207 protein-coding genes, 1 pseudogene and 3 riboswitches (2 of these 211 running past the window's edge) are annotated in these 230,686 nt (G+C 46.6%); of the genes and pseudogenes, 61 read left to right on the top strand and 147 right to left on the bottom strand.

Features of this window, described 5'->3' with window-relative positions; genetic code table 11:
• The 8 genes from EGM68_RS23900 to EGM68_RS23935 form a co-directional block, all read right to left on the bottom strand.
• A protein-coding gene (locus tag EGM68_RS23900) for an amino acid ABC transporter ATP-binding protein (RefSeq protein WP_090737898.1) crosses the window boundary here: on the bottom strand, positions 1 to 331 show its 5' portion. 425 nt of this gene lie to the left of the window's left edge; the window shows 331 of its 756 coding nt (coding positions 1–331); its start codon is at positions 329 to 331; the stop codon falls past the left edge of the window.
• 17 nt (positions 332 to 348) lie between these two features.
• Complete coding sequence (locus EGM68_RS23905; protein WP_090737896.1) at positions 349 to 1,026, bottom strand: amino acid ABC transporter permease; 678 nt, start codon at positions 1,024 to 1,026, stop codon at positions 349 to 351.
• Complete coding sequence (locus EGM68_RS23910; RefSeq protein ID WP_090737894.1) at positions 1,007 to 1,672, bottom strand: amino acid ABC transporter permease; 666 nt, start codon at positions 1,670 to 1,672, stop codon at positions 1,007 to 1,009. Before EGM68_RS23910 ends, EGM68_RS23905 begins: the two co-directional genes overlap by 20 nt.
• A gap of 219 nt (positions 1,673 to 1,891) precedes the next feature.
• Complete coding sequence (locus tag EGM68_RS23915) at positions 1,892 to 3,340, bottom strand: SulP family inorganic anion transporter (protein WP_058711259.1); 1,449 nt, start codon at positions 3,338 to 3,340, stop codon at positions 1,892 to 1,894.
• A gap of 220 nt (positions 3,341 to 3,560) precedes the next feature.
• Positions 3,561 to 4,187 carry a hypothetical protein gene (locus tag EGM68_RS23920; RefSeq protein WP_129550146.1) on the bottom strand — a complete coding sequence of 209 codons (627 nt, stop codon included), beginning with the start codon at positions 4,185 to 4,187 and terminating at the stop codon, positions 3,561 to 3,563.
• Positions 4,188 to 4,210: 23 nt separating this feature from the next.
• Positions 4,211 to 5,881 (bottom strand): ABC1 kinase family protein, encoded by a 1,671-nt coding sequence (locus EGM68_RS23925; RefSeq protein ID WP_129550147.1) that lies wholly within the window; start codon positions 5,879 to 5,881, stop codon positions 4,211 to 4,213.
• A gap of 1 nt (position 5,882) precedes the next feature.
• A complete protein-coding gene (locus tag EGM68_RS23930; RefSeq protein WP_013373513.1) occupies positions 5,883 to 6,242 on the bottom strand; it encodes a phasin family protein in 360 nt (119 codons plus the stop codon).
• Positions 6,243 to 6,347: 105 nt separating this feature from the next.
• Positions 6,348 to 6,986 (bottom strand): ThuA domain-containing protein, encoded by a 639-nt coding sequence (locus tag EGM68_RS23935; protein ID WP_017428602.1) that lies wholly within the window; start codon positions 6,984 to 6,986, stop codon positions 6,348 to 6,350.
• A 430-nt stretch (positions 6,987 to 7,416) separates the two neighbouring features.
• Here EGM68_RS23935 and EGM68_RS23940 point away from each other — a divergent pair, with 430 nt between their 5' ends.
• Positions 7,417 to 7,866: an AbrB/MazE/SpoVT family DNA-binding domain-containing protein gene (locus tag EGM68_RS23940; RefSeq protein WP_013373515.1), complete on the top strand. Its 450-nt coding sequence runs from the start codon at positions 7,417 to 7,419 to the stop codon at positions 7,864 to 7,866.
• A 104-nt stretch (positions 7,867 to 7,970) separates the two neighbouring features.
• Here the strand turns inward: EGM68_RS23940 and EGM68_RS23945 are convergent, their stop codons facing one another.
• The 19 genes from EGM68_RS23945 to EGM68_RS24035 form a co-directional block, all read right to left on the bottom strand.
• Positions 7,971 to 9,422, bottom strand: a complete 1,452-nt coding sequence (locus tag EGM68_RS23945; protein ID WP_129550148.1) for a cobyrinic acid a,c-diamide synthase CobB — start codon at positions 9,420 to 9,422, stop codon at positions 7,971 to 7,973.
• The gene (locus tag EGM68_RS23950) at positions 9,415 to 10,503 is read right to left on the bottom strand and encodes a cobalt-precorrin 5A hydrolase (protein WP_129550149.1); all 1,089 of its coding nucleotides are present in this window, start codon (positions 10,501 to 10,503) and stop codon (positions 9,415 to 9,417) included. The genes EGM68_RS23945 and EGM68_RS23950 overlap by 8 nt, the downstream gene beginning before the upstream one ends.
• Complete coding sequence (gene cobM, locus EGM68_RS23955; RefSeq protein WP_013373518.1) at positions 10,496 to 11,290, bottom strand: precorrin-4 C(11)-methyltransferase; 795 nt, start codon at positions 11,288 to 11,290, stop codon at positions 10,496 to 10,498. Before cobM ends, EGM68_RS23950 begins: the two co-directional genes overlap by 8 nt.
• Positions 11,287 to 12,003, bottom strand: coding sequence for a precorrin-2 C(20)-methyltransferase (gene cobI / locus EGM68_RS23960; RefSeq protein WP_040102669.1), 717 nt, complete (start codon positions 12,001 to 12,003; stop codon positions 11,287 to 11,289). The genes cobM and cobI overlap by 4 nt, the downstream gene beginning before the upstream one ends.
• Before the next feature lie 29 nt (positions 12,004 to 12,032).
• A complete protein-coding gene (gene cbiE, locus EGM68_RS23965; RefSeq protein WP_129550150.1) occupies positions 12,033 to 13,289 on the bottom strand; it encodes a precorrin-6y C5,15-methyltransferase (decarboxylating) subunit CbiE in 1,257 nt (418 codons plus the stop codon).
• Positions 13,282 to 14,427, bottom strand: coding sequence for a cobalt-precorrin-5B (C(1))-methyltransferase (locus EGM68_RS23970; protein WP_081275870.1), 1,146 nt, complete (start codon positions 14,425 to 14,427; stop codon positions 13,282 to 13,284). The genes cbiE and EGM68_RS23970 overlap by 8 nt, the downstream gene beginning before the upstream one ends.
• A gap of 74 nt (positions 14,428 to 14,501) precedes the next feature.
• Positions 14,502 to 15,146 carry a precorrin-8X methylmutase gene (locus EGM68_RS23975; protein WP_013373522.1) on the bottom strand — a complete coding sequence of 215 codons (645 nt, stop codon included), beginning with the start codon at positions 15,144 to 15,146 and terminating at the stop codon, positions 14,502 to 14,504.
• A gap of 164 nt (positions 15,147 to 15,310) precedes the next feature.
• Positions 15,311 to 16,090, bottom strand: a complete 780-nt coding sequence (gene cobK / locus EGM68_RS23980; RefSeq protein ID WP_058711252.1) for a precorrin-6A reductase — start codon at positions 16,088 to 16,090, stop codon at positions 15,311 to 15,313.
• Positions 16,087 to 17,136, bottom strand: a complete 1,050-nt coding sequence (locus EGM68_RS23985) for a sirohydrochlorin chelatase (protein ID WP_129550151.1) — start codon at positions 17,134 to 17,136, stop codon at positions 16,087 to 16,089. Before EGM68_RS23985 ends, cobK begins: the two co-directional genes overlap by 4 nt.
• Before the next feature lie 92 nt (positions 17,137 to 17,228).
• Positions 17,229 to 19,037 carry a precorrin-3B C(17)-methyltransferase gene (gene cobJ / locus EGM68_RS23990; RefSeq protein ID WP_090737877.1) on the bottom strand — a complete coding sequence of 603 codons (1,809 nt, stop codon included), beginning with the start codon at positions 19,035 to 19,037 and terminating at the stop codon, positions 17,229 to 17,231.
• 308 nt (positions 19,038 to 19,345) lie between these two features.
• Positions 19,346 to 19,531, bottom strand: a riboswitch (cobalamin riboswitch).
• Between the two features lie 57 nt (positions 19,532 to 19,588).
• Entirely contained in the window at positions 19,589 to 20,143 is a 555-nt protein-coding gene (locus tag EGM68_RS23995; RefSeq protein ID WP_013373527.1) for an LOG family protein, read from the bottom strand.
• Positions 20,144 to 20,341: 198 nt separating this feature from the next.
• Positions 20,342 to 21,199 carry a uroporphyrinogen-III synthase gene (locus EGM68_RS24000; protein ID WP_025675830.1) on the bottom strand — a complete coding sequence of 286 codons (858 nt, stop codon included), beginning with the start codon at positions 21,197 to 21,199 and terminating at the stop codon, positions 20,342 to 20,344.
• Positions 21,200 to 21,300: 101 nt separating this feature from the next.
• The gene (locus EGM68_RS24005) at positions 21,301 to 22,458 is read right to left on the bottom strand and encodes a GerAB/ArcD/ProY family transporter (protein WP_016324849.1); all 1,158 of its coding nucleotides are present in this window, start codon (positions 22,456 to 22,458) and stop codon (positions 21,301 to 21,303) included.
• Positions 22,459 to 22,501: 43 nt separating this feature from the next.
• Positions 22,502 to 22,726, bottom strand: a complete 225-nt coding sequence (locus EGM68_RS24010) for a hypothetical protein (RefSeq protein WP_013373530.1) — start codon at positions 22,724 to 22,726, stop codon at positions 22,502 to 22,504.
• Positions 22,719 to 23,936, bottom strand: a complete 1,218-nt coding sequence (locus tag EGM68_RS24015; RefSeq protein WP_129550152.1) for a Ger(x)C family spore germination protein — start codon at positions 23,934 to 23,936, stop codon at positions 22,719 to 22,721. Before EGM68_RS24015 ends, EGM68_RS24010 begins: the two co-directional genes overlap by 8 nt.
• Positions 23,936 to 25,564 (bottom strand): spore germination protein, encoded by a 1,629-nt coding sequence (locus tag EGM68_RS24020; protein WP_129550153.1) that lies wholly within the window; start codon positions 25,562 to 25,564, stop codon positions 23,936 to 23,938. The genes EGM68_RS24015 and EGM68_RS24020 overlap by 1 nt, the downstream gene beginning before the upstream one ends.
• Positions 25,565 to 25,743: 179 nt before the next feature.
• The gene (locus EGM68_RS24025) at positions 25,744 to 26,082 is read right to left on the bottom strand and encodes a hypothetical protein (RefSeq protein WP_013373533.1); all 339 of its coding nucleotides are present in this window, start codon (positions 26,080 to 26,082) and stop codon (positions 25,744 to 25,746) included.
• Between the two features lie 15 nt (positions 26,083 to 26,097).
• Positions 26,098 to 26,811 carry a pirin family protein gene (locus EGM68_RS24030; RefSeq protein ID WP_025675828.1) on the bottom strand — a complete coding sequence of 238 codons (714 nt, stop codon included), beginning with the start codon at positions 26,809 to 26,811 and terminating at the stop codon, positions 26,098 to 26,100.
• A gap of 69 nt (positions 26,812 to 26,880) precedes the next feature.
• Positions 26,881 to 27,738, bottom strand: a complete 858-nt coding sequence (locus EGM68_RS24035; RefSeq protein WP_013373535.1) for a LysR family transcriptional regulator — start codon at positions 27,736 to 27,738, stop codon at positions 26,881 to 26,883.
• A 180-nt stretch (positions 27,739 to 27,918) separates the two neighbouring features.
• Here EGM68_RS24035 and EGM68_RS24040 point away from each other — a divergent pair, with 180 nt between their 5' ends.
• Positions 27,919 to 28,905, top strand: a complete 987-nt coding sequence (locus EGM68_RS24040) for a DMT family transporter (protein ID WP_240664102.1) — start codon at positions 27,919 to 27,921, stop codon at positions 28,903 to 28,905.
• Positions 28,906 to 29,004: 99 nt separating this feature from the next.
• Here EGM68_RS24040 and EGM68_RS24045 read toward each other — a convergent pair.
• The 7 genes from EGM68_RS24045 to EGM68_RS24075 form a co-directional block, all read right to left on the bottom strand.
• Positions 29,005 to 30,149, bottom strand: a protein-coding gene (locus EGM68_RS24045; RefSeq protein WP_090735917.1) for an IS3 family transposase whose coding sequence is annotated in 2 segments (ribosomal slippage) — positions 29,005 to 29,876 and positions 29,876 to 30,149 — 1,146 coding nt in all. Because the reading frame shifts where the segments join, the coding sequence is not laid out codon by codon here.
• A 131-nt stretch (positions 30,150 to 30,280) separates the two neighbouring features.
• Complete coding sequence (locus EGM68_RS24050) at positions 30,281 to 32,269, bottom strand: methyl-accepting chemotaxis protein (RefSeq protein WP_129550155.1); 1,989 nt, start codon at positions 32,267 to 32,269, stop codon at positions 30,281 to 30,283.
• 158 nt (positions 32,270 to 32,427) lie between these two features.
• Positions 32,428 to 32,835: a DoxX family protein gene (locus EGM68_RS24055; RefSeq protein ID WP_013373539.1), complete on the bottom strand. Its 408-nt coding sequence runs from the start codon at positions 32,833 to 32,835 to the stop codon at positions 32,428 to 32,430.
• Between the two features lie 120 nt (positions 32,836 to 32,955).
• Entirely contained in the window at positions 32,956 to 33,816 is an 861-nt protein-coding gene (locus EGM68_RS24060) for a M56 family metallopeptidase (protein WP_025675824.1), read from the bottom strand.
• 3 nt (positions 33,817 to 33,819) lie between these two features.
• Positions 33,820 to 34,233, bottom strand: coding sequence for a BlaI/MecI/CopY family transcriptional regulator (locus EGM68_RS24065; protein WP_016324858.1), 414 nt, complete (start codon positions 34,231 to 34,233; stop codon positions 33,820 to 33,822).
• A gap of 144 nt (positions 34,234 to 34,377) precedes the next feature.
• Positions 34,378 to 35,217, bottom strand: a complete 840-nt coding sequence (locus tag EGM68_RS24070; RefSeq protein ID WP_058830267.1) for a response regulator transcription factor — start codon at positions 35,215 to 35,217, stop codon at positions 34,378 to 34,380.
• Positions 35,193 to 35,588: a Fur family transcriptional regulator gene (locus EGM68_RS24075; protein ID WP_013373543.1), complete on the bottom strand. Its 396-nt coding sequence runs from the start codon at positions 35,586 to 35,588 to the stop codon at positions 35,193 to 35,195. The genes EGM68_RS24070 and EGM68_RS24075 overlap by 25 nt, the downstream gene beginning before the upstream one ends.
• A gap of 188 nt (positions 35,589 to 35,776) precedes the next feature.
• Between EGM68_RS24075 and EGM68_RS24080 the strand changes: the two genes are divergently transcribed.
• Positions 35,777 to 36,091, top strand: coding sequence for a YczF family membrane protein (locus EGM68_RS24080; protein ID WP_129550156.1), 315 nt, complete (start codon positions 35,777 to 35,779; stop codon positions 36,089 to 36,091).
• 137 nt (positions 36,092 to 36,228) lie between these two features.
• On the opposite strand, the gene EGM68_RS24085 is transcribed toward EGM68_RS24080, so the two are convergent.
• Genes EGM68_RS24085 through EGM68_RS24095 form a run of 3 tightly spaced genes read right to left on the bottom strand, consistent with a single transcriptional unit; the run spans position 36,229 to position 40,191 of the window.
• On the bottom strand, positions 36,229 to 37,311 hold the full coding sequence (locus EGM68_RS24085) for a GerAB/ArcD/ProY family transporter (RefSeq protein WP_043886064.1): 1,083 nt from the start codon (positions 37,309 to 37,311) through the stop codon (positions 36,229 to 36,231).
• A 26-nt stretch (positions 37,312 to 37,337) separates the two neighbouring features.
• Positions 37,338 to 38,579 carry a Ger(x)C family spore germination protein gene (locus tag EGM68_RS24090; protein ID WP_129550157.1) on the bottom strand — a complete coding sequence of 414 codons (1,242 nt, stop codon included), beginning with the start codon at positions 38,577 to 38,579 and terminating at the stop codon, positions 37,338 to 37,340.
• Positions 38,557 to 40,191 carry a spore germination protein gene (locus EGM68_RS24095; protein ID WP_129550158.1) on the bottom strand — a complete coding sequence of 545 codons (1,635 nt, stop codon included), beginning with the start codon at positions 40,189 to 40,191 and terminating at the stop codon, positions 38,557 to 38,559. Before EGM68_RS24095 ends, EGM68_RS24090 begins: the two co-directional genes overlap by 23 nt.
• A 222-nt stretch (positions 40,192 to 40,413) precedes the next feature.
• Between EGM68_RS24095 and EGM68_RS24100 the strand changes: the two genes are divergently transcribed.
• Positions 40,414 to 41,505 (top strand): diguanylate cyclase, encoded by a 1,092-nt coding sequence (locus EGM68_RS24100; RefSeq protein WP_129550159.1) that lies wholly within the window; start codon positions 40,414 to 40,416, stop codon positions 41,503 to 41,505.
• A gap of 87 nt (positions 41,506 to 41,592) precedes the next feature.
• On the opposite strand, the gene EGM68_RS24105 is transcribed toward EGM68_RS24100, so the two are convergent.
• Together EGM68_RS24105 and EGM68_RS24110 are read right to left on the bottom strand one after the other, a co-directional pair.
• Positions 41,593 to 42,090 (bottom strand): Rrf2 family transcriptional regulator, encoded by a 498-nt coding sequence (locus EGM68_RS24105; protein ID WP_013373549.1) that lies wholly within the window; start codon positions 42,088 to 42,090, stop codon positions 41,593 to 41,595.
• Between the two features lie 66 nt (positions 42,091 to 42,156).
• Complete coding sequence (locus EGM68_RS24110; RefSeq protein WP_129550160.1) at positions 42,157 to 45,078, bottom strand: glycoside hydrolase family 3 protein; 2,922 nt, start codon at positions 45,076 to 45,078, stop codon at positions 42,157 to 42,159.
• Positions 45,079 to 45,311: 233 nt separating this feature from the next.
• On the opposite strand from EGM68_RS24110, the gene EGM68_RS24115 reads away from it, so the two are divergent.
• The 4 genes from EGM68_RS24115 (at position 45,312) to metE (ending at position 51,380) form a co-directional block, all read left to right on the top strand.
• Positions 45,312 to 45,782 carry an AbrB/MazE/SpoVT family DNA-binding domain-containing protein gene (locus tag EGM68_RS24115; protein WP_013373551.1) on the top strand — a complete coding sequence of 157 codons (471 nt, stop codon included), beginning with the start codon at positions 45,312 to 45,314 and terminating at the stop codon, positions 45,780 to 45,782.
• A 292-nt stretch (positions 45,783 to 46,074) separates the two neighbouring features.
• Positions 46,075 to 48,024 (top strand): anaerobic ribonucleoside triphosphate reductase, encoded by a 1,950-nt coding sequence (locus EGM68_RS24120; protein ID WP_129550161.1) that lies wholly within the window; start codon positions 46,075 to 46,077, stop codon positions 48,022 to 48,024.
• A complete protein-coding gene (gene nrdG / locus EGM68_RS24125) occupies positions 48,021 to 48,518 on the top strand; it encodes an anaerobic ribonucleoside-triphosphate reductase activating protein (RefSeq protein WP_129550162.1) in 498 nt (165 codons plus the stop codon). Before EGM68_RS24120 ends, nrdG begins: the two co-directional genes overlap by 4 nt.
• Positions 48,519 to 48,707: 189 nt before the next feature.
• Positions 48,708 to 48,903: riboswitch (cobalamin riboswitch) on the top strand.
• A gap of 158 nt (positions 48,904 to 49,061) precedes the next feature.
• Complete coding sequence (gene metE, locus EGM68_RS24130) at positions 49,062 to 51,380, top strand: 5-methyltetrahydropteroyltriglutamate--homocysteine S-methyltransferase (RefSeq protein ID WP_129550163.1); 2,319 nt, start codon at positions 49,062 to 49,064, stop codon at positions 51,378 to 51,380.
• Positions 51,381 to 51,468: 88 nt separating this feature from the next.
• Here metE and EGM68_RS24135 read toward each other — a convergent pair whose 3' ends face one another.
• Positions 51,469 to 52,002 (bottom strand): DUF6985 domain-containing protein, encoded by a 534-nt coding sequence (locus tag EGM68_RS24135; RefSeq protein WP_129550164.1) that lies wholly within the window; start codon positions 52,000 to 52,002, stop codon positions 51,469 to 51,471.
• Positions 52,003 to 52,382: 380 nt separating this feature from the next.
• On the opposite strand from EGM68_RS24135, the gene EGM68_RS24140 reads away from it, so the two are divergent.
• From EGM68_RS24140 to EGM68_RS24160, 5 genes are all read left to right on the top strand, one after another.
• Positions 52,383 to 52,712, top strand: a complete 330-nt coding sequence (locus tag EGM68_RS24140) for a PadR family transcriptional regulator (protein WP_013373556.1) — start codon at positions 52,383 to 52,385, stop codon at positions 52,710 to 52,712.
• Positions 52,705 to 53,256 carry a DUF1700 domain-containing protein gene (locus EGM68_RS24145; protein ID WP_058711236.1) on the top strand — a complete coding sequence of 184 codons (552 nt, stop codon included), beginning with the start codon at positions 52,705 to 52,707 and terminating at the stop codon, positions 53,254 to 53,256. The genes EGM68_RS24140 and EGM68_RS24145 overlap by 8 nt, the downstream gene beginning before the upstream one ends.
• A gap of 4 nt (positions 53,257 to 53,260) precedes the next feature.
• Positions 53,261 to 54,112, top strand: a complete 852-nt coding sequence (locus tag EGM68_RS24150) for a DUF4097 family beta strand repeat-containing protein (RefSeq protein WP_129550165.1) — start codon at positions 53,261 to 53,263, stop codon at positions 54,110 to 54,112.
• A 118-nt stretch (positions 54,113 to 54,230) separates the two neighbouring features.
• Complete coding sequence (locus EGM68_RS24155) at positions 54,231 to 54,950, top strand: 3-ketoacyl-ACP reductase (RefSeq protein WP_129550166.1); 720 nt, start codon at positions 54,231 to 54,233, stop codon at positions 54,948 to 54,950.
• Positions 54,951 to 55,135: 185 nt separating this feature from the next.
• The gene (locus EGM68_RS24160; protein ID WP_013373561.1) at positions 55,136 to 55,573 is read left to right on the top strand and encodes an AbrB/MazE/SpoVT family DNA-binding domain-containing protein; all 438 of its coding nucleotides are present in this window, start codon (positions 55,136 to 55,138) and stop codon (positions 55,571 to 55,573) included.
• 70 nt (positions 55,574 to 55,643) lie between these two features.
• Here the strand turns inward: EGM68_RS24160 and EGM68_RS24165 are convergent, their stop codons facing one another.
• The gene (locus EGM68_RS24165; protein WP_058711234.1) at positions 55,644 to 56,102 is read right to left on the bottom strand and encodes a hypothetical protein; all 459 of its coding nucleotides are present in this window, start codon (positions 56,100 to 56,102) and stop codon (positions 55,644 to 55,646) included.
• A gap of 121 nt (positions 56,103 to 56,223) precedes the next feature.
• Here EGM68_RS24165 and EGM68_RS24170 point away from each other — a divergent pair, with 121 nt between their 5' ends.
• Positions 56,224 to 56,421 (top strand): hypothetical protein, encoded by a 198-nt coding sequence (locus tag EGM68_RS24170; RefSeq protein ID WP_129550167.1) that lies wholly within the window; start codon positions 56,224 to 56,226, stop codon positions 56,419 to 56,421.
• On the opposite strand, the gene EGM68_RS24175 is transcribed toward EGM68_RS24170, so the two are convergent.
• The 11 genes from EGM68_RS24175 to EGM68_RS24225 all read right to left on the bottom strand — a co-directional run bounded on the left by EGM68_RS24175 (position 56,409) and on the right by EGM68_RS24225 (position 67,799).
• Positions 56,409 to 57,572: a nitric oxide synthase oxygenase gene (locus EGM68_RS24175; RefSeq protein WP_129550168.1), complete on the bottom strand. Its 1,164-nt coding sequence runs from the start codon at positions 57,570 to 57,572 to the stop codon at positions 56,409 to 56,411. The two genes, EGM68_RS24170 and EGM68_RS24175, sit on opposite strands and share 13 nt — an antisense overlap.
• A gap of 150 nt (positions 57,573 to 57,722) precedes the next feature.
• Complete coding sequence (locus tag EGM68_RS24180) at positions 57,723 to 58,199, bottom strand: Dps family protein (protein ID WP_040102650.1); 477 nt, start codon at positions 58,197 to 58,199, stop codon at positions 57,723 to 57,725.
• A gap of 306 nt (positions 58,200 to 58,505) precedes the next feature.
• A complete protein-coding gene (locus tag EGM68_RS24185) occupies positions 58,506 to 60,233 on the bottom strand; it encodes an adenine deaminase C-terminal domain-containing protein (protein ID WP_129550169.1) in 1,728 nt (575 codons plus the stop codon).
• Between the two features lie 28 nt (positions 60,234 to 60,261).
• Complete coding sequence (locus EGM68_RS24190; protein WP_129550170.1) at positions 60,262 to 61,320, bottom strand: ABC transporter ATP-binding protein; 1,059 nt, start codon at positions 61,318 to 61,320, stop codon at positions 60,262 to 60,264.
• A gap of 16 nt (positions 61,321 to 61,336) precedes the next feature.
• Positions 61,337 to 62,125: an ABC transporter permease gene (locus EGM68_RS24195; RefSeq protein WP_013312456.1), complete on the bottom strand. Its 789-nt coding sequence runs from the start codon at positions 62,123 to 62,125 to the stop codon at positions 61,337 to 61,339.
• 6 nt (positions 62,126 to 62,131) lie between these two features.
• The gene (locus EGM68_RS24200; protein WP_013373568.1) at positions 62,132 to 62,953 is read right to left on the bottom strand and encodes an ABC transporter permease; all 822 of its coding nucleotides are present in this window, start codon (positions 62,951 to 62,953) and stop codon (positions 62,132 to 62,134) included.
• A gap of 27 nt (positions 62,954 to 62,980) precedes the next feature.
• Positions 62,981 to 63,910, bottom strand: a complete 930-nt coding sequence (locus EGM68_RS24205; RefSeq protein WP_129550171.1) for a nucleoside hydrolase — start codon at positions 63,908 to 63,910, stop codon at positions 62,981 to 62,983.
• Positions 63,910 to 64,983 carry an ABC transporter substrate-binding protein gene (locus tag EGM68_RS24210; RefSeq protein WP_129550172.1) on the bottom strand — a complete coding sequence of 358 codons (1,074 nt, stop codon included), beginning with the start codon at positions 64,981 to 64,983 and terminating at the stop codon, positions 63,910 to 63,912. Before EGM68_RS24210 ends, EGM68_RS24205 begins: the two co-directional genes overlap by 1 nt.
• Before the next feature lie 175 nt (positions 64,984 to 65,158).
• Positions 65,159 to 65,503: a hypothetical protein gene (locus EGM68_RS24215; protein ID WP_013373571.1), complete on the bottom strand. Its 345-nt coding sequence runs from the start codon at positions 65,501 to 65,503 to the stop codon at positions 65,159 to 65,161.
• Positions 65,504 to 66,005: 502 nt separating this feature from the next.
• Positions 66,006 to 66,302 (bottom strand): WXG100 family type VII secretion target, encoded by a 297-nt coding sequence (locus EGM68_RS24220; protein WP_107733762.1) that lies wholly within the window; start codon positions 66,300 to 66,302, stop codon positions 66,006 to 66,008.
• A gap of 39 nt (positions 66,303 to 66,341) precedes the next feature.
• Positions 66,342 to 67,799 carry a lipase family protein gene (locus EGM68_RS24225; RefSeq protein ID WP_129550173.1) on the bottom strand — a complete coding sequence of 486 codons (1,458 nt, stop codon included), beginning with the start codon at positions 67,797 to 67,799 and terminating at the stop codon, positions 66,342 to 66,344.
• Positions 67,800 to 67,878: 79 nt separating this feature from the next.
• On the opposite strand from EGM68_RS24225, the gene EGM68_RS24230 reads away from it, so the two are divergent.
• Positions 67,879 to 68,226, top strand: a complete 348-nt coding sequence (locus EGM68_RS24230) for a hypothetical protein (RefSeq protein ID WP_040102645.1) — start codon at positions 67,879 to 67,881, stop codon at positions 68,224 to 68,226.
• A 247-nt stretch (positions 68,227 to 68,473) separates the two neighbouring features.
• Here EGM68_RS24230 and EGM68_RS25845 read toward each other — a convergent pair whose 3' ends face one another.
• The 11 genes from EGM68_RS25845 to EGM68_RS24280 form a co-directional block, all read right to left on the bottom strand.
• A complete protein-coding gene (locus EGM68_RS25845) occupies positions 68,474 to 68,620 on the bottom strand; it encodes a hypothetical protein (RefSeq protein ID WP_165264080.1) in 147 nt (48 codons plus the stop codon).
• Positions 68,621 to 68,648: 28 nt separating this feature from the next.
• Complete coding sequence (locus tag EGM68_RS24235) at positions 68,649 to 70,043, bottom strand: hypothetical protein (RefSeq protein WP_129550174.1); 1,395 nt, start codon at positions 70,041 to 70,043, stop codon at positions 68,649 to 68,651.
• A gap of 21 nt (positions 70,044 to 70,064) precedes the next feature.
• Positions 70,065 to 70,679 (bottom strand): hypothetical protein, encoded by a 615-nt coding sequence (locus EGM68_RS24240; RefSeq protein ID WP_240664103.1) that lies wholly within the window; start codon positions 70,677 to 70,679, stop codon positions 70,065 to 70,067.
• Between the two features lie 38 nt (positions 70,680 to 70,717).
• Positions 70,718 to 71,845: an N-acetylmuramidase domain-containing protein gene (locus EGM68_RS24245; RefSeq protein ID WP_129550175.1), complete on the bottom strand. Its 1,128-nt coding sequence runs from the start codon at positions 71,843 to 71,845 to the stop codon at positions 70,718 to 70,720.
• Positions 71,846 to 71,869: 24 nt separating this feature from the next.
• Positions 71,870 to 73,087 (bottom strand): NADase-type glycan-binding domain-containing protein, encoded by a 1,218-nt coding sequence (locus tag EGM68_RS24250; protein WP_240664104.1) that lies wholly within the window; start codon positions 73,085 to 73,087, stop codon positions 71,870 to 71,872.
• Positions 73,088 to 73,311: 224 nt separating this feature from the next.
• Entirely contained in the window at positions 73,312 to 74,775 is a 1,464-nt protein-coding gene (locus EGM68_RS24255) for a discoidin domain-containing protein (RefSeq protein WP_129550176.1), read from the bottom strand.
• Positions 74,776 to 74,933: 158 nt separating this feature from the next.
• Positions 74,934 to 76,382 (bottom strand): discoidin domain-containing protein, encoded by a 1,449-nt coding sequence (locus tag EGM68_RS24260; RefSeq protein ID WP_129550177.1) that lies wholly within the window; start codon positions 76,380 to 76,382, stop codon positions 74,934 to 74,936.
• Positions 76,383 to 79,253 (bottom strand): phage baseplate assembly protein V, encoded by a 2,871-nt coding sequence (locus tag EGM68_RS24265; protein ID WP_129550178.1) that lies wholly within the window; start codon positions 79,251 to 79,253, stop codon positions 76,383 to 76,385.
• A gap of 52 nt (positions 79,254 to 79,305) precedes the next feature.
• Positions 79,306 to 79,683 (bottom strand): DUF4280 domain-containing protein, encoded by a 378-nt coding sequence (locus EGM68_RS24270; RefSeq protein WP_129550179.1) that lies wholly within the window; start codon positions 79,681 to 79,683, stop codon positions 79,306 to 79,308.
• Between the two features lie 14 nt (positions 79,684 to 79,697).
• Positions 79,698 to 80,210 (bottom strand): hypothetical protein, encoded by a 513-nt coding sequence (locus EGM68_RS24275; protein ID WP_025676770.1) that lies wholly within the window; start codon positions 80,208 to 80,210, stop codon positions 79,698 to 79,700.
• On the bottom strand, positions 80,194 to 80,799 hold the full coding sequence (locus tag EGM68_RS24280) for a hypothetical protein (protein WP_129550180.1): 606 nt from the start codon (positions 80,797 to 80,799) through the stop codon (positions 80,194 to 80,196). The genes EGM68_RS24275 and EGM68_RS24280 overlap by 17 nt, the downstream gene beginning before the upstream one ends.
• Before the next feature lie 370 nt (positions 80,800 to 81,169).
• Between EGM68_RS24280 and EGM68_RS24285 the strand changes: the two genes are divergently transcribed.
• Positions 81,170 to 82,354: a sensor histidine kinase gene (locus EGM68_RS24285; RefSeq protein WP_129550181.1), complete on the top strand. Its 1,185-nt coding sequence runs from the start codon at positions 81,170 to 81,172 to the stop codon at positions 82,352 to 82,354.
• A gap of 135 nt (positions 82,355 to 82,489) precedes the next feature.
• Here EGM68_RS24285 and EGM68_RS24290 read toward each other — a convergent pair whose 3' ends face one another.
• Entirely contained in the window at positions 82,490 to 83,446 is a 957-nt protein-coding gene (locus EGM68_RS24290; protein WP_013373589.1) for a nucleoside hydrolase, read from the bottom strand.
• A 212-nt stretch (positions 83,447 to 83,658) separates the two neighbouring features.
• On the opposite strand from EGM68_RS24290, the gene EGM68_RS24295 reads away from it, so the two are divergent.
• Entirely contained in the window at positions 83,659 to 84,252 is a 594-nt protein-coding gene (locus tag EGM68_RS24295) for a hypothetical protein (protein ID WP_025676764.1), read from the top strand.
• A gap of 77 nt (positions 84,253 to 84,329) precedes the next feature.
• Here the strand turns inward: EGM68_RS24295 and EGM68_RS24300 are convergent, their stop codons facing one another.
• From EGM68_RS24300 to EGM68_RS24310, 3 genes are read right to left on the bottom strand one after another with little or no spacing between them, the layout of a single operon-like run.
• Positions 84,330 to 84,938: a pentapeptide repeat-containing protein gene (locus EGM68_RS24300; RefSeq protein ID WP_025676762.1), complete on the bottom strand. Its 609-nt coding sequence runs from the start codon at positions 84,936 to 84,938 to the stop codon at positions 84,330 to 84,332.
• Positions 84,939 to 84,976: 38 nt separating this feature from the next.
• A complete protein-coding gene (locus EGM68_RS24305; protein WP_040102632.1) occupies positions 84,977 to 85,486 on the bottom strand; it encodes a MarR family winged helix-turn-helix transcriptional regulator in 510 nt (169 codons plus the stop codon).
• Positions 85,476 to 87,848: an ATP-dependent DNA helicase gene (locus EGM68_RS24310; RefSeq protein WP_129550182.1), complete on the bottom strand. Its 2,373-nt coding sequence runs from the start codon at positions 87,846 to 87,848 to the stop codon at positions 85,476 to 85,478. Before EGM68_RS24310 ends, EGM68_RS24305 begins: the two co-directional genes overlap by 11 nt.
• A gap of 167 nt (positions 87,849 to 88,015) precedes the next feature.
• Between EGM68_RS24310 and EGM68_RS24315 the strand changes: the two genes are divergently transcribed.
• Positions 88,016 to 89,092: a diguanylate cyclase gene (locus EGM68_RS24315; RefSeq protein WP_129550183.1), complete on the top strand. Its 1,077-nt coding sequence runs from the start codon at positions 88,016 to 88,018 to the stop codon at positions 89,090 to 89,092.
• A gap of 134 nt (positions 89,093 to 89,226) precedes the next feature.
• On the top strand, positions 89,227 to 89,400 hold the full coding sequence (locus EGM68_RS24320) for an aspartyl-phosphate phosphatase Spo0E family protein (RefSeq protein WP_013373596.1): 174 nt from the start codon (positions 89,227 to 89,229) through the stop codon (positions 89,398 to 89,400).
• 63 nt (positions 89,401 to 89,463) lie between these two features.
• Here EGM68_RS24320 and cidR read toward each other — a convergent pair whose 3' ends face one another.
• Positions 89,464 to 90,369: a cidABC operon transcriptional activator CidR gene (cidR, locus tag EGM68_RS24325; protein WP_025676757.1), complete on the bottom strand. Its 906-nt coding sequence runs from the start codon at positions 90,367 to 90,369 to the stop codon at positions 89,464 to 89,466.
• Between the two features lie 131 nt (positions 90,370 to 90,500).
• On the opposite strand from cidR, the gene EGM68_RS24330 reads away from it, so the two are divergent.
• Positions 90,501 to 90,872 (top strand): CidA/LrgA family protein, encoded by a 372-nt coding sequence (locus EGM68_RS24330; protein ID WP_013373599.1) that lies wholly within the window; start codon positions 90,501 to 90,503, stop codon positions 90,870 to 90,872.
• Positions 90,869 to 91,546 carry a CidB/LrgB family autolysis modulator gene (locus EGM68_RS24335; RefSeq protein ID WP_013373600.1) on the top strand — a complete coding sequence of 226 codons (678 nt, stop codon included), beginning with the start codon at positions 90,869 to 90,871 and terminating at the stop codon, positions 91,544 to 91,546. Before EGM68_RS24330 ends, EGM68_RS24335 begins: the two co-directional genes overlap by 4 nt.
• Positions 91,547 to 91,695: 149 nt before the next feature.
• Here EGM68_RS24335 and EGM68_RS24340 read toward each other — a convergent pair whose 3' ends face one another.
• From EGM68_RS24340 to EGM68_RS24350, 3 genes and pseudogenes are all read right to left on the bottom strand, one after another.
• A complete protein-coding gene (locus EGM68_RS24340; RefSeq protein ID WP_129550366.1) occupies positions 91,696 to 93,399 on the bottom strand; it encodes a glycerol-3-phosphate dehydrogenase/oxidase in 1,704 nt (567 codons plus the stop codon).
• 225 nt (positions 93,400 to 93,624) lie between these two features.
• Positions 93,625 to 95,117, bottom strand: a pseudogene (gene glpK / locus EGM68_RS24345) (glycerol kinase GlpK).
• 51 nt (positions 95,118 to 95,168) lie between these two features.
• Positions 95,169 to 95,726, bottom strand: a complete 558-nt coding sequence (locus EGM68_RS24350; protein ID WP_019688909.1) for a glycerol-3-phosphate responsive antiterminator — start codon at positions 95,724 to 95,726, stop codon at positions 95,169 to 95,171.
• Positions 95,727 to 96,031: 305 nt separating this feature from the next.
• Here EGM68_RS24350 and EGM68_RS24355 point away from each other — a divergent pair, with 305 nt between their 5' ends.
• Positions 96,032 to 96,529: a DUF1036 domain-containing protein gene (locus EGM68_RS24355; RefSeq protein ID WP_129550184.1), complete on the top strand. Its 498-nt coding sequence runs from the start codon at positions 96,032 to 96,034 to the stop codon at positions 96,527 to 96,529.
• Positions 96,530 to 96,623: 94 nt separating this feature from the next.
• On the opposite strand, the gene EGM68_RS24360 is transcribed toward EGM68_RS24355, so the two are convergent.
• The gene (locus EGM68_RS24360; RefSeq protein WP_013373604.1) at positions 96,624 to 97,577 is read right to left on the bottom strand and encodes an alpha/beta hydrolase; all 954 of its coding nucleotides are present in this window, start codon (positions 97,575 to 97,577) and stop codon (positions 96,624 to 96,626) included.
• A gap of 259 nt (positions 97,578 to 97,836) precedes the next feature.
• Here EGM68_RS24360 and EGM68_RS24365 point away from each other — a divergent pair, with 259 nt between their 5' ends.
• Entirely contained in the window at positions 97,837 to 98,472 is a 636-nt protein-coding gene (locus tag EGM68_RS24365) for an NAD(P)-dependent oxidoreductase (RefSeq protein ID WP_040102626.1), read from the top strand.
• A 113-nt stretch (positions 98,473 to 98,585) separates the two neighbouring features.
• On the opposite strand, the gene EGM68_RS24370 is transcribed toward EGM68_RS24365, so the two are convergent.
• The 8 genes from EGM68_RS24370 to kduI all read right to left on the bottom strand — a co-directional run bounded on the left by EGM68_RS24370 (position 98,586) and on the right by kduI (position 107,161).
• A complete protein-coding gene (locus tag EGM68_RS24370) occupies positions 98,586 to 99,746 on the bottom strand; it encodes a cation:proton antiporter (RefSeq protein WP_013373606.1) in 1,161 nt (386 codons plus the stop codon).
• 331 nt (positions 99,747 to 100,077) lie between these two features.
• Positions 100,078 to 100,653: a GNAT family N-acetyltransferase gene (locus tag EGM68_RS24375; protein WP_129550185.1), complete on the bottom strand. Its 576-nt coding sequence runs from the start codon at positions 100,651 to 100,653 to the stop codon at positions 100,078 to 100,080.
• 48 nt (positions 100,654 to 100,701) lie between these two features.
• Positions 100,702 to 102,069, bottom strand: a complete 1,368-nt coding sequence (locus EGM68_RS24380; RefSeq protein WP_129550186.1) for an MFS transporter — start codon at positions 102,067 to 102,069, stop codon at positions 100,702 to 100,704.
• 92 nt (positions 102,070 to 102,161) lie between these two features.
• On the bottom strand, positions 102,162 to 103,313 hold the full coding sequence (locus EGM68_RS24385) for a winged helix-turn-helix domain-containing protein (protein ID WP_129550187.1): 1,152 nt from the start codon (positions 103,311 to 103,313) through the stop codon (positions 102,162 to 102,164).
• The gene (locus tag EGM68_RS24390; RefSeq protein ID WP_129550188.1) at positions 103,294 to 104,532 is read right to left on the bottom strand and encodes a CynX/NimT family MFS transporter; all 1,239 of its coding nucleotides are present in this window, start codon (positions 104,530 to 104,532) and stop codon (positions 103,294 to 103,296) included. The genes EGM68_RS24385 and EGM68_RS24390 overlap by 20 nt, the downstream gene beginning before the upstream one ends.
• 248 nt (positions 104,533 to 104,780) lie before the next feature.
• Positions 104,781 to 105,557 (bottom strand): 2-dehydro-3-deoxy-D-gluconate 5-dehydrogenase KduD, encoded by a 777-nt coding sequence (kduD, locus tag EGM68_RS24395; RefSeq protein WP_040102621.1) that lies wholly within the window; start codon positions 105,555 to 105,557, stop codon positions 104,781 to 104,783.
• Positions 105,558 to 105,606: 49 nt separating this feature from the next.
• Entirely contained in the window at positions 105,607 to 106,251 is a 645-nt protein-coding gene (locus tag EGM68_RS24400) for a bifunctional 2-keto-4-hydroxyglutarate aldolase/2-keto-3-deoxy-6-phosphogluconate aldolase (protein WP_013373614.1), read from the bottom strand.
• Positions 106,252 to 106,330: 79 nt separating this feature from the next.
• Positions 106,331 to 107,161, bottom strand: coding sequence for a 5-dehydro-4-deoxy-D-glucuronate isomerase (kduI, locus tag EGM68_RS24405; protein WP_129550189.1), 831 nt, complete (start codon positions 107,159 to 107,161; stop codon positions 106,331 to 106,333).
• A gap of 339 nt (positions 107,162 to 107,500) precedes the next feature.
• Between kduI and EGM68_RS24410 the strand changes: the two genes are divergently transcribed.
• Positions 107,501 to 108,457, top strand: coding sequence for a sugar kinase (locus EGM68_RS24410; RefSeq protein WP_013373616.1), 957 nt, complete (start codon positions 107,501 to 107,503; stop codon positions 108,455 to 108,457).
• A gap of 180 nt (positions 108,458 to 108,637) precedes the next feature.
• On the opposite strand, the gene EGM68_RS24415 is transcribed toward EGM68_RS24410, so the two are convergent.
• Positions 108,638 to 109,651 carry a LacI family DNA-binding transcriptional regulator gene (locus EGM68_RS24415; protein WP_040102620.1) on the bottom strand — a complete coding sequence of 338 codons (1,014 nt, stop codon included), beginning with the start codon at positions 109,649 to 109,651 and terminating at the stop codon, positions 108,638 to 108,640.
• Between the two features lie 290 nt (positions 109,652 to 109,941).
• Complete coding sequence (locus EGM68_RS24420; RefSeq protein WP_025676737.1) at positions 109,942 to 111,351, bottom strand: MATE family efflux transporter; 1,410 nt, start codon at positions 111,349 to 111,351, stop codon at positions 109,942 to 109,944.
• A 356-nt stretch (positions 111,352 to 111,707) separates the two neighbouring features.
• Between EGM68_RS24420 and EGM68_RS24425 the strand changes: the two genes are divergently transcribed.
• From EGM68_RS24425 to EGM68_RS24435, 3 genes are all read left to right on the top strand, one after another.
• A complete protein-coding gene (locus tag EGM68_RS24425; RefSeq protein ID WP_129550190.1) occupies positions 111,708 to 112,715 on the top strand; it encodes an acrylyl-CoA reductase family protein in 1,008 nt (335 codons plus the stop codon).
• A 256-nt stretch (positions 112,716 to 112,971) separates the two neighbouring features.
• On the top strand, positions 112,972 to 113,532 hold the full coding sequence (locus tag EGM68_RS24430) for an RNA polymerase sigma factor (RefSeq protein ID WP_064961580.1): 561 nt from the start codon (positions 112,972 to 112,974) through the stop codon (positions 113,530 to 113,532).
• Positions 113,492 to 115,177, top strand: a complete 1,686-nt coding sequence (locus EGM68_RS24435; RefSeq protein ID WP_129550191.1) for a DUF4179 domain-containing protein — start codon at positions 113,492 to 113,494, stop codon at positions 115,175 to 115,177. The genes EGM68_RS24430 and EGM68_RS24435 overlap by 41 nt, the downstream gene beginning before the upstream one ends.
• A gap of 110 nt (positions 115,178 to 115,287) precedes the next feature.
• Here EGM68_RS24435 and EGM68_RS24440 read toward each other — a convergent pair whose 3' ends face one another.
• From EGM68_RS24440 to EGM68_RS24500, 14 genes are all read right to left on the bottom strand, one after another.
• Complete coding sequence (locus EGM68_RS24440; RefSeq protein ID WP_058711061.1) at positions 115,288 to 116,112, bottom strand: carbohydrate ABC transporter permease; 825 nt, start codon at positions 116,110 to 116,112, stop codon at positions 115,288 to 115,290.
• Positions 116,112 to 116,978 carry a carbohydrate ABC transporter permease gene (locus EGM68_RS24445; RefSeq protein ID WP_102997464.1) on the bottom strand — a complete coding sequence of 289 codons (867 nt, stop codon included), beginning with the start codon at positions 116,976 to 116,978 and terminating at the stop codon, positions 116,112 to 116,114. The genes EGM68_RS24440 and EGM68_RS24445 overlap by 1 nt, the downstream gene beginning before the upstream one ends.
• Positions 116,979 to 116,994: 16 nt before the next feature.
• On the bottom strand, positions 116,995 to 118,227 hold the full coding sequence (locus tag EGM68_RS24450) for an ABC transporter substrate-binding protein (protein ID WP_129550367.1): 1,233 nt from the start codon (positions 118,225 to 118,227) through the stop codon (positions 116,995 to 116,997).
• Positions 118,228 to 118,426: 199 nt separating this feature from the next.
• Positions 118,427 to 119,194 carry a hypothetical protein gene (locus EGM68_RS24455; RefSeq protein ID WP_025676730.1) on the bottom strand — a complete coding sequence of 256 codons (768 nt, stop codon included), beginning with the start codon at positions 119,192 to 119,194 and terminating at the stop codon, positions 118,427 to 118,429.
• Between the two features lie 12 nt (positions 119,195 to 119,206).
• A complete protein-coding gene (locus tag EGM68_RS24460) occupies positions 119,207 to 120,007 on the bottom strand; it encodes a DUF2705 family protein (protein ID WP_016822708.1) in 801 nt (266 codons plus the stop codon).
• Complete coding sequence (locus EGM68_RS24465) at positions 120,004 to 120,732, bottom strand: ABC transporter ATP-binding protein (RefSeq protein ID WP_013373628.1); 729 nt, start codon at positions 120,730 to 120,732, stop codon at positions 120,004 to 120,006. The genes EGM68_RS24460 and EGM68_RS24465 overlap by 4 nt, the downstream gene beginning before the upstream one ends.
• Positions 120,733 to 121,036: 304 nt before the next feature.
• A complete protein-coding gene (gene abc-f / locus EGM68_RS24470) occupies positions 121,037 to 123,121 on the bottom strand; it encodes a ribosomal protection-like ABC-F family protein (protein ID WP_129550192.1) in 2,085 nt (694 codons plus the stop codon).
• A 103-nt stretch (positions 123,122 to 123,224) separates the two neighbouring features.
• Positions 123,225 to 123,368, bottom strand: a complete 144-nt coding sequence (locus EGM68_RS25850) for an RAxF-45 family protein (protein ID WP_016822706.1) — start codon at positions 123,366 to 123,368, stop codon at positions 123,225 to 123,227.
• Between the two features lie 80 nt (positions 123,369 to 123,448).
• Positions 123,449 to 124,627 (bottom strand): MFS transporter, encoded by a 1,179-nt coding sequence (locus EGM68_RS24475; RefSeq protein ID WP_129550193.1) that lies wholly within the window; start codon positions 124,625 to 124,627, stop codon positions 123,449 to 123,451.
• Positions 124,628 to 124,695: 68 nt separating this feature from the next.
• A riboswitch (purine riboswitch) is annotated at positions 124,696 to 124,795 on the bottom strand.
• Between the two features lie 55 nt (positions 124,796 to 124,850).
• Complete coding sequence (locus EGM68_RS24480; RefSeq protein WP_064961572.1) at positions 124,851 to 125,810, bottom strand: acetylxylan esterase; 960 nt, start codon at positions 125,808 to 125,810, stop codon at positions 124,851 to 124,853.
• A gap of 12 nt (positions 125,811 to 125,822) precedes the next feature.
• On the bottom strand, positions 125,823 to 126,872 hold the full coding sequence (locus EGM68_RS24485; RefSeq protein ID WP_129550194.1) for a glycoside hydrolase family 130 protein: 1,050 nt from the start codon (positions 126,870 to 126,872) through the stop codon (positions 125,823 to 125,825).
• A gap of 44 nt (positions 126,873 to 126,916) precedes the next feature.
• On the bottom strand, positions 126,917 to 127,750 hold the full coding sequence (locus EGM68_RS24490; RefSeq protein ID WP_025676717.1) for a carbohydrate ABC transporter permease: 834 nt from the start codon (positions 127,748 to 127,750) through the stop codon (positions 126,917 to 126,919).
• A 2-nt stretch (positions 127,751 to 127,752) separates the two neighbouring features.
• Positions 127,753 to 128,637 carry a carbohydrate ABC transporter permease gene (locus EGM68_RS24495; RefSeq protein WP_013373635.1) on the bottom strand — a complete coding sequence of 295 codons (885 nt, stop codon included), beginning with the start codon at positions 128,635 to 128,637 and terminating at the stop codon, positions 127,753 to 127,755.
• A gap of 67 nt (positions 128,638 to 128,704) precedes the next feature.
• Positions 128,705 to 130,024, bottom strand: coding sequence for an ABC transporter substrate-binding protein (locus tag EGM68_RS24500; protein ID WP_058830316.1), 1,320 nt, complete (start codon positions 130,022 to 130,024; stop codon positions 128,705 to 128,707).
• Between the two features lie 232 nt (positions 130,025 to 130,256).
• Here EGM68_RS24500 and EGM68_RS24505 point away from each other — a divergent pair, with 232 nt between their 5' ends.
• The 3 genes from EGM68_RS24505 to EGM68_RS24515 all read left to right on the top strand — a co-directional run bounded on the left by EGM68_RS24505 (position 130,257) and on the right by EGM68_RS24515 (position 133,891).
• Positions 130,257 to 131,432, top strand: a complete 1,176-nt coding sequence (locus EGM68_RS24505; RefSeq protein WP_058830317.1) for an AGE family epimerase/isomerase — start codon at positions 130,257 to 130,259, stop codon at positions 131,430 to 131,432.
• On the top strand, positions 131,429 to 132,628 hold the full coding sequence (locus EGM68_RS24510; RefSeq protein WP_129550195.1) for a glycoside hydrolase family 130 protein: 1,200 nt from the start codon (positions 131,429 to 131,431) through the stop codon (positions 132,626 to 132,628). The genes EGM68_RS24505 and EGM68_RS24510 overlap by 4 nt, the downstream gene beginning before the upstream one ends.
• A gap of 249 nt (positions 132,629 to 132,877) precedes the next feature.
• The gene (locus tag EGM68_RS24515) at positions 132,878 to 133,891 is read left to right on the top strand and encodes a substrate-binding domain-containing protein (RefSeq protein WP_025676710.1); all 1,014 of its coding nucleotides are present in this window, start codon (positions 132,878 to 132,880) and stop codon (positions 133,889 to 133,891) included.
• Between the two features lie 97 nt (positions 133,892 to 133,988).
• Here the strand turns inward: EGM68_RS24515 and EGM68_RS24520 are convergent, their stop codons facing one another.
• The gene (locus EGM68_RS24520) at positions 133,989 to 134,201 is read right to left on the bottom strand and encodes a cold-shock protein (RefSeq protein ID WP_016822696.1); all 213 of its coding nucleotides are present in this window, start codon (positions 134,199 to 134,201) and stop codon (positions 133,989 to 133,991) included.
• 119 nt (positions 134,202 to 134,320) lie between these two features.
• Positions 134,321 to 134,836, bottom strand: a complete 516-nt coding sequence (locus EGM68_RS24525) for a DUF2179 domain-containing protein (protein WP_025676707.1) — start codon at positions 134,834 to 134,836, stop codon at positions 134,321 to 134,323.
• 156 nt (positions 134,837 to 134,992) lie between these two features.
• On the opposite strand from EGM68_RS24525, the gene EGM68_RS24530 reads away from it, so the two are divergent.
• The gene (locus EGM68_RS24530; RefSeq protein WP_013373642.1) at positions 134,993 to 135,169 is read left to right on the top strand and encodes a CsbD family protein; all 177 of its coding nucleotides are present in this window, start codon (positions 134,993 to 134,995) and stop codon (positions 135,167 to 135,169) included.
• Between the two features lie 254 nt (positions 135,170 to 135,423).
• Positions 135,424 to 136,467 (top strand): stalk domain-containing protein, encoded by a 1,044-nt coding sequence (locus EGM68_RS24535; RefSeq protein ID WP_129550196.1) that lies wholly within the window; start codon positions 135,424 to 135,426, stop codon positions 136,465 to 136,467.
• 70 nt (positions 136,468 to 136,537) lie between these two features.
• Here EGM68_RS24535 and EGM68_RS24540 read toward each other — a convergent pair whose 3' ends face one another.
• Positions 136,538 to 137,335, bottom strand: a complete 798-nt coding sequence (locus tag EGM68_RS24540; protein WP_129550197.1) for a copper amine oxidase N-terminal domain-containing protein — start codon at positions 137,333 to 137,335, stop codon at positions 136,538 to 136,540.
• A 241-nt stretch (positions 137,336 to 137,576) separates the two neighbouring features.
• On the opposite strand from EGM68_RS24540, the gene EGM68_RS24545 reads away from it, so the two are divergent.
• A complete protein-coding gene (locus tag EGM68_RS24545; protein WP_129550198.1) occupies positions 137,577 to 140,126 on the top strand; it encodes a LamG-like jellyroll fold domain-containing protein in 2,550 nt (849 codons plus the stop codon).
• 95 nt (positions 140,127 to 140,221) lie between these two features.
• On the opposite strand, the gene EGM68_RS24550 is transcribed toward EGM68_RS24545, so the two are convergent.
• Positions 140,222 to 141,403: an NAD(P)/FAD-dependent oxidoreductase gene (locus tag EGM68_RS24550; protein WP_013373647.1), complete on the bottom strand. Its 1,182-nt coding sequence runs from the start codon at positions 141,401 to 141,403 to the stop codon at positions 140,222 to 140,224.
• Positions 141,404 to 141,430: 27 nt separating this feature from the next.
• Positions 141,431 to 141,862: a DUF1641 domain-containing protein gene (locus EGM68_RS24555; protein WP_013373648.1), complete on the bottom strand. Its 432-nt coding sequence runs from the start codon at positions 141,860 to 141,862 to the stop codon at positions 141,431 to 141,433.
• 500 nt (positions 141,863 to 142,362) lie between these two features.
• Here EGM68_RS24555 and EGM68_RS24560 point away from each other — a divergent pair, with 500 nt between their 5' ends.
• Positions 142,363 to 142,758 carry a rhodanese-like domain-containing protein gene (locus tag EGM68_RS24560; protein WP_016822691.1) on the top strand — a complete coding sequence of 132 codons (396 nt, stop codon included), beginning with the start codon at positions 142,363 to 142,365 and terminating at the stop codon, positions 142,756 to 142,758.
• Positions 142,759 to 142,787: 29 nt separating this feature from the next.
• Here the strand turns inward: EGM68_RS24560 and EGM68_RS24565 are convergent, their stop codons facing one another.
• Complete coding sequence (locus tag EGM68_RS24565; protein ID WP_129550199.1) at positions 142,788 to 143,618, bottom strand: HNH endonuclease; 831 nt, start codon at positions 143,616 to 143,618, stop codon at positions 142,788 to 142,790.
• 261 nt (positions 143,619 to 143,879) lie between these two features.
• Between EGM68_RS24565 and EGM68_RS24570 the strand changes: the two genes are divergently transcribed.
• Entirely contained in the window at positions 143,880 to 145,373 is a 1,494-nt protein-coding gene (locus EGM68_RS24570; protein ID WP_129550200.1) for an alpha-amylase, read from the top strand.
• 64 nt (positions 145,374 to 145,437) lie between these two features.
• Here EGM68_RS24570 and gpmA read toward each other — a convergent pair whose 3' ends face one another.
• The 3 genes from gpmA to EGM68_RS24585 form a co-directional block, all read right to left on the bottom strand.
• On the bottom strand, positions 145,438 to 146,187 hold the full coding sequence (gene gpmA / locus EGM68_RS24575) for a 2,3-diphosphoglycerate-dependent phosphoglycerate mutase (RefSeq protein WP_129550201.1): 750 nt from the start codon (positions 146,185 to 146,187) through the stop codon (positions 145,438 to 145,440).
• A gap of 158 nt (positions 146,188 to 146,345) precedes the next feature.
• Positions 146,346 to 147,086, bottom strand: coding sequence for a Bax inhibitor-1/YccA family protein (locus EGM68_RS24580; protein WP_013373654.1), 741 nt, complete (start codon positions 147,084 to 147,086; stop codon positions 146,346 to 146,348).
• A 149-nt stretch (positions 147,087 to 147,235) separates the two neighbouring features.
• A complete protein-coding gene (locus tag EGM68_RS24585) occupies positions 147,236 to 147,523 on the bottom strand; it encodes a hypothetical protein (RefSeq protein WP_013373655.1) in 288 nt (95 codons plus the stop codon).
• Between the two features lie 231 nt (positions 147,524 to 147,754).
• Between EGM68_RS24585 and pepT the strand changes: the two genes are divergently transcribed.
• Both pepT and EGM68_RS24595 read left to right on the top strand, forming a co-directional pair.
• Positions 147,755 to 148,990: a peptidase T gene (gene pepT / locus EGM68_RS24590; RefSeq protein WP_013373656.1), complete on the top strand. Its 1,236-nt coding sequence runs from the start codon at positions 147,755 to 147,757 to the stop codon at positions 148,988 to 148,990.
• Between the two features lie 191 nt (positions 148,991 to 149,181).
• The gene (locus tag EGM68_RS24595; protein ID WP_058830325.1) at positions 149,182 to 150,018 is read left to right on the top strand and encodes a methyl-accepting chemotaxis protein; all 837 of its coding nucleotides are present in this window, start codon (positions 149,182 to 149,184) and stop codon (positions 150,016 to 150,018) included.
• 198 nt (positions 150,019 to 150,216) lie between these two features.
• Here EGM68_RS24595 and EGM68_RS24600 read toward each other — a convergent pair whose 3' ends face one another.
• The gene (locus tag EGM68_RS24600) at positions 150,217 to 151,092 is read right to left on the bottom strand and encodes a DNA-binding protein (RefSeq protein ID WP_129550202.1); all 876 of its coding nucleotides are present in this window, start codon (positions 151,090 to 151,092) and stop codon (positions 150,217 to 150,219) included.
• Between the two features lie 445 nt (positions 151,093 to 151,537).
• On the opposite strand from EGM68_RS24600, the gene hxlA reads away from it, so the two are divergent.
• Positions 151,538 to 152,173 carry a 3-hexulose-6-phosphate synthase gene (hxlA, locus tag EGM68_RS24605; protein WP_013312540.1) on the top strand — a complete coding sequence of 212 codons (636 nt, stop codon included), beginning with the start codon at positions 151,538 to 151,540 and terminating at the stop codon, positions 152,171 to 152,173.
• Positions 152,174 to 152,177: 4 nt separating this feature from the next.
• Entirely contained in the window at positions 152,178 to 152,735 is a 558-nt protein-coding gene (gene hxlB / locus EGM68_RS24610; protein ID WP_058830326.1) for a 6-phospho-3-hexuloisomerase, read from the top strand.
• A gap of 76 nt (positions 152,736 to 152,811) precedes the next feature.
• On the opposite strand, the gene EGM68_RS24615 is transcribed toward hxlB, so the two are convergent.
• The 12 genes from EGM68_RS24615 to EGM68_RS24670 all read right to left on the bottom strand — a co-directional run bounded on the left by EGM68_RS24615 (position 152,812) and on the right by EGM68_RS24670 (position 167,956).
• A complete protein-coding gene (locus EGM68_RS24615; protein WP_129550203.1) occupies positions 152,812 to 153,528 on the bottom strand; it encodes a glycoside hydrolase family 43 protein in 717 nt (238 codons plus the stop codon).
• A gap of 48 nt (positions 153,529 to 153,576) precedes the next feature.
• Entirely contained in the window at positions 153,577 to 155,700 is a 2,124-nt protein-coding gene (locus EGM68_RS24620) for an endo-1,4-beta-xylanase (protein WP_129550204.1), read from the bottom strand.
• Positions 155,701 to 155,804: 104 nt separating this feature from the next.
• Complete coding sequence (locus EGM68_RS24625) at positions 155,805 to 156,728, bottom strand: carbohydrate ABC transporter permease (RefSeq protein ID WP_013373661.1); 924 nt, start codon at positions 156,726 to 156,728, stop codon at positions 155,805 to 155,807.
• A gap of 527 nt (positions 156,729 to 157,255) precedes the next feature.
• On the bottom strand, positions 157,256 to 158,236 hold the full coding sequence (locus EGM68_RS24630) for an ABC transporter permease (RefSeq protein ID WP_090737753.1): 981 nt from the start codon (positions 158,234 to 158,236) through the stop codon (positions 157,256 to 157,258).
• Between the two features lie 14 nt (positions 158,237 to 158,250).
• On the bottom strand, positions 158,251 to 159,918 hold the full coding sequence (locus EGM68_RS24635; protein ID WP_013373663.1) for an ABC transporter substrate-binding protein: 1,668 nt from the start codon (positions 159,916 to 159,918) through the stop codon (positions 158,251 to 158,253).
• 230 nt (positions 159,919 to 160,148) lie between these two features.
• Positions 160,149 to 160,814 carry an ABC transporter ATP-binding protein gene (locus EGM68_RS24640; RefSeq protein WP_013373664.1) on the bottom strand — a complete coding sequence of 222 codons (666 nt, stop codon included), beginning with the start codon at positions 160,812 to 160,814 and terminating at the stop codon, positions 160,149 to 160,151.
• A gap of 9 nt (positions 160,815 to 160,823) precedes the next feature.
• The gene (locus tag EGM68_RS24645; RefSeq protein WP_013373665.1) at positions 160,824 to 162,113 is read right to left on the bottom strand and encodes an ABC transporter permease; all 1,290 of its coding nucleotides are present in this window, start codon (positions 162,111 to 162,113) and stop codon (positions 160,824 to 160,826) included.
• Positions 162,094 to 163,152: an ABC transporter permease gene (locus EGM68_RS24650; protein ID WP_013373666.1), complete on the bottom strand. Its 1,059-nt coding sequence runs from the start codon at positions 163,150 to 163,152 to the stop codon at positions 162,094 to 162,096. The genes EGM68_RS24645 and EGM68_RS24650 overlap by 20 nt, the downstream gene beginning before the upstream one ends.
• Before the next feature lie 70 nt (positions 163,153 to 163,222).
• Positions 163,223 to 163,630: a hypothetical protein gene (locus tag EGM68_RS24655; RefSeq protein WP_013373667.1), complete on the bottom strand. Its 408-nt coding sequence runs from the start codon at positions 163,628 to 163,630 to the stop codon at positions 163,223 to 163,225.
• Between the two features lie 211 nt (positions 163,631 to 163,841).
• Positions 163,842 to 165,605 carry a sensor histidine kinase gene (locus tag EGM68_RS24660; RefSeq protein ID WP_129550205.1) on the bottom strand — a complete coding sequence of 588 codons (1,764 nt, stop codon included), beginning with the start codon at positions 165,603 to 165,605 and terminating at the stop codon, positions 163,842 to 163,844.
• Positions 165,602 to 167,233 carry a response regulator gene (locus EGM68_RS24665; protein ID WP_129550206.1) on the bottom strand — a complete coding sequence of 544 codons (1,632 nt, stop codon included), beginning with the start codon at positions 167,231 to 167,233 and terminating at the stop codon, positions 165,602 to 165,604. The genes EGM68_RS24660 and EGM68_RS24665 overlap by 4 nt, the downstream gene beginning before the upstream one ends.
• 381 nt (positions 167,234 to 167,614) lie before the next feature.
• The gene (locus EGM68_RS24670; protein ID WP_013373671.1) at positions 167,615 to 167,956 is read right to left on the bottom strand and encodes a cupin domain-containing protein; all 342 of its coding nucleotides are present in this window, start codon (positions 167,954 to 167,956) and stop codon (positions 167,615 to 167,617) included.
• Between the two features lie 215 nt (positions 167,957 to 168,171).
• Here EGM68_RS24670 and EGM68_RS24675 point away from each other — a divergent pair, with 215 nt between their 5' ends.
• The 5 genes from EGM68_RS24675 (at position 168,172) to EGM68_RS25905 (ending at position 172,505) form a co-directional block, all read left to right on the top strand.
• Positions 168,172 to 169,407 carry an FprA family A-type flavoprotein gene (locus tag EGM68_RS24675; RefSeq protein WP_129550207.1) on the top strand — a complete coding sequence of 412 codons (1,236 nt, stop codon included), beginning with the start codon at positions 168,172 to 168,174 and terminating at the stop codon, positions 169,405 to 169,407.
• Positions 169,408 to 169,443: 36 nt separating this feature from the next.
• Positions 169,444 to 170,637: an NAD(P)/FAD-dependent oxidoreductase gene (locus EGM68_RS24680; RefSeq protein WP_129550208.1), complete on the top strand. Its 1,194-nt coding sequence runs from the start codon at positions 169,444 to 169,446 to the stop codon at positions 170,635 to 170,637.
• A gap of 2 nt (positions 170,638 to 170,639) precedes the next feature.
• Complete coding sequence (gene rd, locus EGM68_RS24685; RefSeq protein ID WP_013373674.1) at positions 170,640 to 170,810, top strand: rubredoxin; 171 nt, start codon at positions 170,640 to 170,642, stop codon at positions 170,808 to 170,810.
• 61 nt (positions 170,811 to 170,871) lie between these two features.
• A complete protein-coding gene (locus EGM68_RS24690) occupies positions 170,872 to 171,576 on the top strand; it encodes a Crp/Fnr family transcriptional regulator (RefSeq protein WP_058711071.1) in 705 nt (234 codons plus the stop codon).
• A gap of 263 nt (positions 171,577 to 171,839) precedes the next feature.
• Positions 171,840 to 172,505 (top strand): hypothetical protein, encoded by a 666-nt coding sequence (locus EGM68_RS25905; protein ID WP_058711034.1) that lies wholly within the window; start codon positions 171,840 to 171,842, stop codon positions 172,503 to 172,505.
• 86 nt (positions 172,506 to 172,591) lie between these two features.
• Here the strand turns inward: EGM68_RS25905 and EGM68_RS24700 are convergent, their stop codons facing one another.
• From EGM68_RS24700 to EGM68_RS24715, 4 genes are all read right to left on the bottom strand, one after another.
• Positions 172,592 to 174,265, bottom strand: a complete 1,674-nt coding sequence (locus EGM68_RS24700; protein WP_129550368.1) for a glycosyltransferase 87 family protein — start codon at positions 174,263 to 174,265, stop codon at positions 172,592 to 172,594.
• A gap of 283 nt (positions 174,266 to 174,548) precedes the next feature.
• Positions 174,549 to 175,247 (bottom strand): MBL fold metallo-hydrolase, encoded by a 699-nt coding sequence (locus EGM68_RS24705; protein ID WP_129550209.1) that lies wholly within the window; start codon positions 175,245 to 175,247, stop codon positions 174,549 to 174,551.
• A 189-nt stretch (positions 175,248 to 175,436) separates the two neighbouring features.
• Positions 175,437 to 176,075 (bottom strand): SDR family oxidoreductase, encoded by a 639-nt coding sequence (locus EGM68_RS24710; protein WP_013373679.1) that lies wholly within the window; start codon positions 176,073 to 176,075, stop codon positions 175,437 to 175,439.
• A gap of 102 nt (positions 176,076 to 176,177) precedes the next feature.
• Complete coding sequence (locus EGM68_RS24715; RefSeq protein ID WP_025676649.1) at positions 176,178 to 176,780, bottom strand: TetR/AcrR family transcriptional regulator; 603 nt, start codon at positions 176,778 to 176,780, stop codon at positions 176,178 to 176,180.
• Positions 176,781 to 177,023: 243 nt separating this feature from the next.
• On the opposite strand from EGM68_RS24715, the gene EGM68_RS24720 reads away from it, so the two are divergent.
• The 4 genes from EGM68_RS24720 to EGM68_RS24735 all read left to right on the top strand — a co-directional run bounded on the left by EGM68_RS24720 (position 177,024) and on the right by EGM68_RS24735 (position 180,292).
• Positions 177,024 to 177,764 (top strand): ABC transporter ATP-binding protein, encoded by a 741-nt coding sequence (locus EGM68_RS24720; protein WP_129550210.1) that lies wholly within the window; start codon positions 177,024 to 177,026, stop codon positions 177,762 to 177,764.
• Entirely contained in the window at positions 177,761 to 178,522 is a 762-nt protein-coding gene (locus tag EGM68_RS24725) for an ABC transporter permease (RefSeq protein ID WP_129550211.1), read from the top strand. Before EGM68_RS24720 ends, EGM68_RS24725 begins: the two co-directional genes overlap by 4 nt.
• A 135-nt stretch (positions 178,523 to 178,657) precedes the next feature.
• Positions 178,658 to 179,005, top strand: a complete 348-nt coding sequence (locus EGM68_RS24730; RefSeq protein ID WP_013373683.1) for a KGG domain-containing protein — start codon at positions 178,658 to 178,660, stop codon at positions 179,003 to 179,005.
• Positions 179,006 to 179,389: 384 nt separating this feature from the next.
• Entirely contained in the window at positions 179,390 to 180,292 is a 903-nt protein-coding gene (locus tag EGM68_RS24735; RefSeq protein ID WP_058830337.1) for an AraC family transcriptional regulator, read from the top strand.
• Positions 180,293 to 180,764: 472 nt separating this feature from the next.
• Here EGM68_RS24735 and EGM68_RS24745 read toward each other — a convergent pair whose 3' ends face one another.
• Both EGM68_RS24745 and EGM68_RS24755 read right to left on the bottom strand, forming a co-directional pair.
• Positions 180,765 to 181,022 (bottom strand): SunI/YnzG family protein, encoded by a 258-nt coding sequence (locus tag EGM68_RS24745; RefSeq protein WP_025676639.1) that lies wholly within the window; start codon positions 181,020 to 181,022, stop codon positions 180,765 to 180,767.
• A 328-nt stretch (positions 181,023 to 181,350) separates the two neighbouring features.
• Entirely contained in the window at positions 181,351 to 182,295 is a 945-nt protein-coding gene (locus tag EGM68_RS24755; protein WP_129550213.1) for a helix-turn-helix domain-containing protein, read from the bottom strand.
• 166 nt (positions 182,296 to 182,461) lie between these two features.
• Between EGM68_RS24755 and EGM68_RS24760 the strand changes: the two genes are divergently transcribed.
• The 3 genes from EGM68_RS24760 to EGM68_RS24770 all read left to right on the top strand — a co-directional run bounded on the left by EGM68_RS24760 (position 182,462) and on the right by EGM68_RS24770 (position 190,822).
• Entirely contained in the window at positions 182,462 to 184,660 is a 2,199-nt protein-coding gene (locus tag EGM68_RS24760; RefSeq protein ID WP_129550214.1) for a glycoside hydrolase family 52 protein, read from the top strand.
• Positions 184,661 to 184,701: 41 nt separating this feature from the next.
• Entirely contained in the window at positions 184,702 to 186,960 is a 2,259-nt protein-coding gene (locus EGM68_RS24765) for an alpha-glucuronidase family glycosyl hydrolase (protein WP_129550215.1), read from the top strand.
• Between the two features lie 271 nt (positions 186,961 to 187,231).
• Positions 187,232 to 190,822 carry a family 14 glycosylhydrolase gene (locus EGM68_RS24770; RefSeq protein ID WP_129550216.1) on the top strand — a complete coding sequence of 1,197 codons (3,591 nt, stop codon included), beginning with the start codon at positions 187,232 to 187,234 and terminating at the stop codon, positions 190,820 to 190,822.
• Positions 190,823 to 191,003: 181 nt separating this feature from the next.
• Here the strand turns inward: EGM68_RS24770 and EGM68_RS26310 are convergent, their stop codons facing one another.
• The 8 genes from EGM68_RS26310 to EGM68_RS24805 form a co-directional block, all read right to left on the bottom strand.
• Entirely contained in the window at positions 191,004 to 191,117 is a 114-nt protein-coding gene (locus EGM68_RS26310; RefSeq protein WP_010347020.1) for a putative holin-like toxin, read from the bottom strand.
• Positions 191,118 to 191,279: 162 nt separating this feature from the next.
• Positions 191,280 to 192,017 carry an ABC transporter permease gene (locus tag EGM68_RS24775; RefSeq protein ID WP_129550217.1) on the bottom strand — a complete coding sequence of 246 codons (738 nt, stop codon included), beginning with the start codon at positions 192,015 to 192,017 and terminating at the stop codon, positions 191,280 to 191,282.
• Between the two features lie 28 nt (positions 192,018 to 192,045).
• A complete protein-coding gene (locus tag EGM68_RS24780) occupies positions 192,046 to 192,756 on the bottom strand; it encodes an ABC transporter permease (RefSeq protein WP_129550218.1) in 711 nt (236 codons plus the stop codon).
• Entirely contained in the window at positions 192,749 to 193,675 is a 927-nt protein-coding gene (locus tag EGM68_RS24785) for an ABC transporter ATP-binding protein (protein ID WP_016324887.1), read from the bottom strand. Before EGM68_RS24785 ends, EGM68_RS24780 begins: the two co-directional genes overlap by 8 nt.
• 194 nt (positions 193,676 to 193,869) lie before the next feature.
• Positions 193,870 to 194,898 (bottom strand): NADH:flavin oxidoreductase/NADH oxidase, encoded by a 1,029-nt coding sequence (locus tag EGM68_RS24790; protein WP_206099039.1) that lies wholly within the window; start codon positions 194,896 to 194,898, stop codon positions 193,870 to 193,872.
• A 323-nt stretch (positions 194,899 to 195,221) separates the two neighbouring features.
• On the bottom strand, positions 195,222 to 196,526 hold the full coding sequence (locus tag EGM68_RS24795; protein ID WP_040102576.1) for an extracellular solute-binding protein: 1,305 nt from the start codon (positions 196,524 to 196,526) through the stop codon (positions 195,222 to 195,224).
• A 106-nt stretch (positions 196,527 to 196,632) separates the two neighbouring features.
• A complete protein-coding gene (locus tag EGM68_RS24800; RefSeq protein ID WP_129550220.1) occupies positions 196,633 to 198,279 on the bottom strand; it encodes a response regulator transcription factor in 1,647 nt (548 codons plus the stop codon).
• Positions 198,272 to 200,131 (bottom strand): sensor histidine kinase, encoded by a 1,860-nt coding sequence (locus EGM68_RS24805; RefSeq protein WP_025676621.1) that lies wholly within the window; start codon positions 200,129 to 200,131, stop codon positions 198,272 to 198,274. The genes EGM68_RS24800 and EGM68_RS24805 overlap by 8 nt, the downstream gene beginning before the upstream one ends.
• Positions 200,132 to 200,253: 122 nt before the next feature.
• Here EGM68_RS24805 and EGM68_RS24810 point away from each other — a divergent pair, with 122 nt between their 5' ends.
• Entirely contained in the window at positions 200,254 to 201,150 is an 897-nt protein-coding gene (locus EGM68_RS24810) for a carbohydrate ABC transporter permease (protein WP_013373700.1), read from the top strand.
• On the top strand, positions 201,150 to 201,980 hold the full coding sequence (locus tag EGM68_RS24815; RefSeq protein WP_039271872.1) for a carbohydrate ABC transporter permease: 831 nt from the start codon (positions 201,150 to 201,152) through the stop codon (positions 201,978 to 201,980). Before EGM68_RS24810 ends, EGM68_RS24815 begins: the two co-directional genes overlap by 1 nt.
• A gap of 94 nt (positions 201,981 to 202,074) precedes the next feature.
• Here the strand turns inward: EGM68_RS24815 and lepB are convergent, their stop codons facing one another.
• On the bottom strand, positions 202,075 to 202,695 hold the full coding sequence (gene lepB / locus EGM68_RS24820) for a signal peptidase I (RefSeq protein WP_013373702.1): 621 nt from the start codon (positions 202,693 to 202,695) through the stop codon (positions 202,075 to 202,077).
• 331 nt (positions 202,696 to 203,026) lie between these two features.
• Here lepB and EGM68_RS24825 point away from each other — a divergent pair, with 331 nt between their 5' ends.
• From EGM68_RS24825 to EGM68_RS24835, 3 genes are all read left to right on the top strand, one after another.
• Positions 203,027 to 204,376: a right-handed parallel beta-helix repeat-containing protein gene (locus EGM68_RS24825; protein ID WP_013373703.1), complete on the top strand. Its 1,350-nt coding sequence runs from the start codon at positions 203,027 to 203,029 to the stop codon at positions 204,374 to 204,376.
• 111 nt (positions 204,377 to 204,487) lie between these two features.
• Positions 204,488 to 206,020, top strand: a complete 1,533-nt coding sequence (locus tag EGM68_RS24830; protein WP_013373704.1) for an MFS transporter — start codon at positions 204,488 to 204,490, stop codon at positions 206,018 to 206,020.
• A 49-nt stretch (positions 206,021 to 206,069) separates the two neighbouring features.
• Complete coding sequence (locus EGM68_RS24835; protein WP_013373705.1) at positions 206,070 to 207,197, top strand: glycoside hydrolase family 88/105 protein; 1,128 nt, start codon at positions 206,070 to 206,072, stop codon at positions 207,195 to 207,197.
• 82 nt (positions 207,198 to 207,279) lie between these two features.
• Here the strand turns inward: EGM68_RS24835 and EGM68_RS24840 are convergent, their stop codons facing one another.
• The 4 genes from EGM68_RS24840 to EGM68_RS24855 all read right to left on the bottom strand — a co-directional run bounded on the left by EGM68_RS24840 (position 207,280) and on the right by EGM68_RS24855 (position 214,715).
• Complete coding sequence (locus tag EGM68_RS24840) at positions 207,280 to 208,227, bottom strand: polysaccharide deacetylase family protein (protein ID WP_013373706.1); 948 nt, start codon at positions 208,225 to 208,227, stop codon at positions 207,280 to 207,282.
• A gap of 201 nt (positions 208,228 to 208,428) precedes the next feature.
• On the bottom strand, positions 208,429 to 210,375 hold the full coding sequence (locus EGM68_RS24845) for an acyltransferase family protein (RefSeq protein ID WP_016324889.1): 1,947 nt from the start codon (positions 210,373 to 210,375) through the stop codon (positions 208,429 to 208,431).
• A gap of 275 nt (positions 210,376 to 210,650) precedes the next feature.
• Positions 210,651 to 212,000, bottom strand: a complete 1,350-nt coding sequence (locus EGM68_RS24850; RefSeq protein WP_025675755.1) for a sodium-dependent transporter — start codon at positions 211,998 to 212,000, stop codon at positions 210,651 to 210,653.
• A 162-nt stretch (positions 212,001 to 212,162) separates the two neighbouring features.
• Positions 212,163 to 214,715 carry a DUF2339 domain-containing protein gene (locus tag EGM68_RS24855; protein WP_129550221.1) on the bottom strand — a complete coding sequence of 851 codons (2,553 nt, stop codon included), beginning with the start codon at positions 214,713 to 214,715 and terminating at the stop codon, positions 212,163 to 212,165.
• 579 nt (positions 214,716 to 215,294) lie between these two features.
• On the opposite strand from EGM68_RS24855, the gene serS reads away from it, so the two are divergent.
• Positions 215,295 to 216,584: a serine--tRNA ligase gene (gene serS / locus EGM68_RS24860; RefSeq protein WP_129550222.1), complete on the top strand. Its 1,290-nt coding sequence runs from the start codon at positions 215,295 to 215,297 to the stop codon at positions 216,582 to 216,584.
• A 108-nt stretch (positions 216,585 to 216,692) separates the two neighbouring features.
• On the opposite strand, the gene hmpA is transcribed toward serS, so the two are convergent.
• Positions 216,693 to 217,922: an NO-inducible flavohemoprotein gene (gene hmpA / locus EGM68_RS24865; RefSeq protein ID WP_013373712.1), complete on the bottom strand. Its 1,230-nt coding sequence runs from the start codon at positions 217,920 to 217,922 to the stop codon at positions 216,693 to 216,695.
• A 388-nt stretch (positions 217,923 to 218,310) separates the two neighbouring features.
• Between hmpA and EGM68_RS24870 the strand changes: the two genes are divergently transcribed.
• Complete coding sequence (locus EGM68_RS24870) at positions 218,311 to 219,852, top strand: family 43 glycosylhydrolase (RefSeq protein ID WP_129550223.1); 1,542 nt, start codon at positions 218,311 to 218,313, stop codon at positions 219,850 to 219,852.
• A 94-nt stretch (positions 219,853 to 219,946) separates the two neighbouring features.
• Here the strand turns inward: EGM68_RS24870 and EGM68_RS24875 are convergent, their stop codons facing one another.
• The 5 genes from EGM68_RS24875 to EGM68_RS24895 all read right to left on the bottom strand — a co-directional run bounded on the left by EGM68_RS24875 (position 219,947) and on the right by EGM68_RS24895 (position 224,400).
• Positions 219,947 to 220,657 carry a GntR family transcriptional regulator gene (locus tag EGM68_RS24875; protein WP_013373714.1) on the bottom strand — a complete coding sequence of 237 codons (711 nt, stop codon included), beginning with the start codon at positions 220,655 to 220,657 and terminating at the stop codon, positions 219,947 to 219,949.
• 206 nt (positions 220,658 to 220,863) lie between these two features.
• The gene (locus tag EGM68_RS24880; RefSeq protein WP_064962862.1) at positions 220,864 to 222,273 is read right to left on the bottom strand and encodes a glycoside hydrolase family 1 protein; all 1,410 of its coding nucleotides are present in this window, start codon (positions 222,271 to 222,273) and stop codon (positions 220,864 to 220,866) included.
• A gap of 71 nt (positions 222,274 to 222,344) precedes the next feature.
• Positions 222,345 to 223,673, bottom strand: a complete 1,329-nt coding sequence (celB, locus tag EGM68_RS24885) for a PTS cellobiose transporter subunit IIC (RefSeq protein ID WP_040102566.1) — start codon at positions 223,671 to 223,673, stop codon at positions 222,345 to 222,347.
• 84 nt (positions 223,674 to 223,757) lie between these two features.
• On the bottom strand, positions 223,758 to 224,090 hold the full coding sequence (locus EGM68_RS24890) for a PTS sugar transporter subunit IIA (RefSeq protein ID WP_013373717.1): 333 nt from the start codon (positions 224,088 to 224,090) through the stop codon (positions 223,758 to 223,760).
• Positions 224,083 to 224,400, bottom strand: a complete 318-nt coding sequence (locus EGM68_RS24895; RefSeq protein WP_040102565.1) for a PTS sugar transporter subunit IIB — start codon at positions 224,398 to 224,400, stop codon at positions 224,083 to 224,085. Before EGM68_RS24895 ends, EGM68_RS24890 begins: the two co-directional genes overlap by 8 nt.
• Before the next feature lie 340 nt (positions 224,401 to 224,740).
• Here EGM68_RS24895 and EGM68_RS24900 point away from each other — a divergent pair, with 340 nt between their 5' ends.
• Both EGM68_RS24900 and EGM68_RS24905 read left to right on the top strand, forming a co-directional pair.
• Positions 224,741 to 225,001, top strand: a complete 261-nt coding sequence (locus tag EGM68_RS24900; RefSeq protein WP_225683705.1) for a hypothetical protein — start codon at positions 224,741 to 224,743, stop codon at positions 224,999 to 225,001.
• A 157-nt stretch (positions 225,002 to 225,158) separates the two neighbouring features.
• Positions 225,159 to 226,274 (top strand): WG repeat-containing protein, encoded by a 1,116-nt coding sequence (locus EGM68_RS24905; protein WP_129550224.1) that lies wholly within the window; start codon positions 225,159 to 225,161, stop codon positions 226,272 to 226,274.
• A gap of 71 nt (positions 226,275 to 226,345) precedes the next feature.
• Here the strand turns inward: EGM68_RS24905 and EGM68_RS24910 are convergent, their stop codons facing one another.
• The 4 genes from EGM68_RS24910 to EGM68_RS24920 all read right to left on the bottom strand — a co-directional run bounded on the left by EGM68_RS24910 (position 226,346) and on the right by EGM68_RS24920 (position 229,260).
• Positions 226,346 to 226,783 carry a hypothetical protein gene (locus EGM68_RS24910; protein ID WP_040102563.1) on the bottom strand — a complete coding sequence of 146 codons (438 nt, stop codon included), beginning with the start codon at positions 226,781 to 226,783 and terminating at the stop codon, positions 226,346 to 226,348.
• Positions 226,784 to 226,997: 214 nt separating this feature from the next.
• Positions 226,998 to 227,153: a hypothetical protein gene (locus EGM68_RS25860; protein WP_165264084.1), complete on the bottom strand. Its 156-nt coding sequence runs from the start codon at positions 227,151 to 227,153 to the stop codon at positions 226,998 to 227,000.
• Positions 227,154 to 227,165: 12 nt separating this feature from the next.
• Entirely contained in the window at positions 227,166 to 227,732 is a 567-nt protein-coding gene (locus EGM68_RS24915) for a hypothetical protein (RefSeq protein ID WP_013373723.1), read from the bottom strand.
• 13 nt (positions 227,733 to 227,745) lie between these two features.
• Positions 227,746 to 229,260 carry a DUF4153 domain-containing protein gene (locus EGM68_RS24920; protein WP_064962777.1) on the bottom strand — a complete coding sequence of 505 codons (1,515 nt, stop codon included), beginning with the start codon at positions 229,258 to 229,260 and terminating at the stop codon, positions 227,746 to 227,748.
• Positions 229,261 to 229,407: 147 nt separating this feature from the next.
• Here EGM68_RS24920 and EGM68_RS24925 point away from each other — a divergent pair, with 147 nt between their 5' ends.
• A protein-coding gene (locus tag EGM68_RS24925) for an ABC transporter substrate-binding protein (protein WP_129550225.1) crosses the window boundary here: on the top strand, positions 229,408 to 230,686 show its 5' portion. It continues 464 nt past the right edge of the window; 1,279 of the gene's 1,743 nt are visible here — the first part of the coding sequence; its start codon is at positions 229,408 to 229,410; the stop codon falls past the right edge of the window.

Below are 230,686 nucleotides of genomic sequence, written 5' to 3' on the forward strand. Positions count from 1 at the left end.
TAAGCGGACCAAGCAATATATTTTCCAAGACCGTCATATGCGGAAACAGCTCATAGTTTTGGAACACCATTCCGATATGCTGCCGCACCTCACGCCAATTCACTTTTGTATCCGTTAGATCCTGTCCTCTGTAACGGATATCTCCGCCCTGGACCGGCTCCAGACCATTGAGACATCGAAGAAGCGTACTTTTTCCACATCCTGAAGGACCGAGAATGACCACGACTTCCCCTTTCCTTACGTCCAGACTAATCTGCTGCAGCACTTTTCGGTCGCCGAAGCTTTTGTCCAGCCCTCGAATTTCCAATAAAACCTCCACAGCCTCTCCCATGACACCACCCCATCCTGCTAATTTTGCCATCTGCGTTCAAATCTTTTGGAAAGTCTGGATAACGGATAACATACAAGAAAATACAATATAAAAATAAAACCATACACCCAAAAGGATGCCGAAGGCGCTTTGATTACACCTAGCTCAATAATCTGCTGTCCAACCTTCACCACTTCCACTACACCGATCAGCACCACTAATGATGTGGTTTTGATCATCCGTGTCGCCAGATTAATAGAACCCGGAAGCATTCGGCGCACCGCTTGGGGAATGAGCACATGACGGTATAATTGCCAATAGGTCAGCCCCAGTGCCTGCCCGGACTCCACCTGATGCTTGGGCAGTGATTCCAGCGCACCACGAACAATATCACCAATCTCGGCTGCTCCCCACAGGCTGAATACGATAACTGCTGTCAATTCCCCGCTGATATTCACATTCAGCAAAGGTGTAAATCCAAAATACACGACATACAACCATACCAAAATCGGAATAATGCGGAATGTCTCCAAATAGAATCTCAGCACAAATCGAATCGATCTTGATTTTAAGGTGCGCAGCAGACCCATCAGAATGCCTAGCAGCGTACCAATAATAATGGAAAGTAATGCAATCTCCAGTGTAACGAGCAATCCCCCTAATAGACGCTCGAAATTCGATCCCTCAAACAGCACATTAATCCCCGAACTCAGCATATCGCACCTTCCTTTCCACCCACGTCAGCAGCATCGACAAAGGTAAAAGCAGAATGAGATATGCCAATACCAGCAGAATCAACGATTCTGTCGTTTTGTAGTACATGCCGATCAGGTCTTTGGCCACATTCATCAGATCCAGTAAGGCAATGGCACCCACAATGGAGGTCTCCTTGAGTAGAAAGATCGCATTCGCTCCCAAGGATGGAATACTGATGCTAAATGCTTGCGGCAAAATAACATATCTCGCCAGTTGTATTTTGGACAGTCCGAGGCTCAACCCGGATTCCGTTTGGGTTTTACTCACGGCTTCAATTCCACCGCGGAACGCCTCAGCCATATAGCCCCCGCCCAAAAAGGTCATCCCCACAATGGCACACGTCATTTCGCTCATGTGCAGACCAATTTTCGTAAACCCGTAATACAGAAAATATAACTGTACAAGCAACGGCGTATTTCGGGAAAGCTCGATATAGGCTACAATAATTCCGCTAATTCCTTTCACCCTGTAATACAGCACTATGCTGCACAACAAACCGACAACTAGTGAAAACAGAATAGCAAAAAAGGCAATCTTTAACGTCAGCCACATGGCTTCTCCATACAGAGGCAAGCTTTCTACAATAAAATCCCAGTCTAAGTTCATATGTACATACCTTTCAATTTTCAATTATTCCTATGTACTTGCTATGCTTAATAACAACGATTGTATTCCTGCCCATTTATTACGTCAATACTTTGATGAAAATTTGTCATATTTATCTATGATTAAGAAAGAAAACCGTTATTTTTTTCAGAAATAAATAAAAAAAAGCCCAAAATGGATAAGTTCCATTTCAGACTTTGCTTTATGCTATATGATTCATCACATGATCGGCTCTGTAACTACAGGACCACCGAGCTTCTCCACAATTAAACGGCTTTCCTCATTTAACCCTTGCAGGGTAATAGTTTTACCTGAGTTTCTGTATTTTTGCAGCACCTTGCCAATGGCAGTAACCGCCGAGTGATCCCACACATGTGAATGGCTAAAGTCGACTACAACTCGCTCCGGATCATGTGAAGGCTCAAAATGATCGACAAAATGAGTCGTTGAGGCGAAAAACATCGGCCCTCTGACATGGTACACCTTTGCTTCATGATCCTCAGTCGTACTGATACGGATTTTAGCCATTTTCCAGCCAAAATGCAGGGCACTCAACAGTACACCTACGATCACACCCTTGGACAAATCATGCGTAGCCACCACGATAATGACCGTGATTACCATAATAAACGTATCTGCTTTGGGTACCTTGGCGATGTTTCGGAGTGACTTCCAATCTACGGTTCCGATACACACCATGAACATGACTCCCACCAATGCGCCCATAGGCACTTCCTTTACAACACCACCAAGCACGAGCAGCAGAAAGGCCAAGAACACCCCAGCCGTGAAAGTGGATAGACGTCCTCTTCCGCCTGAGCTGACATTAATGACGGATTGTCCAATCATAGCACAGCCACCCATGCCCCCAAAAAAGCCATTTACAAAGTTGGCAATCCCTTGCCCACGGGCTTCCCGGTTTTTATTGCTTTTCGTTTCGGTCATTTCATCCAAAATACTGGCTGTCAGCAGTGATTCCAGCAGTCCAACTAGCGCCATCGTAAAGGAATACGGCAGCAAAATCCGCAACGTGTGCCACGACCACTCAATTTGCGGCAGATGGAATGAAGGCAGCGAGCTGGTTAGCGTACCGATATCTCCTACCGTTTTGACATTCAATCCAAATACATACGTAATGATCGTCATGATAATAATTGCTGTCAATGGAGCGGGAACGCTTTTCACAAACCTCGGTAAAATATACACAATGAGCAATGTTCCCGCTACCATCGCGTACATGATCCAATTCGCTCCATGAAAGTGGGTGAGCTGCGCCATAAAGACGAGGATCGCCAGCGCATTCACAAACCCGGTCATGACCGGCTGCGAAATAAAGCTTATAAAGCGACCTATTTTCAAAACACCCAGCAGCACCTGAATGATCCCAGCCAAAATAGTAGCTGCAAATAAATATTCCACGCCATAATCCTTGACCAGACCCACAACCAGTACAGCTACAGCCCCGGTTGCTGCCGAGATCATCGCCGGACGTCCGCCTGCAAAAGAAATGACAATGGCCATCGAGATGGAGGCATACAGTCCGACCATGGGGTTGACACCTGCAATGATTGAGAAGGCAATCGCCTCCGGAATCAATGCCAGCGCCACGGTCATGCCCGCAAGTATATCAGCCCGGATATTACCGAACCATTGTTGTTTAAGATTCATACTGTTTCGTTCCAGCCTCCTATATTCACAGAGAACAGCATCTTGACCTGCAACCCGATATTGCTTTGGGCATCCGTCCAGCGGTCAATCGCCAAGGCTCTCCTATCATTCAGCTCGTCTCTCTCAAACGAACCCGTTCCGTTACATCCAGTCCATCATTATAACGCAAGGGAATTGTAGAGACGAATGAGCTAAAAGGCTGTTTACAGAAAGAAAACATCTATTTACTTGAAATATCGCCCGTTTTCTTTATCTGGTTCGTTTTCTTATATTTAAAATTTTTTCGCAATTGCTGCACAAGCTCCGATAGGGATTCAGCAATCTCAGAGTCTGCATAGTGCTGGAGCAAGCTCTCAAAATCAGGGAGCGCTTGCTTTAGTAGCCGACAGCTCCAGTCATAATAGCTCCAAAAAGCTACCGGATCATAGCCACGTGCTTCTTCCTCTTCCCACTCCAGTTCATCTTCTTCTGGATCACTGTCTGCCGGCCATAAATATTTCTCATCTAGCAGCATGGTCAAGGATTCCACAGACTCCTGTGAGTCCGCTTGTAGATTTTCTATGTCCAATGCTTGAACAACCGTATGGTACAACTCCAACTCACTCAGCGTGATATCCTCCGGTCTTCTCGCATGCATATTCCGCAATAAAAATAGTAGCGCCCATGGGGTAACCTGCCACAATGTACCTTGATGTTCTATCAGATCAGCGATGGCTGCATACTCCTCATTGGATATCAAATGCGGCAAGTCCGTCCCCCTACCATAAGGAGTAGTCAGGCGGTGCCACGGTACATCTGTAATTTCAAGAGTATTCATTAAGGCTGTGTTCATCTTATGAGTATCCATGACGCCTCCTTTGTAGTCGGTATCTAGAATCTTCCTGATTTAAAAATAGAATATAGTAAAAAGGCAACCATTAAGAGTGCTACGACAAAACCAATTTCAATCGCAGGTACGTTCCACAGCATGGTCGCCTGATGGTTTAATGATGAACCGATAATCAGTCCGACCATAATGATGCTGAACGCCAACAGCACAATACTGAATGACAAGCGATTACTGATCTGATCCAGCTTGCGCAAAAGCTGTTCCAGCTCTGGTACGGTAACTTCCAGTTTGAGCTTACCCTTGCTGATAATTGAGGTCAGATGCCTCGTCTGTCTCGGCAGTTCCATCAGTGTCTCCACCAGCTCGGTCGCACCACCCAACAGCTTGCCCCGAATCCGACGACCGCTGAAGCGTTCCTTCAGCAGCTTGTTGCCAAAAGGCTCGGCCAAAGCAATAATACTGAGATCGGGGTCCAAATGCTCTACGACCCCTTCCAGTGTCAGCAGCGCTTTGCCAAGCAGCAGGACATCCGATGGCAAACCAATCCGATGGCGCTGTGCTGCGCCAAACAGGTCGTTCAAGGCATCGCCAATACTGACCTGTGAGAAAGGAACATCCGAGTAATCTTCGCGTATTTTGTCCAGATCAGCTCGCAGCGCATTCAGGTCAGCATCCGGGTCGACCAGCCCCAGTCGTTCGATGGCCCGAACCATAGCATCGGTATTTTTGCGCATCAGGGCGATCATGAGGGAAGCGAGATGATTCTTCATCTCTTCGCTCAGCCTACCCGCCATGCCAAAATCCAAGTAGGCGAGACTTCCATTTCTCAGGACGAGCAAATTGCCCGGATGGGGATCGGCATGAAAAAAGCCCTCTATAAAAATTTGATGCAGCATGCTGTTGACCAGCCGCTGCGCCAGTTCTTTCAAGTTGTAACCACGGTGTAATAACTCTTCACGACTCCCCAAGTGAGTCCCGTCCAGAAACTCCATGGTCAGTATACGTGAGGAGGTATGATCCCAGTATATTTTCGGAATATAGATATGTGGGTCCTGCTCAAATTGGAGCGCAATCTTCTCTGTGTTACGGGCTTCATGGTTGTAATCCAGCTCCTGAATGAGCGATCTCCCCAGCTCTTCCACCATCTGGCGAAGCTGATAACGCTCCACCCATTCCCAGCGCTTGGCTGCCATTGCGGTCAGTTCCCGTAAAATGTCCAAATCCCGCCAGATGATGCGATTAACGCCTGGGCGCTGGATTTTAATGGCAACCATTTCACCGCTGTGCAGCTTGCCCAGGTGCACTTGCCCGATCGAAGCAGCCGCCAGCGGATCATCGTCAAAACGAACCAGTATGTTCTCTAATGACGTATCCAGCTCCTGTTCCAGAATGCCCCGCGCTGTTTCAGGCGAAAAAGGCGGTACCTGATCCTGGAGCTTGACCAGTTCGCGAATAATAGGCTCTGGCAGCAGGTCAGCACGTGTACTTGCCAACTGTCCAAGCTTGATGAATGCAGGCCCCAGGTCCTCCAGCACAAGCCGAATCCGTTCACCTAGCGTTTTCGACTCGGGGGTTTCTCTCGTCAGCCACTTGCGGGGCAGGGATAGCAGCTGGAACAGTCCCATTTCTTCCACCATATAACCAAAGCCATGACGCGCCAGCGCCATGGCAATTTCCCGGTAACGACCGGCGTGCTTCATGCGAACGGCCATTTTAATCCAACCGGTTCGCTTCTTCAGCGTCACTCGAACCCGTAAGCGCCGCCTTTTCTTTTTCCAGCTCCGCTACCTGTTTTTCCAACAATGCCACACGCTGCTCCAAACTTGTGACATCATTTTCGGTAGGTACTTCCAGTTCCTGCAAAATGCGGCTAACCTGCTCGCGGATCATGGTTTTGAATTGTCCCTGCTCCTCTGCTCCTCGTTCTATCAGACGATCGACCAGCGCTTTGGATTCCGAGGGCGCAAGTTCTCCCCGATTTACAAGATCCTCGACGGCTTTCTCCACCTTTTCTTTGCTGACAACGGTGAGGCCCCACCCCAATGAGATGGCTTTTTTGAACAAATCGCTCATAATATATCCTCCCCTACCTGTGATTACCTATAGTATAACCTGAAAAGGGGAGCCGCATAAAGCTCGCAGCTCCCCTCCCATAATGGTTGGAATGAATGATTATACTTAACCCGGAAAGCGTCCGGCCCACTTAGCAGCCTGAAGCAGCAGCTTACGGTATCCCTCGTGCTGGAAACTTGGCTGATTATGTCCAGGCATCAGGTAGACGACCCGGCCCAAGCCATAGGACAATGACCATGCAGCCGGCCACCACTGACCTTCATACTCGTATTCCATCAACAGTGTTTTTTCGGTGAATGGGTCAAAATCAAAACGATACGGCTCCTCCTGAATCTCGAACGGCTCGATCCCTTCCATAATTGGATGATCCGGCTCTGTTACCTTGAAGGAAAGCTGCTCCGCTGCCGGATGCCGCAGGAAGCGCGCTCCCATGAGCTGTGCTATTTCATAACGTCCTTGCAATGTGATTCCGTTATGCAGCACAAGCAGTCCACCTCCGCCGCTGACGTAGGACAGCAGTCCTGCTGTTTGTTGAGGAGACAGAACCTCCTTACGGCTATCACAATACGAGATGCATAGATCGAATGAGGCTAGATTTTCCTTGAGCAGCATTTTACGATTTTCACTGCATTGTACCGTCATCCAATCTTGTAAAATATGGCTAATCTCTTCGTCCACCCCTTGTAGCGGATGAAACTCTGGATATGAATAATCTCCTAGCAGCAATGCTTTTCTTTTTTCCATCATAAATCCTCCTTGCCTGACTTGTATATAAGGACTTTAAAGGCGGGTCCCGTGCCAACGGTCTCTTGTTTGTGGGGTCAAAAAGCTCTAAAAAATTCCTTTGGCCCTCATCTTTTTCCCATAACACCGCCATCGTTGTCCAAGCTACGGCATATATAAATAATTCTACAGACGGCCTATTAAATCCTTTAGCAGAAGATTATAGCATATATGTTCGCTCGGAATAAACTAATTATAAATTTATAAACATGAACGCTGGCGATTCCGCCCGTTTATGGTATACTCGTAAGAAAAAAAGTGCGTCCATGCGCTATTAGCAATGAGGGGCCGCTTTTCGTAAGAAATCTATGCTTGCGGTTATAGAATTGATAAGAATTGCCTCAAAGCTTATACATTCTATAAATCTTAAAACACTGGGGAGGTTGCATGAATGAAAAGGACTGGAATGACCCGGCCCTTGGACAGCTTGGGACGAATTGTGCTTCCTAAAGAGTTGCGCATGACGATGGAGATTGACATCGGCGATCCATTAGAGTTTTTTATTGAAGGCCAAACACTCATGCTCCGTAAGTACAAATCAACCAATTGTATATTTTGCGGTTCGGTTGATACCAACACCTATTTTAAAGATCAGTTTATCTGCGATGCATGTGCCACCTCTATGAAGACAGAAGATTTACTTCCGGTCACAGCGACTGAAACCCAGTCACCTCCACTGAAGCAAAACATGCATATGAAAAAGATTTATCAGCGCACGGATGTTATTTTGGAGAAAATGAGAGAGCTTATGGAAGAACATCCGGCATCTTCACAAAAACAACTCGCTTCCATGCTTGGCGTGAGTCAGGGAAGGATTTCCCAACTGAAAAAGCTTATGTAGGCGAATCGTCCAAAAAACAATGTATACGCTTCCATGTTATGTAAGATTTAATTCACTTTATTTAGAACAGCCGGACCCTTATAGGGATCCGGCTTTTTTGTGTTTTAGTGGTAAGCCCGACATTTTTCAACCCAGCGTGCTGCTGCCTTGGGTAGAGAAGCGAGATGAATGTGTGTGTAGGCTGCCAAAAGGTTCCCTTTGGCATAACCTTCACTCTGAAGCCCGCGCATCCCCTTGGTTTGATAGGCAAAGGGATAGGGGGCGGCAGATTCATCATAGCTCATGACCGAATAATGAAATTCATGTCCACGAATCGTCTCTCCAGCCTCCAGCAGCAAGCAATCTTGCAATGCGGTTGCTTCCCGGTATCCCAATGCAGCCCGCTTCTCCTGCATGCGAACGTCCGAAGGGATAACCCCGGCCATGTGATGGGCGTGGCCCGCACGATCCGTAAGCGTCCGGGCCAGTACCATATAACCACCGCACTCCGCGAATACAGGTATATCCTGGCTCACTGCGTTGCGGATATCTTGCAGAAAGCCTGTATTGGCAGCGATATCTGCCGCAAACTCCTCAGGAAAGCCGCCACCCAGATATAGGCCGTTGGCGTGCTCAGGGACGCGTTCTCCCGCCAGCGGACTAAAATAGACGATCTCTGCTCCCGCATGGCGCAGCAAATCCATATTTTCCGGGTAGTAAAAATTGAACGCCGCATCTCTGGCGACAGCAATGACGGGACGTTCTCCAGTCTCGGCTTCATGCCCTGCTGTTGGAAGCCGATCCGGAGGAAATAATGGGTGCTCGGGCAGCCTGAGCGGCGGAGCCGAATCCGCTAATGCCCGAAGTGCATCCAGATCCGTACCCGCGCGAATCAGCTCTGCCGCCCGTTGGAAAAGCGGCTCCAGCTCGCCGCGTTCTACAGCAGGCACCAGGCCCAGATGACGCTCGGGAATATCCAGCCCGTCATCGCGCTTTAACCAGCCGAGCACAGGAATGCCGCACTCTTGCTCGATCGCCTTTTTGACAATGCCGTAATGCCCCTGGCTACCGCAGCGATTCACGATTACGCCCACAATGCGCAGCTTGGGCTCCAAGCGCTGAAAGCCGAGCACAATAGCGGCCGCGCTGCGGGCCATGCTGCGCACGTCGACGACCAGCAATACCGGGCTATCCGTCAGTATGGCAATTTCGGTGGTCGACCCGATATTGCTGAGCGGGTCCTTGCCGTCATATAGCCCCATGACGCCTTCAATCACGCAGAGATCTGCACCTTCGGATGCGCGGATAAAGGTTTCACGCACCGTATCCGGTGAGGTCATCCAGGAGTCGAGATTACGGGAAGGCGTTCCGGTCGCGGCCGTATGATAGGTCGGATCAATATAATCCGGACCACACTTAAATCCCTGCACTCGCAAGCCGCTGTCGGCGAACGCCTTCATCAGCCCGAGCGTCACCGTTGTTTTGCCCGCACCACTGCCCGTACCGGCAACAACGATACGACTTCTGCGTGCTGCGGCAGAATCAGGCTGTACAGCCTGCTTCATATCGTCAGTCATAGGAAACCCGCGCTACAGACAACGTCATATTGCCGCTTTTTTTCTTCTCCAGCAGCCAATGGTCTGCACCGGAGGACAACAGGGCCGCTGGTTCGCTAACTCCATATGCGCCGGTATATTTGAAGACGGTATCCGACGGATTGGGAAGCTGCACTGTGTTCAGCTCTGACGGAGTGTACGTCACCAGCTCCCAGCCGTATTTGGCGCAGAGGGCAAGCAAACCTCCTTCATCCTTTTTCAGATCAATCGTAGCAATATTCCGTACGCTTTTTACAGACAAACGCAGCTCTTGCAAGGTGTCCAGCACACCAGCCTCCAGCTCCTCCAAAGCAGTTCCCCGGTTGCAGCCAATGCCAATCACCAAGCTTTTGGGACGGTACAGCACGCCATTTGAAAGAAACCTCTTTTCTTCCTCAGACTCCAACAAGCGGTCGCTCACGACCAACACGGCGTTGAACGGTTCTTGTAACGCTTCTGCCATCGAGGCATATACCTTGATATGCGCAGGTACAGGCTTGTCATAACGCCACCAGTTCCGTTCGCCTGTCTCTTGTATGAAGGCAACAGGCTCTTCGTTCACAACAGCGGCGCTTACAGGAGTAGCCTTATCGAAGCTATCGACTACCCAGCCCAATTCCCGACCCAACATGTCCACCGGAATCGTCCCCTGCACATCCGATGCAGTCGTGATTACCGCACGTGCGCCCAGTACAGCAGCTACATGACGGGTCAATTCATTCGCACCGCCCAAATGCCCAGACAGTACGCTAATAACATGTTCTCCGCGATCATCAATGACGACCACGGCGGGGTCTACCTTTTTATCCACCAAAATCGGTGCAATCATACGAACCACCGCACCGAGGGAAATAAATAAAATAATACCGTTATATTGTTTGAATAAATCCGGCAAAATCAGCTTGACCGAACCTTCGAACAATTGAATGCCACGCTCCTGCTCGTCACCACGTTCAAACTTGGACATGTAATACACGTCCGTACCCGGAAAGCTGGCTCCCAAATTGCGGACCATTTCGACTCCATGCTTCGTGATCGCCACAGCGGCAAATGGATTACTCACCAGGCTTCACTCCCTTCCGGTAGCCGTGGGTGAATGACTTATCATACAGCTTGGAACGATGTGCGTCCTTGTCCACTAGCCCCGGGTCGAGCGCCCAACCTGCCAAAATCATGGCATGCATCGTAATGCCCGCTGCGCGCAGATCGGCTGGCAATTGGGCAAGCGTAGTACGCACGATCTTTTGGTCCGGCCAGGTTGCGCGCTGCACAACTGCTACAGGCGTGTCCTCGCTCCAGCCAGCCGCCAGAAACTCAACGACTACCTTCTTCGCCAGCGTTGCACTGAGGAACAGCGCCACTGTACAGTGATGAGATGCCAGATCACGCAGTTTTTCTCGATCCGGTACAGGTGTACGGCCTTCGGCACGCGTCAGAATGACCGTCTGCGTCAAGTCAGGCACCGTTAGCTCTGCACCCAGCACGGCCGCAGAAGCAAAGACCGAGCTGACGCCGGGTACGATTTCGTAGGCTACGCCGCGCTGCTTCAGCAGCACCATTTGCTCCAAAATCGCACCGTATACTGCTGGATCACCTGTATGTACGCGGGCTACACTGCGCCCCGCCTGCACAGCCTCGCTCATAATCTCAACCTGCCGTTCCAGATCCATGCCTGAACTCTGCAGTACCTGTGCCTCGGGCTTGGCCGTAGCAATCAGCTCATCGTTCACAAGTGAATCCGTGTATAACACCACATCTGCCGTGCGCAGAATCCGTGAGCCTTTGACCGTAATCAACTCCGGGTCGCCAGGACCTGCTCCTACGATATATACTTTTGGCTCCAACGTCATTTGCTCACCACCATTAAACTCAAATATTCAAGTTCCTGTCCGCGCAACTCACGGGCGTTACGCCATACCATTTCATAAGGTGAAGTGACTTTGGTAATGACAGATGCACGATCCCCGAGGTTGAGCTCGTCCAGTACATCCAAAATCAAATCCAGTACCTTGGCAACCTTGATAAATACAACCGTATCGTGATTCTCAATGGCCCGCTTCATCGCTTCCCGCTCATCCGTAGCCGGAATAATACCGACCTGCTGATCTCCGTCTGCCAAAGGCAATTCCAGGGCTGCCGCTGCTCCCAATACAGAAGAGATGCCCGGAATAGATACAATCGGCACCTCAGGATGAAGATCCTTCATCAGACGCGCCAAGTGAATAAAGGTACTGTACAGATTAGGGTCTCCCTCTGTGACAAAGGCTACATCCTTTCCTTGACTCAGAGCCTCCCAACAAGCAACCACCGTTTTGTTCCACTCCCGCTCCAGTACAACCGGGTCCTTGGTCATTGGAAAAATGAGTCCCAACATCTCCTTTTCCTCTGGGTTAACGTATAATTCCACAATCTCGTGAGCATACGATTTGCCTCCCCGGCGTTTCTTCGGATAAGCCACAACTGCACATTCCTGAATCATGCGGTACGCCTTGACCGTAATCAGCTCGGGATCACCCGGCCCCACACCTACGCCGTAAAGTGTTCCTGTTGCCGCCGTATTCATGCTGTCTCTCCCCCTCTTGATTTACCAGCTTACTCCCCTGTTGCTCCGTCAGCCACGTCCACCGACGGCTGCCCTGTAATGACATATATCGGATTGAGTCCGTCAAAACGGGTCATATTCAAAATCGGCTTGCTACGTGCTGTTTGCAGTAACGTCACCGAGGTTTCGAGTCCTGCTGCTTGCATCGCCTTCATACCGTCATGCAGCGTCTCAATGGTTGCAGCATTCACTACAATTCGTCCATCCTTACGCAGACGCGAAGCACACAGACGAATCAGTTCTGCCAGTTCTCCACCGCTCCCGCCAATAAACACGGCATCCGGGTCTGGCAGCTCGTCCAACCCGGCTGGTGCTTTGGCATGGATCACTGGAAAATCAGTGCGGAACTTGATCTTGTTCGCTTCCACATTGGCCAAATCGCCTTCGTTCTTTTCAATGGCGAATACCTGCCCGTACTTGGCCAGCCGGGCACATTCCACAGCTACAGAACCTGAGCCTGCGCCGATGTCCCATACGATGCTTCGCTCGGTCAGTCGCAGCTCAGACAAGCTGAATACGCGCACTTCACGCTTCGTGATCAATCCTTTTTCCGGCTTGCGCTGGTGAAATTCCGCATCCTCGAAGCCAAATCCCCGGCGAATCGCCGGTACGTCTTCCCCCTTACGGCGGCGTAAAACAACCACGTTCAGGGGTTGGAAGGTTCCCTGCGACATCTCCTCCAGCGTATAATGCCGATATACCTCATCCGGTCCTCCCAAATGCTCGCCGACAAAGGCATCATATTCCGTCATGCCAAAATGCAGCAGATAAGCGGCAACCGCGGCGGGATGATTGCGGTCGTCCGTCAGCAGCGCGATCTTGTTCTGTCCGTCGATCCGCTGCGCTAGTCCGGTCATCGGACGACCGTGTACACTTTCCAACACCGCATCCTGCCAGCTTTCACCAAGACGCGCAAACGCCAGTTGAACCGAGCTGAGATGTGGTAAAATATCCAGATGCTCAGCCCCCAGCTTGGCGGACAAATAGCCTGCAATGCCAAAAAAAAGCGGATCTCCTGACGCAAGCACGACAATATCCTTGTGCTCACGCAACCGTCCCAATTCTTCCACCACGGTGGATAAGCCGCTCTTTAATGTTCGTTTTTCTCCTGCGGCTGCCTCAAAAAAGGCTAGCTGGCGCTCACCACCAACCAGCAGGTCGGCACGCTCAATTTGTTCCAGCGTCTCCTGCGACAGACCTGCCGTTCCATTTTCACCGATACCAATGACACGAATCACTCTACTCACCGACTCTCGCCCTCCCCAGCACGTTCCCTTTCATCGTTACCAGTACCATTTCTACGGTGATTCCACCACCTGCATGCTCCAGGCAATGCTGACACCCATAGGTACATAACTTTTCAAAAAAGCTCAGCGCATTCGCTTCGGTCATCATATCCGCTACCTGCGTAGCTGTATTCGCCTCAGCTACTGCCGTTGCAAGCGACTCGTCCACACCTGCCTCACGCGCAACCTCGGCTAAAAATCCAAAATCCACCGGAGCGCTCTTGGAGTGAACCATCATGACGCCCTGAGCAATCTTCGACAGCTTGCCAGGCATACCGACGAGAATAATTTTTTTCATTCCTAATCGTTTACCATGCTTGACTGCAAAGCCGACGAAGTCTCCCATTTGAATAAAGGCTTCTTCCGTCAGCTGATCATACATTTGCATTGCATATTTTTCACTGCTGCCGCCTGTGGTTAGGACAATTTCCCCGCAGTTCATCGCTTGTGCAACCGATATAGCCTGCACCACGCTGGCTTTATAAGCAGACGTGGAAAACGGAACAACCACACCGCGTGTACCTAGTATGGAAATACCGCCAAGAATGCCAAGCCGTCCGTTCAGCGTTTTCTTGGCGATTTCTTCACCGTCCGGCACACTGATAACGACACGGACACCTTTGGCCGATCCGTGCTCCTCAAGCACGCCAGATACGGCTTCCGTAATCATCCGGCGCGGCACTGGATTGATCGCTGCTTCCCCGACAGGCACAGGCAGACCTGGCTTCGTTACCCGCCCTACTCCGACGCCGCCGTCCAGCTCAATACCCGGCTCCTCCCGCCAGCTAACAGAGGCGCTAATTCTCGCCTGATGCGTGGCATCCGGGTCATCGCCACCGTCCTTGATCGTCGTGCAGGAAGCTTCGTCCGCATCCAACACAGGCTCGATCAGCTCAAACGCATGATCGAAGCCCGCGGGCAGCGATATCACCGCTTCCTTCGGCGGAATGCCCGTAATGAGCAGTTGTACCGCTCCTTTGGCTACTGCAGCCGCACAAGCCCCCGTCGTAAAGCCTGACCGCATCGGCTTGTCCGGCGCGGGAGCTTCACCACTTTTCATCCGTTTGGGCCTGTCGGCGGACGCCGCTTCCTTTTCCATGCCAATTCCTCCTTAACCTCTTCTGCTGATCATGCTCTAATTCATTTCATGATACAGCAAACGGACAACCGCGCCTAGCGGACAGCCATTAAGGAGATCGCATTCAATGCCGCTACGACAATCGTACTGCCGCCCTTGCGTCCAATATTCGTAATGAACGGAATATCCAGCTTGCGCAGCTCGTCCTTGGATTCTGCCGCCGATACAAAACCTACGGGCATACCAATCACCAGTCCGGGCTTAGCCGCTCCTTCTTTCACCAAACGAATCAGCTCCAGCAACGCTGTAGGCGCATTGCCAATCGCATAGATTCCACCTTCGCCCGCCTGAATCGCTTTGCGCATGGAAATAATGGCGCGCGTCGTGTTCAGCCTTTTGGCTTCTTCCATCACGTCCGGGTCAGATATGTACACATGAACATCCCCGCCAAATTGACGGATGCGATCCTTGCTCAGCCCCGCCTGAATCATCTGCACATCTGCCACCACCGGCTGCCCTGCGCGAATAGCTGCAATTCCGGCTTCAATGGCTTTCGGATGAAATACCATGCTGCGGCCCAACTCAAAATCAGCAGATGCATGAATGACACGCTGTACAACGGGATATTGCTCTGCTGTAAATGGATGCTCTCCCAATTCCTCTGTGATCATCGCGAAGCTTTTACCCTCAATCTCCTGCGGCTGTACCGTTAGCGGTTTAAAATCTGTTTTAAAGTCCATGGTATCGACCACTCCCTTATGGAAAATTAGTTTAGGAAAAATAACTGCTCGTGTATTGAAATAACAGATATTTCTATTAAAACACGTATTTTAAGATGACTATATTTTAGATACATGCCAGCCGTCGTTCTGGATTAACTGAACCTGTAGGAACTTGACTCAACTCAAATTGAAATCTTCCCAGTTGCTGTGCGCAGTGCATCAATTACTCCGTCGAAATGATCAAATACCGTTCCAAATTCCACTTCCGGTCTGGAAATTAAAATGACGTGGATACCCAGGTCCAGAGCAGATTGAACCTTCTCATCCACTGCTCCTGTGCGTCCGCTTTCCTTGGTGACCATCACGGTCGTACCAAAGTGCTTGTACAATGCTTCGTTCAGCTCACGGGAAAAGGGTCCCTGCATAGCAATAATATTTTTTTGCTCCATCCCCAGTTCTCCACATTTCTCCATATTGTCCAGACGCGGCAGCATACGTGCAACCAGACGAATCTCCGGATCTCCGAGTAAATGCTTGGTGAACGTGCCGAGCGTCTTACTGCCCGTCGTAAGCATGACAGAGCCTTTGAGTTGCTTCGCTTCTAATGCCGCTTCTTCATAGGAAGGAACGATATGGAGCAACGGATGATTGTCATACACTAGTCCCGTTCGCTCGTAGCGGATATAAGGAACCCCCGACTCGCGAGCGGCTGCCATCGCATTCGCATGTGCTTCCTCTGCAAAAGGATGACTGGCATCAACAACAGCCTTTATCCCCTTCTCCCGAATCATTGCACCCATTTCGTCGGCTGTCATTCGGCCTGTACGTACGTCCAGTCCTGCTTCGGACAAGCTGGCCGCCGCGCTTTCGGTTACGACCGAAGTCAATACATTAAAGCCAATGTCACGAATTTGCAGCGCCAATTCCCGTGCATCGCTCGTTCCACACAGCATGAAAATCATGAGCCATTCACCTGCCCGGTTACGTTCACTACAGACGGCGTATGTGAATGATCGTGATCATGGTCATTATGGCTGTGAGCATGGACATGATCGTGAGCGTGGTGATGTGTATGGTGCTCGTGATGATGATCATGATCGTGATGATGGTCGTGATCATGATCATGGTGGTGATGGTGGTCGTGGTCATGGTCGTGGTGATGATGGTGATGCTCCTGCGCTTCCAGACGAAACTGGCAGTTATCACAATTAGCCGTAACCTTACCGAATAAGCCTTCGTTAGCTCGCTCCAGCACCAGCTCAACCAATTGAGGATGGAAGCCAAAATATCCGCCCATTTCCACTTGTAATGCAGGGTGAGCCTCAGCAAATTCCTGGGTCATTTCTTCGATGCGCTTAATCAGCACCCCCGTGAACAGAAAATACGGAAGCACGATAATCTTTTTGGCACCCAATCGTACGCAACGCTCCAGACCATCGGGAAAGGAAGGCTGCGTCACACCGATAAAGCTGCTTTCTATCCATGTATAAGAAAGCTTCTCCCACAGCATACGGGTGATTTTGAAAAAGTCACTGTTCGCATCTGGATCGCTACTTCCGCGTCCTAATACAAGTACCGCTGTTTCTTCGTTGGATACCTCGGCAGATGCCTCCACCGCGCTATGCATCCCCGCTGGAACGGCAACTGGACGGGTCTCTTTCAAGCGGTCCAGCAGTATGCTAACGATTTTCTCGTGAACGCCAATCGGGCGTCCGTATACAAATTCCACCTGCGGATATTTTGCCTTTGCCCGATCAATAGCCATCGGGATATCAATTTTGGCGTGCACTGCTGCGAACAAAATAATCGGAATAAGAACGACACGTGTCGCCCCTTTCTCCACACACGCCTGTACTCCTTCGGCAATACTAGGGCGTGCCAACTCTAGGAAACAGGTCTCTACACACGTACCTGGCGCCCGATCTGCCACCGCCTGTGCAAATTCCAGTAGTTCCTGATTACCCTCTGGGTCCCGACTTCCATGTCCAACCAACAATATTGCATCCACTGCTGTTTGTTCCTCCTCATTTATAGGGATAGTCTACATACGCCCTATTTTATATATATGCTTGTATCCGGTTCATCAAGCCTACCAACCTATTAATCACCACAAACCGCGTTCACTTCTACTGTTGCCGGTGAATCTTCATGCCGGAAACCCGCAACGATGCCTACACGTTTGAAAAACTTATGAAAACGCTCGTTCGGATGCCCTTTTTCCTTGTATTCAGCGATAATATTCTCCACGATGTCCGTAATCTGATCACCTGGAATCCCTTCCGCTACGGGCTGAGCGGCATGAGCATTACGGCCAAATTTTTTGCCGCCGAGGAAAAGATCATATCCTCCCTTGCGGTAGACAATTCCGATATCCTCCAGCACCGCTCCATAGCAGGCCATGCCGCATCCGTTCAAAGCAATGCTCGTTTCCTTGGGTGCCTGTAATCCGCCGAGTACAACCTGTAGGTGCTCAGCCACAGGCACAGCGTCATCTTTCTCCATATTGCAGAAGTCGCACGCCTTGACCTTAAACACATCGCCGAGCGGCATGACAATGAATCGTTCATCCCGCAGCCGACCGACCAGTTCCTCAGGGTCTAGGCACGGCACGCGCAGCACGATCTGATGATCTGGCGTGTATTCCAGCTCGCCATCATCACCCGCTACCTCGGCGAGCAGTGCCATCTGCCGAGCAGTGAACTTCTTGTTTCCCACGCCAGGGGAAACCCCCACCTCAAACAGCGCAGGCTTGCCAAAGCCGCCTGACGCCTTCGCAGCCGCAGCTCCTGCTCCGGCCCCTGCTGCCGTTCCAACGGCGCTCTGGGCGGTAGGCGCTTGCCCGCTCCAGCGAGCGTTGGCTTCGCCTGGCAGCTTGCCGCCAACAGCAAGACGACCGAGCGCCTCTGCTGCCAGCGATGCTGGGGTCGCCCCGGTTTGCTTCGCAGGCGGCACCTGTACAGCAGCCATCGCTTGCGGGCGTGCCTGCGTGGCAACCGCAGCACCGCTCGCAGAAGGCCCGGTAGGCGCAGTCAGAGCTCCGCCTCCCTGCGGTGCATCCAGCGCGCGATCCTCTTGCGCGCCCAGCGACCACGGCTCCGCTTCCGTGCGAAGCCGCTGATGCGGTTTGAGCACCTGTTCGGTCGCGTCCAGCGTGTATTTACGCTGATAGCCGCGTGGAGTCACGATTAAGCCGTCATACACTGTCGTCGAGGAATTGCCGATGATTACGGTCGTCAGCATCCCGATATCATGGTTCAGCATATCTTCCAGCGTCGTCACAATAACCTGCTGACGTTCACGATAAGCACTCTTCACCAGCCCAACCGGAGTCTGCGGATCACGGTAACGAAGCAAAATGGACTGCGTCTCCACAATCTGGCGGGTACGCCGACCACTACGCGGGTTGTATAATGCAATCACAAAATCAGCCGAAGCCGCAGCTTCTACACGCTTCACGATTGTTTCCCACGGGGTCAGATGATCACTCAGACTGATCGTGCAAGCATCATGCATAACTGGCGCTCCCAACAACGAAGCACAGGATTGAATAGCCGAGATCCCCGGCACAACCTCCACCTCAACCCCGTCCTCGCGACGCCAGCCTTTTTGCATCAGCACTTCGTACACCAGACCTGCCATGCCATAGACCCCAGCATCTCCACTGGAAATGACGGCTACCTTCTTGCCCATCTCTGCTTGGCGAACCGCCTCCTGCGCACGGCTCACTTCCTCTGTCATCCCTGTGCGTACAATCTCCTGTCCGTTCAACAACGGACGGATCAAATCAACGTAGGTATTGTAGCCGATAATGACCTCACTTTCGGCCAGCGCATCCAACGCACGTTTTGTGATATGTTCCATATCTCCTGGTCCAAATCCAATCACCAGCAATTTTCCTAATGGGCTCATCGTGCTCCTCCTATCATCCTTTTCAGGGCAGCTATACTATCTATTTCAATAATTTGTGGCATCCTGTAACTCGAAAAAACCCCATCCTGCCCGGATGGGGTTCCTATGTACGTATCTCTCTCATCAGACGAAACAGCGTAAGAGGACAGTCTTGTCTTCCTCCAATCTGCCGTTGTTTTCCATCTGTTTTGTTTGCGCTTCAAACGCTGCTACACGTTCATATCCACGCAAACCTGTAACCAACATGGAAAAAGCAACGTGTGCCTGATTTCCTGATTTCGTACACCCATCCTCTCCGCGAAGGTTAACGGTGCATACAGATCAAGGTAGGTCTCCTGGCTTGGCATCAACGGATTCTTTCGTCTTCCCCGTTTTGTACGAGTGACCATTTAAAAGAATCCTCTTCCTTACAGTGGCGGGACCGCTCGGGACTTGCACCCGATTCCCTGTTACCCTTTGCTCAACCGCAAAGGCACCTTGTCTGTCCGCTATTTGATTATGGGTCTTATCATAACCTTGCCTCAATCAGTTGTGCAAGCACGAAAAAAGCTTTATTTCAAGTTCTCTGCCTTATTTTTCAGCATATGCAGCAATTCATCCGGGTCCGCAGAGATACTCAGTAGTGCTGGATGATCAGCTCCGGTAAACCCTTCCTGCACGCTATGACGTACCATTTCTATCAACGGGTCAAAATATCCATTCACATTCAGCAGCCCAATGGGCTTGCGATGTATGCCGATTTGCGCCCAGCACAATACCTCGAACAGCTCCTCAAAGGTTCCCAAGCCACCCGGAAGGGCTATAAACGCATCGGCCATCTCGCTCATCGCCGCTTTACGTTCATGCATGCTTGCTACCTCAATAAACTCGGTAACTCCCCGATGAATGATCTCTGCATCGAATAATAGGGTGGGCATAATGCCGGTGACCTGACCGTCACCCGCCAGTAGTTCATCCGCCACCTTACCCATCAGCCCCCTGCTGGAGCCACCATAAATTAGACGGATATGCTGGCGAGCCATAGCTTCACCCAGCTTGCCTGCGGCCTCAACATATACCGATGAATGTCCAGGTCTGGACCCTGCAAATACACAAATAGAATTCATAAACGTCTCAGCTCCTGTCCTCAATATCATGCATCGAAACTTATTCATTATATTAGATAAATATTTTCGCTATAACAAAAAACTTTGTCGATGCATGTCCAACAAAAAAAGATAAAGACCTCGTAGGCCCTTATCTCTATTTTACGCTTTATTAGTAAATATAAGTTCATTTTAGCTTACTGCATTATCATTTCTAGCTCATTTCAAATGACCGTTCACGCTTTTCAGACCACAGCCATGCACCGAATCACTATGTTCAAAATATTTGCCCAGCTCCACCATCATCGCACCCATGCGCTCTTCAGTTGGAAACACGATTCGTTCAATCCCTTCTTCCAAAATGGATTGTGCGGTCACCTTGCCCACCGATACAGCAATTACATCTTCACGAAAAGCTTCCAGTAAATCCTCAAATCGATTTTGCTCTCTGGCATATTGGGCCAAAAATCGGATTTGCGGGCCACTCGTGAACGTAACGGCATCAATCGTACGGTTTATAACATCATCTAGTAACGCCTGCAATTTTGCTTCTGCAGGTGGGATATGCTTATAAGGAAGTACTTGGCGGGTCACTGCGCCCTGCTCATCCAGCCACTCTACCAACCGGGGGGCCGGGTCTCCATGCAGTTGCAACAGCACTTCCTTCCCCTTCAGATCATATGGGGCAAAGGCCCGTGTCAATCCGATCAAACTTCCGTCCTCGTCCCGTACTGCTGGCGTAAAGCCACGCTTTTTGAGTCCATTGACCGTCTTGTAGCCCCGTGCTGCAATGTTGGAGGATTGCAGCAGCTCTATAATCTGCTCGGCCACGCCCATATCCTCCGCCATATCGAACAGAGCATCCAGTCCCATACCGGTCGTGAAGATGTACCAGTCCGGAGGGTTCTTCACCCATGATACAACAGCGTTGCGCAGCTCGATATCATCTAGAAAAACAGTCCCCTGGGCCGGACGCTCTACTGGCTCGCCCCCCATCTTCATAACTAGCAGTGCCATTTCTTCTGCTTTACGGGGACCGGCAAGAGCGACTCTCTTACCTGCCATGCGTTGTGCCATGCTGTTGCCTCCCTTGTAGAAGTCATATTTCTTTCTACCAAGTATACAATCAGAGAGGCAAAACACAAATAAGAATTACTTTTTCGATAAATATAGTAATCTTATAAGTGGGTGTGTCCTGTTTCGCTTTCCTGCTGGCCTTCTTTCTGATCACTTCTATCCCTCTCCCTACCAGAAGAGGACTTATCATCGTTGCCACTCCCTTTAAATTTGGGCCGTAGCAACATCCACAGCAAGAAGGGCATGAATACAAAAAAAATGACCATCACCGCAGTCCATTCCCGGCTAAAATCATAAATTTGTACGATATTGGAGAACAGCATAAACGAACAGACATAACCTAACAAACCTACGGGCCAAACCATCAGACTCCCCCAGACATGGGCAAACATACGCTTTACCGCCAAACTGGTAACGTACAGATCAACTCCAATCTTCGTAAGAAAGGTGGGTACGGTCAGTGCTGCCACGAACAAGTCGAACCGATCCAGGAAGTCCGTTAGCTGCAACTGACGCACCAGTTCATACGATGGATAAAACAGTCGTGACAAGATAGGAACTCCAATCACTAACTCCGACAGCAACACCAGCATGATCAGAATAGCGGTTCCGAGTAAATGCCCAAACCATGCACTACGTCCATTATAGCTCTTCCCAGAAATCACAAAGGGAACGATCATGATATCGGCCATATATCCGAGCATGCGCCAGCTACCCTTGATCACTCCATCTACCTCCGGATGTAAATAGGGTCTCAGCATTGAAAAATCCATATTACCTCCAAAAAAAAGCGGCATAGTCAACAGCGTCACAATCAACAACGGGACAAAAATCTCGGTCATATTGATGAGTGTACTCATTCCACCTTTAACCATAAATACCATAGTCAATAGCACAATAAGAGATACGACCACAATCGGAGTCAGCGGCAAAAGCACCACCTCCACCAGATCGGTAATAATCCTCAAATCCCGCGCAAAAATGATCAGGAATAAAATAAGGTAAATTGCAAGCAGTAAACGCCCCAGCACAGGGTGAGAGCTTACCATCGCCTGCATCAGATCCTGATCAGGAAAGCGCCGCTTGAGTCTCAACATCGCCCAAATCGGCAAGCATAGCACAATAGCCGCAATTACACAGGTCCAGTAGGCATGCTGATTCGCGTGATCTGCTGCCTGCGCTGGAGCATGTATAAGAGTAATACCGACCTCCATTAATATACCAAGCAGCACAATTTGTCTGGTTGTGAACTGTTTCATGCAGGTACATCCTCCTTTTTCCCGCAGGCATCCATTACACGATTTACAACGCGGTGGGGAGCCACATGTCAATAAATCGGGTCAGCCAAGTAGCCACATAAACAGTGCTCTTCGTCGATGTGCCGTAAATCCAGATACCAATGCTAATGACATACAGTACGCGGGAGACCCAGCGATTGACGGCAGGTGCATTGCTAATACGTTTACGGTCAATCAGATACATGAAGAGCATAGCCAGCAATAAAGGTAATAGAAATACTTTATTCATTCTGGATTTGCTCCTTTTTGACCCCGAATGGTTTGGTGACCGCACCGATATTCTCAATATGGACGACCGGATCTATGGTGACCTCCACCTTGGGATACAATTGCTCCCACTGAGGTTTAATCCGTTTCCACTCATCCGGGTGATTCGTAATTATAGCCCGGCCCAAGCCAAGCACGTCTGAATGATACTTTTGCTGGATTTCCTTGACGGCCTCTCCCAGCTCCCTCTTGATTTCCTCGACCGTCTGCTGCTCCAGCCACTTCAAATTTTCCTCTCTGGAAATATCGAAGCTCGTCTCATTTTCCTTCACATTCCCATTGCAGTTCATATGAATAGTCATTCGAATTTCGTTCCCCCGAATAAAGGGCTTGATATGGACTTTATTTTCGATGAGATGCACAGATATGTAACCTCTACCTTTGGGAGGGGGGATAAAAATTTCTGTTTCCTTGGCTTGCTCCATACCCAACAGTAGAAACCGGCTGAGGTGATTATCAATAACCCCTGTTAACCTGTCTTGTCGAAAGACAGCCAGTCCATCGACCTGAATATTTGTCTTCTTGTCTTTAAGACTATCAGGCCCATTCTTCACCAGAGACATTACCGGCACTACCGGATCAATGCCTTCCAGCAGGACGGAATTCATCAGCAATTTAACGGAACGAGGGTTCTTCATATAGGAAAAGTTGAGCTCACGCACCATTTCTGCTGGATATTGCTCAATCGGAGCATCTGCCTGAAGCATTTCCATCGCTGACCCCTTTGTGATAACAACAAGGGAAGACAGGCGGTTCTGCGGAATACGTGCAATGACATCCATCATTTTGTTAATCCCTTCTCGTGCCAGCGTCTCCCCGAGCAGCAGCACCCGTCGATGAGAATAATTCAGCGTCCGCGAAACCTCTCGCTGTTCCTCAGTACTTGCTCCCCGAAAGCTTGGACCTGTTTTGGACTCCAGGTAGTAGGACTTCGTACCACTTGTACCTCCCCCTCCTCCTGTGCTGCCCGAAGATCCGAGCTGTCCGGGCAGAGCAATTTGCATCGTTACCCGGTATTGATCGCCTTCCTTATCAAGCCCGGTACCCATCACAAAGGCCACATCATTCACTTCACGACGATCCCAACATCCTCCCAAAAGAACAGAACAAAGCAGTAGACAACAGAGTACAGCTACTTTACGCATTTGCTGTGTATTCGATGTGGGCTTCATCACCATCCCTCCTCGGTTTTAGGCGATCCATTCATCTCTTTCTTCGCTCGTTTGTTGTTGTCTTTACCAATCCATGAAGGACGTTTGGTCATTTTCCACCAAGGTGCACGGACGATAATATCCTTTTGATCCATATGGTTGTACGGGCTATATCCACTCATATAAGGGACACCAAACGATGTTAGCTTGGTTAGATGCGTAGCAATCAGCGTTGTCGCAATAATGATGCCAAACAATCCAAATAAACCAGCCATCAGCATGATTGGAAATCGCAGCAGACGAACCGTAATGGCAAAATTAAAACGCGGTATGGTAAACGAGGCAATACCTGTGAGCGACACAACAATGACTATAGGCGCCGATACGATCCCTGCCTGTACTGCGGCCTGCCCAATAACGAGCGCACCCAGGATACTGACGGCCTGACCGACCGTTTTGGGGAGACGAATCCCAGCTTCTCGCAACGCCTCAAAGGAAATCTCCATCATCAACGCTTCCACCAGTGCTGGAAAAGGGATGGATTCCCGAGCCGCCGCAATACTCAAGATGAGCGTCGTCGGCAGCATGTCATGATGATAGGTTGTCACCGCTACATATAATGCTGGCAGAAAGAGAGCCATGATGAGAAAAAGAAACCGAATCCAGCGCACCATATTACTGATGAAGAAGCGCTCGTAATAATCTTCGCTCGCTTGCATCATTTGCCACATCGTGACTGGTCCAATCAGGGCAAAAGGCGTTCCGTCCACAAAAATGGCAAAACGCCCTTCCAGTAATTGCGCGGTGACGGTATCCGGACGTTCAGTGTATTCCATTTGCGGAAACGGCGAATATGGGTGATCTTCGATCAGTTCCTCAATATATCCAGTCTCTAGAACACCATCAATTTCAATATCGCTGAGGCGCTTTTTAACATCCTCCACCAGCTTCGGATCTATGATCCCTTCAACATAGGTAAGGACGACACTCGTTTGAGTTTCTGTTCCGAGGGTCATGCTATGCATCTTGAGCTTGGAGGTCTTCAGCTTGAATCGTAGCAGTGCCGTATTCACGCGAAGTGTTTCAGTGAAGCCCTCACGCGGCCCGCGAATAACAGCCTCGGTCTGCGGTTCCTCCACACCACGGCGGACGCCTCCCTTGGCGCTGAAAATATAAGCACGAGCCGTTCCATCTACGAACAGAGCGGCATTACCGTCCAGTATCGCTGCCGATACCTGCTTCCATTCATCCATCGTTTTGGTCTGGGACATGGAAATACGAGTCTCATCCAGCGGCTCCAATTTGCCGTTCACTTCAGGGTCCTTGAGCATCATGCCCAAGATGACAGGCCGCAGGATATGATCCTGCAAATCTTCTGATTTTACCGTACCTTCGAAATATGCCAACAACCCTTTTCGTTCAGGGGAAATCATGAGCTCTCGGTAGACGATATCAGAGCATTCCTTGAAAATATCACGCAATGCGACCCTATTGTCTTCCAGACTGCTGCGCAGTGGCTCTTCTAGCCATGAAGACTCCGGTAGCCCTTTAGGCACACGAGAAGAATTTCGTGTTTTGCGCTCACCGGTTGGAATCGCTCTCCGGCTCCACGGTAGCTTTGGCAACTTGGGAAAGCGCCCTTTCTTCATCGTTAGTCCCCCCTTTACGAATAAACCGATCAGGTAATATGAGATATAGGATGTACCAGCCTGCAAAGGATTATGTATCCAATGAACTCACCATCTTGAACACATAGCAAAAAGACCCTGCAATGATGCAGAGCCTTCGAAAATCGATTATACATTCGAACATTTATGATTAAGAAGATTTAGTCTCCCCAATACTCCTCGGGATGGTATTCAATCTCAGAACCAGCTTCAAACGTAAGCTCACCGATCTGAGCATGATATTGCACACTTTCCGGGGTGACGTAATACCAATGCTTTACCACGGGTCCACCGTCTGCGGGCGTTACAAAGCGAAATACGTTCAGCTCCTCGCTGAAACGCACAATCGCCTCCGCTGCCTCACGCGGCAACTCTTGAAGTGTGAAGCGAAACACGCCGTCCGCCAATTCCAAACGACAATCAAAACGCTGCTTGCGGCTGTCTGCAAAGCTTCGCCCCGTGACAGCATGCTTGATCAGCCACGTTTCCTGCTGCGCCATTGTGCGCACCTCCTTTTAGGGCAAATCAATCAGCATATAAAAAACAGAATCTTCTGCCTTCAGTGATAGCTTCGGCTCCTCCTCTATACGAGCAGAATCACGCCCTTGCAGAAGATATTCACCGTTCACACGCAGTGAGCCCTCGATGACGAACAAGAACACGCGCCGACCCTCGGCCTGTGTGAATTCGACTTGTTCCCCGGGCTGAAGTTTGCTTAAATAAATCGTTAAATCCTGATTGATTGAAGCTATTTCACCCTCCGTGCCTGGTACACGCTTTCCAGCAACAACAGGCAGAAGCTGACCGTGCAGACGCTCCGTATTGAACGCTGTAGTCTCATAGGAAGGTTGCAATCCTCTCGTGTGCGGACTAAACCACAATTGCAGCAGACTGACATCCTCGGTTTGCGAAGCGTTGTGCTCCGTATGAATGATGCCATGGCCCGCTGACATTCGCTGAATGCCTCCAAAACGGGTCACCGCCACATGTCCACGGTTGTCTTCATGACGCAGTTCCCCATACAGTACAATGGAGACAATCTCCATATCGCTGTGCGGATGCGCCCCAAAGCCCCGGCCCGGTGTGATGACATCGTCATTACAGACACGCATAGGACCAAACGCTGTATTGTTCTCATCCTGATACTCCGCGAATGAAAAGCTGTGGCTCCCCCGCAGCCATCCCTTATCGAAGCTGAATCGGGAAGCAGCCGGATATATTGTAAACATAATAGCCCTCCTTCAGGATGAACAATGAGATCAAATCCCTCTCATTGTACCCGAGCCCAAGCGATAAAGCTACGCTTCTGTCTGAGTGGTAATTTCATCTATAAAAGACTGCAAGGTACTGGTAACGAAGGCCTCCTTACGGCGGATAAACACCGTTGTCACTTCATTGTAAGGCTCTGGGATGGCATGACCGCACACAAGACCTTGAGCCACCAGCCCGCTGATCGAGGATTCGGGAAAAACGGTCATTCCAATGCCTGCTGCTACACTGCCGATAATCGTCTCAAATGTCCCAAACTCCATGATCCGCTTGGGGATAATCCCCTCCATTTTGAGCCAGGTTTCCAGTCTTCCCCGATATCCGCAGCCTTTTTTATATACCAGGAGCGGACGAGTTGCAAAATCGTCAACCGAAAAGTCACTTCCTTGAGATACGAGGACCAGCTTTTCCTGAAATACATCAAACTGTTCAATGAGCGGATGCTTGACCGGTCCGGTTACAAAGGCTCCATCCAGTCGCATTTCTGCAACCTCCTGCACCAGTGATTCCGTAACCCCTGCCTTAAGGGACAATTCGACATCCGGGTACTTACTGTAGTAAGCATGCAAAATGGCCGGAAGGGCAATGACAGTCTCCACGATACCAATCTCCAGTACCCCTGAAGGTGCGGAGGTGTTCTGAAACGCATGCTTCATTTCCTCAAATTGCGATAAAATGCTTTTCGTATATTGCAGCAGACGCTTACCCTCAGCATTGAGGATCATCCCCCGCTTATGTCTATAAAATAAAGGTGTCTGCAGTTCCTTTTCCAGTAGCTTGATTCTGGCCGTTACATTGGACTGGACGTAGCTAAGCTCGGCTGCAGCCTTGCTGACACTGCCATGTGCAGCCACCGTCTGGAAAATGTTTAAATCGTTCAGATCCACTACTGTTCCCCCTTATTGTGAAGGGCAAGGGCCACCAAAATTGACGCGCCTTGTCACTTATCATCATTTTAAATGATCATAATGTTTATTTTCAATCATTTTACCAACAGCTTCCTATCCTTTATGATGTGTCCATAAGATATGTCCGCTGAGACCGGCAAGGAGGAGCTTTTGTACACCATGAACAAACAGATCATGACCGGATCTTTATTATGCCTGATCGCCAGTATGTCCTGGGGGGCGATGTTTCCGGTTTCGCACATTGCATTACAGCATATTAATCCACTGTACTTTTCATTTTTGCGCTATTTATCGGTTACACTCATATTAATTGTGCTATTGTGGCTCAAAGAGGGACGGACTGCATTTCGCTTTGAGGGCAAAGGCAAGGTGTTGTTGTTCTTCGGAACTATGGGATTTACCATTTATAATATGGCCGTTTTCCAGGGACAGCACGCGATGGGGGCAGCAGGTACCCTTGTTGCTGCCATTATGGAAGTGCTAATGCCGATGATCTCCATTGCGATGGTGTGGGTCATGACCCGTAAAATGCCTCCAAAATATACATTAATCAGCATGTTGATTGCGCTGGCTGGAGCATTACTGGTTATCACGAACGGCAAATGGACCTTTTTCATGCTTGCCGGACAACATCTATTGGCGCTGCTGCTTATTTTCGTAGGTGTCGTCGGATGGGTCGTATATTCCATGGGAGGCAGTCATTTTGCAGGGTGGTCTACTCTTCGATATTCAACCTTGACCTGCCTGCTTGGAACTCTGGTCTCTTTTGTAGTCGTGACCTTTGCCTCTGCTTTCAACTGGATTACAGTGCCGGATTGGCAACACGTATGGTCAGTCAAATATGAAATGAGCTTTATGATCCTGCTTCCAGGGCTAGCAGCCTTGCTGAGCTGGAATGCCGGAATCCGCAAGCTGTCTCCGCTGAACGGAATTCTATTTATTAATTTTGTACCGATTACCACGCTGGCACTTATGTATTTCCAAGGCTATACCATTAGCCGTTATGAACTGTATGGGACTGTACTGGTCATTTTCGCACTGATTCTGAACAATATGTTTCAGAGAAGTTCTCTGCGTCCGTCCAACAGCTCACGGGGTGCCCGTTTCCGTCTGAATCGCCGCAAGTCGTTCAACGGTGACTTCTAACCCTGCGAACCAAAAGGTTTAATAAAACATAAAAAAGCGCCTGGATACGGAAGGGACTGACCCCCGTTTGTGAGACAGGGATCAAAACACCTTCCAAGTTTAAGCAGCCAGTTGTCGGAAATGAACCGGCGACTGGTTGTTTAGTTTTGTTTGAATGCGAATTGAGTTATAGTAAAGGATGTACTCTCGAACGGTCTGCTCGACGATTGCCGTCGTCGTACAGGTTAAACCTTCGAGGTAGAACGTTTCAGACTTTAGTGTGGAATGAAACGATTCGATGGGGGCATTATCAGCAGGCGTTCCCTTACGGGACATGCTCATGGTAATGCCTTTTCCTTTTACAGCTTCCTGGTAGGCCAAGGATGTGTAGACGCTGCCTTGATCGCTATGAAGTATTGCACCTGGTAGAGATGGCAACTGACGAAGGGTATCGAGCACAAATGCGGTATCCTGCTTGTCAGCTATACTGTATGCCACAATCTCTCCGTTAAACAAGTCTAAAATACTCGACAGATACAACATTCTTCCTCCAAATGGCAAATACGTAATGTCCGTTACAAGTTTTTGCATAGGCGTATCTGCTTCAAACTGTCGCTTTAGCAGATGCTCCGCGATATGAATGGGTTGCCCAGTAGGTTTCCGTTTCTTCGCTTTGACACGACATTGCAGCCCTTCACGCTGCATAATCCGTTGCACGCGTTTGTGGTTTACCATATACTCCCTCCGAAGCAAGGCGGTGATTTTCCGGTATCCATAACGATATTTATGCTGGATACAGAGTTCGCGGATTTTCTCTACCAAGTGATCCTCAAGTTTGCTCGCATACTCCGCCTTCCAGCGATAGTACGTGGCGCGAGGGATTCCTATCCATGCACAAGCTTGCTTCACACTCACTTCCCCTCGGATCGACTCTATCCACTCCATTACGATCTTTGACGATACCTCCTCTCCAGTACGCTGTACTTTTTTAGCAACTCTAGTTGTTGTCTCAAAAACCTGTTCTCAGCCTGGACCTTCTCTAATTCCGAAGTGTATTCGGGCCCTTTACCGTAGCTGTATTGTTTACCTACAGGCTGCTCTAAACGGTTCTGCTCGCCATTACGGTACCATCTCATCCAAGTTTCCACTTGTGTCTTGTTTCGTATGTTTAATTGCTCCATGATTTCTTTGACCGGTATACCAGCAATTCTCATTTCAATCGCCTTCATTTTAACTTCTAATGGATAACTGACTCTTGTTGCCAACGAAAAAACACCTCCAAGGTTGTCTCCATATCTTACGACATGGTTGCATTCTCTTGAAGGTGTTTTGATTTGTCTCACGTTAAGGGGTCAGTCCCGAATATAACCTCCGGTATCCGGGCGCTTTTTACCATTTATGAGTTCTCTTCAATCTGGAAACGTCCAACCAGTTCGCGCAGTTCCTCTGCCATTTGACTGAGGTCTGCTGTGGATGAAGCAATTTCCTCGATGGAAGCAAGCTGTTGCTCAGCCGCTGCTGAGATCGACTCGGTGTTGCTCGCTGCCTCGTCCGAAATATGGGAAATATCGCTCATAATATCCACGACACCTACAGTCCCCCGTGCCATTTCCTGAGTCACTCCGGTAATTTCATGGATATGCCCCATCGCGCGTTCAACGGCCTGACTGATTTCCGCAAAGGAATGCTCCGATGTGGTTACCGAATCAATACCTTCCGTCACCCGTACCCGTGCTTGTTGCATCGCGCCTAAAGCATGGTTCATATCCACCTGCATCGCTTCAATGCGCTCCGAGATCAAGGTAGCCGATTTGGCGGATTCTTCAGCCAGCTTGCGTACCTCTGTAGCAACCACGGCAAATCCTTTACCATGGTCCCCAGCCCGTGCCGCCTCAATGGATGCATTCAGTGCCAACAGATTGGTCTGTTTGGCGATACCAGATATAACACTGATAATATTCACGATTTCACCTGAACGCTCACTCAGGGAGTCCATAGCGTGTCCAAGATCATGAACAGTCTCGTCGATATCATGCATTTTCTGTACAGCCTGCGTAGCAGCCTTGCTGCCTTCCTGTGCCGACTCGGCATTCATCTTCACATGTTCAGATACACCCACCATGCGCTCAGATACATCCGCTGCTTGCTGAGCCAGTCCCTCCATACTCACAGAGCCATGCTTGACGCTTTGCAGCTGACGTTCGCTGCCTACAGCTACTTCCTGAATAGCAATAGTAACATGCTCAATGGCTTGGGTCGTCTGATCTGCACCCGCAGCCAGCTCCTCCGCTGAAGAACTTACCCGATCAGTTGTTTCGCGTACGCTTCGAATCATCGTACGCAAACTATCCACCATGGTTTGAAAGTGAGCAGACAGTTCGCCTACCTCATCTGTTTTTCCCGTTTCCAAATCGCCCGTCAAATCTCCTTCACTGATTCGTTCTGCTGATTTTTGCAACTTACGGATCGGAACCAGAACAGAACGGGTAATCAGGAAAATCGCGATAAGCGCAATCACCAACGAGGCAGCCAGCACAATAATGGTTACATAACGCATGGCAGCGGTGGCATCGCTAATCTCGGATTGATAGAAGGTACCCGCAATTTTCCAGCCGGTATCCTCATTCGTTACATAGGTCAAATATTTTTCCTGACCTTCATACATATAGTTAAAGTTCCCGCTCGGCGCAGTGTACAGCCTATCAAGAGAATTATCCTGAGGTAATGAACCCGCTTTAGCCGTAGGATGGACTACGAATTTCTTCGTGTGATCCAGAATGACGATATACCCCTCCTGGCCCACTTTAATGGAGGCAAGTTTACGTACACTTTCCAGATTCAGAGAGACCCCGATCACGCCAGACTGGTCGGAAAGCGTCCGAGATACGATGACTACAGGAATGCCTGATGAATTGATGATAACAGGGGTGATCACTACCTTGCCCGGTTGCTTCATCGCTTCGATGTACCATGGTCGTGTGCGAGGGTCAAATGTTCCTTCGTCCTTTTTGGGCACTCCACGGATCATCAGCCCCTTCGGTGTTCCCACGAAAATATCCTTCGCGTCTTCGTGCAAGCCTATGTATTGGATCAGCTTGGGCTGAATCAAGGGACTGTTTGGCCCATCAATCATCGAACCGTCGAGACGTTCCGCCAGATATCGCACATCTTTAATTTTACTGGAGATTGCATATTCAATCACAGAGTTAGCTGTCGTTACCCCCTGATTTGCACTGCTGTGCAGCTGTTTCTCCATCGCATTATATGATGATCTATAAGTTGCAATGGAAATGCTTAAACTCGGAATCAGCAAAACAAGTAAAAAACCTAAAATCAACTTGTTCCTGAGTGTCCATATGGTCTTTCTCTTTCGCGTTATTGCCATGTATCTTTCTTCCCCTTTGCTTAAAAAGCGATATATTTGTATTACATTCAATGTTAGTTATATCGGTTGAAAGCAGCAAATGATTTACAAGAAAATTTCACAAAGGAGCAAAACAAAAACCGCGCCCTATGAGACTAAGGACGCGGTTATATGAATATTTAGACCTGTACGTTACTATTTTCAGCCTTTTTACGGCCAAACAACTGATCAACCGCCAGAAAGCGTCCACCGACAAGGGCTTGCTGAAGACTGGTAAACAAAATCAGGAGATCAAATTCAATCGAGCCAAAAGGCTGTCCTTTTTTAGCAGTGAGCAATACACCGATCATCACGATGGTCAATGCTGCTCCAGCCAGTCGTGTTCCAATACCCAGAACCAGTGCAATGCCTCCAACCAGCTCAACCGTAGCGACCACAGGGGCCATCCAGCCAGGAAGTCCGAGGCTCTGGAAGAAGCCGGAGGTTCCGTCTAGTCCCTGAAACTTCTGTGCACCGTGAACGATAAAAATAACTCCTGTAAAAATTCGTACCAATAACAATCCAATATTCGCAAGCGTTTGATTCATAAGCTCATCTCCTTTTAGGTTGTATACGGATTAGATAATTAACACTACAAAATGTAGTGTTGTGCGTATCAAGAATCGGTAGCGCACAAGGCGCCACCTTTTATAATACATCTTGCCAAACTAGATTAACGCCAATGCAAACATAAGCGTGAGCATGACGAGTACATAGCCTGAAAACATAATCGAACGCCAAGGCATCTGAATGATCGGCTTTTGTTGAGGGTCTAGAATGCGTGAGATACGATAATTAATGGACGTTTCTGCAAAAGAGGAACAAGCGGCGGAGTTTACCAGACGGGCATTAGCAGGTGTCATACTCAGAAGCTTGAGCAATGCGCTCCCAATCCCAACCGGTGAACCGGCTCGATGAATCGCCTCGTTGTCCGCCAAGATTTCACGGGCCGTCTTGTAATGGTTGGTAATATGACGTAGCACCGGCAAGTAAAACAGCTGTGTAGCGCACATTTGCAGGAACCAGGTCTTCAATGGATCATAATGTTTCATATGATACGCTTCATGATATATAACCGCTTCTTCCTCATGCTTGTCCAGTAAGGACAATAGTGCAGAGGACAATACAATACGCGGCTTCCATAACCCCATGGTGAAGGCAGCAGGCTTGGCATAATCAATGACCCAAATCCGATCAGTCCCGAGTTCACGATATCGCTCACCCAGTGCTTCGGTCAACGGCAGGTCGCGCATTCGGTGCAGTCTGCGGAAAGCCGCCCTGGTAGCCATGCACTGTCTGACTGCTTCTCCTCCGGCGATACCGAAGGTTACAAAAACCAGTCCGCTGAGCGCATCCACCATGTAGCCGATTCCGTAGTGCTGCAACAAACTTCTGCAAATTTGAAACACGTTAAAATTCAATTTCCAGCCGAAAACATGCTGCCCGGCGTACATCCCCATCTGCATTAGGGCAAAACCCGAAATCAAGGCGCCTGCTGTAAACAGTAATTTAGAACGTGTTTTCCACATCGTCTACATATCCTTTTTCCATTGTTTAATTTTTTGTTCCAAACGTTCGATCAAAATCGGATCAGCTACTTCCAGAGCATCAATCATATGATTGACAGCAAGCGGACCAAATTCATCCACCAGTTCGTGACTCAGCTCTTTGGATTGCTCATCCATAAACTCTTCTCTGCTTAAGACAGGACGGTATAAGGACGTTCTCCCGCGTATACTTTTGCTCAAAATCCCCTTTTCCACTAAACGATTCATCACGGTCATTACCGTATTGAAGTTAAAGTCCCGATCCCCCTCCAATGCGGTCTGCACTTCTTTGATACTCCGATCCGAAGTGGACCATAAAATATCCATGATTTTGGCTTCCAGAGGCCCAAAAAATCGGTTAAGTCCGGTTTCGCCAGCTTTAAAATTCAGTCGTTTCATAAGAAGCACCTCACACTACCGATTGTAGTGTATGTATCCTGATAAAGTCAACTGTCACACCTAGTGTCAACTTTAGGTTCGTATATAAAAACCGCCGAATGGTCTCCATCCGGCGGAAATTCATCGATATTCATAACCTTCCGTTTAATCTGCCAATCTGTATCCTACACCTCTTACGGTAGCGATATATTCAGGCTCCGCAGGTCGATCGTCCAGCTTCTTGCGCAAACTTTTGACATGCACATCCACAACATTGCTGCCGCCAACAAAATCAGTTTCCCAGATATCATGCATCATTTGCTCGCGCGAGATCACTTTTCCTTGAGAATCTATCAGCTTCAACAGCAAATCGTATTCCGTTTTGGTCAGATTCAATGGATTCTCTTCCTTATATACCAACATTTTATCACGATCAATCCAGATGTCCTTGAACACCGTACGACGGCTGGTCTGCGCTGCCTGGCGGGAAATCACCGGATGACGCACAATCATCCGCTCGATGTCATGCACCATTTGGTTGGATGCCAGTGGCCATACCAGTACCTCTTCCGAAGGAAGCAGCTCATGCGCACGTACAGACATCCGATCCTGAACTACATACATGACTGGTGTATCTTTCATGTATTCATGGTCAAGGTCATTGCGGATATTCAGCAATTCACGCCGTGGATCGGTGGCGGTCAAATCGTAAATCAAGAGGTCGCTCCCCAAATGACGCTGCACTTCAGGCTCCCAGCGATGGAAGACCATCACGTCAAAACACGCATCTGACAACGTACGCACCACACCATGGACTACACCCGGTACGGAACTGATCAGAATGATGCGACGTGTGGTCGGACAATACAAAGGTTCATTAGAAGGAACGGTCTGCACCGCAGGTGTAGACGGGGCAGACAACATCGATGTCCAACTGCCCTTCACGCGTCTAGGCATGTCAGCCACTTTAATACGATTCGTTACTTGATTCGCTTGCTTTGACATTCCTTACACACTCCTCCGAATACGACATGGGCATGGGCAATGGTATATCCCGTTTCATGCGCAACCGTATCAATCCAATCGTGTGGGACTTCACTCATCACTTCATCTACTCGGCCGCATACCTGACAAATAATATGCTGATGATCGTCCATTCGACCGTCATAACGACTAGCAGCTTCTCCTAGTTTCAGCTCACGGATTAATTCCTTATCCGTTAAATAACGTAATGAATTATAGACCGTTCCATAGGCCAGATTATATCCGCGCTCCATTAGCCGATTCATAACATCGGCAGCAGTAGGATGATCGTGGGCCTCACGAACCACATCATATACCGCTTGGCGCTGCGAAGTTAAATTTAGAGTTCTCATACCGCATCTCCCTTAATCAACGCAGATTATATTTATTATAAACTTATAATCACAATAAAAATTAATTTAGAATAAGTATAAATCTTAATTTATTTCAAGTCAATGAGATCGGATAAATTGTGCCGCTTTGCAACACAATGTATACATAGAGTACATGCTTAGCCTATTTACAATCGGAGGGATAGTTTATGAAGATACTGTGGATATTCACGCTTTTCATGCTACTCATGCTCGGAACAAGTATATCGATAAAATGGATTTTTGGTGTTCATCATCCTTGGGAACCTATTACATTGGCTTTTCTCACAATGCGACCATCAGAATACATCGTTCTGGTAGGAATGCTCATGGTGCTTCTTATAAATGTGGGCAAAAAGCCAATAGGAAACGCATTTCGCTTCCTTTTCTCGCAATGGTCACGTTTCCTTAAAGTTTCTACTTCCTCTTCTCCTCCGCAAGAGAGCCATCAGAAAGAACAAACAAGGGATAACGTAAACAAATAATGAATGAAAGAACAAGGCACCCTTACGACCGCATTTCCCAAAATAAAATGGAACATCAAAATGAGCATTTGACCGATACCGATGTTTTCTTGTCGGCAAGATGATGACTATTGAGATATTTTACCCTCTTTTTTATTTCAGGTCTTTCTCAGCCACGACACGATTAGCAGCAAGATAGGAAAAAACACGGCAAATATCGGAAACAGCCATTTCAGCACTAACTCGCCTGTTTGAAGGTGATCTTGATAGTTCAGTGCCATCAATACACAAGAGACTAACATGATCAGACCAAATGGCAGGATCAGTTTATGGTAAGGTATTCTCAATACATCCTCTGCGGCTTTAACCGCGGCATAATAGAAAATCAAAATTTTAAAAAAATCAAAAATAATAACGCTCATCACGCCGATGACATCGACTCTGTCGATAAAATCAGATATTTCGACCTTACTGATCATCGTGAGTAGCGGGTAAGTCGCCCGTTTGAACACATCCTCTCCCAGTGCAAGCACATTGGACAGTGTAATAATAGACAGGAGCAGCCCTCCCAGCAATATAGCGGAAATCCCTATCCCATTGGCACGGTATTCCTTTTTTAATGTAGGGAGAATCATCGCAAACGTAACCATCTCGCCGTACGGTAGCATCACGGCTTGCGAATAAACAACTTGCCATATCGGCTGCCAGCCATGCTCGGCTATGGGCAATATATTGCCCATATCTACAATGCCTGCCAACAAAATTAATATATTCGTAGCAAGGCCCAGCAGCAGTAGCAAAATCAACATGATGATGGCCGTCCGGCCTGCAACCTCGATTCCCAAATACACCACATACATGACAAGTACAACCATTAAACCACAGATGACTGTCAACGGCGTATGCTGAAGTGTCCGGTCGGCAATCAAGATCCCCGTGTCCCGAAGATCCCGTGCTCCGCCGTAAAGAAAAAACACGATATATAAAAAAGCAAGCGTACTCCCTGCTTTCTTCCCCAAAAGGGTTCTGCAGTACTGTGTCATTAGCAAGTTGGGAAAGCGTCGGTGAAGGCTGCCATAGCATACAAAAAGCATTGCCCCCAAAACCGTGGAAATGAGGATGGCGATCCATGCATCCTTGCCCGCATTCCTTCCGGGAATAGACATCATGGATGTGCCCATCTCAAACAACACCATAAGAGAGATCATCTCTTTTGCACCTATCTGCACCTTTTTTTTCATGGCCTTCCCTCCTTGTTCTATTTTCACTAGTCTGATTCTCCCTTGGAATATGGGTTAGTCCGCGACTGAGTGTGTTTCAGTACAGAAGTCACTTGAACACGAACGGTGCTTCCCGCAAAATAATGGCTCCAGTCAGAAGAGAGTCTTTTCCATTGTTTGGGATAGCTCCTCTCCAGCGCAAGTCCAAAGCCTATTACATCGCTGCGGGTACGCTGAACCTCCCTGACTGTTGAAGTGATCATTTTTTTCGTCTCCTCTGTCCATTGCTCCTGCAATCTTTTCATCGCCTCCGGACTTTGTAAGTTAATCGAGCACTCGGCCTCCTGTATTGCCCCGGTCTGTTTTAAGTTAATCACAAAAATAGGCTCTCCTTGCTCCATCCGAGTGTGTATATTGGTTGCAGAAAACAAGGTTTCGATGCCAATGGTTTCCCTATTCTTCCCGCAGCTCAGTGTTGTTTGGGCACTTTTCACCTTGTTGTTGATCATAGACAGTCCAATGGCCCGGTCATCGTCCAACCAGCGGACAAGCCGATCCTTTTTGAACACCCCCATTCCGTTAATGTGAACAATAGCTTTCGGTAAAATATTGTCCACATTGCTCTTGCTTGGGGCCTGCTCCAAATTCCCATTGACCCCTATGCCCGTCAGCACAGGACCGCCACCCTTATGAGACAGGCTGCGAATGACATCGTCGATAGTCACCGCGTAATCCCCGGCATACAAACGCTCCGATGTTTCCAGCTTTCCTGAAATATCATTCGCGGGAATACGGCCGATCGCGGTCATGATTGCCAGTACATCCTTCCCAGTATTACCACGTACCACCAGCATTTTCACCGGCAGTCGGATTTCTGTAGACCTTTCCAAAAAATCCATCGTATCGCCGATTCCAGCCCGTGCCAGCTTTTCACCAATAACGACCAGTTTGGTATGCGCCATAGAAATGACCCGCGGAACCCTTTGTGAGGCTCTGCGGAGCGCTTGAAACAGACTTCTGCCCTTTTCCCGATACAAAACGACAGGGGTATCTCCTCTCGCTTTGGCTCCAGCGATTTCATCTGCCACGATCACTTGCAGGGAGACCTCATATTCTGACTCCCCCACCATATCAATTCCTATCCCCGCTACTACTGCTCTCTGGTTTAACTCCACAGAATCCCAGCAACCAGATAACAATGGAGCGAACAGTAACAGGACTAAACACAGTCTCCCTATTCTTCCCTTAAAGGTTACTGCACTTTGTTCATTCCTCTTCCCCTGATACACCCTGATTGCCCCCCTCCTGCATCGGTGTGGTTTTATCAGAAGAGGAAATCCCGCTTCCATCCTTCATTCGTTTCTGATTTTTAGACGTAATGCTTTTAGGACGTTTCTTCATCATCCAGAATGGGAGTCGCAATACGGCATCCTTTTGACTCTCCAGCACAAAAGGACTGAAAGGCGCCATGTAGGGCACCCCGAACGAACTCAGACTGTTCATATGAGCGATTAGTGCAATCAGCCCCAATGTAATGCCGTATAGGCCCATGGACGCAGACAGTATCATGAAAATAAATCGGCACAATCTCCCGGCCACTGCCATGTTATAGGCTGGGATCGCGAAACTAGCTATCCCTGTCAGGGCTACTACAATCGTGAGCAGCGGGGTGACAATTCCGGCTTCCACGGCCGCTTGTCCCAACACAAGCGCTCCTATAACGGATACCGTTTGACCACCCGCACGCGGCATTCGAATACCCGCCTCACGCAAAATCTCAAAGGTGACCTCCAGAATTAACGCCTCTAGAAATGCCGGAAAAGGAACGGATTCCCGCTGAGCCAATATGCTGATCAGCAGTGGAGTCGGTATCATTTCATAATGATACGTTGTTAAGGCAATGTAGAGAGAAGGCCCCAGAATAAGAATAATGAAGCTGATATATCTAATGAGGCGGACCACCGTCGCCATATCGTAACGCTCTTCATAATCCGAAGAATTCTGAAAAAATTGGGCAAATATTGTGGGCATCACCAATACAAACGGATTTCCGTCTATAATGAGCGCCACTCGGCCCTCCATAATATTGCTGCTGATGGTGTCGGGTCTTTCCGTGTTAAAGATCGTCGGAAATGGAGTGAAATGATTTTCCTGTATCATCTCCTCAACCATGCCAGACTCAAAAATTGCGTCAATATTGATGCTTTCTACCCGTTTACGAACCTCATCTACGACGCGTGGATTTGCAATATTCTTCATGTACAGCATGGCCACATTTGTGAGGGACGTGCTTCCCACTTGGAACATCTCAAGTGTAAGATCGGAGCTTTTAATCCGGCGCCGAACCAGAGAAATATTCGTGAACAGGGATTCCACAAAACCATCTTTTGGTCCTCTGACGACTGTCTGGGTGGTTGGCTCACTGACCGCGCGTGTCTCTCCTCCACGCGTACCGCACGCAATCGCTTTTTCACAGCCTTCTAATAGGATGATCGTGTCCCCCATTAGTAGTTGTTTCATCATGGAACTCCAATCATCGCAATCCTTCACTTCTCCCAGCGTAAGCGCGTGACTCTGTATTTTTGTGTACAGCGCTTCTGCGCTCTCGACCTCAGCAGCCACTTCAGCAGATGGGCTGCTAAGCATGGATTTCATGATGAGTTCATTCACCGTATCCGTCTTGGCCATACTATCCAGAAACACAATAGCGGCGGGAACATCCTCTCTAATCCCCACTTTAAAGCGGCGAATCAGAAAGTCCGGGCTATCTGACGTCAATTCCTTAATTTGCTGCAGATTAGTTTCCAAGCAAGTCTCTATTTTTAAAAAGCGCGGAGAATTTCCATTCTTCTTATCCACACCCGATTTTCTATTATGTTTGCGATAGGGATAGCGAATCATGAGCAAACCTCATCTCCAAAATGGTAGCAGTACACTACCTATTTCCTAATTAATGTATCTTTGGAGTATGCTCAATCTATTCCCAGTTATGCACCAAGCACATGATCGAAACATTATAAGTCAACCTAACGTAATAAATTTTAATAAATTTTTCTTTTTTAAGCCTAATGTCAGTTCTTTTTGATAAAATGAAGGAATATGCCTCTCGGGAGGGTTATCATCTTGTTTAGTACGTTTTTTGTAAATACCTGTATCCTTGTCACCTTTTTGTACATAACCGGCCTTATTTCACAAAGGTATAAAATCCGTCTACACACCTTAACGCATAAGGTGCATTGGATCGGAGGCGCTCTTTTCGGTTGCTATGGCATTGTTATCATGTACTACTCTATTCCAGTAGGATTTAATACCATTGCTGATCTTCGTCATCTGGCTATCGTAGCTACCGCAACATATATTGGCGGCCCGGCTGCGCTCATGGCAACGCTTTTTATATGTCTAGGCAGACTTTTGCTGTTTGGTATCAACAATCAAGCTATCGTAGGCGCCGTTTTTATGCTGCTTGCCGGTCTGGGGTGCGCTATACTGTCACATTTGTCCTGGTCACGTTTACCCAAGCTGATGATTATGAATGTTTTTGCTTTGGGCATTATATTCTGTCCCCTTATGATTAATTTGAAAAATCTCGATGATGTTCTGCACGTGTATCCGCTCCAATTCTTCATTTCGATGGTCGGCGGATGTCTTCTGTACCTCATTGCTGAATCTATCAATACCTCCAATGAGCTATTACTCCGTCTGGAGCGTACCTCCTATACGGACCATCTCACCAATTTAAGCAACAGAAGGCAGCTTGAATTTTCATTGGAAGAGGAGCTTCCCCAAGCCCGTCAACGGCATGAGCACTTATCTGTACTGGTGTTGGATATTGACCACTTCAAGGAAGTAAACGATACCTACGGACATGCTGCAGGCGATGCCGTGCTGCGTCAGCTTGGACAGATTTTAATGGAAAAGTGCCGTGCTAATGATGTAGTCACCCGCAGCGGGGGAGAAGAATTCACCGTACTCTTGCCGAATTGTGCTTTTCGGCAAGCACTACGCATAGCTAATCAGATTCTTAGCGGAGTAAATCAGTATGAGTTTGTTTTAGCGGACGGGCTTATTCTTAAAGTCACCGTGTCCATTGGCGTGACCACCTTCCCTGGTACAGGAGAAGATATATCCGGAGCAGCCCTGCTGGAACAGGCAGACAAAGCACTATACGAAGCTAAAAAAGCAGGACGTAACCGGGTTTGCTCATATGAAATATAAATTGAGGCATGACCCTTACACGGAAATAGCCGATACAACCCTCTCTTGAGGATCGTATCGGCTATTATCCTTTTAAATGAAAAGATGTTACTCCCTTTGGGAAGATGACTTGGCATCCTTATCTTCAGTATGATTGCAATTCCCTACCACAAGCGATGTACGCTTGGCGAGCGAAGCAAGCGTATGAGATTCCCATACCTCCAGCATACGACGTTCACTCTCAGCTAAAATCTCAGATACGGCTATCGCCAACTCCCCGCAAAAAGGGTTCGTCTCCGGTTCATGCATCATACCCGGGAATATGGGATCACATATTTCAATGGCATGGTATATATCAGCAAGTGTAATATGATCCGCCGAACGGGTAAGCACATAACCTCCCTCGCGCCCTTCACGTGCTGCAATCAAATCTGCCTGCACAAGCCGCGTCAGCACTCTGCGCACCAAAGTAACTTCGCAATCAATGGAGCGGGCAATAGAACCGCTGGCACAAAGCTCCCCGTGTTTTTCCAAATAGACAAGCGCCTTTAACGCAATTCCAAGCCATTTGGGCGTTGCGGTGCGTAGTCTTTTTTCACTATTCAAATGAGATGACACCCCTAAGCTGTAGAAACTTCGATGAATGCATTGTACGTGATGTCAGATGTAAGTTCAAGCCTGAAAGCCGGAACCCTCTGGATCCCTAGCTCCCAAAGTAAAATGACCCAGTCGCACTTCCCCACTGAGCGACAGATATACATCACGGATGCCGGAGGCTGATTGTACCTTTTCCGAGAGTGTCACCCATGCTTGTGCCCCTCCTGTATTGCCCACGTTGATGCGCGACACAGCAGGGCTGTCCGGCGCATTCAAATGCAACTCGATTGCTGCATCACTGCTGTTGCCTGACACGCGGCACTGGAGCTCGACCACACTCACTGTATTCATGTCTACGCCATGAAAGGCGATCCAACCGGAACGTTGCGGTGAACGGGGACGTACACAGGCCTCCTTTTGCTCCTTGCTTTCATCCAGCAGGATGTCGAAGCAATCATCAAAGTTTTCAGCTCGAATCCTTGGTCCAGCTTGTCGTGGTGGAATAACTTCACCCCGAACGTACACAGGATGCTCCAATCGAATATCTGCTGAGGAGGCGCCTGCCAGCAGGGTATATTCACCTGATTCCACGCAATAGCCATCCCGTGTTACATCCCAAATCGCCCAATCTTTCACTCGAACCGTAAAAGTAATTGTTCGCGTCTCACCTGGCTCCAAGCGAATGCGTTGAAATCCACACAACGTCTTCAATGGGCGTTTTACGCGCGAAGCTTCAGAGCGTACATATAGCTGTACAACCTCTTCACCAGCAGATTCGCCCCGGTTCGTCACATCAACCCACGCCTGGAGAGTATCCGCAGCGTCAAGTGTAGCCATAGATTTAACATTATCCTTATGGGCGTCTGTATGCAGATCACTATACTCAAATGGCGAATACGTTAGCCCGTGTCCAAATGGATATAACGGTTCACCTTCAAAATATTGATAGGTACGGCCGCTGCGAATGATATCATAATCCTTGATATCACCCAATTGATCCTCGCTCTGAACCCAGGTCATATTGAGACGCCCTGCCGGTGCATAATCTCCAAACAATACATCCGCTATAGCTGTACCATGCTCCTGTCCCGCATGAGATGTGTATATGATCGCTGGAATATGCTCTTGAAGCCAAGGAATCGCAAATGGATAACTACCCGTCAGTACCACAATCGTATTCGGATTGACACGATATACTTCCTCGATAAGTCGTTGCTGGGAAGCAGCCAGTTCCAAGCCTGGGCGATCATTCTCTTCCTTTCCGTTAATAAGCGGGTGATTTCCAACGAATACAATCGCTGTATCTGCCGCTTGCGCAGCGGCTATCGCTTCCGCTAAGCCATCCGATACCGTCTCTATACGGAAAGTCGTATGGTTGAAGTCTGAGGCGTTAGGTGCAGGACTTGCGGATTCCATCACCTTTAATAAGCCCTCCGTTCCTGCGATCACTGGCTTACCGTTCCATGTGGTCCACAGATGCTCTCCTTGTTCCACAGGAGTCAGTCCAAAGACCTCTTTAACATACCAGCCATACGCTTCATCAGCTGTCACACGAAGCGTCTCCTCATCGCTCGTCACATAGGTACCCAGATGTTCATCATGCAGCGTCACGCTACCATAGCCCCAATCTGTTATGGTCAATACCGTTGGCTCTCCATTCTGGGACAGGCGCATATCGCCTGAAGAATTAACTGTGAGCTTCGCGCCATCAGTCGCCGCCGTCAAGGTCACACGATCTTTGGCATCGGAGTACACGACACGTTCTTCCGCGCTCCCGCTTTCCAGCTTGGCACGAATCGCCTCCAGCGGTGTAACCCGGTAAGGCAGCGTACCGGAATACCAATCGCGGAACACCTCATTGCCATGCGAACCAATGACCGCTACTTTGCCGCACTGGGCAGGGTTTAATGGCAGAAGTTCTTGCTCATTTTTGAGCAGTACGATCTGCTCCCTCGCCGCACGCAACGACAATTCACGAGCTTGCTCTGTCATTAAAGCCTCCTCACCGATGGAGGCATAGGGATTGTCTGCCGCCGGATCAAATTCCCCCAAACGAAAACGAACACGGAACGTATGGAACAATGCCCGATCCAAGTCCTCTTCTTGTAGAGAGCCCTGCTCCAAAGCTTCTCGAATTGCCTGCTTGGAGAGCTCCGCATCATCCGTAATGCTGTCAATTCCTGCGCGAATAGATTCAGCCACGCCCGGCGTATGGGAATCGTAATATTGATGGTCGTTTACAATCCCCATAACATCACCCGCATCACTTACGACAAAGCCGTCCATTCCCCATTCGCCTCTGACAATATCGTTAACACCATGGTACAACGTGGCAGGCGTTCCGTTAATCAAGTTGTAGGAAGTCATCATCGACTGGGCTCCGCCTTCCGTAAAAGGCTTCTCAAAAGCTCTTAGATAATATTCCCGCAGGTTTCGGGGGTCTATGCTGGAGGAGCCGGCTCCCCGGTCCACTTCATTATTGTTACCGAGAAAATGTTTCAGTGTCGCAACCGCTTTCAAGTATACCGGATGATCACCCTGTATCCCCTTGACTAACTCCTTCGACAATTCTCCCGTCAAATACGGGTCTTCGCCGTAGGCTTCCTCGTTACGTCCCCATCTTGGGTCACGCTCCATATCCACTGTAGGTGCCCACAGGGTCAGACCGTTCAATTTTGGGTTACGACGATAGTAGACACGCGCCTCATCTGCAATAACAGAGCCGATCTGCCGCATTAACTCCGTATCCCAAGTACAGGCCAATCCCACAGGCTGAGGAAATGAAGTTGCCTCCCCCAACCAGGCGATCCCGTGTGCCGCTTCCGTACCGTGCTTGTAAGCTGCAACTCCCAAACGGTCAATGGCCGGCTGGTATTGCAGCATAGATTCGATCTTTTCCTCTAAGGTTAGTCGCGACACGAGATCCCGTACACGCTCGTCCAGGTGAATCTTCGGATCTTGAAATAAATATTCGATACCCGTTGTTTCATGACTCAAATCCGTCATCTCCTTAGCTTCATTAAGATGATAAAAAATCCTTTCACGAAAGCGCTTTAATATATCATAGCGGAAAAGGAGTACACCGGCAACAATACCGAAATCATCCTAAATTGGATGAAAGTCAGACTGCGGCATACGAGAAAAAAAGTTACATTTTCCCTTTCATATATAAAGCTAAAAATGATATTTTTTGGTATAATCAGGATATATCATTGAAGGAGGAAGCGCTGATGAAAAATACCGGAATGACACGGCCTCTGGACCAGTTGGGGCGAATCGTACTCCCAAAGGAAATGCGTACCACAATGGATATCAATATCGGTGATTCGCTTGAATTCTTCGTAGATGAAGAAGGATTTGTATTAAGGAAATACACGGGTGTCTCCTGCAAATTTTGCGGCGCAGTGGATCATTTAACTTATTTTCGGGACAGCTTTATTTGCGCTGATTGCATTCAGTTATTAAAGAACGATGAACATGTACATGCCACAAGCAATGATGCCATCCAGGCTCAAGAACGCACCAAACCGATCCAAGCCAACACAACCTGGCAGCCCAAGCAATCCAGAGTACAGCAAGGTGAAATGGTAAAAAAGCTCCGCAAGCTGATTCAGGAACATCCGAACCTGCCACAAAAAGTGTATGCAGAAATGCTCGATATTTCCCAAGGCCGTGTGTCCCAACTGAAAAAGCTGCTCTAAACCTTCTAAAAGTTTATTTCCCAATATCATATACGATGTACTTGCAAACCTACTTATTTCGTTGCAACTGCGGTGGCCAGGTATAGAGTAAGGCGCATATCTGTGGATGTGTCTCTTATTCTATACCTGGCCTTTTTGTGCTTCCTGCTCCCATCAATGTGACAATAGTCACATACTCTCCATGTCTACGTATATACAATATATAGATCGAAACAATTGGTTATCACTAGATATCATCAATATGTTGTTTTTGTGAAAAATATATATTTTTTACTATATGGAGGGTTTTACGATGAAGGTGCTGGAGGAACATCAATTATACGACATCGGCGAGCGAGTCATTGGGGCACAAGATCTGGACATGCTGCGGGAGAATGCAAATTTAAATGGAGAATCGTTCAGTGGCAAAATGAGCAAGCTTGGCTCGGAATATGCCAAATGGTATGCGCGCTTGCGTGTACTTCCGCCTGAATTGACAGACGCCATTGACCACGGGTATGTATATGTTCACGATTTGGACCAATATGCGCTCGGAACTACAAATTGTATCTTTATCCCATTTGGTCGTTTGCTACAAGACGGTTTCAATACAGGCAATGGCTCTGTACGCACACCGCAAACAATTATGTCTGCGATGGCACTGGTCGCCATCATATTTCAGTCTCAACAAAATAGCCAATTTGGTGGTGTCTCTGCCAATAAAATAGATTGGGACCTTGCTCCATACGTTGCTCGTTCCTTCCGCAAGCATCTGCGCAAAGGACTCCGGCTGTTCGAGGAAGAGCTAGACTCCCGTTGGTCTGACGAAGAACTGCATCTAGCCAATACCCACTTGCAAGAAATCTGTCCTCGTTCATACTCATTCGCACGCGAAGAGACAGAGACAGAAACCCGGCAGGCCGCTGAATCGCTCATTCATAACCTGAACACGATGAGCAGTCGGGCAGGGGGGCAAATTCCGTTCACTTCACTGAATTACGGGATGTGTACGTCTGCTGAAGGTCGACTTGTTTCGCAATCACTGCTGGAAGCCACAATTCGCGGACTCGGCAGCGGGGAAACTCCTATTTTTCCACAACATATTTTCCAATGTAAAAAAGGAGTCAACCAGGCAGAGGGCGATATCAACTATGACTTGTTCTTAAAGGCGGTAGAGTGCTCCAGCAAGCGGATGTATCCTAATTTTGTGAATGTGGATGCTACCTTCAACCTGCCCTATTACCGCGCAGATGACCCCGATACCATCATTGCCACGATGGGCTGCCGTACCCGCACCATTTCTGACCGTTTCGGCAGAAACCGCCAGAGCGGCAAGGGTAATCTCTCATTTAATACCATTAATCTGGTACGGCTCGGGATTGAATACGGTATTTGCACAGGCAAGCGTCTGACACCTGACCGTGATCGCTTTGACGCGAGATTGGAAGAGGTTATGCGAATTGCAGTAGACGGTCTAATCCATCGCTATCATATCCAGACCAGCCAGCCAGCCAAAGCCTCGGACTTTATGATGCGCGAAGGGGTATGGGAAGGCGGAAAAGAACTGGCACCTGATGAGAAGGTGGGAAACGTCCTCAAGCACGGTACACTTTCGATTGGTTTTATCGGGCTGGCTGAGTGCATGAAAGCATTATATGGAAAGCACCACGGGGAAGATGATGCTGTATACCGTGAAGCACAGCGAATCATCACTTCCATGCGCATGTATTGTGATCGAATGAGTGAGCACTACAATCTAAATATTACACTGTTCGCGACGCCTGCCGAAGGTCTGTCGGGCAAGTTCACATTGCTGGATCAACGTGACTTCGGAGTTATTCCTGAAGTAAATGACCGGGAATATTACACGAATTCCTTTCATATTCCGGTGTATTACAAGCTTCCCGCTGCACGTAAAATCAGCTTGGAGGCTCCGTTCCATAATCTATGTAATGCGGGTGCAATTTCATACATTGAGCTGGACGGTAATGCACGGAATAACCCGGATGCATTTCTTAAAATTGTTCAGTACGCACTTCAACAGAACATCGGCTACTTTTCCATCAACCATCCGGTAGATCGTTGTACGGAATGCGGCTATGAAGGGATTATCGGGACAAGCTGTCCTCAATGCGGCACAGATGAGGAACACACGCACTTTCAGCGTTTACGTCGGGTAACCGGATATCTGACAGGAGATTATACCGTTCGTTTTAATGCTGCCAAGCAAGCCGAAGTCCGCGACCGGGTGAAGCATAAGTGAATTTGTGCGGCTATATTCCGGAATCTCTGAATGAAGGATACGGCCTGCGCACCGTTGTATTCATTAGCGGTTGCCGCCATGCCTGTCCCGGCTGTTTTAATCCAACTTCGTGGAATTTCCGCGCAGGGGAGCCATTCACGCCTGAGCGTCAACAGGAGGTTATCCGTGATATCATGGATAATCCGCTGTTGGACGGACTGACTCTCTGCGGGGGAGACCCCTTTTTCTCAGCAGCAGAATGCTCGCAATTTGTACGTGACTTCCGCGCGGCTTGTCCCGACCGAACCGTATGGGCCTATACAGGCTTTGTTTACGAGGATCTGCTCATGGATCCGGAACGACAGGAGCTAGCTCTTTTGTGTGACGTGATTGTAGATGGCCGTTTTGTTGAACAGCAAAAAGATCTGACCCTCCCCTTTCGGGGCAGCCGTAATCAGCGCCTGGTAGATGTCAAAGCCAGTACTCGAGCAGGTTACACCGTTTCATTGACTTAAAGGCGATGTTCTACTTAGCAAGATGCTATACAAAAGACAAGTCCCCCACGATGGGTTGGGATTGTCTTTTTTGCATATAACTAACAGATTCCACTCCAGTTTCTATTACTGTTTCTATTGCACATCCTGTGAGTTTCACTTATGATGGTGAACAAGTATACGAGTGCATAATTATTCGTCATACCTTAATCGCATAGCCTGGAAATAGGTGTCTGTTCTATTCAGATCAGACTTAAAAGGGAAGCCGGTGCAAATCCGGGACGGTCCCGCCACTGTAAACGGGGAATGTTCAGCTACTCATACACCCACTGGTCCAAAGACCGGGAAGGGATGCTGAACGTCATGATCCGCAAGTCAGGAGACCTGCCTATTTTAACAACATCGCAGTACCTACGGAAGATAGGGAGGTGTTAAGAGCAGTCGCCGTATTTTTGAATTTTAATCGCGGAGGCATTCTTTCCCCTATTCATTTTTAGCCTTGGGGACAGAATGCCTTTTTTGGTACGTAAAAATAAACTGGCTACCAGTTAGGAGGAAACCTACATGTCCATTAACGAACGATCTGCATTGTCGGGTTTGATTAGCAGTAATCTGGGTTATCCGCGTATTGGTGGGAACCGGGAATGGAAGAAAGCACTGGAGCGCTTCTGGCAGGGTAGTATTGACGAAAGCGAACTGCATAGTGAGATGAAAAGATTGCGTCTGGAGCATCTGAGCAAGCAACGTGACAAAGGGATTGATCGCATTCCTGTCGGAGACTTCTCCTATTACGATCACGTGCTGGATACATCCGTGATGTTTGGTCTCGTCCCCGAACGCTTCAACTATCGTTTTACAGGTCCAGTTCCTCTATCTGTGTATTTCGGGATCGCACGTGGGCAGAAGGGAGCTACTGCCAGTGAAATGACCAAATGGATGAATACCAATTACCACTACATCGTTCCCGAATTGGCGAACGCGGCTCCGGTGCTCACTGAAAACAAACCATTACTAGCTTATCGTGAAGCAAAGCAGGAGCTAGGCATTGAAGGTAAACCGGTTCTCATCGGTCCCTATTCATTTGTTGTTTTATCCAAAGGCTATGATCGTAAGGATCTCGCTTCTATTATACGAACCTTCCAGCCTTTATACGCCCGAGTCTTGTCAGAGCTAGCAGCAGAAGGCGTTCAATGGGTCCAAATCGATGAACCTGTCCTGACCACCTCATTCCCGGCAGAGGATCTGGAGATTATTCAGGAGGTCTATGAAGCTTTGACCCAAGCTGCACCCTCGTTGAACATCATGCTGCAAACCTACTTTGGCAGCCTGGACCATTATGAGCGTCTGACTGAACTTCCGGTACAGGGACTGGGTCTTGATTTTGTATACGATGATGGCGAAAATCTTCAGCATATATGCCAGCATGGCTTCCCTAAAGGGAAAACGCTGGGTGCTGGTGTCATTGACGGACGCAATATCTGGCGCAGCGACCTGAATGCCGTGGCTGCACTGTTGGACCAGTTAGCAGAACAGACCACTGCCGCACAGCTTATCGTACAGCCATCGTGCAGTCTGCTGCATGTGCCGGTCAGTCTGGACGCAGAGCATAAGCTGGACCAAGAACTGGTGCATGCACTAGCCTTTGCCGATGAAAAGCTGGATGAAATCGCAGGCTTGACGGCTGCACTTGGCAAGCACGATCCATCCGCACTTGCCAAGCTTGAGCAAAGTTCGGATGCGGTAGCCCGCTTCAACCGCTCCGCGGCAAGGGTACAGACAGCTGCCGATTTGGCCGACCTGCTGGCAAAAGAGCCACTGTCACGCAGCGTTCCTTTCGCCGAGCGCCGGGTGATTCAGCAAAATAGGCTGAAGTTGCCCCCACTACCTACGACGACCATCGGCAGCTTCCCGCAAACTGCTGAGGTCCGCAAGGCCCGTCTGCACTATCGCAAAGGAGAATGGTCTGCCGAGCAATATCGGACATTCATCCAACAGCAGATCAAGGAATGGATTGATATCCAAGAGGACATTGGCATAGATGTGCTTGTACATGGGGAATTTGAACGGACCGACATGGTTGAATTTTTTGGCGAAAAGCTGAAAGGCTTTGCTTTTACACAAAACGGGTGGGTGCAGTCCTACGGCTCCCGCTGTGTTAAACCGCCGATCATTTACGGAGATGTGTCGTTCGATCAACCTATGACCGTGGAAGAGACGGCATTTGCTCAGTCGTTAACCTCCAAGCCAGTTAAAGGGATGCTTACAGGCCCTGTGACCATTTTGAACTGGTCCTTTGAACGTAATGATATTCCACGCAGGCAAGTAGCTTTGCAGTTAGCTCTGGCATTACGGGCAGAGGTAGAGGCACTCGAACAAGCGGGTATTAGCATGATTCAGGTGGATGAACCCGCAATTCGTGAAGGGCTTCCGTTGAAAAAAGAACAACAGCAGGCCTATCTGGATTGGGCAGTTCAAGCCTTCCTTGTGACCACGGCCACCGCTCAGCCTGCGACCCAAATCCATACACACATGTGCTATTCCGAATTCCAGGATATGATCCAGTCCATTTCAGACATGGATGCCGACGTGATTTCTATTGAAACCTCTCGTAGCCACGGAGAACTGATTGTTAGCTTTGAGGATCAGGTTTACGACAAAGGCATCGGTCTGGGTGTATACGATATCCACAGTCCGCGCATTCCTGATGTATCAGAAATGCTAAGCATGATTCAGCGTGCCTTGCGCGTACTGCCATCAGATTTGTTCTGGGTTAATCCAGACTGTGGGCTGAAAACCCGTACCAAGGAAGAATCTGTTGCCGCATTGCGGCAAATGGTACAGGCGGCTCAAGCAGCCCGTGCCGTGCTGTCTGTATCCAACTAATATATTTATCATATCCAATCGCGTCATCATGTCCACCATATCCTATTCCCTTTCGGTCTTTCTATTAGAGACCGGAAGGGGGTTTTATTTATTCCAAGTCATATAATGTATATGCACCTTGAATATGCTCGATTTTCATCTGCTTCAGATGTACACCTAAGCCATGCTCTCGATCCCAGGAACAACTAAAATTCAAATATAGTTCATCCTTTTCCGATGAGTCGGAAATCAGTATAGATATAAGCTGCATTCGATCCAGCAATTGCTCTGGTCGCTCCACATAAGGCGCATATTCATTAGGGTCCTCTCCCCATGAGCTGTATGCCTTCCGATACTTTTCCACTATGTCTACATAATAATGGTGTATGGACTCCAACACTTGAGGATGGATCTCTGACGAACATGCCATATACGTCTCCCATGTCTTTTTTTGCAGCTCTGTAGGTTCTTCTATAATCTGTGCCTGTTCTTCAGAGTCGGCTCCCACGATAAATTCAGCTTCTACCTCCGATGGCTGCCCGCAAAAATCAAGATGTACCACACCACGTAGTACAACCTCCTCCGACACATCCCAAGTCTCATCATCCTGTTCCAATTCCCTATACCAGTGTTTCCAGTCCATCCTTTATCCACCTCTTCATCATAGGTAATCTTTAACTCTATTGAACACCTTACAATCTATCATTTTAATGAATGAAATTAAAGTAACATCCTATGGGGCCACCCAGCCAGAAATCGAGAATTTTCCAAATGAAACTACTTTATTCTACAAGATTCGCTATTCATGTAAGCCTTAAAGAAAGAAAACCAGCCCATTTTGACCCGAAGATTTTATTATTAAAAATTTAGTACCTTGCATTAATCAGTACATGATGTTAAATTATACCTGACTACTGATTTATAATCAGTACCCGTGACAAATTATGCACAAACACACGTTTCTTCCCCTTATTCCGAACGACACCTATGAATTATGATTACATCAGGAAGGGAGCATCGCTCGTGAATGTGAACATCCAATTCAAAAAAGGGGTACTGGAACTATGCGTTCTAGTTCTAATTGGACGTAGAGACCGCTATGGCTACGAATTGGCTCAAGCCGTCTCCCGTCATATTGAAGTAGCAGAGGGAGCCCTATATCCACTGCTTCGCCGTCTGGTATCAGAGGGATACTGCACGACGTATTTACAGGAATCGACCGAGGGTCCGCCCCGTAAATATTATCGGCTAACCGATACCGGTAGCCATTATACAAGACTACTTACACGGGAATGGAATGATTTTGTCCATCATGTCGCAAGCCTACTGGAGGAAGGAAATTCCGATGAATAGAAAACAGTTTCTTACAGAGGTGGAACAGCGTCTTTCTCCTCTCCCTGCAGAGGTACGCCATGAGCTGCTTAGTGATTTGAGCCAGCATTTTGACTACGGGTTGGTTAATGGCAAAAGCGAAAGTGAGATTGCCCATGAGCTGGGTAACCCAGAAGATATTGCTCGAGAAGCGTTGGATGTTCCCAATGCAGGCTGGAACGCTTCTCCTCCGCTTCGCCAGGGCAGCTTTGCACGCAATATTTTTACTTTCCTAGGGCTGTTGTTTCTCAATTTGCTAATCTCCATCCCGATTATGGCTACCCTATGGGCAGTATGGGCTTCATTGGCTGTGGTATCGATCAGCTTCATTGTAGCCCCCCTTCTCGCTGTTACTGATTATGCGCTAAACAGCACCTTTTACCCGGCCAAATTCTTTTTCTCTATCACGTTGACGGGTATAGGTCTATTGCTGCTGCCTGGAGTACGTTACCTCTTACTCCTTATGGTCAAGAGCACAGTACGATACTGGAAATGGAATCAGATTACCCTGAGGGGAGCTTACTAAAAACATGAATAAAAAGTGGTTTATTGCAGCAGGTCTGTGCATTGTCATCGGTGCAGCCGGAATGGTGGCCTACGGTGCTCCATGGAATCAACAAGTAATGAAAGAAACAACAGCTATAAATAAAAAGTGGACATTCACACGTGGTCAGCTACAAAACCTGAAAGTGGACAGTTCTGATGATGTTTCTATTTTGTTCACTCCTGGCTCTGGCGACCAAGGTACGATACGCATCAGCGGAGAAGTTCAAACAAAAGTAGCCGACCAAATTCATAATGCCCAAATTGAGAACGGTAAACTTACCATTCAATCGGAGCCGGCCCCTTCCTTGTCATTCTTTTCGATCACTCCTGATTTGGATCAAACGATTACCGTAGAGATGCCCTCTGGCGAAACACTAACTGGCCTACAGGTAGATGCACATTCAGGGAATGTAAAACTTCAAGATGCCTCTGTGAAGAATACTTCTATCACCGTTACTTCAGGCACTGCCGAGATTACAAACCTCCGGAGTACCCACCTGATCGCAAATCTAACGTCCGGTAACTTTATAGCCAGTCAGCTTACTGCAGATATGGAGCTAAAGCTTACTTCAGGAGATGTCACCATCCACGATTATAGCGGTAATGGTCTTCTCTCCCTAACCTCAGGGGAGACAAATATTACACAACGTGCCGTAGCCAACTTGGAAGTGAATGCTGATTCTGGTGACGTGAAGATTAAGCAAGCTCCCGATTTTAAAGGTGTTTATAATGTCCGCTCTGACTCTGGGAGTATCAATACTCCCGAATCTGTTCCCGGCGCCGCGAGCGTGATCAAGGTTGAAACCACATCAGGGGATATTGATATTTCCAAATAGGAGACCACTACATAATGCCTCATCGGGTCGAAGTTTGGTTCAAGGGGTTCAACCTAGTATAATGAAACCATGTGCTCAGATGCACAACCACGTTATATAGTGATAAGGAGGAGACTGGATGGAACTTAAGAACAAAACAGCCATTATTACAGGAGCCAGCAAAGGAATCGGTAAGGCAATTGCCGAAACCTTGGCCAAGGAAGGCGTTAATCTGGGGTTAATCTCACGCACATTGACCGACCTACAAAAGCTGCAGGATTCACTGGGGAGTACATACGGTGTGAAAGTGGTGAGTGCTGTTGCGGATATATCCGATCGCACACAGGCCGCTACCGCTGTAGCTTCACTGGAGCATGAACTGGGTGCCGTCGATATTTTGATCAACAATGCAGGCATCGCCACCTTCGGCACAGTCGCAGATATGGACCCCGAAGAGTGGGAACGTATTATTCGCGTAAACCTGATGGGAACCTATTATGTGACACACGCCGCTCTTCCAAGCATGCTGGCGCAACAGAGCGGAAATATTATTAACATTTCCTCCACAGCAGGAGAACGAGGTTTTGCAACAGGCTCTGCATATTGCGCATCCAAATTTGCTTTGATGGGATTCACGGAAGCACTGATGCAGGAAGTTCGCAAATCCAACATTCGGGTTACCGCGCTGACACCAAGCACGGTCAATACAGAATTGGCTGTAAATGCGGGGTTGCCTATTGGCGACGAGGACCGCATGCTTCAGCCGCAGGATTTGGCCGATCTGACGTTAGCTGCATTGAAGCTGCCGCCACGGGTTCAATTAAAAGTAGCCGGCATTTGGACAACCAACCCACAGTAATTCGACATGACATCTTAGATTCATTGGCTGCACCAAGCTCCGGCAGACGTAATTGTTCGTCATGCCGGAGCTTTTTTTAGGATAGCTATACCAAAACAAACTTTAATATAAGCGCTTTGTACTTCCAGCATACATAACATACAATTCCTGCAACCATAAGCGCATTCCAAGAAAGGGGAAAAATGATGAAGAACACAGGAATGACACGACCACTAGACCATTTGGGACGTATTGTGCTACCCAAAGAACTGCGCACTTCTATGAATATTAATATTGGAGATGCCCTCGATTTTTTTATTACACCAGAGGGACTGATGATTCGCAAATATACGGGGGTTTCTTGTTATTTTTGTGGCGCCGTTGATCATTTAAGCTATTTCAGAGATCATCTGATCTGCAAGAGTTGTATTGAAAACCTGAAGAGCGATAATCCCTCCAGTCATTTGAGTGAAGCACGTCCTGTCCAGCCGAAGAAAAGAAGAAGCTACAGAAATCAGAATGAGCTCCTGAATAAACTAAAGCAGCTCATGGAGGAATACCCTAATGTCTCTCAAAAAGAATTAGCCGAAATGCTGGAATTGTCTCAAGGTCGTGTGTCACAGCTTAAAAAGCTGCTCCTTTGATTCTGTCTTTCCACCTCGTTTGTTAAAAACAAATAAAAAAAGAGCCTAACGGCTCTTGGATCATTCATCATTACGCAATGTCAGACTGCTCCATAATCGGGACTCGATAGGCAAGCAGGGACTCGTCTATTACGGCAGAGATAAACGTTGCTTCTATTTCAGGCACCAGTCTAAGCGCATAGTTCCATGCGTTTTCCTCAATTTGCAGCGCAAGCCGTTGCCGGGTCCCGATCCTGTTCTCTTGCTCCATCGCATCGGAGAGGCCCTCTAATTCAGTATCGGCGGCGTGCCCGATCTCATGCGCAAGCACAACCGTAAAATACTCCTCAACCCGATCTGCGCTGCCGAACATCTGTAAACATTGTGTTTCGATAACATCCGTATACATGGTAATGGCGTGAGCATGCATGGCATATTTGCCCCCAATCAGCCGTCCACCAGGAAAACGTTTCTCCAGCTTAACTGTTACGCCTATAGCAGCTCGTTCCAAAAGCTCAGCGACAATGCGCTCTGCCTGATTTCTCTCCAACTTAGCTTCGCTCCTCAAACCAAGATATATAAAGTTATATTTACGATATAACTTATGAAATTATGAATGTACTCATACAATACACAGTACGATATTATACCTTTTTACAAAGGAGAATACCATGCCAGAAGATTATTATATCGGCTGGGGAACGCTTGCCCTTATTAATGCCGGCTTGGCACAGTCCAAAAATCGGAGGAGGCTTAACTGGTTTGTGCTCTCACTACTCATAGGGCCGATCGCGACCCTATTGATCGTTGTATGGGATAACCGGAGTCCAGATCCAACAATTAGTCTCCCGTTAGGTTATCCAGAATGAAAAGGACAGCCTTGCGGCTTCTGCGGCAGCGCTGCATCTGTTGTTGGTTTAGCCTGTCTCGTCATATATGGCTTTTCCTGAACTCCGAAATTCGGCTTCACAAGCCGATTATCGTAAGAACTATGAAAAATATGCGTGGTTGCTGGTGACAACGGTGGGATCAGCCACGTCCAATTACCTGTCAGCGCGCGACCAGCCTTGGCTTCCCGTTCCTCAAACAACTTGAATTGTGCTGCTGCGGTATGATGATCGACAATGCTGACCCCCGCTTTTTTAAAAGAATGCAGCACAGCAATGTTCAACTCTACCAGCGCCCGATCACGCCATAGCGTTGTTTCACTCGTCGTATCCAGCCCCATCAGTTTTGCCACCTGTGGCAACATATTATAGCGGAAGGTATCCGCAAAATTACGGGCACCGATTTCTGTCCCCATATACCAGCCGTTAAATGGAGCTGCTGTATAGATGATACCGCCAATCTCCAGCGTCATATCTGAAATCATAGGCACAGCATACCAGCGCAATCCCAGAGAGGCTATATACGAGAGTTCCGGATGCTCAATGGGCACCTCCATCACCAAATGTTCAGGAATATCAAAGAGCTTGGGAGGTTGGCCTCCCGCTTCCACAACTAGCGGCAATATATCAAAAGCAGTCATTGCTCCTTGCCACCCCAAATCCCTACAAGCATTCGTAAAATCCACCGAGATCGGATCCCCGATGACCCCTTGATCCGTTTCATATCCAGCATAACGAATGAGTTGATGGTTCCAAATGCGAATATTCGACTGGCCCGGCTGGGAGGCGCGAAATACAGTAAGCGTAGGCTTAATTTTACCGCCATTCGTCCCTATGCGGATATGCTCCAATAGCTCGTGAACTACTTGCGTCGCATCTGACGCTCCCCGTGCATCCCTGACCAAAAGCTTGTCCCAAAACAAGCGACCGATACAACGATTGCTATTCCGCCAAGCCATAAGTGCCCCGTGTTCCAGCTCTTCGTAAGTATGATCGTACGTTCCAATAGTCTCTATGTCGTGACGAATATCAAGAAGCCGGGCTTCCGCATCATCGCGGCTTCGGCCCAGCTCCTCATAACATGTATATATAAACTGCTCCGCTTCATGCAAAAGCTGTTGTTTCGCTTCCACAACCTACACCCCATCCCGGTAGCTCACTTCCTTATGAGCCTATGGTCTTCCATGCCTATTCGTCATTATACTCCAGCGGCAGGCTGGAACCAACGGAATGTATAGCTTGTTCACCTGATCTCCATATCCGTGGAAATCACTCCCGGAAATTTATCCTAAATATGCGGTAAGCATCCAGATATGTTTATCCATTTCTTCTCTCAAGCCATTCAGAAGATCCTCTGTTGCTTTGTCCTGTGCCGCTTCTGCTGCTTCCATACCATTAGCCAATTCAACAGTAATCGTTTTAAAATCAGCTACAACGGCCTTCACCATATCTTCGGCTGTCTGCTCGCCTGCGGACTCCTGAATAGCTGACAGTTGCAAATGCTCCTTCAAGGTCGCAGCAGGACGACCGCCAATAGCCAACAAACGTTCAGCAATCGTATCCAGATTAGCTGTTGCTTCATTATAAAGCTCCTCGAATTTAGCATGCAGTGTGAAGAATTTAGGTCCTTTTACATACCAGTGAAAATAATGCAGCTTTGTGTACAGTACAGACCAGGTAGCCACGTGACGGTTTAAAGCCTTGTGAAGTTCTTGAATAGCCTCTTGTGTAGGTGCGTTCGTATGATTTAATGTACTCATGTGTAAAATCCCCTCTCGTTATTATCATTAATATAGTTGGAGTGATACTCGCTAGCAGTAGTGTCTGATTTTCTTCTAAATCCCATGCGTGAAACCAAAAAATATTCAGCAATTAATTTAGACTTAATCTAAATCCTGTTTTAATTATAACACTATCTATGTGTTTTGCAAGACCTTATTATGGTTAAATCATGAAGATTACGTGAATTGATCGACAGGCAAACGCTTCATACAAATTCGCAACCCACCTCAATAATCTAAACACAGCAAAAAAAGAGCCGCCCCGTAAAAGGGTCGACTCTTTTTTTATTCTTGCATTTCCGAAGGGTTTACAATCAAGGGTACAACTTTGCCTGCGTTTACATCAATCAAGCCGTGATCGGTAATTTTCAAAGCCGGGCTGACTGGCAAAGAATGAGTACTCAGCGACATGATTGGATTGTAATGGCGATAGCCTAGCGACAGTAAGGCTGAACGCAGTTCCTTTACGTGGGCAGCAACCATTTCTAGCGGTCCCTCTGTTAAAATTCCGCCCACTGTTAACGGTAAATGGGACAGCACCTTGCCATTTTCAACTACACAAAAGCCCCCTTGGCTGGATAGAACCGTATTCGCAGCCAAAATCATATCTTGCTTGTTATGCCCCACGACCAGCAAGTTATGGTTATCGTGCGAATAGGTGGTTGCCACGGCTCCACGTTTAATCGTATCTCCCCCGATCAAACCGTAAGCACGGTTGCCGTTCTTGCCATACCGCTCAAACGTAGCAATGAGTCCATGTTCACCATGTTCCCATACCAGTTCACCCTGCTCTACTTGGGCAGGTGCAATTCGTTCGCTTGTAAAAGTTGATCCATCCTTGACCATCATAATACGGCATTGATGTGTGCCATCAGCTACATCCAACTTCACAGTAAAATCCTGCTCTGTGAGTGGATTGAGCTTTACACTTTGATAAAAGTGGGCAGGGAACTGGCACTTTACCTGTGCCTGATGATATTCCTCAAATTTATCAAATACCTTATGACCGTCCTTATAGACTTGCTCCACATCAAACTGCTCCAGATCCGATAGTAGCACAAAGTCAGCTATTTTCCCTGGCGCAATTGTCCCGCGATCATGCATGCGCATCCGGGCAGCAGGAGTAAACGTAGCTGCATAAATCGCATCCTCAGGCTTCATGCCCATTCCGATCGCTTTACTTACAATATGGTTCAGATGTCCCCGCTCTACGAAAGAATCCGGCATTACATCATCCGTTACGAAGCAAAAATGTTGTGCAACGTCCTCCTGAATGAGATAGTCCATCACCTCAGGGGTCATGGATTTTTCCTGGATCTCAATAAACATCCCGGCGGCCATTCTTGCCTTCATACCTTCAATGCTTTGGTGGGTATGGTCTGAGCCTATTCCTGCATAGATCAACTGATGCAGATCCAGATCAAGCAACTGCGGCGTATGGCCTTCAATGATCAGCTCTGGGTAGTGCTCACGAACATGGCGTAAGATGCGGTTCGTCTTGCTCTCCGGATCACGAATGACATCTACATAATTCATAATTTCACCCAGGCAGATCATCTCACCCGTTTGCAACAAAGTATCAATCTCGGGGATGTCAATCTCGCCCCCTGAGGTTTCCAATGGTGTCGCTGGGACAGAGCTAGGAATCCCGTAAAACATATCAGCCACGCAATCTTTGCTGGCCTCCATCATTTCCTGAATACCTTCCAATCCGAAAACATTCGCCATTTCGTGCGGTTCCGGTACAATCGTCGTGACCCCATTGCGAATGAGTCCATAGGAAAAGGTTGCTGGTGTCACCATTGTACTTTCGATATGCAAATGGATATCGATCAGGCCGGGAATCATATATTTCCCGTGCCCCTCCACAATTTCAGCAGCCTCGAAAGATTCCAGACCACGCTGACCGATATACATAAACTTGCCTTCAAGTATAGCAACATTGCCTACCTCGAACGTCTTGTAGTAACTGTTATACACCTTAACTTGTAAAATCATTTTGTCTGCACGCATGATGTATCTCCTTCATCGAACCCGCTGATTATTGGACCAGCACCATTTTGTCTGCCGGAAAATGCAGGGTAACCCGTTGACCACTCAAGTAAGGCGTATCCATTTCCTGATTAGCCGTAAAGTTTCCCTTCGCTGTCTCTACCACATACTGATAGCTGCGCCCTAGGTAAGTACTTACCTTAATGACACCAGAAAGCTCATTTTCTCCTGTCTCGTTGCCTTCTGTTCGAATGACCAAATCATCCGGGCGAATAGCGCCTTGGCGAGCCCCTGGCTGGACTGTGCCCTGATTACGCACTACGCTAAACGAAAGGTCGCTTGTATTCAGTCGAATACGTTCTCCTTCTTCAGTGCGCTCGTCAAAGCTTAGAAAATTATTAAACCCAATAAAGCGGGCAACAAATTCGGTCGTCGGATATTTAAAAATGGTCGATGGAGCGTCTAATTGCTCGATGTTCCCCTTATTCATAATCGCAACCTGGTCAGAAATCGAAAAACATTCCTCCTGATCGTGCGATACATACACGGTGGTGATACCTAGCTCCTGTTGAATACGGCGGATTTCTACGCGCATATTTACACGCAGGTTAGCATCCAAGTTACTCAGAGGTTCATCAAACAGCAGCAGATCAGGTTCAATTACAAGCGCTCGCGCAATCGCGACACGTTGACGCTGCCCGCCTGATAATTCGCCAGGGAAACGTTTTTCGAATCCCCCCAAGCTAACCGTATCCAGCATAGTCATAACGCGTCGTTTCACATCATCTTCTTTTACTTTACGTAACCGCAAACCAAAGGCAACATTATCAAAAACCGACAAGTGCGGGAAAAGCGCATAACTTTGGAATACAAAACCGAAGTTCCGTTTATTCACTGGAACCCGGGTATAATCCTTATCACCAAACAAAAATGTTCCTTGTTTAGCTTCGAGAAATCCTGCAATAAGACGAAGTGTAGTCGTTTTGCCACAACCACTCGGTCCGAGCAACGAAAGCAATTGCCCTCGTTCGAGCTGCAAATCGAAATCCTGCAAGATCAGTTGGTTGTCATAAGCGACCGAAACGCGATCCAGAGTAAGCAGTGCCATAAGGTTGAAGCCTCCATTACCTTTTAGTGAAGTAAGACAATCCCATCAGTCGTTCAATCAAGAACATCAGGATACCCGTTAAAATCATCAGCATAACCGAAATCGCTGCAATCGTCGGATCAAAATAATTTTCGACGTAAGTCAGCATTTGAATAGGCAGGGTGCTGAAGCCCGGTCCTGTCATGAAGACGGAAATGTCGACATTGTTGAATGATTCCAGAAAGGCAATCAGGATAGCCGCAATAATGCCTGAGCGGATGTTGGGTAGAACCACCTTGAAAAAGGTTTCCAGCCGTCCAGCTCCCAAACTAAGCGCTGCTTCCTCAATCGCAAAATCAAAGTTAGACAAGCTGGATGCAATGACTCTAATAATGAACGGCAGCATAATCACCGTATGTCCGATCAAAAGTCCAGCGTATACCGGTAAATGGTACACAATGATCAGATAACGCAGCAGTGTAAATCCAAGCACAATACCCGGTATAAGCAACGGGGAAAGGAACAAGGCATTCAGTGCATCCTTACCGCGAAACGAAAACCGACTAAGCGCATAAGCGGCTGGCATACCGATTAACAACGCCAGGATATTGCCCAGCAGAGAGACGACAATCGACGTTTTGAACGTGGACATAAACAAATCCACTTCAAAAATATTTTCATACCAGCGCAAGGAAAAGCCCTGCGGAGGAAATTTTAATACCGTGCCCGGCTCGAAAGAAGTGACCGATATGATCAACAGCGGACCGAGCAGAAAGATGAAGACCAGCAGGCTAAAGAAGCCTAGTCCGTAATGTTTCTCCCGCATATCCACCTACCCCTTCGGATTGAGTTTATGGGCCGCCTTATTTAAGAGACCGACCACGATAAATGTAATAGCAATCATAATTGTTGCGATAACAGAGGCTAAAAACCAGTCGTTAAGCGTCATCGCATTTTGGTACAAAAATGTAGCGATAACCCGCTGTTTCCCTCCCAGCAGTGCTGGGGTCGTATAAGCTGTCAGGCTGCCTACGAAAACAAGAATGCTTCCAATGATCAGACCCGGAACAGACAGCGGGAATACAATTTTACGAAATGCGCTGAATCTGGAGGCTCCAAGACTCTGAGCAGCATGGACAAGATCACCGTCAATATTTTCAAGCACACCAATCAATGAAATAATCATCAGCGGTAAAAACAAATGGACCAGACCAATAATCATCGCTGCCGGAGTGTACAAAATATTTAGCGGCTCATCCACGAGTCCTAAACTCATTAGCACGTTGTTTAATAACCCCTTGCGACCCAAAATGACCATCCAGCTGAATGACCGCACCACCGGACTCGTCAACAAGGGAAAGATAGCCAGCGCCAGCAAAATCCCTTTACGACGCGGGGCCTTTTGTGAAATATAATAAGCCGTCGGAAAACCGAGCAATACGCACACGAGGGTCGTTACGACACTGACCTCCAGCGTAGTCAGCAATATTTTCAGAAAATAAGGGTCCTTGAAGAAATGGAGATAGCCTTCTAGGGTGAATGAGCTGTTCTGTACGAAGGTCGAACCGATCGTCAACACAATCGGAATGACCATGAACACCGCCAGAAAGAGCAAACCTGGCAGCAGCAGCCAATACAAGTATGTTTTCTTCATGGGTAGCTCCTTGCGGTTATCAAAATGTTATTCCTTGTTCAGCACCTGGATAAACAGCTCCAGAAAAGCTTCACTGTCCACCTGCTCGCACACATTCATATTGGGACTATGATTGAGACGGTTCTGCACATCTCCTACCGTTTGTCCGTCACATATGCGACTGGAGGTTTCCACGTCCACATATAACAGCGAGGTATCTACTAACCTCGAATTCAATGCCACACCTACGGCAAGCGGGTCATGAAGCGCACACGCTTTTACGCCGTTGCGTTCTTCATAACGCTTGGTATACACGGCCGTGCTTTCAGCTACATAATTACGAATCTCTGGACGGGTCAGACGAGCAACATGATCCGCAGTCAGCAATGCCTTACGTGTTACATCCAGACCAACCTGTATCAATCGACTAAATCCAGCGTGAAATACGATCCGTGCGGCTTCAGGATCAGCGTACATGTTATACTCCGCTACAGGTGTAATATTGCCGCACCCGTGAATAACACCGCCCATAAAAATAACCTCATGAACGTGATCCGTCAGATCGGGACACTTCAGCAACGCCAACGCCAGATTGGTGAGCGGTCCGGTGCAAACCAGCGTTATTTCCCCCGAGTGAGCCATCACGGTCTCAATGATGATATCCGGTGCAAAACCTTCGGATGCAGAGATGGCTGGGACTATTCCACTCAATGCACCTCCGATGCCGTCTTCTCCATGAACACGGTGCTCGTGCAGGCCTTTTCGTATTAATGGAGCCTCTGCCCCCCGATAGACCGGAATATCCGGTCTTTCCAGCAGGTTGAGGATTTTGCATGTATTCAGTGTTGCTTGTTTAAGTGAAACATTCCCGCATACCGTAGTAATCGCTTGGATATCCAGCTGACCACTTTTGGCCGCAAGTAAAATACCCAACGCATCATCAATGCCTGTATCTACATCTAATATGATCTTTTTCATTATTGTGCAACTTCCCGGTTCCAGCGATCTGTCCATGCCTTGATATGATCGTTAACGAATTTCATATCCAGCTTGGTCAGCTTATTCACTACATCTGCACCGTACGTAATTCCCTCTGTATCCGCACCGGACAGTACCACCTGCGTGTTCACCGGAGAATCAACCTTTGCTTTGGCGGATTTTTCTTGAACTTCCTTGCTCAGCTGCCAGTTGATAAACTCCTCAGCCAGCTCCTTCTGGTCGGAGCCTTTCACTACATTAATCGTGTTCATGACTGCATAAGCACCCTCACTAGGAGCTACGAATTTCGCCCCTGGCACAGCTGCCTGCAAATCTTTGAAGTACATTTCCATAATCGGACCGCCCGCAATTTCCTGCTGGCTAAACATGTTTACGAACTCGGACGTTTTACTATAAAACTTAACAATATTTGGACTCAGTTCCTTCAGCTTCCCAAAGGCTTGGTCTTCATTAAATTCCTTGCTACCCGCTACCTTGGAAGCCGCGTCTACCATCATCGGGCCAGCCGTTGCCGTAATATTCGGCAGAGTCACGTTTCCTTTGAATTCAGTGCCCCACAGGTCGGCCCAGGAGGTTACATCTTTTTTCACCAGCTCTGGATTATAGGCAATACCAAGGCGTCCGACTGTATAAGCAGGGCCATATTCCTCACCCAGTGGTGCTTTGGCAATATCATAAATTTGGTTCAAGTTCGGCACTTTACTGCGATCCAACTTCTCGAATAGCCCCTGTTGAATTCCCTGTTGGGCATAATAATCAGACAGATAAATCAGATCGACATCAGTGCTGCCTTGACTGATTTTGTTCAATCGTTCCGCATTATTTCCGATTTCTACAACAATATCAACGTTATGTTCCTTTTCAAAAGGCTCGTACACTTCTTTATTAAAAAAGTCCTCGGAGAAGCCCCATGTGGAAATAACTAGTTTCTTTTTCCCATCAGCTGAGCCATCTTTTCCATCTGTCTGACCACTAGTAGCATTGCTGCCGCAACCTGCCAGTACCACAGATGCCAAGGTCACAGCCATAAATCCTTTAAACCACTTTTTCATATGAAACTCCCCCTGTTTTTTTATTCTGCACACCTTATGACACAAAAAAGAAAAGTACTCTTGTAAAACAAGAATACTTTTCTTCGTAAACAAAGAATAAGTTGATCCCGCTGCGCGTTATAACAGGTTCTCCCCTCAGATAGATCCGAAGCGAAAAGCCGAATATCCAATTTTATTAGGACTCTTTCAGTATGATGTTCGTAATGGCCCACTGCGTTGCTGAATCATAGTCGCGCAGTAAAGCTTCTATATCGAGCTCCATATCCTCAATCAGCTTCTCGCGAAGTCTCTTCTTATACAGCATGGACATTCGGAAATCCACTTCCAGCTTCAAGCCGGGGGCTTCCACTTCCAATGCCGCCGAGCGTGGAGAACGCCGGTGCTTCGCTACAAAGGTAACAATGTTGTTCTCAACGGTGGCCCGCAACAGCGTGGTCCCGAAGCCGAACAGTTCCTTTGAAACTTCATTGTAAATCTGGCACATCCGCTTTTTGCTTTCGTTACTGTCGAGCAGCGTCATGAACCCACCCTCATCAGCATATTACGTACAATCAATCTTTTAACACGATAGATTATACATAAATATACGCTAAATAGCAAACAAAAATCCCTGATTCAATAACGTATATCGCGAAAAAGCGAACAATATGTCGAAGTTTGTAACTTTGCGACATTTTTATACTTACTGATCTCAAAAATCTCGGTTTAGATCCATCCTACCAAAGGGCCGATAACAACGAAAGGAAACAATTTACTATTTCCATTGATCAGATGAAACTTCATTAACTGTAGCTCGTACAACAATGCTCCAAAATAACAGCAACCTTAAGATGCAGACTTCAAGATTACTATCGCCGCATTCCGTGAGATATTTTTTCCTTCTACTATATATGTAGTATATATGTAGTTTTTATGTACACACAATTAAACCGTACCCCGCAGAAGTCTCCTAGCGATAGTACGGTTCTTGTAAGTTATGTAGCTGGCCACAACAGCATAAAGTTAGCTATGATATACGCCTGTCACCATTGTGCTGCTCGTTTACGCTTTTCTTCCCGTCGATCAGCTTCTTCCATTTTGCGAATATAACGTTTCAACTGCTCTTTATGCTCATCCAACTCGTGGATCCGTAATGTGGTTCCTTGGAGAAACGCCTCCATTTTGCGTGTTAATTCAGCAGCCGATTCGCCTCGCCAGTCTTGCAGACGACCATATATATTTTTCATCTGTTGCTCCTGATGCTGAAGTCTTTGCCTTAGCTGCTCGCACTGCTGTACAGCTCTCCGCAGATCCCCCAGGCTCAAAGATATTCTGCTCATCTCTTTCGCCTCCCGTTGTGTTCTTCCAGCTGCTCATTCTTATTGATCCACCATCGTAAATTCCTGGCCCTTACGATCGATATACTCTGCTATCTCTGTGATCGACTCCTGATACCAGCGATTAATTCGATCCAGTGTCGCCGTAGCACTATGCGCAAGCGGGGTCAAAGACTGGCTTTCACTTGTCCCGATATGAGCCTGAAATAACTGAATGGACGCACGGGTATCACTGGAAAATCCATGTAAGCTAGAACGCATCTGATTTGCCGCATGCTTTAGCTCTTCGGGTGTTAATTGAATTGTGCCCCCATTTTTGTTGCCTACAAAATAAGCTCCACCATTAGCGCGGTCATTTTGGCCTGCTCCCATCAAATTCACACCGAGTGCATTAGCAGCAAACTGCCCGAAGGCACCTAATTGTCCCTCGTAGCGTTCGATCAAATTGCCCATGACTTGCTTAAGCTCTGCCTGTGCGGCCAGCATTTGCTCGTACGCCTGCACCCGCGGATTACCTTCTACCAATTGTCCGTCCATAGTGTACAGCGGATTGCTGATATTGCCGTTTTCATCAAATGTGAAATGCTCCATGCTATGCGTTGCTTCTCCAAATACTGAATTATAGAACTTCGTAATCGGATCTTGCTGCATCATAGGCAACGTAATTGGGATATAGACAATGGGAGACCATTTGGGTCCCAAAAAAAAGTCAGCCCACTTATTTTCCCTTTTGACTGGTAATGAAACAGGAACAGTGATTTTGGCTTCATTAGCTGTCTTATAATCATTGTCTATAAAGTAGGTTGCACCCACATGTGGCTGTGCATCATTAACTCCCGAACCAATAGTATCTTTCGGATTGACATAAGCGACATTCGTCTTTCGAAAATCGCCATTTTCCACCTTCTTTTGAAGATCATCCGGCAATAGATGTACAATGCTTGGTGGATTATAACTGACGGATGACAGTCCGTTCCGCACCGCCACATATTCTGCCTCCGCTCCTCCCAGAGAATGGCCTGTGGTCGTTATTTCAGCAGAGGGATACTCTTTTTTTACAACATCATATAGATTTTGAGCTTGTGTAAATTGATTATTCTGATATTTTTCCTCATATTGAAGAAATGCAGTTTGCACTTGTGGTGGGAGTTTGGCCACCTCTTCCTTATTATTTTCATAATATTGATGGACTTCTTCCAACGTTTTCGCGCGTCCACCGACGACATCGCTAAAATCGGTTCCCCAGTCCATCGCCACGCTCCACTTGGGCCGATCCGGAGGTTCTGTACCCCTATAACCGATGATCACCTGATTGGTTTTTTCGTTATGGAATACGGTCGCATCGAATCCCGAACCGTTCGTGTCATGCAACATAGCTCCTTCGGGTTCAACAATCTTCCAATCAGGAAGGATTCTGCTTTTAGAATCTTTAGCAGTCAACTCCCGGTCATAAACTCTATCTGCAATGGTCCAATATGTTTTGTCGTTAATGTAGGTCAAGTTATTCCCACCTTGTCTATTGTGTAAATATATTATAGAGTTATGAAAAAGGTGATTACCAGAAAAGGAGAATTGTAACTTGAACAGAAAAATCCCACTGATTCTGGCACTTATTTTAATTGTTATGTATTTAGGAGGTTGTTCCAGCTTGTCCGACAAAGAGAAGAAAGAATTAGTAGATGTCGCTACTCCCATCGGCGTGGAGTTTATTAAAGAACACTATAATGCAGATTTTATACTAAAGGATTATACTGTGGATGATCCTGCTGTCCACTCAAGAATATATCTGTATGGGTACATTAAAGGTCACGAAGACAGCAAAATTACTATTTATTACAGTTATAAAACCAAAGAAGTAATCGACGTCTCTGGACCAGATTGGTTTATCGACAGCGAAGTTCCCAAATACAAGACCCCTTCTTCCTGAGAAGGGCTATTATAAATTTCACCGTCTAATTTTTCCCAAATTAAGAAGTAGTATAATTATAGTGCATCCTATTTACGAGCGATATAGCCGGGAGGAAAAATAAGTATAAAGTCATTGGATTCAGTATTTCTGGTCATAGTACATAGCTTAGGCGGAATAGGTCTTTGTAACTGTATGTTAGGAGAAAATTGCATAGATGAACAAATAAGGCTCCTTAGGAGCCTTATTCCCTCGTTGCCTGACACATTTACCGTTTTTCACTTTGGGTGCGAGGCTGATTTATATGAATAAAAGGATATTCGCCTTTGCTTATTTTACGTTTCCATTCTTGGACCATATCTTCCTGGGTCGACGGTTTCTCATGCACGATTGCTCCTGTAGTTACTTTAGCCATGCTCCCCCCCCTCTCTTGGTGGTTTTATTTACTGCGTCTTTATCTTTTCTCCAGTCATTTTAATGTTTCCGTCCATTTCAACCAAACTCGTTTTACATTTTAAACCGATGGCATCTTTGGCTGTGACTTGTATTGTGTTACCCGCATTGAGTACTAGGTTTCCATCAGCCTTAACACGGATGTCCTTTTTACTCCGCAATTCGATGCCGTGGTCATCTAGCAGTCGAATCACCACTTCATCGTCGTTCCCCGTGATTAAAATTTCATTTTTCTCAAAAATAATGGCTTTGCGGTACTTGGTCATAAAGATCTTCGTGGACGGGTCCTGAATAAAGTCGCCCCCTTTGGATCTCTTGCGGATTGAATGAGTAACAATGGCGTCCTTTTCTTTAGCGGTCGGAAAGTAAATGTCTACAAAGTCAAACAACTCCGGCATACAGTACCATCCTGTATTTCCTTCCGATGTATAAAATGTAGCCGTTGGGAAAGCGTAGGTTTCCTTGACATTCGGCTTGACCTTATCCATTTCATAAAAGAAAACCTTCACGTGGTCCTGCTCGATTCCAATAACCTTCGATTTTAACGAGATACCACGAATGCTTTCATTTACAATCAAATCCTGCTTCATTCCATCCAATGTAGTCAGTACATATTCATGCCACAAAGCACTATGGCGTATAAACGCAACCGATTGCAGGACGTATAATGCTTTCCCTTTAAATTTAACCTCCGCCCCAATTTGCAGTAGGGCATCTCTAGCCCCTGTCGTTTGCACTTTATAATATAAAAGGTTGTCATCCTTGCTAGCTCCTGGTTTGGTTTTTCTGGTCATGGAGTAATTATACTGCCTGAGCTCATCCTGATTGACGCCATCCGGTAATCCAAAATAAAACTGAGGTTTTTCACCAACCGGATCAGGTATTAGTCCCCAACCGAGCCGAGACGCTATACGTTTCAGAAACAACCAGTCCGTCTCATCAAATTGCATCGTAAATTCCTGTAAAAGTTGATCCTTCAACCGACTCGTACAATTGGCTTTGGGATAGGATTTGAGCACGTGTTCAAGCAATGCTTGCAGCTTCATCTTTACATTTTGAAAAGATTTTCTATGAGGTATTTCATCCATCTGGCTTGTATAGGATAGAGCTTCGACGACCAGATAGGCTACATTGGATACCATCTTGATTCTGAACTGCGTGACTGGCCCTCGAAATAGCACACTCTGGTTATGATCGTCATTCATATATGAAACAACTAACTTCGCCCCTGCCTCCATATGATCTGTATATTCTTCCATTTGAGCACCCGTTAATACACCTGTCAAAATGACCTTCACATGCTCATTCATTTTCTGTACAACTTTAACTTTCGGATTTTTAAGAGATAAAACTGTTCCATTATACTTGATGATTGGATATCCCATGTTACCGCTCCTTTTTGTCGGTTAGTTTACGTTTATCCGTTGTTTGCTTACGTATTGAATGACATCTTTAATGGTTCTATTATGTCCCTGATCGTTAAGAGTCTCATCTAATGCAGGGATTGTGGTAAAAGTTTTATTTTTTTTCTGAAAATAGATACCTGCTATTGGAAATGGTTTTGCACCATCTGGTCCAGTGCCCGTTTCATAATAAGCAATAATGATAATGTCTTTTAAACCATCCTTATTTACATCCCTAAAGGCTGCCGCTTCTATGCCCTCATCAGCATACCACCATTCATTTCCATACATATCTGGAAATGAATATACAACTCGCTCCTGGTCATCTAATAGAAAAAAGTAGTTTTTGGGGATTTCATCTTTCTTTGCTTGAGTCGATACAAACCGTACTTTCCCAAAGCCCTCAAGAGTAGTTTGAAAAGACTGCTCCTCGTTAATGGTATACTTATCTGTGTTTAGTTTTTTGATATTACTATATACGTTGTTACGCGTTATAGAACTTTGCATCGGTTTAGTTAAGGTTGCAGTCTCTTGAGGAATAGCTGAATATAATCCCCTAGCCTTTAGCCCATTTAAAAAGCTGGATATAACAATTATGAAGATAAACACTCTATACATGCACCTGCCCCCTTGAGCTCTTCATTTAAACATATATATTAACTATTCTTATACAAGTCAGTATTTGATTTTAGCTTTTTTGTGTAATCATCTACTTTTGCTGGTCCGTTATATCCACGTACAAAGCGTCTTAAATCATTTGTTTGTAAAGAACTAAGTAGATTTTTAGAGTTTTTTATATATCTGGAGAACCCTTTTATCTGCTCTTCATGCCCAGAACTGAATGCCAGAAACATATCTTTAGCAGAACTGTATCCCGCCATTTTATAATTAGAGCCCAATATTTGCCCCAATCCCATACTTATAGAAGTATAAGCTTTTTTTTCATTCTGAGTGATGGCAAAATTCAGAGTAGCATATTCACTGCTCTGATTAGTGTGCACTTCTTTCCACTTCATTTCAACACTTTCTCGATATCTATGCTCCTTCCAACGTTTTTTTGGTTTATCTAAAAATGTAAACAATGAAGTTGGATGCTCTACAAAATGATGCACTTCAAATCTTATTACTAACTTGCCATTTCTAAAACCTGAGCCTCCTGATTCAACAAGAATAACGGCTCCAAGTAAGTTAGGATCGACGTTTAACTCTGCTCCTAGTTTTTTAATAACGTCACCATACTTCTTTTTGAATTCAGCAACAGATCCAAAACTGCTTTTATCACCTTTTCCTGTTTCAATCCCGTCCGTTTTTGGCGTATTTGGAGGTTTAACTTCTTCTTTCTTCTTAGTATCATCAGATGGTGGTGATGCTTTAGTACTCGTATCGATCAAACCCAACTTCTCTCGTATAGCCCGTCCCGCTTTCTCAGCAGCTAACTTCTCCATGATATCTCCACTTGCCTCTGCAGTCATCCAACGAACGGTTTCTTTTTGCATTTGCTCTTGAGCCCATTTGGGGAACGTAGCTATTTCACGTAATTTGCTTCGCAGCCCCTCTGCCAGCTTTTGCGCTTTACGCATACCAACCTCGTCACCATTGGCTTGAGCAATATACCAATCTTCTTTGTATTTACGCATCCAGGTTTGGGCCCAGTCGGGGTAATTTAGTTTTTGTTTTTTCTGTTCTGCTGCAAGATCAAATGCCTGTGCTTTCCTCTGTGCATTAGCAGTTGTTAAAGCTTTCAACATAGGAGTTGCACCAAACGTTGGCTCTTTCCATTTCATATGTCTTCTCCTTTTTTACGAATACTAAAAGAATCGTATCTCTGACATGCAGGTATCGTGATATTTGCTTCCTCGCTCTACGTCCTCAATCGTTATTTTCACGAAAGAGGTATGAATGGGGTTATCAAGAAACTGGTTGCTTATAAAATCATTATCTATCATCATGGTCTGCCCGTTTGAAAACTCCAGTTTCATTCGTTTAACTCTATTATTTGCTCGGAAAGCTTTGGATGACTTAGCTAAACCATTAATAAGTTCAAACCCCTTCAGTTCTTGCATAGAGCCGAAATCAATTTTGATCCACTCCCCGATCCCGTCTCTCTTAACTCCTTCGCACCAGGCTGTGCTCGCATCTCCATCCATGATATTACGGGCAGCATAGGAGTTCCCTGCCTGATCTGGAAGTGTAGATGAAGCAACAATTTTCTGTGCCGGAATGCTTTTCCGATATTTCATCAAATCCGTTGTAGTTTGTATCCATTGTGTAGGGGACACGTTATAGCCTATCCTGTGGAACACATTGGAGTATTCTATAGGCAGATCTGTTTGGATGTCTCGTTGTTGCATTTCACCCTTCGAGTTCAAATAAGCAACCCTGTGGTTATCCGAGGTTATAACAGGAGAGTTTGTGGCTTTCATTAATAACCTCTTCTCTCCTGTTCTGATATTGAGCAAATACGTCTTATCAAGATCGTAAGAAGAGAGCAGTAGAGTATCGTTATAAAGCCACTGTTCAATCTGTATGCCGTCTAATCCTGACTTAATTTGTTGGATTAGCTTGTTCTTGGACAAGTCATAGATCAATATATTATGGTTACTATCTACAAGGGCAAATTGGTTACTGTCAGGTGAGAACACGGGAAGAACGAGATAGTGGCCATCGTTTAAATGTCCTAATGCTTTCGTTTTTTGCATCTGATTTATATAATAAAAAAAGGCAGCATCCTCTGTGTAAACACACTTCCGAAAGTCAGGAGACATAACGGCGTAGTCCCTATTCGGCACCTGAAATTCAGTTATTTTCTTTGTGGTAGACAGATCAAAGATTTTAATGATTAAATAATCCAAATCCTGCGATTCTCTACATAAAGCGATATGTTTGCCATCATCCGAGAAACCAGCCAGATACAACTCATTTTCAGGATACGTTTCACCTTCACTTGCATGTAATTTACCTATAATGTCGTCTAAATCAATATAGGTATTGCCTGTAGGATCATCCATGTCAGCTGAAAAATCCATAGGCATGTTTCCATTTTCCGCTTCAAACAACAACCAATTTATGGGCCTTTTTGCTGGAGGAAGTTTCTTGGGCTGAGAGACAGAAGCATGAGTGTTCTTCCGCTCCTGTACTACTTTTTAGCCCTCATTCGATTGTATACACCCGCATAGCATGGAAAAGATCATGACGAATAACGCAATTTTACTTATCCATACCGCAGTTTTATTTCGCTTTCTACTGCTCATCACAATAACTTCAGCTCACCTATACAAGTATTGGGGAAATCCGTGCCATTTTTGACTTCTAGAATGGTAACTTTAACGAAAGATGTCCGTATAGGTTCATCGAACTTGAAGCGGGTGTCATTATTCTCAAGCACCACAGATTGTCCATCCGAAAAATCAAGTTTCATTTTTTGGATTGCATTTATGTCTAAATACTTATTGTTAACTCGTATAATACCGTCAACCATCTCCAAACCTCTGACCTCTTGAATTGAACCCAAATCTATAGTTACTGTTTCTCCTATTCCGCCTTCCTTCGTTCCTTCACACCAAGGGGTTAAATTATTATCGTCCGTTAAATTGTTCACATTAAAAGAATAGTTACTCTGATTAGGAAGTGTGGAAGAGGCCGTAACCTTTTTCACTTTGACCTTGTTGCTATATTTCATATAATTGGTTTTTGTTTCGATCCACTGTATTGGAACTACCCAGGTTCCTTCACCACTTACAATGGACGAAATATCTTCTTTTTTCCCACTAGCTACAGCAATCATGAACATTTTTACAACCTCATCATCTGCCAGAACCAATTTTTTTTGATCTGGGGATAAAATAAAATCGCCCTCATTTTTAGTTATAAACTGTACTTTTCCAGTGTGTATATCTAGTGAATAAATATCGTTTATGAAAGTATTATCTTTTTTATAAGTGGTATAAATAAGTCGGTTCTCCTGATCCCATTGCATAATACTCGAGACATCAGTGCCTGCAAGCAGAAGCTTCGTACCACTATCACCAGATAGATCAAGCATTACGATCCCTGTCTGATCATCAACAAAACATAACTTGGTGTTATCCGGTGAAAACACTCCCTGAGCAATATTACTAACATCAGCTTTGCCTTTGTTAGTCTTCAATTCTTTAGTTCTTTTACTTATTGCATCATATAAATACAAACGTCCGTCCATTACGTATAGATATTTGCTTAAATCAGAAGAGATCACAGGATATTGAGCCGTTGGCGGCAATTTAAACTCTCGTTCTTTTTTTCCCGCGTCCAGATCGTACACTTCAATAATGAGCATCTCCTCTGGTTGCTCCCCATAAACATCTCTGATAATCGACATACGACTGCCGTCACTTGTTATTTCCCCAACATATACTTGTGAGCCACGATATTTTAGACGTTCTTCCCGAGTTTGCATGGTGTCAATCAGGTCGTCGATACGGATATTAGTTTCTCCAGTAGGATCATCTAAATTGGTTAAGAATTGGACTCGATCTTCTACGCCTTCTTGACCATTTAAAAGCCAACTTGCCTTCTTTTCAGTCCCCCTTGTAGCATCCTGATTTACCTTAACTTCATTACTTGATGGTATATTGGGGGGCTGCGAAGACGTAGCAGTGTCCCCTCCTGTGTTTGCGGTACATGCAGATATCAGCACTGAAAAAACAATAATTAAAACTCCTTTTATATAACGCATGATTTCTCCTCTCCGTTAAACTCTCAACAAAATCCTTTTGCAAGATCAAATGCCTGTGCTTTCCTGTGTGCATTAGCGGTTGTTAAAGCTTTCAACATAGGTGTTGCACCAAACGTTGGCTCTTTCCATTTCATATGTCTTCTCCTTTGTTAGAAATGCTAGAAAAGTCGTAGATCAGATATACATGTATCCTGATATTTCGTTCCACGTTCAACCGATAAAATAGTAAGTTTAATAAATGAGGTATAAATGGGTTCTTTAAAATTTGGGCCTGCGTTAAATTCATTTAATACCAGAGAGGAACCGTCTGAGAATTGCAACTTTAGTTTCTGAACTCGATTGTTTTCCCGATAACTTTTTTCAGACTTAGCATATCCATTAATAATTTGGATGCCATTTACCTTTTGTAAAGAGCCCAGATCTAATACAATTGTTTCTCCTTCCCCGTTGCCCTTCACGCCTTCACACCATGCAGTAGCTTTATTCCCATCCACCAGATTTTTGGCATCATAAGACTGGCTACCTTCACTTGATAGAGTGGATGAAGCCTTGATTTGATGCACTTTTATTTCACTTTCATATTTAGAAAAGTCATTAGCGGTATAAAACCACTGCACAGGTGTTACCATATTTCCATCAATTGTAGTGATGGGTGCAACCTTACTTTCAAAGCCTGTGTTTATATTCAGTTTATAATTGGACGGTGAGTCTAATTTTTCAAACCATAACTTCGACCCATCGCGAGACATTAAAGGTCGCTCCATCCCTTTGCCTAAAAAGCGCTTCTCTCCATTACTTACATTTAACAGGTACGTTTTAGTTACTGACATAGAATCAAAGGAATAGATTATTTTATCTTTCTGAACCCATTGGTTAACTATCGCCATGCCAGAATCTATATGGATTTTCTTAAAGATTTTATAATTTGATATATCAAGAATGACAATATTCTGCTGGCTGTCGGTAAAACAAAATTGGGTACTATCCGGTGAAAATTGTCCTTGATAAATATCATCTATATCTATAGAACTTGCATCTAATTGAATAGCTGTTGATTGATTAGTTAACGTGTCATATATATACGCTCTATCCTTATCCTCATATAAATACTTAGTTAAATCAGGGGAAATTACTGGGCGGTTATAAGGTAGCCTGAATTCATTTGCTTTCTTACCCGAATCTAGATCATAAATCTGTATTATTAATTTCGCTTCTTCAAATAAATCTAATACGAATGCGATTTGACTCCCATCTTCTTGAATTCTCCCTACCTCTACATAGGAATTTCGATATTTCTCTTTATCCTTCTTTGACTGTAGGAGACTAACCAGTTTCTCGGCACTTAAGAACCGTTTGACTTTTGCCCCTTCCAGCTGAACTAAATATGTTACAGGATCTTCTTTGCCTTCTTCTTCCGTTAAAACCCACTCATTCTTTTCATTCTCTTTAGCAAGTTCCTCTTTATCACTTTTATTAGATAATGCCACCGTTTCTGAAACTACACCTTCCGTTTTCGAAGAAAAGGAATTGGGGCCTTTTGCAGAAGCATTACATGCTGATAATACTATTAAAAAAATAATGACTAATATGTTTTGGAATATCTTCACTTAGATCCTATCCCTCCGATCAAGAATAGCTAGGCCTTTTATAGGATTAGGTTTTTCGTTCAATGAATTTTTCACCACGCCTACTGAACTCAGAAATTTTATATACTCGTCTTTATGGATCGTTATACAAGCTGTCGAAGTCGGCCTACCTTTAGTATCCGTATTATAGCCTTTGTGTATATTTACCCCCTCTGCTATGGTATCCTTTTTTTGGTTTCCTTTGGTTGCCGGAACTGCTGCGCCATCCCGAATACGCAAAGCAGGATAGGAACGCTGATGCAATCCTCCTACAAACTCATACACTCCATCTTTAACCGTCTTATCCTTGCTCTCATAATCAGGAAGTGTGCTGGTATTTTTGCTTGTGTACTTAATCTCACCGTCTATCACCACAATAGCCATCGCTCCATACCGACCTTCTGGATGATCCAACTGTTTGTGACTATAAGAACCATCTCCTTCAAAGAAAAACACAAGGGGTGCGTTACGGTTCGAGGACAATTTCTTTTTAATAATGCTGTTATTCGTGTAATCGTTTATTCTGTACAGAGCTCGAGCCTGATTACCTTTTATGCCCTTACTGCTTATATATTTCTCAATCTTTTTCACCGCCACCAATCCATCTTTATAATCCTCAGGATCTAATGGCTTTGGTTCCTCCTTCGGCGGCTTTTCAGGAGTAGTCGGTGGCTTCTTGCCCGGTTCCGTTTTCGTTGTTTTAGTTGTTATCGTTGTTGTCGTTGCTGGAACTGTTGGCGCTGCAGCCTTATTCACCTTAGGCCATGGAAGAATCCCATTGGCTACTTGATGCAGGTATACGGCCAGCACATCACGATCATATCTCTTATTTTCCAGGCCATATTTTTTCGCAAAATCATGCAGTGCAGCGTTAAGTTCCTTATCCCAATCGCCTGTAGTTGGTAGCTTGTACGAGAAGCTGTCTGGATACTTCTTGGCAAGCTTGTTCAAATTATCTCTGGCAAGCAGGCTGTTCACACCATACTTACTACGCAGGGCAGCCTCTTCCTTAGCAATAGCCTTTTGATCGGCGATGGTCAGCTTATGGGCCGCATCTGCGTATTGTCCGGACAGCTCCTCCAGCCGATTCGCATCCTGATAGGATTTGGCTGAATGCCCACGAATCAGCTCGTTGATTAGCACGTTGTCACGCAGTTGGTTGGCGAGAAGATGCATCTGCTTTTGCTTAGCTTTATCGTTGGCGCTGTGTGCTTCCCACCACTGGGACGTGTTTTCGTGCATTTGCGCTCTGGCCCAGGCAGGCATACGATCTATTTCTGCCACCTGTTGACGCAACTGCTTGGCCTTGGCTGCTGCTTCCTTGGCCCCCTTTTTATCCCCTGCTGCCACGGCTTTGTAGTAGTCCGTTTTATATTGCAAAAGCAAATTCTGCACCCATTGCGGATACCCTTTTCCCTTCAATTCTTGAACCAGGGATCTATAGGCTTTTAGTTCGGCATCAGGCACCTGACTTTTCATAAACTTACTAGCCTTGATATGAAGTGTTCCATCGGTTCGGATATAGCTGGTTTTGCATGTTAGAGATATTTCACGCGTAGCGTTCATTTGTACTTTTTTGCCGTGCAGCACCAGGTCTGTATCGGCGTGAAAGGTGAGATCATGATGACTATACACGTGAATACCGGATGCAGGGTTTAAGCGTACAAGTATTTTTTCTTTCTGGGTGGAGAGGGCTAATTCCTTATCATCGAATCTCGCCACTTTTTGTGTTTTGGTATGAAACAGCTTTCTTGACGGCTGGCTGATTTCATCTCCTTTGTAGTCTCTCTTACGTAGGGATTGAACTACACGAGCTTCCTTTTCATTGTTGGATGGAAAATACAAATGGACATGATCCCCCAGCTCAGGCATGCAATGCCAACCGATCCCAGCACCGGTATACATGGTGGGATAAGAGAACCAGCACCCTTCGACTTTGGGCTGCATAGAATCCACGGACAAGTGAAGTTTAACAGATTCGTTTTCACTATTTAAATCAATAACTTTCCCTTCAATAGAGGTACCTTTAATAAACTGATTATGTATAACCTCCCTCGGAATACCCTCTTCTGGAACGAGAACATAGTCATAGGTCATAATACCTTGCTTCATCTCTGCATGAACCTGATCAATAACCCAATGTTTTCGTCGAAACAAGACTACATCTCCAAGTTCAAAACGTTTCGTATCCTCCACTTCAGCATATGTATACCGAGGGCCTGACTTTGTTTTTTGGAGGGAAAAGTTAATGCTGCGTAGTTCACCTTTCACCTGTTCTTTCGAGGTACCTAACCATAATCTCGGGTATACGGATGTAATCTCGGCAATCAACCCGGAGTGTAGATGAGAGGCCATTCTTTTCAGAAACTCCCAATCACTCTCCCCATACTGAATAGTAAAGCCGCCGAGCTTTTGATCGCTGTCTGTCAGGTCAATAAAATCGCCATGTGGATAGGTATCTATAAGTTCCCGAAACAATTGATAATACGTCAAGTTCCCGTTTTGAAAAGAACGATTTTTCCGTTGTCGATCCAGTATATATGTAAAAGAGGCCGCCTCTATGTACATGTGATATACACCATTTTTGAATCCAATGCTAATATTGGTGACGATTCCTTTAAAAATGCTCACTGTCCCTTGATTCTCATCTATCTCGTATACCTCTAGCACATCTTCATCATGCGCTAAACCATCATACTTAGCATGGTCCTCATCCGGTATGAGAGCAGTGAGGTACACTTTGCCGTGCTCATTTACCTTCTGTGTCAATGTAATATCCAGCAGCCGGACGATTTCATACGGTGCATTTACTCTAATATTGCCATAAGTCAGCACAGTTCCAGCTAGTCCCATCTTCTTCCCCCCGTTTGCTCTTCACGTGATGCAAATCCCCGTAAGCTGTTAGCTATTCCTGCCCATCTGTCATGAATGAAATTTTGCCGCACCACATGCATAAATTCGTAGAGCAGCTCATCAGGGCAGGAGATTGATCTACGTATACATCTCTTTTTCCATTCAACCAAGGCATAGATACACTCGGTTTGCAGGGCTGAGGAATGATTTTTCCAGAATTACCTTTGTTAGCAGAAGAAACAACAGGATTATGCATACTATGGCACATTCCGAAAGAAGAGATATGCGTCTGCGGGTGAAAATCCTGAATATTTCCTTGCAACTTATCACCAATACTAATCCCTCTATTAGCTGAAACACTAAACCTGCCCGAATGACTTCCATAGGTACACTGTATCTGTGCTCCATCTACTACATAGCTCTCACTCATTCTCAGACTCCCCTTTATATAAACGGCCTCTCTGTTTCGACCTTATGTAATTTCATCCCTGTCAGATTAAACCTCAACATGCATTCAGCTACATCTAAATCTACAATGATATGCTGATCGGCTTGCTGAACCCTGAAAATCTTATGATGCTCCACTGCATATGCATCTAAAACGATTTTCCTTAATGTGCCGTCTCTATGATATTCACTAAGTGGTGATAAACACCTCAAGCTAGGCGGATGAGTCAGCCAATACCTCGTTTGCTGCATTCGTTGCATATCGGCAAAAACAACCAACTTCCAGCTTAACCCAGCTTGATATATATCAAATATCTCCTTTAGTTGTTCAGAAACGATGGGTACTGGATGCTCTATAAAATCAATATAGTCCGCATCGCCTGATACATAAAATTGCAAAATAGACTCTTCATCAGTACACGATGAGCTGTCTGCCCATTCCAATAGCTGCCTGCGATTCATTTCTATTGGATATGTATACTCTGTAATACGATTATCCTGTTGAATCATGTAGTACTCCATAAACCGTTGAATACACCGCCTCACTGATTCCTTTATACTCTCCTATTCTTATTTCCAAATCGTTCTCGCATTTCAACGCCTCGAATTCAGGAAGTTGTACAGCCTGCTGCATAGCGTCCTTGGCTAATTTCAGAATATACTGATGAAATTCCCACGCAGCCTGAAGTACAAATCGCTCGACATCCGGCTGAATAACCTTATTCATATAAGGTTTTCGAAGCCGACTCAATTCATCCTCCAGTTCTGCCAACAGTCCGAACGCCCAGCCTGCATCATAGGTTCCACGATAAGGTAGAGGATCAAAGTACCAGTTCACCCCATAGACCTCAATGACATAGTTATAAATGCGCTCCCGTAGATACGTACGCCTCATAGAATAGGTAATGTATCCGATTGTTGTCTTGTCCGCTTCTGCAGAATTGGCTTGTAAGCAAATCGATTGAAAAGATTGGATAAAAGAGAAGATAAGTTCCTCTTTTCTATGCTCATACAAGACCGCTACCTGATATAATTTCTCATGCAACATATCTTCCGCATAGGTCTTATGGAAGTGATCTAGGGCTTCCCGTCTATTCATAATCCCACCTCTGAACCTATTATATAGAATATTCACATGATATTACTGGTTCCATTCTCCTATTTTATTACACAATTTTCATATCATGAGATTACATATGAATTTATGAAAACAGAATGAAAATAATCATATTTTTTCGTGAATGTGTAATATACAAACAAAAATCTTCCCAGAAAGGCTAGCATTCGGCCTACGACATGAAGTTTTGTGCAAACGAATAGGTAATTGGAAGTAGTTAGACTCAGGTTTATAACGAAATAATGATGTATAATTAAGGATACGCTCCAACAATACATTCGAGGAACAGGAATGGGGTACACAAACTATTAGAGTTTTGATCACCACCACTTTGCATCAAGATTGGAGACATATGACTACTTCACCTACAGGTTTTTATAATAGTATTCAAGAGGCTACCGCACATGTCATTGATGTGTTGAGTGATATTCTACATGTTAATACCATTTTTATTGCCTCTAATGACGGGGTTACCAATGTAATTGTAGATTCATTTAACCGGGAAGAAGTGCTGGTTCGTAATGGAGAGGAGCTTCCTTTTGAGCTTAGCTATTGCAGTCTGGTGCTGAACCATTCCGCGGATCACCTCACCATTTCGGAAACGTCTATTCATCCGCAAACACGTGATTTAGATGTGACTAAAACCATTGGAAATCACTCATTTACGGGAATACCCATACGTATGAAAAATGGCCAGGGGTATGGAACCATTTGTATTTTGGATGCGCCATCTGCACAATTGACTGAAACAGAAATGAAGGCTCTCAAGGCTATGGCTGTATTTCTGGGTTATGTGGTTGAACTGGAAAAAGACAAGATCGATGCAGAAGCTTCTTCCATGAGCAAGCTGGATTTGATTTCTTCCCTGAGTAACAAAATTCGTTTTTCGCTCACTGAAATATGGGGAGCTACGGATCTAATGATGACCACGGAGTTAACAGAGGAACAACAGCAATATATGAGTATTATGGAAGCTAGCAGTCGCTCGCTTATGATGCTGTTGAATAATATTCTGGATTACAGCAAAATTGAATCCGGGCAAATCGATGACATTGAAGATCCATTTGATCTGAGAACGATGATGGAAAATGTGTTGAGCTTGTACACAGAGGTAGCTGCGCAACGGAATTTGGAATTGAGGTTGGATTGGAATCTTGCAAGCTCGCCTATTTTTATCGGGGATGAGGCTAAAATTCGCCGTATGCTGATCAATTTGGTAGATAATGCAGTGAAATTTACAAGCACAGGATCAGTCACCTTATCTGCAAATACCCAGTTCGTGACCAATGCGCCTGAGGCTGAATTGGAAGTAAGGGTAAAGGATACGGGGATTGGTATATCTCCAAATAAACTAAAAATGTGGCTGGAGCATGACTTCGGGCCCTCTCCCTCCTATGGCAATCCCGGCTTGGGTTGGCAGATTACCAAACAGCTGTTGAAACGAATGAATGGTACAATGACAGGGGTTAGCGAACCTGGTAACGGGACGGAGATAACGCTCCAATTTACCCTAAAAACATATCAGGAGTCAGCCTGAACAAACGGTAGGCTTGCAATCATGTGGGGCCAATTACAGTAATAAAACCCGTGACGGATAACGTCACGGGTTTTGCTATGAATACGCACTAGGCAGTGTGATCACTTTATGCCACACATTTGTACACAGTTGGGTTTAGTAACGTTTGGGAGCAGCCTGCTTGGCCAAATCCGCCATATACGTAAAGAAAGCTTCCGGGTCTGTATCATATACCAGATTCACAGGGCGTCCATCCGCCTGTTCCACCGTTCTGCCCTGACTTGGGCCTTCTGCAATAACGCTGCAATGCACCGTCTTTTTCTTGACAATGTCCGGGCGTCCTACGGATGCAGTGGTCAGTACATCCCACAGGTAGTAGGTAGAGTTCGTCTCGCTGTACACGAGCGGAGGACATCCAGCGTAGCAATTGCCCAGGAAATCAACGCCTTCATATCGGCGCTCGGCAGCCCAACGATTGCGTACGGCTGGAGTTAACGGCACTTTGCTTGTGCTTTCCAGCGCCACCAGATCAATCGTGATGCCGCTTTGCCACACCCGATAGGCCGCTTCCGGGTCCCAGAACACATTCCACTCTGCGGTACCGTCATGCTCCGGCTCCTCCACATTCCCTTTTTCAAAGGTGCCGCCCATCCATACCAGCTTTTCAATCTTGGCTTCAATATCCGGTGCTTCATCCAGCGCCCGTGCCAGATCGGTTAGCGGTCCAGTGAATAGCAACAGCGTTTTACCTTCAGCTCCGCGTACCTTTTCGATCAGATGCTGATGAGCTGGCAGAGATGAAAGCGGCGCTTCCATTCGTCCCGATTCATTCAGCACAGGTAATGCATCTACATAGAATGAATGTAAACGCCAAGCGGCAGGGAACGGATTTTTACCGCGTGAATTAGACTTGGCGACTTCAACAGGCCCTTTATTTTGTCCAAAACGATCAATAATTTTTCGGCTGGCATCCGTCGCCGGCTCCAGGTAACCATCTGCTGGAATAACCGATACTCCGGTCAAATGAACTTGCTCCATCTGAAGCAGCATAAACAGGGATACTAAATCATCCACGCCACCATCATGATTAAAATAAACGTTTGTCTGACTCATCTGTCTCTTCCTTCCTTTATCCCCGTAAAACAGGCTTGTTCTTATCAGCAACCATCCTTCATTATGCCTGATCGCTTCACAGGAGTAAATGTGCGATAGCGCCTGAATGAGGGATTTTTTTGTTTGCTCCGTGCTTAATCAAGGTAGAAATGTGTGTAATAACAGGGTAGAATCATGGGTCCTAATCGGAAGCGTAGGAAGGAGAGATGCATATGACAGCCCGAACCATAGAAGAGTTGGAGCAGATCCGCAAAGAGTGCAAATCCATGGTAACGAGAAGGGCTGCAGCTTCGGGAGGAGCTGTATTGGTCCCGATTCCGGGGGCTGACGTTCTTGCTGATGTCGGCATTTTGATGCAGCTGCTGCCTGCCATTAATGAAAAATTCGGATTATCTGAGCAGCAGCTAGATGGTCTGGATGCAGAAACCAAGTCGATGGTGTATGGCTTTATCACTTCAATTGGCAGCAAGCTGATCGGGCGACTCATCACCCGAGAAGCCATCGTGAAGATTTTGCAGAAAATGGGCATTCGCATCGCCACCAAGCAGGTTAGCAAGTTTGTCCCTCTACTGGGGCAAGGACTAGCCGCAGCGATTGGCTTTACTGCGATGCGGACCATTGGCAATCGGCATATCGATGAGTGCTACGAAGTGGCTAAACGCCTGCTGGAGCAGCAAACTGCCGCAGATACGGCACGCAACTGGACGGTACCACAGCAACCTCTAGATCCTGTAGGTGTCGATAAGTTACCAAATCAGAATCCAGAAGCAGCGATTCCGCTACTGCCGGCATCCCATAAAGATTAATCTTTCAGATTTAGTATTCCTCCAATTCTCCAGCACGGGGTAACACAGGTCGAGACAGCTCCTGTATCTCCGTGCTTTTAACCATCTATCTTGGCACCATAAGAGCGGGCCACTGCTACTGCCAGTTCGATATCCAACTTGGCTCCGGTAATGTCCAGATCTTTAAAATTCACGCCATCCATCTTCGCACCGCGCAGGTCGGTTCCTTGAAGGTGGGCTTTGTGCAGCCTTACCCGGGTAAGATCCGCCTCGCGCAAATCTGCCTTTTCCAGATGGCATTCGGATAAATCAGCTTCCTTGAATCGTATTTTTCGCAAATCCTGTTTTCTTAAATCTGCATGACGCAAATTCGTATAAGACCAGTCTCCGCCCGTAATCGTGATACCATCCATATTCGCCCCCGCAAAGTCTGAACCTACCAGCTTACAGTTATCAAACCGGACTACAAACAGATTCGCGCTGGTGAATAGACAATTGGTAAAAGCGGACTCCTTGTAGTGAGATGCATTCAGAATGGCTCCGGTAAAATCACAGTCCACAAAAGTACAGTCTTCCACAAGGGACTCATTCATCTCCACACCCCGAAAACGACATCGGGTAAACTCGCAATTTCTCCACTCGCCTTCTCTGGCATCCATTGAGCCAAAATCACGGCCTTCATAGACCTCATCTGTATAAAAGAACATATTTCCCTCTCCTATTCCTTATTCCCGACATCAGGGATTCAGCTTTTCGGCAAGGACCGCTCAAAACCGCCTTTCATTTTCCCCAGTAAACCCTTCATCATCTTATGATCCTGTGGCGTAAACTCAGACATGCATGACCGAATCAGCTTTGTATAATAAGGAACTATTTTGCTTAACAGTTCTCGTCCTGCCTCTTTTAATCCGACAGTCACCATCCGTCCGTCACTCTCGTGAGCCACACGTTCTATCATTCCATCTCGCTCCAAACCGTCGATCAGTCCCGTCATGGTCCCACGCGTGACATCCGCTTTTTCCGCTAACTCCGATGGTGTCATGCGATGCGGCGCATGGCAATGCAACAAGCTAAGAACGATAATCCGGCCCTGAGAAGCCCCCAGTTTGGTCAAATCTGTATCCATTTCTCTGAAAATACCGTTAGCCAAGCGCGCAAATGTCACAAATGTCTCTATATTATCTACTTCGGCATCCTCATGTCCAAAGCTACGCAGCACCCCGCGTATGGAATCATTATGAAAATTAAAATTCATAGTCCATCCATTCCTTCCTTAATCCCGCTTGTTCCGTCAAACGGTAGCTTTTCCACTCATCTGGCAGCAAAGAGGCATATGGCTCCTTGGCAAAACGATCATCTACCAGGACCAGCAGCCCCTCGTCATGCTCTGTGCGAATAAGTCTGCCACCTGCCTGAAGAACCTTGTTCATCCCCGGATATACATACGCATAGTTGAAACCATTTCGTCCCTGTTCCGAAAAATAATCCCGCAGCACATCCCGCTCCGCTCCAATTTGCGGCAAGCCGACGCCGACGACCACTACCCCGTTCAAGCGATCCCCAGGTAAATCGACACCTTCAGCAAAGACACCACCTAGTACGGCAAAGCCGAGCAGGGTGCGCTCTTGCCCAGGTTGGAAGGCCTCTAGGAACCGATCACGCTCCGGTTCGGTCATACCCGGACTTTGTATCAATGTATCTGCAGACACGTCCTGAAGCATGAACTCCTCGTATACCTCTCGCAGATACGGATAAGACGGGAAAAACACGAGGACGTTCCCCTTCCGCTCCGCAACCAATCCAGCCAGCATATCCGCAATCGCCCCTTTAGAACGCTCACGATCCCGATAACGGATGGAGAGCGGCAGCAGACGTACATCCCATTGCTCCTGATGGAAAGGGGAAGGGACCTGTAACGTATAGTCTTCCTCGCTTGCTCCAAGCATGTCCCGGTAATAAGCAAGCGGTGTCAACGTCGCCGAAAAATAAATAGTCGAGCGGTAGTTCTTTACAGCCTGTCCCAGCAAGTGCGAAGGGTCGAGGCAGAACAGTTTGATCCTCACCTCACTGCGCCCTGCTTCAATATAAGTAACGTAACGTTCATCGTATAAAGCAGCGATTCGCAGCATATTTTGGGCGGTAAAATACGTATCCAAAAGCAATGCGTAGGCCGTACTTTCACTGCTTGCGCGATTTGTACTGTTCCCCATCACCAGTTCACGTTCAGCGGCCTCCACAAAGGGCACCAATAACTCCAGCACCTCTTGCGGTGCTGCTGTTTCCACTGCTTTTCCTGTATCTGCATGCAGCTTGCGCAGCGTAATCATATGTGCGTTCACTGCACTCGCAGTCGTAGCAACCTCCGGGCTTAGCAACTTAAATTCTCTTTTCAGTTCCAAAAAAGAAGATTTCAGGATTTCCGCCGAAAACATGTCCCGACCGCGTTCCACCAGATTATGCGCCTCATCCACCAGCACAACACCTTTTCGCTTGTGCTCTTCCAGCAATCTCTTCAAAGAAATCCGTGGATCAAAAACATAATTATAATCACTGATTATACCATCCGAGGCATACGCCACATCTAGCGAAAATTCAAAGGGACATACCTTATGTTTGCGCGCATAATGCTCAATCACCGCCCGCGTCATTAACGTCTCATTCGCCAAAATATCGGATACTGCACCGTTGATCCGGTCGTAATAGCCCTCGCACATGCTGCATGATCCAGCATCACAATCATGTTCATCCTTAAAGCAAATTTTATCCTTCGCCGTCAACGTTACCACATGCATGTGCAGCCCTTGAGCCTGCATTCGGGCATAAGCTTCTTCAGCTGCTGCCCGAGTGGTGGTACGAGCCGTTACATAATATACTCGCCTAGCCAGCCCTTCGCCGATCGCCTTAATCGCAGGATACAAGGTGGATACCGTTTTACCGATACCTGTGGGCGCTTTGGCAAACAGGTTGACTCCTTCAGCAATCGTCTTGTACACTGAACCCGCTAAAGTTCGCTGACCTGAACGATACGTGTCAAAAGGAAAGTCCAATATGGCAATACTGGCATCCCTCTTCTCCGCATGTGCTCTCAGGAGGAATGCATACGGTGCATAACCAGCAATCATCTCCTGAGCGAAAGCTTCCAGTTCTGCAAAAGATAGCATCCGTCTGAAGCGGCGAATGTCTTCACTGTGTGCTTGTACATAAGTAAGTTGAATCTGCATGGAATGATGCTGCTCCTCACGAGCAATCATATAGGCATACAGAAATGCTTGTGCCCAGTGCACGGGTTGGCCGTCCCCCTGAATATCTTCGAGGGGCTGAGAGGTCGATTTAATTTCATCAACCGTCCATACACCGTCCAGCTCAATCAATCCGTCACAGCGGCCCTCAATGATAAACAACTCACCCTCATACGAAATTTCGGTACGTAAATGTACCTCTTTGCGATCATGCTCCTTGTAACTCTTCTGGATAGCCTGATGCACACGAGTTCCTTCCTGCATACTGCTATTCGAGCGAAAACCGCTCTGAATGCTGCCACTCCGATGCACATATTCCACAAGTGGACGCACCGAAATGTGAATTGGTTCCTTCATGCGATCACCCGTTCCGGTCATAGTCCTTACACTGTACCACGTAGATCAACGAAACGTAAGGGACATAAGAATCGTTTGTGGTCGATTGGTATTCATTCATATCTACTTTTTACCGAAATATAGAAACGAGGCCTTTTACTTTATTCCCAACATACTACAACTCACATTACAGCATAAAGGACAGGGACATGTTAAAAGAATTAATTAACAATTTTGCGTTATTAACAAGCTTCTTATTCTTTGGAAATTTATTATCCCGGAAATATGAACGTTACCTGACAAACCACGCACTCATTCATCAGGTAATGAACGGTTTAATGCTGGGCCTGTTTGGCATTCTGTTAATGATGACCGGTTTATGGATCCATGGGCACTTTGTGGTTGATCTGCGCCAATTGGCGATTATCATATCTGTTTATATAGGAGGAACGATATCCGGTTTGCTGACCACCCTGATCGTCATCTTGTATCGTATTTACATCACAGGGGGGTGGACGGACATTTCTCTGACTGCTACGGTCAATTGCTTCGTGACATTAGTCGTTTCACTTATCTTTATTCGAGAAAAAAAGCTAACACTCAGCAAATGGATGTCAGCCGTGCTTGGAGCTGTTGTTGTGTCGCTGTTATCTACTTTCTTTGTAGCTAATCCACCCAACTTAGAATCAATAATAATGATCACAACCGTGAAGATTCTTGGCGGCTTGTTCACTTATTTTATGATGTCCCATATCAAAAAAACAGAACGGGCTATTCACCTGCTGGAAGAGGCTGCGAACCGCGATCATTTAACCGGGCTATACAGTCCGCGTGCTTTTGATGCGCTGTTCGAAGAGGTACTTCATGCTTCCAAGACTACAAAAAAACCCTTTGGACTTGTGATGCTAGATATTGACCACTTTAAAAAAATTAATGATACGTATGGCCATTTGAACGGAGACGCCGTCTTAAGCCAACTGGGAATTTTGTTAAATCGGGAATCTACAACGAGAGCATACCCCTCCCGTAAAGGCGGAGAGGAATTCGCAATTCTACTCGGAGATTGTGATATCGAAAAGGCGGCAAGCTTTGCCGAGAAGATTCGAAAAGCTGTGGAAAATGAATGTTTTCTCTTGAATGACGGAACCATAATCTCCTTAACCGTATCCATCGGAGCAGGCAGCTCTCCTGCTATTGTATCGAGACGTTTATTGGAAAAGGCAGACGAAGCGTTATATGAAGCTAAACGATCAGGACGCAATCGGGTAGAGTTGGCAAAACCATAATTATTAGTCGCTAAATGTCAGGAAAGCTGGATTAATGTTAATAAAAAGTGGTAAAATGGAAATAACATCGTTATCAAAAAAACTGCTGCCGCTAGTGGAGACATGCCTTACAATCGACATGGGGGGTGGGCTTTGTGAACCTCGAACAATTGGAAAAACTCATGGAAAAAGAACGCCGTGAACTGAATCGCATGGCTGACTTACACGGATTAAGAGATGAACGTGTATTGGACAAATCCTCCAGGCTTGACCGTATTATGGACAAGTACCTTCACACCAAGCGCGCAATAAACCAAACACACTCATAGAAGCAAGCTACTTCGCTGCCCCTCAGGGCAGCTTTTTTATGATGTAAGCCACATCCGTCCTTCTCACCGACGACTTCCGCCATATTCTGTCCGCAACAATCGCTGTGTGAAAGATATCCACTCTCTGGCAGCAAAGGACAGATAACGATCGTTCCGCCAGATCATCCCCAAATGCCAAGGAATGACAGGGTCTACCAATGGAAGAACACGCAAGCGTTCGGAATCCAAATCCCGGCATATCGCCTCCGGCAATAACGCTACTCCCAGGTTGGCAGCAACCATTTCGCTGATCAAATCCCATTGAGAGCTTTCATAGACTACACGCGGCTGAAAGCCAGCACGAACACATTCGGCAATGATACGGTCGTGTAGCGTAAAATCCTCACGGAACAGCACAAACGCCTCCTCTGCTAACGCAGATAGTGGCACCTCCTTGCAGTCGGCCAATGCATGCGTCGGATGAACGAGCAAATTCAGCTTTTCTTCCACAAATAGAAATGTCTCGAACATATCTCCAACCGGAGGCAGCACAATCACCCCGATATCCAGTGCCCCAGCTTCTACGTCCTGCTCCACTTTCTTCGCTCCATCCTCGAACAATTGAATGGTCACATCGGGAAAGGCCTTGTGGAACTCTCCAATGACACGCGGAAAAAAGCTCGATCCGACCATAGGAGGCAGACCAATGCGGATATGTCCTTTTTTCAGGTTCATCAAATCACTCAGCTCCGAGGACAGGCTCTGAAAGGACTTCACAATCGCTTGTGCTTGAAGCTCAATGACCTTGCCCGCATCCGTGAGTTCGATTCTTTTGCCAATCCGATCGAACAAAGTAACTCCCAGTTCTTCTTCCAGGCTTTTAATCGTCTTACTAATCGTCGGCTGAGTAATAAACATGCTCTGTGCTGCCTTCGTAAAGCTGCGTAACCGCGCGACTTCCAGAAAATATTGCAAATGTCGGATATCCAAAGCTATACCTCCTCCCATAGACAAACGGAATAGAATTCATTCTTTATATGCATTTTACTCATGAAAGCTTGTGATGTAAAATTTCATTACAGTTTGAAAATAACGGATCTCAAAGATAGGAGACTTTATATATGAAAAGCTTCATACGCGGTGTCCTTCAGATCGCCGTCCTGATGGCCTTTTCGCTCATCCTGAACGCGGTGGTCTCCTGGCTCCACCTGCCTATACCCGGTAGTATCGTCGGTATGCTAATTCTCTTTATTTTGCTGCAAACCCGTGTGGTCCGACTAAGCTGGATCGAGGTTGGCGCAAACTGGTTGCTGGCCGAGTTGCTATTATTCTTTATTCCCTCCGCTGTTGGCGTTATGAATTATTGGCCGATGCTGGAACACGATGGCATGAGCATTATGCTGGTCGTGCTGCTCGGCACCTTTCTGGTGATGGCCTGCACAGGTATGATCGCCAGTCTGCTTGGTAAACGAAAGGAGCATAAATCATCATGACCGGTCTTCTATGTATTGTATTGACACTTGCTATTTACTGGATGGCCAAACGCATGTACCGCACATTGCCCAAGGTGTATTTGTCCCCATTGCTCATTACACCTGTGGTTATCATTTTGATTTTGACGTTGACGGGTGTGAACTACCGTTCTTATAATTCAGGCGCTCATTTTCTATCCATGCTGCTACAGCCAGCTACGATTGCATTTGCTGTCCCTTTGTACCGATATTTCCCTGTGTTAAAAAAACACGCGGCCCAAATCGTGCTTAGCGTGTTATCTGGATCTGTCGTAGCCGTGCTGTCCTCCATGGCGCTCGCCAAGTGGATGCACCTGGACTCCTCGCTGCTGAGCAGCCTGATTCCTCGCTCGATTACGACACCTATTGCGATGAATGTATCGCAAACGATTGGCGGTAACCCGACAGTCACGGCGGTATTCGTTATTCTGACCGGATTGAGCGGTCTTATTATCGGCCCGATGATCGTCAAACTGTTCCGTATCGAAAATGAAGTTTCACGCGGGGTATTGCTCGGTACCGGTGCTCATGGTACGGGTACTTCCAAAGCATTCGAATTCAGTTCGCTGACAGGCACGATTTCCAGCATCTCGATGGTGCTCGCCGCTCTCTTTACCTTGGCGGCTGCGCCCTTCCTGTTCCACTTGATGCTGTAAGCCATCTGTATACAAAGAAGCAGCGATTCTCTTATGAATAGAGGATCGCTGCTTTTGTTTTGTAGGCCCCTTTTTCGCTGAAAGCAGTGATGCGAACGAAACAATTGTAGAGAAGCGGAGCGGTCAAGGATACGCATCCTTAAGCTATATCAGATGACTTTAATGGCGCCGGGTTCGGCTTCTATCTCTACAGGTGTCACAGCTTCATACAGGTAAGCATCCAGCTCAGTCGTATATTGGAGTTCTTGCTCGGCGCTCCAGCCTGCGTATTCGGACATCCATGCAATGACAGCCTGTTTCCAGCGCTTCACCTCGTCAATTTGGAAGAACAATGCTCCAGTGCGACGTATGAAAAAATCAGACGGTGTCACCGTCATTTCCTGTTCCATCGCGTACAGAAGCGGAACACGCAATTCCACAGGTAGCGCCGCTTCCGTCTCGGTGGAGTTCTTCATGCTCTGTGTCGCTATAGCAAACAGTCGCTCCACATTTGAACCATAGCGAACAGCCCATGCTCTGGCGGTCTCCGGCGGCAGACCGAGCGCAGCGCCCGCTATGGCTTGCTTGCTCACGAAAGCGTCCCAACCCGCCGAGCCGCCTACACTGCCGCCCGAAATGGGGATATGCCTTGTGCGGCATGCCCGAAAGCTCTGCCCATGCAAGCGGCCTAATTCACGTACCGCACGATCCACGACGAGTTCGGACATTTTCCGGTAACCTGTCAGCTTGCCGCCTGCGATCGTGATCAGACCTGAACGGGATTCCCAGATTTCGTCCTTACGTGAGATTTCTGAAGGGCTTTTACCGTCTTCATAAATGAGCGGCCGTACCCCTGCCCAACTGGATTCCACGTCTGTAACCGTCAGCTTCACATCCGGGAACATCCCGTTGATCGCTTGAAGCACATACGCCCGGTCTTCGGCGGTCATCCGGGGATGCGCCGTATCCCCCTCATACACCGTATCGGTCGTACCTGCATAGGTTTTGCCGTCACGCGGGATCGCGAATACCATGCGTCCATCCGGTGTATCGAAGTACACTGCCTGTTGAAGCGGGAAGCGCCCAGCATCGAATACCAAGTGGATACCCTTCGTCAGGCGAAGCACCTTACCCTCTTTGGAGCGATCCATTTCCCGCAACGTATCTACCCATGGTCCGGCTGCGTTAATGACCAGCGAAGCCCTGATTTCGTATGGCTTTCCCGTTACCCGATCGGTTACACTGGCGCCGCTTATTCGTCCGCTGTCATACAGCAGCTTGTCAGCCTTGGCATAGTTCACGGCCAGCGCCCCTCGTGTAACAGCTTCCTTCATCACCTCAATCGTTAGGCGAGCATCGTCTGTGCGGTACTCCACATAACTACCGCTTCCCCTCAGTCCTTCTCTCTTCAGCAAAGGCTCGCGCTCCAGCGTAGTCTGGATGTCCAGCATGCAGCGGCGCTCACTACGCTTCACGCCAGCGAGGAAATCATACACCAGTAGCCCGATAGAAGTGGTGAAAGCATTAAATGTGCCACCCTGGTGAAAAGGAAGCAGCATACGCTCCGGAATGGTCACATGAGGACCATTTTCGAATACGATGGCTCGTTCCTTCCCGACCTCGGCTACCATTTTAACCTCAAATTGCTTCAAATAACGAAGACCACCATGCACTAGCTTGGTAGAACGACTGGATGTACCTGCTGCAAAATCCTGCATTTCCACCAGAGCCGTTTTCAAACCACGATCCGCTGCGTCCAGTGCAATTCCCGCCCCTGTAATGCCGCCGCCAATAATTAAAATATCAAAATGCTCACGCCCCATACGCTCCAAAACGGCCGTTCTCTCCTGCGCAGCAAATCTCTGTTCTCCCATCATCTATCCCTCCAACTTTGTACATGTCTGCTATCAATCTGACACCGAATCATCAAAGGTACAAAAAAAGACCACGAACATCGCTGCGGCGGATGCCGAGCGGTTCATGGTCTCTCCAAGTCTCCTGACGAGTATTAACTTATCTATATCGTAGCATACACAGTACACGATGAAAAGGGTAATCTGCCTGTTGTCAGATGACTGCCTACTCTCGTAAAGTCACCTTTACTTGAACGACATTGCGGCATGGACCGCCTTTTTCCAGCCACCATATCGTTCAGCCCGCACATCTTCACTCATGGTTGGAGTAAAGGTTCGATCACTTTGAGCATACCCCCGGACTTCATCCAGACTGTCCCAAAATCCAACTGCCAGCCCTGCCAAATACGCTGCCCCTAGCGCCGTTGTCTCGTTCACAGCAGGTCGTTCCACAGGCAGATCCAGAATATCGCTCTGGAACTGCATCAGGAACTCGTTCATCACTGCGCCCCCATCTACACGCAATGAATGCACAGGTACACCCGAATCGCTCGCCATGGCGGTTAGAACATCTTTGGTCTGGTAGGCCAGCGATTCCAGTACCGCTCGGATAAAATGCTCCTTGGACGTTCCCCGTGTCAAGCCAAAGGTCGCGCCGCGCACGTCGCTATCCCAATACGGGCTGCCAAGCCCTACAAAAGCCGGGACAAAATATACCCCCTCCGTCGAGGTCACCCGCGCTGCATACGCTTCACTATCTTTGGCCTCGCGGAACATGCGCAATCCGTCACGCAGCCACTGAATAGAGACCCGGCTACAAAAATGCTGCCCTCTAACGCATACTTCACCTGACCGTTCAACCCCCATGCAATGGTCGTAATCAGTCCATGCTTCGATTCACAGGGTTCATCTCCGGTATTCATCAGCATAAAGCATCCCGTACCGTATGTATTTTTAATCATGCCTCTGTCAAAGCATCCCTGACCGAACAGAGCTGCCTGCTGATCGCCCGCCGCTCCGGCAATAGGAATTTCCTGTCCAAAAAAATGATAATCCACTGTATTCGCATATATTTCGGAGGACGATCTCACCTCCGGCAGCATAGACGCAGGAACACCGAGAATATCCAGCAGTTCCTCATCCCACTTCAGCTCATAAATGTTGTACATTAGCGTACGAGCAGCGTTGGAGTAGTCTGTTACATGCGCTTTACCGCCGGACAGTCTCCAGATCAGCCAGGTATCGATTGTACCAAACAACAGCTCTCCACGCTCCGCCTGGGCTCGCGCTCCTTCAACGTTGTCGAGTATCCATTTGACTTTGGTACCCGAAAAGTAGGGATCAATGAGTAGGCCTGTTTTGCTATGGAATGTTTGATCAAGCCCACGGCTTTTCAAGTCCTCGCAAATCCCGGCTGTTTGCCGTGACTGCCATACCAGCGCATGATATACAGGCAGGCCTGTATGTTTATCCCACACCACCACAGTTTCCCGTTGATTGGTAATACCAATTCCAGCAATTTGGCTGGCTTTCACACCTGATTCCGACAGACAGGAGGCGATGACGGCCAAAATAGAGCTCCATATTTCATTCGCGTTGTGCTCCACCCATCCCGGCTGGGGAAAATACTGCGGGAACTCCCGTTGTGCCTTGTACACTACTTTTCCCTGCCGGTTAAATAAGATGGCCCGCGAACTGGTTGTGCCCTGATCCAAGGCAAGAATGTACTGCTCCGTCATTTTCCAATCTCCTTGCTTATTATGTAGGTTGCCCACTTGATTCAAAAAAAGCTATCGCTTATAGTGCTCAAACAGTTGTTTATTGGAGGTCGTAACCGCTGCAGCTCCCGCTGCCAACGCCGCTTCCACATCCTCAGGGGTACGAATAAGTCCGCCGGCCAAAATAGGAATACCCGTACGTTCACTGACCTCCGCAATCATCGGCGGCACAACACCGGGCAGCACCTCAATATAATCGGGGCGCGTTTTTTCCACCAGTGCGTAGCTTTTTTCCAGCGCAATCGTATCCAGCAGGAACACTCGCTGTACAGCAAGAATCCCCTTTTTTTTAGCAGTTGCAATCACCCCGGAACGGGTCGAGATAATCCCAAATGGCTTAATTTCCTGACACAAATACTCAGCGGCATACTCGTCATTCTTCAAACCTTGCACCAGGTCGGCATGCAGAAGCATCTGCTTATTGCGGCTCCGTGCCATCTGATATAGGTTGCGCAACTGCGCTACATGCGTATCCAGAAAAACAGCATACTCATAAGAGCTGTCCAAAATATCCTCCAACTGCTTCATGTGCTTAGCTGCAGGTAAAATGCGTTGTCCCTGAAATGGCATGGATATCCCCCTTAGGCCGAAGTCGGTCAAACTCGTTCAAATTTTATATTATCACTCTGTTCGACGAACGTGAAGCGGTCTCATAAGAATCCCCCTTCATACTCCATATGTTCCTTTATTTATAAACCGCGAACTCCCCATATGCCAATTGTGCGCTCGACTACTCCCACCTCTTTTACTTCCCTACCACAAAAACATTGAGATATTGCGTTTTTTTTGTACTTTTTGATCATCCATATGTCTATTACTTTTTCAGAAAATTCGCATAGATTGATATTAATCTTTCAAAGAATGGAGTGAATTGAATGGGTTTTTATGTTCGTAATAGTACGTCTAACCCTATTTCAGTTGCTGTTGGATACTATGATTCTGGTTGTAGTCCTATCACCTATGCTAAGAGAGGCTGGTACCGTATAGAACCCGGTAGACGCGCATTTCTTGTAGCTGGGTCAGCCGCAAACCAAACGTTTTATGTCTACGGACATGACAGTTTCGGTAATTGGTGGGGTGGTGATTTCTACACAGATGTTCCTAGAGAGGCTTTCACAAGATGCTGGATAGCAGGTTGCCAAGGCCAGGGCTGTAGAAATGTGGGGTTCGATGAGATCAATGTTGGCAATTTCGAAAACTACACACTAAACCTTGTAGATAGTACCCAAGGTGCATCTAAGTCAAGACGTACTCTAGTAGCGAAAAAAAGAAAAACCAATTTTAAATTAGGGAAGTTCAGCTTTATAAAATCACCTGGAAGAGTAGGTAAACTAGGCAAGACTAGAAAACCACTATATGGTAAACGCAAATAGAATGATATAAACAGAATCAAAAGAAGCCTCCCAGCCATGAGCTGGGAGGTGCTTCCTTACATACTAAATGTGTATTCCTTCACTCGTCATAAAACTAGCCCTCAAACCCTTGGCGCAGCCACGAGGTAGCCAGCATTATTGCACCGCGCTTGGCCGCGGTTTCCGACAATGGGTTCAGCATCACGAAGTCGTGTATGATGCCCTGAAAGCGCGCAGCGGTTACATCTACCCCAGCTTCACGCAACTTGTTCGCATAGGCCTCCCCTTCATCACGCAACACATCGGCCTCGCCTGTAATAACCAGCGCACGCGGTAGCCCTTTGAGCTGGTCAGTGGTAGCACGTAACGGAGACGCCGTGATCTGCGCCCGTTCGTTAGGATCTGTCGTATATTGATCCCAGAACCATTGCATCCCTTCGCGGCTCAGGAAATATCCTGTGGCGAACTCATGGTACGACTCCGTATCAAAAGAAGCGTCCGTCACTGGATAGAACAGCAACTGCTGCCGAATGGTAGGACCACTGCGTTCTTTGGCCAGCAGAGTTACAGCTGCAGTCATGTTACCACCGACACTATCTCCGGCGATCGTCAGCGTATCGGGCTTCAGCCCATGCTCGCGCCCATGCTGTGCCACCCATTGAACGACCGCGTAAATTTCCTCAATCGCCGTCGGATATTTGGCTTCAGGCGACAAGCTGTATTCCGGGAATACAACGGCTGCCTGTGAGCCTACCGCCAGTTCACGAATCAGACGGTCATGCGTATGAGCATTACCGAATACCCAGCCTGCCCCGTGGATATATACAATGACCGGGAGATCGCCTGTCACCTGTTGTGGACGAACAATTTTGACCTTCACCTCACCGCCAGGGCCACCTGGAATCGACAGGTCCTCCAGGTCTGCGGCAGGTTTATCTGCTGGACCGGATTGAACTTCATTGACCGTTTCACGTCCTTTTTCAGGACCCAAATCATACAGAAACGGAGGCTTGGCATTATCGTCTGCAAATTTTTGCGCTGCGGGCTCCAGCTGTACTTTTTTACTCATATCGTTTCACTCTTCCTTTCTGATCTGCGGTCTACATGTATTCAATATGGTTTACATTTACTTATTCAGTATCATCTTATATTTAAACGAGTTCCTCTCTTTCCAATCGGAGGACTCTATCTTGCCCAACAGAAGAGCTTGACTTTTAATTTGTATTGTAACTATAATAGTTACATATTAAAGTTCAAATATGAACATCATGCAACGCATGAATCAAGCAATTAAATCATCCAAATCATTTTTAGGAGGCTATTCTATTATGAAAATTGCAGTTATTGGTGCAGGCGGTAAAGCAGGAAGTAATATCGTAAAAGAAGCATTAGACAGAGGGCATGAAGTAACCGCCATCGTGCGTGACCCGGCTAAAGTCACGGACAATCGTGCTGCTGTAGTACAAAAAGACGTTTTTGACCTGAAAACAGATGATCTGAAGGGTTTTGACGTCGTTGTTAATGCTTTTGCCGCTCCGTTTGGACAAGAGCATCTGCATGTAGATGCAGGTAATGTATTGATTGAGGCTCTCCGCAATGTATCCGGTACTCGCCTGATTGTTGTAGGTGGTGCAGGCAGCTTGTTTACGGATGAATCCCAGACACTCTTGGTAAAGGATACTCCTGACTTCCCTGATTTTGTATATCCAACAGCTCATAACCAAGGGAAAAACCTGGAAATTCTACGCGGTACCAGTGACCTAAACTGGACTTTCATTAGTCCTTCTGCAGAATTTGCTCTCGGCAAACGTACAGGCTCTTACCAAGTGGGCAAAGACACCCTGCTGGTTAATTCCAAAGGTGCAAGCTATGTCAGCTATGAAGATTATGCTGTTGCCGTAGTAGACGAAATTGAAAAACCACAACATCTGAATCAACGCTTCACTGTCGTATCCGAGTCCTAATTCTGCAGCTGAACCGAACATTCCAACATAAAAAGACCCTTCGGTTACACTTTCCATCCTGCTTGGAAAATGAACCAGAAGGGTCTTATTGTATGTCTAGTCTGTCCAACCTCTTACTTCTCAATCTGGCTTACAGTCTTGCGATCACTAAAACATAGCTTAAGAATTGGAGGTGCAGCCAACGTCGTCAAAATAACGGCAATGATAACTGAGGTAAAATACTGCTGTGCCAGCAGACCCGTTTGCAACCCGGTGGCTGCGATAATAAGTGCAACTTCGCCGCGAGATATCATGCCAGAACCAATCGCAAGCGAGGAACGGGTATTAAAACCTGTCAGCCGCGCGCCGATGCCTCCTCCGACTAACTTCGTCACCAGCGCTATCAATGTCAAAACAACAACAAACCCAAGCTGCTGCCCCACTCCCTCAAAAGATACATTTAAGCCAATGCTGACAAAAAATACAGGAACAAAGATGGAATAAGCGATGGGCTCTACCTTTTCTTCTACGACATGCTTAAAACTTGTTTGCGAAATGGCAATCCCGGCAGCAAAAGCTCCGATAATACCCGCCATACCCATCAAATCTGCAAAATATGCAAAACCGAAGCAAATAACCATAGCAGCAGTAATCACAGCTTCTGTCACTTTGAGGGGGGCAAGTATTTTCATAATCCATGGAACAACGAACCAGCCACCCAGAATAGCCCCCACGAAGAAGATCAGCTTCTTGCCAACAAGAAGTCCCAGCGAGGTTTGCCCACCCATGCCGAATATACTCATCACTACCGCAAGCAGCACTACGACAAGCACATCATCCAGTACGGCTGCACCTAAAATGGTCGAGCCTTCTCGAGTATTCAGCTTGTTCATATCCTTGAGCACCTGCACTGTAATGCTTACGGAAGTAGCGCTCAAGACAATCCCCAAAAACCATCCTTCATGTACTGAAAATCCAAAGGCTTCACCGACTGCAAAACCACAGAGCAACGGCAAAATAATCCCCCCGACCGCCACTGCTACCGCAGGCTTCCAGTTGCGCCGAAGCTGATCCAGATCCGTCTCCAGCCCGGCAATGAACATCAACAGCAACACGCCGATTTCAGACATATCATGAATCAGAGAATCATTTTGCACCCATCCCAAAACTGCCGGGCCCAGTACGATACCAGCGATCAGCTTCCCCAATACCGCTGGTTGACCGAGCTTAACCGATAGATGACCGGCTACTTTTGTAAACAACAGAATCAACAGAAGATACAATATAAATTGCATAGGTTAATAACCTCCTTTTATTTAATCCTTGACCTCATTTGCGCATCATCTACAACATTAAAGAAAACGGATAATCATAAAATGCAGAACAATCGTCCAAAATATGTGTCTGACCTTAAAGAGACCAACAACTCGCAAAATAAAAAGGGAAACCCGAATACAGCACAGGTTCCCCTAAAAAGACATAAAGGAGCCTTGGTGACAGGCTCCTCCGGTAATTCATATATTCATTTGATGTTGTCGGTTATCCTTGCGCAAACAAGTAACTTTATCTTTTAATTATATCTCTTCTGCAAACCCGTGTAAACGTATTGAATCAATTTTCTGCTTGTTACACATATCTGTTGCGATATTCATGCTGCAGCATACTCATCAAAATCGAATCGTGGTATTGGTGATTGTAAAATAAAGCATCCCGCTGCACACCTTCACGCTTAAAGCCTACTTTTTCATAGCAGCGGATGGCCTTTTCATTAAAATCAAATACATTCAGCTCAATCCGATGCAGGTTACAAATGCCGAACCCATAGTCCAGCATTAACACAAGCGCTTCGGTGCCGTAGCCTTTGCCTTGATCCCCCTGCTCATTGATCGCAATACGGATGTTGGCGCTGCGATTCAGGCTATCCATATCCTGTAATGCAATATCGCCGATGACACGATCATCCTCCTGAAGTGCAATGAGAAGCAGCAAGCTTGAGGAATCCTGCCCTTTACCTTCAATGTAACGGGCAATTTGCTCTTTGGTAAAGCTTCGCTGTGTGCCCGTCAGTCTCCGCACTTCCCGATGGAACAATGTATTATAGTATAGCTCGGTGTCCTCCACGTTAATGGGACGCAAGTACACCCGCGAGCCTTCAAGTAGTCGTGCCACTGGCGTTGTAGATGAAGAATTTTGAATCAACATGATCTCTCCTATGCTAAAAATATAAATTGCTAGAATGGAAGCAAACGATTACGCTAGATCAACATTTTGTTCAGTAGAAGGGGTAGGATTAGCGAGAGACTCGCGCCAAATTACGGATTGAAGCAGTAGTCCTGCCAAACCTAGGATTCCTACAGTCATTCCGATCCAGACAAAAGCCGTCCCCGCCCCTGCTATTCGGATCAATACTCCCCCAGCAAGCGGCGAAATGACCATGATCGCTCCAATCACGGTACTTTGGATACCAAAGACGCGCCCCACCATATCAGCAGGGGTTTTGGCTTGTAATATGTAATTCTGGGTGATAATGTACAGGCCGTTCCCCACACCTAGCATGGCCCCGATCGTAAGCAGAACAGGGAGTCCTGTCCCGGGTTGCGCCCAGCCCAAAGCGGCAATAGCTCCGCCAACCAGCACATACCCTCCACCGAGCCCCCAGCCTGCGCTTATACGATTCAAGCGATTAAGCACAAGCATGCAGCCGACGGCGCCAGCACCTATAGCTGAAACCAGCCAACCGAGCAGCGATTCGTTGCCCGGAGCGAGCACTCGCAGCAATGTAGGGAACTGGTAGTCGATCATAAGAATGGCGATCAAACCGAACAGGCCGAATATGAGCGTATGCAAAAGCATTCGACTGCGCCAGAGGAACGCCCAGCCCTCCCGCCACTGGCTGAAAAAACGGGATGCGTGAGCAGGCCCTCCCTGCATCTTGGCATCATCTGCCTCATCCGCTGTAAGCGATGCCGACTTCCTTAGCTGCGCGTCAGCACCAGCAACCGCTTGCTGGTCTGTGGTAGCCAGCGTCGGGCCGATGCCACGCAGCGGCCAGAGCAGCAGGCCAGAGCAGAGGCGCAGCAGTGCATTCAGGATAATGCATGCTTGCGGAGACAGCACAGTCAGGGTCATGGCGCCCAGCAAGGGTCCCGCCACTTTGGAGGCCTGATTGACCAGCCCATTCAGTGAGGTTGCACGGAACAGGTCGCCACTGGCGACTACTGTACGGGTCAAGCCTTGCTGTGAAGGCATTTGGAATACGCCAGCCGCCGCGCGCAAACCAAGCAAAGGCAACAGCCACGCCGGACCTGGGACGGCGAGAATCGCCAGCGTCAATAAGGCGATAGCTGCATCGCAGATGATCATCAGTCGGGCCTTATGCACCCGATCGGCTAACGTGCCTGCAATGGAACCGAGTAGTAGACCCGGTAGTGCCATGACTACCGGAATCAGCGCAATCAGCATGGGATCGGCTTCCCAGCGGTAAGCAACAAGCACCTGAATGGCGATAGCATCAAACCAATCGCCAAAGGAAGCAGCCGTATGGGCCGCAAACATTCGCCGAAAACGACCGTTACGCCAAATGCTGAGCGTGGATTGCAATTCTTTATTTTCCTTCATTTCTACTCACCCTGCTCTCATTTTCTGCTTCTTTAGCAATAAGAACATTCTAGCGGGCCTATATCAGAGGAAAATCAGACAGCTAAAAAAAGTCAGGCCCCAGAAAGGATCTGCTCCAGCCAGCGTCTTAGCGCCGGACGATGCAATGTTAAATTATTGTCCCGATCAAGCCGATTATATTGAGCCGCGTATTTCTCTTCCAACATGGGATAAGAGCCACAGAGCTTCAAAAAACCGCGAATTTGGCAAACCGCCTTGATTTTTAGCAGTTCCTGTTTCGCCATATCAAGGGTAACTAGCCCCTCATCCATGAGCCGCTCGGCGTTGTCCACATCTCCAGTACGCAGCAGCATAAGTCCGCGCATCATGCGATAACGACCCAGTTCACGCAAATACGGAGCTTTCGACAGCATGCCTTCCAGACGATCAGAAAGTTCAGCAGCCTTTTCCATGTGATTGGCAACCAGATGCATGTACATCTCCATGAGCGCAACCGGCATCACAAATTTATCGAGATCATCCCGCTCCATTACCATTAAGGTCAGTGGTAGACCTTCCTGTGCACGTTCAGGTTGTCCATTTTCCACATAAGCCTCCAGGATATTGAGGATGCGTAATTCGCGCTCTTGGTCACTGGACAGCAATCCACTGACAAGCGCACGCTCACATAGAGCAAGCCCCTCATCCGTTACCCCTGCTGTGCCCGTATATAGCAGCAGCATCCAATACAAACGGTCCGCGGGTGCAAAATCCTCCTGCTTCAAGAACCAAGCCACATCTGCCTGTACAAAACGGGTATACATTTGATAAAAGGAGGACATTTGAAAACCCATCTGCTCCTGCTGGGCAGCCAGTGCTACGATGGAATTTCCCTGTCCCAACAGCTGGTATTTGCGGAATAGTCCATGTACGGCGTCTTGCACCTCCTGATCGTGCAAGGACGGATGGTTCTGTTGCTGCACGTCAGTCAGGGTCAAGCTGTAGCCATACCCTCTAACCGTATGAATACGAAGTTCAGTCCATGCCTTAAGTTTTTTGCGCAATCTGTAGATATGATCATCCACGGTACGCTCCACTGGATATTCCAGCGGCCACACACGATCCAGCAGTTGTTCCCGGGTGAACACCTGATTCCGGTTATCGTATAGAAAGCGCAACAACGCAAACTCTTTAGCCAACAACATAACACGATCTGCATTATAGACCACGCTATAGCCATCTGCATCAAATTGCAGCCTGATCATCCACCTCGCCTCCGACATATCGTTTCTTGGCTGCACCCAGGCCTGTAAACATGAGCAGCACACTCAGGCACAAGAGTAAAAGCAGCGGAATTGTCCAGCCTTGTGTCGCATCATGCAAATAACCGAATAGTGTCGGTCCTGTCGCTGCCAGCAAATAACCAAAGGATTGCGCCATACCTGACAGCTCTGCGGCCTGCTGCGGTGTCCGGGTCCGCAAATTAAAGAACATCATGACTAGCGGGAAAGCAAAACCACCTGCTATTCCAATACAAATAACCCAAACCACACTCCACTGTGTAGCCCCGAGCAGAAATCCACCCAGACCGATAAAATACAGCACTGCCATAATCAGAACCAATAGCCGCTGATCCTTCACTCGCGCTGCCCAAATAGGAACAATAAAAGTAAATGGCATTTGTGAAAATTGCAGCACAGACAGCATCCATCCCGCAGTCTCTGAATTCATTCCCTGTCCGCTCATCATTTCGGGAAACCAGGCAGCAGGAACATAGAACAGGGCAGATTGCAGCCCCATAAACAGCGTCACCTTCCAAGCCAAAGACGATTTATACACATTCACTGTTCGGGCAGACACCGCTGCTTGATTAGCCGTTCGGCGCACCTTAAGAAGCTGGGGCACCCAGAGTAAAATACCTACGACGCCAATAATCGCCCAAATCCCTAAAGCACCGCGCCAGCCCATTCCTCCATTCAGAGCCAGCGGTATACTCAGACCGGATGCTGTTGCAGCGACCACATTCATGGATACGGAATATACGCCGGTCATCAGTCCGCTGTTGCGGGGGAACTCCTCTTTGATTAGGCTGGGCAGCAAAACATTGCATACAGCAATAGCCAGTCCCAGCATCGCAGTCCCGACAAATAATGCAGTCACTCCTAGCGTCGAGCGCACCACAATACCTGTGGTCAACAGCAGCAAGGCTGCAAAAATAATAAGGGAAGACCCGAAGCGGCGCGACAGTTTGGCTACAAAAGGCGACAACAGTGCAAAAGCAAGCAGCGGTAATGTCGTTAACAGACCACTTAGTGTATTCGAAATATGCAAAGAATCCTTAATCAAACCGATAAGAGGTCCTACCGAAGTAATCGAGGCGCGCAGATTGGCACCCACCAGGATGATCCCTGCGGCAAGCACCCAAGGCCCTGCATGCCACAAAGATTTGTATACCAAAGCTCGTTGGTGTTGCTGTGAACTCATCTCTCCATTCTCCAATCCATTCTGTATTATGCTCAAAGGCTCCAACCAAGTGTAACGGCTGGAGCCTAGGCAATTTTTATCTCATTAAATTATAAAGGCATTCGTGTCATATGCATAGGACAGATCGACACAGCGTCCTCAATCTCAAGTTCAGCTTATCGCTTCATCAAACAAATAAAAGCTGCCTGAAAGGATGATTTCCTTTTGAGGCAGCTTTCAGTTCATCACTTCGATGTGAGTAGCGCTGCTTAACGTACCAGCCAGCCGCCATCCACCGCCAAGATATGACCGTTCATGTAGTCCGAACCCTGACTGGCGAGGAAAACAACAACTCCCATCAGATCAGACGGATCACCCCAACGACCAGCAGGAATACGCGACAATATTTCTTGATTGCGATTTTCATCCGCACGAATTGGAGCTGTGTTCGCCGTAGCAATATAACCAGGGGCAATCGCATTAATCTGAACGTTATGAACCGCCAGCTCGTTTGCAAATGCCTTGGTCAAGCCAGCCACTGCGTGCTTACTTGCTGTATATGGCGGAACGAACTTGCCGCCTTGGAAAGCAAGCATAGAAGCGACATTAATAATCTTTCCGCTTTTTTGCTCTACCATTATCTTCGCCACTTCCTGGCTCAAATGGTATACAGCATTCAGATTGATTTCCATAACAGCGTCCCAATCTTCATCTTTATACTCCAGCAAAGGAGCGCGGCGGATCGTACCCGCATTATTAACAAGGATATCAATTTTGCCAAATTCCTTGACGCACTCTTCTACAAGTTTTTTAATGGATGCTTTTTCAGTCAGGTCAGCCTGGTAAAAGGCAAACTTTACACCCGTTGGCTCCAGCAGAAGTCTTGTTTCTTCATAATCATCATTGTTAGCTACAATGAACAGGTTTGCGCCTGCTTTGGCTAAAGCCACGGAATATCCTTGACCTAATCCACTGTTGCCCCCTGTTACAATCGCCGTTTTACCTTTTAGACTGAAAAAATCCAACGAAAAATTGTCCAGACCCATGCCTACGCCTCCATCACAAATTAGTATAAAAACCTATATTTCCTGAAGCCTACAACGCTGCACGTACTTCTTTATATTTAGCTACATAACGCGCTGCATTTTCTGTGATCAAGTCGTAGCGACCTTCCTTGGCTGGAGCCGTCAAATTGCCTCCAATTCCCACAGCCACACATCCGTTACGCAGCCAGGTTTCCATATTATCCAGATCAACGCCACCCGTTGGCATAATCTGCACGTGAGGCATTGGTCCTCTCACGGCCTTAACAAAGTCCGCCCCCATCGTATTGCCCGGGAACAACTTCACGACATCACTGCCCAATTTCATGGCTTCCTTGATCTCATTCAGCGTCATACAGCCAGGCATATAAGGAATCGCGTACAAATTGCATAGCTTCGCTGTTTCTTCTTCAAAAGAAGGACTCACAACAAATTCTGCTCCGGCCAGAATAGCAATTCTCGCCGTCAGTGACTCCAGTACAGTTCCTGCACCTATAACGGCCCGGTCCTTAAATTCGTCTCTCAATCTTCGAATGACCTGATCCGCATCCGGTGTGGTAAACGTAAGCTCAATATTATCCAAGCCGCCTTCAATACAGGCTTTGGACATTTGATACGCTTCCTCCGCTGTGTTTCCCCGAATGACTGCGACAACACCAACCGAAGTGATATGTTCCAAAACTTTCTTTTTCGTCATGTTCCTGATCCTTTCCACGAATGGGATGACCATGGTTCCTCAGCCGCTTGCAGGTCTACGCTCCAATGCAATGACCGGATTAACGCAGCTCGCTCATGGCTACCTGATCCATGTCCTTGTATGTTTTATTTTCACCGGCCATGCCCCAAATGAAGGTATAGCTACCCGTAGCCGCACCGCAGTGGATAGACCAAGGTGGGGAAATAACGGCTTCATCATTTTTCATGACCAGATGGCGCGTTTCGTTCGGCTCACCCATCAGGTGGAACATTCTGGCGTTCTCATCCAGCTCAAAGTAGAAATACACTTCCATGCGACGGTCATGAACATGTGTTGGCATAGAGTTCCACACACTGCCGTTCTCTAATGTGGTCATACCCATAACCAGTTGGCAACTTTGAATGCCTTCATCATGGATAAAGCGACGTAACGTGCGGTTATTGGCTGTTTCCTGCGAACCCAAACTTTCAGACGGCACATCGGCAAAGGACTGCTTCGTCGTCGGATACGTGGTATGAGCCAAGGCTGAAACGATATAGAACTTCGCAGGTTTCCCACTGGAATCGCTTTCAAAGATCAACTCCTTGGCACCTTTACCTACGTAAAGACAGTCTTTTGTGGCCAGCTCGTAAGTTTCACCATCCACCTTGACCGTACCACTGCCGCCGACATTAAAAACACCCAGTTCACGGCGCTCCAGGAAAGTTTCCGCTTTGATTTGATCGTTACCTTCCAGTGCAACAGATTTATTCACGGGGTGAATGCCCCCGATAATGACACGATCTTCATGCGTATAGACCAGCTTTACTTCCTCAGGTACAAAAAGCTCCTGGATCAGATAGTGCTGACGCAACTCTTCAGTCGTAAAATGCTTGGCATGTTCGGGATGAGTTGAATAACGCATTTCCATAAAAACATTCCTCCTGTTTAGATAAACTTTTTTATCAACGGAATTGTTATAAAAGCGGTTTCTAACTCTACTTCTTAGCTAGAATTGTAATAATTATCTAAGAGGGTGTCAACCCAAAACTTCATCAATCCTAGAAAAATCCTTATATTCGCGAATTTTTACATACTTTTTACCTTTTGATAAACAAGAACATATTTTTTTATCTATTTTAACCAAAAAGTTTTTAGCAAATATATCAACTTACTCATTGTGAAAAACCGATTTATGTGATAATTTCATTTTATTCAAGTGGTGCATACGCTTACAGATTAAGTTTACTAAACATAAGGAGGAATTCAAATGACCGCAACATTGGATGCTGTTACCTTCGGAGAACCCATGGCCATGTTTTACGCCAATGAAGCAGGCTCTCTGGATGAGGTGCGTTCATTCACCAAAGCGCTAGCCGGGGCGGAGACGAATGTTTCGGCCGGTTTGTCGCGTTTGGGACTACGAGCCGGACTCGTGACCAAACTCGGCGAGGATACGTTCGGCAAGTTCATTGCCGATGCACTGCGTCAGGAGAAGATTGACACCCAAAATGTCATGTTTACCAAAGACCACTCTACCGGGATGCTGATTAAATCCAAAGTTACCAGCGGCGACCCTGAGGTCGAATATTTTCGCAGGCATTCCGCCGCTTCCACACTGAGCATTGCTGATTTTAACGAAGCTTACTTTGCCGGGGCTCGCCACCTGCACTTTACAGGTATTTCTGTCGCACTTTCCCCTGAATGCCGCGACTTCGCCCGACATGCAAAGCAGTTTATGAAAAAGGCAGGCAAAACCGTATCCTTCGATCCCAACCTCAGACCCAAGTTATGGCCTGACACACAAACCATGGTGGAGGCGATTAACGAAGCATCCGAGGGTTGCGACTGGCTGCTGCCAGGCATTCATGAAGGTAAAATATTAACAGGCTATACTTCGCCTGAAGACATCGCTTCGTTCTACCTCGATCGCGGCACCTCGCTGGTGATCATCAAGTTGGGAACCGAAGGCGCCTATTACAAATCCGCAGATGCAGAGGGATATGTCAAGCGTTTCCGCGTAGATCATGTCGTGGATACCGTCGGCGCAGGTGACGGCTTTGCCGCAGGTGTTATCAGCGCACTGCTGGAAGGATTACCCCTGGCTGAAGCAGTCAAGCGCGGTAATGCGCTTGGTGCGCTGGCTGTCATGTCAGCCGGAGACATGGACGGCTATCCGACGCGAGCCGAATTGGAATCTTTTTTGCTCAGCGCCAGCACCAATTAGTTTGGGTTTATTCCCCGCATAACCTTCACCGCTATGAGCGCAAGCTCAACAAGGCCGAATCCTAAGTCAGCCTTAACTTCCAATAGCCCGTATTCGCATTTGTACGACCTGAGCAGCATACGCATACTTAGGTCGTACAAAGGAATACGGGCTATTTTTATATATATGACATATACTCGTTTACAGCGTTTTGACGGATTCTCCTCGATGGATATCCGGCACAAATCGGTAAATAATCGGAACCGACTCGCCGCCTTCCTCAATGCTGGACAGCAGCGTTTTTGCCGCCTGCTTCCCCATATCCGCAATCGGTTGTGTAATGGTCGTAATGGGCGGATTGTAAATATGGGCAAACTCCGCATCGTCAATCCCAATAACGGACAGCTCTGCCGGAATACGGATGCGGCGGGCATTCACATACTTCAACACCTCAGCCAACACGATATCATTCCCGGCCAATAGTGCAGTCGGCGGCTCCGGCAGTTGGAACAGTTCCTTCAGTGTCTGCTGGATTTCTTCTCTCGGCACACTGTGCATATACTCTTCACGAAATGGCAAGCCATGCTCCTCCAGCGCCTTCTTATATCCGCTGAGCCGCTCCACTCGTGGAGTAATCCGATTCAAGCCAAGGGGCAAGGTAATCAACGCAATTCGTTCATGCTTGTGAGCCACAAGTTCCTGAATCGCCAGCTTAATCGCCATTTCGTTATCCAGCAGCAGGCTGCGTGTATTGACACCGTCCACCAGGCGGTCCAAAAACACCAATGGATATTTTTCCCGAATGAGCTGGTTGTAAATGTCCGCATGCTTTCCTGTCGGGAAGATGATTAAGCCGTCCACTTGGCGGGCCTTGAGCATCTCAATATACTGACTTTCCTTGTCAGGGTTTTCATCGGCGTTGCAAATGATCACCTGAATGCCAAAGCGCTGCAATTCCTCCTCAATCGCACGGATAGACTGAATCGACAGCGTATAATCAATGTTGGCCACAATGACTCCCACCATAAACGTCCGGTTTTGCTTCAAGCTGCGGGCCAGCCCGTTAGGCTGATAGTTCAGCTCCTGAATAACCTCGGCGATCCGGTCCTTGGTTTGGTCGCTCATATATTTATATCGTTTGTTCAGAAATTGCGAGACCGTGCTTTTAGACACTCCCGCCTTCTGGGCAACATCTTCAATCGTCGGCTTCTTCATCGGTACACTCCTTGTCTTTCATGTACTGCGTTAGTGCAACAAAAGTATATCTTTCTTTTAGTAAATTTACCATACTTCTATTTATGAATGCCATTATGATATATTCTGAGCTTAAAACTTACCTGTGCTGCCACTCCGCCTACTCCGTTTTACATATACAGTTTTTGGTCCTCTGCTATTTCCTCTCTATGCAGGAAAAAGAGGTAGTTCAAGATGTTCTCTTGAACTACCTCCACGTATACAACTCTATCAAAAAGCTAGGTTCCAGTTAACCCGAATAACTACTTGGATTAGTGTGCCGGAACAGGCGTTGCAGGTTGATCCGGTGTATCGTGCTCGACCAGCGAATGCTTTTCCCATAACCGGCTTCTCCAGCGGGCATACATGATGACAGCACGAGTCCATTCATCAGCAGCAATCGCCAGCCACACACCAGCGAGTCCCATATCCAGCTTGAATACCAGCAGATAACCCAGCGGCAAGCTCATGCAGACCATGGAGATCAGGCCCATAAAGACTGGGAACTTGGCATCTCCAGCAGCACGCAACGAGTTAATAATGACGATATTCGTCGTCCGGCCAGTTTCCAGCAGAATGCTAAGTAAAATAACCTGTGCACCCAAACGAATAATCTCAGGGTTTTCCGTAAACAAACCGAGCAGGGGTACACGGAAAAAGATAACTATCGCATCAATGATCACAGTCACGAGCAGCGCCCATTTCACACTGCTCAATACACGTTTATAAGCCGTATCCTTCTCCCTGGCTCCCACGAGCCTCCCCACTACAATAGCCGTTCCCATACCAACTGCCATACTGAACAAATAAATATAGCTCGAAATATTATTGGCATATTGACGTGTCGCCATCGCTTCAGCGCCCAGATAAGTCACATACAGTGTAAATATGAGCTGACAAGACTGATACATGATGGACTCCAGCGCGGATGGTACACCAATACGCAATATTTTTGTGATAAATTTTCTGGATAAATGGACGTAATATTTCCACTCGACACGGACCTCAGTTACCCGGTACATCAGCCAGAAGAAGATCAAGAGACAAATAAAGCGGCTACCTACTGTAGAAATAGCAGCACCTTCTACACCGAGTGCAGGCATTCCCCAATGCCCCAAAATCAAAACATAGTTGCCGACCACGTGGATCACGTTCATAAAAACCGATACATACATCGTTTCTTTGGTAAAACCGTGCGTACGAATGGTCGCCGCCAGCGAGTTAATCAATGCCTGAAGGAAAATGGCCCCCCCGACGATACTCATATAGGATTCCGCGTAAGTCAGAATATCCCCCTGGACATTCAGCCATTGCAACATATGAGTACCAAACACAAGAAAAATCACGCTTAGCAAAAGACCTACCATTAAATTCAGAGTAATGGCCGTACCCGTCACCTGAGCCGCTTCGACAAGTTTCTTAGAACCGATATATTGAGCTACGACGATAGCAGCGCCGTTGCCGATAACCTCCAGTACAAGGATAGCGATTGAAATAATTTGATTGGACGCGCCCACACCCGACACTGCATTATCAGATACAGAACTGAGCATGAATGTATCGACGCTTCCCATTAGCATAAACAGGAACAATTCAAGGAAAATAGGCCATGTCAAACGGAACAAATTCAGTTCCTTGGCTTCGGACAATACCGAACCATTTTTTAGTGCTCTGGTTGTCATTCATTCACCTTTCTTCATAGAATATTTAATGATCAAAGGGTATGTTAGCACAGTCATTCTGAAAATACATCCCGTTTACGTAAAATGATTTGAAAAATACGTAAGAATTCATTTATCACCTTCTTTATATTTGATTATCGAACTTTATTGAAACAAGCTGTTGCAAGAATATAGCCATAATCCGGTCCGCTCGATGTCTTGATGAGCTAAAGGGTATAATAGATTAAGAGCTTGTGAGCATTGCCGCTGACAGGACGTGCAGATTGTTGTATGCTTCCCAAGCATAATTTGTAATTTAGAAATGGATTATATAGGTCATTCATAGACTTAAACGGTAATAAAGGAGGCTTTTACAGATGACTCAATCATTTCAAGCCCTTGTCGTCGATCAGACGCAGGACGGAGAGGTTCAAGCAGAAGTACGTTCTTTGGAAACTGACAGTTTACCTGCTGGAGAAGTATTGATTCGTGTCGCTTATTCCAGCATCAATTATAAAGACGGGCTTGCCGCCCGCAAGGATGGCAATATTGTCAAATCCTATCCGTTCGTACCCGGCATAGATTGTTCGGGAACCGTCGTTTCTTCCGAGGATAGCCGTTTTAGCGAAGGACAAGCGGTACTCGTTACCGGGTACGGGCTGGGTGTGTCTCAATTCGGAGGATTCAGCCAATATGCGCGCGTGCCTGCGGACTGGGTGGTTCCACTTCCCGACGGACTCACGCTGAGAGAGGCGATGATTTTTGGGACAGCCGGATTCACCGCAGCCCTGTCGTTATATCGGCTGGAGCAAAACGACGTTGCGCCGGAGAAGGGTAAGGTGCTCGTCACCGGTGCGACGGGTGGCGTAGGCGGTGCAGCCATTTCCTTGCTGCACAAGAGGGGCTACCATGTCGTAGCCAGCAGTGGCAAAGTCGAATCCCATGATTACCTCAAGGCGCTCGGAGCAGCCGATGTTATTTCGCGTGAGGAGGTTTACGACGGTGCCGAGAGCATTCGACCGCTAGCCAAGCAGCTTTGGCAAGCGGCTGTAGACCCTGTAGGCGGAAAGCCGCTCGCTTCGCTGCTCAGCCAGATCGCCTACAACGGCTCTGTTGCCGTGAGCGGCCTGACGGCAGGCACCAAGCTGCCTACGACGGTGCTGCCGTTTATTTTGCGCGGCGTAAATCTACTGGGCATAGACTCTGTCTTCTGCCCCTATGACACCCGCGTAGCGATCTGGAAGCACATCGGCAGTGATTGGAAGCCGGAACAGCTAGAACAGCTCGTTGAGCGCGAAATTGGCTTGGCTGACCTGCCAAGCGCGCTCGAAGACATCCTAGCAGCCCGCTCACAGGGTAGAACGATTGTACGGCTGGCTGATTAAGCGGAAGGTTGTCCACAAGCTATCCGTTGACGGGTTTTTGCGCGAAGGTGTGTTCATCCCGTAGGGTCGTAGCAATGAAACATATAAGAAGCCTGTAAATCTGCAGTTTTGAGATTTACAGGCTTCTTTTTTTGTGTGGTACATTGGAGAAAAAGTGGACACATTCGAAGCGGACGATTTATTTTCATAACCAAATGAACCTTTTGTGAACTCCAATTGTTGTATAGATAAACTGCACGAGAAAGGAGAGCCATCATTGCAAAGTAATCGAGAGTTGTTTGATCTGTATCAACGGGATGTGTACCGAACCTGCTACTACATGGTCCATAACGCCTCGGATGCAGAGGATTTAACACAGGAAGTGTTTATAACCTTGTTTCGCAGCAATCGTGAGCACATCGAGCAACTAAAAGCCTGGATTATGAAAGTTACGGTCAATCATTGTCTGAACCATCTTAAACGCCGAAAAAGCCTGCATCTGAAAGTATCGGCCAATCCCCATCTTTTTACTGGAACAGAAAACAAGCCTGTGGACAGGCAGGTGGAGGAACGCGAGTCGGCTGAGGAATGGGCTGTTTATATGAATCGCCTACCGGCCAAAATCCGCGCTGTGCTGACACTTCGCTATATGCATGATTTCACGCTGGCAGAAATATCCAAACTGCTGGAAATTCCGCTGGGAACCGTCAAATCCAGGACACACAAAGGGCTAAAGTTAATGGAACAAATACTGCGGGAGGCTGGCGCACAGATTCCCGAGCTGGAAGGAGAGAACTATGAACAACGTAGAAAAGGCATTGAAGCACAAGTTAAATGATGATTCGAAAATGGCCTATCCTGACTTCGATGAGATGTGGAACCGGATGGAACAGACAGGGCATACTGCCCCTACGCTAACCGACACTTTCGATTCATTCACTCCGCACCGACATAGAAATTGGCGCAAAATAGCTATCGCTGCTTCCCTGAGCGCACTTCTCGTTGCCGTTCCCGTCTATGCCGCCATCCATTATAACTGGGACAATCTGCTGCACGGAAGAAGTGGAATTGAGACGGCTTTAGCTCAAAACCTTGGACAGCCTTTAGAACAGTCTGTCACCAGAGACGGGATAAAGCTGACGTTGCATACCGCTATTGTCGATGAGAACCGGACCGTGATTCTGTACAGCTTGGAGGTCGGAAAACGGGCAGACAACGAGTTTTGGAATGTCAAAGGCGTATCACTTAAAAATGCTGCGGGGAAAAGCAGCGAAGGGGAGTATAGCTTTCAGCAATGGGACGAGAAAAATCAACGCTATAACGGTTACTTTGAAAGTGATTGGACACCGCAGCAAGAAACAGAGAACGCGCGGCTGGCCGTAGATCATATAGAGCTCACCAGCGTTCAGGAACTGGATTTGCCGCTCGATATCAAATCACCTCAGACGCAGACTTTCAAACTGGATCGTAACGGCTTACAAAATATGAAGGTACAAGTATTTGAACAAGGTAAGGACAAGCTGATGCTGTCCTCAGCAATTACCTTCGATTCGTCCATACCAAAGGAATGGGACAATCCGCAAATTATTGCCTACAAAGATGGGAAGCCTGTGAATCCTCAATCTGGAGGGACATTTGGTACACCCGGTGAGAACGGAGAATACACAGCCCAGCAGTATTTTACTAAAGAGGATATACCAGAAGGGCAAACTACTTTTAAACTGCAATATGCACAAACCGAGAAAAGTATACATGAGCCCCTAAATTTTGACCTGCAGTTAAGCAAGAAGAAAATGGAGAGCGGTACAATAAAAAGCGTGCTGAATACCCCATTAGAGAACGGCAATCCGAATTTTATGCTGGAACAAATGATTGTCACACCGACACAAATCCGTGTCAAGATCAGAAGCAAGGAGAAATTCGCCATGTTACCTTATCAAAAATATTTTCTTTCTGTGAACGGTACAACGTTAGAGGGTAGCCGTTGGTCTTTACCTGATCAGGAACACGATCTGAACACGATCCGTTTTGAAAGACCGGCCAATCTTGTGATTACCAAGGACACTCCCATTACTTTTACAGGCAAATACAAGGTTACGACCCATTCGGATGACAAAACGCCACAGCGTTTAGCTGATATTTCTGAGCAAAAACAGACGCTAACGACGCAAATCGGTGGCTATCCTGTGAAGTGGACCTACTACAAACAGGGATCGGACTTGTTCGTAGAAACCGAAAGTGAGGACACTCACTTTGGGGGGATTAACCAGACGCATATTGGCCTGGGGAAAGAAAGGATTATTGGCAAGCCGATCACGGCCAACTTCGCCGGAGATGGCAATAATAAGGCAGTGGATGTCTACAAGAACTTCAAGGGAAAGGAAGCTTCTATTTATATGTTCTACTATACAACAGACGACCCGGAAGCAGAGACGACCGTACCCTTGCAGCCACTGACAAGCAACAGCAAAGTATCTAAATAACAATGCTATAAAAAGAGGGTTCTCTATACCTGTGTGATTCACAGTATAGGAACCCCCTTTTTTATTTGTCTAACAAGGCACAGTCTGCGTGAAGCTGTTGTAACTCCGCTTTACTTCACAGAACCTTGCGTAACACCATTGATAATCCATTTTTGTGCAATCAGGTAGACAATAATCATCGGCAGCAAGGCCATCAGGTACGAGGCAAAGGCCAGATTAAAATCCGTATTGAACTGTCCCTGAAATACATACTGAACGAGCGGCAGTGTATATTGCTCCGCATCGCTGATAATAATGAGCGGCAGTAAAAAGTCATTATATGTGGACAGACAAGTGAGGATCCCCACCGTAGCACTAATCGGCGCCATCAGCGGAAATATAATGCGCCAAAATGTCCCCCATGTCGTCGCGCCATCTACCGTAGCTGCCTCTTCCAATGCCACTGGAATCGAGCGAATATAACCAACATACACGAAGACATTAAACGCCAAGCCATATACCGTATGCAGCACGATAAGACCCAACAGATTGGTCATATGGAGGCCCGAGGCCAGCTTCACAATCGGCAGCATGATGATCGGGAACGGAATAAACATGGCGCTCACAAAGTAAAAATATAACCCCTTGAAGAAACGCCGCTGCATATTACGAGCAATGGCATAAGCAACCATGGAATTGGTGAGCAAAGTGAGGATAACTGTCGATGTTGTCACCATCACACTATTCTGAAAAGCACTGAAAAAATTGGTCATTTCCACTGCACGACTAAAATTTTCCCAATGCAGCTCCGTCGGAAAGGCAAAGGCGGAATGCGCCATCTGCTCGGGATTTTTAAGGGCAATCGTCACCGTCATATAGAGGGGAAACAGGATAAATATTGTCCCCAACGCGACCAGAATCAGCACAGGCCAGTTGGTACGTCTGCTTGTTTTCATCAGTTGTCCATCTCCCTTCTCTGGAGGAATCGCAGCTGTAAGATGGAAATGATCGCGATCACAATAAAGTAAATCACAGAGTTAGCCGACTGATATGCAAATTCCCCACCTCTAAAGCCCCCGGTGTATATCAGATGGGAAATCGACTGCGTGGCCCGTCCCGGTCCTCCGTTCGTCAAGGCCACGATCTGATCAAATACCATCAGGGAATTTTTCATCGCCAATACCATATTGATCGTAAAAAACGGAGCAATCAACGGAAAGGTAATGCTCCAGAATTCACGCCATTTACCTGCACCGTCCAGATTGGATGCCTCATACAGACTGGTCGGAATCGTTTGTAGCCCTGCCAGATAGAGAATCGTATTAAAGGCAATGCCCTGCCATACGGCTACGATGACCACTCCTACCCAAGCCAACTGCTCACTGCCTAAGATGTTTGTCGATAATGAACTGATGCCTAAGTTCTGTCCCCAGATCGTAAACACGTTCGAGAACAGGTAATTGAATATGTAACCTACGATCAACACGCTTAAAATATTAGGTAAGAAATAAATCCCGCGAAAGAAATTACGGAAACGTATTTTAGCGTTCAGCCCCATGGCAATCAGCAAGCTGAGAATATTAATCGCAATGGTAACCACAATCGCAAATTTGAAAGTAAACCAGTAAGCATTGCCCACATTGTCGTCCTGAAACAAATTAATATAGTTCTTAAACCCGACAAAGTGATACTGATGGCCAAATCCATTCCAATTGGTAAGCGAGTAATAAAATCCCTGCAAGGCAGGTAAGGTCAAAAATATAAAAAACAATAGCACCGCCGGCACCGTCATCCAGTAAAAAGTCGTTAGTCGCTTATTCATGTCTCGTCCTCCTCCCCTATCGGCGGTTAGCTACCTTATTCCACTCCCGGTCGAGCTTGGCTAGATAGGCATCGATGTCTCCGTTTTGCAGGAACGCCTGTACAATTGAATTCAATTGGACCGCTTTGGGAATATAATGATCGGCAAAATCAATGACACGGCCTGATTTAAAATACGGCAGCAGCTCTGCCACACTCGGGTCATCCTGCGTGACTCCCTTCACCGCTGAAAACAACGTTTGTTCCGTAATGTATTGCTTGCTGTTCTCCGGTTTTAATAAGAAGGCAATGAACTCCTCCGCCTCCTTTTTATGCGGCGTGCTTTCCGAAACAGCTAAAAGCGTATCTATACCAGACACCAGCTTGACCGCCTTTGCGTCATTCCCTGAGGGTAACGGGAAAAATCCGAGTTCCACTTTCGGGTTAGCTTTGCGAATTTCAGATATAGCCCACGAGCCCTGAATGTACATCAGTCCCTGCCCGTTAGCGAAAGCACGATTACCGTCAGCATAGTTTTTGCCAAAATTATCACTATGTCCGTATTTCAGTAGCTCCAGCTGCTTTTCCGCAACCTCGCGGTACTTGTCCTGAAAGGTGACCTGATTCTCACGCCGTTGCAGGAAAAAATCAATGCCCACCAAATTCGGACCCAGTGCATTAAAAGGAAGGTTCGTTTGCCAATCATCTTTATATGTAAAATAAAATGGGATTTTACCAGCAGCCTTGATCTTTTGCGCCGTTGCAATCAGTTCATCCCACGTTTTGGGCACCTGTAATCCCATTTCTTTAAAAAGTGTCTTGTTATACATCACACCATTCGCATTCGCAGCATAAGGAATTCCATACACAGGATCGACCCCGGTCACATCCTTAAGCATTTTGAGGTAAATCGGGTCCACCGTACGTGGCAATTCTGAATTTGCGAGATCCGTAAAAATACCGCTCTGTGCCAAAATGGAGTAGGTATCCGTGGCCCCAAGTCCCACAATGTCAGGTACATCGTTTTTGACAACCCGGGTCAATAACACCGTTTCTGCCTCTGGCGGATTGACCTGTGTCACTTCAATACCGGGATGTTCCTGATTGAATTGAGCGATCAGCTTATCGAACGAACCCTTGGCCTCCGGCTTGTTTTGGAAAAACTCAATTTGTACCTTGCCTGAATTGTCACTCCTATTGCATGCGCTTACAATGATCACTAGCAGCAGGATCGCCGCTAGTGTAGACAGTCTTTTGACCCCATTCCACATGCTCATACCTCCTTTTCCCCTATGTCAATCTATGCGGGACTAGACAATTAATACCCGTCCCTTGCAGAAAAGAAACGATACACCGGATGCAATTACCGCCACGAAGTCCAACACCGTTCGTATAAAAAAAGATCCAGCTAACCTTCAAACGGTCGCTTGGATCTTTTCTATTTGTATAGTGTCAACTGCAAAATCTATGTTAAAAAATTCGTTTTTGCCACCGTACACAACTAATAATAATGCACACCACCGACATTCCCACTGTACACACCCAAAATTCAAATGAATTTTGGACCCTTAGAGCAAGTAATATTTCCCGAAACGGGTCCATTAACATAATGAGCGGTCTAGACAATTTAAAGAGAAATGCAGATAAAACCAGAATTGATAAATAAGCAAACAGGGGTCGAGATATAAATAAGCATACGGCACTGCTCAACATGAGCTTCACCAAACAAACGATAAACAGTATGAGATAAAATGCGAGTATGTAGGTTATGGCATCAGATGAGGTAGAAGGTGTTGATGCACCATATTTTAAGAAAGTAGAGCTATGCGGGAAAAGAAACCATCCTGCAATCACGCTTATAAACAAACCTGTCCCAACGAAAATGACCGTCGTGACCGATAGTGCGAGCATCTTGGCAAGCCAAAACTGCAAACGACGGTACGGACGCAACATGTAGAGCCTATACGCCCCTGAATAAAGATCACCACTCAACTGATCCACATACAGGATAGGCAACATCGCCAAAGTTAGAAATAAAGCAACCTCACTCATCATCAGCCATGGCAGGTTTAAATTGTTGACGAGCATGGTTCCTTCACCAAAACGGAAGATCTTTGTTCCCGTCATTTTATAACTCCATATAATCGCTACAATTATTAATATATAGGCTACGTACAACGAATAAGTGGACTTCCGCTTCCAAATTCGTTCCATTTCACTGTGCCAAATTCCCAGCATCAAGCAATCCCCCTAACACAAATAATCATCGGCTACAAAGCGGCGATATGCCCCCCATGTAAACAAGACAAGATATACACTTACAACGGTAATGATGGCCCCGTTCACAGATAAACTTCCGATTAAAGAATTATTCAATCCCGTATGCTGCAGATATGGAATAATCATAAATGTGACCACATCATATAGGTATGGAACATGAGAAACAAAGGATGCCAATTTTAGATACAGCGGATCAAATAACAGAGAAGCCAAATTGTATACCATGCAAATACCAATAGCATATGTAACACTCTTGCTATACATAGCAAAAAAGCAATACAAGGAACTTATAGCTAATAGAGAAGCAAATGCCCAGCCATAGTATTCAAGGATGCGCAGCAATCGAACTCCAGACAGACCTATATCACTTAAATCATATGAAAATTTCCATACTTCAGCGATCACCTGTGAGGATAAGGCATATATAATGAGAAGAAGTAAGATAGAAACATTCAAAACCAGCAGCTTGCTCCAAAAAATCTGACCACGGGTAAATCGACGCATGAATAATAGCCGCAGCCGTCCACTTTGAAATTCCTCAGTAAACACAGCAGCAGCTAAAGCAGCCACAGCACTGTTGCAAAATAAATATAAATTCTCCTGCAGACTGGTGACGATAAAATTCTGGTGTAGCACCTCTATTGGAACATTCCGAGTACGCAAATAGTATAATCCTGTCGAATAGGCTAGCACAGGTGTGCATAAAACCATAAGCCAGAACCACTTTCGCTTCCACAATCGTTCGAATTCACTGTGTATCAATCGCTTCATAATCCCATTAACCCCATAAAGGCATCCTCCAGACGTTGGCCTTCCTTTATCAGCTGATCAGTAGGCCCCTGCCAAACTAGCCTGCCCTCTTTAATTACGATAAGTTCATCGCACATCTGTTGCAATTCGTCCAGCAGATGACTGGAGATAAAAAAGGCATAATTGGCCGAGTTACGCAAACCAAGCACAATATCACGCAGTTCTCTCATCCCCATGGGATCAAGACCATTAGACGGTTCATCCAACAACAAAAGCTCCGGAGTACCCAGCATGGACTGTGCAATACCTAGTCTTTGCTTCATTCCAAGCGAATAGGTCTTTACCTTGTCGTCGCCCCGCGTTTCTAATCTCACCTTTGTAAGCAACTCTTCGATATGTGCCTCCCGATCTGAGGATGCAATTTCAGAGTGCAGCCGTGATAAATTACGTAAAACCTGCCTGCCTGTCATATAATCAAAAAAGACTGGAGATTCAATAATGGCCCCCACCTTGGACAGCGCTTTTTCCCGGTCCGTATGTACATTATATGAAGCTATCTGTACAGAGCCGCTGGTTGGCTTCATTAATCCAGTCATAATACGCATCATTGTTGTTTTGCCCGCTCCATTGGGTCCGATGAATCCATAAATCTTCCCTTTCTGAAGCTTGAATGAAATATTATTTAATAAATTTCTTTTCCCCATTTTTTTTGTTACCTGATTGACCTCCAGCAAGAAGTCCGACATATCGTTCCCTCCATCGTATAATTGATAGGCATGATATTAATATGGATAAGCCCATTTAATATTGGTTAACATCGCGTGCACAAATTAGAAAGTATCATATGTTGCGAAATGTAAACGAATTACTTTATATGTAAAATAAAAATATAAAAAATCATTAATACCAATTTATTTTAATATATGGTTATTCTTTTTCCAATCTCTCATTCTCTTTACCATACAAAAATAGCCCCTCAGTAGGCGTACTACCTCAGGGCTATCCTTTATAAAATATACGTTTTCCTATCTTCAGCAACCAGCCTATCACTTACTCTAGTTCAATCCACTCGCCGAGCAACGTGTCCAGCTCCGCTTGCAGCTGCTCACGCGCATCCCACAGCTCCGCCATGCGCGCCGTGTCACTACTAGTACCGAGCAGCTCCAGCTCGGCATCTGTCGCCGCCAATTCTGCTTCCTTGGCGGCAATCGCCCGCTCCAAGCGCTCGCGGGACGCAGCGGGCGAGCGGGATGGCTTCGCGGCCTTCGCTCCGCGTGCCCCACCCTTGGCATCGGGCGCCCCCAAGCGACCTGCCGACCCGGAGCGAGCACGGCTCGCATCGGCTCCGGTGGTCGCTCCTGTCCGCGAAGCCGTTCCCGCATCATTGCTTGCTGCGCCAGCAGGCGTAGCTAGGCCCGAGCCTGAGCCGCCACCAGATGCGGTTCTACTTGCAGATGCCGATCGTCCCCCTGCATCCGCCTCATGTTGCAAGCGAGCGTTTTCCAGCTCCCGCTTCTTCGCGCGGTATTCATCGAAGCCGCCCAGATAAAAGGACAGCTTCCCGTTCTCCAGCTCCCACACGCGCCCAGCCAGCTTGTTCACAAAGTAGCGGTCATGGGAAATTGCCAGCACCGTTCCCGTGTAGGTGTCCAGCGCTTCCTCCAAGGCCTCGCGAGAGTCGATGTCCAAATGGTTCGTCGGCTCATCCAGCACCAGCAAATTCGGCTTTTTCATGACCAGCAGCGCCAGCCTTAAGCGGGACCACTCTCCACCGGACAGCATGCTCACAGGCTTAAACACATCGGCGCCGTAAAATAAATACTTGGCCAGCTGCCCGCGCGCCTCGCCTTCTTCCAGTCCTGCTTCCTCCTTAAAATAAGCAAGCACCGTTGCCCGGCTATCCCGTTCTCTCTCTTGTTGCGCCAAATATCCGTACTCGACGCGCGCGCCCCATTGGACCGTGCCTGTATCTGCGCTTTCCTGACCAAGCAACAGCTTGAGCAGCGTCGTTTTACCTGCGCCGTTATCGCCTAACAAAGCTACCTTTTCACCGAATTCTAGGCTCCCTGTAGCCCCGTTTAATATCTGACGTTCTCCATAGGCTTTGGCGATTTCTTCAAACTGAAGCACCCGGCGACCGGAACGATCCTCCAGTTTTAAGTTAAACTCTGCTCCCTGCGGGTCCAGTACAGGCCGCTTCACCAGTTCCATGCGCTCCAGCGCCTTGCGGATTGAGGCTGCCTTTTTGAAGAACTTTTCGTTGTCGCCATTGCGCCCCCACTCTTCCAAACGCCGAATGGCTTCCTTCATCTTTTTGATTCGCTTTTGCTGTTCCTTATAATCCTCAAATTGCAGCAGCAAACGTTCTTCCTTTTCCTTAACGTAGCCGCTGTAATTCGTATAGTACGTAAAGGCCTCGCCATCCTCCAGTTCGATCATCTTGCCAGCAACTCGATCCAGAAAATAGCGGTCATGGGATACAACCACACAGGCCCCGGTGTAGCTCTGCAAAAATTGCTCTAGCCATTCCAGCCCTTTCAAATCCAGATGGTTGGTTGGCTCATCCAGCAGCAACAAATCTGGCCGTCCAATGAGCTGTGATGCCAGCGCTATTTTGGTTTTCTCTCCGCCCGAGAGTGAACCGAAGTTGCGCGTATACATAGCTTTCGGAATACGCAGCCCATCCGCTACCTGATCTATATTGGCATCCATTTCATAGCCGCCGTTACGCTCAAACCGCTCTTGGAGAGAAGCATACATTTGCAGTAGCTTTTCCAACATCCCCGGGTTCGCTGCCACAATCGGATCTGACATTTCCCGTTCGAGCGTGCTCATCTGATTACGGCAATCCTTCAGCTCACGATAGGCGTAAGCCAGCGTTTCGTATACGGTGAAGTTTTCAAACTCCGCCGGGATTTGCGGCAAGTAGCCGATTTTCGTATCTTTGGCAATGACAAGCTGCCCTTCATCCGGGCGGGACAAGCGTGCAATCAGGCGTAAAAGGGTGGTTTTACCGCTTCCGTTGCGGCCGATGAGCCCCACCTTTTCTCCCTTATGGATATCAAACGTTGCTCCATCTAAAACCAGATTGGCAGCGTGGTATTTTTTCAATTGTTGACCATTTACAATATACATGTTCAGGCTCTCCTTTATTTAGGAAGACCCTTACCCAGGTAACACAAAAAGAGCCGCAGGAGCAAGCCCGCGACTCTTCGGAAGATACTGCAATCCGTTCGAGTTAAGGTAGGCGTCTTCTCGCGATGTTTACAACCGTATGATTAAAATTGGACAGACTTCTCCCGTTGTATGGAAAAGCATGAACAATGCCAGCCATAGCAATCGGCAGCTGGCTAATACGGTTGTTCAGCATCTCGTGATTCACCTACCTCACCCCCTTCTTCATAATTGGAAGTAGTATAACATGTTTTTTCGAATAATAAAAGGGAGAAATATCCTACTGGGCTATGAAACGGAGTGGTGTCCTCCGACTGTCTGCGATGTTCCAGCTCTGGTAATTGAAAACACGCCGCAGACAAAAGCAACAATCACAAATGCCCCGCCCACCCAGGCGTTTGTGGCAACAGAAGTACTATTCTCAATCACTACCCCTCCCAAGGCAGAACCGAGGGCGATCCCGACCTGGAGTGCAGAGAAATTAAAGCTTTGCTGAATACTGCCTGATTCGGGTGCATTTTCAATAAGATAACTTTGCATTGGGGGCGACAAGGCCCAGCTCAGGATTCCCCAGATGATCAGAAGCGGCACAAACACATACATCGAGTGAATCGAGAACGGCAGCAGGAACATCACAGCGATAAACACACCTACCACAATGAGAATACTTTTCGCTGTGCCGAATCGGTCGGCCAAAGAACCGCCAATAAAACCTCCACTCACTGCCGCTAGCCCAAAGACGAAATAGGCCACACTCACCCACGAGGCGTTCAAGCCCATCAGGTTTTCCAAAAACGGAGTGAAATAAGCATATAACGTGTAGTGTCCCGCCAGTGTTAGCGTTGTTACCAGATGGGCGCTGATTACTTTAACATTTTTCAAGGACTTCAACTGCTCACGCATAGGCACAACATGTTCCGTTGGAATCCGTTCCATAAACAAGTTCATGATGATCATAGAAACTACGGTCAACAAGGCAATAATCAGAAATAGCACCCGCCAGCCAAACGCATTTCCAATCAGCACCCCGGCTGGGATGCCTAGCACGATAGAGGAGCTGACCCCCATGGAGATTACACCGAGAACGCGGGCCTGATAAGCTTTGGACACCACTTTAACCGCAATGGTTAGTGACAATGTCACGATCAACGACCCACTTGCAGCAGTAACGATACGAGATATAAACAACACAGCATAGTTCGGACTCCAGAAAGCCAGCAGACTTCCCAGGATAAAGATAAACATCGACCACAAATACAGTCGTTTTCGTTCAATTTTGGCGGTCAACGCCAACAAAGTCGGCCCGGCAATAGCGTACACAAGCGCATAGATCATGATAAGCTGTCCTGCCGTGCTTACAGAGACATTCAAATCCTGTGCAATCTGGGGCAGCACGCCACCAATAATCAACTCCACCAGACCTACCGTAAAGGTCGCAATGGTTAAAATAACTACTTTGAAGTTCATTACATTAGCTCCTTTGCTGTCATGTAATTCCCTCGCATCACGCAAAAAAATCCTGACCACAAGAAATGTACAAGACGTACACTTTTTGTAATCAGGATTTATCGGTTCCTGGTAGAGACCCTCAAACCATATTATTGAGGTTATACAAATGGGGCATTCATTTATTACGCTTCACGAAGGTTATAGCTATTACTATAAAGGAGCCTTTAGCTAAGTTCAACCCCTACAGCCGCAAAAATTCGCTCATGGCACGATCCGACAGATAGGGTAAATACTCATGACCATATTCGTGATACACAAGCAATTCCTTGTCCGATACGATTTTATTGTACACTGCGAACTGTGTGGAAGGTGGGCAAATCACATCGGATAGCCCTGTCACGAATAGCACCCGCCCTCGAATACGGTCTGCTAAATGTTGAATGTCGATGTAGCCTAAGCGGTAAAACACTTCGCTCTCACGTACATGATTGGGATCAAACCAGCGAAAATAATAAACCAGTTCCTCATAGGCCGATGTCGTTGCATCCAGCGCCCAAGCTCTTTTATAATCCGACAGGAACGGATATACCGGTACCGCCACACGGACACGCGGCTCCAATGCAGCACAGGCAACCGTTAGTGCCCCGCCTTGGGAGCAGCCAAATGCACCGATCCGTTCAGGGTCAACCTGCTCCATAGACATTAGAATTCGCACCGTCTGTACCGTATCCAAAAATACGTTGCGGTAATACAACCGATCCGGGTCCGGGTCGTCAATCCCGCGGATAATATGGCCGCGAACCGTCGTTCCCTGAACCTGCAAATTGTCCTCGGACAGTCCGCCTTGCCCTCGGCAATCCATAGCCAGCACAGTGAATCCGTGTGCCGCATAGCTCACCTTGTCGAACCAGTCGCCACTATCGCAGGAATACCCATGGAACATCGCCAAGGCTGGACCTTGTTCCGTAAGATGCTTGGGACGAGCCAACTTCCCATGTACCCTTGCCCCGCCCACTCCAGTAAAATACAGATGGTAACACTCCACCAGCGGAGAGACAAAATCGGCAGGCTCCAGTGTATATTCAAGTGGCTGTCGTTCCAGTTCTTGCAGCGCCCGTTCCCAATACTTATCAAAATCCTGCGGCTTCGGATTACTTCCCATATAGGATTGTAGCTGCTGTAAAGACATATCCTCCGGCATGTAAATTCCCTCCTACATCCGGCCTGACTCACGGTCATCTGCGACTACTTCATCCGTTGCGATGACATACTCCATAATGTCAGATACTGTCGTGTATGCGATACCTACATACGTATCAGCGGCTCCATAATAAATTGCAATTCTTCCGGTGTCCGCATCATGCAGTGTAGCACACGGGAACACCACATTCGGCACAAAGCCACGCTCTTCGTACCATTCCTCCGGGGTCAACACGAAATTGGAGGAACGATATTTAATTTTGGACGGATCATCCAGATCAAGAACGGCTACGCCCATGCTGTATACCAATCCATTGCACGTGCCTGTCACCCCGTGGTAGAACATCAGCCAGCCCTCAGTCGTCTCAATCGGTGCTGGTCCACCGCCAATCTTCACCGATTGCCACCAGCCCTGACCGCCCTTGCTCATTACATGACGGTGCTTGCCCCAATAGACCAAGTCAGGACTTTCGCTAAGGAAAATATCCCCAAATGGCGTATGACCACTGTCGCTCGGACGGGATAGCAACATAAAGTTTCCATTTAGCTTGCGAGGTAACAGCACTCCGTTGCGATTAAACGGCAAGAACGGATTTTCCAATCGCACAAAGCTTTTGAAATCCTTCGTTTGTGCGATCCCCAGCGCTGCTCCATAAAAATCTGTGCACCAGATGATATAATACGTATCTTCCACTCGAACCAGACGCGGGTCGTAAGCATAATTAGGCTGATACTCATTCCCTTCCTCATCGACCAAATGCAGACGCTCTGTCTCAATGTCCCAAGCCAGCCCATCGTCACTCCAGCCGAGATGCAAATGCGGACGTCCATTAATCGTTTCAGCACGAAATATTCCTACAAACCGTCCTTCATACGGAGCTACTGCACTGTTGAAAATACGGGCAATGCCGGGTACCGGATTCCGTCCAATGACCGGGTTTTCAGTATGCCTCCACACCGGAGCCTCGCTACCTTCGGGCTTATCCTGCCACGGCATTTTCGACAGGCTATCTCCTACAATTCGTACGTTACCTACATCCAAATCCACATTCAATTTACTCATACTTGACTCTCCTCTCACCTAAACACTTTATTTTTTTGATCTTTCTATTTGACTGAACCCTGTGCAAATCCGTTATAGATATACTTTTGTAATGATAAAAACGCAACCAGCGTCGGAATAATCGCAATGATGATGCCTGCACTAATGACCTCCCATTGCGATCCGTATGGCCCTTTAAACTTAAACAGTGCCGTCGATATAACCTGAAGACTTGTTTTGGGCATATACAGGAACGGGGTGTAAAAATCATTGTAAATATTAACACCCTTGATGATGATTACCGTCACAATGGCAGGCTTCAGCAGCGGCAAAATAATGCGCCAGTAGATGGTCAGATAGGAAGCCCCATCCAACATGGCCGACTCATCCAGCGCCACTGCGATGGAATCCAGAAACTGAAGGAAAATATACACCGCAATAATATCGGTTCCCAAATACAGTAAAATAGCTGCCCAAGGTGTGTTAAACAGTTCCAGTTTGTTAATGATCTGGAATGTCGATACCTGTGTCGTCACCCCCGGAATGAGCGTGGCGAGCAAGAACGCACCCAGCATGAGACTTTTACCTTTAAATTTAAAACGATTCAAAATATACGCGATCATAGAACCGGTCAACGTAGCCCCGATGATGGAGATCAGCAAAATAAAGGCTGTGTTCAAAAATCCGGTTAGCATATTTCCATCCACAAAGGCTTTGGCGTAGTTCGCCCAGTTCAGCCAGTTCACCGGGGGAGTCAGAGGACTGCTTGCCGCATATTCAGCCTTCGTCTTCAAAGATGCAAACAAAATCACAACAATCGGCAGTAGAGCAATGAACGCACCTAGCAATAGCGCGGCATACTTGATGCTGTTTGCCAGCAATCTTTTTAGCTTATACATGATTAGTCCTCCTCCCCCCGAATCAGCAACCGCTGAAGCAAAGTAACAGCAATTACGATCAACAGCAGAACAACCGCCATCGCCGAGGCCAAACCAACCTTGCTGTATTTGAATGCCACATCAATCGTCTGAATGACGAACGTTTTACTACCGTTGGAGCCACCGGTCATAATGTAAGGAATATCGAATGCACTGATCGCACCGCTAATTGCCAGGATCAGGTTCAGCTGCAAAATTCGCTTGATGGTCGGCAAAATTATAGAGCGGAACTGATGCCAGCGGTTGGCTCCGTCGATATCGGCTGCTTCATACAGATCACTGGATATAGAAGAAATCGCACCTAGAAACACAATAAAGTTAAAGCCCATGTATCTCCAGATCGACGTACCTGCCAGCGAAATATTAATAATCTCCGGGTTGCCCAGCCACAGCTTGACATACGAACCCAGCCCCACTGCCTGAAGCAGAGTATCGAGGGTACCGTCCGGTTTAAAAAAGAATAGAAAAATAAAACCAATCGCCACCCCGTTCATCAGGGAAGGAAAGAACAAAATGCCTTTAAAGAAATTTTTAAACCAGGTTTGAAAGCTGAGAATGGTTGCAAAATAAAGGGCCAAACCCATCTGTACAAACGTGGCTACAAAGTAATACAGACTGACCTTAAACACCGAGAAATACTCGGGGTCGGTAAAGATTTTGATATAGTTTTCAAAGCCCACATATTCCAGACGCTTACTATAGCCGTTCCAGTCCGAAAAGCTGTATTTAAACATATTGATCACCGGCAAGTATGCAAAAGTGACCAGCAGCGCCAGCGGAATAAATGAAAAGGCAACAATAATCGCTAATCTTTGTTTGGAGTAGCTGAGATTCGAAAATTTAAACATGCTGCACCTCCTGGCTATCCGTCCATCAACTGCCACGTCAATCTCTTCTTATGGTCAGTTCAGATGGCTATTTCGCTTCCTTGGCTGCCACTTCAGCACGCGCCTTCACCCATGCATCGTTCAGATCCTTCATAATGGTGTCATACGATTCCGGGCGATTACCCACCGCTGCCTCAATAATGCGTTTCTTGAAATCAGGCTGCCACAAGCCGATTTCTCCCATTTTATCGATTTTATCGACAATTCCTTCCTGCCCCTTGGGAGACGGAGTCAGCGCTTCAAAAGCAACGCCCTCATTCTCGTACTGCTTCAAAATGGCAGGCATTGCGGCACCCTTCAGCGGACTAATGCTGCCTGCCTGCTCTACGGCATAGTTGGACTTTTCGGTAAACCAATCCACCCAGGCACGGGCCGCCTCTTTATTTTCACTGTTTACGTTAATAGCGAGGTTAAAGTCACCTGCCAGCGGTACAAGTACCTTGGAGGCATTCGTCGGGAAAGGCATAAAACCGATATCATCCTTGTTAGAAGCTACGCTTTTGATCTGATCAATCGCCCAAGAGCCAAGCACCATCGTACCGATTTTGCCTTGTGCAAGATCCGCCTTGGAGGTCTCCCAATCCGTAGTCGTTGGATCTTTTTCAATCAGACCATTTTTAGCCGCATCGTACAGGACCTTGTAGAGCTCATAGTGGGGCTGACCCTTCGTGAAATTATCATCCGAATTCGGTTGTGTCACATTCACGTATTCCTTCGTACCCGCTACTGTCGCCAGGCTAGACTCCCACTGGGTCAGTGCCCAACCAGAGGCATAGTTCGTAAACAGCGGCACTGCCTTGGTTTTGTCCTTAATTTGCTGTAACGCTTTCAGGAATTGATCCGGTGTTTTAGGAATTTGTGTGATCCCTGCTTCCTTGAACACTTTTTTGTTATAAATCACGCCAGAGTAAACCATCGCAATCGGAATACCGTAGCTGTTACCATCCACTGTACGTTCTTCAATGCCGGTATACTTGTTTTTCATCTCGTCATAAGTACCTAGTGGCTCAAAAAAATTAGGAAGCTCCTCAATCGGAATGCTGCCAGGAATCAGCAACACATCTCCGTAATCCCGGGTTCCCATCCGAATTTTAATTTGACCATCATAATCGGCCAATGCCTGAAAATTGACCTTCACGTTCGGATAAAGTTTGTTAAATTCCTTGGCGTAATCCTGAAATACGGTATCCACAATATCTGTCCGCTGTGTGATCACCGTAATTTCCCCTTCCGGACCCTTCGGATCAGAACCGGCAGCTGGCGCATCCTTCTTTGAGCTACAGCCAGTAAACAGTCCCGCTATCAAAAGCACGGATAGTAATGACATCAAAACCTTGGACAACTTCATGAGACGACCCCTCCTGTTGTTTTTAATAAGGTTATCGTTAAACTAACAAAATCATTTTATTATGTTAGCGCTTACTGTGTCAATTACAATATTTTTTTGTAAAATATCGTGGTCCTCTTCTTGTAAAAAACACGAATCTAGCATGGTTGACAGTTTATAAACACCTAGATATGATACTTCTGTAAGGTTAACGATAAACTAATAAATAATTTTCCGAAGGAGGCTTTGTCTCTTGGAAACACTAGTACACGAAATTAGACAGGAATGGAAGGAACACATACTCCCATTCTGGTTAGGCTTGAAAGATGAAGCGCATGGCGGATTTTATGGAGAGGTAGACGTGGATCTGCACATCCATAAACAAGCGGACAAAGGTGGCATCGCCACTGCGCGACTACTTTGGTCTTTCTCAGCAGCAGCCCGTGTAACTGGGGAACGCGCCTATGCAGACGCGGCACGACATGCCTTTACATTTCTGCAAGATCACCTGCTTGACCCGTTACATGGAGGAATGTACTGGATGGTGAACTACACCGGGCAGCCTGTGGATACGTGCAAGCATGTATATGCGCAGGCATTCGCCATCTATGCGTTGGCAGAATATGCACGAGCTACGGATGACCCGAATGCATTACCACTGGCAATGGAACTGTTTCACCTTGTGGAGCAGAAAGGATATGATCCTGCTCTACAGGCATACGGTGAACAATATGATCGTTCGTGGAACGCGCAGCCTAATGAGCTACTCAGCGAAAATGGAGTTACCGCGCATATTACCATGAATACGCATATTCATGTTTTGGAAGCGTATACCCAATTGCTACGTGCCTACCCAAACGAAGAGGTTCGGGATGCACTGAAGAACGTGCTGGACATTTTATACCATCGTGTTTACGATGCTTCCGCCCGGCGCTTGGGAGTGTTCTTCGATCGCGAATGGCGCTCACTGCTCGATCTGACCTCATATGGTCACGACATCGAAGCCAGCTGGTTGATGGAGGACGCAATGAATGTACTGGGTTATCATCCATCTGAGTATGTGAACATGGTGGTGGATATTGCCGGCGCGGTAGCTGAGCGGGCTATTCAGCCAGACGGATCGCTCATCAACGAGCGGGAGGGAGAGCGGGTAGACACTTCACGTATCTGGTGGGTACAGGCCGAAGCAATGGTTGGTTTTTACAATGCGTTTCAGCGGACACAGGATGAACGATTTTTGCACATTGTGCGAAATCTATGGACCTATACCCGGCAATATATCATCGATCCGCGCGCCGGAGGCGAATGGTTCTGGTCAGTTCAAACCGACGGTAAGCCTGATGCGAGAGAGATTGCAGGTCCTTGGAAGTGCCCATATCATAACAGCCGATTTTGCATCGAAATGCTGGAAAGGATGGAAAAACAATGATTCATAGCAAATACAATGAGCTGCTGTTGCAGCAAGAAGAACTGATTACGCGCCCCAATGAGGTTAAAACCTCCTTTTACAATGGTATCTATGAACGCTACCTCTATCCGGTGCTCACACGCCATCATGTTCCCATTCACTGGCGGTTTGACCTGGATGCACAAACCAACCCCTTTTTCATGGAACGACTGGGTGTGAACGCGGCATTGAATCCTGGAGCGATCTATCATGAAGGAAAATACATTCTTGTTTCACGCACCGAGGGACTGGATCGAAAGTCGTTTTTTGCCTTGGCAGAGAGCGATAACGGCATTGATCAGTTTCGGTTCATTGACGCTCCCTTAGTATGGGATGATATCGACCCGGATGAAACCAATATGTACGATATGCGGCTGGTGAAGCATGAGGACGGCTGGATTTACGGTATTTATTGCTCGGAGAAAAAGGACCCTGACGCGCCAGCCCACGATACCTCCAGCGCTGTCGCTCAGGCTGGACTGGTCCGCACTCGAGATCTCCGCACATGGACCCGGCTTCCCAACATCACTACCCAGTCCCCGCAGCAACGCAACGTTGTCCTGCACCCCGAATTTGTGGACGGTCAATATGCCTTCTATACTCGTCCCCAAGATGGGTTTATTTCCACAGGCTCAGGCGGAGGCATTGCGTTCGGTCTCTGCAAAGATATTACGCAGCCCGTGATTGAACATGAGACAGTGATTGACGAGCGCTACTATCATACGGTATACGAAGTCAAGAACGGGCAAGGTCCTGCTCCGATCAAAACGAGTCGCGGCTGGATTCATATCGCTCACGGGGTACGCAATACAGCCGCCGGGCTGCGATATGTGCTGTATACCTTTGCCACCAGTCTGGAAGACCCTACGCGCGTCATTGCCAAGCCTGGCGGGCATTTTCTAGCTCCTTATGATGAGGAACGCGTGGGTGATGTTTCGAATGTTATTTTCTGCAATGGGGCAGTCGTTAATGAACGAGATGAAGTCTTCATATACTACGCGTCCAGTGATACCCGTATCCACGTAGCGACGACCACCATTCCCCGTCTAGAAGACTACACCTTCAATACACCGTCCGACCCATTGCGTTCTCTTGGCAGCGCCGCTATCCGCCGTGAGCTGATCCATCGCAATGAAGCGCTATTGCAAGCAAGCAACCGTCCTTCCCAGCAGATCTAAGCCGTAAGCTTTATCCTGCTTGTGGAACCATGTATACTATCCATAGAACAACTGTTACCCGCAGGCTAATTGTTGTTCTATGGGCAGCTATGGCTGCCAGTCCTTGTATCTTTACAGAGCAGCTGCACCGCTAAGCTAATTGAATTTCTACAAGCGGATAAGCTATCCATATTCACCCCAGCATTTTGCAACTCTTATCTGGATGTAGGCAAAATGCTTATCTTTTTAAAATTGGAAGGCGGAACAGGAATGAAGAGCAACGTAACGATGCGGGATATTGCAGATAAGCTGGGAATAAGCAGCGTGACCGTGTCGAAGGCGCTCAATGACAAGGATGGGGTTAGCGAGGAGCTAAAAGAACGTATTAAAACGCTCGCGGGCGAAATGGGTTATCGTTTCAATACCGTTGCCAAGTCCATGAAGGAAGGGCTCACCTATAACATTGGTGTTGTCATCCCTGAACGTTTTACCGGTCCTGGCCAATCGTTTTATCTGCATATTTACCAGCAAATTTCACGAGCACTGGAGCCATACGGCTACTACGGGATCCTTCACATCCTCCATCGCGAGGACGAAGAACAGCTTAATCTGCCACGTATCTATTACGACCGTAAGGTGGACGGCTTCATTCTTCTGGGCCAGGTGAGCAAGCCATATATTGAGCTGGTACAAACCATGGACCAACCTAAAATGTTTCTCGACTTTTATGATGAGCATGCCGATATCGACTCTGTGGTGACGGATAATTTTTACGGAGCCTATGAGCTGACCAACTACTTGATCGCCCAGGGGCACCGGGATATTGCTTATGTGGGAAATATCTATTCCACCAGTAGTATTCAGGATCGTTTCCTCGGCTACTATAAATCCTTGCTGGAGCACAGGTTGCCCCTCCGTAACGAGTGGGTACTTAGTGACCGGGACGACGAAGGGTCCTATGTTGAAATGGAGCTACCTCAGCCACTACCGACCGCCTTTGTATGCAACTGCGATCAGGTTGCTCACAATCTGGTGCACCAGCTGATTGGTCTGGGATACCGCGTACCCGAGGATTGCTCTGTAGTCGGCTTTGATAACGATGTATACGCCACGCTTATTGTTCCGCAACTGACCACGGTCGGAGTAGACATTGAGCAAATGGCACGTACCGCGGTGGATTCAATGATGAAAAAAATAAGCCATCCCGGCAGTCGTTTTGGTCGAGTTCTTGTACAGGGTCATATTGTATATCGTGATTCCGTGCAGCCCCTTGAGAGATCATGATCAGTGAATATTCCACAACCAAAAGCCGCTCAGCATGTCGCTGGAGCGGCTTTTGACGTTTAGAATCTTTGCAGCGTAATCATAGGCTTACCTTCAATTAAGAGCGCTGGGCGACAAAGGAATTGCCCGTCCGATTGAGAATCGGCAGCATCCGCATTTCCTGTCCCATCGTGGCTTGGCAAAGTGGACAAGCTGGCTCGCTCAAAAAGGTAAAATCCGTTCTCATCCATCCGTTGCAACCCTCGTTGGTACACGACCAAATAGCCGTATTTTCCTCTGGAATGATTTCCGGGGCCTGGCGTCTGTACATCTATATCCCCCCTTGGTTGTTATAGGGGAACATCCCCTGTCGGCATACTGTTAATTCCCTCCTGTGCGGGTATTAATATGCTCCAACCTACGGAAAATATGCGTATTTTACCAAAATCCTTATTTGCGGATAGCCTTGGTCCAGAAACCGCCGTGAAATTGCTTTGGCTCCACTGTAATGACAAAAGCCTTGGGGTCCAGCTCCAGAATGGATTGATACAGCTTATTCTGGTTTTTTCGCTTGGCCAATATCTCCATCACCAAACGTTCTCCATCACGTCCACTGCCCAGCCAGGCTGTAACGCCGTAGCCTTTGTCTCGCAGCGCATTGGCAATCCCTCCATTGATTTCATTACTGATCACCTTCACGGTGACATAACCGAGCGCTATTTTTTCCTCAATCCATGCCCCAATAAGAATACCTACTGCGTAGCCGATGGCGTATACCGCAAGACTTGCCACTTGATCCAGATATCTAAGCACGACATTCAAGCCCAACACATAGACCGTAACTTCCACGGTGCTAATGAGTGCAGCAATGTACTTCTGTCCTTTCAGCGTCAAAATCATACGTAGTGTATACGCCGATACATAAATAAGTTGAATAACGAGAATAAACAATAAAATTTTGAGCATACGCTCACTCCTTATTTCACGATCTAGTTAACCCCGTCTCCAACATTATGCCCCTGTCTGTGATCTACAGCCTTACGTTTCGTATTACCCTCGCTCGGGTAATGAGTAACTACAGCATGCTGAAAGAAAGTTTGATTATATGAGGAGGGCTATACCATGAAGGATAACGGAATTAGCGATAAAATCAAAGGTAATGTAAATAAAGCTAAAGGCGAAATCAAGGATCAAATCGGGAACGCTACAGATAATAAGTCACTTCAAGCCGAAGGTAAATTGGATAAAGCCAAAGGCCATCTTCAGGAAACAGCAGGCAAACTGAAGGACCACAAATAATCCAACTTTTGATACCCTAACGCACTGTACTCCAAACAAGTCCGCTGTCTTGTACAGCGGACTGTTCTATTTTGTTCGGTTACTTTTGGAAAAATATTTACGCAAACAGGGCAACTTTTACAGTCGCTTTTGCGTCTAACTAATATAAGCACAACCAATAACAACCCTTCCAACCTGTTGGATTTTGTATGTATTAATGTTACTCTAGTCTATGTATCAAGCTATAATTCTTAAATAAAGGGGTAGACCAACGAATGAAATCATTGAAGTCCATGAAGAAACCAGTCATCATCACTGCCGTGTCGGCCTTGGCCATCTCCGGGGCTCTGTTCAGCCAATCTACATATGCTGCACAAGTAACTAAGCCGATCCAAGCAGTATATAACAATATTAAAATTATCTATAACGGAACCGAGGTTGCCTCGGATGCTAAAACAGAACCATTTCTGCTGGATGGCGTGACCTATATCCCGCTGAAGTTGGCAGGTACCGCTTTGGATAAAAAAGTAACATGGGATGGCACAAACAAACGCGTAGTCATTGCTGACAACGGCGTTCCTATTGATCAATCTACAGTTACAGCACTGAACAATCAGATTACAACGCTGACTCAAGAACTGAACACAGCAAAAGCAGCGAACACAACGAAAGATGCTACCATTGCTCAATTGCAAAAAGACAATCAGACGCTGAAAGATGAAGCGAGCAAAAATAGTTCAGACTCTTTGAAAGATCTCCAACGTAAGCTGAATGATGATCACCGGGATGACTACAACACCAACTCGGATATCACGCTGGATGGTAACAAAAAGGATATTTCAGTGACCATCGAAATGACGAAATCCAGATGGACTGACCTAACCAGCAGCAGAAAGGAAACCTTCCTTGAAGACATCGGTGAAGATATTTTGAAAGAGTATAAAGATGCCGATATAGAGGGTACGGTTAAAAACTCTAGTAATAGAGATAAAATGGCAACCTTTACAATCAACAGCAGAGGCAAGGTTTCTTTGAGGGATGTAGCTTCATCCTTCGATGCAAACACGATCCAACGTGATTTGTTCAACAGATATAGCAACTACGCCGGAGTCGGCTTTGATTTCAGTGTAAGAGGCGACAGTAGTACAGCTGACGTGGATGTTTATGTAGGTTTGGATGACTGGAATAAACTCTCAAGTTTGCAAAGAAGCAACCTGACAGATGGCGTTATTGATTTCCTTAAAAACAGAGAGTCCATTGACAGAATCAATGGAACTGTACGCAACAAGGACAACCGCAACCTAATTACTAACTTCTAAGTATACAAAAGCGACAAAGGCTTTTAGCCCTTGTCGCTTTTTTTATGATGTACAAACATCCTACATTCAATTATTGAATCATTCTGCCTACAGAAGTAATGTATTTTATATAATCACTATCCGCATTAGTTGTACCGATATTTTTTGTATAAACCAAATGACCTGCGCTGGTTATTTTGACTTTGTGAAATGAACCGGGTTTAGAATAAGGATCTACACTATAGGTCCCTTTGCTGTACACAATCATAGGATTAAAGTCAATTTGCTTGAAGACGGGCGATAAGTCGCTCTTATACGTAGCATGAATATTCAATACACCCTGCTTTTGATCCCAGTTAAAAGAAGTAAGATCAAATGCATTTGCATCAATGACTTGGGCCAAGTCTTGTCCCTTAAACCTCATAAAAACTGGACTTTCCGTAAAGCTATCATGTCTTAGCTTCAATAAGCCACGCTTGGAATCCCACTCCATCTGCGCATCTGTATCTTTCAACAAAATGGAAACTGATAAAAACATCGCGTTGCTTTTCATGATGGGGACTGTGTCCATTGTCACCGGCTCACCGTTAACCGATATTTCGGGTGATCCGATCGTAGCCGTTACATTACGGCCTAGCAAATCAACAGAAGCCGTTTTGTTCGCTGCATTATAAGTTACTTTGCCGCCCAGTATATCTTCAGCAGCTTGAAGCGGTATAAGCAGTCTGCCCTTCGTATCCATAAAAGGTGATGCAGGATAGGTGTATAAAACGTAATGATTATTTACCTTCAGGTGTATAGGGGTCTGAGCTTGGGCTGATGTCGAATTCGAGTGTACAGTAGCAACACTAAATAAAATTATAAGGCATACTAGCAACCTGATTTTCATAATACCCTCCTTTATTGATAAACAGCTCACAAATATAACTGTTTTTTTCATATATAACGTACCTCCACCAATACATATAGTCAACCATAATTTATAATCTCTACCTAATTATAGAATATGGCACCTTCTCTACAGTCATTTAATTCATAAATACATTAATAATATTTATAAACATAAAGGTATTTTAGCGATGAAAGCAGAATGTATCACTGTATTCCAATTTTGAAAGGGGTAAATGTATATGATGAGAAGTTTTATTAAGCGTAGAGCCAGGTCTAGCATTGCATTAACAATGACTTTATTATTGGCAATTGCAGCCGTACCTTCAGGTACAATGGATGCCGCCGAAGCTGATCCGAACCAGAATAATAAGCAGAATGTGCCGACCTTCTCTAATGTATCGGTTCATGATCCTTCGATTGTCAAAGACGGTGACACTTATTATGTGTTTGGGTCGCATATCTCCGCAGCGAAATCCAAAGATCTCACAAACTGGACTTCTTCTGCAAACGGTTACACAACGCCTGGGAATACCCTTTACGGAGATTTGTCGAAGAATCTGGCCGGATCTTTCGCTTGGGCGGGCGAGAATGATGCGGATAGCAAGGGAGGATTCTCAGTATGGGCGCCGGATGTATTTTGGAATGAGCATTATGTCAATAAGGATGGCTCAAAAGGGGCCTATATGATTTATTATAGTGCCTCCTCCACCTATATACGTTCCGCGATCGGTATTGCCGTTGCACCCAACATTGAAGGCCCCTATCAATATGTGGATACTATTGTGAACACTGGTTTTACAAAGGAGACTGCATTCGATAAAGATAGCAAAGTGGATAAAAAGTGGACAAATACGCCGATTTCTCAACTCATTAATGAAGGCAAGCTGAAGGGGCCTAGAGCAGGATGGTTTAACGCCGATGGTTCTTATGCGAATCGGGTGTTCCCGAATGCAATTGATGCAGCAGTCTTTTATGATACAGACGGGCGCTTATGGATGACGTACGGGTCATGGTCCGGAGGAATATTTTTGCTGGAGCTGGATAAAGCAACTGGCAAACCGATCTATCCAGGCCAAGATGGAACTACAGAGGATGGCCGTCTGATTGATCGTTACTTTGGCACCAAGATCGCAGGTGGATACGGTGAGTCCGGGGAAGGTCCATATATTGAATACAACTCAAAGACAGGTTACTACTATCTGTATGTAACCTATGGCGGACTTGCGTCAGACGGTGGGTATAACATGAGGTTATTCCGTTCCAAGAGTCCGACAGGACCTTATAAGGATGCCAAAGGACAGAATGCTGTGCTTCCAGCAAACACCAAAAATGTAGCCTATGGCAACAAACTAATGGGTAACTTCTTGTTCGATAGCAAAATAGGCGATCCAGGTACAGGTGTGGGCTACGGCTATGTATCTCCTGGGCATAACTCGGTATACACCGATCCTGCTACCGGACAAATGTTTGTTGTCTTTCATACCCGATTCCCTCAGCAAGGGGAGACTCATGAGCTGCGTGTACACCAAATGTTCATGAATCAGGATGACTGGCCTGTTGTAGCTCCTTACCGTTACGGCGGCGAGACGCTTACAAAGCTGGATAAGAAGCAATTCATTGGTGATTATCAATATATTAACCATGGCAGTGATTCTTCGGCGACGATCAAAAATACACAGTTCATTCAGCTGAGAGCAGACCATACGATTAAAGGCGATGTGCAAGGAACATGGCGCAAGTCGGGGGATGCGAATGTCCAACTAACACTGGATGGTGCTGTATATGATGGAGTGTTCTTAAGACAATGGGACCAGGTTACAAATCAATACATCCTTGCGTTTACAGTTCTATCGAATAAAGGTGAAATGGCCTGGGGCAGTAAGCTCCCTGATATGACGGATACGACAGTCGTTGACAGTGTATATCGTGAATTAGATCTTGGCGATACGAACCGGGTGACGGCTAATCTGACGCTTCCGAAGGAAGGCAGTCGGCAATCATCCATTACCTGGAAAACTTCAGACCCAGGCATCATTTCCGATACTGGTGAAATCAAGCGCCCCGGGATCGGAGAAAAGTCTGTATCCGCCACTTTGACAGCTACCATTACCAAAGGGGACAGCAGTCGGGACAAAGCTTTTAACATTACGGTAGCTCCTTATGAGAAGGCAACATTGACTGCTTCATACCCATTTGAAAATAATCTAAAGGATCAGAATGAGGCTTTTGCCAATGGTAAGGTTATTGGTGACCGAATCGATCGTCAGGGAGGTAGTATATCCTACGCTGAAGGCGTAAGAGGCCAAGCTGTAGTCCTTGATGGACAGTCAGGTATTGCTCTGCCTGAAGGACTCATATCCAGTTCAGCCTATTCTGTGTCACTGTGGGTGAAACCTAGCGAATTGACTGTGCATACACCAACTTTTTTTGGAGCTATGGATAGCAACCACTGGGTTAGCCTTCTGCCCAGAGGACCTGAGAAGGATAACACCATGGTCTGGTCCGGCAGCTCAACTTGGTATACCGGCAGTACTGGCCTGAAGATCAAAACCAATGAATGGACACACCTTGCCTTTACTGTAGATCATGGAGTGCTAGAGGTGTATGTGAATGGGAAAATTCAGTTTACCGGGTCAGGGTTTCCGGATGTCTTTACCTCTAAATCTGGAACATTCAGCTTAGGGGTCAACTGGTGGGACCCTGCATTCAAAGGTTCTATGGATGAGCTGAGTATTTTTGAAGGCGCGCTCCCTCCTGCACAGGTGGAAGAGTTAGCCCAGATGAAGTGAATTAAAACTATCTGTGAATGGTGAGCATCACTAGTGTCAAAGAATGAAAAAAGAGAGCGCTGAACAGCGCTCTCTTTTAATAAACCATATAGATATTAGTAGGCCAATGCAAAAAGTCCTTTGATGTGGGACAAGTAACGGATGTTACTGCCTTCTTTCATCAAAGTAGCTACAGCGCCTTTCAGTTGGGTGCCATTCGCGCCTACAGTACCGATCGCGTCTGTTCTTCCCAAGCTGCCCAGTGTACCGGAGAACACTGGCGTAAAGCGTTCCATTTTCGCTCCGTTGAAATAAGCGAAGATGTTGTAACCAACTAATTCGCCCATTTGCCAAGCCAACTGTGCAGTTGGAGGGTATGGACGCTCGCCTTCACCTGGGAACACTACTGCGCTGTCGCCAGCGAGGAAGATGTCTTCGTGGGAAGTCGATTGCAGTGCGCCATTCACAGTTGCGCGACCACGGTTTACTTCGATACCGGATGCGCCAACCAGTGCATTACCTTGTACGCCGCCTGTCCAGATCAGTGTGTTCGTTTTGATCGAACGTCCGTCTTTCAGGAGAACTTCGTCAGCTTTCATTTCTGTAATCGGAACACCCGCTACGATTTGAACGCCACGTTTTTCAAGACTTGTTACTGCACGATCAACCAATGGTTGAGGGAAGCCTGCCAAAATAGATGGTCCAGCTTCTACGCAATACAAGTTGATATCTTCGTAGTTGATGCCTTTTTCACGGCAAACTGCAGGCAGTTTGTCAGCATATTCGCCCACCAGCTCAACACCAGTCAGACCGCCACCACCGATAACGATTGTAGCGTCGGCTTTGTTACCCGATTGCTTGTAAGCATCCAGACGAGCTTCCACATGTGCGCGGATGCGATTAGCTTCTGCTACTGATTTCAGCGTGAAGCTATGCTCTTGCAGCCCTGGAATACCGAAGTATGCCGTTTCACTGCCCAGGGAAATAACGAGAGCGTCATAGCTCAACGTAGCACCACTGGCCAGGGTTACTTTCTTATCGTCCGGCTTGATTTCGGAAACTGTATCCACTTTCAGGATAATATCTTTGTTGCGCAGCAGTTTTTCCAAAGGAAGCGCCACGGCTTTTTCGGCAATAGTACCTGCCGCCAAACGGTGCAGTTCCGTAATAATTTGGTGCGACGCAAAGCGGTTTACCACTGTAATGGTTGCTTGGCTAGCGTCCATATGCTGGCGTGCTGTAAGAGCGGCCAGCAATCCGCCGTATCCGCCGCCCAAGATCAAAATTTGCTTCGACATGTCCATCCTCCGTTCTCGATCAGGTAATTATTTGCTTTCGCGTTGGCGCTCATTCAGAATATCCAGGAAAGCCTGGCTGAAACGCAGCGTTTTTTGTACATTAGGATCTTTAAGCATTTTGAGCAGGCCAAACAGACCTACACTGCCGTCCGTAGTTTGTACACGGTCATTTGCTTCAATTGCAGCAGAAGCCAATCCTTTAGCCGAATCTGTAACAGGCTTCACAAACTCTCCCATGGAGTTTTTCATATCTCCGATAAAGACAGGGTCAGTTGCCAGACTGCGTGCTACATCATAAGCATCGGTCATAAAAGTAACCATCTCAGTCAACTTTGGCAGATTCTCTACCAGTACGGTCAGCGATTGCTGAACCTCCGGTTTCATCAATTGGTCCAATACATCCCGAGACTCTTTGGTAGCTTCTTGTGTTACGGCCACCTCTTGTTGGTTTTCAGACATGCGTGAACGTCCTCCTTTACTGTGAAAATAGAAGTCCATTCCTTTCTCGTAACCTGTATCATAAACTCTAGCAATAAAACGTTCAATGAATTCGCCCTTAAACATGCAAGAAGCACAGCTTAAACCGGCCTATACCCTAAAGGGCAAGACTGATGATCGCAGATGCCAATTGTATATTGCTTGGACGTTATTCTGTTGTTGTTACTGCTGCGGAATATCTCACGAAGCGCTCCCTCGTGACTACAACAGGACGAAACGGAACCCTATACCTCTATATTACACCTTTCACAACCCAATCGTCGAAGAAATTTTAAATTTGCACAAATTTCTGCAAATTTTTTATTGTTATTTTAGATAAAAATTAGAATAAGCACGATTTTTGTCTAATTTTACCTTAAAAAAAGGGGCATTTTATACTAGAGATGGGTAATAGAGAGAGTGAGTTTCTGTTCATTAATATGAAAACCAATACAAAACATATTCCTACGGAGGGTTGAACGATGGCTAAAACATTTGCAGATATGGTTCAAGAAGCGAGGCAGCACGTTCAGGGCATTACTTCACAGGAGGCACGTCAGCGAATTGAATCAAATCCGGATACATTCGTTATCGACGTACAGGATTCTCATGATGCAGGTGCTTGCGGCCTGATTCGCGGAAGCGCCAATATTTCGCTAGGCATGCTGCCCATCCGCGCTGACCTGGGCGTTCCACAAGATTTGCGTGATGAACGCTTACGTGACCGCAACCGCCCGATTATCACCACCTGCGGGGCAGGCGGACAAGCCGCACTGGCAGCTTATATACTCCAACAGATGGGCTTTACCGATGTGGCCTTTATCGAAGGCGGTACAACAGCCTGGAAGGAATCCGGCTTTGAAGTAGAACTGTACTAAGGGAATGTTGCCGACTCCCCAGGAATCTCCTAGGTACGTAAGGTGTCCTCAGAAGCATCGGGAGGTTCACAATCATTCGGAATCAGAATCGGCAATGGCACACCAGACTCGATGAATTCCTCTACATCACGGGCAGCTTTAACTTGATTGCACTCATTGCAGGCGCATACACAATTTACTGGCGTGGTGTGTCCACCTTTAGCCCGAGGAAGTAAATGATCAATCGTGTCACCATAGCCACCGCAAAAAAAGCAGGTATAGCGGTCACGTTTAAGCACATATTGGCGGAATTCCTTGTTGCTATAAAGTCTGCGGACCGTGTACGGATTTACAATCACTGCCATGCGTTCTCTGACCAGAGTCATCGCCAAATCAAGCTCAATCTCCTGATGCCAGCGTCTCCCTTGGTCGGTTTTGCCTCTTAGCCGAATCATGCCATTGCGATTAAGCCGCAACGCACGGGTATCCGCAGGCTTCAGCCTGCTAAGCAAATGGCGAACCCGTTGCCGATGGCGCTCACGCGCTTTGTCCGTGACGGGCTTCCTACGGGGGCGTTGAGAATCATTAGAAGGCTGCGCGGACGCTTCCAGACGATACGCAGCCGTATCTGCTACGGAGCTATGCCGCTCCACAGGAGCAGCCAAGGGCTTCGTCTCCTCATGGGAAGGAGCGGACGTAACCACCCGTTCTTGCGGGGCTAACCCCCGGCAGGAACGGCAAGGACCACGCCGGGAATAAGGCCCAGCCCGGCGACCGGTTCTGCGCTGAAAGTCCGTTAATGGTTTTGTCTCCTGACAATACGTACATTTTTTCATCAGCGGTTCTCTCGCTTCATCCTTATCCTGCTGCAGGTCTGTCACGTTCATCCCTCCTTCCCTCTCTTGGTCGAGCTTATGGTTTGCCTGAAATCCGAACTATTGCTAAGTTAGATTCATTTTACCGTTTTCACGTTTCCTTTTCTAGCCATCGAGTCGTTGTGATCACTCAATGTATAACAAATTTTAATGATTTAGCATACGCTATACAGCGATCCATGTTCTTCATCAACATCATATTGGCCATCAGACGTTTAGCCCCCCTCACTTGGTGGGTAACTTGTTATATATGAAGGAGGGACGCACATGAAAAGGAACCATACGATGATGCAATTTTTCGAGTGGAATGTCAAAGCTGACGGTTCTCACTGGAAAAAGCTTGCCCGCCTGGCACCGGAACTGAAGGCCAAAGGAATTGACGCGATATGGATTCCACCTGTCACCAAAGGCCAATCTCCTGAGGATACGGGTTACGGCGTCTATGACCTTTACGATCTGGGCGAATTTGACCAAAAAGGTGCAGTGCGCACCAAATACGGAACCAGGGAAGACCTGCTGGAAGCTGTCGCATCCTGCGTTCGCCACGGCGTAGCCGTCTATGTCGATCTGGTCATGAACCATAAGGCTGGTGCGGATGAAACCGAAGTATTCAAAGTCGTCGAGGTCAACCCGGATAATCGTAATGAGGTCATTTCCGAGCCCTTTGATATCGAAGGCTGGACTAAATTTACATTCCCCGGCCGACAAGGTAAGTATTCCACATTTCAATGGAACTTCGAACATTTTAATGGAACGGATTACGATGCAAGTCAGGACCGGACAGGAATCTATCGTATTTTAGGTAAAAACAAAAACTGGAGCGATAATGTAGATGATGAATTCGGCAATTATGATTATTTAATGTTCGCCAATATTGACTATAATCATCAGGATGTGCGCAAGGAAATGATCCGCTGGGGCAAATGGCTGGTGGATACTCTACAATGCAACGGATTCCGTCTGGATGCGATCAAGCATATTAATCATGAATTTGTACGAGAGTTTGCTACAGAAATGATTAAAAAGCGTGGGCAGGATTTTTATATGGTAGGCGAATTTTGGAAACCGGATCTAGAATCTTGCCAAAAGTTTCTGGATACCATCGATTATAAAATCGACCTGTTTGACGTATCCCTCCACTACAAACTACATAGCGCTTCCTTGGGTGGTAAGGATTTCGATTTAAGCACCATTTTCGAGGATACGCTGGTTCATACCCATCCCCTGAACTCGGTTACTTTTGTCGATAATCATGATTCCCAGCCGCACGAAGCGCTCGAATCTTGGGTAGAGGACTGGTTTAAGCCCAGTGCCTATGCACTCATCCTACTGCGCAAAGATGGTTATCCCTGCGTATTCTACGGTGATTACTACGGTATCCAGGGACAAACGCCTGTGGAAGGCAAGCAGGCTGAGCTAGACCCGCTCCTATATGCCCGATACCACAAAGCTTATGGTGAGCAAAAAGATTATTTTGATGATCCCCATACGATTGGATGGGTTCGTCAGGGCATTCCTGAGCTACACGGCTCTGGATGTGCTGTGGTGATCACTAACGCAAATGACGGGGAAAAGCGCATGTTCGTGGGTAAACAACGTGCAGGAGAAAAATGGACCGATTTGACCGGGCATCACGATCATACCATAAAGATCGAACAGGATGGCTATGGCATATTTCCCGTTCGTGCCGGCAGTGTATCGGTATGGGCACTTCCTACTGAGGAAGACAGCCTGGATGCAGAGGATACTGCGAACGCTTAATGTATATCAACACAAAGAGGACAGGATGCAAGAAGGCGCCCTGTCCTCTTTGTTGTATGGAAAGTCATTCCGTCACCTTGCTTTGGTTGGCCACAGCCTGTTTCTTTGCCTCTACATGACTCGGATCACCAAGATAGAAGCGCCGAATAGGATCGATATGCTCATCCAGCTCATACACCAGTGGAATGCCTGTCGGAATGTTTAAATCCAGCAGAGTAGCTTCATCCAAATTCTCCATGTACTTGATCAAGGCCCGTAAAGTATTACCGTGTGCGGAAATGATAACCCGGTCCTTTTTAAGAATCAACGGCACGATCCGTTGCTTCCAAAACCCACCAACCCGATGCACCGTGTCTTCCAGACTTTCCCCGAGCGGAAGCTCCTCTGGCTTAATATGGCGATAACGCTCTTCCCGATGTGGACTCCGTTCATCCTGCGCATCCAACATAGGAGGTCGCACCGTCAAGCTACGCCGCCAAATATGAACCTGTTCCTCGCCGTATTGCACGGCGGAATCCAGCTTGCTGAGCCCCTGAAGCGCACCATAGTGGCGTTCATTCAGCTTCCATGACTTCTGCACGGGTATCCACAGATGATCCAGCTCATCCAAGATATGATACAACGTGCGGATAGAACGTTTTAGCACAGAAGCAAATGCCAAGTCAAACGTATACCCAGCCTCCTTGAGGATACGTCCTGCCTCGATAGCCTCATGAGTTCCCTGCTCAGTCAGATCGACATCCGTCCAGCCTGTGAACAAGTTTTGTCGGTTATACACGCTTTCTCCGTGCCTCACCAGCACCACCTGATACATATACCTCACTCCTCACCTGTCTATCCTCTATGTTTTACCCAACTTCTATGTATTTAACGTAAAATGCATTTTTTAAACCGCTTCTTGCATACAAAAAGGACGACATTCAGCCGTCCTTCTTTTCGTCCTACTTGAACCATATGAAATAGTCGCAGACCTTAGTCCCTATTGCTAAGCTTAGCTAACAAATCCAATATTCGTACATATAGCCACACTAACGTTACCAGCAATGCAAAGGCGCCATACCATTCCATATATTTGGGTGCACCTTGATCAGCTTGTTCCTCAACGAAATTAAAATCTACGAGCAGATTCAAAGCGGCAATGATGACGATAAATAAACTAATACCAATACCCACCCAGCCCGTTTCATGGATGTACGGAACATTCATACCGAAAAAATTCAAAATAAAATCAACCAACGTCACTAGAAAAATCGCCATCGTACATAGGACAACAAATGAGATAAAGCCACGTGTCACCTTGATGATTCGTTGTGTATACATAAAGAGCATCAAGAACAAGATACCCACTGTCAGCAAAATGGCATTAACTACAATTCCAGGGTACTCATATTCCATAAAAGCGGAAACGCCACCCAAAGCAAAGCCACTCAGAATCGCATATACAGGAGAGAGCAATGGAGCCGTTTTGGGAAAAAAGGATATCGAAAGTGCTATGCCTGCCATCCCAATAAAGCCTGCCGTCATCAACGATAGCACCTCTATGGTTCCTTGATAGGTCATATACCAGGTAATACTGGCAGAGACGATGAGCAGGACTAGCAGAAGCAACGTTTTGTTCACCGTTCCTCCGATAGTCATACGTTGTTCGCTAGCTTCTCTTTCATCTTCACGCAAAAAGATGTCATCACGTAAAACCGGGTTGCTAAAGCTCATACAGGGTACTCCTTTTCGATGTGTTATTTACGATGCCATATGTATATATCGGTACAACCTGAGAAAAGTTTCAGAAAATTTCAAACAATAAAAAAACTCTAACCTTGCTTTTCAGCAAAGCTAGAGTTAGAGGGTCAAGTCGTTACAGATTAAAAATCAGCAGTAGCAATTTGGATGCTACCTGTTACTGCTCCAACTGGAGTAGCTTGGAGAGCAGCTACCAGCAGCAAGGCAACTTCTAACGTCAGACTATTGCCCGCCGGAATAGTATAAGTGATCACAGGAGCATTGACACGGGTAACCACAAGATCCACCGGATTGGCACCGAAATTATTAACGGTAATTGTAGCATTACTACCGCCTCTCAGGTTTTCAAAAAAGGACTTACCTACACCAGCAGCAAGATTGTAAATTTGCGAAGGTAAAAGGATCGCCATAGAATTCACCTCCCTTGCGTTTGATAGTGTATTCTATGCTTCCAATCTATGAACGTAACGTTAAGTGACTCAGTAATAAGACACAATTTAAAAGACTCATAGATTAACATTTCTCTATATGTGCTACAAACAACCTGTCATTCTGAAAGGTTAAACCATTTTTTTTATATCGTAAGCCTAATCATGATAAAATACGTACCATAATGAAAAAGACCCAAGGAGGATAACCACATGAAACAGGAACTGATTGACCGCCTGACTACATATGTTCAGGTAGATACCCAATCCGACGAAAGCAGCCACACATGCCCCACCACACCCGGACAGCTCACATTGGGCAACCTCCTGGTAGACGAACTGAAAGCCATCGGTATGACAGACGTAACCATTGATGATCATGGTTATGTGATGGCAACCCTTCCCTCCAATACGGATAAAGAAGTGCCCGTCATTGGTTTTCTGGCACACCTCGATACGGCTACTGAGCTAACTGGCGCAGGAGTAAAGCCACAGTTGACGGAGAACTATGATGGAGGCGATATCACGCTGAATGCCTCGCTTGGTGTAGTCCTTTCTCCACGTGAGTTTCCCGAATTGACTCAATATAAAGGCCACACCCTGATCACAACAGATGGCACCACCCTGCTCGGTGCAGACAACAAAGCCGGTATCGCAGAAATCATGACAGCGATTCACTATCTGATTGATCATCCAGAAATTCAACATGGCAAAATTCGTGTTGCTTTTACACCGGATGAAGAGATTGGAAGAGGACCTGAGCGCTTTGATGTAGCCGCCTTTGGCGCTGAATATGCTTATACGGTAGACGGCGGACCGCTCGGAGAGCTGGAGTATGAGAGCTTCAACGCCGCGGCTGCTCATATTACCATTCATGGTGTGAATGTACATCCCGGTACGGCTAAAAACAAAATGATCCACGCTGCCAAAATCGCTATGGAGCTGCACAGTAGATTACCTGTGAATGAAGCCCCGGAATATACAGATGGGTACGATGGCTTCTATCATCTGTTGGAGTCTACTGGCACAGCAGAACAAGCCAAACTATACTATATTATCCGCGATTTTGATCGTGAGAGCTTTGAGAACCGGAAAGCTTATTTGACAAATATCGTAAAAGAGCTCCAGGCTGCCTATGGAGACAACCGTATTACGCTGGAGCTGAGAGACCAGTATTACAACATGAAAGAGAAAATTGAGCCTGTCAAGCATATCGTCGATATCGCTCATGAAGCAATGACGAAGCTGAATATTGAACCCATTATCAAGCCGATTCGTGGAGGCACAGACGGTTCACAGCTGTCTTACATGGGACTGCCTACACCGAATATTTTCACAGGCGGGGAGAACTACCACGGTAAGTACGAGTATGTGTCGGTGGATAACATGGTGCTTGCAACCAAGGTTATTGTGGGGATTGCACAATTGTTCGAGCAGCGTGGCAAGTAAGCCGCTTATACACAGCACTGACACGTTCAAATTAAATCGGAAGGCATATCGTTTCTATTATGAAACGATATGCCTTTTTTTCTGAATTTTCTTTAAATTCTCAATACTTTTATAACTTTTATCCGTCTTTAGACCGACAATTATATAGGACTATAAAAAATATATTTAGTAAAGAAAGGTAGGCAATCCACTTGAATACAATAGATGCATTAATTGCAGCCATTCCCTACATACAACAGATTATGCGGGAGAAAGTAACCCTTGCTCTTTTCGACCGTACTCACGTTCTGGCTTATACCCAATCAGAGGATATGAATCTTGGCTTTGAAACCGGCTCGGAGCTGCTTGAGGACTACAAAAATTTCGCCATGCTTAAAAATGGATGCGAGGCCAGCTTGACCCACATTCCGGCTGAATTGCTGGGATATCCTCTCGATATGATCAGTATTCCTGTGTTTGATGATAATGGGAACGTCATTGCAGCGTTTGCCGCTTCCTATAATTTGACCAACAGAAATCAGCTGGATCAAATCGTATCTGAAAACCACTCCATTACCGAGCAGCTCATTGAAATGGTGCAGCATGTAACAGCACATTCAGAGGAGCTACAAGCTACCAGTGAACACATTTTGAAGAACACCCAATTTGCCGTACAAAACTCGGGTAAAATTAATCAGGTCGCTGTATTTATCAAGGAAATTTCCGATCAAACCAACCTGCTTGGATTGAATGCCGCGATTGAAGCCGCACGTGTCGGAGAAGCAGGGGCAGGCTTTGGTGTCGTTGCTCAAGAAGTACGCAAGCTATCTGTAGAGTCCAAAAAGGCGACAGTCGATATTGAGGGAGCCCTTAAGGATGTACAGAACTCCATTCGTCAGATGGAGCAGGAAATAGAGCAAATTGTTGCTTCTTCTCAAGAGCAGGCGACTCTGGTAGGCTCTTTCACCGAAGTCATGGAGCGTATGCGAAAGGCGAGCGAAACGATGCAACATCTGGCCGATAACCTGACTTCCTATATTGTAAAATAACTAATATTGTTTATTGGCATGAGAAAGGGGAGCGCACTAACCCGCAAATGGCGTAAAAGTGCGCTCCCCTTATTTACAAAATCCCTACTGGGTCTAACAATCCAAATCTAAACTCAAGCAGTATAAGAAAAAACACCATGATTCGAAGGATACACGGGGTCTAACTGTCCCAATGTATTTCCTACCGGAAGAGCAACACTAAGAAACGCTAAGACCATAGTTATCGAGCTTAATGCCTTTTTCATTATGAAGCCCCCTTAATAAAATGGTTTGGTATTGCTCTTGCTGCGACAGGGTTGCCAAATCTCGATAAGTCTCGAACAGTGCAACCAGTGTCCTAAAATCAGTATTGGCTTCTACACCAATAGAGAATTGCAGAGAAACAAGGATATAATTCAAGGCAACGATGTACTGTTTCTTTTTCAACTGGTAAATAGCTAATTGGTTGACCAGTTTTAAATAATATACGCGGTTGGCTCTATCTTCATAACCTTCAAATATCTCAATATCATCGGCAAACTCGTTCAGCAGGTCGTCAATGTCCCAATTGTTCAAGTTAGCTGCTTCAGCAATACCAACCAATCCCGGGAGTAGCTCCTCGTCATTGTCGTGAAGAAACTGAACATATTCTGGTAAAAGTTCCTTCTTCCCCGAAAGTAAATCAATCGTATATAAATTGGCCTTGGCGAGAAAACGGAATCTCTCTACTTCTTCGTGACCGCTTTGATCCAGCCCCATAAACCAACCCATTTCGCTATACTTCATAATATAATCTCTGGCTTCCTCATACTGGCCCATATTCTGATAATAAATCGATTTCGCTAGATAGCTGTAAGCATAATAAAACACCAGCGGGTATTTGGCGTTCAATGTCTCGTACTTGCCGTCTGCAGCATTTCTCAGTTGGGTGTGATACAGGCTTTCAGCCAACGAATGCAGATAATCCGCAACCTTGTTCGCTTCATCCCAATCATTACACGTATAGCTGATTCTAAACAACTCGCAAGCTTTATCGAGCGCGTGGCTGTCCGACAACAAATAAATAGCTTCCCTTTGGTTCAGGACCTCTTCCACTAAACCCCGCCTCCCTATCCTGAAAATTAAAGTCACCCCTAGCCTAGTGGCTATTCTTCAGGGTAGTTATGCTGTTAGACTCCCTTTTTTTGCATACCAGTATATTACAAATATAGTCAAAACCTAACTTGAAGTCAATTCAATTATCGGTACATTCATACTTTTGCAACCTGACATGGATGTGTATATTTTACTGGTTACGAATAGATGATTTTCATTATCGAAATAATGCTAAAGAAGACAAAATATTGGCTCTCATATGGGTGGTTTTCATGGTCTATAGTATCGTCAGGGTAACTACGTTACGAATTAGTGCGTACTTTTCAACCGAATACCGGGGCCTTACAATCAAACCTGTGCATGAAAACAAAGTATAAGTACGACTCAACAAAGCATGTACCTATTCACCAAAATACAAATTCACTTAAGGAGTGAAGTTAATAACATGGAACTTCAATTGGCTTTAGACTTGGTAGATATCCCGCAAGGTATCGCATTGGTAAAAGAAGTAGAATCGTATATTGATATCGTAGAAATCGGTACGCCGATTGTCATCAATGAAGGACTTCATGCTGTAAAAGCAATGAAAGAAGCATTTCCCAATCTAAAAGTACTGGCTGACCTGAAAGTTATGGACGCAGGGGGCTATGAAGTGCTAAAAGCTTCCGAGGCTGGTGCAGATATCGTGACGATTTTGGCTGTAGCTGAAGATGCAACGATCAAAGGTGCTGTAGAAGAAGCTAAGAAACAAGGCGGCAAAAAAATCCTGGTGGACATGATCGGTGTTAAAAACCTGGAGCAACGTGCAAAAGAAATCGACGCTTTAGGCGTTGACTACATCTGTGTGCATACAGGCTACGATCTGCAAGCGGAAGGTCAAAGTCCGTTCGAAGCACTGCAAACCGTCAAAAAAGTCGTAAAAAACTCCAAAACAGCCGTAGCTGGCGGCATCAAGCTGAGTACATTGGCTGAAGTGGTAAAAGCTCAACCGGATCTGGTTATCGTAGGCGGCGGTATCACTGGCGAAGACGACAAAAAGGCTGTAGCTTCGCAAATGCAGCAGCTCATCAAACAAGGTTAATCCAATGGAAACCTCTCAATATTTATCTGAGGTCATCAAGGAACTGCAATTCGTTCCACAGCTAATCAGCGATACCGAATCAGAACAGTTGATCCACTCCATCGCTGCTGCGAATAAGGTATTCGTAGCAGGAGCGGGGCGCTCAGGGTTCATGATTCGCTCGCTGGCCATGCGGTTGATGCATATGGGGGTTCAAGCTTACGTAGTTGGGGAAACCGTAACCCCTGGCTTGAGCGAGGGAGATCTGCTGATTATCGGTTCAGGCTCTGGTGAAACCAAAAGCTTAGTCTCCATGGCAGACAAAGCGAAGAAACTCGGGGCCTCACTGGCGCTGCTTACCACTTCCCCCGAGTCCACCATCGGCAAACTGGCCGATATCATCGTCAAGCTGCCCGGCGCACCCAAGGACCCGTCCAACAAGGATTACCAGACCATTCAGCCCATGGGCTCACTGTTTGAGCAAACCCTGCTGCTGTATGGAGATGCGTTAGTGCTCAGCACGATGGAACTACGCAAGCTGACCTCTGAATCCATGTATGGTCAACACGCCAACTTGGAATAAAACTGCTTGTTCCTTTGCGATAACAAAGCAGGCTGCTTACATGTCCGAGCATGTAAGCAGCCTGCTTTTTTTTGTATTAAATGAGGTGATTCTCTTGTCTGCACAAGTTTGGATATTCATTCTGAAGCATGGGCTCTTTCATCCGTTCAAATGGACCATACGGGCTATTGGCCCGATACACGAGCGTACGATGATCACGCCCCGTGCCGCCACAGGCGCACAGCAGGTAATAACGACTGCCGATGTGATACAGATGCGGCCCTTCGGTCCATACGCCGCCATCTCCATGAGCAATAGCCACAGGCTCGGTCAATGCCTGGCCTGTAGCAATATCCAGTTCGTACTGAATAATATGCGACTCGGCATCTGCCCCGGATTGTACGGTAACATACACTTTCCCGTCGTCATCAAATAGCAGGGACGGATCTATATTTCCGTAAGGAATACGGATCGGATCAGACCAAGGTCCCACAGGGTTCACAGACGTAATATAAAAATTGTCTATCCCCATCACATCTGTCGTAATCAGGTAGAATACACCCTGATGATAGCGCAATGTGGGCGCATATATACCTTCTGAGCTCTTCCGTGTGGACAAATCAATCTGACTGCGCCGATTTAATGCATGCCCGATCTGCCGCCAATCGGTCAGGTTTCGGCTATGAAAAATCGGCAACCCCGGCATGTATTCAAATGAGCTTGTCGCCATGTAATAATCCTCTCCGACACGTATCACGCTCGGATCAGGATAAAATCCGGGGGCAACCGGATTCGTATAGCGCAAGGTAGCCATAGCTTCAGCTCTCCTTTTGAACAGCTCTACTCCTCTGTCTCAAATCATTTATTCGTTACTCCCTGCTGGTAGCGGCGGCACTTTGGATGGATCCACCAGCGCCCAATATGCATATTTGGCCTTTAACCGTTCATCGAACAGCAGCGGCTTATCCAACCGGGCAATCGGGAACGTACTGAGCCACGTATTGCCATCATCTGTCCCCCAAATGGTCACATTGCTGATATGGTCCTGCTGTCGTGTAAACATATCGAACAGCGCCTGATAACGATGAGCCTGCCGAATCAGCATGGCTTCAGGGATCGTTTCGTAGCGATCCGTATCATTAGAGTAAAGGCCCATATCCAGCTCCGTGATCTGATTATCCAGCCCAAGTGAAGCAAACTTTTCGATGGATTGCTCAATTTCGGCTATGGCAGGAAACTCCAAGCGGATATGCGATTGGTGACCTATGCCGTCAATAGGTACGCCTTTGGCAAGCAAATCACGCACCAGATTGTACAGAAAATCGCGTTTCTTCGGTTCATGGGTATTGTAATCGTTAATGAACAATCGCGCGTTCGGCCCTGCCACTTCCCTCGTGACACGGAACGCTTTTTCAATATAATCGGTTCCTGTAATCTGATACCACTTGCTGCGGCGCATGCCGTCCGGCTGATCAGGATCAATGACCTCATTTACCACATCCCAATCGGTAATGACATTTTTATACCGGGCCGCAACGGCGCGAATATGCGTCTCCAGGCGGTCCAGCAAAAGCTTTTTATTCTCAGCAGTCGGCGTCATCGGCTGTCCATTTTTGTCCTTAAACATCCAATCTCCAGTCTGGTTATGCCACACCAACGTATGGAAACGAATTCCCAATCCGTGCTGTCTGGCAAATTGCACAATTTGGTCTGCTTCCTCCCAATGAAACTGCCCCTCAGATGGTTGCAAGGAGACAGGCTTCATCGCATTCCCTGCAACGACGCTGTTAAAATGCTTCTGTACTAGTTCTCCGTAAGCCCCTTCGGTCTGGAAAGCCTCAATCGCTGTGCCGATGCTGAACTGTCCCTGATATAATCCATGCAAAGCAGGTATGTCCTTTTCAATCGCCAGCGGCGGCACCAGCGACAATTCGAAATCATCCATATAAAAGGAAGACGTCCCTTCTGGCGATTCCAGGTACATAGAAACGGTATCTGCATCATGTGCGAGCGTATACGTACCAGACAAATGCACCCATCCCCCTGTCGTGACAGCCGTATCGCCTACAACCGTTTCATATGCACTTTGGCCTTGGTAATCACGCTGTGCACTGAGCCTCACCTTAGCAGGCTGCTCACCCGGAGCCAGCTTCACCCAGGCACTGACCGTATATCGGTTGCCTTTTTGCATTGTGGCAGTCACGTCCAGCTTGGGTCCGGCATATGCCTTTTGTCTGCCCGTTGTCAGCAGACTGTATGAGCCGGTCCGTGCATCGGCATTCGAGACCTGCACGGTCTCGTCTCCCAAGCGGGATACCCATCCTTGGGCTGTACCGTCTTCGAATCCGGATACGATCCCACTTGTAGGATTTGTTGGTGTTACTGAAACCTGCCTGATTTCCACCTCATCCACATAGTAAGCCTGAGCAGAATTCGAGTTCTCCACATACAGCTTCAATGCATTCATCTCCCCGGTAAAAGTATATCTCCCCTGGAGTTTGATCCACGATGTATCTGTTGTCTCCGTCTGAGCTAGGGTCTTCCATGCTGTAGTCCCGCCTGTCGGCTGCTGCTCCATCGTAAACTTAAGCACGCTTGGAATTGCAGCATTGCCGTCCAGTTTCACATATCCGCTAATTTCATACTCCACATCCGGCAGCAACAGTGGCTTCACATCTAACTCTGCTCCATTCCAAGCCGCCGTACGAGCGGTTGCCTTCAGACTGTGCGTACCGCCATATGCCGCTTCCGTGACGGATGCAATTTGGGTATAAGCTCCCCGTGGCTTCCAGCCGTCACTGTTTCCTTGCTCAAATCCATACGCTCCAATGATCTTCCCTACCGATAGCACCGTGTTCGAAACCGACGGAGAATGTTCCACAGATGGAGCTGCTCTCGCTACAGATATTCCCCACCATCCGATAGGCGATAACAACAGCACTCCAGCCAGCACCAGACAAAAAGGCGTATACCAACCTGACCGCAAAGCAATCCCTCCTGCACTCAAATTTTTGAATTCGTATTTGGCACCCTTGGATTTCAGTTACTTGCGGATTAAAAGTGGCTCCTAGAATAAATGTAAAATATCTACTATCCTTTCACGCCTCCCAAGGTCATACCCTTCACAAAGTATTTTTGTAAAAACGGATAGACTAAAATAATAGGAACTGAGGCGACAATCGTCATCGTGGCACGAATAGAGGTAGGCGTAACCGCCTTCGCCAGATTTTCTGACCCTGAAAACTGGCTGGCATAATCCTGAGCGTTAACGGACGTATTGGAATTTTGCAAAATTTTCATCAGCTCATATTGGAGTGTGCTCCACTGCTCATACGACGAATTGTACAAAAATACATCGAACCATGAATTCCATTGCGAGACCGCCGTGAACAACGACACCGTTGCCAGCACCGGCACACACAGTGGCAAAACGATACGCATAAAAGTAGCAAACTCCCCAGCACCGTCAATACGCGCCGACTCCAAAATCCCCTCTGGCAAGCCCTCAATAAAGGAGCGAATGACTATGACATTAAACACCCCGATTAACCCCGGTACGATGTACACCCAAAAGGTTCCCAGCATCCCAAGCTCACGAATTAAGAGAAAATTGGGGATCAAGCCACCGCTAAAATACATCGTCAAAATAAAGGCAATCGAAACAAATTTGCGCAGCACATATTCCGGCCGGCTGATCGTATACGCCACCATCGCGCAGCAAAACACCGAGGTCACTGTACCCGCGACCGTACGTAATACAGAAATCAACGTAGCATGGAAAATCGTCGCTTCCTTGAATACAAATTCATAATTACTCCACGTGAATTCACGCGGCCACAAATAAATTCCACCCCGAATGGAGTCATTCGCTTCATTTAATGAAACCGCCAACGTATTTAAAAATGGATACAGCGTGAACACCATTAGGCACAGCATAAACACAACATTGCACGCATCAAAAATCCGATCCGAGGGCGCCCGAAATCGCCCATGTACGGCCTTCCCTTTGCCCATGACTTCCTCTCCTTTCTAAAACATCGCCTAGCCCAGCACTTAAATCCGATTGATTATTCTTATCTTGTTGGTGCTGTTGCTTGGAACAGTCATTTTGAGTGTTTATATCAGTGGCAATTGGAGTGAATTATGTGGATTATTATTAGTAATATAAGAAGTCATATTTTAGCTGTTTGATGGGGTCTTGTTGAGGTCCGCGAAGCGGCCTGTTAAAAATCCACAGACTTGCACCTGTAGTATGCATAAGCACGCACTCCTGCTATCGCCTCGAATAGCCCATTCCCAAAGACATCCTCTAATGGCGATAGCGAAGCTGAGCCAACCATCATGACGCAGTTATTACAAGGAGGCGCGAGTCACGCGCCTTTCTTAAGCTCTTCCCTGCCACTACCCTCAGTTCTTAAAAAAAGTGACTTTACGGCGGGTAGTAGCGGAGCGGGCGGAATTGTTCTGAAGAAGCGGAGCGTTCGGAAGAACAATCTGCACGCGAAGCGACAACGAGCCCTCCCCAGAAACTCACTCTTTTTTTAGAACAACCTCTCCTCCCCTAACCGCTTCGCAATATAATTGGCGCTAAACAACAGTATGAAGCTAACCACCGTTTTGAACATTCCGGCAGCAATGGAAAGCGAAAAGTTCCCCATCTGGATACCATATTTCAGTACGAAAATATCCAAATTTTCCGAGTAATCCACGTTCATGCCGTTGCCCAGTAAATATTGAGGTTCAAAGCCTGATTCGAGCAGGTTGCCAATGTTCATAATGAGCAGGATGATAAATACAGGCTTTAATCCTGGTAATGTCACATGCCAAATCCGCTGAAACCGTCCTGCTCCGTCTATCTCGGCCGCTTCATACTGCGAGGGATCAATCATGGTCATCGCGGCCAAATAAATGATGGTATTCCAGCCGACATTTTTCCATACCTCCGACGCACCGAGAATACCCCAAAAGTAGCTTCCCTCACCTAACCACAGAATAGGTTCCTTAATCAGCCCAAGCCACATCAGCACCTCATTGATGATACCGCCGTCCGCAGACAGTGCAGTACTAATGATGCTGGCCGCGACCACCCAAGAAATAAAGTGTGGCAAATAGCTGATCGTCTGAACCACCCGTTTAAATACGAGCTGGCGAAGCTCATTCAGCAAAATCGCCAATGCTATAGCGGTGACAAAGCCCAGCACCAGGTTAATAAAGCTCATCGCCAGCGTATTGCGCATCACCCGCAGAAAGTGTTCATCCTGAAACAGAAAACGGAAATGCTTCAACCCGACCCAATGCTGGTCAAGCAGCTTGCGGGCAGGCTTAAAATCCTGGAAAGCAATCGTCCAGCCCCACAGAGGTAAATATTTAAAAATAAACAGCCAGATTAAAAAAGGGACGGACATCCATACGAGTGCACGCTGCTGGTTCAGCTTGTGTATAAATCCCCTAAAGCCGGTTCGCCGTGAGGACGGCAAACGACCCGAGGAGGTCGTAACAGGTGGCGGTGACGTGTAGCTCATAGCTGCTTCCTCCTTTATTTTTTCCCGACCGTCTTGACTTTTTTGGCAACCTCCTTCGTGATCAGTTCCTCAAAAGCCTTCACATCCAGCTTGTTAAACTCGGTGGTGTATTCATTCCAAATGGCATCAAACTGTGCCGGTGCAGACAGCACCAAGCGCGGGAAATATTTGCGCTGCAGGTCTCCTTTTTTTTGCTGAAAGATCTGCGCTGGTGAGCCTTGGGCAACCTGAATGCTCCAGGCTGGGAACCATGGACGTTCGTCAGGTGCGGAAAACATCTGCGAGAAGGACTCTACACCGTTTGCTTTTAGCAGCTTTTTATCACCTTCGGTATACGACATACGCGCAACCTCAGGCTGCCGTCCGGGGCTAGCCGAGTTGCCGTCGGGCAAGGAAGAACCGTTACCGTATCGCGGCCAGCTGTATTCAAAATATTTGAACCCAAATGAGTCACGGAACGCATCCTCACCCGTCTTTTTAATTTGCTCCTTGGTCCGATAAAAGCGCCCATTTTTATCTACATCATAGGTTTCACCTTTGATCCCCCAGTTGGATAACACTTGGTTTTCGTCGGTCAGCAGATTGTTGAAAAATTTGATAATACGTACCGGGTCCTTGGCACTGACTGTAATTCCAATGCCTCGGTTATTAACAAATGACGACGGATCAAGATACTGATCCTTTATATTCCGGTCGTATACAACAGGCAGCCCTACATATTCCAGATCATCATTACCCGATCGCTTGGAAGCCTCCTGCAGGTTATTTAGAGCCTGCCCTGCCTGCCAGCGGTAATCGAAAAAGCCCAGCACCTTGCCCGAGGTCAGCTTCGCCAAATATTGATCGTAATTGTCCACAAAGGACGATTTATCGAACAGGCCCTCTGCGTTAAGCTGATTTAGCTCTTTCAGGTACCGTTTAGTGATGTCCTTATCTCCATAATCCGTCGCCTGGTGTGTTTTCATATCAATAATTGTGCCGCCATCGTTGGGATAGCCTGCCAGATGCATCGGCGCATTCGTAAGCGCATAAAACCTATCCTGCGTGGTTAGCGCCAAGTACCCGGTTAATCCCTCGTCTGCATGCTTTTTCGTATAGTTCCGAATCAGAGCCAAGTACTCATCTAACGTTTTTATTTTTGGATATCCCGCCTCCTTCAACACTCTGCGCTGTATCCAAAAAGCTCCCTGCTCTATGTTAGGAGCAGACAAATAATCGCCGACCACCGCGCTAAACGGCAGGAAATAGATATTCCCATCCTCCGCTTTCATCAGGTTGTAGTAGGGTCCGTATACACGCTTGATATTTGGTCCATATTTGTCGATCAAATCATTCAGGGGAATGAAAGCCCCGGCATCCAGCAGTTTATCAATCGTCCCATCCGGTACAATTACGTCCGGATAATCGTTGCTTGCAATAAACGTGCCAATCTTCGTATTCGAATCCCCTACCAAATGCTCCAGCTTCCAGTTCACGCCGGTCTGATCTTCCAAAACTTTTCCGATCCGCGTTTCATTGGTATTAATGTCTCTTCCCGCCGTGGCATTAAAATACGTGAACGTGACCTTCTCCTTGCTATCTCCCGACGCAGGCTCCTTATCCGAGCTCCCTGAGCAAGCAGTGATCATAGATGCCATCATAACCATTACCAGACTGATGATTCCGAACCTTTTGCTTGTCATGCCAGACCTTCCCCTTTCGGCCTCTTTTGTCGATTGTGTGTGAATATCATGCGCACGCCCCTTGAACAACGAGAATCCCGCGCACCCTAAATTGTAAGCACTTTCATTTTATAAAATGCCGTTCAGTTTGTTCACCTGTCAATCTAAAGGTGTTACTTAGAAAACTATAGGTGAAGGTCCTTCAAAGCAAATGGACGCCAATCCAGCATCGGCGTCCATGACAAAACAAATTAGTAATAACGTATTTTCCCTTCTTTGATATAAATCGTTTCATCACATGCATCTGCGACTTGCTGGTCATGTGTTACGACTACAATAGTTTTCCCCTGTATATTTAAATCCTTGAAAATACCCAAAATATTCTGTTCAGAGTGTTCGTCAAGGGAACCTGTCGGTTCGTCAGCCAGTATAATTTCTGGTTCTTGAACAAGAGCTCTTGCTATCGCCACCCGCTGCATTTCACCACCAGACAACATATCAACAGAATGAAAACCTAACTTTTCTAACTCTAATGCTTCTAAAACATCTTCCACCATATGACTTATCTTTGCTTTAGGGTATTTACTATATTTTAGGGGTAAAGCCACATTATCGAACACATTTTTGGTATCAATCAGAGCATAATTTTGTAAAATAAATCCTATTTTTTCTCTTCTGAAATCTGCTAATTGATTTAGAGTTTTAGTAGTCAGATCTTCTTGCTCATACATGTAAGTCCCACTGTCCGGTTTGTCTAATCCAGCAATTATATTTAGCAAAGTGGATTTTCCTGAACCGCTCCTACCCATAATTGCTGTCATAGAGCCCCTTTTAATACTCAAATCCACACCCTTTAATACTTCCAAAACCCTCTCCCCCACCTTAAAAGCTTTGTGAAGATTATTTATTGTAATCATTAAAACCAATCACTCCATTCGTTTTAAAAACATACTAACCTGCAACTTCCTCGTCTTGTAGTAAAGTAGAAGTGTAGACAACGCGAATATAATTAGCATACTCAGCAATATCGTGATGAAGTAACTACCCATTTTAAAGTTAATAAGATAAGTATACAGAAATAGACTAATTAAACCTGGAACTATCACCAAAAATGCTATCTCTGCAATAAAATAGAAAAGTATATTCATTATCGTTGCTCCAGAGATCAAGTGAATAGATAAGTTTTTCATATTTTTTTCTAATTTAGTTACCATTAAAATCGAAATGCTGAGAATACACACCACAAATATAGTTATAGTTATAACACTGAGTACCATGATATTCTCGTGTAGCGCTGAAAAAATAAAATTTAATGGTGGGCTGTTTGCTCCAAGAACTTGGGTATCATAAAAACCAGTCTTTTTTTGGGCTTCTTCTACCTTGCTCCTTACAAAGTACTCGGTTTCCGAACTCCAAATGTCCCCATTTATCATTTGGAGATAGTGTTTCTGTTGAAAGTTAAAGTCTTCCTTAGTATCTGGGACACTTGTAAACTGTTGTGCGGGCATAATAATATACCGATCAAGATATATTTCCGGGTTATTAGCATTAAAAACAAGTGAATCCTTTTTAACAAACCCTTTTACATAAAACTCAAAATCTTTTAACAAATATTTCCCTTTTAAAATATCTCCTACTTTATATAGTTGCTTATATTCTGCTCCTAGGAGTACAGGAATGCTTGTATGACCCACATGATTAAAATCATGTGCGGTCAAGTTCTCCCCCTCATCTGTTTCAATGGAAAACTGATCTAGTCCTTGTTTATTAATTTGTAAAGCTTTTATAGAAACATAAGGGCCTTTGTTATTGATAGTAAAGACATTCGGTTCAAATCCTTGTTCATAATCCTGTGAAAATTTTGCCTTGTCCGCTCCTTCAAAATGAATGAGGTCAACAGGCTGCGTAAAAATGTAGATATACTTCTCACCTATATGTTTCTCTACATAATTATAAAAATTTTTAATTTTGGTTAAGAACATCGGTTGATTCATAAGTTCTTTTAATTCATCACTATTCGTTAGAGTGTCTGATAACTGGAAACTGTCTTGTGCCCCTAAGGCTGCTGTTTTACTTGATTTCGTAACTAAATGATTAAAATTCAAAAATAAAACAGTAACTAAAAAAAACAAAATAGTAATTTGAAGGAGAATAAATATCGTTGTACTTTTGTTCTTTTGTACGCTTTCTAAAACTTCACTGTATACCATTCTCATTTAAACTTAAGTCCTTTCCTGATCTACCTATCCTTTTGACAGTAACGGATATGGAAAGATAAGAAGATAAGAGAATTAATACGTAGCCTATAAGCAGATATTGTACGTACAGTTCAATATTTTCTATTGAAGCCCCAGCGATCAAAAATAAGAAAAGGCTTATTGTACACATAAGCAAATAAGACAGGGAGACGGCTACATAATATCGTTTGGAAAATTTCACTATCGCTTTCTCTGACTTAATTCCCATAATCCATAACCAAGTTATTTCAGTTTTCTTTTTATCGTACCAATTCATAGTAAATATAACACTGGAGCAAACCAACAACAGAAATACAGTAATTATGATCGTATTACGATATATGTCTATGCCCACATATCTCTGTGCTCCAGCATCACCGCGGTCAAATACATTCACCTTAGCGCTTAAGTTTTCAAAAATTAAATATCCATTTTTGATAACAGAGGACACTGCGGGAGAATTTAGTACATAGATATTATTTAGGTGAGTTTGTTGACCAAGGGCATCCAAGTTTAGTAGCACCGTTGTATCCAGAGTTGATGGATAGGCCGCCCCCATAGAACCTATGACTTCAAATTTTTTTCCTTGGAACAGATAATACCGTCTCCCGTCAAGAGACGTAAGTGCTGATTCAGCAATATGTTGTCCAATTACAGCATACCTATGATCACTATAAAAATCGTCCTCATTAAAAAATCTCCCTGCAACAATTGGTGGCTTATATGTATCCTCTTTATAATAAAGAGCTCGCACATTCATTTCCCCAGTTTCAAGCTCCTTGAATATGGTAAATGGGTACGTAGTTCGGAGCTTACGCCAGTCCAATTCGTGAGCAGAATTTTGATCTACCATAAAGAATAAACTATTTTCTTGGTAAAGACCTCTGGACAAGGAGTCTAATTCTTTTTGTTGTACCATGTAATAACTCACAGAGATCATAATCATACTCAATAAAAAATACAGTACGAATATTGGTATTAGTCCATTTCCGGAAATTTCCTTCAGCTTACTTTTCATTTCAAATACCTCTCGTAATAAAAGGTGAAATTGTTAAAGAAATAACAATCTCACCTTCTTTAATTTTTAATTATTCTTGGCTACCGCCGTAAAAAGTTCTCGCTACAAGAATAGCTTCACCATAACCAGTGACAGCCCTGGTACGATCCCACCCCCATTGTCTGTCGCTATCAAGACGTACACTTCCTGCCCAAGTTAATTGTGCTCTGGAATAGTGGTATTCACCCTCCCACTTTGTTATAGCAACTGCTCTTTCTAAATCTGAATTTCCTGGCTTAGCTTCCGTATAACCTTGGTGATCTGGAACACTTTTCGCAGCACGTAAGGAAAGCTCTTGACGAGAATTATTATTAGAAAAATTACCCTTCCCTTCAATCCAACCTCCTTCAATGGTACTAGAAGCATAAGCAGAGGCGGAAATTGAACCAATAATAGCAACAACCGCTAAGGACTTAATTAACTTTTTAGTAAACTTCATACTCTTCCTCCAATAAAAAATTAGTTATATTTGAAAGCTGGCCAGCTATTCAAAACTTCGTTAGTGTTAAGATATCCTAGACTATTTCTTCTTATTATTGATTTTTAGTATATATTCATATTTACCATATAATAGAAGGGGAGTATATAGCGAAAAATGAAATTTTTTGTAGAAAAATGATTTATTTAGGTTTTTTACACTTTTGAAGGTTTTACACCCGATCCGCAGGAATCATTATACGAATCTCCGTACCTTCGCCGGGTGCACTGCGAATGGCGAGCTCAAAGCGTTTCCCGTAGTAAAGTTTTAGACGATAGATGACATTTTGCAGACCTATACGCTCACCCATTTCTTCCTGCCTTTGCATGTAACCATATAAGCGATGCACCTGTTCCACAGACATGCCAACCCCATCATCCCGAACCGTTAGAATCAGTCGTCCTTCCTCATGCTCAAAAAGAATCTCAATGCGTCCCCCATGCTTTAGCGGCTCAATGCCGTGGATACTTGCATTTTCAACCAGCGTCAGTACGACCATTTTGGGAATCAGATTGTCCAAGTCTTCAGAGCGCGCCTGTACATCGTACTGTATTCGCTCACCAAAGCGATATTGTTGGATTTCCAGAAAACAACGGATCAACTCCAACTCGTCCCGCAAAGTAACTCGATCCTTGTTCCACACCAGCGAATTGCGGAAAATCCGTGCCATGTTATGAATAATGCGGGCTGTCTCATCCTCATGCTTCATCAGGCTTCGCATGCGAATCGTCTCCAGCGCATTGAACAGAAAATGGGGGTTGATCTGGCTGTGAAGTGCATTCAGCTGGGCATGTCTACGCTGAATCTCCAGATTTTTTCGCTGAATATCGGCCATATAAACATCGTTAATCAGTCGTTTGATTCTCAGCGTCATCCGATTAAATTCACCTGTTAGCTGTCCGATTTCATCACTCGACTCCATACCTGGAATGAGTTCAAAATGCTGATTTTTCACCTTTTTCACATGTTTCAAAATGCGATGAAGCCGCACGTTCAGCGAACGTGTAATCCAAATAATGATCAAGGTGGGCAGCAGCATATTCACACAGGTTAACAAGAGCGCAAAATTGCGAGGTTCCTGCATTTCATACAGCACTTCATCCCTTGATACTGCGGCCACAATGCTCCAGCCGTTCAGATTATTTGTAAGCACATAACTGGTCTTGAACTCCATGGTGTTCTCGGGCAGCTTGAGGGTTCTATAGGCAACACTTTTATGGTTTATATCCACCTTGGGATCATTTGTGTATTCAATTTCTCCCCGTTCGTTAAGCAGGAAGAGACTCCCCTGTAAATTCAGGTTATTGAAAATCTCCCGAATGGACGACATTCGCAGCTCTATTTTTAGTATTTTTTCACGACCACTTGGGGAATAAAAGTAGTTCATCCGTCGAATCAGGCTGAAGGGGTGTGTCTGCTCGTCGGTACTGTCGTCGGTACGGACAAATATAGGCTTGGACTGGCGTCCAGGCGGGATTTGGGTATACCAGGGGAAGCCTTTGACCTTCTCATCTATAAAGCTGATTCCCCCGGAATTCAGCAGCGTTGAATTATCAGTGTAGATCGTAATTCCACCTACGGATTGGTACACAGGGCTGTAAGTATTGTTTAAGATACGCCGTAAATAAGAGTCATAAACAGCAATATAGTCAGCAGGGTGGGGATATGTTTCTTCCAACACCTCATTGAGTCGATAATCGGTATAAAAGATAGACGAGATTTCCATCGCATCTTCAAATTCCCGGTGAAATTCAATTTTAATTTGTTCCAGTGCGCGCGTAATATCCTGAATACGCTGTTCCTTCACATTTTGCGAGGTAACATGGTAAAAGATCAGATTGGTCAGCACTATAGGTGTAAAAACACAGAGGAAATAAAGCAGCAGCATTTTATCTCGCAGCCGTATATGATCCAGGATAGTTCTCAGCCTCTTCATTCGCCGGACCTCTCTGGCTCGTACCCAACACTCAGGCTATTGCGGTATTCACTTGGCGTGACGTGCGCCAGCTTTTCAAACTGAGTCACAAAATAGTCTGAACTGCCGAATCCCACGCGCTCCGCAATTTCATATATACGCAGATCCGTCTGCCGTAGCAGGCGTTTCGCCTCCTGAATGCGTAATTTCAGCAGGAATTCGTTAAAGTACACACCGTATGTTTTTCTGAACAATTGACCGAGGTATACCGGATTCATGTAAAAGCGGGCCGCAATACTTTTCAGACTTATATTCTCGTCAGCATGCTGCTCAATGTAAGCACGGATATGCTGGATTCCTCCCTGCTGACATTCCTTGCGCAGCGTCCCAATATATTTTCCACTTTCCTCGGCAAAGGCTGTAAACAATCGCTGGAGTTCACCCAGCGACAGATTCATATCCTGCCAGTTGATCATCGGTTCCAGCGACTGAATTGAGCGCTCATTTCCCTGCATGTTTTGAATGACCCGCACGATACTAAGAACGCATTGATGCAGACTCATTTTCATAGCCTCAGGAGCATAATGCTCTTCCCGAAAGCTGCTAAATAAATAACCTATAGTCGCACGCAGCTCTTCCAATTGGAGTTCCTCGACCTGCTCTGTCAAGCCATCCAGCACGTCCTGACGAATGGTCCTATAGTCGAGGGGTGGCATTTCTCCCTGCAGATAGACAACAATACCACTATGGTCATGAATGTATTTATGGAGAACTGCCTCCTTTGCACTGGCATAGGACTGCTGGATATCCCGCAACTGATTCACAGGACTTCCCGCATAAACGAACACCCGACTTCCCAACCGGTCTTTTAGTGACTCCATCCCCTCTATCTCCTGTTGTAGCGCTTTCATAAAAACTTCCACCTTGGCTTCAAAACACTCTAAAAAGAAGTCCGGTACGATAAGACCAATCCGGTTACGATGCTCATGGACATAGAGAGGGTACTTGCTGCCCATTAAACGATGAAGCGCTTGCTCTATAAGTTCCCTGAACTGGAAAAGTGATAGCATGACGCCATCGTCACCGGAGTGCCAAGGATGCTGATCGTTCAGCTCGACGAGTACATAGTACATATACGTGGCTTCTCCAAGCCGCAACTGTTGCTCCCAATGTGTCACCACTGCATCATTCACTGGGTTTATCATCATCGTCTCTAGCAGCCCGCCTGTAAGGTGGTTCTGATATCGCTGCGCGTTCTGTTGTTCACGGTGCAATCTTTCACTCAGCTTGCGCAGTGTAGCCGAAAAGTCCTCATCATCAACCGGCTTAAGTATAAAATCATGAACTCCATAGCGGAGTGCCTGCTGCGCATAAGCAAAATCACTGTAGCCGCTCATGATAATAAAAGCAGGATGTTGGGTACTCCGTTCGAGTACAGATCGAATCAGCTCTAATCCATCCAGCACAGGCATACGAATATCGGTAATGATCAGGTCTGGGTGAAGACGACTGATTAGCTCCAGCGCATCCTCACCGTTATCAGCTTCACCCACGATTTCAAAGCCACAGATTTCCCAATCGACAAGTTGAATCAGCCCTTTGCGGGTGAAAATTTCATCATCCACTACAATGGCTCGATGCAGCTTCATAACCTGCTTCCTCCTTTCGATGAAACGTCATTTTATTGGGGTTAACTACTTCACGAGCCTTGCACGATATTCCAGCTGGAGAAAAATGGCCTTTAAAACGTATTGTGGCACTTCGGAAGCTATTTGTACAGACGGGATTTCATCATAAGGTCGCTCCAAAGCGTGAAAACTATTGCCTCCAGCTTCTTCCTCACTGAACACAACCGTGACCTACTGTGGCTTAGACATTCAGCGCTGTCACAGGTACAGTAATCCCGCTAGACAGCCGGTTTATAGCGTATTCCGGGGTGTGACTCTCCAATACAAAAGCCGCCTGGTCTAAATGACCAAGCGGCTTTTGTATGTTTGGACTGCAGCTCCTCTTCTTGCAATTTCTATACTTTATATATTTTGTGCATAGCTTTCACTTGGCGTTTTGGTCAACACCACATGCAGGCTGGAATTCGCTTCCGCACTACCACGATAGGAAAAGTGCTCATCTCCGGTAATATGGATCATATCCCCTTGGACAACTTCCGTTTCTTCACCATTTACAGTTACAGTACCGCTTCCTTCCAGAACAAGCAAATATACATTCGCTCCTGGATGATTATGTGTTGGCAGCTCAGCATTAGGGGTGAAGTTGAGAATAAAAATGACATTGTCGGCTTCCTTATGCACAATTCGTTTTGTAAATGCAGCTTCTTTATATTCCTGAAATTGAATGAGGTTTGATTTTTTCATGTAGATTCACTCTCCTGTTTGTAATTGGATTGGGCCTATATAGTCTTATTGTATTTGATTATTACGCTCGTCTTGTGATTGCGATCACAAACATAAATTTAAGTCATAAATACTTTGAAATATTCAAAAATTTGATTTCAATCATCTTTTTCATCATCACATCCAACTAAAATCGAATTGTGTCAGACAAACCAAAAAAGCAGGAGGTTATTCCTATGAAACCAGGATTTAAGCTGGCAAAGGATATTTATTGGGTAGGAAAAATTGATAATCGTGAGGTCCCCTTTCATCGTCTTCTACTATCAAAGGGTACAACATATAATGCATATCTGCTGAAAACAGGAAAACCAACTATTGTAGATACCGTAGATATGGCGTTCGGCAGAGAATTTGCAGAAGCTGTAGCGGAATTAATCGACCCGTTGGATATTCAATATATAATCGTCAATCACACGGAACCGGATCACTCCGGCGGGTTAGCGGCACTTGCTTCCAAGGCAGCAAACGCCACAATTGTCTGCACGGAGATTGCCGTTCCGGAAATTCAGCAGATGTACAAGCTCCAGCATCGGAATTTCCTCGTCATCAAGGATGGGGATCAACTCGATATTGGAGGCAAGACGCTGCTGTTCAAGGAAACACCTTATCTCCATACAGAAGAAACTATGATTACGTATTGCATCGAAGACAAAATCTTGTTCCCTTGCGATATTTTCAGCACACACGTGGCTGTAGAGCATCTATTTGCCGATGAGGCCGACTTTGATATCACCGAGGATTTTATCGGATATTATCAGGCTATCATTCATCCTCATCGCAGATATGTGCGTACATTAATCGAAGCTGTATCTGACTTGGATATTGAGATGATTGCTCCTTCCCACGGCTTCGCGATCCGACATGATATTGCCAAATTTATTGATTTGTACGCATCGATGAGTACCGAAACCAAGGATGATAAAAAAGTAGCGATTGTTTATGCCACCTTAAAAAATAATACTAAAAAAATGGCAAACATCCTGAGAGATTGCTTTTTGGAGAACCAAATCAAGGTGGAGCTATGGGATGTAGATAAAGCAGATGAAACCGAGATATTAAATAGTATTACCTCAGCGGATGCTGTTTTCGTCGGCAGCTCTACCAAATATGCCGACATGACAGGCAAATTGGAAGATCTGCTGCAAAAAATGCAAAAGATGAATTTGGAAGGTAAGCTTGCTGCCGCCTTTGGTTCCTACGGCTGGAGTGGTGAAGCCATTGAAGTCGTACAGGATTACTTGAACGGTACTAATATGAAAGTCCAGAGCACTTCAGATGTAATCAAGTCAACGGGTATGACGCATGTGGAATTCCCAGTACGCATTCGCTTCTCTCCTACAGAAGTTGAAAAAGTGAAAAAAATTAAAAATGCTGCTGAATTTGTCTCAGATCTGCTGCTTAGTGTTATTTGAGCACAGGAAGCTTAGAGGGAATAGGAGAGATGCCGAATGGATAACCAACATTACGTTATCATCGGAGGGGGCGTGGCCGCTGTCAACGCGGCAAAAGCGATTAGAGATCATGATGAGCTAGCAGAAATTTCTATTTACGGGGAAGAGTCCTCCCTTCCATATAACAGAGTCAAGCTTTCGAAGGCACTATTCACTGACTTGCACAGCGACAAAATCCTGATTAAAAAGGAAAAGTGGTTTGCCAGTCAACGGATTCATGTGTATTCCGGCGTAAAGATCACGGCAATACACGCAGAGGACTGCACCATCGAAACAGCCAACGGGCAAACCGTTGCTTACGACAAGCTGCTGCTGTGTACAGGAGCCCACAACCGTAAGCTTGTGCTGGACGGGGCTTCACTAAGGAACGTTCACAATATTCGTTTTCGACAAGATGCAGACAGACTTAAAACGGAATTGCGACAAGGAGACCGGATATGTATCATCGGCGGTGGTATTCAGGGTGTAGAAACCGCCTGGTCCTTTCAGCAAGCCGGATATGCCGTTACCATTCTGGAAGCTTCGCAACGGCTCATGCCCCGCCAGCTAGATGAAAAGGCATCCGCTATTTTGACTCGCCGAGTTATCGAACAGGGTACCCAGGTATGCCTTGGACAAGGCGTAAAGCGTATTACAGGCACAGATCATGTAGAGGGCGTAGAACTGCAGGGCGGCACTGTTATTCCCTGCGAACATGTCGTGTACTCTATCGGAATTGTACCTAATACGGAGCTTGCTCGCCAAATCGGCCTTGATATTGGACAAGGCATTCTGGTGAATGCGCAGATGGAGACCAGCTCTGCCCATATATATGCGGCAGGTGATGTAGCCGAGTTCCACAATAGAGTAGATGGATTATGGGAAAGTGCTATGGAGCAAGGGAAAATAGCAGGCACTAATATGGCGGGTACCTCCACAGCTTACCAGCGTCCTCTTCCTGTCACCCTGTCCAACAGCTATGAAAGCCCCTTGTTTTCCATCGGTCTGGTAGACGAACAAGTCTGTGACACCAGCCTGACCCGTGAAAATCAAGTTTCTTATACACGTATGTTCATACAAAACGGCTCTATCTGCGGTGTGATCGGCTTTGGGGATGCTCTCGCTTCACTTCCATATAAAGCAGCCATTATCCAAGGACTCAGTCCGGATGCACCAGAGCTTACAAAAATTTTGGATGACAAGGAGAACTAAAGATGAAAAAATATGTATGTCAGCCCTGTGGATACGTTTATGATCCTGCTATGGGTGACCCTGATGAAGACGTTATGCCAGGTACAGCGTTCGAAGACCTTCCGGAAGACTGGGTTTGTCCAGTCTGCGGTGAGGATCAAAGCCATTTTGCCCCTATAGATGATGCAGAATAACAAGAACACGCTATACTTTCTAGTTTCCGGTTGATGAATGGAGTGAATGAATGTGAATGAGATGTCCTGCCCCTGCCAGTGCGAACAGGAGCCCTGTGCCCGCAAAGTGCCTATCTTTTCCTCTTTGTCCTGCGAAGATTTGTGTAAGGTTAGCTCTATGATCCGGCACCGAAAATATCAGAAAGGTGAGGCCTTGATTGTCGAGGAACAGGCTTCCGACACGCTGTACATCATTAAAAGCGGGCATGTTAAGCTGCTGAAGATGACACCTCAGGGCAAAGAACAAATTCTGCACATTCTGACAACTGGCGATTTTTTTGGTGAGTTGAATATATTTAATAACGACGAGTTGAGCAATTTTAGTGCGTACGCCTTAAAGGATACTGATATTTGTATGCTCACCAAAGATGATATGGAGGAGTTGATCCGCAACAATCCCGATATCTCTTTGAGGCTGCTCAAAACGATTACCAAACGCTTGGCACATACCGAAAACCTGGCTCAAAGCCTGGCTACCAAAGACCCGGAAATTCGTATCGCCTACATGATTCTCGAACTCGGCCACAAATACGGCAAGCCGGACGGCTCCTATATTAAAATAAATCTCCCCCTTTCACGCGAAGAGATGGCTAATTATGTGGGTGTCACACGTGAAACGATCAGCCGAAAATTCGGAAAGTTTGAACAGCTGGGGATTATTCATATCAAGGGTACACGTGAGATTACCATCCGCGATGTACAGAAACTGAACGAATATATGGATTGATATATACCAGGTTACTCTGGCATGAGGATAAAAAACCGCTTCTTTAACTTATGGATTGTAGTTGATTCATCAACCACTTCCATGTTGTTAAAGGGCGGTTTCTTTTATTCTGTGCATTTGGCTATTAGCTATTCTGTAAAATAACAATAGAAACCGTAAACCTGTTTTTGCGTAGTAATACAAAGTTTATAAGCCTGAAATCAAGCCAAGATTTCTGTGTCTTCATACTCTTTATAAAATAAGCAAAATGGGGAGGAATAGATATGGCGGATCATCAAACCAGCAAGGATATTTTTCGAGAATGTTGCTCTAGGATTGCTGCAGCCTGTGAGCCTTGCGGATTCAAATACTATAAATCCAGGCGAAGCATGGTCAAGCACGTGGACCCCTTTACGGCCGAGGTGCGTTTTTCGAGTAATGCTTTCAATGTGGCCGGCAGCTATTTGGAGTTTAATGTAAATTGCCAAATCATGAATACGCAAAGCGGAAAAGTATATTGGGCTATCAGCTTGAGCAGCTTCCGGAACAAAGGCAAGGTATGGAATCTGGCCAAGGAAACGTCTCGGGAGAAGGAATTGGCGGAAATTATCACATTGATTCGAGACAAGGTCGTTCCTTTGGTGGACAAGTATGGTGCTAATCTCGACGAGGTGCTTGAACAAGCCATCTTGACCGGATGGTTTTTGCCACAGTCGAATCCCATGGAATTCTATGTGCTGGACGTTTTGGATCTGGTGGTTGATTTCGGATCGCCGGTACAGGTAACCGAATGTGCGCACCGATACATCCGTCATTTATCGGAGGAAATGCAGAACACCTTCAGGAAAGATTATGAAGCCTATCAAAGGGATGAACAAGCTGCCAGCACGATAGCATTCCGCAAATTGATCCCTCTTATGGTGGAGAGAAACATTTCCTTGCCGCAGTGAAATGAAAAGGTATTGGCGCGCCGTATTGAGAACGTGCCTTCATCGCTGGAAGATGGGCGATCACCTGTGTGGTGACCGCCCATCACTCATTCTGCGGATAAAGGAGCTATATTGGTGGCCTTGGGAAGCGCAGCCTGAATTGTAGCCGGCCTGGAGCAATCCCACACTACTTTGACCAAATACCCAAACAACAAAACATTGAGCAATGATGTCACACACAAAATAATACCGTAATGATCCTGAGAATTGGAGCTATAGAAAATATCAAAGGTGTTCAGGAAAATCGTAAGACTGAATCCACCCGCAAGCCACAAAAATCTGCGATCTTTCAAATACAGGTACGCCAGTACAGCTAACGCCGCCGCAGGGAACAGATACCGTTCATGCATGCTGGAAGCGAAGGTAAATACACCTGCAATGAGTACCAGTGCAGCTGCTGCTGCAAATTGTGGTTTCCGACTACGGATATACATCCACCATGTAAACAGAGTCACCAGCACAATGCAGATCATCCCCCATGTATGGTAACTGAACAGGAACAGCGTTGTAGTGTCCTGCGTATAATTGCCACCAATTAGTGCGAAGAAGTTATACGCGTTCACCGAAGCATATGGATATTCGCCAACTGTCCCCTTGTATAAATCAAGCAGCCATAGCGGCTCCTGCCCCCATGAAAATGGCAATATGACCAGAATGGTTGTCACAACGGCACCACCAACGGACAACAGCCAAGGCTGTATTTTGCGCTGTCTCAGCAGCTCGAAGAACAGAACCGGCCCATAAATAATCCCCTGTGGCTTCATCAATACCGCTATCGTAAACAGTACAGCGGACCAGCCGATCCGGTTTTCCACCAGCAGCACAATCATGCCCACAATCAGCATGGTAAAAAATGAATCTACCTGCCCCCAGAAGGTTGAATTAATAAATACAGCTGGGTTAAACACATAGAATATAGCCAATCCGAGGCTCACTCCATAGCCGACCCGTTTGCTTGCCAACCGGTACAGCATGTACGCTGTCACGATATCAGCTAAAATATTCGGAAGCCGCAGCAATACGGACATATAAGGACTGAAAGCATCCGTAGAGCCGATTTTACCGATCACATATAAAATATAAATATAGAACGGGGGATAATCACTGGAACCATTCGTGTAAAAGCCTGACAAGCTATCCGCTGCTGTCGTAGCCCAGTTTCGGAATAGCATTAAATCCATGTGGCCCGAGATCCATGGGGCGATCGCCATTCTTAAAAAGAATCCCACACCCAGCACAGTCCACAGCATCAGTCCCCGGTTACGTTCCCCGAGCTTCCATTCTTGAGCCCGAAAACGATACGCAATAAACACGAACGCACCGAAGAACAAAGCAGCGAAAAACGCCATCGGAGTAGCATAAGCAGATGAAGAATTTCCATTTCTTCCCCCACCCATACCACCGCCAGGACCGCCCATACCCATTCCAGATCCGTTACCAGACATGCCACCGGGGCCTCTGTGCTGCCCGTCTCTAGCAACACCACTGCCGCCCGAGGCAGACGTATCATTCCCGGCCGTTGTACCTTTGTCACCCGATGTCGACGAATTCTCACTAGAGGAGTTGGTCGTCTGGCCCGTCGTCCCCTGATTCTTGCTGTCAGAGCTGCTCGCCGCATCCGTAGATGTTGGGGGAGAATTCTGCTGATCTTGTCCTACACTTCCTGTTCCCAGGTTCCCTGCGGTCTGACCGTCAGAGGGACGTTGCCCCGGCCCTCCCATGCCTCCGCCTGCTCCCCCTCCGAACCCGCCGGATGGTCCCTGCCTAACAGCCGCAGACTGAGACGCGGAACTACCTGAATAACTCCATAACGAAACGATACTAACGGCAGCACACAATATGAGACTTAATAGAAGTATATATTTCAGACCGTTCGCTCTCCAAACGTTCAAATCCGATGCACCTCTCTCTGTTTCTATTTTCCTCATATTGTATCTGCCTTAGCTTAGGACTTTGTGAGTTCTGGCTGAATGTTGGCTGAATACAGAATCATCGCACTGAACATTACTGCTCCATCTCCATAATCGCCCTTTCTAGCTGAGATTGTGGATGCTTCAGCATGTTGCCATGACCGGCTGCTAATAGAGACGGATTGTAAGATGCCAGTTTTTTGGCGCTTTGCAGCGAAATTTCCTTGTTCCATGTAGCTAGTGCTGGAAAAGGAAACAGTGGCTTGAGCCTTCCCGCTACCGCAACACCACCCCGAGTCTGGAAGGCATCGCCTGCAATCAATGCATGGGTACGGGTATCCAAAAATCCCATCGAGCCCGGCGTATGTCCCGATGCGCTGATCGCCAGCAGCGAACCCACGTTATCTCCATCCTCCAGTAAAACGTCAGGCTGGGTAAGGATATTCTTCGGCACGCTGCCCCGAATAGGAGTGTCTGGTTCGCCTGCCTCCAACGATACATCACCCTTCAGTAGCCGAGCATCCCGCCTTGAAATGAATACTTGCGCCTCAGGATACTTTGCCTTCAGCTTATCCAACGCACCCACATGATCTCCATGCGCATGGGTAAGTACAATTCGTATAATCGGCTGCCCAATCCGCGCCGCAGCCTGTTCAATACGCTGAGCACTGTATGGCAATCCGGCATCGATCAGGGTAAGCCCCTCTTTCTCCTCCACCAAATAACAGTTCACTGGGAACAGCCGGGGCATAAACGTTAATTGATACACATGCTGCACCTGAACGATACGCATTTTATCTCATCTCCTTGTCTTGATCATAAACTAATTGTATTAGTATTATAAATAATATAATTAGTTTTAAGCAAATTTTTTCGTAAATACCTGTCGAACGTTATACAAAAAGCAAAAAGCAGACCCGAAATCCTGCCTTCGGGTCTGCTTTTATCCATATTTATGCATATGTCTTTCAATTCATCAGCTCTACCGGATGGCCTCAGCAATAGGCGTACTGCCGGACACCAAATCAATCGCTCGATGATACGTCTGCTTTTCCTCTAGTGCTGCTACCACTGTTGCCGCTACATCTTCACGTGAGATAGTATGGCTGGTGAGATCTTCACCGGTAGCAACCTTGCCAGTACCCGCATCATCTGTCAACCCGCCGGGACGAAGAATCGTGTAATCCAGATTGCTCGCTTCCAGCAAGCGATCTGCATAATGCTTTGCCACATAATATGGCTTAATCGATTCGGGCCATTGCTCTCGGTTCTCCGCATATAGAGCACTGACCATAATGAAGCGCCGGATACCCGCTTGTTCAGCTGCTTCCATCGCCTTGACTGCTCCATCAAGGTCGATGAGCAGCGTTTTATCCGCTCCTGTGTTGCCACCGGAGCCTGCCGTAAACACGACAGCGTCGCTGCCTTGTATAGCTGCGGCAATTTCACCTACCGTCCCTTCAAGGTCAGCTACTACCGTTTCTGCACCCAAACGTTCAAGCGCTTCGGCCTGATCCGGTTTGCGGATCAGTGCCTTTACGCGATGCGACTCATGTTGCCCTAGTAGGCGAACGAGATGTCTGCCTACTTTTCCATTGGCACCAATCACCAGTACGTTCACTCATATCCCCTCCTGTATTCACGGTCTCTCGCTTACAGTATACTGAATATATTTTACCCTTTGAGTCCAGGACGCAATCATATGGGCTATATCAGATTGAACTCAGTTTTTATCTGAATGCTCTCCCTCTCGCTTTTGCTGTAACACGCGAAGACCTGCGCAAAAGGTGTCCATCATCACTTCAATACTCTGATCCACATCCACAGGTAAACCAAAGCCACCCTTTTGTTCAAGTGAGGCAAAACCATGAAGAAGACTACGGAATCCCCTCGCTGCATGAATGCAATCCGCTTCGTTGAAACCATAGCCACTGGACAGCACAGTAATGACAAGTTCCGCTACGCGATCCGCTGCATGTCTCAGCTCGGTATCATTTCGGTCGGTTGCATACAGCATCGATTCATACAAACCAGGCCGCTCGCGCGCATACTGCATATACGCTCTCCCCATAGCAATCAGCGCCTCTTCGCCTGCTCTGCCTACGGCTGCGCTCATCAATGCTTCCTCTAGCTTTTCGAGGCTATGTAATGCCAGCGCTTGACGCAATCCGTTCAATCCGTCCACATGGTTGTACAAAGATGGAGGGCGAATATGTAGCTTTTGCGCCAATGTAGTGAGCGTGACCTCTCCCATCCCTCGTTCATTGGCAACATCCTCGGCAGCCTCCAGGATATCTTGTAGCTTTACTCCATTTCTAGGTGACATCATCCGGTCCCCTTTCGTTAAATTCCTATGTAAGGTTAATTTCGTATACATATACAGACTAAATTCTTATTTCATCTTAACTAATCCCGTTAGTTTATACAAAGAAAGTACCGTTTGCAACAGCTCCATACACTAACTCTTTTTTAGAAGAAGAGCCGTTAGGATATTACTGCTATAATACAAAGAGATTATAAGCAGATTTGATATCTTTTCCGATTCCCTGCAAAGGAGCTAGCTATATCTATGGAACCCAATCCACTTCCAGCTATTGAGTTTAATCGTGTCACTAAATATTTCACCGGGTCGGGACAACAACGTGCTGTCCTGAACGGAGTTACGGCAAAGGTCCCGCGCGGAAAAATCACGACACTGGTCGGTCCGTCAGGATCTGGTAAAAGCACACTGCTTTCACTATGCAATCTTTTGCTAGCATCGGATGAAGGAGAAATCAACGTCCTCGGCAAGCCTATAACCGAGTGGGAAATCCCTGAACTAAGACGGAAGGTAGCATTGGTTTTTCAAGATGCCCCCATGCTACAGGGGACGGTCCTCTACAATCTCCAGACTGTAGAGCGGCTGCATGGCAAGGTACTGGAAGATCCGGTTGGCCTGTTAGAGCGCGTAGGACTTACCCGTGACCTGCTGGAGCAAAAGGCGCAGGAGCTGTCCGGCGGACAAAGACAGCGCTTGGCCCTGGCGCGGACGCTCGCGAACCGTCCGGATATTTTACTACTGGATGAGATTACTTCTGCACTGGACCCCGCCTCAGTCAAAGAGGTCGAGGAACTGCTGCTTCAAATGAACAAAGAAGAGGGAACAACGATGATCTGGATTACGCACCATATGGAACAAGCCCGCAGGGTAGGCCACGAAACATGGCTGATGATCGACGGAAGACTGGTAGAACAAGCGGATACGGAAACGTTTTTTAACGCTCCACAACATAGTGAAACCCGCAAGTTTGTAGCAGGAGAATGGGTATGACGATTGTTGCCTTGATTCTCTCTCTTGGTTTTGTATTTATCGCCATCGTCATGTCCAAGTCCTTCAAACTCGGTCTGGACCGAGATATTATTATTGCCACGATCAGAGCATCCGTTCAGCTACTGGTGATTGGATATGTATTGCATTTGATTTTTGGGATGCAAAGCTACGGATTTATTGTGTTATTCATTCTGCTCATGATCACTGTAGCTTCTCAAAATGTTGCGCGCAAAGGACGTTTTATTCCCCAGCTTATGTGGAAGTCATTTCTGACGTTGCTGTGTGTGGAAATCGTTACACAGGCATTTCTAATTGGCCTGCATATCATTCCGGCGACAGCCCGGTACATGATTCCGATTAGCGGCATGATCATTGGCAACTCCATGATTTTGTCCAGTCTGCTGGTATCGCGGCTCAAGTCGGAAGTCCTGCTGCGCAAGCCTGAAATCATGCTTATTCTTGCGTTGGGAGGAACACCGAGACAAGCCATCTTCCCTATACTGAAGAATTGTATACGTTCCAGTATGATTCCAACCATTGAGGGGCAGAAAACACTTGGGCTTGTCCAGCTTCCCGGCATGATGACCGGACAAATCATTGCAGGCGCCAATCCAATTGTCGCCGTGCGTTTGCAATTGCTCATCGTATTCACTACCATGACCTCTGCCATTTTGACCAGCGTGCTGCTCAGCCTGTTCATTTACCCGACATTATTTACCCGCCAGCAACAACTGCGTACAGAGTCCTGGGAAGTCTGATAGAGACGGGTATACCCAGTTATTTACCAACCATTTTCCATTTATCAAAATTAAATAGACATGTTTAATTCCTGACACGAGGGTTAATAGATACACGTAGACGCTTTACTAAAATTCGATGAGGAGTGATTGAACATGGCTAACAACAACCAAAATGGCAAAATGAGTCGCGAAGAGGCAGGACGTTTAGGTGGAGAAGCTACTGCTAAAAATCACGACAAAGAATTTTACCAAGAGATCGGCGAAAAAGGTGGCGAGGCCACTTCCAAAAGTCATGGCAAGGACTTCTATCAGGAGATTGGTGAAAAAGGCGGCGAAGCCACTTCCAAAAACCATGGCAAGGAGTTCTATCAGGAAATCGGTCGCAAGGGCGGTGAAGCCCGTGGCAATTCAGACCAAAGTGATAGCGACGGGAAAATGAGCAGAGAAGAAGCAGGCCGCAAAGGCGGCGAGGCCCGCGCCCGTCAGCGTAAAAATAACTAACGATAGATCAGGATGCATTGTCGATGCATTTGCAATGTAAAGGCACCGACTGCATAGAATGCGAAGTAAGTGAATGTTTATGTTATAGAAGCCTATCTGCCGGTGTTCCGGTAGGTAGGCTTTTTGTGTGAAAGTTAATTTCATCAAAAGGCTACTTTCATCATCCGAACATACGTCATACAATATACATCATCATACATATTTTATTACAAATGAAAGAATGGAATAGTCAGATTCTTTTCTCATGTCATCTTACTTATTGCGAACAAAACAAATAACGCAGCCCTTGAATTGAGCACCATGTAACAGACTAATAGGATGCAACTCAAATCAAATATTCCTGCATTCCGGCTGTTAAGATGGAGTCGAAAGGAGGGAACCCTCGTGTACGAATGGAACGAAATGGTCCAGCTTATGATTGATTGGATTGATAATAATCTGACCTCAGCGCCATCGTTGTTGAGAATGTCCGACCAGTTGGGCTATTCCCCTTATTACTGTACAAAGCAATTTCATTCTCTGACAGGAATGACATTAAGGGATTATGTGTGGATGCGCAGGATTAGCCGGGCAGCTCTTGAACTCCGGGATAGCAATGTCCGCATCCTCGATGTTGCCATAAAGTATGGGTTTTCTTCACAGGAAGCTTTTACACGAGCATTTGTAAAAGCATTTGAGGTAACTCCGGCTGTATACCAGAAGGAGCCGAGACCTATTCCACTAGCCATTCGCGTTGAGGTGTTCTCTCCTTATCATTACCATTTGAAGGAGCGGGATAAGATGGTTAAAGAGCATTTGCAAGAAGCCGAAGTCAAAATTGAGCATATACCAGCACACAAATTTATTGGTCTCTGGGATATTTCTTCTCGAAATTACGGCGATTTCTGGAGAAATGGTCATAATTGTGATGAAATTTGCGGAACCCTGGAAAGCATGTCTCACCTCAAGCTTCCCGGACAATTGGGCCAAACGGCAGGCTGGTTCTATCAGAATGGTCAGAAGGGCTACCTCTATGGAATACCGGTTGCTGCTGACTACGCCGGAGAGATTCCCGCAGGAATGAAGTGCCGGGACATCCCCGAATCAGATTACCTGGTTTTTTTCCACCCACCCTTCAATTATTTAAAAAACAACGGAGACGTTATGAGAACGGTGGAGGAGAAAGCTTGGAACTTTGATCCTAGCAGCCTGGGGTATGAATGGGATGAGGAAACAAAGCAGGATTATCAACGGCATTTTCCTGAGGGATACGGCTACGCGGTGTTGCGCCCTGTGAGAAAAGTGTAGAGCAGAAGAATCCCAAGAAGCCGCTGCGATCAGAATGCTATTAATCGTCTCGCGGCTTCTTTTTTGAAAATGGAATGGAGGTATAGGCAATGAAGTCCTTTCGCTTTTGGTTGGTCCTAGTCTCATGTATAGTTATTGCTGTAAATCTTACGGGATATGACGACTATAATATACTTTTGGCTATGATTAGCCCGTTGGTTTGGATGTATGAATTTTTTCAATTTGTGCGCAAAGCACATATCCCCATATCCCTTGTTTACTTCACTACAATAGGTTTCTGGTATCTCATAGGGTATGTTATCGATCGTTTGATTAGAAAATTGAAACTCGCTAAAAATAAATAAGCTGTACAAACACGGTACATACCTCATTCCTTATTTTGAGCAATGGGGTACAATACAGATCATATATGTCCATGAAGTAATGCAATATCATTCTCCGTGTACATCATGCTGTATCTTTATGGATCTAATTAAAGATAGGACTGTATTTTTTTAAGAATATTTTGACCATTTGTAGTAAACAAAATATATGTCTTTGAATTGGTTTTAATTACAATTCTGTCCGTTGTTGCATAAGGAGTACCTATTCTTATTGCATCTTTCTCTTGTCCAGCATAAGTATTATCGAACGAAACATCTTCAATATCCTCAAGAGATACTTCTATCCTAGATAACTGCCAAGTAATAACTAAATTATTACTCTCCTTTTTTATATCGATTCCCAACATGCTGTTTCCTCCTATAAGTTTTTTCAACACAAATTGTAAAACGAAATGCGACCTTTGCTGGAGTATTACTCCGATAAATACGATGATTTTTTTGCATCCCGCTACATCTCCTGTAAAAAGAAAACCAGTCCAACACATTGTAAGTGTGTATTGGACTGGTGGATATGCACACGTCAGCTTCCAGCAATTAGATCAGCGTATAACCGCCACCTGGGAACAGCACGCTTCCGGTGGTGAACTTGTTAGTCATCAGGTACAACACAGTATTGCGATTTCCTCATTATACCTCACTCGCCATATCACAACTATTTTATAATCATATATATTTTTATTCGGATGAGCTTTCAGGGGCTACGCTCTTACGGTAGGATGTCGGCGACTGGCCAGACCAGCGTTTGAATTGCCTACTAAAATGTGCAATATCCCCATAGCCTAGCAGATCGGCTATTTGCTGCACCGACCATTGCGGATCAGCCAGCAGCAGCTTGGCCTCATGCAAGACAAGCTCGGATAGATACACACGCGGAGATACGCCAAAAACACTACGGAATACGCGATTACAATGGGACACGCTAATACCCAGCTCGGATGAAATCCCCTCGATCCCATCCTGTTTTTCCAACGAGCCGGCCTGTCTATAAGACAGATTGACTCTGCCCTGAAGACGACTAGCAATCTGATGAGCAAGCTCTGCCTGCACATATCCACGTCCCGGCAGATGAGCAGCTTCACTGGATACAGCCTCCCACAACGTTGCGAACAGTTCAAATACAGCAGATTGAATCCGCATACGTTTTGCCACCGAGTCACCATTTATCCCCATGTCATCCAGGGCAGAAAGATCAAGCAGCTTGCCCAGCGCTGGCTCCATCTGCCTTGCCACCGTACCATCCGCAGGAAAAAGCACTTGCTCCAAACGGCTCAGTAGCGAAAGAAACAATTTATCATCAATGTCGAAATGCATGCAAAAATACGTAAATCCCTCCCCGTTACTACAGCTGGAGTGCACAATTCCCGGGCGCAAAAGCATCAGATCACCCTGTCGCTGAATATAGCTGCGACCATCCACAACCATGATCTGTTCTCCCGCAAGCACGATGTTAATTTCATATTGCGGATGTTCATGTGGTGAATAACTCCAGTCTCTTCCGACACTTCGTGTATGAATGGCAAATAGATTGACCGTAGTTCGCACATCGGGAAAAAAGAATTCCTCTCCGGCGACCGTAAGGTCTGGATCATGGGGACTCTTCGGTAAACGTGGTGACGACATATTCTCCCTCCTGGCTCATTTACATCGATATCCTCCAGTATATCGTTTTCAGCGCGATTTGGATAAATAGTGGAGCGATTTGACAATGGTTCCTCGGCACATGTCATGCTAGGCTCTAATTGAAGTTAGTCAACGTTACATTTTATCATGAAAGGGGTTTCAATATATGTCGAAAAATATATTTTATAACACGCAGCATGCACCTATCGGTTCATTCTCCAGCTTTACACTTGGGTTTAAGGGTAATCGCGGCGGACTCGGCCTGGAGCTGGGCAAGCCTGCCGATGAAAATGTATACATCGGACTGCAATCCAGGGATGGCGGATCCTATGAGGCGCTTCCCTTTTTCGCATCCACACAGGACGAAAGTACCCGCTACGATGTGGAGAAAAAGGATAAAAAAACGGAGCCTCTGCTCGTTGCCTTTGCCGATCAGGACATCACCCGTGAGTTAAAAGCAGGAACAGATACATGGCAGGCAGGCGATTTGACGTTCCGGCTGTACTCTCCCGTTCGCCCGGTGCCCGAGCCGGGAATTGCCGGCATAGATGAGCTGCGGGCAGCGTTAGTTCCGGCTGTATTTGCCGAGCTGACGATCGATAATACAGAGGGTGCTGCTGCACGGAGAGCCTTTTTCGGCTATCAGGGCAGTGATCCGTATAGCGGCATACGTATTATAGGGGAAGATCCACGCAGGGACATTATGGATTCTCCTCAATTGGAGGGAAGACTCACAGGCATCGGTCAAGGACGAAGTACAGCTATTGTGACCAACAGCAGTGAAGCCATACCTGCCAGCGGATTTGCAATGGAGAAGCTGCTCGGGGAGACCATGGCCGATAACTTATCCTTTGGCCTGGGCACAACGGGTGCGCTCCTGATGGACGTTCCCGCAGGAGAGAAGCGCACGTATTCCTTCGCCATATGCTTTTATCGCGGCGGCATTGTGACAACAGGCATCGAAGCATCGTATTACTATACCCGGCTGTTCAAGGATATTGAAGACGTGGGAAGCTATGCGTTGAAGCATTTTACCGACCTGACTGCAGCTTGTATTCAGGGGAATGACTGGATCGAATCGGCGAACTTGAGTCCGGATCAGGAATTTATGCTCGCTCAGGCGATTCACAGCTATTACGGCAGCACCCAATTGCTCAGTCAGCAAGAGGATGGCGAACCGATCTGGATTGTGAACGAAGGCGAGTACCGGATGATGAATACACTCGATCTGACGGCGGATCAGCTTTATTATGAATTGATTTTGAATCCATGGACGGTACGCAACGAACTAGAATGGTTTGTCCAAAGGTACAGCTATCGGGATGAGGTTCGCTTCCCGGGAGAGGAACAATCCTATCCGGGGGGGATCACGTTTACGCATGATATGGGCGTGGCCAATGTGTTCTCCCGGCAGGGGTACTCCTGTTATGAACTGGCAGGGATTGACGACTGCTTCTCTTACATGAGCCACGAAGAACTGGTGAACTGGCTTTGCTGCGCCACGGTATATATCGAGCAGACACAGGATCAGTTATTTACGACACGTATGCTGCCTGTCTTGTGCGACTGCTTCGAAAGCATGCTGCGGCGGGATCATCCAGATCCGGCACAACGAAACGGCTTAATGGGCCTGGATAGCTCAAGAACCCAGGGGGGCGCAGAAATTACGACTTACGATAGTCTAGATGTATCCTTGGGTCAGTCCCGCAATAACATTTATTTAGGCAGCAAATGCTGGGCGGTATATGTTGCGCTGGAAAAGATATTTGCCTCAAAGGGGCTTAACTCCCTTTCACAGGAAGCTGGCTCACAGGCAGACAAATGCGCAGCATCGATCACCGCTCACATGACAGACAAGGGCTATATCCCTGCAGTCATTAAGGAAGGCAACGACTCACAGATTATTCCTGCCATTGAAGGGCTAATCTTCCCCTATTTTACAGGATGCGAGGATGCGCTTGAGCCTGATGGGCGGTTCGGTGGATATATCCAAGCACTTCGACGCCATTTGCAAACCGTACTGGTACCAGGAGTTTGTCTATTTGAAGACGGAGGCTGGAAGCTATCCTCGACCAGTAACAACTCCTGGTTGAGCAAAATCTATCTGTCTCAGTTTATTGCCCGTGAGCTGCTGGAACTGCCTTGGCAGGAAACTGGGCAGGCGGCTGACGCAGCCCATGTTTCATGGCTCCTCCATCCTGAAGAATCCTATTGGTGCTGGAGCGACCAAATGCTCTCCGGCATTGCCCACGGCAGCAAATATTACCCACGCGGGGTTACCGCTATTTTGTGGCTGTATGAAGGCAAAGGGAATCGGTTTACCCTCCCTCAGCATATGAGTCAAGATGAGAAGCAGCATGTCTAAGACAAACGAACCCTCACTCGCCCAAAGGAGGTTCAAATAATATGAGCAAGCGTATGGATATGCCTAAAGGGAGCGGCTATGACGCTTGGCTACACTACCACCGCGATCGTCTTATACAAAAAATGCCTGCTTGGTGCAGGGTCATCGTGGTTCATGACACAGATGATGAAGTGCTTCAGACAGCTGCGAGTGAGCTTCAGCAAGGATTGGCCTCTATGTTTGGACAGCAGCCAAAGATGAGTACCATTCCTGTCCATGTACCATTCGTTGCGCTGGGTACGTTCCAAGATCATTCATGTATTGCAGAACGATTTAGTGCAGAGGAACAGGCAGAAGTGAGCGCAGAAGGCTATCGAATTCGCGGGGTAGAGGCTAAGAAACTGGCTGATTCAACTGGTCAAGATCACGATGATATCAAAGGACAGTGCGTTATAATTGCGGGTCAGACCTCCAAAGGGGTATTATATGGAGTCTTTCACTTGCTGCGCTACTTGCAAGGAGGACTAGACGGGAAGCTGAAGCCCACTGCCAAGGAATCATTGCATGCTCCCAGTTTAGACCTATTGTCCAATCCAGCTAATCCGATACGCATGATCAATCACTGGGATAACATGGATGGTAGTGTTGAACGTGGATATGCCGGCGCATCTATTTTCTACAACAACAATGCCTTTACTACAAATATGGGGCGCCTTCGAGACTATGCCCGTCTACTTGCTTCTGTAGGCATTCAGGCGTTATCCATTAACAATGTAAATGTCCATCAGGTAGAAACCGAGCTGATAACAGATCGTTTTTTACCTGATGTAGCCAAAGTAGCTGCCATCTTTCGCGCCTATGGTATCCAAATCTACTTGAGCATTAACTATGCCAGCCCGATTCAGCTCGGCGGATTAACTACAGCCGATCCTCTAGACCCCGATGTCGCTGAATGGTGGAAGACCAAAGCACAGGAGGTTTACGCAGCCGTTCCCGATCTGGGTGGTTTTGTGGTCAAGGCCGATTCTGAAAATCGGCCCGGACCCTTCAGCTATGGACGCCACCACGCCGATGGAGCCAATATGCTGGCGGATGCACTACGGCCCTATGGCGGACGTGTGATTTGGCGTTGCTTTGTCTACGACTGCAAACAGGACTGGCGTGACCGCAAGACGGATCGGGCTCGCGCGGCCTTTGACCATTTTAAACCGCTGGATGGACTGTTCCGGGATAATGTCATTTTACAGATTAAAAATGGCCCTATGGATTTTCAGGTGCGAGAGCCTGTCTCCCCTCTGTTCGGCGCGCTGGAAGCCACTCAGGTACTGCTGGAATTCCAAATTGCACAGGAGTATACCGGACAACAAAGGCATCTATGTTACCTGGTTCCGCAATGGAAGGAAGTGCTCAATTTTGACACCTATGTACAGGGGAAAGGCTCCACCATCAAACGTATCGTGAGTGGCGCTTTGCATAGCAACAGCGAATCTGGTTCTCATCACAGGAAGGCTACTGTCCATGCAGGCAGCGGCAGTTTCCAGGAGGAGCCAACGAATCATGTTCCCAAGGGCACGAACTTTGGAATAGCCGCTGTTTCCAATATTGGTGCAGACACCAATTGGACCGGACATTTGCTCGCCCAGTCCAATCTTTACGGCTACGGCCGGTTGGCATGGGACCCGGATCTATCCACAGATGAAATCGCGGATGAATGGGTTCGGCTAACATTTAGCAATCAAGGCAAGGACTACGGCGATCCTGAGTTGATTCCTACTATTAAGCAAATGCTGCTCGATTCTTGGAATATCTATGAGTCCTATACCGCCCCTCTGGGGGTCGGCTGGATGGTCAGTCCCAATCACCACTATGGGCCGGATGTTGATGGATATGAATATTCGATGTGGGGCACCTACCATTTTGCCGATTGCTGGGGGATCGGGGTAGATCGGACGACTGCAACTGGAACGGGCTATGCAGGACAATATTTTCCTCCTGTTGCCGAAATCTACGAATCTACAGACACCTGTCCGGATGAGCTGCTCTTATTCTTTCACCATGTTCCTTATACGCACGTGCTCCACTCCGGCCAAACGGTCATACAGCATATTTATGATACTCATTTTGAAGGTGCCGAACGTGCGGCCCATCTCCAAGCAACATGGATTAGTCTGCGGGAGCATCTAAATGAATTGATCTATGAACAGGTGCTGACGCGGCTGCAGCATCAGGCTGAGCACGCCAAGGAATGGCGGGATCGGATCAATACGTATTTTTATCGCAAAAGTGGTATTCCCGACGAAAAAAATCGCCCTATCTATTAAGCAGATAGCCTCATGCGTTGCTTGCATACACACTGGGTTTTGCCTCCCCTTTCACGGGAATACCATAAAAGACACACGTCTTAATCAGACCTGTGTCTTTTTTCGCATGGTCTAATTTATGCACACGGTTGCTAACGCAAAATGTCATATTTGTCCACCCTGAGTGTGCAATAAATTCTTCTTTTTTATGCAACCGCTTGCTTTATACTATTTTTGTAGACGTTTACAAAATGTTGTCGAATTAGACTATGCTTTGGGGAGGATGATCGGTTTGACCTTGTATCGAAGTCTATGGAAAAAAGGGTGTATGCTTCTATTAAGCCTTGTGCTGTCTCTGACCGCCTTCATTGGCTCACCCTCTAATACGGCGAGCGCTGCGGTTGCAGATGATTTTCAAGCTTCCGTTATGGGACCGCTGGCGAAAATCAATGACTGGGGTTCCTTTAAAAAGCAGCTACAAACGTTGAAAAACAATGGCGTATATGCCATCACTACCGACGTCTGGTGGGGCTATGTGGAGAGCGCAGGAGATAACCAGTTCGATTGGAGTTACTACAAAACCTATGCAAATGCCGTGAAAGAAGCGGGACTGAAGTGGGTTCCTATCATCTCAACGCATAAGTGTGGAGGAAATGTAGGAGATGACTGCAACATCCCACTGCCAAGCTGGCTGTCGAGCAAGGGCAGTGCAGATGAAATGCAGTTCAAGGACGAAAGCGGCTATGCCAATAGTGAAGCCCTTTCCCCATTGTGGAGCGGAATCGGTAAACAATATGACGAGCTGTATGCCTCATTCGCTGAAAACTTTGCCGGGTATAAAAGTATCATTCCCAAAATTTATTTGAGCGGCGGTCCTTCCGGGGAATTGCGCTATCCGTCCTACTATCCAGCAGCAGGATGGAGCTACCCGGGACGAGGCAAGTTCCAAGCTTATACTGAAACAGCCAAAAATGCATTCCGCACAGCTATGAATGACAAGTACGGATCATTGGACAAGATTAATGCTGCTTGGGGCACCAAGCTTACCAGCCTTAGCCAAATCAATCCACCGACTGATGGGGATGGATTTTACACGAACGGCGGGTATAACTCCGTGTATGGAAAGGATTTTCTGTCGTGGTACCAAAGTGTGCTTGAGAAGCATCTAGGTGTCATCGGAGCAGCTGCCCACAAAAACTTCGATTCTGTGTTTGGTGTCCGGATCGGGGCCAAAATTTCCGGTCTGCACTGGCAAATGAACAATCCTGCCATGCCGCACGGCACAGAACAAGCGGGTGGATATTATGATTACAACCGTCTCATTCAGAAATTCAAGGATGCCGATCTAGACTTGACATTTACTTGCCTAGAGATGAGTGACAGTGGCACAGCACCGAATTATTCGCTGCCGTCCACCCTGGTTGATACCGTCTCCTCCATCGCGAATGCCAAGGGTGTTCGCCTGAATGGTGAAAATGCACTTCCGACAGGCGGTAGCGGCTTCCAAAAAATCGAGGAGAAAATCACGAAGTTCGGTTATCACGGGTTTACGTTATTACGCATCAACAATCTCGTCAACAATGATGGCTCACCAACCGGTGAGTTGAGTGGATTCAAACAATATATCATCAGCAAAGCCAAGCCTGACAATAATGGCGGTACAGGCAACAAAGTAACGATATACTATAAAAAAGGCTTCAACTCGCCTTACATTCACTACCGTCCGGCTGGTGGTAGCTGGACTGCTGCACCTGGTGTGAAAATGCAGGATGCCGAAATTAGCGGCTATGCTAAAATTACCGTCGATATCGGTTCTGCCTCCCAATTGGAAGCCGCTTTTAACGACGGCAATAACAACTGGGACAGCAACAACACCAAAAACTACTCCTTCAGCACGGGCACTTCTACGTACACGCCCGGTAATAGTGGCAATGCAGGAACGATCACTCCAGGCGCTCCATCGGGTGCGAATCCCGGGGATGGCGGCGGTACAACTAACAAAGTAACGGTATACTACAAAAAAGGCTTCAACTCACCTTACATTCACTACCGTCCGGCTGGTGGTAGCTGGACTGCTGCACCTGGTGTGAAAATGCAGGATGCCGAAATTAGCGGCTATGCTAAAATTACCGTCGATATCGGTTCTGCCTCCCAATTGGAAGCTGCTTTTAATGACGGCAATAACAACTGGGACAGCAACAATACTAAAAACTACCTTTTCAGCACTGGAACTTCTACCTACACACCCGGCTTGAACGGAGCTGCAGGATCTATCCGAACGGGGGCACCTTCAGGAAGTGCCGTCAGCGTAGTGACTTCCACCTACGCAACCGACCTCAACGAAGTGGCAGGACCTATCCAAACCGAAAAACTTTCGGGTGTATCCTTAAACGTAAGCACTTCTACCTACACACCCAATGTTAACGGAGTTGAAGTAACTGCTCAAACGGAGGCGCTTTCGAGCGCCTTCACCTCTATAGATCCGGGTACCCTCTCCAAGCCAACTCCCCTTGGCACAGACTGGAGCAAACAGAGCATTTATTTTATCATGACAGACCGTTTCAGCAACGGAGATACATCCAACGATAACTACGGTGGCTTCAATTCCAACAACAGCGATCAACGCAAGTGGCACGGTGGCGATTTTCAAGGTATTATTGATAAACTCGATTACATTAAAAATATGGGGTTTACCGCAATCTGGATTACCCCGGTAACGATGCAAAAGAGTGAATACGCTTACCACGGCTATCATACGTATGATTTTTATGCGGTTGACGGGCATCTCGGAACAATGGACAAGTTCCAAGAGCTGGTTCGCAAGGCACATGACAAAAATATTGCTGTGATGCTAGACGTAGTAGTGAATCACACAGGTGATTTTCAGCCGGGGAACGGGTTCGCCAAGGCTCCTTTTGACAAAGCAGATTGGTACCATCACAATGGTGACATTACAGGGGGGGACTACAACTCCAACAACCAATGGAAAATTGAAAACGGTGATGTGGCTGGACTGGATGACCTAAATCATGAAAACCCCGCTACCGCAAATGAGCTTAAAAACTGGATCAAATGGCTGCTTAATGAGACAGGCATTGACGGACTGCGGTTGGATACCGCCAAGCATGTACCGAAGGGTTTTCTAAAGGATTTTGACCAAGCCGCCAATACCTTCACCATGGGTGAAATTTTCCATGGCGACCCTGCTTATGTGGGGGATTATACCCGATATCTCGATGCCGCATTAGATTTTCCGATGTATTATACAATCAAGGACGTATTCGGACACGATCAATCCATGAGAAAAATCAAGGAGCGCTACTCCGATGATCGTTACTATCGCGATGCCCAGACCAACGGTGTATTTATCGACAATCATGATGTAAAACGTTTCCTGAATGACGCCTCCGGCAAGCCGGGTGCTAACTATGACAAATGGCCACAGCTCAAAACTGCTTTGGGCTTTACTCTGACGTCACGCGGAATTCCAATTATCTACCAAGGCACAGAGCAAGGCTATAGTGGTGGAGATGATCCCGCCAATCGGGAGAATATGAATTTCAACGCCAACCATGACCTGTATCAGTACATCGCTAAGCTGAACTCTGTGCGCAACAACCACCCTGCTCTGCAAAACGGCAGCCAAAAGGAAAAATGGGTGGACGACTCCTTTTACAGTTTTCAGCGCTCTAAAAATGGCGACGAGGCCATTGTATTTATCAACAACTCCTGGAATAGTCAAACCCGCACGATTGGCAACTTCGATAATCTGTCCAACGGAACCCGCCTGACCAACCAGCTAAGCAACGACTCCGTTCAGATTAACAACGGTTCGATCACTGTGACTCTTGCTCCAAAGGAAGTTAAAATTTTCACCAAGTAAACAGCGGCATTCAGTTACATTGGTTATTCAGATGTGCTAAAATATTTTATAGAAGGATACACTAAAAAAGAGCAAGGATGCTGGTAACATCCCTACTCTTTGGCAACAGCCGCTTTGAAGAGCGGTCGGCTGAAAAGGGCTAGCTATTAGAAATAGACCGTGTTCCCCTCTCCAGGGCGGTCTATTTCTTTTTGTTTTGGTTCAGCGCAATAACAATGGTAACGATTAATCCGATCAACGCTACTAGTAGCGTGCCGAACATCATCATTAATGTCAGAGCATCTTTAACCTCCACAGGCATCACCTCCCTTCCGGGAGACTTAGCCGACCGCCCACCTAAGCCATTCTGTTGTTACTGGAATTATAGCACGTAAATCCGTCCTTAAGCGACAACATTTTACAGCTTCATCCAGCTAATCTTATATGGACACTCATCGTTCTTTGCTGCTTACACATTCTACTGTGTCTCTATACGGGTATAGCTTCTCAACGCCAAAAAAAGTCCCAGCACAAAAATGAAACAAATACTGATGAGCCCTCCAGAGACATTCGTGTATGTTCTCCCAAGCGTGCCATGCGGAGAAAACAATACGGGTACGGTCCATGGATAAAAGGTATTCCCCGGTGTATTAACCAAAACAAAGTTTAAACACATAACCGTACACATTCCCATAATAGCAGGCACAAATTTTTTCCAGCGAATGGCGAAGAACGTGATGGTCGGAATGAGCATAGCATGCATAATAATCATTTTAGTGAAGATTCCAAGCTGATACATAACGATTTCAAAGGTTAGCGATCTGGTCGTAATTAACATACCCAATAGAGCAGATAGTACAAATGCCAACAACAGGCTAACAGCGATATACATGTAAATAACGAGCAACTTACTGAAGTAAATCCGAGTTCGTCGAACCGGGTTTGCGAACAGGGCAATATGGGTCTTCTCTTGATATTCTCTCGCATAGATATAGCAGGTCAAAATGTAGTAACTCATATACCCAGTTATTAAATTAATGGAGGATACCAAATCCATAAAGTAATCATTCCACCCGTTACGCTCCAAGGAAAACTTGGGACTTACAGCGAAAGTACTAAAAGTTAAAGATACGGTTATAATTAAGATAAACACACTTAGAAAAAGAATTTTGGTTCCTTTCAGCTTCAAGCATTCTGCTTTGAACAGGGCAAGCATATTAACCCTCCTTTCAAAAAATTCTCCATTAGTCTTTTCTTTGATATGTCCATATAGATAGAAACAATCCAAGAAGAAAAGTTAAGGATAAACTCAACCACGCTATGAGAGTATTGACGTGTATGATCGCACTTCCTTCATTGGGCGACAAAAGATAGGGCACAATCCAAGGGTACCATTCACTTTTGTATATAAAATTCAAAAATATAGCAGTACAAACTACGAGCACAACCACCATGATGCTCTTCCAACGTATAGCAAAAAAAGAGGCGATCGGGATTAACATCACATGCATCACACACATTTTAGCAAATACTTGGATTTGGTATACCCAGATAGCCATCGTTAAAGGTCGATCTGTAATGCACATGCCTAATAAGGCGGATAAAAACAGAACGAAAAATAAGGATACAATAATAAATCCATAAACAACGGTCAATTTACTAAAATAAAATTTAACCCTAGTGACAGGCGTGGTAAACATAAACAGATGCGTATTTTCCTGATACTCTCTTGCAAAAATATAACCAGTTAAAATGTAATAGCTGATAAATCCAGCTGCGACATTGACGAAGAGAACTATGCCCTCGAAATAGTAGGTCCAACCCCTTTTATCAATTGAATATCTATAAAAAACAGCGCTTAAAGCGAATTCCAACAGGACAACAGCCAACAATATTATAAAACTTAACAACAAAACTTTAGAGCCTTTAAGCTTAATAAGTTCAGCTCTAATCACGTCGCCCACCCTCTCCTGAAATGAGAGCCAAAAAATATTCCTCTAGCGTCTGCTTTGTGGTGTGTATCTCATAGACTGAAAACTGATGATCTATTAACTGCTTATTTAACGCAGCTGTATTCTCAATCTGACTATGAATTCTTAGTTGTTGTGGGGATATCACATTAGATTGAAGCTGCTTTATGTGCTCTTGTAGAAACGCTTGTACTGCTTTTGCATCCTCTACCTTTAGATCTGTATATTGCTCAAAACCTTCCTCCAACTGACTCAGTCGATCTTCCGCTAACAGTTTTCCATTATGTATAATCCCGATGTGTGTAGCTAACTGCTGAATTTCGCTCAAGATGTGGCTGGAGATAAGAATCGTTTTTCCATCTTCCTCGCACAACTTCTTTAATAGCTGACGAATTTCCTTAATTCCTGACGGGTCTAGTCCGTTCGTCGGTTCATCTAATATAAGCAACTCAGGATCATGAACAAGTGCCCTGGCAATTCCTAATCGTTGCTTCATTCCTAGGGAAAAATCCTTAAACTTCTTCTTCCCCGTATGCTCTAACCCCACCGTAGTTAAGGTTCGTTCAATTCTCCCATCATCCTTCACCCCCATGTACGTACAGCAGATTCTCAGATTATCTCGTGCACTCAGATTTTCGTATAAACCTGGTGTTTCGATAATGGTACCTATTTTTGAGAAAATAGAAGGATAGCTTTTCTCCAACCGCTCGCCAAATAAAAAAACCTCCCCATTTGTAGGCTCAACCAGCCTCATCAGCATGCGGATGGTTGTCGTCTTTCCAGCTCCATTTTCACCTAGAAAACCGTAGATACTGCCCTGTTCTACATGTAAGGAAATATCGTCTACAGCTATCGACATCCCAAACTGTTTGCGAAGCTTTTTTGTTTCTATAACATACTGCATTTTTTTCTTCCTCCTACTCCTATACACACCAAATATAATTATTATACAGACTGTACTATCCACAAAATGTAAAAACAATCACATTTATTCATTTGCCAATCATTATCCCGATAAAACAAAACAGGCACCCGACGAAGCGTACACTTCGTTGCAGGTGCCTGTTTATATATAAACAACGTGGGATTACTTAGGCCTCAGTAGCCACGTTGATATTGTTTAGGTACGGAAGGCTTTTCGCCACGCAGCGCCACCGCTGCATGAATCGCCCAATAAGGATCTCGCAGCAATCCGCGTCCCACAGCGACCAGATCGGCATCCTCATTGCCGATTACAGACTGCGCCAAGGCTGGGTCATCCAGTATACCGACGGCGATTACTGGGATGTTTAGCGCCTCGCGGATTTGGCGAGCAAACGGCACTTGGTAGCCCGGATAGTTGCCTGGCTTTCTGGCTCCAGCCGGGCCTTCTCCACCCGAGCTGACATGGATCACGTCCACGCCCGCAGCCTGATATGCTCGGCTCAGCTCAATGGCATGATCCACATCGTATCCACCATCTACATATTCCACCGCGCTGATGCGGAAGATTAACGGCATACCCGCAGGCATTTCCTTGCGTACAGCCTGGATAACCTCAACGCCGAAACGGGATAAATCCTTACCATACTCGTCATCCCGCTTGTTCGTAACTGGCGAATGGAATTGGTGAATCAGGTAACCATGTGCACCGTGAAGCTCAATCGTATCCACGCCCGCTTGAACCGCCCGGCGGGCAGCATCTGCGAATTTTTGCACCATGCCACGCACTTCCTCCGTGGTCAGTGCGCGCGGCTGTTTATAATTCGCATCCGGATATGCAATGGCCGAAGGAGCCACCGGCTCCGCTGCGTCCTCAGCTTTACGGCCTGCATGAGCAATTTGAATGCCCACCTTGGCCCCGTGCGCATGAATACCGTCGACCAGCTTTTTATAAGCCGGGACATGCTCGTCTGACCAAAGTCCCAAATCATAATCCGTAATCCGTCCATCCGGTTCCACGTCCGTCATTTCTATAATAATCAGACCCGTGCCTCCGATAGCTCTGCTCAGGTAGTGAACATGATGCCAATCATTCGGAATTCCGTCCTTGGCCGTCACCGAGTATTGGCACATTGGGGCCATGACCACACGATTTTTTAACTCCAAATCTTTGAGTGTATACGGTGTAAACAACGAAGTCTTCAAAACGCTCATCTCCTTTTTTTCATCTCTACCACATAACTAAAAAATGCGTTCCAAATTACACGGTCTATTATAAGCATAATCGGCACGGTCCAAACGAAACAAAGAGATTCCCCCAACCGGGGTATCCCTTCGTATTTGCACTGTGCAGTCATTATGTATATCGTAAAGTTGTATATATTGCACACAATCTATTATCCACAACTCAATAACTTTTTGCAAGTAAATATTTAAATATTATTAAATATTTTTTTGTCTGCATTTTTGACGGCTCTTAGCAATAACACAAAAAGACGCCCGTAAGGGCGCCTCTGTGAAAACTAGTCTTATTGCGCTGAGCCTAATTGAACCCATGCCTTCTCAATCTCTGCAACCGCCTGATCCTTGTTCATGTTGCCGCTAATATAAGCTTGCATCAGCTCGCCAAACTTTTGGTGGAATGTATCCAGCGAGTAGTTGACAGACAGATCACCAGACTTCGACGTTTTCAAAATGCTTTCCATTTCCTTAGGCATTTCCAGATCAGGAAGCGGTGCATCCTTAATTGGAGGAATCACCTTCGCTACCTGGGAGAACCAGTTCTTACCGTATTCCGAAGTGTACAGCCAGTTGAAGAATTCAATTGTTTCCTTCGATACTTCGGAATCCTTATTGATACGCAGCGCCTGATCTGCACCGGTAATGATGACCGATTGATCCGCTTTGTCACTCACCGGATATCCCATGATGCCAATCTTGAGATCAGGGTTAATTTTCTTGATCGCTTCCTCATCCCACGCACCTTTACCCGTCATAAATGCAGCTTTTCCAGATGCAAAATCACTTACTCCCGCATTGCTGTCCCGTTCCAGCGGCTTATCTGTGCCATGTTTCACCGTCAAATCAATGAAGCTAAAGAAGTTGTTGTACAGCACGGGGTAGTCCTTGATTTTTGCTTTACCTGCGATAAAATCACTAACGAGCTGCTTCGACTCCACGCCTGCATCCTGTGCGGCAGCATCTACATAGTGCATGAAGATGTGCTTCCATACCCACCACTCTTTATATGCGTTCGCAAATGGAGTAATGCCCTTCGCCTCCAGCTTGGTAACAGCATCCTGCATCTCTGCAATCGTCTTTGGCGGGGAGGTTATCCCAGCTTTGGTAAGCAAATCTTTGTTGTAAATCAACGAAAACAGGTTCCCCTTCACCGGGAGTCCGAGCACCTTGCCGTCACTGGAACTCATATTCGCCCGGACAGCATCCGTCATGGCTGCTGCCAGCGGTTCATTGGTCAGATCGGCGCTATAATCAGCATAGGTGTCGATGTCGCCTCCGGCTGTGGTCTGGAACACATCCGGTGTACTACCTGAAGCTATTTTTGACTTGAGAATTGTGTTGTAGTCTGCCTGCATGATCTCCAGATTGATCTTCACGTTAGGTTTGACCTTCTTATACTCCTCGATATACGCGTTAAAAGCATCGGTATACTCCGGTGAGGCTGTAAACATATTTATTGTAACCGTTTTCAAATCTTCTTTGCCGCCAGTGCTTTCTTTAGCCGCATCTGTGCCGCCGCTACCTCCACATCCGCTCAACAAACCGACCGTCAAAAGCAAACTGCCGGATAACGCCATCATCTTCTTTAACATGGATACTCCCCCATCTGTTTGTGATCAACGCCCATGCGCTCATTCTAAAAAATATGGTCCAATTTAAAAAGGCAGATTAGTGAAGCGTTAAGGGTAAAAAAGTGGTTTATTGCAGGCTCACGCGATACTCCGACGGTGACACCTGATAATAATTGCGAAAAGCCTTACTGAAATAGTTTTTATCCTTGTAACCGAGCATATCGGAAATTTCCTGAATTTTCAGACTGGAATCACCCAGCAGTTCCTTTGCCTTGTCCATTCTGACCTTCTGTACGTATTCGTGAATGCCGTAACCAAACTGCTGTTTGAACAATTTCATCAGATATTCCCGGCTCAAAAAATAGGTTTCGGCAAAAAATGAGATTTTGATATCTTCAAAATAGTAACGGTCGATATACCTTTTGATCTCTGTAATATCAAAGGGCTGGTTTCCCGCTTGTGCATGTTGGACCCCGGCAATGTAAAGCTCCAGCATGCGGTGTAATCTCTGACTATAGTCGGCAAAGCTCGTAAAATCAGCAGACAGATTGCCTTCAACCACGCGCCCCAGTTCTCCTAAGGTTTCCTCCTGATTAGACGCAGACACAGGCGTACCCAGCTCAATCGTTGCTTCTCTCAGTAAAAAATGGAACTCCCGCAGCAATCGGTCCGCATCCTGCAAACGGAAAACAGAGCCTGCTGCCAATTGCTTCAACAGATCGCTCAGTAGTACCTTTGCCCGGTTTGCTTGACCGGTCTGAGCATCCTTTTGGATCGACAACAGTCGATCCGTCCATGGCACTTCCTCTGACGCACCCACTTGCCGGGGCACCGTATGGAGAATAGATTCTCCTTCCAACTTCAACACATCCGTGCTGTGAATGAGCGTCTTGGCATCCCTATAAGCAGAAGCCAACTCCACCACGTCTGTACAGAGCTTGCCCACGCCGGCTACTACCACCATATTGAACAGCCCATGCAGGTTCGCAACCGCCTTCTGTGCCACCTGTGCCAGTAGGAGGGACATATGTTCTTGTTGTCCTGAGGCCAGGGTACAGATAGAAACGACCTCACGCTCTCTTCGCGGATGGGGGAAGCTAAAACAACGCAACCGTTCATCTGATGTCTGCGCTAATACATTCGTTACAGCAAAATCCATCAGATCGGCATCACCATGAAAACGTGTCCTGCGAATCTCATCCCTGTTCAGCAGCCGCAGCACGATCACGCCAAAGCGGTTCTCCTGCTGATCTGCTCCAATCAATGGCAGCAACGCGGTATTGGCCTGCTTTTTAAAGCTACCGTCCAAAATGGACATATAGAGCTTTTCTTTCAGCTTCGGTAGTGACATATTTAGCGTAATGCTCTGATTAATGAACTCGTCTTGGCTTTGCTTACGGCTTTCCAGAATGTCCACCGCCTTGCGCAGTGCCTGATTCAGATCCTGGCGGTTGATAGGTTTAAGCAGATAATCTACCACCCGCGATTGAATCGCTTGTCGTGTAAATTCAAAGTCGTTGTAGCCACTAATGACAATCGTCAGCAGATGGGGATACGCCTTCTCGATAACACGAAGAAATTCGATGCCATTCATCTCCGGCATTTTCATATCGACCATCACCACATCGATAGGGTGCTGACCCAGCAGCTCCATTCCCAACTTTCCATTCGTCGCCTCATAAATATGTTCGATACCCAGACGATCCCAGTCTCCAACAATACGAATGGCTTCGCGTAACGGTTCTTCATCGTCAATAATCAATACGTTATACATGGCTGACTCCTCCCCGGGGAATTTGCATTCTCATTTCTGTTCCTGTTTCATCCGTAAGTATGAATAACCCTGCCTGATCTCCATACAAAAGCTTCAACCGTGTGTTCAGATTTTTCAGGCCAATATGCTCGCTCTCCCGGTCTTCCCATTTTTCATCGAACGAATCCAGCACTACTTTCAGCTTGTCCTCTGAAATTCCAGGTCCGTTGTCCCTGACTGCAATTGTAGCGTCTGTAGCACCTGATTCGGCCGAAATGACGATCAGAATGTCGCTTGATACTTTTTCCAGCGCATGCTTGATAGAGTTTTCTACCAACGTCTGCACGGATAACCTCGGAATCGGCAGCTCCATCAGCGTGTCCTCCCATACCACTTCGACTCGAAGTCTCGCCCCGAATCTTGCCTTTTGCAGACCTATATACCGTTCAATATGCCTGAGCTCCTCGCGGGCAGCTACAATATCCTTGCCGTTGATGGAATAGCGCAGAGTTTGGGCCAATGCATCGACCATATCCGCCATGTCGAACATCTCCCGCTTTAATGCCTGTGTGGATATGGCTTGTAAGGCATTATACAGAAAATGGGGATTAATCTCAGCCTCCAGCGCCTTGAGTATGGCATTCTTTTCGACCAGCTTCATACGATAGCGCTCATTAATAAGTTCTTCGGTTCTTTGGACCATTTCGTTAAAATGCAGCGACAAATAGGCAATCTCATCGTGCCCCTTCACAGGAGCCCTTGCCTCAAAATCTCCGGTGCTGAACCGTTTCATCTGGGTAGATAGCTTATGTAAAGGTCGGGTAATCGCGTTCGAGGTCAATGTCACCAAAATAATAGACACACCTAAAAATAAAGCCCCGATGACATAACTCCAATTCCGTGTGGTCGTAGCGGCTTCATAAATTTGGCGGTATGGAATCGGCTTGATGAGCTGCCACCCGTCCTTTTGGCCTGCATCATAAACGACCAAATACTCCTGGTTGCTGTTGCTGTCTGACCACGTTACTTGTCCGCTTCCTCCCTCTCCGATCTGAGCCAATACTCCAGAATCACGCATTCGTTCATACAGCGGAAGACTGTTCACATAAAAGGGAACCCGTTCGGGGCTGATCAGCATCAGTTGGTCCCCTTTACCCAGTGGAATATTCCGCATGATTTCATCTACGGCGCTCGTGTTGTAATAAAAGGACAACACTGCCTGCGGGTGACGGGATGCAATCGATCTCAGCACTCGATGGTAAGCCATAAAGCTGGCTTGCGGCGCCACATAGCCCATATCAGAGCGGGATTCCACAAAGGATTGAAATGATTCGTTTGCAGTGCTGGCCATCGCCTCTTTATACCAGGGAAGCTTGGGAAGATCCGTGTTTATTCCTTTGCGTACCGTTATGTTATACGTCTCCCTAGTCACTACGTAGTATTGATGGCGGTCCGCCACATATAGATAGATCGCTTCCAGATCATTGCGGGAATAAAACATGTTGCGCAAGTAATTTTCAATGACCATTCGTGCAGCATAGTCCCGATTCTCATTAGCAATCGCGTTCATGATATCGTTATAGCGAAGCTGTGGCAGAGCCAGCTGCTGCATCCCCTCCAAGTAATCCTCCAAATTCTGATTGACCAGCAGCAGATTATTCGTCGTGCTGGCGATGCTATGGTTGACCGACTCCTTTTCAATCATCTGATAGGAAATAATCGTGAGTGAGCCCACCACCAGAATAATCACCGACGTAAAAAGCAGAATGAGCTTGTTCACTAATTTTTGCGTAATCCGCTTCCACATGGATCGAAGAATTGTCCCTACACGCCCTGACATCATGATAACCGCTCCTTTTGAAAGCGTACACATTTTTACCCACAACTGTTTTCTTAAATCCATTGGTCCGGCCCTAGGGGCTATCCTATACTTTCATTATATCTTAAACAGCTTGGAGCGAAAGACCGGAAAATGCTGAGAAAAAGAGGTGCGTTATGCTGAAAAAAAGGGGAACATGGGGCGACAAGGGCAGCAAGCTGGAATTTGGTTTATTCACATTGCCCGTAATCTTGTGCATTACAATTGCATTTTATATTCCGTTTTTGATGACGATACGCTATTCCCTGACCAAGTGGAACGGTATATCCAAACATCCGAAATTCGTGGGTCTAGATAACTTCAAGCAAATCCTGCTCGGAGACGCTAACTTTGCACATGCAGCCTGGTTTACAATCAAATACGCCATTTTGTACATTGTGCTGGTAAACGTGCTGGCCATTTTGCTGGCACTCGTCCTCGACATGAAGCTCAAAAGCTCGGCCTGGCTACGCGCGGCTTTCTTTATACCTTATATCCTCAGCCTCGTTATTGTCGGCTTTATATGGAAATTCATCTTTATGCAAGGCTTTGAGTCACTGGACCACAGTACAGGCTGGGGCATCTTCCAGCTCAGTTGGCTAGGCGAGGAAGGGCTCGCGTTTATTTCCATTTTGGCGGTATCCATCTGGCAATCCATTGGCTTTTACATGGTCATTTATATTGCAGGTTTGCAATCTGTACCTGAGGATCTAAAAGAGGCTGCCATCGTTGACGGAGCAGGGCCGATCCGGAGATTTTTCAGTATTATTTTGCCAATGCTCGCACCCTCGATTACGATCTCGGTCTTCATGGCACTGACCAACTCGATCAAGGTGTTTGACGTCATTTTATCTCTGACTGGCGGTGGACCAGGAGGTACGACATACAGCATTGCGTATGATATTTACCGAGATACGTTCCAGAACAATCTGTATGGCTACGGAACAGCCAAAGCCTTGATTTTATTCGTTGCAGTACTGATCATTACGATTATTCAATTGTCTATTTTCAAACGCAGGGAGGTTGAAGCCTGATGCAACGCAGCCGTACAGGACGTATTTTGCTGGAAGCGGGCATGATTGTATTATCGCTGTTATTTTTGTACCCGCTGTTTCTCGCCATTAACAATTCGTTCAAAAGCTTCGCTGAGGTCATGACCGACGTCATTGCGCTGCCCAAGCAGCTTTCGCTGGATAACTACGTATACGTATGGAAGTTCATTGACTATCCTCGTTTATTTCTGAATAACACGATTATCACCGTCGTCGGCCTGGCAGGTATCGTACTGATATCCTCCATCGCGGCCTACAAGCTGGCAAGAACCAAAAGCAAATGGAGCTCCGTGATTTACATGCTATGCATTATGCCGATGCTGATCCCGTTTCAGTCCATCATGCTCACTGTCCTGCGACTGGCAAAAGACTTGAATTTGGCAGACAGCACTTGGGGACTTGGCCTGCTATACTGGGGTTTCGGAGCCCCGCTGGCAGTGTTTATCTATCACGGCTTCGTGAAAGGCATTCCGGTCGAGATTGACGAAAGCGCCAAGATTGATGGAGCCTCAGGCTTTCGGCTTTTCTTTTCCGTCATCTTTCCTCTGCTGAAATCGGTCACCGCCACTATTGTTATTATCGACGTGATGTGGATATGGAACGATTTTCTACTTCCACTTCTCATGGTTAACGGCTCACCCAGCACCAAAACACTTACGCTGGCTGCCTATACCTTCGTTGGGCAATATACATCAGACTGGCAATATGCCATGACCGCGATGGTAATGGCTGTGCTGCCCTCCATTATCGTATTTATCTTTCTACAAAAATACATTGTTAAGGGCGTAGTGGCCGGGGCCGTCAAAGGTTGAGGCAATTACATCATTACAGATGACCCAAAGAGGACTTGCGTAAAGTTTACGCAAGTCCTCTTGTCTTCGTGATGTCCATGCCCGTACTCTGACATTATTTATGCTTAACCCATTGCGCGCTATCCATCGGCCAAAAAATCACATCCGCACGTCCAACAATGTCCTTGATGGAAACAAAACCAATAGCACGACTATCTCTACTATTATTGCGGTGGTCACCCATCACAAAAATATACCCCTCAGGAACCTTGGAATCGGTTATAGTTCCGTTTGGAAAGTCCACATTATTATATAATTCTCCCTTGGCGTGAGCATCTTGGATAGCTCCTTGAATGTATGGCTCCTCTACTTTCTTACCGTTCACATAAAGATGATCACCTTGATACTGAATGGTATCTCCAGCCACTCCAATAACACGCTTAATAAAGTCCTTTTGTTCCTTTTTTACATGGAATACAACAACCTCGCTTGCCTTGGGGTCACGAAAATCGTAAATCACCTTATTCACGACCACTCGTTCATCTGTTTTGAAATTCGGTTCCATGGATGCTCCCTCAACAATAAATGGCGCAAATAACAGCCAACGTATAATGAACACGAGCACAATGGCTGCAATAATTGCCTTAAGCCAATCGATCATCTCATTGTTCATTCGCGGTCGCTTTTCCTGCAATGGTTCGGAAGTTGAACTCGTCAAATGCTTCCCGCTCTCCATGCGCTAAACCCACCTTTTCTCCCAGTTTTCATTTCTATTATATGTATAATGTTTAAGTATAATCAAATTTTCCCAGCTTGGCAAAACCATATTTTTAGTTGAAACAAAAGTGTGAACTTTTTTTCACAATATCAAAAAAACAACAAAAAACTGTTGATGCAAACGTTAACATATATTACACTGTGCATATACTTCTTAGAGCGTTTTGGACTTATGATAGATCAATCTGTCCCCCAGGAGGTGTCCTGTTTTTTAATGGAAAGACAGCATGATCCACTTTTATATGTGCTATCTTCTTTTAAAATATGAGCTCAGATAAGGAGGAATTTACATGTTTAAACGGAATGATCGTTCAAAAAACGGCTTTAACGCTCTAAGACTCGGTGTTTCTTTTGTTCTTGCTTCTTCTTGCCTTATTGGAACCGCTTACGCAGATGTTCCATCCAACAACCTCCCCTCTACCACACTCACAGAGGAGGCCGTCAGTGCAACCGATTCAGCAGCTGCTTCCACCACGTTAGCGGCAGGTGATTTGTATGTAGCTCCTAATGGTAACGTGTCCAATCCAGGCACGATATCTAGTCCTACCACCCTCGAAGCAGCACTGACACAAATTGCTCCTGGTAAAACCATCTACCTGCGCGGTGGTAACTACGCCTACTCTTCAACGATTACAATTCAGCGTGGAAATAACGGCAGTAACGGCTCACTCAAGGGGTTAGTCGCTTACGGTAGCGAAAAGCCTGTACTTGATTTTTCTGCTCAGGCCTTTGGTTCAGCCAATCGGGGACTTCAGCTTAACGGAGACTTCTGGCTGGTCAAAGGTCTTGAAGTCAAAGGTGCCGGAGATAACGGTATCTATATCGGCGGCAGTAATAACCGAATTGAAAATGTGGAAACCCACCACAATCGGGACACCGGACTTCAACTCGGGCGTTATTCCCCTAACGCTTCCACCAGTGAGTGGCCTGCGAACAATTTGATCTTGAATTCCTACTCTCACGATAATGCCGATCCCGATAATGGTGAGGATGCCGATGGCTTCGCAGCCAAACTGACTGTAGGATCAGGCAATGTGTTCGATAACTGCTTGGCAGCGTACAACGTAGACGATGGCTGGGATCTGTACAGCAAAACGGAAACAGGCCCTATCGGTGCCGTAACCATTTTGAACAGTGTGGCCCATCACAACGGGCAAACCTCTGATGGAACGTCTACTGCGAACAGTGACGGCAACGGCTTTAAGCTGGGTGGAGACAAAATCAAAGTCAACCATATTGTAAAAAACAGTATTGCTTTCCAGAACAAAAAACACGGATTCACCTACAATAGCAACCCTGGCACAATTACTTTGACCAACAATACTTCATGGGACAATGGACAAAGCAATTTCGCCTTTGACAAGGGTGAACACGTGTTCATTAACAATCTCTCTTTTGAAGGAACAGCAAGTGATAAAACAAGTGGCACAGATCAAGATAACTCAAATGTTTGGTGGAAAAACAAAAAAACGACGAATGCCAAAGGTCTCGCAGCCAGTGCAGACGACTTTGTCAGTCTCGTGCCTTCCATCACTCGAGGCGCAGACGGTTCCATCCAGCTGGGTGATTTCCTTAAGCTGGCCAAAGGAAGCGATCTGATTGGCTCGGGTACTCCGAGCGGAAATATAGGGGCACGGTAAAAGCTCTACCTAATCAGGACGCCTGGCCCATCTACCAACCTAGACAATTCTGCATAATATAGCGACCGGTGATTGTCCTCATAACCAGACAAAATATGAGGTGAACAGATCATGGAACGAAAAATCACACTGAAACATACACTTGCCTATGGAAGCGGTAACATGCTGGGAAGTGGCGCACTTGCTATTAGCGGTGCATGGTTAATGTACTTTTATACAACCTTTTGCGGACTGTCTCCTGTTCAGGCCGCAGCCATTTTCTCTGTTGCCAGCATCATAGATGCGGTCAGCAATCCGATCATGGGCTTTATCAGCGATAACTTTCACCGAACCCGCTTAGGCCGTAAATTCGGCAGACGCCGTTTTTTCATCATGATGGGTATCCCGCTGATGCTCGTGTATCCGATGCTTTGGATAGATGGGCTGGGCTTCTGGTATTACCTGAGTACGTACGTGCTGTTTGAACTGGTGTACACCTCTGTCATGGTGCCGTATGAAGCACTAGCGTCTGAGATGACCCGAGACTTCGGCGCACGCTCCAGATTGACTGGATGGAAGGCCATGTTTGGTAAAATCGCCAATTTTGCTGCCGCTTTTATCCCTGGTCGCTTTATTGCTGCTTACGGCAAAGACTCTCCATTGCCTTTCTTGTATACCGGTCTCGTTTTTGCAGCAATTCTGCTGATTGCCATGGCTTTCTTGTACAAAAACTCCTGGGAACGTCCAAGTGAAGAACTGCAAAAGGAACTGGAAGGTGAAGCTCCGCTTTCCTTTATAGATTCCATGAAAAAGTTGTTTATCGACATTTCCTCCACTTTTCGGGTCAAGACGTTCCGTCATCATCTCGGGATGTACCTGGGCGGATTTTCAGCCGAGTGGCTGTTTACTTCAGCTTTTACGTACTTTATTGTTTTCTCCTTGTTCCAAAGCTCGGAGATGGTATCCAATCTGAACAGCTTTAACTCTGTCATTCAACTAATTTCTACCTATTTCTTCATCCAATTCTGTGTGCGTAAAGGGTTTCGTATGCCTTTCATCGCCGCACTCGTCGTCGTTTGCTTTAGCGTAGCAGGTTATGGCCTGCTCTATATGACGGGAGCCTCTAATACAATGATGTGGCTATATGTCATCACACTGTTCATGGGACTTGGTACGGGTGGCGTCTACTACATCCCTTGGAATCAATACACGTTCCTTGCCGATGTGGATGAAGCGTTAACTGGTCGTCGCCGTGAAGGTATTTATGCGGGTATGATGACTTTTGCCGGAAAAATGGTGCGGGCCGTTGTCGTTTTCATTCTCGGCTGGGTGTTACAGAACTTTGGCTTTGTATCCGGAGCTGAAAGTCAGCCAGTCTCTGCTCAGCACGCTATCTTTTATGTACTCGTGGTGGGTACGATCGTTCTCGCGATCATCGGGATGATTGCTTCTGTCGTAATGAAGCTGGATATTGACAGCCACAAGAAGCTAATCGCCGAGATTGACCGCCTCAAAAACGGCGGCTCGATGAAATCAGCCAAGCCAGAGGCTCGCAAAGTGTTCGAACAGCTGACAGGCTTCAGCTACGAGCGGTGCTGGGGCAACAACAATGTGGGCTTCAAGAGCAGACCCGTTGACCCTAAGACACACACTCCGTCTATGTAATCAGCAATAACAATTACAGATTAAACTTTACTGAAGAGGTGACTGTATCATGGCAAATTCAACTTCGCAACCAACAACCAATCCTACAAAAACAGAATCCTGGGCTGTACGTATGAGCGAATCCGTGCTTAAACGGAGTCCAGAACGTTATGAGAAATGGGAATATGACCATGGCGTGATTTACAGAGGTCTGGAATGGGTTGGCGAACTGACAGGTGATCCCAAGTATATGGAATATATAAAAAAACATATGGATCACTTTGTTGACGAAAATGGCGTGATTCAGCGCTATAAAGTAGATGAGTACAATATTGACCACGTAAATAACGGTAAGCTGCTCTTCACTCTGTATCGTGCCACAGGAGATGAACGCTATAAAAAGGCAGCCTTCCAATTACGCAGTCAGTTGGAAAAACATCCACGCACAAGCGAGGGCGCATTCTGGCATAAGCAAATTTATCCGTATCAAATTTGGCTTGACGGCTTGTACATGGGTGCCCCGTTCTATGCTGAATTTATTCGCGAATTCGGAGATCCATCAGAGTTTGACGATGTGACCCTGCAATTCAAGCTATGCTACAAGCATACGCGTGATCCTGAAACGGGTCTGCTCTATCACGCTTGGGATGAGAAGCTGGAGCAGCCTTGGTGCAACCCGGAAACAGGCTGTTCCAAAAATTTCTGGGGCCGCTCAATGGGCTGGTTTGTCATGGCACTCGTCGACGTGCTGGACTACATCCCAGAAGATCATGCAGATCGTCCCGTCTTGATCGATATGCTGAACGAAACACTGGAGGCCTTGCTGAAAGTGCGTGATAAGGAAAGCGGCGTCTTTTATCAGGTGCTCAATCTGGGCCATGTGAAAGGCAACTATCTGGAAGCATCTGCTTCCTGCATGATTCTATATGCTATTGCCAAAGGTGTTCGCAAAGGCTATCTGCCAGAGCATTATCGTCAAGAGGCGGAAATCATCCGTAAAGGTATTATTGATGAGTTTATCACGATTACTGAAGAAGGACTTGTGAATCTGAACAAAACAGTACAAGTAAGCGGTCTGGGAGGTAAGGATCGCCGGGATGGTACCTTCGCTTACTATATCAGTGAGCCGATTATAACTAACGATCCCAAAGGTATTGGCGCTTTCATTCAGGCGATGGGAGAAGCGGAGCGCATCTAAACGATGCGGACTATATACTCTTAGATAGCACAAAGGACGGTGGCGATCAGCCCCGTCCTTTCCTCATTTATGCCTATCTTACTTACTTCATAACCTTAAATTCATATCCCTGTTTCTTCAGATATTCTATGATTTGCGGCAATGCTTTGGCCGTTTCTTCTTTACCATAGGTGTCATGCATGAGTATGATTGCTTTTTCTCGACCTTTGACTGACCTTATAAACTGGTTGATTAGTGCCGGTGCTTTCTTGGATCTTCCCTCTGCATCCTTCGTTAATACATTCCAGTCCACCTGATGGTAATCCTTTTGACGCAAAACCTTATCCAGAGCAGCCATTCCCTGTGGATCTCTTCTGTTCCATGTCATGTGGCCCCCAGGGAAGCGGATCATTCTGGTGGAGAATTCTGGCCCCAGAATGCTTTTTAGAACCTGATTGTTCTTCTCGATCTCCTGCATAACATGATCCGTATTTACTCGTCTGTTCGGATATAAATATTTATAATTATGTGAGTACGTATGGTTTCCTATCGCGTGACCCTCTTTGACAATTCTTTTGATAAGGTTCCTGGTGTGCTCATTTTCATTGGCTTCTTTACCTACAATAAAAAAGGTTGCCTTGACCTTCTGCTTTTTCAGAATATCTAATATCTGAGGTGTGACCGTCACGGATGGTCCGTCATCAAAGGATAAGTAGGCCACTTTTTTACCATCAGCTCCATCGGGCATTTGCCCTAGCATTTGCTGATTTAAATATTTTTCGACAAAGGCACCGTCTTCTACATCGGGATCATTTTTTGGAGAGGCCGCTTTACCCTTTGCCCCTGCGCTGTCTTTAACATTTGATGAGCTGGAATCCGTTTTTTTAGCAAGCTCCTGGGTCGGCGCGTGTGGCTTGCTATCCGAAACCTTTATCGCAATAAAAGTAATACAGCCTGCCACAAATAATATAATAGCAATCAGTATCAGCCTTCTTCTGTTCCTCTTCAAGCGGTGCTCACTTGTTCTACTATGTGAATAACCCTTTTCCATTAGATTATGTACCTCCACACCAAAATAAGAAAAACCACCGGAGCAGGGTGAATGGGCACCTTACAACGAACATTGCAAAACTCTGAGGTTTAGCCAATGAAAGTTTAAGGGTGCACTTCAACCAGGGGACGCACAACCTACTCCCGGTGGTTTCTTATCTTGCATTTGCATAATTTATGAATATCATTGCGGCTCTGCTCATTAAGATTGCTTCGTTAGGGCCTCAGCCAGCAAAGATGCATAGGCTTTAGCGCCTTTAGGTTTTAAATGTACTCCATCATGCTCAAAATATGAGTTTTTACCAGAACTTGCTGCATACCAGTCAATCATTGTAATTCGCGGATCTTGGGATGCAGCTTCGGCTAGATGCTTGTTCACAATGCTCTCCCAGGGCCGTGGTACACGGGTATTCACAAGTATAATACGCTTCGTATCCTTCAGGCTGGCGAGCAGATCAGATAACTGGTCCTTGGTAAAAGCGCCGTTCGTACCCAGTTCAATAATCACCGTCTTACCCAGCTGTCCGTTTTGTCTCAGTTGCTCCAGTACAGCAGGCGCTTCCGTCATTTGACGGCCGATCCGTCCATCCACAACGGCCCCCGGGAAGTATTCCTCAATGTACGACTGTACATCGAGCATGACAGAGTCTCCAATGGCGGTCACGCTCGAACCATCGCCTGTCATAGACTTAGCCTGTTTGGATGTAGTCGAAGGTTCCGTCTTCGTCGTAACGCCATCCGCAGTACCAGCCTTGACTGTCGTGTTTTTAGGCGTCTGGGCTTGAGACGGAGCTTTACTGTCCTGGACTCCTTGTGGCTTGATGGCTGTAGGCTCCTTGGAAGCTACGGACACCGTTCCGTGAAGCGGCGGCATCGCCTTTGCCTTTGCAATTGGCTGCTCATCACTAGATGCTGCCTGCAACGTTGCGTCAGGAGATACCACGTACAGGTGAACTGTACCCACACCAATACCTATACAAAACATTGCTGTTGCGGTTGTAGAGATCCATCTCCACCGCACCTGTCGACGAACCGCTGAACGAATTCCTGCAATCCAGTGCCGGAATCCATCGTGCCGAATCGGTTCCTCGACATATTTAAACGAGAGAGACGCCAGCAGTATGGTAGCTAGCAATTGTATAACGATACGCATCACATGCACACCATCGGTGTCCACCTGAGGTGTAGTTAGCGTGATAACTGGAAAATGCCATAGATACAGTCCGTAGGAACGGGCGCCTATCCAGCGTAGCGGCTTGCGTCCAAGCAGGCGACCGAGATGGCTCACTGGGTGTGCCAACGCTGCGACCACAATAGCAGTGACCACAGCAATCCCCAGCAAGCCGCCGCGGTACAGAGATGGATCATATTCATTCGAGGCCCACGCCCAGTGGCATAGCAGCAGCAAGCTGATTGCACCGATGCCATCGAGAAGCAGGCGCGCCTTCGCAGAAGCATGCTCTTTCAGCTTGCCGCTTGGCCATACCAAGGCCAGCGCCGCACCAATCAGTAGAGCAAAGCCACGTGTATCCGTTCCATAATATACCCGGCTCGGATCGCTTCCCGGTACGTAAATCACGGCCATGAGGAGCGCGGATATTAACGCCAGACAAATCACCCATCCGGCCAGTACAATACGCTTGGGCATGTACTTTAGCCCAAGCGCCAGCAGTAAAGGCCACAGGATATAAAACTGCTCCTCCACCGCAAGCGACCACAGATGCCCAAGCGGAGAAGGAGGGCCGAAACTTTCAAAATACGAAACCTGATGGAAAATAAACCACCAATTGCTCATATACACCAATGCGGCAGGTACATCTCCGCGCAAGGCCGTAAGCCGTGACGGATCGAAAAGCAACGAGCACAGGACAATGACAGCCACAACCGTCAGCATGGCAGGCAGCAACCTTCTGGCACGACGCACCCAGAAATCTTTCATTTTAAAACTATGATATGTATCCCACTGACTGACTAGAATATCTGTAATCAGATACCCCGACAAAGTAAAAAAGACGCCTACACCCAACAAACCACCCGGCAACCAATCCGGATTCAGATGATACACAATGACTGCGATGACCGCCAGTGCTCTTAGTCCATCCAAACCTGGCATATAACGACGTTGTGACGACAACCGATTAGACTTCATTTCAGCAGCCGTCCTTCTTGCAAATTCGAACTCTCTGTCTGTTTCAATGCTCTTCTGCCCTTTCCCTCTCCTGCACATCGTCTGTGCGATGCCCTGTAGCCTTTTCATTCATTATATAAAACTTCATAATCGTAATGATTTCATTGAAGTTAAAATTAATGACAATGTTTTTATTATATCATTCCTTTCCACAGTTAGGTAACTGCTGATAGATATACAAAAAAAGGCATCTCTTCCCTTAGGAAGAAAATACCTTTTTTTAAAATTCGTATCTATTAAAATTTGATGATCCCTGAAGTATGAAGGAATACCAACAACATCAGGATCGGTGCAACATAGCGAAGGCCGAACAACCATACACGGAACCAGATAGGCTTGAGATTGGCATGCTCGCCAGCAGTTTTCCAGTAGTACCCTGTGAATATAACTATCAGTAAGCCACCGAGTGGCAAGAAGATGTTGGACGCTGTGAAGTCAACAAAGTCAAAGAAGGATTTGTCGCCCACCTTTAACTCTGGAACCAACCCCATAGACAATGCAGAAGGGACACCCAGCAACAGACACAGGATCGATACGATGACAACCGAGCGAACCCGGCCCCAACGGAACCGCTCCATAACATAAGCTACGGGTACCTCCAGCAGGGATACCATAGAGCCTAATGCTGCAACCGCCAGCAATACGAAGAACAAACCGCCGAAGAAAGCTCCGAAAGGCATGGCAGAGAATGCAGCCGGTAAAGCAATAAAGACCAAAGACGGTCCTTGGGCAGGGTTAATACCAAAGGAGAAGGTTGTAGGGAAAATGATCATACCTGCGATAAACGCATAAATTAAATCCCCGCCACCAACTGCCAGCATGGCTCCACCCAGCGATTGTCGACGATCCACATAAGCACCATATGTGACCATGATCCCCATCCCCAGTGAGAGGGAGAAGAAGGCATGTCCCAAAGCAACCAATGCAGACTCTATACTTAACTTAGAAAAATCAGGATTCAAAAAGAAGGATACACCCGCACCAGAACCTGGCAACATGAGAGCGTTAATCATCAGCACGAGCAACAGGATGACCTTAGCAGGAATCAAAATTTTATTGAACTTTTCAATTCCGTTCGATACCCCTAGGGTAACCACGACTGCTGTAAATGCAAAAACAATTAACAACCACACCAACGGTGCATAGCCGGAAGAAAATGAAGCGAACTGGCCAGCAAAATCATTATTAGAAAACAGACTTCCGCTAAATGCCTCTACAGCATAATGCAGTGTCCATCCTCCTACAATGGCATAGAACGACAAAATAACAAACGGCACGATAACAAACATAATGCTCATCTTGCCCCAAATTGGATGTCCGCCTACTTTCACCATTGCAGAGGCAGCACTTCCTCGACCTGCACGGCCAAGCGCAAGCTCTGCTAAAAGCACAGGCAAACCAACAAGCAACAAGCAGACAATAAACAACAAGAAAAATGCAGCTCCGCCATATTGTCCGGTAATATACGGAAATTTCCAGATGTTACCTAGTCCTGCCGCACTCCCGATCGCTGCCAAAATGAATCCAGCCGACGAGAAGCGTTCATTCTTATCAGACAGGTTATTCTTCCCCTTGCCCAAATTCATGGTATCCCCCTCATTCTCTCTACTTACGCATAAACTTGAGCATGCGTACATAAATAATTTTTTCTCATTATAGCGTAAGTAGGATGTAAGGTCATGCATAATTTTTCACTATTACCGGATTTATTTTCATAATGTTCGGTATCTACACAATACAACAAAAAACTACATTTTTTCTTCAGTATCCTTCTTAATAATGGTCTCTCCCATACGATTGGATACTTTTTGGTAAATATACGAAATGGCCAGCAATACAACCCCAAAAGAGAAATAGGCTACAATAGTACTTCCTGACGTTAACAAATGTAGATCGTACAAAAGCAGCTTACCTGTCGATAGCAGGGTCAAACCCAATCCAAATCGGCGGATGTAGACCACTCGTTTGAGGAAGCCGTATACAATATACAAAATAGCCAGCAGCAGATACACCAGACTGAACACAAGACCTGCGTCTCCCAGACGGAACTGAACTCCGAGAAAAGCGGTAATGATACCCAACAAATATACTCCCATAATGACCGGATACAGCCCATTACTTCTATACTGTCGAGTCATCAGTGCGTTTAGGAAGTCCCTGCTGCTGAAGAATACCAGTACATTAAAGGCTGCCAGTACAATTAACGCCACGTAATCAGCAGCCGTATTCTGCGCGTAATCCTCATGCAAGGTTGGAATCGCTACGGTAACCACCAATGCCAGCGCGTAGCCTATGATGTACAATGCCAAGCTATAGTATTTAATCACCCGATCGTACAACAGCCTCACTTTAGGCAGGAAATAAGCTAACACCAGGGATACGCAGGTGAACAACAATACCTTGTACAAGGTGTAATGTGCAAACTCATCGGATACGACGATGTTATACCAATGACCAGCTTCATACAAAAGATAGAGGTACACGTTCACCAAAGCTACATATTTAAATCCTTGCATGATATGCATTTCGTACAAGCGATTGTTTTTGAAAGCATTCGGACGGCTAAATTCAATCGCATAAAAGACAGTAACGATCAACATTCCCAATGTAATGAGCGTATATTTGAGCCCAAAATAATCCGTCTCAAAGCCTGATAACAGATATATAGGGAAATCGATGAAAAAGAATGCGCCCAGACACAGTCCTAGAATGCCCCAGCCTGCACGCTCTAATTCCTTCAAGCGATAGCGATGTCCATATAATGTGAGGAGCACTGCCTCGATTAACCAGCCCATGGACAACCATCTGACTCCAAACTGGAACGGAATCATGAGAATGGCAAAGGTCAATGATGTCGCATAAAATAGTATTTTGGTTTGTTTCTCCTCTGGAATATATCGACGAACCCATTGGCCCAAGCCCCCATACACCAAGCAAAAGACGAGTGCCAGCAATCCTTTGTAATCATCCAGGCCTGCATCACCGAACAGAGAATACAGAACGGAACAGCTCACGACTGTATTCAGAGCCAACAGGGAGAAATCCAGCCATGATAGTTTTGTTTTGAATCGGAACGGCACCCACAGTGTCATCCCGAGATACATTGCAAATGTAATGATTGCATACAGCATGCTGGCTATGGTGCTGTCTGATAACCACGTGAGTACAACCATTAATGGGGTATTGAGTAGAAAGCTGATATATTGCACGATGACCCACCGTTTGCGGAAGGATACGAGCAGGATCAACAGGTTCAGCAGGAATAGATAACCCATCGCAATATACACGGCGTTTCCTTCCAACCCGTTTGCAGCCATATAGGAAAACAACGGGAGATATCCTCCTACTAAACCGAAGGAACATATCGTTCGAGACTCATATCTTAATGACAACAGCACAGCGGTCACCGTAACTAGAACGGACAAGCCTATGCCTGTATACATTCCTATGATTTCTAGCAAAAAGTAGCTATAAAATATGGACCCGTACAGTACAGAAATACCGCCGCCCAAAATACCAAGAGCAAAGGTCTGCTTCTGCTTGCGATACAACCACTCGCCGCCGCCCAGCATTAGCGCTCCTAGCAAAAAGAAGGCAACGCCCTTCATATTTCCTGTAAACCAGTTTGAGTATGAGTATTTAAAAGCGGCTCCCACACCCAAGATAATGAGCAAAATCCCTAGCTTGTTAATCCAGTTCAATCCCAGCATCATTTCAAACTGATTCTGCTTCATACGCTTCTGCATCGTTTCTTCGCTGATCTCTTCTTCCCCGAGTTGATGGAGCTCGTGTGCCGTCTGATGAAGCAATTTGCGCTCTGCCTCCTGAAACCGCCTGCGTTGCTCCATGATCCGTTCACGAATCTCCTCTGAGAATAGTCTCAGTCTAGCGACGATCTCGTCCTGATCCTCTTTAAGCTCATGAGTGGTTTGCTGAATAAGCTGGTCCACCCGGTTTTTAGCCCCATACTCAATGGATGTCAGCCGATTTTCCCCTTCTGCGGTTCTGGAAGCAAAATAGGTCTCCAGCTTTTCCCGCGAAATGCGAATCATATTCGCCTTTTCGCTCAGCATTTGCTCTGTCAGCGCAGTACGCAGCTTTCCATTTTCCTGCTCAATATGTCGTACCCGCTCTTCCAAATGAATGCAGCGAGCCTGATAATCCTCGAACTTTTTTTGCAGCACCTCATTCTCCAGAATGATATCTGAAGCTTCGTAATCTGCAATTAATGTTTGATACTCCTTGAGCAGCTTATTCTGTTCTTGGCGGATCGTATGTAAACGATCTTTAAAATCCTCCATGTTCTCCTCCATCGCTGTTCGTTTTGGTAATCAATACATTTTACATGAAATTAAAATAGCATTATAGAGACTATAGCCCATTTTGGACGCTGAATTGAGGCTATTACTTAAATATTCTTCCAGTTTCATCATCGCAGATGAAGCAGAATAGATATACATAAGAAATAAAGCCTACCTTTCCTCTTCGCAAACATGAAATCCGAATTATTTACACTGTGTATTTATTTTTATTGGAAAGATCATGTTGAAAAACGGAAGTAATCCAATGTACAGACTCACGCCCTTGATTAACTTGCCAAAAATCCGTATACTAACAAAAAAGCAAACGACATTATGCCTATGAAGAGCATCCAACTCGGAGGCGTTTACGCCAAGGATTATACGTTAGTGTACGATATGGCGATATGTTCCTAAGTAAACCGGACCCGCCCGTTAAAGCGCAGCAAAGTGGATTGGAGAGTCATGACATCAGTCATGCTGTCCGGTCAATTTGGGTGGCACCGCGAGATCAAAGCGCTCCTCGTCCCATGTGGATGAGGGCGCTTTTTGTATTTTTATCCGAAGAAGGAGTGCGGTGTCATGTTGGATATCAAATGGATCAGAGAGCATCAAGAGCAAGTTCAGAGAGCAGCAGACGACAAAGGAATACAGGTATCGGTCGCAGAACTGTTAACCCTGGATGATCGGAGAAAGCAGTTGCTTCAGGAAGTAGAACAGCTTCGTCAGACACGCAATCAGTGCAGTCAGGATATTGGGGCACTGATTCATGCCGGAAAGAATGAACAGGCGGAACGGGCTAAGCGGCAGGTTAAAGAAATTAACGGACGACTAGATCTTATGGAAGTTCCGCAACAGGAAGTAGAGGAACAGTTTCAACAGCTTTTGCTTCTGATGCCTAATATCGTATCGCCAGATACGCCATGGGGAAGAACGGATGAAGATAATGTAGAATTGGAGCGGGTCGGGACGATACCCGAATTCGGATTTGAACCCAAGGATCACATGACGCTCGGCCAGCTTCACAACCTGATCGACGTGCATCGCGGTGTCAAAACAGCCGGTACCCGTAACTACTATCTGACGGGGGCTGGGGTGGCGTTGCACCGGGCTGTGCAGCAGCTTGCTGTTGATCTGCTAAGCGAACGAGGATTTCAGCTGCTGGACGTTCCATTAATGGTACGCTCCGAGGCAATGCGCAGCACTGGCTTTTTCCCGCTTGGATTGGATCAGACGTACCGTATCGCAGGGGAGGATCAATGGCTTGTAGGCACCTCGGAAGTTCCGCTGGTCTCGTATTACAGCGGAGAAATTGTGGACGTTACAGACCCGATTCGGCTGGCGGCGGTATCCGTATGCTTCCGCAACGAGGTCGGCTCGGCCGGAAGGGACGTTCACGGACTGTATCGTGTGCACCAGTTTGCCAAGGTGGAGCAGGTCATCATCTGTGAGGCGAGCTTGGACGCTTCAGAGCAGATGTTTCAGGAAATTACGCGTAATGCGGAAGATCTGCTTCAACTGTTGGAGCTGCCTTACCGCAAGATGGCTGTCTGTACAGGCGATATGTCGCAAAAAACCTACAAGCAGGTGGACATTGAGACATGGATGCCTAGTCGACAGGCTTACGGCGAAACACACTCGTCGTCCCAGCTGCTTGATTTTCAGGCGCGTCGTTCCAACATCCGGTACCGTAACTTGGACGGCAAGCTTCAATATTGTTACACACTCAACAATACAGCGGTCGCTTCGCCTCGGATCTTGATCCCGCTGCTAGAGCATCACCAACAAGAGGACGGTTCGATCCACATTCCAGAAGCTTTACGCCAGTATATGCCGCAGCATATGGATTTTTTGCGTGTGCCCACGTCATGAAAATATGGGCACACTCTGAAGAAGCGTAGAGACAAATGAGTAGGATTTCCTCACAGTAATAAACACAAAAAAGACGAAGGACAACGATCCTTCGTCTTTTTTAATGTCTCACTGCGCTTCTGCTTCCCATGCACTGGCAGGACCAAAAAATTCATAGTGGATATCCGATGCAGGGATATTCCACTCCTTCAACAGGCCGTATACCGATTGCATGAATCCCACAGGGCCGCAAAAGTAATATTGGGCATTACGTTCCGGTATTACGGATTGCAGCCAAGCCAGATCCAAACGTCCTTCCTTGTGAAAAGCCTGGGCTAGACGATCCTGCTCGGTTGGTCTGCTGTAGCACCACCGAACGGCCGCCTGTGCATGTGTGGCGACCAGCTTTTCCACCTCATTACGCAGAGCATGGTTATCTCCGTTGACCGCTGCGTGGACAAAGGTGACGGGCCGATCTGGAGCAGACTTCACCAAGGAAGCCAACATACTGACCATCGGGGTTAGCCCGACTCCACCGCTAATCAATACAACAGGTCTGCGATCTGTCTGATCCAGCGTAAAATCACCCGCAGGTGCAGACACCCGCAGCACATCGCCCTCCTGCACCTGCTCATGCAGATACACAGATACTTTACCCGCTGGGCGAGACCCGACGGCGTCCTCGCGTTTTACGGATATCCGGTAGTAAGGTTGGCCCGGTGCATCGGAAAGGCTATACTGACGGATGTGGGTGTTATGTTCACCCGGGATCTGCATCTGCAGACTGATATATTGCCCAGGCTCGAATGCAGGCAGCACCTGTCCATCCTGCGGCACCAGATAAAAGGACGTAATCTGGTCGCTTTCCTTAACCTTTTTCTGCACAACAAAGTTCTTGAAGTCTGACCAGCCTCCCTGCTGCTGTTCAGCGTTCTTGTACATTTCAGCTTCCACATCTATAAATACATTCGCAATCACACCATAGGCTTCGGCCCATGCGTTGATGATCTCATCTGTTGCTGCATCCCCTAGCACGTCCTTGATCGCAGCGAGCAGATATTTCCCGACGATAGGATAATGCTCTGGCTTAATCCCCAAACTACGATGCTTATGTGCAATCTGACGTACCACCGGAAGAATTTCCTCCAGACGGTCAATGTGCTGTGCAGCCGCATATACAGCATTGGCCAACGCACCTTGTTGACGTCCTTGCTTCTGATTCGCGTGATTAAATATATTGAGAAGCTCGGGATGGGCCTCGAACATCATCTGGTAAAAACGCTTGGTGATCGTAGTTCCGTGTACCTCCAAAACAGGTACAGTCGATTTAATCGTTGCAATGGTTTGCTCACTTAACATCGTAGTATCCCTCTTCTCTCCAAAATAAGATGAACAATAGTTGTTATTAACATAGTTCCCTTTTGTTAACCCTCAATTAAAGCAAGTATACCCACATAAAGCAATCGTTTATGTGATTCCAGTCACTTTAAATTTGAAATAATTCATGAACGTGTCAATGACAAAGCGCACAATCACAAACAATTCTGATATAAGTGACGAGCTTCCCTATATACCTATTTCGTATGTAATGATCAAATTTGTTCTTTCTTCTAACAGCAGTTTACCATTCTAAAGACTTCAATTTATTCCACTTGTAAACGCTTCCAATTAAGATAAAATCAAAGATGAGGTGCCGGACAAGCCCTTCTGGCCCATCCTATCCGTGTTAAAGGAGGCAGATGATATCGTGAAGTGGATCAGCAACAGCAAATCGTTAGCCGCATGGATTTGTATTATACTCGCAGTGGTCGGTGCAGGTCTTCAACCTGATGCGGTACATGCCAATACTACAGGCGTTACGCAAGCAACCTATGGGAGCGAGATGAACCCATCGCTGAAAGGTGTAGACGCCGCTAATACAGAACTGTCCTTGAGTGCAATAGCAAGCACAGCCATTACGAACGGAACAGATTGGAAAGACACCGCAGGTAACCCGATTCAGGCAAACAGCGGCAATATCCTAAAAGTAGGCTCCACTTATTATTGGTACGGCGAGCATGCTGAGAACTGGAAATTTGAAAAAGTGAACGTATACACCTCAACAGATTTGAAAAATTGGTCCTTCCGCAGTAGTATTCTCACCAAAGATTCCGCCCCTGAGTTGAATTCGAGCAAAATTGAGCGTCCCAAAGTCATTTACAACAAATCCACCGGAAAATATGTACTATGGGCACATTATGAAAATGGCACAGACTACTCACTCGGTCGCGTAGCTGTTGCCACCAGCGATACACCCGACGGGAATTTCACTTACCAAGGCAGCTTCCGCCCGCTGAATTATGAGTCTCGTGATATGACGGTATTTACGGATACTGACGGTAGCGGCTACCTCATTACAGCTTCCCGTAAAAACGGCGGCGCCAACGATACGATGGCGATCTTCAAGCTGACGGCCGATTATACAGGCGTGCAGTTGTTCGTTGGCTGGATTTTTGAAAATGGCTATCGTGAAGCCCCCGCTGTTGTGAAAAAGAACAACACCTACTACCTGTTTACCTCACAGGCATCCGGCTGGTATCCGAATCAGGGTGCTTATGCAACCGCCAGCTCCATGACTGGAAGCTGGTCTGCTTTGTCGCCTTTCGGCGATCCGGCGGCTTATGGCTCACAAATCCACTCCATCGCCACAATTACAGGCAACGCTGGAACCAGCTACATCTATATGGGCGACCGCTGGAACCCGCTCAATCTGAGCGATCACAAATTTATTTGGTTGCCACTGACCTTGAATGATGCTAATAAAACGGCAACCCTCAATTGGTACAGTAGTTGGGATTTGGATGCTGCCACAGGCACAGTCATCCTGCCTTCTCTTGTGAATCACGCGCAAGGCAAAACAGCAACTGCCAGCTCAGCCGCCTCCGCTTCTCCGGCTTCACTGGCGAACGATGGTAACCCTCAAACTTCATGGAAGGCTACATCTGCATCCTGGCCTGCATGGTGGCAGGTCGATTTGGGCAGTACCAAGACGATTAGCGAAGTGGATATTTCATGGTTTATGTACAAAGGATCTGAGGCATATTACAAGTATAAAATCGAATATAGTACGGATGGTGTTCATTATTCCACCATTGACCGCACAAGCAATACCACATATGGCTTTACCAGTGACAAAGTTAACTTCCAAGCCCGTTACGTGCGCATCAATCTTGTTAATGCGGTGTTATTTAATAATCCAAACAACTGGTACACCCCAACGGTGCATGAAGTCAGGTTGCTTGGTCATTAACTTGCTTCATTAAAAAAGAACAGGCAGGAGAATCCCATATTAGATAGGCTTCTTCTGCCATGTTTGCTTTACCACCTGTTTCGTACTCATTCGCTCAACGTATCCGATTTACTGTGGTAAACACAAATTTATCATACCGATGCCGTGAGAATGAGTATTCAAACGGTATACCCGTATCCAGATAACCTACCTGCTCAATTTCTAAAACCGGATCATCCGCACCACAATCCAAATGTTCCCAATCTAGCTCGGTCGACTTGGACGCACGGATGGTACGATGTGAACTGACAATATTAAGGCCCAGCTCCTCCTTAATATGTTTGTACACTGAGCCGTGCAACACCTGCTCGGTAATACCGCTGATCAGCTTGGTAGGCATGTATGTGCGCTCTATCACATACGGCTCTCCTTCTACAATACGCAGACGGACTACATGATACACAGGAGAATTGGCATCAATAAATAGATGCGCCGCTACCTCTTCAGATGGAAATTGAACGTCAAAGGCTATGATTTTACTTTTGATTTCTTTCCCGCGCAGTACGTTGGTCAGCCCCAGCATTTCATTCACAACGACATTAACCGGACCATTGTAGACCGATTTGACGATAAAGGTTCCGTGTCCTCTTTTACGATTCAACAGCCCTTCCGACACCAATGTATCCAATGCCCTCTTAATCGTCATCCGACTTACCCGGAACTCACTGGCCAGTGAAATTTCATCGGGGATCGGATCATCACTGCTATAGGTCTTATCTATAATACGCTTCTTGACCTCTTGTGCAATCCGTTGGTATTTATTCATCTGTCTACCACCTGTACTAAAATTTGTTTTATGTCAGCATTTTACCAAAAACATCGGTAGCGCTGGTTCTTTTGGTTCTGCAGGCGGGGACATCGAGGTATTATGGTATAAGTAAGTATACCGAACAATATACTTTCTCACCAGCAGTATACAGGGGAACTTGGCTCGGTGATAAAAAAAGGTGGTCCAGAGGACCACCCACCACCTTAGAATCCGTTATTTTCGATCACTTGCTTGAACCAGTGCCCACTCTGTTTAACGGATCTTTTGCCTTCGTTCTGAAGGTCGACAGATACGAAGCCATAGCGATTTTTATAAGCGTTCGTCCAGGACCAGTTGTCCATAAATGTCCATAAGTGATAACCTTTTACATTTGATCCTTCTGAGATGGCACGTTGGACCCATTTGAGATGCTCACGGATAAAATCAATGCGATAGTCATCATGGATCATGCCGTTCTCATCCCTGAATTTTTCCTCGCCTTGAACACCCATTCCGTTTTCTGATATGAAGCATTCAATGTTTCCATAATTCTCCCTGACATTGGTCAGAATGTCGTAAATGCCCTTCTCATAAATCTCCCAGCCTCGCATCTCATTCATCTTACGACCAGGCATGGCGTAATAATCGAAGAATCGTTCCGGCACAAAAGGCGCATCTGGATTCGGAAGACTTTCGCGAGCCTTGACTCTGCGCGGCTGATAATAGTTAATCCCCAGCAGGTCCACAGTGCCTTGACGTATAATCTCCCGGTCTCCGTCTTCCATGTTTGGTACGAATCCCTCTTGGCGTAACAACTCCACGAGCAAAGGATTAAATTCTCCCGTCACAGATGGGTCTAAAAAGGAACGGTTAAAGAACGCGTCGCATATTTCAGCAGCCTGCACGTCTGCCGGGTGCTGGCTACGCGGATAAGTTGGCGTCAGGTTCAAAATAATACCAATTTTTCCCTTGTAACCGCCTTCTCTGTAAGCCTTAATGGCACTCGCGCTCGATAGCAGGGTATGATATCCCACCTGTACAGCTTTCCCGAAATCCACTTCATTTGGATAGTGGAAATCGTACAGATAGCCGCCTTCCACCGGGACAATCGGCTCGTTATGTGTAAACCATTTGGCTACACGATCCCCGAATAGCTCAAAGCAAGTGTTAGTGTAATCCACGTAAGCTTCGACCGTCTCCCGGTTTACCCAGCCTCCTTTTTCCTGTAAAGCCATCGGCAAATCAAAATGATACAGGTTCACAAACGGCTCAATCCCCGCCTCATGCAACTCTGCAATGACGGCATTATAGAATTGAACCGCCTTCTGGTTCAATTCACCTCTTCCTGCTGGAAACAGGCGTGACCAGGAAATGGAGAACCGGAAGGAGTTATGGCCAAGCTCTTTCATGAGTGCAATATCTTCTTTGTAACGAGTATAGAAGCGGGATGTATCGCCAGGTCCCACCCCGTCATAAAAACGGTTTGGCTCCTGTTCAAACCAATAATCCCAGATGTTCGGTCCTTTGCCGTCTCCCTCCACGGTTCCTTCTGTCTGGGTAGCCGAGGCTGATGACCCCCACCAGAAGTCGGATGGAAAACGGTATTGAATGGCTTGCTGCTCTGTATCTTTCATTTCGGTATGATTCACAGCTCTACTCCTCTCTCTTTTGCAATGAATAAGCCGCTAGTTCAGGCTCATTCACACTACATTCCAACAGTTTGATCCTTACCTGCAATGGCTGCTTGGTTAATCTCCTCTTCCTGCTCTTTACGGACGTTCATTCGATCAATAAATTTCAGGAATGGGAACCAAATGACAAAAACGACAGCCATATTAAACAACTGCAGTACGCCTCCCATTAGAGATCCCGTAGCCATCATTCCACTAAAGAACAACGGCATCGTCCAAGGGACCTGTATTCCGTTAGGCGGTGGTACAAGCCCGGTGGACATCGCGAAGTAAGTAATCAGCGTAACGATCATTGGAGCAATGACCCATGGGACAAAAATAAGCGGATTCATCACAATCGGCAAACCGAAAATGACGGGTTCATTGACATTGAATAGGCCTGGTCCAATGGCCAACTTACTGACCTGCTTCAATTGCTTGCTCTTTAGGAAGATCAGAATCGTGAGCACGACTGCCAGTGTCATACCTGTACCACCGATACCTACGGTATAAATATCCACAAACTGCTTGGTGATAATATGCGGCAGTTCTGCTCCTTTGGAGTACGCTTCGTAGTTTTCAAGTGCCAGCGTATTCCAGATCGGTTCCATGACTGAGTTGATAATAATCTGACCATGAAGCCCAAAGAACCATAAAAGCTGAACAAAGAAAATAGCAATTAATGTAGGTATAATACCACTGCCCAAATGCACCAGAGGTGCCTGTACAGCATGATAAATCAGATCATGCAGGTTATTATGAAGAGTCAGTGTAACTACAACATTAATGATCAAAAATATGCCCAATGTGATACACGCCGGAAGCAAAGCGGCAAACGATTTGGCAACAGCTGGCGGAACGCCTGGAGGCATTTTAATAACAATGTTCCGCTGTGTCACTCTTCGATAAATTTCAGCAGCTATAAAAGCAACGATCATGCCAAGGAACATGCCTTTGGCCCCAATTCGATCCAACGGAATGACACCAGCAATCGTGGCACCGCTTTCTTGTGTCAGCACAAACGGGGTGAGCATCAAAAAGCTGACCAACGCGATCATGCCGCCGAATATGGGCTCGACCTTATAACTTCGGGATAAATAATAGCCGATCCCGACAACTACGAATAAGGTCATGATGTTCAGGGTGGCACTCGGCGCAATGTTCAGCAGACTGTTAAAAGTCGCATAATTACCGTCGCCCATCCACCCTTTGAGAAACGGCAGATTGATAATAACGACAATGATGGAGCCAAAAACTGTTAATGGAAATGACAACATAAATGCATCACGCAGTACAGTAAGATAGCGGTTGTTGTTCAGTTTACCGGCAATAGGTATCAGTATCCGGCTTAATTTTTCAAACAAAGCCTATTCCTCCCCGCGAAGTGACTTGCATCAATAGGGTTGCAAGCATTTCATGTCCCAAAATTCACAATTTTACAGGTCCTGCTATAAACTTCTGGATTTGAACAGCTCCAGTAGTTCTTTAACCAGATCCTTCATGGTAACCGTGGACATCAGATGATCCTCGGCATGCATCAGAAGGAGCGAGAAGGGAGTTTGAGTACCTCCCGCTTCCTTCTTAACCATTTGAAAATGGATATCATGTGCAGCACGTAAATCTTGCTTGGCTTCTTTGAGCAGTTCGTCCGCACCTTCTACATTTTCATTTCGATATTCAGTCAGCGCTTGAATTACTTTACTGCGAGCGCTTCCACTGTGAAGAATAAGTTGGAAACTAATTTGCTCTTCCGTCAGTTCAGCTATATTGATCTTATCCATTTTTGCGTTCCACCAGCTTTACGGCCTGTTCATAGGCTTTCTTACCGTCAACCATTCCGTAGGCCATCATGTCGATCACTTCTACATGAATACCATATTGAGATGCTTCCTTTTCCAGTTGTCCTTTAAGAAAACTCATTTGCGGGCCAATCAATACCGCGTCAGCCTTAGCCATATCTTCTGCCGCCTGATCTTGACCTACTGCCCAAATTTCAGCCTCATCTCCAATGGACTTAGCATATTCCTGCATCTTGGTAACCAGCAAACTTGTAGACATACCTGAGCTGCACGCCAGTAAAATTCTCTTCATGATTATTCCTTCCCTTCAAGGTCTGATTGGATGATAACTACTAGAAAACGTTTACAGCGTAATTATAAATCCGCTTTTCGAATTTGTCTATACATTTAACATATATGTATAGACTTTTTTTAAAATGACACATTTTCTTCTTTTTTTGAAAAATGAACTGATATTATCTTAAATCTCTCAATAATAATCGATTCTCACTATAAGAGATGTGCGAGGGCTTAGCGAGCAGCGGCATCAAGCACTTCAGGATTGCACGCAGATATATGAGGAAGCACCCAGAACGCTACGTTGCTGCGGTACTACCAGAGCTTCGCTTTGAGGATGAACAGAGTTTAATATCGTGCTGTCTGCCCATTTTCTGTTTATGTATAGTGATCGACTCGACTATGAGTTTCATAAAAATACGGTACACGAACTGCTACGAGTGGCTTCAGAGGAAGTCCGCATTTTTCCTCTGACCGATTTAACAGGCACTCGTTACGATCTGCTAGATCGTTTGATTCTTGAGCTGGAGGCAGAAGGCTTACGGGTGACGGAGGCCAAGGTCCCGTATGAGTTTATGCGTAACGGCAACTCTCTGTTGAGCATCCGAAAGATGTAGGTCAGGTTTAGAGCTTTCACACACTGAAAATTAGAAAAAATTTGAATATCAAGAAACATTCCTACATTTTTATCGTCTATATTATGGAAGGCCTTACGTATGAGGGCAGAATTCTTTGAAGCCCGAAGTTAAAATCAACTCACAAAGGAGCTTATGCATGTTGAAAAAGTTAGGATTAGCTGCATTGATTCTGGTGACTAGCCTCTCCGTTATGGGAACAGGTTGGGCCGCATCCAGTACAACAACCATTGAAGTCTCTAAAACCGCTGTAGATTACAACATTGCTCGTCCTTCAAGCGATGGTGCTTTCCATGATGGCTTATTGGCCGCTGAAACATCTACCGGAAACCTTGTGTATTACAATACCAAAGGACAAAAAGCCTTCTCTCTTCCCGCCGAGCTTAAACCTATTGGTGATTTTCAAGAGCAACGAGCTGTAGTCAAAAATACAAAAACCAATCTCTATGGATACATTAATACCAAAGGGACACTGGTTATTCCTTGCCAATATACCGAAGCCAATGTCTTTTCCGAAGGCAAAGCCAAGGTCACAATAGCAGACACCAAAGAAAATGCAATTATAGATCGAACGGGAAAAATCCTTTCTCATTTTAAAGAAAATGTGGATTCAGAATATGTATTTACAGACGGTCTGGCTCTTGCCTATGCCCCTAACACTGGGAAGGTTGGTTTTGTGAATGCTTCCGGTAAACTAGCGATTCCTTATCAATATAAATACAGCCGTAGTTTCTCGAATGGCTTGGCTATTGTTCAAAATAGCAAGGGGCTATACGGTTATATCAATACGGCAGGCAAAGAAGTCATTCCACCTCAATACAAATCCGGCGGAGACTTCTCGGAAGGATTGGCCCCAGTACAAAATGCCAAGGGTAAATGGGGATTCATCAATAAACAGGGAAAAGTCGTGATTCCCTTTAAATTTACGGATGCACAGGATTTTAGCGAGGGTCTGGCCAGTGTGAAAAATGCGAAAAATGAAGTTGGGTTTATTGATAAAACCGGAACATTGGTCATTAAATATCAACAAAAATATGACGTTACATCTCCATTCAAGGAAGGCATTGCTTTAGTCGGTAAACAAGCAAACTCATCCGTTTCGGACGGAAAATTCGGTTACATCAATCGCCAAGGTCAACTGCTGACCAAGCTTGAATACAGATCGGAATCTTCTTCCTTCTCTAATGGTTATGCTGTTGCTTTTATCAAGCCAGGCAAAGCCTTCATTGTATCTAAACATTCTGTTTCAAAATAAAAAACAACCCTGGAGGCAGATCGAATGGATCTGCTTCCAGGGTTGTTTAGATTGCCAATATCTCAAACCACTTAGTCGTGTGTATAGAATTTTACGCCAGGCAGATCAGCTGCCACCCAAGAATAATTAATAGTATTACTGTTGTAATTTTTGGTCCCCGCCTGAGCGATCTGTACTTCCTTCAAGATCGTAATCGATGATCCCTTCGGTCTGACGACTACGACATGACCATGTCCGTCCGCTTTTTTGATCCCAATCGTAGGGTACCCGAGATTTGCTCTTTTTTGAGCATCCTGAAAAGTTACAGAGGACCAGCCTGGCGCCTTTTTATTCAGTAAAGCATCAGCCATTTGATTGGCTAAGCCACCTGGCAAGGAAGCCGACATCGCAGCCATCACATCTTGCGCGAAAATATTACATTTTGTTCCACCTACTGGTGAATACTTTTTGTTCGTTTCTACCTTAAAGCCATCGATTACAGATGCGTATGTGCTTGCACTTCTAGCCATTGAAAATTCCCCCTGAATATAAGTTGTAGAGGAAATGACGGAGTCGCTTGAACATCTGAATGGCTCCACATTCAATTGATGTTGGCTTCAATTCCCTCTCAACTATTAGGGTGATTTCCGGCTTACTTTAACAACGCAATACCACAGAAAATGAACTCTTTTTATATTTCCTATTCAGATTCCATTTACAGTGATAACCAGGGCTTTTGCTTGATTAATCATCACTTAGTTGAAGACTTTCTTCACTGATTACGGTTGGAACGATAAGCTCAGGAGTAGTCGCAGGCTTAGCGGGTGTAAAATAGTCTGCAACCCCCACCATTACAGCAATGCCAATAAACAGCACGATCCAATTACGATTCTTTTTCATCACCTGTACCTCTCATTCTTCACTGCGCCCGTTCAGCCACTTGAACCAGTGGAGCAAATGACTGAATCGGTATTCATGCTGGGAAGCATACGTCCATACCTCTGGCTCTTCACCAGGTTCCCTCCAGACGAGCATGGAAAAGTGACCTTCTTTCTCGCTTGCAACCGACAGCAGCGAAAGACGATCATCCCCGAATCGGTAAGGCGCCGATTCTACCCAGTAATTTCGCATATCGCTGATCCAGCTGCGAAAATGCTGTGTACCTGCGATTCGCAGCACTTCATCAGGAAGGAGCAGATGCTCATGGATGTCCTTCCAATCCCCTGCATATTGGTACCGCGCTGCCAACATTGGACTGAGCGGTCTCACTTTGCCTAGAGCCAACGTAGGGATGCAGGTGACGGGAACGACCGGGCCAATACGCTGGATAGCATAAGCACGGGCTTCCTCCTCACTCATCCCGTAGGACATAGCCTCCACGAGAAAATCATTCCGCCTTACACCAAATTGATACTGATACTGTGACATTTCATCCTGTAGCTCCAATACCATATCCTGTGTCGTATCTGTTCCGATCATTCCCAAACACCTCTCATTCCAAAATATAGTCGTGCAATTCCTGTTGCGCTCGATACTTAGCCCAATTGAATTCTGGCCAATTCGATTCTTCTCTCGTCATGCTCATCAAGCGGGTTTGTAAAAACTCATCCAGCGCTCCATGTTCCTTACGGCTAAAATCAATCAGCAGTGGAATCGCGTCCGCTGACAGCTCACTCAAATATTCCTTGTCTATCACCGATGTTGTACGATACCGTTCGAGATTATTTTCAGCTATCCGTACATCAATGCCCACATAGTTCACGACGACATAGGCGATTAGAGCGAGTACAATATAATATTTCGCCAGCGGAAGCTGGCGGACATGAATGCGCACAGCTGCAACGAGCAGCAACAGGCCTAGAAAAATCATAAATGCGTGTACCAGATAGCGGATATACGTATAGCCGTATGCTTCTTCGTACATGACCAGCCGGGTATATCCCGAGTACAGCATCACACCCGAACAACCAACGAGTATGTACAGCAGGCCGCTGTTCAATGTTTGTACTATACCTGAGCCGAATTCAGTCCACTTCAATACACTGATCATCAGCACAAAGTTGATACCTGTTACCATAACCAGCTCCCCGAATCCTCTTCTCGCATATTCAGCATACGAGGTTCCTTCTGGCAAAGCCCCTTCCCATGCACCAAACAGATATCCGAACTGCAGCACGACGAACACAACATACACCAGATTCATGACAATCAGCACTGTAGCGGTAATGACAGGATCAAACTTGATCGCGACCGGCTCGTGGTAAGGTACTGCTACTGCTGGCTGAGCCTCTCTCTCCGTATTCCGCGGAGCAGGCTGTACAAATCCCCACAAGTAACAGAAAAAACAGAAGGTAAAAAAGCAGGTCCAAATCAGCCGCGGCAAACCACTCCCAAAGGTCAATGTACCAATCCATGCGGGTATGCCTGATAACAACTCTTCGAACATCCCGTCTGCCGAAGCCAGCAGAGATATAATAATGAGTAGCAACGGCAAGGCAATAAGTAGACCGATTATCACTTTACCCAATACACGCTTACGCTCATCCTTTACATTCCGAAAGGCTGCCGTCTTAAACATCCGAAACGGGGTCACGATATGGCGAAAATTTTGATAAAACCAATGGCTTAGCGCCTGACCGATAATACCGACTTCCGACCAGCCATGCCTTTTTTCCCCGAACAGCAACACCATATGCACGCTAATCAGAGCAGCTATAGCCAGGGCATTTAACACATAGAAGATCGGGTTATCGAACAGCACATATGTCAGTGCCAGCATCATAATGACCACGAACAGCAGACGTCCTATCCATGAAAGGGGCTGGCAACGATCTCGATTAAAGGAATACATATACACGTAAAATACAATAACAAAAATAGGCATAGACACGCCCAGCCCATGTCCGAAGAACAGATATTGATGAACCAGCGCCAACACAATGGCGCCAGCAAAGGCGGACAACAACGACGCTTTCGGCAAAGACGATCCACTCATCTTGTCATGCATGGTAAATACCTCCACAACTATGCTTTATAACCCTTATTGTAGATGATAAAATAAGAAGATAAAGAGAAATTAATTGAAATAAAATTTCCTATTTTATAAAAGCAGTTACGCTTTTACTCAAGCATAGGGGAAACGGAGCATTCCTGAATGAAACTTCACGCCCAATTTTTACGGCTTCACTCCCACGCAGCTGACGACAGGGACGAGAACTATACCATAGAGACTACACTGGATGAGCTGGCGGCTATTTTTGACTGCACCCACCGCAACGCCTTGATGATCATTCAGAAAATGGAGCAGCACGACTGGATACAATGGACTCCCCGCCGAGGCAGAGGCCGCCGTTCCAGTCTACGCTTCCTCATTCAGCCGGAAGACATTGCCGTGCAATCCATGATGCAAGCCATAGACCGCCATGATATCAAACGCGCACTGGATGAAATCCGAGCTCATTCACGCTCCTCCACCATGCAGGAGCATTTACAAGGCTGGCTGCTGAATTATTTCGGGCATCACGCAGAGGTGCGCAGTGATCAGCAGCAGATCGACACGCTGCGTCTGCCTATTCGCCAGCAGCTCTATACGCTGGACCCGTTGTACTTGAACTGGCTCGCCGAGTCCTTCGTATCCAGCCATGTTTTTGACGGGCTGGCCCGCCGGGCGAACGAGAGCGGCGAGATTTTGCCCGGACTGGCGCACGCTTGGGAAGTGGACACTACTCGTACGCAGTGGACTTTTTTCCTGCGTAAAGAAGTGCTGTTTCATAACGGCAAAATACTGACCGCAGAAGACGTCGTTTATACCTTTGAGCGACTGAACCGGGCGCCGGGAAGGAGACTTTACCATTTTATCGTCCGGCAAATTCAGCACGTTCAGGCGTTGAGTCCGACGATGGTACGCTTTGTACTAAAGGAGCCGAACGAGCTATTTCTATCCTTCCTGTGTACCAGCCGGGCTGCAATTGTACCGCGTGAGCTTAATCAGGTGGGTGAAGCCGCATTTGGCGTCCGTCCTATCGGTACAGGGGCCTTCAAGGTCACGGAAATGAACGAAAGCCTGTGCCTACTTGAGGCTTTTGCACCTTATTTTCAAGGTCGTGCTCATCTAGATCGGGTGGAAATCGTCCAACTCCCGTGGGCAACTAAGCTGGAATCGTCGGATATGGAAGACACCGCTTCCTCTTTTCACATTATTCATAATCCTATCCTGGCAAGAGACACGGATACCGCATGGAGCCAGATTCACTCGGCAGCTTCGGTGCGCAAATTTATCACATGTAACACACACAAGGACGGACCGCTGCGCAACCCGGAAATACGTGCTCGGATTGTAGCATGTCTGGATCATCGCCCCCTTCCTTCAGCAGTGGATTCATCTAACGCTAACGATTCATGTGAACCACTGGCGGCGTTGCAAATTGCCACCA

Origin of the sequence: Paenibacillus sp. M-152 (assembly GCF_003856555.1) — a bacterium.
GTDB classification, from domain to species: domain Bacteria; phylum Bacillota; class Bacilli; order Paenibacillales; family Paenibacillaceae; genus Paenibacillus; species Paenibacillus polymyxa_C.

What these genes read in the sequence shown, in the direction of transcription:
- EGM68_RS24755 (WP_129550213.1), bottom strand. Translation starts at nt 182,295, where the DNA reads ATGTCGTCACCACGTTTACCGAAGAGTCCCCATGATCCAGACCTTACG.
- EGM68_RS24910 (WP_040102563.1), bottom strand. Translation starts at nt 226,783, where the DNA reads ATGGCTAGAAGTGCAAGCACATACGCATCTGTAATCGATGGCTTTAAG.
- EGM68_RS24525 (WP_025676707.1), bottom strand. Translation starts at nt 134,836, where the DNA reads ATGCTCAAAATTTTATTGTTTATTCTCGTTATTCAACTTATTTATGTA.
- hxlB (WP_058830326.1), top strand. Translation starts at nt 152,178, where the DNA reads ATGGAAACCTCTCAATATTTATCTGAGGTCATCAAGGAACTGCAATTC.
- EGM68_RS24640 (WP_013373664.1), bottom strand. Translation starts at nt 160,814, where the DNA reads ATGATTACAATAAATAATCTTCACAAAGCTTTTAAGGTGGGGGAGAGG.
- EGM68_RS24390 (WP_129550188.1), bottom strand. Translation starts at nt 104,532, where the DNA reads ATGAGTTCACAGCAACACCAACGAGCTTTGGTATACAAATCTTTGTGG.
- EGM68_RS24350 (WP_019688909.1), bottom strand. Translation starts at nt 95,726, where the DNA reads ATGCCATTTCAGGGACAACGCATTTTACCTGCAGCTAAGCACATGAAG.
- EGM68_RS24030 (WP_025675828.1), bottom strand. Translation starts at nt 26,811, where the DNA reads ATGTTTACAATATATCCGGCTGCTTCCCGATTCAGCTTCGATAAGGGA.
- EGM68_RS24810 (WP_013373700.1), top strand. Translation starts at nt 200,254, where the DNA reads ATGCTGAAAAAAAGGGGAACATGGGGCGACAAGGGCAGCAAGCTGGAA.
- EGM68_RS24795 (WP_040102576.1), bottom strand. Translation starts at nt 196,526, where the DNA reads ATGTTAAAGAAGATGATGGCGTTATCCGGCAGTTTGCTTTTGACGGTC.
- EGM68_RS24425 (WP_129550190.1), top strand. Translation starts at nt 111,708, where the DNA reads ATGACTCAATCATTTCAAGCCCTTGTCGTCGATCAGACGCAGGACGGA.
- kduI (WP_129550189.1), bottom strand. Translation starts at nt 107,161, where the DNA reads ATGGAAATGCGTTATTCAACTCATCCCGAACATGCCAAGCATTTTACG.
- EGM68_RS24890 (WP_013373717.1), bottom strand. Translation starts at nt 224,090, where the DNA reads ATGGATAAGATCAATATAGCTGAACTGACGGAAGAGCAAATTAGTTTC.
- EGM68_RS24800 (WP_129550220.1), bottom strand. Translation starts at nt 198,279, where the DNA reads ATGTATAACGTATTGATTATTGACGATGAAGAACCGTTACGCGAAGCC.
- cobJ (WP_090737877.1), bottom strand. Translation starts at nt 19,037, where the DNA reads ATGAGCCCATTAGGAAAATTGCTGGTGATTGGATTTGGACCAGGAGAT.
- hmpA (WP_013373712.1), bottom strand. Translation starts at nt 217,922, where the DNA reads ATGTTAAGTGAGCAAACCATTGCAACGATTAAATCGACTGTACCTGTT.
- EGM68_RS23945 (WP_129550148.1), bottom strand. Translation starts at nt 9,422, where the DNA reads ATGACTGACGATATGAAGCAGGCTGTACAGCCTGATTCTGCCGCAGCA.
- EGM68_RS24765 (WP_129550215.1), top strand. Translation starts at nt 184,702, where the DNA reads ATGAGCAAGCGTATGGATATGCCTAAAGGGAGCGGCTATGACGCTTGG.
- cobK (WP_058711252.1), bottom strand. Translation starts at nt 16,090, where the DNA reads ATGATTTTCATGCTGTGTGGAACGAGCGATGCACGGGAATTGGCGCTG.
- EGM68_RS24830 (WP_013373704.1), top strand. Translation starts at nt 204,488, where the DNA reads ATGGAACGAAAAATCACACTGAAACATACACTTGCCTATGGAAGCGGT.
- EGM68_RS24845 (WP_016324889.1), bottom strand. Translation starts at nt 210,375, where the DNA reads ATGAAGTCTAATCGGTTGTCGTCACAACGTCGTTATATGCCAGGTTTG.
- EGM68_RS24540 (WP_129550197.1), bottom strand. Translation starts at nt 137,335, where the DNA reads ATGAAAATCAGGTTGCTAGTATGCCTTATAATTTTATTTAGTGTTGCT.
- hxlA (WP_013312540.1), top strand. Translation starts at nt 151,538, where the DNA reads ATGGAACTTCAATTGGCTTTAGACTTGGTAGATATCCCGCAAGGTATC.
- EGM68_RS24150 (WP_129550165.1), top strand. Translation starts at nt 53,261, where the DNA reads ATGAATAAAAAGTGGTTTATTGCAGCAGGTCTGTGCATTGTCATCGGT.
- EGM68_RS24365 (WP_040102626.1), top strand. Translation starts at nt 97,837, where the DNA reads ATGAAAATTGCAGTTATTGGTGCAGGCGGTAAAGCAGGAAGTAATATC.
- EGM68_RS24760 (WP_129550214.1), top strand. Translation starts at nt 182,462, where the DNA reads ATGTCGAAAAATATATTTTATAACACGCAGCATGCACCTATCGGTTCA.
- EGM68_RS24680 (WP_129550208.1), top strand. Translation starts at nt 169,444, where the DNA reads ATGGATAACCAACATTACGTTATCATCGGAGGGGGCGTGGCCGCTGTC.
- serS (WP_129550222.1), top strand. Translation starts at nt 215,295, where the DNA reads ATGTTGGATATCAAATGGATCAGAGAGCATCAAGAGCAAGTTCAGAGA.
- EGM68_RS24265 (WP_129550178.1), bottom strand. Translation starts at nt 79,253, where the DNA reads ATGGGACTAGCTGGAACTGTGCTGACTTATGGCAATATTAGAGTAAAT.
- EGM68_RS24300 (WP_025676762.1), bottom strand. Translation starts at nt 84,938, where the DNA reads ATGTTCTTTTATACAGATGAGGTCTATGAAGGCCGTGATTTTGGCTCA.
- EGM68_RS23995 (WP_013373527.1), bottom strand. Translation starts at nt 20,143, where the DNA reads ATGAATTCTATTTGTGTATTTGCAGGGTCCAGACCTGGACATTCATCG.
- EGM68_RS24340 (WP_129550366.1), bottom strand. Translation starts at nt 93,399, where the DNA reads ATGGGAGAACAGAGATTTGCTGCGCAGGAGAGAACGGCCGTTTTGGAG.
- EGM68_RS24415 (WP_040102620.1), bottom strand. Translation starts at nt 109,651, where the DNA reads ATGAAGAAGCCGACGATTGAAGATGTTGCCCAGAAGGCGGGAGTGTCT.
- EGM68_RS23905 (WP_090737896.1), bottom strand. Translation starts at nt 1,026, where the DNA reads ATGCTGAGTTCGGGGATTAATGTGCTGTTTGAGGGATCGAATTTCGAG.
- EGM68_RS23930 (WP_013373513.1), bottom strand. Translation starts at nt 6,242, where the DNA reads ATGAGCGATTTGTTCAAAAAAGCCATCTCATTGGGGTGGGGCCTCACC.
- EGM68_RS24690 (WP_058711071.1), top strand. Translation starts at nt 170,872, where the DNA reads ATGTCCTGCCCCTGCCAGTGCGAACAGGAGCCCTGTGCCCGCAAAGTG.
- EGM68_RS24280 (WP_129550180.1), bottom strand. Translation starts at nt 80,799, where the DNA reads ATGAATAGACGGGAAGCCCTAGATCACTTCCATAAGACCTATGCGGAA.
- EGM68_RS23915 (WP_058711259.1), bottom strand. Translation starts at nt 3,340, where the DNA reads ATGAATCTTAAACAACAATGGTTCGGTAATATCCGGGCTGATATACTT.
- EGM68_RS24545 (WP_129550198.1), top strand. Translation starts at nt 137,577, where the DNA reads ATGATGAGAAGTTTTATTAAGCGTAGAGCCAGGTCTAGCATTGCATTA.
- EGM68_RS24630 (WP_090737753.1), bottom strand. Translation starts at nt 158,236, where the DNA reads ATGAGCTACACGTCACCGCCACCTGTTACGACCTCCTCGGGTCGTTTG.
- EGM68_RS24145 (WP_058711236.1), top strand. Translation starts at nt 52,705, where the DNA reads ATGAATAGAAAACAGTTTCTTACAGAGGTGGAACAGCGTCTTTCTCCT.
- gpmA (WP_129550201.1), bottom strand. Translation starts at nt 146,187, where the DNA reads ATGTATCAGGTGGTGCTGGTGAGGCACGGAGAAAGCGTGTATAACCGA.
- EGM68_RS24385 (WP_129550187.1), bottom strand. Translation starts at nt 103,313, where the DNA reads ATGATCAGGCTGCAATTTGATGCAGATGGCTATAGCGTGGTCTATAAT.
- EGM68_RS24020 (WP_129550153.1), bottom strand. Translation starts at nt 25,564, where the DNA reads ATGAAGAAAGGGCGCTTTCCCAAGTTGCCAAAGCTACCGTGGAGCCGG.
- rd (WP_013373674.1), top strand. Translation starts at nt 170,640, where the DNA reads ATGAAAAAATATGTATGTCAGCCCTGTGGATACGTTTATGATCCTGCT.
- EGM68_RS24315 (WP_129550183.1), top strand. Translation starts at nt 88,016, where the DNA reads ATGTTAAAAGAATTAATTAACAATTTTGCGTTATTAACAAGCTTCTTA.
- EGM68_RS24920 (WP_064962777.1), bottom strand. Translation starts at nt 229,260, where the DNA reads ATGCATGACAAGATGAGTGGATCGTCTTTGCCGAAAGCGTCGTTGTTG.
- EGM68_RS24025 (WP_013373533.1), bottom strand. Translation starts at nt 26,082, where the DNA reads ATGGCGCAGCAGGAAACGTGGCTGATCAAGCATGCTGTCACGGGGCGA.
- EGM68_RS24235 (WP_129550174.1), bottom strand. Translation starts at nt 70,043, where the DNA reads ATGGGATATCCAATCATCAAGTATAATGGAACAGTTTTATCTCTTAAA.
- EGM68_RS24435 (WP_129550191.1), top strand. Translation starts at nt 113,492, where the DNA reads ATGAACAACGTAGAAAAGGCATTGAAGCACAAGTTAAATGATGATTCG.
- EGM68_RS24305 (WP_040102632.1), bottom strand. Translation starts at nt 85,486, where the DNA reads ATGAATTTTAATTTTCATAATGATTCCATACGCGGGGTGCTGCGTAGC.
- EGM68_RS24440 (WP_058711061.1), bottom strand. Translation starts at nt 116,112, where the DNA reads ATGAAAACAAGCAGACGTACCAACTGGCCTGTGCTGATTCTGGTCGCG.
- EGM68_RS24520 (WP_016822696.1), bottom strand. Translation starts at nt 134,201, where the DNA reads ATGTACAGACGCCAGGCCCCGGAAATCATTCCAGAGGAAAATACGGCT.
- EGM68_RS24220 (WP_107733762.1), bottom strand. Translation starts at nt 66,302, where the DNA reads ATGAGCAGAATATCTTTGAGCCTGGGGGATCTGCGGAGAGCTGTACAG.
- EGM68_RS24370 (WP_013373606.1), bottom strand. Translation starts at nt 99,746, where the DNA reads ATGCAATTTATATTGTATCTTCTGTTGATTCTGTTGTTTACAAAAGTA.
- EGM68_RS24585 (WP_013373655.1), bottom strand. Translation starts at nt 147,523, where the DNA reads ATGGCGATCCTTTTACCTTCGCAAATTTACAATCTTGCTGCTGGTGTA.
- EGM68_RS24255 (WP_129550176.1), bottom strand. Translation starts at nt 74,775, where the DNA reads ATGCGTTATATAAAAGGAGTTTTAATTATTGTTTTTTCAGTGCTGATA.
- EGM68_RS24170 (WP_129550167.1), top strand. Translation starts at nt 56,224, where the DNA reads ATGCCAGAAGATTATTATATCGGCTGGGGAACGCTTGCCCTTATTAAT.
- EGM68_RS24460 (WP_016822708.1), bottom strand. Translation starts at nt 120,007, where the DNA reads ATGAAGCGATTGATACACAGTGAATTCGAACGATTGTGGAAGCGAAAG.
- EGM68_RS24195 (WP_013312456.1), bottom strand. Translation starts at nt 62,125, where the DNA reads ATGCGGGAGAAACATTACGGACTAGGCTTCTTTAGCCTGCTGGTCTTC.
- EGM68_RS24330 (WP_013373599.1), top strand. Translation starts at nt 90,501, where the DNA reads ATGAAAAGCTTCATACGCGGTGTCCTTCAGATCGCCGTCCTGATGGCC.
- EGM68_RS24400 (WP_013373614.1), bottom strand. Translation starts at nt 106,251, where the DNA reads ATGACGAAAAAGAAAGTTTTGGAACATATCACTTCGGTTGGTGTTGTC.
- EGM68_RS24015 (WP_129550152.1), bottom strand. Translation starts at nt 23,936, where the DNA reads ATGAAGCCCACATCGAATACACAGCAAATGCGTAAAGTAGCTGTACTC.
- EGM68_RS24040 (WP_240664102.1), top strand. Translation starts at nt 27,919, where the DNA reads ATGAACAAACAGATCATGACCGGATCTTTATTATGCCTGATCGCCAGT.
- EGM68_RS24295 (WP_025676764.1), top strand. Translation starts at nt 83,659, where the DNA reads ATGACAGCCCGAACCATAGAAGAGTTGGAGCAGATCCGCAAAGAGTGC.
- EGM68_RS24085 (WP_043886064.1), bottom strand. Translation starts at nt 37,311, where the DNA reads ATGAAAAAAAAGGTGCAGATAGGTGCAAAAGAGATGATCTCTCTTATG.
- EGM68_RS24240 (WP_240664103.1), bottom strand. Translation starts at nt 70,679, where the DNA reads ATGTATAGAGTGTTTATCTTCATAATTGTTATATCCAGCTTTTTAAAT.
- EGM68_RS24500 (WP_058830316.1), bottom strand. Translation starts at nt 130,024, where the DNA reads ATGAAGTTGTCCAAGGTTTTGATGTCATTACTATCCGTGCTTTTGATA.
- EGM68_RS24815 (WP_039271872.1), top strand. Translation starts at nt 201,150, where the DNA reads ATGCAACGCAGCCGTACAGGACGTATTTTGCTGGAAGCGGGCATGATT.
- EGM68_RS24895 (WP_040102565.1), bottom strand. Translation starts at nt 224,400, where the DNA reads ATGAAGAGAATTTTACTGGCGTGCAGCTCAGGTATGTCTACAAGTTTG.
- EGM68_RS24840 (WP_013373706.1), bottom strand. Translation starts at nt 208,227, where the DNA reads ATGGAAAAGGGTTATTCACATAGTAGAACAAGTGAGCACCGCTTGAAG.
- EGM68_RS24065 (WP_016324858.1), bottom strand. Translation starts at nt 34,233, where the DNA reads ATGAAACGACTGAATTTTAAAGCTGGCGAAACCGGACTTAACCGATTT.
- EGM68_RS24730 (WP_013373683.1), top strand. Translation starts at nt 178,658, where the DNA reads ATGGCTAACAACAACCAAAATGGCAAAATGAGTCGCGAAGAGGCAGGA.
- EGM68_RS24580 (WP_013373654.1), bottom strand. Translation starts at nt 147,086, where the DNA reads ATGAGCTTTAGCAACCCGGTTTTACGTGATGACATCTTTTTGCGTGAA.
- EGM68_RS24745 (WP_025676639.1), bottom strand. Translation starts at nt 181,022, where the DNA reads ATGTTGGGAATCGATATAAAAAAGGAGAGTAATAATTTAGTTATTACT.
- EGM68_RS24650 (WP_013373666.1), bottom strand. Translation starts at nt 163,152, where the DNA reads ATGAAAAGTAAGCTGAAGGAAATTTCCGGAAATGGACTAATACCAATA.
- EGM68_RS24005 (WP_016324849.1), bottom strand. Translation starts at nt 22,458, where the DNA reads ATGAAACAGTTCACAACCAGACAAATTGTGCTGCTTGGTATATTAATG.
- EGM68_RS24570 (WP_129550200.1), top strand. Translation starts at nt 143,880, where the DNA reads ATGAAAAGGAACCATACGATGATGCAATTTTTCGAGTGGAATGTCAAA.
- EGM68_RS24095 (WP_129550158.1), bottom strand. Translation starts at nt 40,191, where the DNA reads ATGATTCGCTATCCCTATCGCAAACATAATAGAAAATCGGGTGTGGAT.
- EGM68_RS24010 (WP_013373530.1), bottom strand. Translation starts at nt 22,726, where the DNA reads ATGAATAAAGTATTTCTATTACCTTTATTGCTGGCTATGCTCTTCATG.
- EGM68_RS24190 (WP_129550170.1), bottom strand. Translation starts at nt 61,320, where the DNA reads ATGGCACTGCTTACTCTGGATCGCGTTTCGGTCGCTTATGACAACCAA.
- EGM68_RS24655 (WP_013373667.1), bottom strand. Translation starts at nt 163,630, where the DNA reads ATGAAGTTTACTAAAAAGTTAATTAAGTCCTTAGCGGTTGTTGCTATT.
- EGM68_RS24465 (WP_013373628.1), bottom strand. Translation starts at nt 120,732, where the DNA reads ATGTCGGACTTCTTGCTGGAGGTCAATCAGGTAACAAAAAAAATGGGG.
- EGM68_RS24825 (WP_013373703.1), top strand. Translation starts at nt 203,027, where the DNA reads ATGTTTAAACGGAATGATCGTTCAAAAAACGGCTTTAACGCTCTAAGA.
- EGM68_RS24375 (WP_129550185.1), bottom strand. Translation starts at nt 100,653, where the DNA reads ATGTTGATTCAAAATTCTTCATCTACAACGCCAGTGGCACGACTACTT.
- EGM68_RS24835 (WP_013373705.1), top strand. Translation starts at nt 206,070, where the DNA reads ATGGCAAATTCAACTTCGCAACCAACAACCAATCCTACAAAAACAGAA.
- EGM68_RS23970 (WP_081275870.1), bottom strand. Translation starts at nt 14,427, where the DNA reads ATGGAAAAGGAAGCGGCGTCCGCCGACAGGCCCAAACGGATGAAAAGT.
- EGM68_RS24355 (WP_129550184.1), top strand. Translation starts at nt 96,032, where the DNA reads ATGGGTTTTTATGTTCGTAATAGTACGTCTAACCCTATTTCAGTTGCT.
- EGM68_RS24380 (WP_129550186.1), bottom strand. Translation starts at nt 102,069, where the DNA reads ATGAAGGAAAATAAAGAATTGCAATCCACGCTCAGCATTTGGCGTAAC.
- EGM68_RS24490 (WP_025676717.1), bottom strand. Translation starts at nt 127,750, where the DNA reads ATGTATAAGCTAAAAAGATTGCTGGCAAACAGCATCAAGTATGCCGCG.
- EGM68_RS23925 (WP_129550147.1), bottom strand. Translation starts at nt 5,881, where the DNA reads ATGGCCGTTCGCATGAAGCACGCCGGTCGTTACCGGGAAATTGCCATG.
- EGM68_RS24775 (WP_129550217.1), bottom strand. Translation starts at nt 192,017, where the DNA reads ATGCTTGCCCTGTTCAAAGCAGAATGCTTGAAGCTGAAAGGAACCAAA.
- EGM68_RS24720 (WP_129550210.1), top strand. Translation starts at nt 177,024, where the DNA reads ATGGAACCCAATCCACTTCCAGCTATTGAGTTTAATCGTGTCACTAAA.
- EGM68_RS25845 (WP_165264080.1), bottom strand. Translation starts at nt 68,620, where the DNA reads ATGGCTAAAGTAACTACAGGAGCAATCGTGCATGAGAAACCGTCGACC.
- EGM68_RS24495 (WP_013373635.1), bottom strand. Translation starts at nt 128,637, where the DNA reads ATGTTTAAATTTTCGAATCTCAGCTACTCCAAACAAAGATTAGCGATT.
- EGM68_RS24625 (WP_013373661.1), bottom strand. Translation starts at nt 156,728, where the DNA reads ATGGGCAAAGGGAAGGCCGTACATGGGCGATTTCGGGCGCCCTCGGAT.
- EGM68_RS24475 (WP_129550193.1), bottom strand. Translation starts at nt 124,627, where the DNA reads ATGAACTTCAAAGTAGTTATTTTAACCATTGCGACCTTTACGGTAGGT.
- EGM68_RS24670 (WP_013373671.1), bottom strand. Translation starts at nt 167,956, where the DNA reads ATGAAAAAATCAAACCTCATTCAATTTCAGGAATATAAAGAAGCTGCA.
- EGM68_RS24270 (WP_129550179.1), bottom strand. Translation starts at nt 79,683, where the DNA reads ATGAGTGAGAGCTATGTAGTAGATGGAGCACAGATACAGTGTACCTAT.
- EGM68_RS24875 (WP_013373714.1), bottom strand. Translation starts at nt 220,657, where the DNA reads ATGAATAAATACCAACGGATTGCACAAGAGGTCAAGAAGCGTATTATA.
- EGM68_RS24675 (WP_129550207.1), top strand. Translation starts at nt 168,172, where the DNA reads ATGAAACCAGGATTTAAGCTGGCAAAGGATATTTATTGGGTAGGAAAA.
- EGM68_RS24210 (WP_129550172.1), bottom strand. Translation starts at nt 64,983, where the DNA reads ATGAAAAAGTGGTTTAAAGGATTTATGGCTGTGACCTTGGCATCTGTG.
- EGM68_RS24070 (WP_058830267.1), bottom strand. Translation starts at nt 35,217, where the DNA reads ATGTCAAAGCAAGCGAATCAAGTAACGAATCGTATTAAAGTGGCTGAC.
- EGM68_RS24000 (WP_025675830.1), bottom strand. Translation starts at nt 21,199, where the DNA reads ATGGCACAACGCATGGCAGGTAAGAGAGTCGCTCTTGCCGGTCCCCGT.
- abc-f (WP_129550192.1), bottom strand. Translation starts at nt 123,121, where the DNA reads ATGTATATTGTAAATGGTCAACAATTGAAAAAATACCACGCTGCCAAT.
- EGM68_RS24200 (WP_013373568.1), bottom strand. Translation starts at nt 62,953, where the DNA reads ATGAAGAAAACATACTTGTATTGGCTGCTGCTGCCAGGTTTGCTCTTT.
- EGM68_RS24360 (WP_013373604.1), bottom strand. Translation starts at nt 97,577, where the DNA reads ATGAGTAAAAAAGTACAGCTGGAGCCCGCAGCGCAAAAATTTGCAGAC.
- cobI (WP_040102669.1), bottom strand. Translation starts at nt 12,003, where the DNA reads ATGAATACGGCGGCAACAGGAACACTTTACGGCGTAGGTGTGGGGCCG.
- kduD (WP_040102621.1), bottom strand. Translation starts at nt 105,557, where the DNA reads ATGGGTCTGGACAATTTTTCGTTGGATTTTTTCAGTCTAAAAGGTAAA.
- EGM68_RS24290 (WP_013373589.1), bottom strand. Translation starts at nt 83,446, where the DNA reads ATGAGTCAGACAAACGTTTATTTTAATCATGATGGTGGCGTGGATGAT.
- EGM68_RS23940 (WP_013373515.1), top strand. Translation starts at nt 7,417, where the DNA reads ATGAAAAGGACTGGAATGACCCGGCCCTTGGACAGCTTGGGACGAATT.
- EGM68_RS25860 (WP_165264084.1), bottom strand. Translation starts at nt 227,153, where the DNA reads ATGAAAAAGAATCGTAATTGGATCGTGCTGTTTATTGGCATTGCTGTA.
- EGM68_RS24050 (WP_129550155.1), bottom strand. Translation starts at nt 32,269, where the DNA reads ATGGCAATAACGCGAAAGAGAAAGACCATATGGACACTCAGGAACAAG.
- EGM68_RS24880 (WP_064962862.1), bottom strand. Translation starts at nt 222,273, where the DNA reads ATGAAAGATACAGAGCAGCAAGCCATTCAATACCGTTTTCCATCCGAC.
- EGM68_RS24700 (WP_129550368.1), bottom strand. Translation starts at nt 174,265, where the DNA reads ATGGGAGGGCCGGGGCAACGTCCCTCTGACGGTCAGACCGCAGGGAAC.
- EGM68_RS24645 (WP_013373665.1), bottom strand. Translation starts at nt 162,113, where the DNA reads ATGAGAATGGTATACAGTGAAGTTTTAGAAAGCGTACAAAAGAACAAA.
- EGM68_RS24455 (WP_025676730.1), bottom strand. Translation starts at nt 119,194, where the DNA reads ATGCTGGGAATTTGGCACAGTGAAATGGAACGAATTTGGAAGCGGAAG.
- EGM68_RS24180 (WP_040102650.1), bottom strand. Translation starts at nt 58,199, where the DNA reads ATGAGTACATTAAATCATACGAACGCACCTACACAAGAGGCTATTCAA.
- EGM68_RS23920 (WP_129550146.1), bottom strand. Translation starts at nt 4,187, where the DNA reads ATGGATACTCATAAGATGAACACAGCCTTAATGAATACTCTTGAAATT.
- EGM68_RS24410 (WP_013373616.1), top strand. Translation starts at nt 107,501, where the DNA reads ATGACCGCAACATTGGATGCTGTTACCTTCGGAGAACCCATGGCCATG.
- cobM (WP_013373518.1), bottom strand. Translation starts at nt 11,290, where the DNA reads ATGACGTTGGAGCCAAAAGTATATATCGTAGGAGCAGGTCCTGGCGAC.
- EGM68_RS24715 (WP_025676649.1), bottom strand. Translation starts at nt 176,780, where the DNA reads ATGTCACCTAGAAATGGAGTAAAGCTACAAGATATCCTGGAGGCTGCC.
- metE (WP_129550163.1), top strand. Translation starts at nt 49,062, where the DNA reads ATGTCCATTAACGAACGATCTGCATTGTCGGGTTTGATTAGCAGTAAT.
- EGM68_RS24335 (WP_013373600.1), top strand. Translation starts at nt 90,869, where the DNA reads ATGACCGGTCTTCTATGTATTGTATTGACACTTGCTATTTACTGGATG.
- EGM68_RS24635 (WP_013373663.1), bottom strand. Translation starts at nt 159,918, where the DNA reads ATGACAAGCAAAAGGTTCGGAATCATCAGTCTGGTAATGGTTATGATG.
- pepT (WP_013373656.1), top strand. Translation starts at nt 147,755, where the DNA reads ATGAAACAGGAACTGATTGACCGCCTGACTACATATGTTCAGGTAGAT.
- EGM68_RS24665 (WP_129550206.1), bottom strand. Translation starts at nt 167,233, where the DNA reads ATGAAGCTGCATCGAGCCATTGTAGTGGATGATGAAATTTTCACCCGC.
- EGM68_RS24250 (WP_240664104.1), bottom strand. Translation starts at nt 73,087, where the DNA reads ATGGATTTTTCAGCTGACATGGATGATCCTACAGGCAATACCTATATT.
- EGM68_RS24510 (WP_129550195.1), top strand. Translation starts at nt 131,429, where the DNA reads ATGATTCATAGCAAATACAATGAGCTGCTGTTGCAGCAAGAAGAACTG.
- EGM68_RS24550 (WP_013373647.1), bottom strand. Translation starts at nt 141,403, where the DNA reads ATGTCGAAGCAAATTTTGATCTTGGGCGGCGGATACGGCGGATTGCTG.
- EGM68_RS24075 (WP_013373543.1), bottom strand. Translation starts at nt 35,588, where the DNA reads ATGAGAACTCTAAATTTAACTTCGCAGCGCCAAGCGGTATATGATGTG.
- EGM68_RS24285 (WP_129550181.1), top strand. Translation starts at nt 81,170, where the DNA reads ATGACTACTTCACCTACAGGTTTTTATAATAGTATTCAAGAGGCTACC.
- EGM68_RS24805 (WP_025676621.1), bottom strand. Translation starts at nt 200,131, where the DNA reads ATGTGTACGCTTTCAAAAGGAGCGGTTATCATGATGTCAGGGCGTGTA.
- EGM68_RS24115 (WP_013373551.1), top strand. Translation starts at nt 45,312, where the DNA reads ATGAAAAATACCGGAATGACACGGCCTCTGGACCAGTTGGGGCGAATC.
- EGM68_RS23935 (WP_017428602.1), bottom strand. Translation starts at nt 6,986, where the DNA reads ATGGAAAAAAGAAAAGCATTGCTGCTAGGAGATTATTCATATCCAGAG.
- EGM68_RS24535 (WP_129550196.1), top strand. Translation starts at nt 135,424, where the DNA reads ATGAAATCATTGAAGTCCATGAAGAAACCAGTCATCATCACTGCCGTG.
- EGM68_RS24560 (WP_016822691.1), top strand. Translation starts at nt 142,363, where the DNA reads ATGGCTAAAACATTTGCAGATATGGTTCAAGAAGCGAGGCAGCACGTT.
- EGM68_RS23910 (WP_090737894.1), bottom strand. Translation starts at nt 1,672, where the DNA reads ATGAACTTAGACTGGGATTTTATTGTAGAAAGCTTGCCTCTGTATGGA.
- EGM68_RS23975 (WP_013373522.1), bottom strand. Translation starts at nt 15,146, where the DNA reads ATGGACTTTAAAACAGATTTTAAACCGCTAACGGTACAGCCGCAGGAG.
- EGM68_RS24555 (WP_013373648.1), bottom strand. Translation starts at nt 141,862, where the DNA reads ATGTCTGAAAACCAACAAGAGGTGGCCGTAACACAAGAAGCTACCAAA.
- EGM68_RS24310 (WP_129550182.1), bottom strand. Translation starts at nt 87,848, where the DNA reads ATGACCGGAACGGGTGATCGCATGAAGGAACCAATTCACATTTCGGTG.
- EGM68_RS24850 (WP_025675755.1), bottom strand. Translation starts at nt 212,000, where the DNA reads ATGAATTTGGGCAAGGGGAAGAATAACCTGTCTGATAAGAATGAACGC.
- EGM68_RS24480 (WP_064961572.1), bottom strand. Translation starts at nt 125,810, where the DNA reads ATGCCGGAGGATATGTCTTTACAGCAGCTACAATCCTATATGGGAAGT.
- EGM68_RS24060 (WP_025675824.1), bottom strand. Translation starts at nt 33,816, where the DNA reads ATGTGGAAAACACGTTCTAAATTACTGTTTACAGCAGGCGCCTTGATT.
- EGM68_RS24135 (WP_129550164.1), bottom strand. Translation starts at nt 52,002, where the DNA reads ATGGACTGGAAACACTGGTATAGGGAATTGGAACAGGATGATGAGACT.
- EGM68_RS24445 (WP_102997464.1), bottom strand. Translation starts at nt 116,978, where the DNA reads ATGAATAAGCGACTAACGACTTTTTACTGGATGACGGTGCCGGCGGTG.
- EGM68_RS24185 (WP_129550169.1), bottom strand. Translation starts at nt 60,233, where the DNA reads ATGCGTGCAGACAAAATGATTTTACAAGTTAAGGTGTATAACAGTTAC.
- EGM68_RS24120 (WP_129550161.1), top strand. Translation starts at nt 46,075, where the DNA reads ATGAAGGTGCTGGAGGAACATCAATTATACGACATCGGCGAGCGAGTC.
- EGM68_RS24215 (WP_013373571.1), bottom strand. Translation starts at nt 65,503, where the DNA reads ATGACGCTGCTCGACAGTAACGAAAGCAAAAAGCGGATGTGCCAGATT.
- EGM68_RS24485 (WP_129550194.1), bottom strand. Translation starts at nt 126,872, where the DNA reads ATGAGTAAATTGAATGTGGATTTGGATGTAGGTAACGTACGAATTGTA.
- EGM68_RS24420 (WP_025676737.1), bottom strand. Translation starts at nt 111,351, where the DNA reads ATGACAACCAGAGCACTAAAAAATGGTTCGGTATTGTCCGAAGCCAAG.
- EGM68_RS24660 (WP_129550205.1), bottom strand. Translation starts at nt 165,605, where the DNA reads ATGAAGAGGCTGAGAACTATCCTGGATCATATACGGCTGCGAGATAAA.
- EGM68_RS24905 (WP_129550224.1), top strand. Translation starts at nt 225,159, where the DNA reads ATGTTGAAAAAGTTAGGATTAGCTGCATTGATTCTGGTGACTAGCCTC.
- EGM68_RS24515 (WP_025676710.1), top strand. Translation starts at nt 132,878, where the DNA reads ATGAAGAGCAACGTAACGATGCGGGATATTGCAGATAAGCTGGGAATA.
- EGM68_RS24615 (WP_129550203.1), bottom strand. Translation starts at nt 153,528, where the DNA reads ATGGCTACCTTGCGCTATACGAATCCGGTTGCCCCCGGATTTTATCCT.
- EGM68_RS24705 (WP_129550209.1), bottom strand. Translation starts at nt 175,247, where the DNA reads ATGCGTATCGTTCAGGTGCAGCATGTGTATCAATTAACGTTTATGCCC.
- EGM68_RS24530 (WP_013373642.1), top strand. Translation starts at nt 134,993, where the DNA reads ATGAAGGATAACGGAATTAGCGATAAAATCAAAGGTAATGTAAATAAA.
- EGM68_RS24785 (WP_016324887.1), bottom strand. Translation starts at nt 193,675, where the DNA reads ATGCAGTATGTTATAGAAACAAAAAAGCTTCGCAAACAGTTTGGGATG.
- EGM68_RS24855 (WP_129550221.1), bottom strand. Translation starts at nt 214,715, where the DNA reads ATGGAGGATTTTAAAGATCGTTTACATACGATCCGCCAAGAACAGAAT.
- EGM68_RS24080 (WP_129550156.1), top strand. Translation starts at nt 35,777, where the DNA reads ATGAAGATACTGTGGATATTCACGCTTTTCATGCTACTCATGCTCGGA.
- EGM68_RS24155 (WP_129550166.1), top strand. Translation starts at nt 54,231, where the DNA reads ATGGAACTTAAGAACAAAACAGCCATTATTACAGGAGCCAGCAAAGGA.
- EGM68_RS24055 (WP_013373539.1), bottom strand. Translation starts at nt 32,835, where the DNA reads ATGAATCAAACGCTTGCGAATATTGGATTGTTATTGGTACGAATTTTT.
- lepB (WP_013373702.1), bottom strand. Translation starts at nt 202,695, where the DNA reads ATGGAGAGCGGGAAGCATTTGACGAGTTCAACTTCCGAACCATTGCAG.
- EGM68_RS24725 (WP_129550211.1), top strand. Translation starts at nt 177,761, where the DNA reads ATGACGATTGTTGCCTTGATTCTCTCTCTTGGTTTTGTATTTATCGCC.
- EGM68_RS24915 (WP_013373723.1), bottom strand. Translation starts at nt 227,732, where the DNA reads ATGATCGGAACAGATACGACACAGGATATGGTATTGGAGCTACAGGAT.
- EGM68_RS24450 (WP_129550367.1), bottom strand. Translation starts at nt 118,227, where the DNA reads ATGTGGAATGGGGTCAAAAGACTGTCTACACTAGCGGCGATCCTGCTG.
- EGM68_RS25905 (WP_058711034.1), top strand. Translation starts at nt 171,840, where the DNA reads ATGGCGGATCATCAAACCAGCAAGGATATTTTTCGAGAATGTTGCTCT.
- EGM68_RS24205 (WP_129550171.1), bottom strand. Translation starts at nt 63,910, where the DNA reads ATGAAAAAGATCATATTAGATGTAGATACAGGCATTGATGATGCGTTG.
- EGM68_RS24245 (WP_129550175.1), bottom strand. Translation starts at nt 71,845, where the DNA reads ATGAAATGGAAAGAGCCAACGTTTGGTGCAACTCCTATGTTGAAAGCT.
- EGM68_RS24275 (WP_025676770.1), bottom strand. Translation starts at nt 80,210, where the DNA reads ATGATTCAACAGGATAATCGTATTACAGAGTATACATATCCAATAGAA.
- EGM68_RS24160 (WP_013373561.1), top strand. Translation starts at nt 55,136, where the DNA reads ATGAAGAACACAGGAATGACACGACCACTAGACCATTTGGGACGTATT.